We start from the raw sequence: 230,686 nt of genomic DNA on the forward strand, positions 1-230,686 counted from the left end.
TTGTATTGAAAATGGTTTCACCGCTCATGTTTTCTTCGGCATAGACCTTCCTCCAAGTTGGAATAAATTCGGCGAAGGTCTTCTTTTTTGAGCGGTTTCGGTTTTTCCCTTTGTCTTGATGCTTGCCTGTTGTTACAAGCTGACTCCATTTGTCCTCCTGAACAGCCAGCCAGGATTCTCTCTTCTTATCTGACCTTGCACTGACGACCTCTGGCGGCATCTCCACAACCATGGAACGTTTCGGGCGGGATGCTTTCGATGGGTCGCGCTCAACAAGCTTGTACCTGTTTCCGCCAAGATGTTCACTCCAAGCCATTTCAGACCACCATCCTCAAATATGCAATTACGACTCTTCGTCCTGTTCCGATCAGTTCACCGATTAACTTATCCCCATCTCTAAAAATTCGTCCATACGCAGGAAAGTTAGATCCGGGTATTGGGGATTTCACTTCTTCTTTGGTATACATTGGTTCATCACCTCCTTTAGGGAACGTATGTTCTGTTTTTAATCAAAAAAATAGACTTCTTCTAATATTAAAAATCAAGCCAATTGCATGATAAAATATCCAGGGTTCTATTTGGAATCATTATTTGTAAATCAGACATCTGAATGACAAAGTGTTCAATTTCTAAAAGTTTGAAGTTAGGGGCCAAGGGTTCTCCGCGAAGTACATTTATTCTTTTTTTTACAGATGGGAGATGGATTCCGATATGTTCAGGCAATTCTGTATTAATTAGCAATTCAGTATTTAGTATGGAAATACCAAGCGCATCATCATTAATATCTTCTGGAGTGGTTTGCTCAAATGGTTGATTTAGAGGTATGGAAGCTACCTCAATCCCCCAATCAAAAACACCATCTTTAGGTTTAACAATAAGCCATTTAGGTATTTCGGCTCCCTCGCTGTATCTGTAAATAACATTTAGTCTATACATCGAATTCCACCTTTGTCACCTGTCCTTGGATCAGTACTTCATCAATAGGGAAAACCTTTGGAGGAATGCTTTTATTTGCTGCCTGCAGGATTATATTGTCTCCCTCATAAAAGACCCTCTTCAGCGTTCCCTCTTCACCGTTTACAATGACAACCCCAATTTTCCCATGCTGACAATATCTCTGTTTTTTTACAAGAACCCGCATACCTTCGCTTATACCTTCTTCGATCATGCTATCGCCCTTGACGATCAAGAAGAAGTACTCCCCATCTGATATTGAATCTTTGGCAACTATCTCATAACCAACAACATCCTCGTGAACCAGACTGTTGTATCCTGCTCGTATCTCTCCATAAATCGGAATTTGAACCATCTCCACTTTTGTCATGTCGATATCAAATGTCTTACTTGGGTTAAGTGTGTCGGTTTCCCCACCAGTCAGATATCCGAGAGGTATTCCGAAGAAATTGGCAATTAATTGTAATGACTTAACCTGCGGATTTTCTGTTCTATTGCTGAGGATTTGAGACAGGGTGGTATAGGGAATTCCGGTATCCTTAGCCAACTTATATTTACTGATTTTATTCTCGTCCATAAGCGTCTGAATTCTTTCGGAAATAGTACTCACCACTCAAAATCCTCTCTTTACTATGTCTCTTATGAGTTATAACTCAATGAAGTTATAATATATTGATTCAGTTAGGTTTGTCAAGGAATACAGAGAAAATAGAAGGAAATAAAGGATTATATTACTCATATGAGTTATAATGAGGATTGATTATAACGTCAATGAGTTATATTATCGTTTCAGGAGGTGAGCACAATGGGGATGGAAATAGAAAATAATATGCAGCGATTAATTGATGAGCGGGGTTGGACAATCTACCGACTTGCCAAAGAAAGTGGAATTGCTGTATCTGCATTGTACAACTTAGGCAAGAAAAAGCAAGGTCCGTATGCAGAAACCCTGGTTAAATTGGCCAATGCCTTGGATGTGTCCTTGGATGAACTGGTCCGTGAAAAGGTAGGTGTGTTAGAGAATGACAACCACTGATCTCATTGAAGCAATTCGCGCCGACATCAAACAGGGATTGCGTGAGGAATTATTGGCTGAATTGCAACCCGAAATTCAGCGGCAACTGCGGTCGAACATCTTCGACTTAAAGGAAGCCGCTGAATACCTGAAAGTATCCACTCAGACAGTTCAGCGCTTAATTAAAGGTGATGGCCTTCCCTACTTCCGGCAGCGTAAGCAATTATTCTTCCGCCAGATCGCGCTGGACGGATGGATAGCCAAACAAGAACAGAAAGGAGACACCCCATGAGACAAACATGGATACTGACCCAGAATGACCCTTCGGCAGAACTGCTGAACCAATTTGAAGGTATTCTGGCTGCATTGCAAAACGGTGCCCGCCTTAACGAATCATGGCAAGAGCCGGGAAAGCTTGTAGTGGAATTGTGGGAGGGTGAGCCTGGATGATTCGCGTAACACGGAAAATTAGTGATTTAGAGCTTAAAGCCCGCATTCTGCTATACAAGCGCCTCGAACGTAGCGCTGCGGCATCCGGCCATACGCAAGTTGCCGCCTACTGCCGCCGCAAGCACAACGCCTGCAGGGAGCTGTTGACGGCCGAGTGGGACCAGCCGCTGAAACGGCTGAGGGCCGGATGATGCCGGATGAGCTGCTAGAGTACCTGGGCGAATTGTTTATCAAAGGTCGGTATCATAAGCGGTTCGGCATGACGTTCTTGCAATTTACTGAAGCTTGTACAAGCCAGGGAGCCTATTACAGGTTGTCGCGGCGGACGTTGTTCCAGCAGTGGCTGGGGCGGGAGAGGGGGTGAGACAAGCGAATGGATTTTCAAACTGAAACGGCCAAATTTTTGGCTCAAGTTACCCTCAGCGTGAAAACAGAACATGATTTGGCTGAATTGCTGGCATATTTAAGTGCTGGAATTGGTGCACTTCTCTTCATCAATCTGAAGAAAGAGGGCCACGCTGAAATGATTGATTTTATGAGTGCTGACATCAAACGTTCCGCAGCCAATGCTGCAAAAGACCCGGGTTTGCGTTTGATGCAACTGATGAAAGGAGTTGAAAGAGGCGTTGAGTAAAGTAACTGGACCTCTTGAGGTCATTGACTATTGCGCTAATCCGAAATGCCAGGCGGAAATCATGTTTGGCCAAAGAGTCTTGAAACACGGCAAAGACCTCTACTGTGGCAATAATTGTTTGTGCGAGGGTATCGGTGCTGTGGTGATCAAGGCAGAAGATTCTCCGAAACATGAAAATGACCCAACGGATTAGGGCCCGCCAGGTCATCGCTTTAAAATCACTACACTATGATGAAGTCAGTGTACCACTGACCGAGAGGAGACGCAAGATGAAAGCTACTGGAATTGTTCGCCGTATTGATGATTTAGGTCGTGTTGTGTTACCGAAAGAGCTTCGCCGTACATTAGGGATTGCTGAAGGTGATCCGCTGGAAGTGTTCGTTAGTGGAGACAGTATCATGTTGAAGAAATATAACCCAGGCTGCACCCTTTGTAGTAGTTCAGAAGAAATAGAATATCTCTCAGGCAAGCCGATTTGCCGTGCCTGCGTGACCCGCATTGTTAAGCTTCAACCCGTGGCCGCGAATGAGAATCACCTTTAAACTACTCGATTTTATCCACTGTGAAGTCTGCGGTTATCTTGTCTCTTCCCAATTCATCCGCAATTGGAACGATCGTCAAGTCTGTACTCATTGTATTACATCCCTATTATCCGAGGAGGATCACCATGCCCGTACAAATCAACATCACTGGCGATAACGCCAATCAAGCCCATCAGGAATTTATGAATCTTCATTCCCTTATGTCCGGAGGTGGTGCACCGAAAGCTCCCGAAGCTTCAACCCCTGCGCCATCCGTCCAACCTCCGCAGCCATCCGCGCAGCAGACTTATGGGCAACCGCAGCAGCAGCAGCAGCAGCAGTGGCAGGCACCACCGCAATCCGGAGTACCTGCTCAGCCTCAATACGGTCAACTACCAGCAGGCCAGCAGCCCCAACAGAGCTACGGCCAGCAAGCTGCACCTGGCGCTGTGCCAACCTCAACCCCAGCTTACACGCTGGATCAGCTCGGCGTGGCCACTCAGCCGGTTATGGATGCGGGGCACGCAGATCAACTGATTGGATGGCTTCAGCAGCACGGTGCTGCCTCCTTGACCACACTGGACCCTAAATTCTATGGCGACTTCGCTACCTTCCTGCGATCCCTGGGGGCGCGGATCTAATGGCGGGCGGTGAGATTGCACACGCGGAGCGGGCACATGCCCTGCTATCAGCCAGCGCGTCCCACCGCTGGCTGCACTGCCCGCCGAGCGCAAGGCTGGAGGAGACTCTTCCTGATACTACGAGCGAGGCCGCCAACCGTGGGACGCTGGCCCATGAGATCAGTGAGCTGAAGCTGCGGAAAGCCTTCACGGATCAAATGCCAACGCGAAAGTATAATGCAGCGCTGAAGAAGTTCAAAGCCCAAGCCTTGTACGAGCCGGTTATGGAGGAGCATACGAACGCTTACCTGGATTACGTCCAAAAGATTGTTCATTCGTTCCCTTCGCCGCCCTTTGTGGCCATTGAGCGTAAGGTGGACTACAGTGACTACGCGCCCGAAGGCTTTGGCACCAGTGACTGCATCGTTGTAGGTAGTCGGCAGCTCCACGTGATCGACTACAAGAACGGGTCCGGGGTACCCGTAGGCGCAGAGGATAATCCGCAGATGAAACTCTATGCGCTGGGTGCGCTTAAAGCCTTTTCGTTACTGTTCCCGGTTGATACTGTGCATCTGGCCATTGTGCAGCCAAAGGTGCGGGCAGAGCCGTCAGAGTGGTCCCTGTCCGCAGCGGATCTGCTGGCCTGGGGGAAGAGCATCAAGCCAATTGCCCAGCAGGCATTCAACGGCGAAGGTGCCTATCAACTGGGCGATCACTGCAAGTTTTGCCGGGCGGTGGGTCGCTGCCCTGCTCAGGTTAAGCGGGCGTTTGAAGCGGGAGAATCCCTGCCTGTGAAGCCGCCTCCGCTATCCACTTGGGCCGAATTTGCAGAAGCGTTACGCCGCGTGGAGCCTGTGGTGGCTTGGTTCACAGGGGCGAAGAAGCTGGCTCTGTCTGAAGTGCTGAAAGGCACAGAGCTTCCCGGCTGGAAAGCCGTGGAGGGTAGAGGTAGCCGAGATTATGCCGACTTGGATAAGGCCTTTGCCCATTTGAGAGAAAAAGGTATCGAAGAAGCCGTGCTGTATAAACGACAGCCTTTGACGCTGCCGCAGCTGGAAGAAGCGCTGACGAAGGCGGTTTACAAGGAACTGCTGGAGGATGCAGGACATGTTAGCAAGAAGCCAGGAGCGCCAACACTGGCTCCAGAAGACGATAAGCGCCCAGCATACAATGGCCAAGTTAAACCGGAGGATGTATTCAGTACACCGCCGGAGCAATCATAAACCCAATTCACAGGAGGTCACACAACCATGAATCAAGTCGATACTACTGCAGTAACCACAGGACAGGTCAGACTGAGCTTTGTTCACCTATTCCAGCCTCACGCTAATCAGCCGGGACAGGAGCCGAAATACAGCACTACTATTCTGATTCCGAAATCAGATTATGCGACGATGCAGCGGATCAATGCCGCCATTGAGGCTGCCATTCAAAAAGGTGTTGCCGCAACTTGGGGTGGTGCCCGTCCACCACAGCCAAAAACGCCGATTCATGACGGGGACGGGGCGCGTCCGAATGGCGATCCCTTTGGTCCAGAGTGCAAAGGTCATTGGGTGCTTACGGCCAGCAGCAAACAGCAGCAGGCCGTAGTGGACGCGAACCTGAATCCTATCTTGAATCAGACTGAGATTTATTCCGGCGTGTATGCCCGCGTGAATATCAACTTTTTCCCGTATGCGAATAGCGGTAATCGCGGTGTTGGTGCGGGCCTCGGTCCAGTGCAAAAGCTGGCTGACGGTGAACCGTTGGGTGGCCGGATCAGCGCAGAGCAGGCGTTTGGTGGGAATGGCGGCGGCGTAGGTTTTGCACCGGCTCCAGCACCGCAGGGCTTTGATCAAATCCCGCCGCAGCAATATGGCCAGCAACCGCCTGCGCAACAGGGATACGGGCAGGCCGCGCAGCAGCCGCAGTATGGGCAACAGCCTCCAGCGCAACCGGGCTATGGTCAAGCACCACAACAGGGATACGGGCAAGCACCTCAAGCACCACAGGCTCCTCAGCAGGGTTATGGCCAGGCTCCACAAGCGCCACAATATGGGCAGCAACCCGCGCAGCCTGGATATGGCCAGCAGCCACCTGCGCAACAGATTGACCCCATTACGGGCAGACCTCTGCCAGGTGGCGGCGTATGGGGGATCTAATCTGGAACCTCAGTATCGACATTGAAACCTACAGCGACATAGACATCAAGAAAGCGGGATTGTACAGATATGTACAGTCCCCTGCTTTTCAAATTCTCCTTTTTGCTTACTCCTTCAATGGAGACCCCGCCGTTCAGATTGTGGACATGGCGCAAGGCGAGAAGATTCCACAGCATATCATCGACGCCTTAAGAGATCCGAACGTCATCAAACACGCATATAACGCAGCTTTTGAGTGGTACTGCCTCAATAAATTCTGGTCTTCTCCCGTCGAGCAGTGGCGCTGTACGCAGATCCACGGTCTATACTGCGGATACCCTGCAGGGCTGGGTAAGGTTGGTGAGGCTCTCGGCCTGCCACAAGATAAGCGAAAGATGGGCGTAGGAGGATCGTTGATCCGAACGTTCTGTGTGCCTGTGAAAAAGCCAGCGAAGGCAAATGGTTACCGTGCCCGGACACTTCCGCACCATGAGCCTGAGAAGTGGCAGCTATTTAAAGAGTATTGTGTCGGTGACGTTGTAGCGGAGATGGAGATTTTGCGAAGGCTATCGGTGTTCCCGGTTCCTGATGCAGAATGGCAGCTATGGCAAATGGATCAGCGGATCAACGTTCGCGGCATTGCTTGTGATCTTCACCTGGTCGAGGGCGCCTTGGCGGTGGATGAACAGATTACGGCGGAGCTCATGAAGGAAGCCGTACACCTTAGCGGCCTTGCTAATCCGAAATCAGTCCAGCAACTCAAGAAATGGCTGACTGAGGAAATTGGCGAAGAGGTGGAGGATCTAAAGAAGGATACCGTATCCGGATTGATTGAATCAGTGGAGGAGGGCAAGGCCAAGCGCGTGCTGGAGATCCGCCGGGAGCTGTCCAAGACCAGTACCAAGAAGTACGTGGCCATGAAGACGGTCGCCTGTGAGGATGGCCGTGTACGCGGACTGCTTCAGTTTTATGGAGCGAATCGCACCGGACGCTGGGCAGGCCGGCTGGTACAGGTTCACAATCTACCAAAAAATAAGATGGGCTTGGAGCTTCTGTCGTTCGCTCGGCAGCTTGTCCGGGATCGCAGAGTGGACATGTTGAAGTTTGTTTTTGGAAATGTACCTGATACGCTCTCGCAACTCATTCGGACGGCGTTCATAGCTACAAGCGGCAAGAAGCTGCAGGTGGCGGATTTTAGCGCTATTGAGGCCCGGGTGTTGGCGTGGTTGGCTGGAGAGCAGTGGCGGCTGGATGTATTTGCAGGGCACGGCAAGATATACGAGGCTTCGGCTGCGCAGATGTTTGGTGTTCCACTTGATGAAATCAGCAAGGACTTACGACAAAAAGGTAAGGTATCTGAGTTGGCGCTAGGCTACCAGGGTGCTTCAGGTGCGCTGATTCAAATGGGCGCATTGGATATGGGGCTTTCAGAGGAGGAACTTCCGGAGATTGTGACCCGCTGGCGAAACGCGAATCGGCGTATCTGTGATCTATGGTATGCCTTTGAACGGGCAGCTGTTCAGGTCATGGAAACCGGAATGCCTGTTGGTATTCGGGGGATCGTCTTCGCTCGTGAGAGTCATCACGGCAATGGGCTGGACTTCTTCACTGTGCAGCTGCCAAGTGGCCGTAAGCTTTATTATGTAGCGCCGCGCCTGGCACAAAATGACTTCGGCAAGCAGGCGCTTCACTATATGGGGCCGGATCAGAAGACGGGCAAGTGGACGCTGATATCCACATATGGGGGCAAGCTTGTGGAAAACATCGTGCAGGCCATCGCCCGGGACTGTTTGGCTGTCACTCTTATCAGAGCGGAGCAGGCAGGATACAACACTGTGCTGCATGTTCATGATGAGCTTGGTATCGAATCGGACCGACCGGAGGATCTGGATAAGGTTTTAGCGCTGATGAGTGATTCGATAGATTGGGCTCCAGGTCTTCCGCTCAAGGGAGCCGGGTTCGTAACTGAATTCTATATGAAGGATTGATCATAGTGGATTATACGATAAATCAGAAAGCAAAAGACGCTCTGAACCGCCTTGCGGCTATGCCCGGCATGTCTGCGGTCAAAGATCAGGTGGATCAAATGGTTCAGCTCAAAAGAGTATCTGACCTGCGCAAGCAAAATCGGCTAAAGACGGAGCCACAAACCAACCACATGATCTTTACAGGTAATCCGGGAACGGGCAAAACGACAGCGGCCCGCCTGATCGGGGAGGCATTTGCTGAAATTGGATTGCTGAAGCGTTCAGGCAACGAGGTACCGTTTGTGGAGGTAAGTAATTCAGACATTGCTCGTCCCCATGTCGGAGAATCAGAAAAAATGATCGTGACTAAGTTTAAGCAGGCAAAAGGCGGGATTTTGTTCATAGATGAAGCCTATTCGCTGATGGGTAAGGGCGACCACGCTACAGATATGAAGGTTATATCTGCGATTGTTCAATTGACAGAAAATATGCGTGATGAAGTCGTAGTTATCGCCGCCGGTTACCAGAAGGACATGGCCAAGTTTATGGCTTTTAATAGTGGCTTGGCTTCTCGGTTCCCGACTACCATCCATTTCCCGGATTATGCTGTGCCGGAGCTGGTGCTGATCGCCCAGAAGATGCTCCTGGAGCAGGAGTACCAAGCGGCGCCAGATTATCTGGACGCCCTGGCCAGCGTGATGTGGATCGAGCGGAGTCGTCCAAACTTCGGCAATGCCCGCACAGTGCGCAACCATGTCGAGCGCTCAATCCGGCAGCAGGCGGTTCGGGTTTCACAGATGACCCGGCCATCGCGTAAAGATTTAGCGCTGATCACGGCGGCAGACTTAGTTCACTCCGTTCAGGATGTGAAAAATTCAGAAAAGGAATTACTTCAAGAAACGATTAAGGCGGCCCAGACTCGGCTGTTTGAGCTGGACATGCAAAGTATCCTAAAGCGAAGCCCACAAGAGAGGGTGTGATCCTTATGAAAACGCCGCAGCAGGTGGCGGCCGAACTGGTGGGCCGCCTTAAGCGGGAAGGCTTTATTGTTCAGCGCTATGACAGCATGACCACCACCAGCATTTATCTGAAGCTGGACTATGGCGTGGCTAACAGCATCCGGATCGGGGACCACAAGGGCAAGAAACAATACAAGTACCGGTATAACGTAGACATCGGCCGGAAGCAGATAAACCGTCACAGCACGGGCGAGGGGTGGCCCCGCTGGTATTACCCGGAGACAGAGCTGGAGGCGCTGGTGCGAGATGTGCTGAAAGAGCGCTCCCGGATTAAAGCGAAGCATGGTCCAGATTCCTATTGGGCCCTGATGGCAGCCAAACAGTTCGAGAATCACGGCAGTAAGGGCTTCTGGAGCAGTGCGAGATTAGTGTAAGGAGGTAAGGGCTATGATCATTCCCTACAGGATGAATTTGGGATCAGACGAGGGCGACGCGGAAATTGAAGATTCGGAGCTGATAGGCCTCACAGAAGAAGAGATTAAGGAAAGAATTTACCAGGCGATTTGGGAAGATGCGAAACAATACTTGGACGCGTGGCCAGTCAAAGAAGCTGATTCCGATGAGACCTGACCCCTTCTTCCAAGATGTTCCCTGGGACATTATTACGAATGAGAGCGGCGAGGTGCTGGGAGAAGTTTTTATTCTTCTGCCGGTACGGCCGCCAAGGAGGCGACAATGCAAATGGGGTACGACTTCTACATTACGCCCGAAGAATATGCCCGCGCCGCAGCCAATGGAATAAAGGCCAATACCTTAGAGGTGCGTGTACGCTGTCTGGGCTGGGACAAAGAGCGGGCCATGACTACGCCGCCGCGTCGGGTATCCGATCATTCTGCCTGGCACGCACTGGCTGAAAGTAATGGTATTTCAAAACATCTGTTCCGTGTACGAGTCAATCGGAACGGATGGAGCCCAGAGCGCGCGGCCACGGAGCCGCTTACTACTAAAGACCGACGGCGTGAGCTTGTCCTGCAGGCAAAAAGCTATCAATTAAAATACCCGCCGGAGGTTTTGGCCCGTGCTGCAGCTAATGGGGTACGGCCGGACACTTTTTATGCGCGGATTCATCGGGGCTGGGACGTAGATCGGGCAGCGGATACCCCGCTAATCTCTCCGGAGCAAAAGGGGCGGAATCGGGTTCAATGGCTGCGGGAACGTGGACTTGATCCAAGTGCCTCAGTATTTCAGAAGCGATGAGCCATTGACGCAAACTATGAAGGAGTGGTTTTTATGAATAACGATATAGATCCTTGGGAAATGGATTCTTTATGGCTAATGATGGAGTATAAGCGATTAGTAATACTTGAATCCAATGGAGAAACAAATGCAGATGCTCCTTATGATGCTGATCAGTTGGAGGAAGTAATCAGTCATCGCCTCAGAGAATATGCCATAGACCGCTAATACACAGTACGAGAATTTAACCTATTAGATGATTAATGACTAAAGGCGGTATGCCCTGTGAATTATAACCGATCAATAACCATATCAGCGGCCGGCAGCCGCCGCGCGACACACTGGCCCGCTCAGACTCTGATGTGGTCTGAGCTGGTCGAGCGGCTGCGGGTGGCCACACGCGGCACGGAGACACTGACGCAGTATCTGGCGCTTCCAAAGAGCCAGCAAGATGATCTGAAGGATGTCGGGGGCTTCGTTGCCGGTACTCTGGACGGTGGACGGCGTAAGGCCAATGCGGTGATCAGCCGTGATGTGCTGACGCTCGACCTGGACAGTATTCCTGCCGGTGGAACAGCGGACGTCATGCGCCGACTGGACGCCCTGGGCTGTGCCTATGCGGTGTACAGCACCCGGAAGCATGAGGAGTCAAGGCCGCGGCTTCGGGCCTTAGTGCCAACAGATCGGACCGTATCTGCAGATGAGTATGAGCCGATGGCCCGGAAGCTCGGGCAGATCCTGGGCATTGAGCTGTGTGACCCGACCACTTTCGAGGCTTCACGGCTCATGTACTGGCCGAGCTGCAGCGCAGACAGTCAGTATGTATTTAACTTTGGGGATAAGCCGTTTGTATCTGCAGATGGCCTGCTCAGCATGTACAGCAATTGGCGCAGCATCCAGGAGTGGCCACAGGTGCCTGGAGCCAGTGAGGCCCATGTCCGCCTGGCCGCGAAGCAAGGGGACCCTTCCAGTAAATCAGGCGTCGTCGGTGCGTTCTGCCGGACGTATGACATTCATCAAGCCATAGCTGCGTTTCTCCCTGGGGCTTACTTGGAGACCGATGACGGTACCGGACGTTTGACCTTTGCCGGAGGCTCTACCGTGGGCGGGGCGGTAGTGTATGACGATGGCCAGTTTCTATACTCCCATCATGCTACGGACCCGACCAGCGGCCGCCTGGTCAACAGTTTTGACCTGGTGCGGCTGCACCGGTTCGGAGCAGCGGACGATGAGGCCAAGGCGGGTACACCCACGAATAAGCTTCCATCCTATTCGGCTATGACGGCGTTCGCCTTGGAGCTGGAGCCTGTAGCCGGGCTGCTGAAGCAGGAGAGGTATGAGAAAGCCGTGACCGAGTTCAACGGAGCCGGTCCGGCATTCCCTGTTCCTCCCGAGGATCTGAACTGGATGCAGAAGCTGGAGATCAATAGTAACGGCATGTATCTGAAGACCGTGGATAATGTGCTGATTGTATTGGAGTATGACCCGGCCCTGCGGGATAAAATCGCTTTTGATGAATTTGCCAATCGAGGGCTGGTGCTTGGCTCACTACCATGGGATAGCCGTACCGAGCGGCGGCCATGGGCCTCATCTGACGATGCGGGAATTTACCATTACACCGAAAAAGTATACGGCATTGCTGTAGAAGCGAAGATCAACCATGCGTTGACGATTATTACCCACAAGCGCCGATTCAACGATGTGCAGCGCTATCTGGAAGGGCTGAAGTGGGACGGTGTGCCCCGGCTGGATACCCTGCTGCGAGATTACCTGGGCGCGGAGGACAATGTGTATACTCGGGCCGTGTCCCGTAAGTCCTTGACGGCGGCTGTGGCCAGAGCCATGGTCCCAGGTGTCAAATACGATTATATGCCGATCTTAGCCGGTCCGCAGGGCTTAGGTAAAAGCACTTTCTTGCGGCTGCTGGGCAAGCACTGGTATTCCGACAGCTTAACCACCTTCGAGGGGAAAGAAGCCTGCGAGATGATCCAAGGCATCTGGATCAATGAGGTGGGCGAGCTGACGGGGATGAGCAAGGCGGAGACGAACAGCGTCAAGCAGTTCCTGAGCCGGACAGAGGATATCTACCGGGAGGCTTACGGCAAACGTACAATGCCGTATCCCCGGCGCTGCGTGTTCTTCGGAACCACCAATGACAGCGAGTTTCTGCGGGACCGGACCGGTAACCGGCGCTTCTGGCCCGTGGACGTTGGGCAGCTTCCTTCTATTAAGAGTGTGTTCCGGGACCTGGAGCCGGAAGTGGATCAGATTTATGCAGAAGCCTTTGTGCGCTGGCAGCTGGGGGAACCTTTGTATTTATCTGGAGAGGCTGAGGACTTGTCCAAGCAGCAGCAGGAGGCCCACAGGGAGAGCAATGCCAAAGAGGGGATCATTAAGGCGTTTGTGGAACGTCCGGTACCGGAGGACTGGCAGAAGCGGGATGTGGCCACACGGCTAATGTACTGGGGCGGCGAATTTGGTAGACCCCATGAAGGGCAGGCGGGGCCCCGGGACCGGGTATGCGCCGCAGAGGTGTGGTGCGAGTGCTTCAAGTCGGACATTAAGTTTATGAAGCAGACGGACGCCCGGGAGATCAATGGGATACTGGGGTCAATGCCTGGTTGGGAAGACTACCGAGGGCGCTTCGGACCATACGAAACGCAGCGCGGTTATCGGCGGAAAGGCAGCATACCATGTTGACACTTAATTGTTGACAGTCCCGAAAGTGTCAACAAAAGCGGTGTTGACAGATTTATAAGTGTCAACGTGATTGTCAACATAAGTGTCAACCGCTAAAACCCTTATAAACTCTATACTTATTATACTTTGTTGACACTGTTGACACTTAAAACTATATAAATAAGAAATTAAAGAATTATAGATATTAGGCGCGTACGTATAACGCTTAATACGCCTAATTACTAGAAAGTTACGCACGCATGAGGCGCACACGCGTAACACAGCATGAGGAGGTTTGTCAAGTGAGAGAGCGCGACATAGAGACTTATCTCCGGAAGCGGGTCAAGGCTTCTGGTGGCATCGCCTATAAATGGACTAGCCCAGGGAATGCGGGTGTGCCTGACCGGATTGTCATTCTGCCGTTTAACCGGGTGCACTTTGTGGAACTTAAAGCACCTGGCCTGAAGCCGACGCCGTTGCAGCTGGCGCAGCACCGGGAATTAGCAGCCCGAGGCTGCAGTGTCTGGGTGATCGACAGTAAAGAGGGCGTTGATGCTTTCCTGCAGGAGGCGCGAACATGACGGCGCTGGTGGAGAAGCCCCGGCAGCAGTTCAAACCGTGGGATTATCAGCGGTACTGCATTAACCGGCTATTGACCGATGATGCACTTGGATTGTTCTTGGGCTTAGGGCTTGGGAAGACGGTCATCACGCTTACCGCCATCAATGACCTGAAATATAACCGGTTCTTGATCCGGCGCACGCTTGTCATTGCGCCGAAGAAGGTTGCGGAACTGACTTGGACCACAGAGGCGGCCAAGTGGGAACACCTGAAGCATTTGCGAATCATTCCGGTACTGGGAAGCCAGCAGAAGCGGATTAAGGCCCTGAATACACCCGGCGATGTGTGGGTGATTAACCGGGATAACGTCAAGTGGCTGGCGGAGTATTACCGGAATGCCTGGCCGTTTGATATGGTGGTACTGGATGAGTTGTCCAGCTTTAAAAACCATCAGGCCCAGCGCTTCAAGGCCCTAACCTGGATACGGCCACACATTAAGCGGATTGTGGGCTTAACCGGTACACCTGCACCGAACGGGCTTTTGGACTTGTGGGCCCAGATGTTCCTGCTGGATCAGGGGGAGCGACTGGAGAAGCGGGTCACACACTACCGCGAGAAATACTTCCAGCACAACTATAACGGATTCGGGTATACGGCCAAGCCGGGAGCGGATGAGGTGATTCACCGGCAGATCGCTGGTCTTTGCATCAGCATGAAGGCAGAGGATTATCTGGAGCTGCCTGATTGTATTACGAACATTATCCCGGTGGCCTTGGATGACAAGGCGGCGGCCCAATATAAGCGAATGGAGCGGGACCTGCTGCTGGCGATAGAGGACACTGAGATTAGCGTAACCAGTGCAGCGGCGCTGACTGGCAAGCTGCTGCAGCTTTGTAACGGGGCTCTATATGACGATGAGCGCGGCGTGCATGAACTTCACAGCTGCAAGATCGAGGCGTTCATGGAATTGGTGGAGCAGCTTAACGGTGCCCGTGCCCTGGTGTTCTATAACTTCCAGCACGATCTGGCCCGCTTGCACAGCGCCCTGAAGGGTTCCGGCTTACGGATCAGAGAGCTGAAGACGCCGCAGGATCAACTGGATTGGAATGCCGGGCAGGTTGATATTCTGCTTGCCCATCCGGCCAGCGCTGCCTATGGTCTCAACCTGCAGGACGGCGGGAACCATGTCGTATGGTTCGGGTTGAACTGGAGCTTGGAACTGTACCAGCAGGCCAACGGGCGTCTGCATCGGCAGGGTCAGAAGCAGAAGGTCATTCTGCACCACCTGGTTGTCCAGGGCGGCGTGGATGAGGATGTCATGGCAGCGCTGGAGGCTAAGGCGACCACACAGGACAGGCTGCTGACAGCGCTTAAGGCGAGAGTGGAGAGGGTGAAATAGATGGGTAAAGATCGTTCGCGTACATCCATACCTAGCCGGGATATTGAGTACAAGTCCTACGGTTCCGGAACTGTGCGGGAATACAAGTTATCACCGGAGCAGCTGGAAGAGGTCCGGCAGAAGTATCCGGCTACGAAGCAGGATAAGCAATTTGTGAAACCAATTGTGCAGAATACACCAGTCAAGGGGGAGAAGCGGATGGGTAAATTTATGATGACAGAAGCGGAATTTAAGGCGGCCCGGGCAGACGGCAAGACAATCGCGCAGATTGCGCAGGAGCAAGATGTGGCCGAAGCTACTATCTACAAGCATATGAGTAAATGGGCAGAGACGCCCAAGGAAACCCAATTGCTTCGTGAAAAGGAGGCGCTGCCGCCGCAAGTGCCGGTGGGTTTACCGGAAATGTACAAGAGGGCGCAGCAGGAGATCGAGGAGCTGAAAGCGGCGTTGTCCGTCACTCAGCCGATATCCCATGACATGATTAAGAGTTATAAGGCTGAAGCTGAACACTGGAAAGCCCAGGCTACGGAGGCGGTGGCGCTTGCCGGTAAGGCTGCCGAGGAGTCGGCGGCAAAAATTGAACGGATGAAGGCGAATCTGCGAGCAGGGACAGACGCCCGTAATGCTGCTGAGGATGAACTTGTTAAAGTGACTGATGAGTGTAACAGTCTCCGAGACCGGTTAGAACAATCGGGATGGTACAGGGAAGCGGCTGAGCGGGATATTGAGCGGCTAACCTCAGAGAATGGCCAGCTTCAGGAGGAACTGAACCGGATGATTACGGAGCGGGATGATCTGATGGCTGAGAATGATCGCTTGAGTGACTTACTTCGGACTGCGAACCGGACAGTTCCAGAACCAGCCAGCGAAGTACATCTGCTGGACCGCAGCATCGCAGATCTGACACGGGCACGTTGGATTCTGGACCGTTTATCCGCTTCAGGTGAATAACTTAACAGGGGGTCACAGCATGAAAGCAACTTGGATCGAAACCCTGATCGGGCAGTATGCTGCAGAGACGCATGTGCTGGAACGGTACCGGGATACCCTGGACCTCTCCCTGCCTGCGGCAGCAGAGGAGGCCGAGACGGTCTCTGGGATGCTGGCAGACATGCGATACGCCTTAACCTGGATGCGGCGCGGCAGACGGCCAGGGAGCCGCAGAGGAGCTGAGCGGACGGACGTTTACCGACAGCGTGAGATATACATCAAGCTTTCCGCCAGGGAGATCACGGAGCTAGAGCGGCTCCGGCTGGTCGATGCGTTGCTGGCGCTGAGTGATCGGGAACGCACTTGCTTCCTGCTACACATGGCGCAGGGCTTGACGCTTCAGGAGATTTCGGATAAGCTGAGATTGTCTAAAAACACTGTGCGCGATTACGTTGATAGGGCAAAAAAGAAGATTTCTTCGGACTTTTTATGATTCTTGCCGCACGTATTGCCGCACACTGAGCCGCACAACCTACAGTACTATAAGTCTGTCTATCACGAGTCCTCCAATGCGGAGGGCTCTTTTTTGCGTTTTTGAAGTAGATTTCAATCCACGTACCGATAATATAAACAATAATACATTTATTATTACTTGTGTAAGTACTTGTGTAATTACTTGCATAAAAAGGCCGTCGGATGCGACGATTCGTCGCGCGATGTGAGGGATTTCAATCCACGCACATCTCCGTCGAGAAGCGCTGTTAGCACTTCTCTTCGATCCGAGGGCCGATAGATTATTTAATTTTCGGCCCGGATGATGATAATGGCAATTCGCCAACGCCAAAATCTAAACCACATCCGGCATTCCTCCTCTCAGAAGGATACCATTAATTGTATAACAAACATTACCAATTGTCACGGGAGGATAAACGGAAAAAGCCCGGCATCACTCACCGGGCTTGTCTGTTTTAGGTTTACGGTTGTATATGCTGGCCGCTTCCTTCCGCTCCAGGACATCGGACCGGAGGAATAGGCGTTCGCGGCCGGTGTCCTTGATCGGCACAAGCTTCCCGCTCTGAACAAACTTGTGCAGGTTCTGCCGGCTGCAGTCCATGATCTCCATCGCTTCCGATGTGCCGACTACTTCCCGGGCGATCCATTCGGCCAGTTCTTCCTTGCTGGAAAAGTTGTACATTACCACTTCACCACCAAAATAATCAGGTTAATGATGCTTATGGCCAGCGTAGCATAGGTTACCATGTTTGTAGCCTTTTGAGTCATATTTCATCGCTCCCGTCATTATGATATACTGGAAGAAAGACAGCCCTTGTTATTCATCCCCTACCGCCTGGCCCCTTGCGGGGCCGAGGTTTCGGGTTTCACTACTTGAGCAGTAGCTTGATGAGGGTGAGGATTTGGACAATCAAGCCGATGATTGCAGTCACCGATTTGATTTTGTTGTCCTTATCCTCTTTCTGTCTTTCTTTCCTTGTCTTCAATATCATCACCTCCTCTATATCTTTATTATAACATATTAGTTTACCATCGTCAACATATATATGATTAGAGTCCGGTCATTTGATCGGGCTTTTTTCTACGCCAAAAGAAAGCAGGTGGGTGAAATGCCATGAAATTAACGGAGAAACAAAAACGCTTTGCTGATTACTTTATCGAGACTGGGAATGCCACGGAATCGGCGCGCCTTGCCGGGTACAGCCGTAAGACAGCGCCAGATATTGGCCACGAAAACCTGCAGAAGCCCCATATCCGAGAATACATCGAAGTGCGGGTCGCGGAGAAGGATGCCAAGCGGATCGCCAAGCAGGATGAGGTGCTGGAGTTCCTGACGCATGTGCTACGAGGTCAGGAACAGGAGCAGTTCCCGCTTGGCCTTGGCATGGGGGAGCAGAAGCTGGTTAAGAAGGATCTGAACGGGGCGGACCGGATCAAGGCGGCGGAGCTGCTGGGCAAGCGGTACGGTATGTGGGTGGACCGGCAGCAGATTGACGGTACCTTGGGCGTACAGATCATTGATGATATAGGTGGTGATCCGGATGGAGCAGACGACACAGCAGATTAAGCTGTCCGAGATCGTCACGCCACAATTCAAATCCTTCTGGCGGGCTTCAAACAGCCACCGCTATCTGCGACATGTCCTAAAGGGCGGGCGCGGGTCAGCCAAGTCAACGCATATCGGGATTAAGGTCATCAAAGATGTGATGAAGTACCCAGTAACAGCGCTGGTTATTCGGAAGGTCGCCCGTACGCTGGAAGAATCCGTATTTGAGCAGCTCAAGGAGGCCATTGAGATCCTGGGCGTGTCGGCCTATTGGCGCGTACTTAAATCCCCGCTCCAGCTGATTTATCTGCCCCGTGGGAATCGGATTATTTTCCGAGGGGCTGACGACCCGCTGAAGCTCAAGTCTATTAAGGTCAGCAAGTTCCCGATTGCGATTATGTGGATCGAGGAGCTGGCCGAGTTTAAAACGGAAGAAGAGGTTACGACCATCGAAAACTCTGTGCTTCGTGCAGAGCTGCCCGATGGTCTTTTTTACGCCTTTTACTATAGCTACAACCCGCCGAAGCGTAAACAAAACTGGACCAACAAGAAATATGAGTCCCAGTTTAAACAGGCGAATACCTACGTGCATCACTCCACATACCTGGATAACCCACATTTGTCCAAGGCATTCCTGGAGGAAGCCGAAGAGGCCAAGACCAAGGGGAAGATCGACAAAGACGGCCTGTCCCTTCGTTACAAGTGGGAATACCTTGGCGAGGCCATCGGCAGTGGAGTTGTGCCGTTCGATAATCTCAGCTTCCGTACCATCACGGACGAGGAAATCAAGAGCTTCGACAACATCCGGCAGGGCATTGACTGGGGCTATGGCGTAGACCCGGTATCCTTTGGCCGCTGGCACTATGATAAGACGCGCCGCCGCTTGTACGCTCTGGATGAGCGGTACGGGGTGAAGATCAGCAACCGGGAGCTGGCCGAGTGGATCAACACGCGGAAGTATCACGATGTGATGACGACAGCAGACAGCGCTGAGCCGAAATCCATTGATGAGATGAAGTCCCACGGCATCCGGATTCGCGGAGCCAAGAAGGGTCCTGGTAGCGTGGAGTATGGCGAGAAGTGGCTGGATGATCTGGAAGAGATCGTGATTGATCCGAAGCGGACGCCCCACACGGCCAAAGAGTTCGAGGATATTGATTACCAAGTGGACGCGGACGGCAATCCACGCGCCAAGCTGGAGGATAAGGACAATCACAGTATTGACCAATGCCGCTACGCCTTAGAAGGCGATATGGACCGTTCCGGCGTGTCGTTCAAGAAATAACAGGAAGGGAGGGGGACCGATGGAGACCCTACAGGAGATACTGGAGAACTTGAATGCCAATGCACCGATGACGTTGGAGGAGATCATTCAGGCAGAAGTCAGCGACTGGGAACGGTCTGAGGAACGCAAGTGGATGCTGACCGGCAAACGCTATTATCGGCTTAAAAATGACATTCTTGATCAGCGCCGGAAGACGATTGATGCTGAGGGGCGGCTGGTCGCTGCGGACAACCTGGCGGATAACCGAATTCCTCATGGATTCGTCCGCAAGCTGGTGGACCAGAAGGCCGGCTATCTGCTTTCCAAGCCGCTCCTGCCAAAGACAGAGCTGCCGTCTTATCAGGATGAGCTGGAATTGTTCTTCGATGATGACTTTAAGCGCTTATTCAAGAATGTGGGCAAGGATGCCGTCAACTGCGGTAAAGCCTGGCTGCATCCGTATTACACCGAATCCGGCGAGCTGGCGTTTATGCGGCTGAATCCCGAGGAGTGCCTACCGATCTGGAAGGACGCTGCGCATACGGAGCTGGCCGCTTTTGTCCGGGCCTATGCGATTGAGGGCTATGTGGCCAAGAAAAAGCAGACCGTCAAGCGTGTGGAGTGGTGGGATCTGGACGGCGTGCGTATCTACGAGGAAGAGGCTGGTAAGCTGCGGCTGCTAGAACAGCGGAATCACCTTGCTGTGATTGAGGGCACCGGCGAAAAAGCGCTCAATTGGGAGCGGGTGCCGTTTGTCTGCTTCAAATACAACAGCGAGGAACAGCCGCTCATTGAACTGATCAAAAAGCAGGTCGATGACTACGACAAGCAGAAATCGGCCAACAGCAACAACCTGGAGGACCTGCCGAACAGCATATATGTGGTCAAGAACTACAGTGGCCAGGGCGGCGGCGAGTTCAGGGAGAACATTTCCCGCTTCCGGGTGGCATTTGTGGATGGTGACGGGGGCGTGGATACCATCAGCCTGGATCTGGATACGGAAGCTTACCGCAATCACATGGACATGACCCGCAAGGATATATTCGAGTTTGGACGCGGGGTCGATACCCAGTCCGACAAGTTTGCCAGCGCTCCCTCCGGCGTGGCCCTCCGTTCCTTGTATCAGGATTTGGATCTGGATTGCAACGACATGGAGAGTGAATTACAGGCGGGGCTGAAGCAGCTGCTCTGGTTCATCGACACGCACCTGGCAGCAGCAACGGGCAAAGATTATTCCGAAGAGCCGGTAACCTTCATTTTCAATCGGGATGTACTCATCAATGAGTCTGAGGCCATCACGGATGCCAGTAACAGCACCGGGGTGATCTCCAGAGAGACGATTGTGGCCAACCATCCGTGGGTCACCGACACCAAGGAGGAACTGGCACGAATCGAGGCCGAAGAGCAAGTAGCTCGGGACAAGATGGAGGATTACGGACTGCCTCCGGCTCCAGGAGGTGACGGCAATGCTAAGCCTGCAGACCCGGAACAAGGTTGACGCGCTTATCGCCGCTTTGACGGAACGACTGATTCCTGGAGTTCAGGGGGCCGGGGAGCTACCGCTGGCCGCCATTGACTCCTTGGCCGGACTGATTGCATCATCTTCAGGGGAGGTTCCAGATTCGCCGTCCCCTATTTGTGGATTCATTGCTCCCGCTCCCCCGGAAGAGGATGAAGAATGAAGACGGCGGCGTACTGGTCTGGCCGCATGGAGCAGCTCAATGAATCCCTGCTGAACAAGGGTGTCCCTTTTACGAAGGCAATGCAGAAGGAATACCGGAAGGCTCAAATAGCCATTCAGACGGACGTCAATAATTTTTACCAACGCTTCGCGGATAATAATGGCCTGGTCAGCCTGGCCGAAGCGAAGCGGGTCCTTCGTGCCGGCGAGCTGAAGGAATTCAAGTGGACTGTTGAGGATTACATCGCCCGCGGCAAAGAGAACGCCATTGATCAGAGATGGATGCGGGAGTTGGAGAATGCCAGTATCCGAGTGCGTGTGACCCGGCTGGAGTCGATCCAACTACAGATGAGGCAGCACATTGAGGAAATGTCAGCGAAGCGCCTGGCTGGCACCACGGGTCTGCTGGGCAATGTCTACAAGGATGGGTATTACCGCAGTATATTCGAGTTGCAGAAAGGGGCAGGCATCGGTGCTTCCTTCGCCAAGATTGACAAGCGGCAGCTCGAAGCCATCCTCTCTGCACCCTGGGCACCGGACGGCAGCAACTTCAGCAGTAGGATCTGGGCGGACCGGGTCCGGCTCAATGGAGAGCTGCGCAATCTGTTTACTCAAGGCTTAATCAGCGGAAAAACCTCCAAGCAGATGATTCAGCAGCTGCAGGATCGGCTGGGCGTATCATACCGTGCAGCAGAGCGGCTGATCCTCACCGAGTCCGCTTACTTTGCGGGGCAATCCCGTCTGGCCGGATATAAGGAGCTGGGCGTGGAGCAGTTCCGTTACATGGCTACCTTGGATAAGCGCACCTCACCGACCTGCCGAGATCTGGATGGTGAAGTGTTCGAGGTGACCGATGCTCAGCCGGGCGTCAATTATCCGCCCATGCACGTGTATTGCCGATCCACGACAATCCCGCATTATGACGACAACATCAAGGAGCGGGTCGCCCGAGACGATGACGGCAAGACGTACAAGGTGCCGGAGGATATTGATTATCCGGAATGGGAGAAGAAGTACGCTCCAGAAGCGGCTCAACCGGCAGAGGTGGAGACTCCACCTAAGAAAGGGCCAGAAACGCCACTGCCGACGATTGAGATCCCAGGACAGCCGGATAAAGGTTTGCCGATACCGGGTGGGCCTACATCGTCAGTCATTCCACGAGAAGACACCAATCCTGCACCGCGCCCCTTTAAACCAGCCGAATCCCTTCAAGCGGCTGAAGAGGTGGCACGGAAAGATTATGGATTTGATGATGTGGACTATACCGGTATGGACTTGGAAAGCGCAAATGATCTGAATAAGGCGATTGATGGTGCGTTGCAGGAGCTCCCCGGGATCAAGGGATTTGTGAAGACGCTCAAAGCAGTGGACACTGATGAATATGTCGCGCAAGTGTCTATGGGACTGCGCGAAGCTCCAGACATACTACATGCCGAATTGCGGATTTCGACGCATTATTATAACTCGACCGGAATTGATGATATAATCAAGGCGTCTACGGAGGCAAAGTTTTGGCCTGTCGGTGCCAACCGGCAATCCATCTTCATTCACGAATTTGGGCATGTGGCTGAATATGCACATGCGCTTAAGATTATGGGTGGGTGGACCGGCGTATCCATGACAGCCGATGAACTGCAGATTGCATCTATGCGGATTGCACGCGGCACCTTATCTAAGGAGATCGTAGGCGAGGCGCTTGCTGTCTTAGGCATCCAGAATGTACCTGGAAATATTATGGACGAGTTGAGCCAGTATGCGACAACGAACACGAAGGAGACACTGGCCGAGGCGATTGGAGAAGCTGTTGGTATTGAGAATCCGCGTAGGCTGTCCGTGAAAATCAAGGAGATTCTGAAACGCAAGATGAAGGAGGTTGGGCTGTAGTGCAACTATATGTTCCCCCAAAGCTGCTGCCTTGGGTTACCTTCGGTAATGATACAGTCCATCTGAAGGAGAACGCACCAGAGGAAGTAAGGCCGCTTTATGAGAAACTAAAGGCGGATATGAAAAAGTCATATGATACGACTGTTCCGAAGGATGGGACATTCCCGAAACTCTAAGCACTCTCCAAACCACGGAGGTGCTTTTTTCATGCCGTCTTTTTGGTATTGCAGACGTTAAAGAACAAGACATCACCGGACGCGACCGGGTAAAAAGCGAAGATGAAACGGAGGAATCCTAAATGAATAAAGAGCAGTTTATTGCCATCGGATTGACAGAGGATCAGGCGACAAAGGCAGCGGCCGCTTCAGCGGATGAGTTAAAGGGCTTTGTGCCCAAGGCCCGATTCGACGAGGTGAACGAGGCGAAGAAGCAGGCCGAACAAGACCGTGACAAGGCATCGGGTCAGCTTGAAGAGGTAAAGAAGTCTGCCGGTGATAACCAGGCGCTGAAGGATCAGATCACGAAGCTGCAGGACGAAAATAAGACGGTTAAGACGGACTATGAAGCCAAGGTGAAGGACCTACAGTTGACCACGGCGCTCAAGCTGGCGCTGGCCGGTGAAGCACATGATCCAGATATCGTTGCTGGACTCCTGGATAAGACCAAGATTGAACTGGACGACAGCGGCGCTGTGAAAGGCGGGCTGGATGATCAGGTGAAGGCCCTGCGTGAGAGCAAGGGCTTTTTGTTTGCTGAAAAACAGGAGGCCAAAGGGCCGACCTTCAAGGGTTTCAAATCGCCGGATAGCAAGGACCAATCTAAAGGTGAGGGCGGGGCCAGTGTCGCCGCAGACTTTGCCAAGGCGGCCAATGAGTCCGGGAAAGCGCCGGCTGCTGCCAATAACCCATGGGGTTAAATCAGAGAGGAGATTAACAAATGCCATATGTAAAAGGTAAAACAACGATCAGTGAGATTAATTTTTTGGCCAGCTCCCATGTCATCGCTCACACCTATCAAATCAGCGATGTGGGTGTAACGGCTAATGCACAAGGACGTAAGCTTGTTCCTGCGGGTACCGTGTATCCGGCTAACGATAATACGGCGATCGGTATTACTTATACCGATACCGATGTCACAGAAGGACCGCAACCCGGTTCTGTTATTATCGAAGCTTGGATTCTGGAGGAGCGCATGCCGGTAGCTCCGACAGCCGCGGCTAAAACAGCGCTGACAGCCAATTCAAAAATCAAATTTAAGCAATCCGTAGGAGGTTAAGACAATGCCAAGCGTATTTGAACTTTTTACACAGCCGGAAATTCTGAATTATCTGGAGAATCGTCAATATCCTGCGCTTCTTGGCGAGAACCTGTTTCCAGAGGTTAAGCGCGAATCTCTCGAATTCGACATGATCAAGGGCGGAAGTCGTCTCCCAGTCGCCGCCAGTGTACACGCCTTTGATACGGAAGCCGAAATCGGCAGCCGTGAAGGTAGCAAGGAAGCTCTGGAGCTGGCGCTCATTAAGCGCAAGCTCCAGATGAAAGAAAAGGATATTATTGCTCTGGAGAATCCCCGGACGCCCCAGGAGCAGCAATATCTTATGAGCCGGGTCTACAACGATATTGACGTACTGGTCAATGGTGTACGGGCAGAGGTTGAACGTTTCCGCATGTCTGCTCTGGCCAATGGTACGATTCCTATCAATGAAAATGGGTTGAGCCTGGTTATCGACTATCACGTTCCTGCTGAACATAAGGAAGTCCTGTCGGGAACCTCTCTATGGACTGATCCGAGTAGCGATCCGATCGGTGATTTAGAACGGTGGGTAGATGCACTTGACGAGAAACCAGCTCGCGCACTGACCTCTTCATCACTGCTCAGTGCCCTGCTTCGGCATCCGAACATCATCGGTGCCCTGTACGGGAATAACTCGCTGCGTGTTCCAACACGGGCGGATCTGAATGCCTTCCTTACGCAGCATGAGCTGCCGACTGTAGCGGTGAATGATAACAAATACCGTAGACAAAATGCCGACGGTACCTATACCACACATCGCTACTTCCCGCAGAATAAGATTGTGCTGTTCGGGGCTGATACACTGGGCGAAACGATTTACGGACCGACCGCTGAGGAAATTCGCTTGGCGCGTGACCCACAGATTGACATCAAGAAAGTGGGGCAGGTTCTGGCTATGGTTTATGAGGAAGGCAAGGACCCGGTTGCTACATGGACGAAGGCGGTCGCTACAGCCCTGCCAAGCTTCCCGGAAGCCGATAATGTTTTCCAGGCGACAGTATTGTAATCACAGGGCGGTTCGCCGCCCTTAAGGAGGAATTTTCGTGAAAGTGGAAGTTAAGGGAATCCCGATCCGGCATAACGGCCAGTTGTATCAGAAGGGAGAGTCCTTCAGTGTAATGGAGAAGGAATATGCCCGTTTGGAGCAGTATGTGAAAGTTCTGGAAGAGGATGAGAGTTCAGCGCCGCTTCTTGTTGGGGAGATGGACTTGCCTGCTCTCAAGGATTATGCAAAACAGCAGAGTATTGATCTGGGCAAAGCGACCAAAAGGGAGGATGTCCTGGCCGTGATCCTGAAAGCAGGTGAAGCCGGTGGAGGAGCATCTTAAGTATCTGCCCAAGTTGAAGGTGCTGCTGGGTATCCCGATCGAGAACGTGATGAAGGATTTCCAGCTGATCTTTGTCCTGGAATCCATTGTTCAGGCGATCAAGACATTCTGTAATATCACCTCAATTCCGCGAGAGCTGGACACGGTGGTCCTGCAAATTGCCGAAGATTACTACCGGGCGAAGTATCCGACAGAGTTCGAGCAAACGGTGCCGGCCGTTACCAGCATCAAGCGCGGGGATGTCACCACAACATTCGGATCTTCCAAAGCGGTGGTAACGGTAGGCTCTGGAGCTGCCTTCGTCCGTAACTATGAGGCGCAGCTGGTCGCCTTCCGCAGGATGAGGTGGTAAGTATGTCATTTGGCAATGTACTGGCGGAGCGGGCGGCTATCGAGAGCACCTATGAAGGCTTGTGTTCCGTTTTCGAGATGCAGAATGTCAAAGACCCGGTAACCGGTAAAACGCGGCAGCAGCCCGTTCCTGTTCTGATTGATGAGCCGTGCGCTCTGTCACAGTCCTCTTTGCCCGCAGCCACTCAGACGGTGACGGCAGATCAGATCAATTATGACGCCAAGCTGTTCATTTCCCCGGATGTGATTATCAAGCCCGGCAGCCGGATCACGGTGTTGCAGAACGAAATGGTATTCCAGGGAGAGCAAGCCGGACAACCATTCCGATACGCAACCCATCAGGAGATCAAGCTGCGGGAAGTGAAGAACGCATGAGTGGGCTGGGAAGCTTTGACTTCAGCGATGTGAAGAAGCTGCAGAAGAACCTTCAGCGGATGCAGAAGGAATTCCCGGCTTTCATGGAAGACTGTACACGGGAGCTGGCCGGACGACTGCTGGCGAAGACGATAGCCCGGACGCCTGTGCTGACTGGAGACCTGCGGCGAGGCTGGCAGATTGGCCAGGTGGTCCGGCTTCCTGGCGGCGGAGTACATGTCGAGATCACGAATAATGTGGAGTATGCGTTATACGTTGAATTTGGTCATGTCACGCGGCTGAGAACAGGCTGGGTTAACGGAAAGTTCATGCTGACACTGTCCGAGCAAGAGCTGGAACGGGAGTTGCCGGGCATCATGGATCGAAAACTTAAAAAATATATGGATAAGCACATGGGGCGGTGAGTATGCAAGACGTTAAGAACGCGCTCATAAAGAGGCTATCGTTATTTACTCCGGAGTATCCCGTATACGACGAAGCCGTGGAGCAGGGTATGGAGCAGCCGTGCTTTTTTGTGCTGTTGTTGGAGTCCAGCCAGGCCCGCGAGATTGACCGGCGGTATAAGCGGTTCCACCCCTTTGATGTTCATTACTTCCCGGACCCGGACGCGCCAGCGTTGCGGGAAGCCTGCGAACAGATGGCAGAGCGGCTTTATTCAGAGATTGAGTATATCAGAGGCGCCGAGGGTGGCTACCGGGGAACAGGTATGCGACATGAAATTGTGGACGGGGTGCTGCATTTCTTCGTTCAATACAACTTCCATATCCTCCGAGAACGGGAACCGGAAATTAAAATGCAGACAATGACCGAAAGGAGCTGGATTAAGTGAAAGAAATTGTTAAGTCAATGAAATCACCTGCAGAGGAACAGGCCACCAGCGTACAGAGCGCACCAGAGGTAGAATCCACTGCGGGCCTGTTTGCAAAGGAACAGTTCCTGGCTTCGGCTAAGTACTCTTATCAAGATAAAGATGTGCTAGCGGCACTGCTGGAGGATAACCAGCTGTATTCAGCAACCGAGGCCCAGCAAGTGATTGAGGATTTTAAGAACAAGGAGGCGGAGTAAATGGCTGGAGGTACTTGGACACTGCAAAACAAAGTTAGACCAGGTGTGTATGTCAACGTCGAATCTTCGGGTGGGACGTTGGGAGCTGCGGGTAGCCGGGGCGTGACGGCACTTGCGCTGTCCCTGCCGTGGGGCGCGGCTAAGGTGATTACACCGATTGTGGCCGGCGAGGATACGCTGACCCGGTTGGGCTATGATCTGACCGCACCGGAGTTGCTGCTGGTACGCGAGGCTCTCAAGCGGGCACGGACCGTCCTGCTGTACAAGCTTAACGAGGGCACCAAGGCAACGGCAGCAGCTGGCGCACTGACGGCCACGGCGAAGCATGGCGGCCTGCGCGGGAATGCGTTGACCGTGGTGGTGCAGACCAACCTGGATGACACGACTAAGTTTGATGTCAAGACGCTGCTGGACGGTGCTGTGGTGGATACGCAAGTGGTGGCCAACATTGCCGGACTGGTCGCTAATGATTGGGTGGTGTGGAGCGGAACCGGAGCGTTGACAGCTTCAGCCGGTGCGCCGCTGGTCGGCGGGGCCAATGGCACGGTAACCAATGCGGACCATACGGCATTCTTGGCTGCACTGGAGCTGTTCGACTTCCAGACCGTGGCGCTTCCGGCTACGGACAACGCACTCAAGGCCGTATATGCTGCCTTCATTCGCCGTCTGCGGGAAGCAGAGGGTAAGAAGGTTCAGGCGGTTCTAGAAAACTATCCTACCGCAGACAGCGAAGGTGTGATCAGCGTCCGTAACGGCGTAGTCCTGTCAAACGGCACGGTCTTGACGGCGGTGCAAGCTACGGCCTGGGTGGCGGGAGCAACCGCTGGTGCTGAGATGAATGAGTCACTGACCTATGCGGCCTATGATGATGCGGTGGATGTGGCACCGCGCTTCACAAATAGCCAGATCGAGGCGGCGTTGAATGCGGGAGAGTTTATTTTTACACCATCTGGTAACCGCGCGGTTGTAGAACAGGATATTAATACCTTCCTGAGCTATTCGCCCACAAAGAATAAGTCGTTCCACAAAAACCGGGTAATTCGCGTGCTGGATGGCATCTCCAACGATATGAAGCGGATCTTCGAGGCTTCGTATATCGGCAAGGTATCCAACAACACCGACGGCCGGGCGCTATTTCGGAAAGAGATTGTCGTCTATCTGACTGCGCTGCAGGAGATTGATGCGATTCAGAATTTTGATTCTCAGGCGGATATTACCGTTCTGCCGGGGATTGATTCGGACGCCATCTATGTCGAAGTGAATATCCAGCCAGTGGATTCGGTGGAAAAAGTCTATATGAAAGTGCAGGTGAGATAAAATGGCATTTTTGAAAGCCAGTGATACAATCTCCGGTCAGGAAGGCCGGGCCTACGCCACAATCAACGGACAAGTAGAGGAAATGTTCTACATCAAGACGCTGGAGGCTTCCGTGGAAAAGGAAAAGGCTGATGTGAAGACTCTCGGCCGCCGGGGTACCCAACATAAAGCTATCGGCTGGAACGGTACCGGCAGCATGACGATTTATTACGTGACCAGCCGCTTCCGCCAGTTGATGCTGGATTACATGAGTTCCGGGAAAGATACGGACTTCGATGTGACCATTACGAATGAGGACCCCAACTCTACGATCGGTCTTCAGACGATCACGTTGCTGGGCGTCAACTTAGACAGTGTGGTTATGGTCTCGTTGGATACAGAGTCGGATGCGCTGGAAGAGGATATTGACTTTACCTTCGAGGGCGTAGATATGGGACAAGCATTTGACGCACCAACATCAAGTCAAAACTAAAAAAAAGAAAATACAGGAGGAATGTAGACTATGAGTGAGTTTTCAGCATTTTTTGCACAAGCAGCAGCCATCGAGGCCACAGAGGAATTTATTGTGTCCAAGCGCTTCAAGGACAAGGAGGGCAAGCCGCTCCCATGGAAGCTCCGCAGCATCACCGAGGATGAGAACCAGGAGCTGCGGAAAGCTGCTATGAAGAAGGTAAAGGGCCGCAATGGTGCGTATACCCCTGAATTCGATTCCAATGAATATCTTGCTAAGATGGTAGGCGCTTCAGTGGTCTACCCAAACTTGAAGGATGCGGAGCTGCAGAAGTCCTACAGTGTTCGGGGAGCCGAGGCCCTGCTGCGCAAGATGCTGCTGCCTGGTGAGTTTACGGCCCTGATGGAACATGTCAATGCGCTGAATGGGTATGACCAAGACCTGAACGAACTGGTGGATGACGTAAAAAACTAATCAACGAGGGCGATGGTGAGGCGAATTTTGCCTACTACGCCCTCCATGAACTGCACATACTGCCGCATGAGCTGATGGCCCTGAGCCTTCGTGAGCGTGCAGCAATTTATGGCATGATCTCCGTCCGGATCGACAAGGAGAAGAAAGATCAGCCGAAAGTTCGCAAAAAATGATAGACCCTTCCTTCCCTTATTTGGTATATTGTTTGTAAATATTACCTATGGGGGTTGACATGAAAAAGTTTTGGAGTGGTTTATTAATCGTTTGTCTGCTGCTGGTTTTCTCGGGATGTTCGTCTTCTAATGAGGCTGATGATCTGACCATGGATAAGTTTATCGAAGCTTTCAATAATTCAGGGGAAGAAATTAGCAGTACAGTTCCTTTAGAAGAGAATAAAGGAATTGATAAGAATAAAAAGCCTAAGTATGAAATGATACAAGCAAATGATGGTCTTATATTCTATCTGGGAAAAAACCCGGTTAAAATTTATGAATATGAAACAGTAGAAAAACTGAAAAAAGCTAAAGAAAAATATTCTTCTATAATGGAAGACTGGTCGATTAATGGCAGGTTTGTTTTGGAGACAAAAAATGAAAGAGCCAAAGAAATATTCAACAGTGTAGAGTAAGCGCATTGAGCATCCCACACCGGGGTGCTTTTTTCATGCCGAGAAAGGAGGGAAGCCATGGCTTCAATCGAAGCGAGTATTAAGCTGTATGAGGACTTCACCCAGCGTTTGGCCACCATGAACAGCGCAATGAATGCAACCATTGCCATAATGGAGCGGCTCCGTGCTCAAATGCAGATGGCGATAGGGTTGCAAATTAATGTCGGCAATGCCGTCGCGGAGCTTCAGCGAATTAAGGAATTGCTGACAGCATTGGGGCCGGGCAACGCCATTCAACTATCTGTTAATTCGGAGCAGGTCTTGCAGCAGCTCCGCACGGTCCGGCAGCAGATCGGTTCTGAATTTGGTTCTACGGTGCTGGAGGTTAGGCTGGCCACTTCGGACTTCGCGGGGCAATTGGCGACCATCCAGTCTTCTTTGCCTGCGGTGCAACTATCTGTGTCGCTCGATACGGCCGGAGCTGTCAGTTCTGCAACCGCAGCCAGTGAGCAAATCAAGCATGCAATTGGAACGATTACAGCCGCGCTGAAAATCGAAGTACCCGATATGTCGGCGCAGCTGGCAGCACTTCGGGCAGCGGTTCCGCCAATCTCAATTCATGCAACCTTGGATGCTGCTGCTGCTCTGTCTGCTGCCTCTCTGCTGGGGGCGCAGTTGCGGACCCGAATTGGCACAGTATCTGTAGATGTGAAAGTGGAGTTGCCAGAGGCAGCGGCTGTAAGGTCACAGCTTCAATCTCTAATCCATAGTATGGGTAGCCACACGACAGCGATTCGGATTAGCGTAAACTTGGACACCGCTCACGCGCTGCACCAGGCGTCACTACTGCGGGCACAGCTTGAGGCAAGGATTGGCACCATTACAGCGACACTCAATTTGACGTTACCGGCTACCCTTGACACGTTGCTTCATTCCTTGATCCGGACCGTAGACAAATTACGGATACTGGTCAATCGGCTACTGGGGAGTGGTGGTGGACCTGGCGGCGGAGGTGGTGGTGGATCTGGAGGCCGTGGCGGCGGAGGAGGAGGTGGTCTCGGGTTAGGCAATATACTTGCAGGGGTTGGCGGTGTCATGGGGGCCAAAGCTCTCGGCACGGCGATGCTTGGCGGGGCAATGGAGCAGCAGAAGATGGTGGACATGTTTGTTGCCCGGACCGGAGATGCTGAAATCGGCACGGCGATGTTTGAAAAATTCAAGGCCGATGCTCTGAAGACGGGGCAGGATGTCAATAAGTCGCTGCAAAGCACGCTGTCGTTCTTTTCCACGACTCAAAACACGGATCATCTCGAAAAGCTGAACAACTTTGCTCAACGGATGAATGCGTTTGACAGTGCGGGGAACGGCATAGAAGGCGCCGCCTTTGCGCTAAAAGAGGCGATGAGCGGGGATATTGTCTCTCTGGCTGAACGGTTCAATATGTCAAAATCAGATATTAAAGGACTCAATATTGACAAGCTTGGGAAAGCCGGGGATATGGACGGCTTTATTAAGGCCTTCGACAAACTGCTCGAAAAGCAGAAAATGGGTCAAGCAGCCTTTGACCAGATGATGGCCAGCCCAGCTAAACAGGTTGAAACTCTCGGTAACAATGTTCGCTCCATGTTCGCAGATGCAGGCGGAGATGCAATGAAATCATTGACCCCGCTGATCACTCGGTTGAATGCTGCTTTCCAAGCTGGTAAATTCCAGCCTTTCTTCGATGCGCTTAGTACTGGACTGGATTTTGTCGTACAAGGCGTTATGAAGTTGATCGACTGGATCACTGCGGTCTACACCTATTTTTCGGAGAACTGGTCATGGATTGAGCCGATTATCTCCGGTGTAGGGGCGACGGTGCTATCCTTAGTTGCAGCGCTAAAACTGGTGTCTATTGCCCAAGCAGCAGTGAACGCCGTCATGAAGGCTAATCCATATGTTCTTATTGCGACATTGATTATTGGCCTTATCGTCTATTTCTACAGGTTGTGGAAAACTAACGATGAATTTGCGGCCGCAATGATGCGGGCCTGGAACGTGATCCTTGGCTTCTTCGATAAGGTTCCGCTATTTTTTATGCGGATAGGGTATGGAATCGCGGATGCGTTCAGTTATGCAAAGATCGCTTCGCTTCAGATATTGGAAGATTTAGCAAACGGAGCTGTTGATAAAGTCAATAGTTTGATTGATACACTAAGCAGTATTCCAGGAGTGTTCATAGACCCGGTAGATCATGTTACATTCGCCGCCAGCGAAGCTGCCAAGGAAGAAGCTGCCCGCCAATCTAGAGATGCGGCACTAGCAGCAAAAGAGGCAGCTATTGATGATAAGGCAGCCGCCCGTGAAGAGAAAGTGCAGAAATTCCTCAAAGACCGCGAGGATAAACGTGCTGCCGCTGAGAAAAAAACCAAGGAAGAAGAAGAGAAGAACAAAGCTGGCAAGCCCTACGACTTCACCGACTGGAACAAACGTGCCGATGCGGCCCGGTCACCTGTAGGCGGAGATGATAAGAAAGATAAACTAAAGAAGGTTGATAAGGTTGGCAAGGTTGAAAAGCCGATCGACATTTCCAAGGAGGATCTGAAAATCATGAGGGACGTCGCGGAGATGAAAAACATCCAGAACTTTGTCACGCTGACCCCAACGGTGCAGGTGAAGACCGGCCCGGTGACTAATCAGACCAATCTGGATTCCATCGTCAAGAAGATCGGAAGAGCTCTTACTGAGGAGATTGCTTCGACGGCGAAGGGGGTGTATTCCTAAATGGCTAAAGTGCCTATGCCTAGAGGATCTAGAGTGCCAGTGCCTAAAGTGCCTAAAGTGGCTGAAGGCTATAGCATTGAGCTGAGCTTTAATAACCGGGCCATATGGTTCGAGCTTCCCGTGCTGCCGGAAGAAATTGAGATCAGTGGCGAAGGGGACGGGGAGACATACACCATCACAGATCTGGGGCAGATCAATGTGATCAAGGCCCCAGTACTTAAAACGATTCAGTTCGAGAGTTTCTTCCCAGCCATCCCCCCAGGCAGCACCTTACCCAGCTATGTCTCCTCCGCCAATTGGGGGCAGCCTGCGGACTACATTATGCTGATTGAAGACTGGATGAACAAGAGGAAGCCTATTCGGTTCATTTTCACCAGTCTGGGCTTGAAGATTAATCTGGCGATGAGTATCGAAATCTTTAACTACAAGGAAGTGGCTGGCAGGCCTGGCGACTTTGAGTATGAGCTGGAGCTGAAGGAATACGTCTTCTATGCGGCCAAGAAGGTGACGCTGAAGACGACACCAACAGCCAGCGGCACTAAGACCACGGCGAAGAAGGAACCGGCCAAGCGGGCAGATGAGCGGGCCAAGCCGAAGACGGTCACCGTGAAGTCTGGTGATACCTTGATGAAGATTGCCAAGCGCGAGCTGGGGGATGGTGGCCGGTGGAAAGAGATCCAAAAACTGAACGGCCTCACGGACGCGCAGCTGAAGACACTCAAAGTCGGCAGCGTCCTGAAGCTCCCGGGGTGATGACATGGAACTGCTGATAGATAATAAGGACGGCAAGGTGTGGGACGCCTCGGGCATTGTGTCGGAAATCACCTGGAACACCTACCGGATCGGCAAGCCGGCTTCCTTGGAATTTACGATCATCGACCGGGGGATCTACCAGGACAAGGGCTTTAAGATCAATAATGGCGATGTGGTCCGTTACACAGATGAAGGGCAAAAGGTCTTTTACGGTTACATTTTCAAAATAGATGATGGCCGTGAAGAGGAGATCGAGATCCTGGCCTATGACCAAATCCGGTACCTGATGAACAGCGGCACCTATGTTTTTACGAAGCTGACAGCCACGAAGATCATCCAGAAGATTGCTGCGGATATGCAGTTAAAAACAGGGGTGCTGGAGGACAGTGCTTATGTGATCCCTTCGCAGATCGGAGACGGCAAACCGTTTATTGACATGATCTGCATGGCGATGGATCAGACGCTCATCAATTACGGCACCAATTTCGTATTCTTCGACGACTTCGGCAGCTTGAGCCTCCGAAATATATCCGGGATGCGGTTCCCTTTGGTTATCGGAGATGATTCACTCATGACTGACTATTCCTATTCTCGGAGCATCGACGATGAGACCTATAACCAGATTGTCCTGTATCGGGATAATAAGGAGACCGGTAAGCGCGAGACTTACGTCACAAAGGACAGCAACTCTATTAAGAAGTGGGGGCTACTGCAGCTTTATGAGTCAGTAGATGAGAAGCTGAACCCGGCACAGATTACAGAGCAGCTGAACCAATTGCTATTTTTAAGGAATCGGGAGTCCCGTTCTCTCTCGGTGGAAGCTCTGGGAGACTACCGGCTCCGGGCCGGGTGCTATGTTAATCTCTATATCAAAAAAATGAGTATCAATAAATTTTTCCTGGTCGAGACCTGTACCCACAAGAAGTCGGACGGGGTACATACGATGGACCTGGAGCTGAGGCTGGTGTAACTATGCTGGAAGCTATTAAGCAAGCCGCTTTAGGCGCGATGGATGCGGCGGGGCCGGTCATTGTGCAATTAGGATCTGTAACACAAATTAATCCTCTCAAGGTGATGGTCGATCAACGACTGGAGCTGACAGAGGATTTTTTCGTTATTCCTGAGTCCCTGACCAAGCTGGAACTGGACCTGAAGCACACTCATTCTATTACTGGATCAGGATTAACCCAAGAGGCATTGAAAGACAAAATAATCATTCGTAAAGGGCTGGAGGCTGGCGACAAGCTGGTGCTGCTCCGTATGCAGGGCGGCCAGCGTTACGTCATCCTGGATCGGGTGGTGTCGCCATGATCCCACAATCCGATGAAATTGTTCTGAATGAAGATATGGAGGAAACGCCTGAACCCAGTCTGACCTATAAGCTGGACCTGGTGAACGGACGGATCGGCGCGGTAGCGGTGGACGGGTTGGAGGCAGTGAAGCAGGCTGTCTTCAAGATTCTGGCCACCGCTCGGTTTGAGCATCTGATTTACAGCCCTGATTACGGCAACGAGGCGGATGTGGGCGGAGTACGTGGGCGGGCTGTCTTCGAGACGGAGATCGAGCGCTGGGTGAAGGAGGCGCTGCTGCAGGATGACCGAATCGTATCAGTGACGCAATTCCGTTTTTCCTATGATGGGGACACGGCACTGGTGCAGTTTGAGGTGGAGAGCGACTACGGCAATTATACGGATAGACTGGAGGTGTAGCAGAGGTGTATGAGAATCAGTCATTTGAAATCATCCTGGAACGGATGCTGGAGCGCGTACCGGACAGCCTGGACAAGCGGGAGGGCAGTATTATTTATGACGCGTTGGCTCCGGCTGCCATCGAGCTGGCACAGCTGTATATGGAGCTGGACATTAATATTAATCTTATCTTTGCGGATACCTCCTCCGGGGATTATCTGGATCTGGCCATTGCCTGGTCCGGTGTCGTCCGCAAGCCTGCGACCCAGGCTCAGCTCCGGGGGTTATTTTACAATGCGTCCGATGCCCTGATGGATATTCCTGTTAATAGCCGGTTCGCCATTGATACGATTACGTACAAGGCGGCAGAGCGGTTGTCGCTTGGCGAGTACCGGATGGTGGCGGAGATCCCGGGCGCGGCAGCTAATGGGGTTTTTGGCACACTCATGCCCATTGATTATATCAATAATCTGGCACGGGCAGAGCTGACGGAGTTGCTGGTACCGGGAACAGGCTTGGAGACAGATGAGGCGCTACGGCAACGCTATCGGGATGCTGTACGGCGGCCGGCTACCAGCGGCAACAAGTACCATTATATTGAGTGGGCTTTGCAGATTCCCGGCGTGGGCGGTGTCCGGGTCTTCCCTCTTTGGGACGGACCGAAGACCGTAAAAGTGGTGATTGTGGACGCTGAAAAGCTGCCTGCCTCTGCTGTCCTGGTGCAGCAGGTTCAGGACTTTATTGACCCGGTACCGGGGCGCGGTGAGGGACAGGCGCCCATCGGGGCCGTGGTGACGGTGGCTTCGGCGGTTGGCAGCGTCTTGAATATTGATGCCACCGTCACTCTGGCCGCAGGATATACGCTTCAAGGTGTGACAAACGCTTTGAAGGAGCGGCTGGAGGCGTGGAGAAAGAACGCAGCGTTTGAATCGACCTATGTCAGCCAGGCCATTATCGGCGCGCTACTGCTCGGGACCGATGGGGTGCTGGATTACTCCGAGCTGCTGCTTAACGGGGATAGCGGGAATATCGCACTAGGTGATGAGGAAGTGCCAGTCATCGGGACAGTGGAATTGGAGGTGTAGTGAATGGCCTATCCGGAATCGGTAGATCAATTTGCCGATAAGCTAAACAAGAGTCCGACCGACAAACCGTATGTCGTGGAGGAGCGTATTCCCTTGCCGACCGGCAGTTACGATGGGGATCTGCAACATGACAACATCAATAATCAGACGATCCGGGTATATACCGGGTCACGGTATACCGGCGAGGAGGTGACCAACTGGACACTCTCCATTCCAGGGATTGCCCCGTGGCGCCGGTCAATCAAGATTTATTCCAGCGCCCCCGAGGTTTTTGTCACTTATGAGACGCCGGGAGATACCGTCGAAGCGGACGACATCAATGCCGTGCAGCACGCGATTACGGCCACGCAGGTTGAAGTGAACCGGTATAAGGGTGTGAACGACGCGCTGACTGGAAACATACGGGAACGGCTGACCACGGTCGAGAGCAAGAAGGCGGACAAGACCCAGGTGGATACGCAGCTGCTGGCCAAGGCGGACAAGGCAACCACCTATTCCAAAACGGAGACGGACAGCCGCATACAGGCCGTTGTCGCGGCAGCTCCGGCAGCGCTGGATACGCTCAAAGAGATTGCCGACGCGCTGGACAATGATCCGGACTTTGCCGGGACGATGACCACGCAACTGGCTGGAAAAGTGGACAAGGTATCCGGCAAGGGGTTATCCGCGAATGATTACACAGCTGCTGATAAGTCCAAACTGACCGGCATAGAGGCGGGGGCCAATAAATACACGCATCCCGCCAATCATCCGCCGTCGATCATTACCCAGGACACCGGCAACCGGTTCGTTACAGATGCTGAAAAGGCAGCCTGGACAGCCAAGGAGACACCGGCAGGTGCGCAGGCCAAAGCGGACGCAGCCGCTGCAGTTGTGGCGAATGAGTTGACCGAGCATGTGGCAGACGGGACCCGGCATATTACGGAAGCCGAGCGCAGCGTCTGGAATGCCAAAGCGCCGACTACTGTGGTGACGCAGTCCGCTGCGGGTCTGATGGCTGCAGCAGATAAGTCCAAGCTGGACGGGATCGCGGCGGGAGCGAACAACTACACCCACCCGGGCACGCACCCACCTTCGATTATCACTCAGGACGCTTCAAACCGGTTTGTAAGTGATGGAGAAAAGGCAACCTGGAATGCCAAGGCTTCCACAGCAGCAGCCACAACCAGCGCTGCCGGTCTGATGCTCGCCGCTGATAAGGCGAAGCTGGACGGTATTGCTGCCGGTGCCCAGGTCAATGCAGTGACCAGTGTCGCGGGCCGCACCGGGGCGGTGACGGTGATTAAAGCAGATGTCGGGTTGGGGAGTGTAGAGAACCTGGGGCTGGCTACCCAGGCTGAGGCCGAAGCTGGAACCAGCGCGGCCAAGTACATGACTCCACAACGGACCATGCAGGCGATAGCTTCCCGTCTCGCCAATGTGGGCGGCGGGGATATGCTGAAAAGTGTATACGACACGAATAATGACGGCAAAGTGGATCAGGCGGCGCTGGCTGACAGCGTTCCGTGGTCTGGAGTCACGGGGAAACCCGCAGCCCTGCCTGCAGCCGGCGGTGCAGCAGACGCCATCAACATGCTGGATAATCGTACTATCGTAGAGAAGCCCAGCGATCTAATGTCCAAAAAGCTCAGTGGTTCGTTCAAGTCACTGGCCGCTGTCAGTACTCCGCCCGTGTCTGCTTCGGGAATGTATGTGTATGTGCTTAACGTCGCTGGCTGGTCTTCCAATGAAAGTTCTGGGGGCTGGCCTATTCAAATTGCTATAGGTGGAAACGGACTGGCTTTCAGGCAAGGGCTCAGCGCTGACACCTGGGGAAGCTGGACCGCGCTCAGTAACAAGGGTGCGATGACCTGGAACCAGCTCAAGGGGGTGTGACGGATGAGTTACGGGAAATACCCTTATGGAACGCTGCTCTTTGCTGCCGAGCCAGAAGATACCGAGCCGCAGCCAGAGGATGGCCTGGACCTCATGCAGTATTTGCCGGATTATTACCGGGGCGTCAAAGAAATGGAGAGCCTGCAGGATTCGCTGGGCCGGGAGATTCTTGCGCTTCGGACAGGCGCGGTCGTCGTTTTGGCTCAGGCTTATGTGGAGACGGCCACTCAGAGCCTGGGCCGCTGGGAGGCGGAGCTGGGATTGAGTACTGACCCTTCCAAGTCCGCAGAGAGCCGCCGGGAGATCATCAAGGCCAAGCGGCGCGGCGCGGGGACGACAACCCCCCAAATGATCGAACGGGTCGCTTCGGCGTTCACCGGTGGTGAGGTGGTAGTTGAAGAGGTGCCGGGAGAATACCGGTTTGTGGTCCGGTTCGTTGGGTCGTTAGGGATACCGTCGAACATGGCCGGCCTCATTCAGATTTTGGAGGAAATCAAGCCGGCGCACCTGGGCTATGAATTTATTTACACATACACCTTCTGGGACTCTCTGAAGTCCCTCACCTGGAGCGGTGCGAACGGCAAGACCTGGAACGAACTAAGAGTATATGGATAGGAGTGGGAGCAATGAAAACAACGGGTAACTTGGGGCTGAAGAAGCCTGAAGGTACAGACATTGTAGATATCAATGATCTGAATGGTAACATGGATATTTTGGATACAGCGGTGAATACCATTGCGCAGGGTTTAAACAAAGTGTCCAGCTTCGGGACTACGGCAGGCACGGGCACGGCGTATACATTGGGGCTGACTCCTGCTCTTGCAGCTTTAACAGCAGGTACGCGAATTAGCTTCAAGGCGCACGTTGCTAGTGGCGCTAATCCCACACTTAACCCCAATGGCTTAGGAGCCAAACCTTTAAAGAAACCAAACGGTAACGCCGCCGTCCTTGCTCTGAACGGAGTCTACACAGTTGTGTATGATGGCACAAATTTTACGTTACAGGGTGAAGGGGGTGAATACGGGAACGCAACGGCGGCAGATGTTCGCGCAGGGAAAAATATTGGTACCGATAATGGACTGGTGCAGGGCACGGCCACGTTGGTGCTAACACCGGGCACAGGTCCATATATACACGCTTCGGGTGGAAGTTATTCCAGCAATTCTTTAACTGGAAAAATAGTCTTTGTAGAGCCATTTCGGGATTTGATTCATCAGCGTATTGGGCTTCGAGGTACCCTTAAAGGCCAGGGCGGCCCGACGAACACGGGAGTAGAAATGATGGTTGCTAACCGGTATCTAAACGCCATTAATAGTCCTGCTGGGGAGAATGACTTTGATATAGAGGTGGAGGTGCCAACCGGTGGCCTTGTGATAACGTTGAAAACGGCCAATTCAAGTACTTATGCTATTCTTGATAACTTTCAGATCGTATCCAATATCCCTTCGGTGGTTCCTTCAATGGTTTCGTTAGATGAGGGGCCAGCGACGGCAGATGACGTCCTTGAAGGTAAAACAGCATATGTAAACGGCAATAAGCTTGAAGGCAGACTTTGGAATGCAAGAAATCAGCTAGTGGGCAATATGCGCGTTCAAAGTGTTTTACCCGGACAATTGGTTGTATTCCCCACCGTTGGAGGCACTGCCGCGATTGATAACCAAAGCACATTTAACATATGGGATGATAATTTCATTGCCGCCAATATTAAATCTGGTGTCGAAATGCTTGGTTTGAAAGGGGAATATACAGGCTATCAACTCGAAAAGTTTTCGGAGAATTTTACTCAGTTTGAAGAATCTACTGATTCAACTTTATCATTTTCCGTTACAGTCATGACTTCAAAAAGTTATATCGGTCACCTTCAATCAATAGCACTTACATCTGTTCCCGATCTGATGAATTGGGTTACTGGTGACGCATTTCCGATGAAATTCGGGGGCAGTTGTCACGTCCTTGATATAGTACCGGATATCGCGGATAGAGGTCGCCGCTATATTAATCTTGACACTCTTGGTCCGGTCTGTACGATAGGTATTATTGATAATGGAGACACAGTGGCCTTACAGATTAAAAGGGTATATATGGAACCGACTTATGTTATGATTTTTTTCTCGTATATCTTCAACACACAGGCGAATTTCCAGTATTACGGTTATCCTAAATTTGATGTTGAATTAGGAGGGACGTTTTAATCAGATAAATATCGACATAATATTTCAATCTATGACGCCCTTCACAGGCGTTTTTATTTTGCCCTCGGATCCCCGAGGGCTATTTGATTTTAGGGAGAGGGGAGCGGGGGGAATGGATAGCAATAACGTCAATAATCTTGAAAAACTGCTGCCGCTCGCAGACAAATACGGCCTTGCTTATATTGTGTCGCTGGTACTGGTCTTTATAGTCTTCGGCTTCATCCGGGACATCCGGCGTGGAAGGTGGGTGCCCCGTGAATTATTGGATAAAGCAGAAGAAGACCGGGACCGGCTGCAGGGTATCTTGGACAAAGAGCGTTCTGATTTTATGGCGCCTACGCTTGAAGTATTACAGCGATTGAAAATAGATCATGCCGCAAGTAACAATGCTGGCAGTGATGAGGACAGGAGTGGATAAACGTGTTGAGTAGACTATTCAAACGATTATCCCAGCATAAAGAGAGAGAGAACGAGCTGGCGCGGGCATCCCGCAGGGTATCATTTTCGATTTCCCGATACAAGAATGTATCCAAAGAAATACAGCAGGAAATCGAGAACAATGGTTTCGCAGAATTTTTAATTTATGATCGGGGTGTTAATAATGGGGGGCACTGATATCTTGCTGTTAATTGCATATGGTATTTCATTCATTTGTGCGCTGCTGCTGATAGCCGCGCTTTTTTTGTACTTCCGCAAGAGGTTCCGGGCGCGGGTGGTCAGTTTATTCATGCTGGCTGCCTTCTTCTTCCTGGGGGCTTACACAGTCAAGATGGCCGTGGCGTTCTGGATTCGCTTCACTTCGGCTTCTGGCGGCGCGGCGGTCTATGCGACACTTAAATCCAATGCCTGGGCCGTGGCGCAGGTCGGGACCACCGTAGGGCTGCTGGTGCTTACAGTGCTGATGTATACCAAAGGGCAAGACATCTTTGTGTCACTGCCTAAAAGGGGGAAAAGAAGCCATGAAAATAGCCATTGATGCAGGACACGGCCCGCAGACGCCGGGCAAACGCTGCCCAGATGATAGCATGAGGGAATTTGCTTTTAATAGCGTGGTGGCCCGGTACGTCCGGGCGGGCCTGCTGGAGTATGACGGGGTACAAACGATGTATACCCATGCTGATAACGGCAGCCGGGATGTGCCGCTGAAGGAGCGCACCAACGCCGCCAACGAGTGGGGAGCTGATCTGTTTGTATCCATCCATGCAAATGCCATGGGGTCCGGCTGGAGCAGCGCGCGGGGTATCGAGACTTTCACCTATGTAACCCGCCCGGCGTCTGCTGTGGCGCTGGCAACGGCCGTGCAACGGCAGCTTGTCAAGGCAACCGGCCTTTATGATCGGGGAGTCAAGGCCGAAAACTTCCACGTTCTTCGGGAGTCCAGGGCCATATCCATCCTGATAGAGTGCGGGTTTATGTCCAATCATGAGGAAGCAGCACTGCTCAAATCGGACGGCTACCGGCGGAAGTGTGCGGCGGCCATTGTGGCCGGGGTTGTGGAAGCGGTGGGATTGAAAAAGAAGAAGGAGGAATCAAACGATATGCGAGTAGATAAGGCGGGAACGGTAGTCAATGGTAACCGGCTAGGGGAAGATAGCGTACTGATCGAGGGTCGGGTATATGTGCCACTGGCTGCTATTGGTAAGGCTATCGGTGCGGCTGTGAACTGGAACAACGTCACGAAGACGGTGACCATTACAACCAAGGGGGCTAAATAATCATGAACAGCAAATGGCGAAACTATGGTATGTGGGTATCCTTGACAGCAGCCGTGCTGCTGGGCGTTCAGGCGGTTGGGGCGATCTTTGGGGTGCAGTTGGCCCCAGAGAAATACGATGAGGTTACAGCGGCCGTCAATGCGGTTCTGGGCGTGTTGGTGGTCCTGGGAATTGTAAGTAATCCAGCAGCGGGTAAGGGCTACACAGATAAGGAATAGAATTATCTGCCCACTGGCTTCAGCTAGTGGGCTTATTGCATTTTTCATATATTTTCAATTAATTTTTAAATATAGCTATTTTATCTCAATAAATGATATTATTCGTTATATACTAACATTTTATGAGATAAATTGAGGTGGCGGCTTTATGTTAATAAATAAGTTTATAAAAGCGCATCGGTTTACTGAGCATCCATTTTCCAAGGTGGCTGCTGAAAAAGAAGATCTTCTTGATATGTATTTTGTTGAACCTCGTTATTTTTCCGAGGCCCTTGGCGACGCTAATCATCCCAAATCATATGTGGTCTTTGGGCCGCGTGGAGGTGGGAAGAGTGCAGTTCGCTCAATGATAGAAAGATATTGCGATTCAGAATCAGAGGTTCAAGATATCGGAGGGCGGGTTCTCTCTATAACTTACGATGACTTTACTGCGCTACGATTAGGACAAATCAATACTATTACACTGTCAGATCATATAAATGAAATTCTAAAGCGCGGTGTTTCTAAATTGGCGGTATGCCTTGTTGAACGAGGGATAATCGGTGAACATATGCCTCTAGAGAGCAGAGGATTACTTCGGTGGTACATTGACGAGTATATGAGTGACTTATCCAGAATTGAGCTTGATAGTATCATAAAATCGTTAGAGTCCAGAAATGATAAAATGAAAGCCCTCCTTTCAAACGCTATGGAGATGTATAATGTTCTTATTAGTGTACTTAAACTTGAACGTGTTGAGCCTAAAACACCTACGGATACCCCGAGGCAAAAACGAGATGCAATTAGTTCTATACATATAATGGAGACATTTACGAAATTGGCTAGTACTTTTGAATATGAGGCGGTTTATGTCTTAGTAGATAAGGTAGACGAAACGGATTCTACAGGTGGGAATAGTTACAAAGCGGCTAGACTCGTAAGTCCTATGTTAACCAACATACGATTGTTAGAAATTGATCGTGGAGCATTTAAGTTTTTTCTATGGGAGAATGTTAAATCTCACTTTGGAGAAGAATTAAGAACTGATCGTATCACAATGAAGCCAACCGAGTGGTCAGATGCGGATCTTCAAAGAATGTTTTTACGACGAATTGCTGCTTACAGTCTTAAAAAAGCTAGTGTCGAATCCCTTTTCGAAGCGAGTATCCAAAACAAAATCATTAAATTACTCGTTAGTCTTTCCTTTAAATCTCCGCGAGACCTTAACCGGATCATGGAATCTATTTTTGCAGAAGCTGCAGTTGACGCGACCCCAGACGATTTGAAGATAAACTGGTCTTCCATTAAGCAAGGGATTAATCGTTTCAGTACTGATCGAGTCTATGATTTATATACTCAAGAGGTAGTAAATAGAATACTGAGACTCGAAAAAGAAATTTTTACGATTTCAGATGTAGCGGCTACTTTTAAAGTGACTGGCGGGAAAGATCTAGGAGAAGATATCCCTGATAAAACGGCTACAAATAAAGCTAGAAATATTGTGGAGAAATGGAAAGGTAAAGGCTTAATTTCTCAAGTTGAATCAGGATTTCAAATTGATAAGACAGGTCGCCGTAGACCTGTAAATCAGTATGGAATTCTAGATCCAAGAGTTATTTATCTAATAGATCCTGTAAAGTATTTAGAGAGCATCGAATAAAATCTATATGATGTCTTACAAAATACTAACTAGCGATAAGGATTTCTTTGTAGCCGCCTTGGCTCAATCCACAGTGTCAGTGTGGTACCGGGAAGAACCGGACCCGATTGGTCACATAATGGATTACGGTGGCATCGTAGAAGGCTATACCCCAGAATCAATTAAGATAGCCGGTACCCGGTTCATCCGGGAGCGATTTGAATTTCGGGCTAAAGTTTCAAAGTAAATCAGCCTCTGCCAATGCAGGGGCTTTTTTCTTGTGGATAAAAGAACATACGTTCGCGTATACTGTGTGTATGGAGGCGATAACATGAGCGTGAATAGTGGTAGTAAAATGGTTACACCTGAAGAGAGAGAAATGGTCCGAGATCTGATCCTGTTGCCTTACATTGACACCATGATCAGCAGGAGCCTGAAGGAGATCGAGCTGTCGGGAAATGTACTCAGAAGGGCGTACGTAACGGCTGGCCGCTATATCCAGAAGCGTATCATTCAAGATGTGTACCAGCTGCGGCAGGAACTGAAGCAGCGGAATATAAAAGTGGTCGAAGAGAGTCAGGATGATTTTGTAATTTACAACACAATCTTTTGCCGGGGATACCAGGAGCGTTTCGGGCTGACCCGCGATGTGGTGCGTACCGAGATCAGCTTGCGGCTCACCAGGTACACCGCCGATCTGGCAGAATCGTTGCGAGAACAATTAAAGCCCCGGTGAAAAGTCCCGGGGCTTTAATGCTATTCCTCAAATAATTCGTCCATCAAATTTTGTATTTCATTCTTTCTCTTCCTGGTATCGGTCTTATCAATCGTTACACCATCGCCTTCAAAAATCAGGGTGTCTCCTGCTTTAGCTTCTGCAGGGACTTCTGATTTTAAAATATCTTCAGTGGTACCATCAAATTCAACAACGGCATATTCTCCTTCAAACCGATCTATAATGCCCTTCCGCATTTACTTGGCCCCCTTGGTTGACATAAAGGTGATTTTGGTACCGTCACTTATTGCGGTAATTGTACCCTTTTGGTCGGTTCTCAGTACTGTGGCATTAGCAGTTTTCAATCTGGCCAATATGCCGGAATCCGGATGGCCATAATTATTTTTACCCGTGCTTATTATTGCATAGGTAGGTTTGACAGCATCCAGGAATGCTTTGCTGGTCGAGCTGCTGGAGCCATGATGCCCGACCTTTAACACATCGGCCTTCAGGCTCATTCGATCCGCAAGCATATCATTTTCAGACTTAAGTTCAGCATCACCGGTAAATAAAAACGACTTACTCTTATAAGAGACCTTCAGTACAGCACTCCAATTATTTAAATCGTCTCCGTAGGAGTTGACGGGGGCGAGGAATGAAGCATCTACGCCCTGGAGCGGGATTTTAACCCCTTTGCTGACTGCCTTGATCGTCCGCCCTTCATTTTTGACAGCGGTCAGGAAATCCTTATATGTCTGGGTTGTATGCGAGACCTTTGGAGCATATACGGATTTTACCTCCAACGCCTTAAGCACATCATCCAAGCCACCGATATGATCCGCATCAGGATGAGTGGCAACCATGGCATCGAGCGTCTTAACTCCTAAAGCATTCAAATACTGAACAACCTTTGTTCCTTGATTATTGTTTCCCCCGTCAATCAGGATGTACTGATTAGAGGGCGTACGGATCAGAGTGGAGTCGCCTTGCCCAACGTCAAAATAGTATACCTGCAGGGTGCCGGCCGCTTGTTTCTTTGGTAATAGCAGCGCTGCTGGAGCCGGTGTGGCCGCCGGTTTACTTGTGGGCTTGGTGGTTGCCTTTACAGCGGGTTTTTTAGTAGCTGCCGGCGCCGGCTTTGATCCTCCACCATTGTGATAATGGTACTCCCCATTTTCAAGCCCCCATTTAGCACAATTGGTGCGGCAATAATGCCCGCCGTTTGCGTCTGTTCTTCCTGGATGTGCTTCAGCGATCACAGGCAGTAAAATTAAAACCAACGAAATGAATACCGACATAAAGAGTCTTTTTTTCACTTGAATCCCCCTGATATAATGTTAATTTACAAAATAAGTCTATCAGATGGAGGTAAATTTTACTATATGATTATAGAAAATACCCCGCTAGCCATACTGACCAGCAGGGGGTACGCTTATATCTCAAACTCTTCCCACCCTGGCGACAGCGGCTTCTCTGGTAATTTCTCCATCGCTCCCGGTTCCAGGATCACCAGCACCGGCTCCGCAATGTCCACCAGCGCTCCAATCTGCTTTGGGCCGCCCTCAAATGTCCCCACCGCTATGACTTTCCCGGTCTTTCCTTTATGATAGCCCGCCGTGATTTGTACAGGCAGCCCAGGCTTCAAATCTTCTAACTTCATAAGCTTAGCGCCGCCCCCGTGCCTTGATCAGTGCAACCACAGACAGCACCAGCGCCACCCCGATAACAACCCATGTGATTATGTTCAGCATGTCGATTCCTCCTTATTATTTGAACTCAACAGTAATGTAAGATAAACCCATGTCGTCAATCTTGTTGAGTAAATCATCCCGACCTTTTTCTGTGCGTACCAGCTCATATTCTTCACCGTTATCCTCTATAAGCATAGCTATCAGTTTGCTTTTGCTTCCATTTTCAAAGACATTGATTTTCATTTCTCCCTCCATTTCTCGTGTACGCCCGTCAGAAGATTATTGATTGGCAAACCAATTGCCATTTTGGTATGATTGGGTGGAGAGCAGGGGGCGCAACCCCTACTCTCCGGGAACCTATTTACGTTTGCCTCGCGGGCTGCGTTTTGTGGTTCCTTTCTTTTTGTCCTTGAGCAGCAATGTTGCTGTAATGAGTTGGATGATTGCTGTAAGGAGCGTTACCCAATCCTTCATATGCCTTGTTCGCCTCCTTTCCGGAAGTGCTAATGTTTTACTTCCTAAATATAATATACACTATACTAAACAATAAGTCAAACATAATATTTGTCTTTCTAAATATAATGTTCTATAATGTGGACAAACAGATAGAAAGGAATATGCATATGGGTTTCTCTTTTAAGCCATTATGGCGACTGCTTGTTGATAGAGACATGTCCAAAACAGAGTATCGTGAAGCCCTCGGCCTATCCTCCGCCACCTTGGCTAAGATGGGAAAAGGTGAGTACGTATCTATGGAAGTGCTGGACAAAACGTGCAAATATTTTGGAGTGCCTTTACATGATGTTGTAGAGCATATAGCAGAGCCGCCACAGGAGTGATCCCGGGCGGCTCTTTCAATGGGGCAGAAATGGGGCAAAACATTTTGAGGTATCTGTATTTATCTGATATGAATAGATGTATCCATTTGAGCAAATACCGTGTTTTCTCTCATTATGTCTGGTTCTGATTTTAACTGATGCGGCCCCGCTTCAGCCTTCCAAGCTGATAGCGTGGGTTCGATTCCCATCACCCGCTCCATATTTTAAGCCAAAACCTTTGTATATCAAGGGTTTTTTTGTTGTTTTGGAGTGGTTGGATTAGAAGGTGGATGAAGCTGATGGGTAAGGATAGGGTGCAGGGAAGAAGACGTAGTGGCTGGGCGTGAAGGAGAATACATACTTAACATAGTAACAGAACGTAAGTGAGTGCATAGTAGCAGTACATAGTGAGTACATAGTGATAGAACAGTGCATAGGGACAGAACATATACATGAGAGTGCATAGGGAGAGAACAGTGCATAGGGAGAGAACAAAAAGAATGGAAAGTAGGAGAGTACGTTATGGATTCATGCACGTACTCAGACATGGCATCTGCCCAAGAAACTCAACCGTAGCTTATCGAAATATAGGAGTCTCACTAGCCCACGAAAGTAGGGTGCAGCTTCATTCAAAGGGAAAAGTCTCTCTGATTCGGCCTGAATTGGGCGATAGTTGGAAATCAGAGGGATAAATCCCACTGATACAGCCGAAAGTCGGCTATTCGGAAAAATCAAAGGGATAAATCCCACTGATGCAACTGAAAATCAGCTATACGGGAAAATCAAAGGGATAAATCCCACTGATACAGCCGAAAGTCGGCTATTCGGAAAAATCAGAGGGATAAATCCCTCTGATGCAGCTGAAAGTCGGCTACACGGGAAAATCAAAGGGATAAATCCCACTGATTCAGTTGAAAGTCAGCTAAACGGGGAAATGAAAGGGATAAATCCTACTGATTCCGCCAGCTGTTGGAGATACGGAAATTAGGTGGGCTGGATTGGAAAGGTGAGGAGTAGCTCAAAGGCTGTATAAGCTCCAGCATATCCAACTCAGCCGAAAGTCGGCGGCAAGAGGAAATGAGGAGCAGAAGTGCACCTGAATCGGCTGAAAGTCGGGGGCAAGCGGAAATGAGGAGCACAAGTGCACCTGAATCGGCTGAAAGTCGGGGGCAAGCAGAACTGAGGAGCATTAGTGCACCTGAATCGGCTGAAAGTCAGCGGTAAGCGGAAATGAGGAGCACAAGTGCACCTGAATCGGCTGCAGTCGGCGGTAAGCAGAAATGAGGAGCATTAGTGCACCTAAATTGGCCAAAAGTCGGCGGCAAGCAGAATTGAGGAGCATTAGTGCACCTGAATTAGCCGGACGGAATTTTAGAGTTAAAAAAGGCAGGCCCCCGATTCTCCGGGGGCCTGCCTTTGCTGATAAATGTGTCCTGATAACAGGTAAAGCCTGCCCTGGACGTTAAACGGTCTTCAGGAACTCGACCAGGGTCAGCAGGCCTTTGTCGAAGTTCTCGAGATTGAAATGCTCGTCCGGAGCGTGGAGGTTCTCGTCATCGAGTCCGAAGCCCATCAGGACCACCGGAGCCTTAAGGATGCGGGAGAAGCTCTCCATGATCGGGATGGAGCCGCCGTCTTTGGTGAAGAGGGCACGGGTGCCGTATACCTTGCCGTAAGCATCGGCAGCGGTCTGCAGGATCGGGTGCGAAGGATCAATATTGAAGGCGCGTGCTTTCTCCATCTGCTTCACCTGAACCTTGGCGCCCTTTTGGATATTGGCCGTCAGATGGGCTTCAACGGCATCGAGAATATGCTGCGGGTCCTGGTCGCCGACCAGGCGGCAGGTGATTTTGGCATGGGCTTCCTTAGGGATAACCGTCTTGCTGCCTTCACCCTGGAATCCTCCGTATACGCCGTTCAACTCCAGCGTCGGACGCGCGCCGACACGTTCCACGAAGGTGTAGCCTTCCTCGCCGTATAATTGCTCCAGGCCAAGCGCTGTCCGGATCTTATCCTCATCCACGCCCTGCTTGGCGAACTCTTCGCGCAGCAGCGGGGATAGGGCAGGTACGCCTTCGTAGAAGCCATCTACCGACACGCGGCCTTTGTCATCGTGAAGGGTGCTGAGCAGCGAGACCAAGGCATGCAGCGCATTGGGAACACCGCCGCCGTACGAGCCGGAGTGCAGATCGGTCAAGGCGGTGCTTACAGTGACCTCCAGTGAACATAATCCGCGAAGTCCGGTGCAGATGGCTGGACGTCCGCGTTCCAGCAGGGAGGTATCCGAGACGAGGACGGCATCTGCTGCAAGCTTGTCCTGATTGGCTTCCAGGAATGGCGGCAGGTTGACGCTGCCGATCTCTTCTTCGCCTTCGATGCAGAGCTTAATGTTCACAGGCAGCGTACCTTCCTGCTTCAGAATAGCCTCGATAGCCTTGATATGCATAAACACCTGGCCTTTGTCATCCGTAGCTCCACGCGCATACAGCTTACCGTCGCGGATCTCAGGTTCAAATGGAGGGGTGGTCCACAGGTTCAGCGGGTCAACCGGCTGTACATCATAATGTCCGTATACCAGAATGGTCGGCTTGCCGGGTGCGTGAAGGTAATCTGCATAGACCACCGGGTGTCCGGCTGTAGGGTGCAGCTCGATGTTCTCAAGGCCAGCACGCTTCAGGGTCTCTACCAGCCAGCCGGCAGCGGTGTTGATATCCTCCTTATGGATGGAGAGGGCTGAAATGCTGGGAATAGCCAGCCATTGCTTGAGTTCGTTCAACTGGGCTTCGCGCTCAGCCTGAAAATAAGTTTCGTAAGACATAGTAGTTATGTACCTCCTTGGAATTCGCTGCTTAATGCCGCAGGTACCCGTATGATGCGAAGCATAACGGCAGGCCTCTGCGGCTCAGGTTCGGCAGTGTAATGCATCCATTATACTGGAGATAGTCCTATGGATCAAAAAGGAGTGTTCAAACCGCTGGCCGGCAGGATGGCGGATGGTATTTTCACGGATAACCAGTTCCGTTCAGGTCGTTGATTACTAACAGTAACCATGATAGACTTAGTTAGCTTAAGCGGCAAAAAGGCACAATTAACTGCTTGGGTTACATGGAGGTAACTGCCTTGAACAATCAAGTGAATGAACGGCAAGAGCGGCAGCAGGAGCTTACGGTGCTTGAAAATAGTACAGTTACCCGGCAGATCCTGGACCGTGTTGGCGATAAATGGAGTATGCTGATTATTGTGAACCTTGGTGTGCAGCCTTTGCGGTTCAAGGAACTGCAGCGCCGTTCCAGCGGCATCTCGCAGCGGATGCTTACCCAGACGCTCCGCCATTTGGAACGGGATGGTCTGGTGTGGCGCAAAGCTACGCCCACTGTTCCGTTAACGGTGGAATACGGGCTTACGGAGCTGGGTGAATCTTTGCTTGCCCCGCTGACGTCACTGGTAGAATGGGTGAACGGCAACCGTGGTGAAATTGTCCGGTCCAGAACCGGCTACGACAAAAGTCATGGGGATACAGATACAGATACAGAAATAGAATCAGAATCAGCATCGCCTCAAACGGCGGGAGCGATAGGAGCGGAATAACAGTGTCAGCGAATGTACCGGCAAGTGTTCAAGAGCAAGCAGAAGCAACTATACAGAAGAACGGGAACCCGTCTTACATATATACCTATGCCCATTCACCGGACGAGACTTCCCTATGCGGCATGGAGCTGCGCTGCCTGTTCGGCCGCGAGATTCCTGTGGCGATATTCGCCAGCGGGATTCAGGTGGATGTCAGCCGCAGCCCTTTTATTAAAGAGCGGATTGATGTCATGTACGAAGGGGATACCCTTCCGGAGATTTACAAGCAGACCGAGCAGGTGGAGGTGGGAGAGCGGACCTTCAAGGTTATTTTTGTGAAGACGAATGATTTGACGCCTGAGAATAAGATTGAATATGATGAGCGTAGAGCGATTGAGCGGGAAATAGGGATGCGCATCGAGGGAGAAGCGGATGTGAATCAGCCGGAGCTGGTGTACGGGATTGTAACGCTGGGCGGACGCTGGTACTTCGGCGCTTATCACAAGAACAAGGCAACCTGGTTCCGGCAGATGAAAAAACCCCGCAGCTACTCTATAGCGCTCAGCACACGTGTGGCCCGGGCGGCGGTGAATATGGCGGTTCCCCGCATAACCGGAGTGAAGATGATAGATCCTTGCTGCGGAATTGGCACGGTTATGGTGGAGGCGCTGTCGATGGGGATCAATATTGTCGGCCGTGATATCAACCCGCTTATTGCTGCCGGTGCCCGGACGAATATCGCCCATTTCGGCTTCGAGAGTGAAGTGACGCTCGGGGATATCGCAGACATTGAGGAGCATTATGATGTGGCTATCGTGGATATGCCGTATAACCTGTATTCCCGGATTACCCCCGAAGAGCAATTTGCGATTCTGACGCATACACGCCGGATAGCAGACAGGGTGGTCATTGTGGCGATTGAGGCCGTAGACGAGATGATTGCCGCTGCCGGATTTACAATTATAGACCGCTGTGTGGCGCGAAAAGGCGCGTTCTCCCGTCATTTGATGCTGTGTGAGTAGAGTGAGTGGAATGAATGATACTGCGGAGGTTGCCGCAGTACTCCAATCTCCATATATCTGAGTAAAGGCGGTGGGCTTGTGGAACAGAAATGGTTATCCTGGGCCAAAGAAATTCAAGGAATTGCCCAGACGGGACTGACCTATGCCAAGGATGTATACGATATCGAGCGTTATCAGGCTTTGCGGGAGCTGAGTGTAGATATTTTGGCGAATTATACTTATGAGAGTAAGGAACGCATCCGGCTCTCCTTCGCTGGAGAGGGCGGATACAGCACGCCTAAGGTGGATATTCGAGGAGTGATTTTCCAGGATCATAAAATTCTGCTCGTACGCGAGAAGCTCGACGGAAAATGGGCGCTGCCCGGAGGGTGGGCGGACATCGGCCTGTCTCCGAGCGAAGTGGCTGTTAAGGAGATTGCCGAGGAATCCGGTTACCAGGCCGAAGCCGTCCGTCTGCTCGCAGTACTAGATAAGAAATTCCATCAGCATCCGCCGGAGCCTTACCATGTCTATAAAATGTTCATACTCTGCAGAGTTACTGGCGGTGTAGCGGCAGGCGGGGTGGAGACAAGCGCTGCGGGATTTTTTGCCGAAGAGGAGTTGCCTGAATTGTCTGAAGAACGCAATACGGCCGAACAGCTGCACACCTTATTCCAATATTTACATGATCCCGAAAAGGCAGTAATATTGGACTAAAGCACTGCATATGATAAATGACCAAGGGTGTATATAAGTTTAAAGGATACATTTTTTGGTTAATATTATTTATGTAAGCCTTTCCAATTATATTCCGCTGAGCCTTTATATCTAAAAAATTCTCGGAAACCTATCTTTTTGGGTCAAGCGGTCTACATTTTTTCCTCTGCTTTGACGATAGATATTTGTAGGAGGGGATCGCATGGAACAAGAAGAGTTAAGACTTCCGCTTACGCAGGAGGGTATAACAAGACCTGCAGAAGGCAATATCGCCACCGGCCTGGTATGGGGTGTCCTGATTAGTATTCCCTTATGGATCTCGGTGATTGGCTGGGTTATGGGCATCTGGAAATTCTAAGACCTGTTCGCAGCAGTAGCTATATACCTATACTAACTTGCAAATATACAATGAAGGCTGCCTCTTCCAAGTGAAGAAGCAGCCTTTTTATACATATAAGGAGTTACAGGTTGTGGTTGGTATGCACCAGCCGGAAGGTCTCGCAGATGACCCGCATATTAGGGTCAAAGGACTTACCTTCGCGCTGGAGTTCCCGGGTGAAGAACACCTCATGCTCGTGGCGCCAGGATTCGAGGCTGCGGTCATCCTCGCCTTCGGAATAAGCAAATTCCGCTGTGACCTCAGCGAACGGGACAATCTCAACCTTCGTAGTCTCGATGATCCCGCGCGGCTGTCCTGTGCTGTCCAGCAAGATGGACAATCCGCCTGCAAAGGGCAGGGGGAGTCCTTGCGCTTCCAGCAGATCATAATTCTGCGCCGTTCCGGTCTTGATTCCTCTCAGGACCAGATCAAGCAATTCATCCGCCAGCCGGGGGTTGTCGCCAAATGCCCAGGCGCTGTCGAATTTGTCGGCCGCCTCTGGATGTTGAACAAGATAAGTCTCCCAGTATTTCGCAATTTCCGGGGTTAGTGTCATTACGGTCACCTCTGTCTTCGGATTTATATAAGACGCACTTAAGATTTGAACTTGAAGCTTCGTCGTCACTGCGGTGAACATTTGGACTTCCGGCCGCTGTTGTCCCCAGATTTCTTCATATATCCCGCTCCTAGCGGTAGAAATCCGGTGACAAAGGCGGTCGCTACCGCTCCTACAGTTCCAAATTTCCCCTCCGCTTCTTTTGCTTTTTGTTAATTTCTATAGTGCGTCTTATATAGTTGCTTTTTGTATAAATATTACTCTGTCGCTTCGTTTAACCAGCTGTTGTACAAGTCATCCAGCTCTTGTTGGACGGCATCGCGTGTGCCTTGCAGCTCGGCCAGTCTCTGCGCATCGCTGGCCAGCTCCGGGTCCAGCATCTCGGCATCGATCCGGGCGAGGCGGGACTCCGCAGCGGCGATGTCCTGCTCCCAGGAAGCCGCCGGACGCGGCTTGCGGTTCGGGGCGGCAGATGCAGCTTCGCCGGAGGGCTGCCCGCCGTTGTTCCGGCGGCGTGAAGCAGCGTCCGTACCTGCTGAGGCAGAGGCAGATTGTGCTGCCGTCCCGGCTGCAGCGGGGGACTTGATGCTGCCAGCAGCAGAAGGTTCAGACGCTACGGCTTTCCGCTGGGCAGCGGCGGCTTGCTCGGCCTGCTTCTCCTTGTAATACTCATAATTCCCGGAGAAGGAGGAGAACTGTCCGCTATGAATACTCCAGAGCTTGCCGAAGCAGCGGTTGATGAAATAACGGTCATGCGATACAGCCAGCACGGTACCGGGGAACTCCTCCAGCGCTTCTTCTAGGGCTTCGCGGGAGTCAATGTCCAGATGGTTGGTCGGCTCATCGAGAATAAGCAGATTCGGCCTGCGGTGCATCAGTACCGCGAAGCGCAGCCGGGTCCATTCACCGCCCGAGAGATTGGTGATGTTCTTGAAGACATCGCTGCCGTAGAACAGGAAGCGGGCTAGCTGCCCGCGGGCTTCTCCTTCTTCCAGGCCTGCTTCCTCGCGGAAATACCGCAGCACGGACTGCCCGTTCTCCTCCGGTACGGCTTCCTGGGCGAGGTAACCGACAACGGCTCTGGAAGCAAGTGTACAGCTGCCGCTGTCCGGTTCCTCCTGGCCGAGAATCATCCGCAGCAGGGTGCTTTTGCCAGCGCCGTTGCCGCCGATCAGTGCCGTGGTCTCTCCGTATCTCAGGATATCGCTGGCAGCCGAGAAGAGCTTACGCTCTCCGAAGGCCTTGCTAATTTGGTCAAGGATTACAACCTGATTGCCGGTCCGGTCGTCCTGCTGGAGCTGCAGATCCATGGATTTGCGCTCCAGAACCGGACGTTTGACTCTGACCATCCGGTCCAGTGCCTTCTGCATGGAAGCTGCCCGGCGGGGGAACGAAACGTTCTGCGGATTCAGCTTCCCCCATTCAATCAGCCGCTTGATGCTCTCCTGCATCTGCTTGATCTTCTTCTGCTGCTCCTGATAATCGGCGAACTGCTGCAGGAGTCTGGCTTCCTTCTCGACCTGATAGCCGCTGTAATTCGTATGGAAGGTGAAGGCTTCCCCGTCTTCGATCTCAATGACCTTCTTCACGACGGCATCGAGGAAATAACGGTCATGGGAAATGGCCAGTACGGTGCCGTCATAGCTCTGGAGGAATTGCTCCAGCCATTCGATAGCATCCATATCGAGGTGGTTGGTCGGCTCATCCAGCAGCAGAATATCGGGACGGCGCAGCAGCAGCTCGGCGAGGCCAACCTTGGTCTTCTCCCCGCCGGAGAGAGAGGAGAAGCGGCGCTCATACTGGCCGGTTCCAATACCTAGCCCGGAGGCAACGCGCTGGATGGAGGATTCAATTTCATATCCGCCAGCGGCTTCGAATTTGTCCTGCAGGTTGCCGTATTCCTTAAGCAGACGGTTCCAGGCCTGTTCATCGTCACTCGCACCGGAAACGGACATTGTCTGCTCCAGCTCCCGCAGGCGGCGCTGCCACTGAAGAGGCTCAGCGAAGCTGCGCTGAAGGACGGCATAGACGGTTTCATTGTCACCCACCTCCTGAATCTGGGCGAGCAGGCCAATGACACTGCCCCGGCGAACCGAGATCTGCCCTTGATCCGGGCGTTCTTCGCCGCTCAGCAGGTGGAAGAGGGTGGTTTTGCCGCAGCCGTTGCGGCCAATCAGACCGATTTTTTCGCCTTGGCGGATATCGAAGGTGACATCGCTCAGGACGAGCTGGGCACCGTGGTATTTTTGGACATTTTGACATGAGATGATCATCATTATTCTCCTTTATAGGAATGCCCTGACTACTACAAAACAACATAAAAAGGCCGCAGGGAAATTTCCCTGCGGCCTAAAAATTCTTCGGGTTAAACGATCCGTTGAAGTGTAGGCGAGAAAGGCATTTCACAATGTTGTAGTGTTATTAAGTTCTTATAAATGGACAGACTTCTCCCGTTGTCCGGATTTACATGAACGATGCCCGCCATAATATTAATCAGCCGGCTGCTAACACTGTTGGTCCGATTGTGATCCATTCTCCTACACCTCCTTTTTGTAAATTTAGAATTAGTGTAACCAAAATGACGTGAATAAGCAAGGGGGAATTATGCCCGCCCAGGTATAAATGCATAGATCCACAAGTAGTATGGAGTGTGGCGGAGAGGGTTGCCCTCAGATAAGCTGCGGGAAAAGAGGAGAAATATGGCGATTTTTAACGGATTACTAGGCAATGCGTCCCAGGTTGAGCTAGGTGCAGTACAGCGGGAATATGCGCAGATTCTGGCTCCGCAGGAGAAGATTGAACGTGCTTATAAGCTGATCCGGGATATGTTTATTTTTACGGACAAACGGCTGATCCTTGTAGACAAGCAGGGCATGACCGGCAAGAAAACAGAATATCATTCGGTTCCTTACAAAAGCATCAGCCATTACTCCGTGGAGACCGCCGGGCATTTCGATCTGGATGCGGAGCTGTGCCTGTATATCTCAGGAGCGGCGCTGCCGCTGAAGAAAACCTTCAACAAATCCGTCAATATCTATGAGGTCCAGGCTGTACTGTCACAATATATCCTGAAGTAGCGGGGAGCGGACAGCCGGTCGTATATGAAAGGGAGGTCGTCGCAACTCTATAACAGATGGATTGAATGGTTTCCAGACCTGGAACTGCTTCCATCCTGAAATTTGTGCATAGCTCACAAAAAAAACGGCGGCAAATTTACAGTCCCGCGGAAGTGATTGACAGGGGTTTCGGGCGTGCTGTTAAATGACACTAACTTGAACGGCAGGGAGAGGGAAAGGCGGTGGCGGCATGACGAGAGGACCTGTGATCGGAACGGCAACCATGGTGGTCAGCCCGCACTATCTGGCATCGGCAGCGGGGGCGCGGATCTTGGAGAAAGGCGGCAACGCCTATGATGCGGCCGTTGCAGTCAGCGCTACGCTGGCTGTGGTCTACCCGCATATGACCGGGCTCGGCGGCGACGCCTTCTGGCTGACCTACAGCGCTGGTGAAGGGCGCGTGCGGGCCTATAATGGCAGCGGACGCTCGGGCTACGCCGTCCGCCGGGACTGCTATGCCGGGGAGGGGGCCATCCCGCGCCGGGGGGTACGCAGCGCCATTACGGTACCCGGAATGGCGGATAGCTGGGAGGCCGTCCAGCGGGAGTATGGACGGCTGACGCTCGCGGAGGTGCTGGAGCCGGCTATCGGCTACAGCGCCGGGGGATTCCCGCTGTCGCCCGACCAGCACGGGGGCAGCCTGCTGGCCGGAGCCGCGCTGACTCCCGAAGCGGCGGCGGTCTATCTTCCCGGCGGCCGGATTCCGGCGGCAGGCGCAAGGTTCGTGCAGCGGCAGCTGGCCGGGACGCTGCGGACTTTGGCGGCGGGAGGCCGGGATGCTTTTTATAAAGGGAGCATTGCTGAAGAGATAAGTGAATATATGCTGGCTTCCGGCGGCTATCTGACCCGGGACGATTTCGCTGATCACCACGGGAGCTGGGTAGAGCCGCTCAGCACGGATTACCATGGATATACGGTCTATCAGGTTCCGCCCAACTCGCAGGGATTCACGGCGCTTATGGCGCTTAACATATTGGAGCATTATGACTTCGCAGACATCGCGCATGGGTCGTATGAATATTATCATCTGCTTGTGGAGGCGCTGAAGCTGAGCTTCCGCGACCGGGACCGGGTGCTTACAGACCCGGACTTCAGCAGCATTCCGCTGGAACACTTGCTGGGCAAGCCCTATGCGGCTGAGCTGGCAGCAATGATCTCCCCCCGGCAGGCGTCTGTAATAAACAGTGAACCGGTCGGCCGGGATACGGCTTATGCTGCTGTGGTGGATGGGGAGGGCAATGCGGTTTCGTTTATTCAGAGTCTGTATTTTGAGTTCGGGTCAGGCGTGGTAGCCGGGGATACGGGCATTCTGCTGCAGAACAGAGGGTCCTTCTTCTCGCTTGATCCGGCCCACATCAATCGGCTGGAGCCGCATAAGCGCACATTCCATACGCTGATGCCGGCGATGGCCTGCCGGGAGGGCAAGCCTGCCTACCTCTATGGCACACAGGGCGGTGAAGGGCAGCCGCAGACCCAGACCCTGCTGCTCACGCGGATGCTTCACTACGGCATGGACCCGCAGACTGCGGTGAATGAACCCCGCTTCGTCTGGGGCAGAACCTGGGGAGATCCGACCCAGGAGCTGAGAGTCGAGAACCGGGTGGAGGCCACAGTGCGGGCGGAACTGGCGGAAGCAGGGCATCTTGTCCGCGAGGCAGGGAGCTATGACGGTATAGTGGGTCATGCCCACGCCATCTCGGTGGATGACAACGGCTACCGCAGCGGAGGCACGGACCCGCGTTGTGACGGAGCGGCCATCGGGTGGTAGGCGGCTGGATTCGCTCGCAGCGAAGCGGGAGAGACTGAATAACCCGGCCCGGCCGGGAGGAAAGGCAGGGAGCAGCATGGCTCTTCATAATCTGCACGGCGCATTCCGGGTACCGGAGCTTGAGGTTCCCGGCAGCGGACACGGGGTTTTGCAAGGTCTAACCTTCACGGTAAAAGATGTCTTCGCAGTAGCCGGGCACCGTTCTTCCGCCGGCAATCCAGACTGGCTGCGCAGCCATGAACCGGCGGCGGCACATGCAGCCGCTGTCCGCAAGCTGCTGGAAGCGGGAGCTACGCTGCGGGGGGCTGCCCACACCGATGAACTGATGTACAGCCTCGGCGGTGAGAATTATCATTACGGCACACCGGTGAATCCGCGCGGGGAGAACCGGATTCCCGGCGGTTCATCCAGCGGGTCTGCGGTGGCGGTGGCCTGCGGAAGTGTGGATTTCGCCCTTGGTACGGATACCGGAGGATCGGTGCGTGTTCCTTCGGCTTATTGCGGCGTCTTCGGCTTTCGGCCAACACACGGCGCGGTGTCACTGGAGGGAGTGATTCCGCTGGCACCGGGTTTTGACACGGTGGGCTGGATCGCGGGAAGTACGGAGCTGCTGCTGAAGGCAGGCCGCGTTCTGCTCGGGCCTGTGGACAGCGGCGGAGCCGGGGCTGCCTGTAGCGGGGATAACAGCATGGAGCAGAGCGGGGGAAGGATGGACAAGTCTGCTGGTGAGTACATGGATGTGAATGGAAGTGAGTGCGCCGGCAATCGTACGAATGCGAATGGAAGTGAGTGCGCTAGTAATCGTACGAATGCGAATGGAAGTGAGTGCGCTAGTAATCGTACGAATGTGAATGGAAGTGAGTGTGCTAGTAATCGTACGAATGCGAATGGAAACGGGTATGCCGGTGACCATACGAATGCGAATGGAAGTGAGTGCGCCGGTAATCGTACGAATGTGAATGGGAGCAACCCCGCGGGTAACCGCAGGCCCGCCCGTCTGTTCATCCCGCCGGAAGCATGGGCATTAGCTGAGCCGGACAGCGCGGCCTTCCTGAAGTCGGGCCTGGATAAGCTTCAGTCAGGGGCTTCCTTGCAGGCTGCTGAAGCAGTGATTGCCCCCGAAGGCTTGAAGACCTGGATGGATGTCTTCCGGGAACTGCAGGGTGCCGAGATCTGGGTAACCCATGGCGAGTGGATCGGACGGGAGCAGCCGGTCTTCGGGCCGGATATTGCCGCCCGGTTCGCTTGGGCGGCGGGGCTGGCCGGGGCGGATCACAGCCCCGCCCTTGCCCTGCGCAGCCAGATTGCTCAGCGGCTGCGGGCGTTGCTCGGGAATGACGGCTGTCTCGTCATTCCGACTGTGCCGGGGCCGGCTCCGCTGCGCGGGGCTGCGCCGGAGCAGCTGGAGCGCAACCGCAGCGGAGCCATGATGCTTAGCTGCATGGCCGGACTGGCCGGGCTGCCGCAGGTTACGCTGCCGGTGGCGGGACCCGGCGGATTGCCGCTGGGACTCTCGGTCATCGGCGGGCCTGGACAAGATCTTGAACTCCTGTCGTGGATACAGGAGATATGGCTGTAGCTGCTATGCAGGCAGCTCAAGGATCAGCGGGGCCTGAGCCAGGCGCTGCAAGTATTGTTGTTACAAGTGGATAACTTGTAAGGAATAATCATCTAAGCTCTAGTTCTCTGTACGCAGAGAATTAGGGCTTTTTATTGAAATATAAGAATTTATAGGTTGCACACGATGGTGAAGCCGTTTCTACTTGCACAGCACTCTTATTGTGGATGAGAATTGGAAATCCAAAGGATAAATGCTCAGAGCTGCCTAAAGTCGGCTACACCTAGTGGGAACAAAGGACTAATCCTTCTGTTTCTGCCGAGTGTGGTTGAAGGAGAGTAATGAAGAGTAGTAGTGCACCTGAATTCAGCGGACGCGGGCTAAATGAGCCAATAAGGAGCATTAATGCACCTGAATTCACCGGACGCGGGCCAGATGAGCCAATGAAGAGCATTAATGCACTTAAATTTACCGGACGGGGGCTAAATGAGCAAATGAAGAGCATTAGTGCACCTTGTTACGGCGAAGACCACCAGAAGTCGGCGAATGGAGAATGGTTAGGAAACGGCACCGTCCTTTAAGAGGACGGCGAAGCCGTTTCTGCTTGTGTGGGAATTATAATATCCGTCTGTTGTGGATAAGAGGGGCATAGCGTGGGCCGGATGTATTCGAAAACAAACATGTCTTTCAAGGCACAACTCCAGCATGAAAATGAGCAGCGCGCCTAAAACAGAACGTCGTCTGTTCATCTATTTAAACAAACTTTAACGAAAAACCGAACACAATTAGACTGGACGCGCCGCGTAAGCCGAATGTAATCGAAAAACCGAACACAATTGGACTGGGAGCGCCGCGTAGGCCGTGCGTTTATCACAGGTTGTGCCAAATGTATGCGGAAAACCGAACACAATGTGCGGGTGCGAGTACGAGGCGTAGACGGTCTGCCCTGGAAAGGGGCAGACGGTAGGGGGAGGTAGCCATACGAAAATGGTCGGGACCGCAGAGGTTCTTACATTATCTATCCGCAGGGTGATCGGGTTCCTTAGCATTCATTCGTAATTGGTTATCCGATAACAGCCCATAAGCCGATAAATCCACCGTTAACGTAATATTATCTAACACAAACGAATAATAATCTAACATTAATCTTCCCAATAGGGTTCATTTTATCTATAATGTTACATAAAGTAACATTATAGACCGTAAGCAACATTATGAAACCACAAAAGGAGGGGTGGCCTATGCATCTTACCGTGGAAGAAGCGTTGTCCATTTATCCTTTATCCGAAGCCAAGCTTATCGCAGGGTCCAGGGGGAAACACCGGATTGTGAAGTCGATCAATGTGATGGATGCACCGGATATCTCCGACTGGATCAAAGAAGGGGAAATGCTGCTGACCACAGCCTATCTGATCAAGGATAGCCCGGGGGATGCTTCGGCACTGCTGCAGACGCTGAACCGCCGCGGCTCGGCGGGGCTGGGGATTAAGCTGGGCCGGTTCTGGGATGCTGTGCCGCAGTCGCTGATTGCCGAAGCGGAGCAGCTGAATTTCCCGCTCATCGAGCTTCCGTTCCAGTTCACGTTCTCCGATCAGATGAATGGCCTGTTCCGTGCGGAACTCTCACGCAGCGTAGGTGTCCTCCAGAGCATGATGGAGAAGCAGCGGCTGCTGATGCGCCTCGCTTTGCGTTCCGGACGCAGCCGTCCGCTGCCGGACTCCGTCTCCGAGGTGATCGGTTATCCGCTGGCAGTTATCAGCGCCCGGGGGACGGTGGTCTTCAACAATTCGGGATACTCCGAGAGCGAGCTGCTGGAGGGCTGGCCCTGGCAGCCCCGCAACCAGCGCTTCCGGCTCGGCGGGGGCACGGGCTTCCGGATTCCTCTGCTCCAGGCAGGGAAATGCCAGGGGTATCTTCACTATTGTGATATTGATCCCTTGCTGCTGCCTGTGGAGGAGAGTCTGTTCGTCCAGGGAGCGGAGCTAATCTCTTATCACATTCATGCCGGGCTGGAGGATTATTTCGAGCATGCCGGACACCGTGAATTCAGCGGGCTGCTGCGGCGTTACCTGAAGGACGGACTGAAATCTGCAGAGCTGTCGCAGGCAGCGCTCAAGCTCGATATTACGCTGCTTCAGTCCCCGTTTCAGCTTGTGCTTACCGAGGTGACCGCTGCGGGAGAGGCCCGGCAGGGAGAGCTGCTGCGTCTGAAGGAGGAGTATTCGGAGCATCCGGCGCTGCAAGGGCAGGGGGCGATTCACTGGATGATGGAAGAAGGGCTGCTCTCGCTGTATCCGGCCGGACCTTATCAGCCGGAGCGGTTCCGGGAGCTGATTCGTGAATGCTTCGGCAGCCTGAAGTCCGATCAGGGGGAGGGCCCGCGGTCCGCTGTCAGCAGCGTGAAGGTGAGGCCGGAAGAGTTGAAGGAAGCTTTTGCCGAGATTACAGAATGTATAGGAATGTCCCGGCAGTGGGGGGCGCATGGAAATGTGGTGCATTACCGCCAACTGGAGCTTGATTTGCTGCTCAGCAAGATTCCGGCAGCGACCATGGAGCGTTATTACAGCGGCAGCCTGCGCGGATTGCTTAGCCGGGAGCCGGAATACGTCAAGGAGATGCTCCATACACTGGAGGTTTATCTGGAGAATGACGGCCATGTGAATGAAACGGCTAAGAAGCTGTTTATTCACCGCAATACGGCGACTTACCGGATGGAGAAGCTTAGCGAGCTGCTGGATGTGGATTTCAAAAAAATCAATGATCTTATGAAGCTAAAGCTGGTATTCCTGTTCCGCAGCATGCTGGAGCGTGAATAACGGGCCATCCGTAGAAGAATGCCATGAAAAAGGAGTGGAGAACAATGAAGGTGGCCGGAATCTATCTGGCGGCAAGCCGGAGCATAGGTGCAAACGTCTCTGCAGGTTCTCTGAACCGGACGGGGGACAGTTCCCCCGGTGCAGCAATGCTCCGTGAGCTGGAGAACTGCGGGCTGGAGCCGCTGGTGGTGGTCGTCCGGGCCAATGATCCATTAAGCTGGCTGCCGCCCGCCGAGAACCTGGAGAACACCCGGCGCATTGAGACTTGTCTGACGGCACACCTGGGCTTGTCGTTCTCGCTTCGCTGCGGTCTGAATGCTGTCTCTCCGTTTCAGCCGGATGCGGTAGTCATTGCGGATGCAGACCAGCCGCTAATCGAAGCGTCCTATGTCCGCCGGTTAATCCATACCTTTGAGCAGGAGCAGGGGCTTGATTATGTCGCAGGTACCCGTGAAGGGCTTCAGATGGCGCCTGTTCTGTTCGCCAGATCGTTGTTTGGCGGACTTCAGGAGCTGGACGACGGGGACGGCATAGCGGCCATTATACGATCTCCGGAATACAAGGGCATAACATTACAGGAGGAGGCTGACCGGATGTTCACAGAGGCGGAGCTGCCGGGAAGCTTCGGGAAGCTGCGGTGGAAATAGGGTGCGCGTTGGGACGGCAATGGACAGTGAATTCTTTATTTTCCGAAAATGTTGTTAGATAACCTCACTCATATTACAGATAATTTGAAGTAACTTCGTGCATCAAGCACAAAACCAGCCGCGGTTCTTATCACGCAATACAAAGCTATGTTATATAAATTTACGTAACTGCTGCGCCTCAGTATAGTAGAGATACATTAATGGCCACAGCCATTAGGAGAGATCTTCTGGAGGAGGAGTATTATGAAAAAAAGGGGTCAGGCAGCAGTCACATTCAGCTTGATAACCATGTTCCTGCTGGCGGTGATCTTAAGCGGGTGCGGCACGAACAATACAGCATCGAATACGAATGCAGCGGCAACGGAGGCGCCTGCGGCAAGTACAGCACCGGCAGACAGCGGGGCAGCAGCAACAGAGCCGACAGCAGAGAAGCCGACGGTTGCTTTTGTCTATATCGGGCCTCCGGGTGACGGCGGATATACGTATCAGCATGATCAGGGCCGCCTGTATATGGAGAAGGAGCTGGGGATCAAAGCGGATTTCGTGGAGAATGTACCGGAAAGCGCCGACGCCGAGCGGATCATCACGGAACTCGCACAAAACCATGATATTGTGTTCACCACAAGCTTCGGCTATATGGACTTCACCTTGAACGTAGCCGGCAAATTCCCCAATGTGAAGTTCCTTCATGCCTCCGGTTACAAGACAGCCGAGAACATGGGGACATACTTCGGCAAAAACTATCAGGCCAGTTATCTGTCCGGGATTGCAGCAGGCAAAATGACGAAGAAAAATCATCTGGGTTACGTAGGAGCCTTCCCGATCAGCGAAGTGATCTATAATCTGAACGCCTTCACCCTGGGGGCGCAAAGTGTAAACCCTGATATCAAGGTGGATGTGGTATGGACCAACACCTGGTATGATCCGGCGACTGAACGTCAGGCGGCTATCAGCTTGCTTGACAAAGGCGCAGATGTCCTGCTGGCCTACCAGGATTCACCGGCTACGCTTCAGGCGGCGGCGGAACGGGGCGCTTTTGCCGGAGGAAATGACTCGGATATGGGAAAATATGCACCGGATAACTATCTGACCAACCCTGTATGGAACTGGGGCCCTTATTACGTCAAAGCCGTTCAGTCCGTCATGGACGGAACCTGGAAGAGCGAGCGGTACTCCGGCGATATGGCGGACGGTATGGTTGAGCTTGCACCGTTTGGCAACAAGGTTCCGGAGGATGTGAAGCAGCTGGTGGAAGACGCCAAGACCAGAATCATCAGCGGTGAGCTGGAGGTATTCACCGGCCCGATCTCGGACAACAAAGGCAAGGTCGTGGTTCAGGAGGGGCAGAAGCTGACGCTTGAAGAAGTGCTTGCCATGAACTGGCTGGTCCAGGGTGTGGAGGGCTCGATCCCGCAATAACCGCAGCTTCAGCTTTATATATTCATACAGCACAGCCTTACGGGTGGGGCGGGGTCCGCGGTTCGGAGCCTTCCCCACCCGTACTATAACTATCAGGAGAGGAGCGTCCCGCCATGCAGGACCCTTCGGTTGAAATGCGCGGAATCGTGAAGAAGTTCGGTGCTGTAACGGCCAGCGATCAAGTTGATTTTTCGGCAAATGCGGGTGAGATTCATGCGCTGCTTGGGGAGAACGGAGCAGGGAAAAGCACAGTCATGAGCATGCTGTCAGGGGTGTACAGGGCGGACGCCGGAGAGATTCTTATTCACGGCCAGCCGGCCAGAATCCGCTCTCCGAAGGATGCGGCACTTCTTGGGATAGGCATGGTCTTTCAGAACTTCAGACTGGTGCAAAGCCTCACGGCAGCGGAGAATATCGTGCTTGGCGAAAAGTCGTCTTTCTGGCGTGGCAGCAAGTGGATGAGGAACAAGCGTGAAGAGATTGAGGCGCTCGGTGAACGGTTTGGATTGAAATTCCCTGTAGACCGTCCGATCTGGCAGTTGTCCGTCGGTGAGCAGCAGCGGGTTGAGATTGTCAAAACGCTGTACCGCGGCGCAGACATCATTATTCTGGATGAACCCACCTCGGTGCTGACGCCGGGAGAAGCGGAGCAGCTGTTCGCGACCCTCCGGGTTATGAAGCAGGCGGGGAAGACAGTCATCATGACCACGCATAAGATGAAGGAAGTCATGGCGTCCTCGGACCGTATCTCCGTCATGCGGAAGGGAAAAATGATTGCTGCGCTGAAGACGCACGAGACGGATGAGCTGGAATTAGCCCGGCTTATGGTAGGGCGGGAGATTGCCATCAGCCGTCAGGAACGGGAGGCCACGGAAGGGGCGCCTCTGCTGGTTGTCCGGAATCTGGAGGTCGCTGCGGATCATGGACGCAACGCGCTGGACGCTCTGTCGCTTACCGTGCATGAAGGGGAGATTGTCGGTGTGGCCGGAGTAGCGGGCAACGGGCAGAAGGAGCTGGCAGAAGTGTTGACTGGACTTCGGACATGGAGGACAGGCGAGATTATATTTGACGGCAGCCCTGTAAAAACAGCCTCGGTCCGGGCGGCCATTGATTCAGGCATTTCGCATGTGCCGGAGAACCGGATGAAGAGCGGTCTGGCCGGACGGCTGGGTTCTGTTGATAACCTGCTGTTCAAGTCCTACCGCAGTGAGGAGCATTCCAGATTTGGCTTCCTGAAGGCGGCGAGGAACCGCTCCTGGTCGCAGGAGCTGGTCCGCCGCTTCAATGTGAAGACGCCGGAGCTGGATACTCCCGTACAGCAGCTGTCCGGCGGGAATCAGCAGAAGCTGCTGTTTGCCCGCGAGGTCAGCCATCAGCCGAAGCTGATGGTGGCCGTCCATCCGACCCAGGGGCTGGATGTCGGCGCAGCGGCCGGGGTCCATGAGCTGCTGATGGAGCTGCGCGGCTCCGGCAGCGGTGTGCTGCTGATCTCTGAGGATCTGGATGAGCTGCTGCAATTATCCGACCGTATTCTGGTGATGTACAGCGGTTCAATTATAGGGGAGAGTGATCATGAGCATGCGGACCGGGAAGTAATCGGCCTGATGATGGCTGGTATCCGAAGCGTGGAGGGGAGCGCCGTATGAGTCCGAAGCCTGGAAGTGATTCTGTAGTACTGAAGCCCTTGCCGATGCGCAGCGGGCGGTGGTATTCCCTCAGGCTGGAATACGATTCAAGCCGTACCCGCTCCCCCTGGTGGACACCGGTTCTGTCTGTTATTCTGGCACTTCTGCTCTGTGCAGGCTTCATTGCGGCGAATGGCATGAGTCCGCTGGTTGTGTATGAGAAAATGCTCCGCGGGGCGTTCGGAACCTCCTACGGCTTCACCGAAACAATGGTCAAAGCCATTCCGCTGCTGCTGTGCGGACTTGGCATCGCGGTGGCTTACCGGATCTCTGTCTGGAATATCGGGGCGGAAGGCCAGCTTACAGTAGGCGCTATGGCGGCTACTGCGGTAACGATCTATTTCCCTGATCTGCCCTCCTTCTGGTCCATTGTGCTGATGCTGGTCTTCGGCACAGCGGCCGGGGCGCTGTGGGGTCTCATGACCGCCGTTCCGCGAACCCATTTCGGAGTCAATGAGCTGATCACCTCGCTGATGCTGAACTATGTAGCTCTGCTGGCGCTGGATTATGTAGTGTTCGGTCCCTGGAAAGACCCGAAGGGCTTCAACTTCCCGGGTTCACCGGTGTTCACGGCGGCCCAGTCTCTGCCGGTGCTTGGCAGTACCCGGCTGCATATCGGGCTGGTGTTCGGTCTCGTGGCTGTCCTTCTCTATTATCTGATGATCCGCTTCACCCGCTGGGGGTATGAGCTGCGCCTGATCGGGGCCAATCCTACAGCGGCCCGTTATGCGGGGATTCATCTCAAAAAGCATATTATCATCGTCATGCTGATCAGCGGCGGCCTTGCCGGGATCGCCGGGATGGCTGAGGTCTCCGGGGTTACCCATAAGCTGATGCAGGGAATCTCCCCGGGCTATGGCTATACGGCGATCATCGTCGCTTGGCTCGCCAAGCTGAACCCGCTGGGCCTCATTGTGACCTCGATTCTGTTCGGCGGCCTGATTGTCGGCGGATACAGTGTTCAGACGATCGGACTGCCTTCGTCGATCTCGGAAATGCTGCAGGGCGCGATCCTGTTCTTCCTGATTGCCGGCGACATGATTCACCGTTTCCGCATCCGCCGGAGCGCATAACAGCATTCTGGTGCAGTTCGTACAGAAGGGGGTTCATTCATGGATTTCACAACGCAGTTACTCATTGCTGCCATCTCCGCCGGAACGCCGCTTCTGCTGGCCACCTTGGGAGGCATTTTGACTGAACGGGCCGGAATTATCCAGCTCGGTGCCGAAGGGCTGATGCTGATGGGGGCAGTGACGACTTGTATCGTCTACATCCGCAGCGGAAATCTGCTGCTTGCCCTGCTCTCGGCTGTGGCTATTACCGCCCTTCTGGGCGTAGTCCATTCGTTCTTATGTGTCACGCTCCGGGCGAATCAGACGATGTCGGGCCTGGCGATGACTTTATTCGGCAGCGGGCTTAGCGCCTATATCGGCAAGCCCATCAGCGGAATTCCGCTTCCCGGCACATCGCCCAAGCTGGATCTGGGCGTGGTGAAGCAGGTGCCGGTGATCGGAGAGATTGTTGGACGGCTGGATGTTCTGACCTGGTTCAGTCTGCTGCTTGTGCTTGTGCTGCATCTGCTGATTCACCATACCTCATGGGGCCTGCATCTGCGGGCAGTCGGCGACAATCCGGCTACGGCGGACGTCATGGGTATCCGGGTGCAGCTGATCCGCTACAGCTATGTTACTGCCGGGGCTGCGCTGATTGGCCTGGCCGGTGCGGACATGGTGCTGGCCTATGCGCCGACCTGGAATGAAGGCCTTACCGCCGGGCGGGGCTGGATTGCTGTCGGTCTGGTTATTTTTGCCAGATGGAACCCGCTCCGCGCCCTCTTCTGCGCTTACTTTTTCGGAGCCCTTGACTCCATCGGCTTCCGTATTCAGCTCCTTGGGAGTGCGGTGCCGCCTTATTTTCTCAAAATGATCCCTTATGTCGTAACCATTCTTGTATTGATGTATCTGGGTTACCGCAACCGCAACAAGCCTTCCGGTACACCGGAATCGCTGGGAACGCCTTATATACGGGAACAGCGGTTCTAAGGACGGAGGGCGAGGGCGGTATGATGCAAATTAGACGGATGGAGGCGGGTCTATGAATACACCGGTGCACAGATTAACACTGCAACAGATTAACGCTATGGAAAAGCTGGAATTCGTAGAGAGTCTCGGCGGCATCTTCGAGCATTCTCCCTGGGTGGCGGAAGGTGTGTATGGGAGGCGGCCGTTCGAACACTTGCAGCATCTGCATACTGAGATGATGGATATAGCACAGAATGCGGAGCCGGACCGGCAGCTGGCCCTGCTGAAGGCCCACCCTGATCTGGCTACAAGACTTGCGGTCAGTCCGCTGTCGGCGGCAGAGCAGCAGGGGGCCGGACTGGACCGGCTGACGCCGGAGGAATTCAGGCAGCTTACAGAGCTGAATGCTGCATATACGGAACGATTCCGCTTCCCGTTCATTCTGGCTGTACGGGGCAAGGATAAAGACGATATCCTGAACGCCATCCGTGAGCGGGTAGGGCGTTCCTTGGAGGAAGAGCAGGCTCAGGCGCTGCGGGAGATCGGGAAGATTACCCGCTTCCGGCTGGAGGATCTGCTGGGAACGGGGTAGCTAGAGCCTGAGAGCATGAGCGATCATCTGATTTCACCTCTGCTGCATATTCTAAATCACTCACAGGAGGGATGCGCTATGAACGGGCAACTGACTACGCATGTGCTGGATCTGTCACGGGGCATACCTGCTGCGGGCTTATCGCTTCAGCTCTGGCGGCTGGGGGACGGGGAGCCAGAGCTGAAGCGTCAGGCGGTCACGAATGCGGACGGCAGGCTGGATGCCCCGCTGCTGGCCGGTGATGAACTGGAGGCCGGATGTTATGAGCTGCTGTTCATGGCCGGTGATTATTTCCGGGGCGCTGAGGCTGGGGCAGGAGCGGGTTCCGGTGCCGGTGCCGGTGCCGGTGTCGGTGTTGGTGTTGGTGTTGGTGCCAGTGCCAGTGCTAGTGCAAGTGCCGGAGAACGGGGTGCTGAGGCCGTGAGCCTGTTCCTGGAGCATATCCCGATCCGCTTCAACATTCTGGACCCGGCAGCGCATTATCATGTACCGCTGCTGGTTGCGCCAGGAGGATACAGCACTTACCGCGGCAGTTAAGCTGCTGCCTATATCCCTGGACCGGAGGTGATCTATTCATGAAGGAAGAAGTCTATGAGCTTATCATCAGGAACGGGGAGGTGGTGCTTCCCGGAGAGGTCCGCAGGCTGGATATCGGAGTGAAGGACGGCAGGATCGCTGCTCTGGGCGAAGCGCTTCAGGCTTCACCAGACACCAGAATCATCAATGCCGAGGGACAATATGTGTTGCCCGGCATGATTGATATGCATGTTCACTTCAATGAACCAGCGCTTGGACACTGGGAAGGCTTCCGCAGCGGATCGGCAGCCCTTGCGGCCGGCGGCTGTACCTGTTATGCCGATATGCCGCTGAACGGGAATCCGCCGACTGTGAATCTGGAGGCGTTACGGCTGAAGGCGGAAGCCGCAGCAGGGAACTCGGCGGTGGATTATGTCCTGTGGGGCGGGCTTGTGCCCGGCAATCTGGAGGAGCTGGACGGACTTGCGGCTGCGGGCGTTACGGGGTTCAAGGCTTTTATCTCGAACCCCGGAGGTGAAGGAGAGGGGCGGTTCCGTGAGGTGGACGATGGTACGCTGTACCAGGGAATGCTGCGGATTGCCGCAACCGGCGGAATCCTCGCCCTGCATGCGGAGAGCGAAGCTATAACCTCGGTGCTGGGAGCGGCTGCCATCCGTGAAGGACGCCGAAGTGCGCGTGATTTCGTGGCTTCGCGTCCCCCGGAAGCGGAGCTGGAGGCTGTGGCCCGGGCGCTGTTGTACAGTGAGCGGACCGGCTGCCGGCTGCATTTCGTCCATATCAGTACAGCGGCAGCCCTGGAGCTGATTCATGACGCCAAACTGCGCGGCCTGGATGTTACCGCTGAGACCTGCCCCCATTATCTGATTCTGGATGAGGGCAGCATGGAGACGCTGGGACCGCTGGCCAAATGCGCTCCGCCCCTGCGCAGCAGCACGGAGCGGGAGCGGCTGTGGGCAGCGCTGGCTGCGGGCCGGGTGGATCTGATTGCCTCAGATCATTCCCCCTGTCCGCCGGAGCTGAAGCTGGCGCCGGGGTTGTCGTTCATGGAAGCCTGGGGCGGAATTTCCGGTGCCCAGAGCAGTTTGGAATTGATGTTCCATGAAGGTGTCCGGGTGCGCGGCCTGCCGGTCACGCAGATATCCGCGCTGCTGTCCGGGCAGCCTGCCCGGCGGTTCGGGCTGGAAGAGCGCAAGGGCTCCATTGCTCCGGGGCTGGATGCCGATCTGGTGCTGCTTGATCCTGATGCAGCGTATACGCTGCGGGCGGAGGACTTATTGTACCGGCACCCGCATAGCCCCTATGTCGGAATGACCTTATCCTGCAAGGTAACCACAACGATCTGCCGAGGCAAGGTAGTCTACACAGCCGGGGAAGGAGTTGTTCAGGGCGGCGGGGGAGAATGGCTGCGTATTACCCGCAGCCGTCCGGGTCTATGATGCGCCAGGACCCGCCTGTTCCGGCAGGAGAGATGCTGAAGCTGCTGGATGAACTGGCAGCCTTCAGTGCTCCCGGTCCCGGAGTTACCCGGCTGCTGTATACACCGGAGTGGTGTGGGGTTCAGCATTTTTTGCAGGAAAGGATGACTGGACTCGGGCTTGAAGTCAGGATGGATCAGGTGGGGAATGTCTACGGTAGACTGGCCGGATCAGAAGCAAGTGACAAGGTCATTCTTACCGGTTCTCATATCGACACGGTGGTGAACGGCGGACGGTATGACGGTGCCTATGGAATCGCTGCTGCTGTTACCGCGCTGCATTACCTGCAGGCGACCTTCGGGCAGCCGCTGCGGACGCTGGAGGTGGTGTCCTTCTGTGAGGAAGAGGGCAGCCGCTTCCCTTTGACATTCTGGGGTTCAGGCCATGTGACAGGACTGTATAGCGGGAGCGAAGGTCTGGATTGCGCAGATGCTGAGGGGATAACGATGGGGGCGGCAATGGCTGCCTGCGGTCTGGGCGGGATAGCAGTGTCAGGCGCTGAAGCCGCCGCAGGCCTGGAAGGAAGCTATCGCTTCAAGGATAGTCCGGTACGCAGCGATGTCGCTGCTTATGTGGAGCTGCATATCGAACAGGGCATCATTCTGGAGCGGACATCCCATCAGATTGGGGTGGTGCAGGCTATTGTCGGTCAGCGGAGATATCTGGTCAAGGTCTGCGGGACGGCGAATCATGCTGGGACAACACCCATGGGCTTAAGGCAGGATGCACTCGCGGGCAGCGCGGAGATGCTGTTGGCGCTGGAGCGGTCCGCTGTAGCGGAGGGTGATCCGCTGGTGGCGACAACCGGACGGCTCGAGGTATCTCCGGGTACGCCGAATGTGATTCCCGGGGAGGTGCAGTTCACACTGGATATCCGGCATAGCGAAGCCGGGATGCTGGAGCGCTTCTGCGCAGCTATCCTGGCGGAGTTCGCAGAGCTTAGCGGAAGACGCGGTCTGACGCTTGCGGTGCAGCAGCAGCTGGATACCACCCCTGCTCCCATGGATCAGGAGCTGTGCGAGGCGCTTGAGGAGATCTGTCTCGGGCAGGGGAAGTCGTTCCGGAGTATGGTCAGCGGAGCGGGGCATGATGCCCAGCTGTTCGCTGCGCTCTGCCCGGCGGCAATGATCTTCGTGCCGAGCCGGGGAGGCATCAGCCATTCTCCCGGGGAGTATAGCTCACCGGAGGAGCTGACTGCTGGATTGGAAGTGCTAACGGCATTATTATATAGATTAGCTTATACAGAGAACTGAAGCTTGGTAGCTCTTAAGAGGCTGGAGCTTAAGGGTGCTGAAGAGGTCGAGGCCTGAGAATTCTAAGAGATGTTACTCTCAGCAGACTGAGCTTGTTGAAAAAGGGGAGAAAGTGATGAAGCGGTACGAAGATCTGTCGCCGTCCTTGCGGTGTATTATGACTCCCGGCCCCGTGGAGGTCGATCCGCGTGTGCTGCGGGCTATGTCTTATCCGGTGCTGGGACAATTCGATCCCGAATTCACAGAGCTCATGAATGAGACGATGGAGATGCTGCGGGGGCTGTTTGCCACAAGCAATAAGTGGGCCTATCCGGTGGACGGCACCTCGCGTTCCGGGATTGAAGCGGTGATGGTCAGTCTGATTGCACCGGGAGACCGGGTGCTGATTCCGGTCTTCGGCCGTTTCGGCCACCTGCTTCATGAGATAGCAGAACGCTGCGGCGCTGAGGTGTTCACGATCGAGCAGACCTGGGGCAGCGTCTTCCCGCCGGAGGAAGTGATCGCGGCGATCCGGAGCTTCAAGCCGGATGTGGTGGCGATGGTTCACGGCGAGACTTCTACAGGCCGTGTTCAGCCGCTGGCTGAGATCGGGCGGGCCTGCCGGGAGCAGGAGGCGCTGCTGATTGTGGATGCGGTGGCGACCATCGGCGGAGTGCCTGTGGAGACAGATGCCTGGATGCTGGATGCCGTGGTCGGCGGGACGCAGAAATGCCTGTCCATCCCTTCCGGCATGGCTCCGATCACGTATAATGACCGTGCCGAAGCCAAGCTGCTGAAGCGCAAGCAGGTGGAGCGCGGGCTCCGTTCCGGCGCCGGCACTGCAAGTGAGCTGCCGGTTGTGCGCAGCAATTACTTTGACCTTGGTATGTTACAGGATTACTGGAGCCCCCGGCGGCTGAATCATCATACGGAGATGACCTCCATGCTCTATGCCTTGCGGGAAGGCCTGCGGCTGGTTCTGGAGGAGGGGCTGGAAGCCAGGCATGACCGGCACAGGTTCCACGAGCGGGCGCTGATCGCCGGTCTGACAGCTATGGGCCTGGAGTTATACGGGGATGCGGAGAGTAAGCTGACTGTAGTCACCTGTGTCCGCATTCCTGCGGGAATCGACGGAGAGTCCGTCCGTTCCATGCTGCTGGGCCGCTTCGGGATTGAGATCGCCAGCTCCTTCGGTCCGTTGCAGGGCTTAATCTGGCGCATCGGTACCATGGGCTTCAGCTGCCGGGAGAATAATGTGCTGCGTCTGCTCGGTGCATTGGAGGCTGTGCTGGTGCGCCATGGATATGCAGTCGCTGCCGGAGAGGGCGTTCAGGCGGCACTTGACGTATATGAGTCAAACGTAAGATAATCATAAAATGTGGTTACCGGCCCCGGCGGCCGGACGGAGAACCCCGGGGAATAAGTTCTGGGCAACGGCTTGCGACCCGTGAGGGGCGTCAGGGCCGTTTTTGCTAAAATGATAAAAAACTATATAGATTGAACTTGAAAATTAACCAGACAGGGAAAAGTGGCGGAGGAGAATTTTGGCACTGTAGGAGCATCAGCGACCGCCTGAAAGCTTTCCGCAGGAAAGCTAGCATCGTAAGCATCAGCAGTCACCGGATTTCCACCGCGAACAGTGGTATTAATTAAGAAATCTGGGGACGGGCAGCGGCCGGAGGGCCAAACATTCTCTGGAGTCACGGCCATCCCGGAACGTAAAACTATCAAGTACAATCTATACAATAACCGGAAGGGAGTGCACATAATGACATTTACACGACAACCATTGGCTGACTGTGTGCCAGAGCTGGTAGCAACAGCGCGGGGCGACCAGGCGGCTACACTGGTGATTACGGGCGGCAAGCTGGTCAATGTATGCTCCGGGGAGATTCTGGACGGCATGTCTGTTGCGGTGCAGGGCGGACGTATTGCCTATGTCGGCAAGGATGTCTCGCATACGATTGGTGAAAATACGAAGGTGATTGATGCGGCAGGCAAATACATTGCCCCCGGCCTGATTGACGGCCATTGCCATATCGAGAGCACCCAACTGACGGTGACTGAGTTTGCCCGTGCCGTGCTGCCGCTGGGGACGACCGGAGGTTTTTTTGATGCCCATGAGATTGCTAATGTATTCGGGCTGAAGGGAATTAAGCTGATGCTGGACGAGATGCGGGGAACGCCGTTGGCTGCCTATATGCAGGTGGCCTCCTGTGTACCTTCAGCGGGTGCCGAATTTGAAACGACCGGAGCATCCATCGGACCGGAGGAAGTAGCAGAAGCATACACCTGGGGCGAGGATGTAATCGCACTCGGCGAGGTGATGAATTTCCCGGGCGTAGTCTACGGCGATGAGAAAATGCTCGGCGAGATCCAGGCAACGCTCCGGGCGGGACGTTATGTCGATGGGCATTTCACCTGGCCGGCGAGTGACTGGAGGCTTCCGGTTTATGCGGCAGCTGGCGTGACCGGTGATCATGAGTGTGTGACAGCGGAGGATGTAATCGAACGCGTACGTCTGGGGATGTATGCCAAAATGCGCCGCGGCTCCGCCTGGCATGACGTCGCCAAAACCATCACCGCGCATACCAAGCACGGGCTGGACCCGCGCCGGATGATGCTGGTGACGGATGACCGCAGCTCCGAATCGCTGCGCGATGAAGGCCATATGGATTTTGTCGTGCGCCACGCCATCTCCCAGGGCGTGAAGCCGGTCACGGCTTTTCAGATGGCAACGATCAATACAGCTGAACGCTTCGGAGTAGCCCGTGATATCGGCTCAATTACTCCAGGCTCCTGTGCGGATATCATTCTGCTGGACGGGAATCTGGCTGATGTCCATGTCGTCCTGACGATTGCGGCTGGCGAAGTCGTGGCGGAGAACGGAAGGATGACGGCGAAGCTGAATCCGTTCACGTACCCGGATGAAGTGCTGGCCTCGGTACATCTGCCGCAGCCTCCGGTACCCGCAGACTTCGTGATTCATGCGCCGGTTGCCGACGGCGTTCTGGCTACGCGGGTCATTCAAGTCATGGAGAATCATGTGGAGACCGGGGAACAGATTATTCTGCTGCCGGTGGCCGATTCCAGGCTGGTGGTTGAAGACGGCCTGTGCAAAATCGCTGTTCTGGAGCGGCATAAGGGGACGGGGAATAAATCGGTTGGAGTGGTGCAGGGAATCGGCTTCCACGAGCCTGCGGCTATAGCGATGACTGTAGCCCATGACAGTCATAATGTGCTGGTCATCGGCAACGATGATACACTGATGGCTGAAGCGGCGGCTGCGGTGGCAGAAGCGCAGGGCGGTGTTGCCGTGATCACCGCTTCCGGGACCACGCTGTTCCCGCTGGCGATTGCCGGACTGATGTCCGCAGAGCCATTCGAGATTGCGGCCGCCCAGTCTGCTGCTATCAGCAAAGCGTTATATGATGCGGGCTGTACGCTGAATTATGCTTTCATGACCTTGTCCCTGCTGGCGCTGGCGGTCATCCCGACACTTCGGATCTCTGATAAGGGTCTGGTGCGGATCTCGCCGGAAGAGGGCATTCAACTGGTGCCGCTGTTCGTCAGCTAACTAAGCCTAATCCGGTATTCGTGCCGGGGAACGTGTGCTTATTCACGGCAATGCACAGCAATACATGGCAATGCAGCGCAATGCACAGTCATTCAGTCTTTGAGACTGGATGGCTTTTTTGTGCAAGTATAAGAATTTATATGTTTCACATGATAACTTATCCTAATATTTCTCGCTGAAACGAACACCGTCCTGATAAAAGGACGGCAAAGCCGTTTCCGTTTGACCCATGCTCCGTAACCCACTGGAGACGATTGGAACAACCTGACCGGATGCAGGATGGAATTCGGAAGCAGTTGGATTTCGTCCACTTGCTGAAGAGTAAACGGCCGCTGCAACAACAGCAGTTGTATAAATGGCACTTAAATGATCCCCTTTCACCCATAGTAGCGAAAATGAACGGCAGCAGATGCTGTTTTTCCACTTGTTCAAGCATATTCCTCGGAAAACGACGAATTAAGATACGTTTATCCACTTGCTTCCTGCGGGAGGGGGGCTCAGTGCCTCGAATCCTCGAGTCTCGTGCCTCATGCCCTCGAATCCTCGAGTCTGGTGCCTCGTGCCCACGAATCCTCGAGTCTGGTGCCTCGTGCCCTCGAATCCTCGAGTCTCGTGCCTCGTGCCCTCGAATCCTCGAGTCTCGTGCCTCCTGCCCTCGAATCCTCCTGTCCTCAGTTCCCCCTTTCCTCAAAAAAATAAATAAATTAACCGATTTCCAGCAGCCTGAAACAGAATTTTTAAAATTTTAAGTGAAAAGCATTAACAATAACTAAGAAAAAGTCGATAATACTTATAAATTAGTTAAAATTATTGTCGAATCATGAAATCACAGCATATGCAGCATATAGAGGAAAGTCCGAATATGAGGAACGGGGTGCATGAGAATGATGAGATTAGAAACACAAGACATCTTGAATATCACCAGGAAGCAAATTGCCGGTATTTTTAAAATGGAGCCGGTTGAACTGAAATTTGTCAATGATTTTCAGGGTGAGCAGTATCTTCTGACCAATGATAAGCTGCATCTCAGCAACCAGCATTATTGGGCGAAGGTAATGGATTGTGTCTTCGATAGCCATGTCAGACCTGTCCTGATGTGCGAGGTGCTCTACTTCCTGCGGAATGAGTTCCTGGAGAGCGATATCAAGCTGATGTTCTCTTATGATTTTGCAGAAGGTGCGGATGGGGCGGCGGCTGCTTCGGCAGAGATCTGCTTCAATGATTCGCCGGAGCTGCAGCCTGAGGAAATTGCTGAATTGATTGATTTTGCCCTGACTTTGCAGGATAAGCAGTGGTTCGAGGAACTGACTGCCAAATATAAACAGCTGACTGTTCGATAATCATATACCAAAAATAAACCGCCCGGTTCACAGGATCAAGATGCCTGTAGACCGGGCGGTTTTTTTATAAAAATTCGTTATCAGACCGGTTGGACAGCCGTCTTCTCAGTTACTGCGGAAGGGAGCCAGCCCCGGGCAGTGTCGCTTATCAGTCCGGCGAGGAAGCTGATCCACTCTTCCGTGTCATTCAGGCACGGGGCCACCTCCAGATTCTCTGCGGCTCCGCCGCCTGCGGCGAAGAGTTCCCGGCCTTCTACAGCCAGCTCATGCAGCGTTTCGAGGCAGTCCGTGACCAGTCCCGGCGAGAAAATCAACGGCCGCCGGATTCCGCGTCCGCTAAGCTCTTTCAGGGTATCGGCGGTAGACGGGCCTACCCAGGTCTCCGGCCCGAAGCGGGACTGGAAGGAGAGCTGCCAGCGTTCCGGGGGCCATTTCATAGCCTCTGCCAGCAAACGGGCCGTCTCCTGGCACTGCTGCGGATACGGGTCTCCGGTCTCGGCATAGCGGCGGGGAATTCCGTGGAAAGACAGAACATAGTAATCAGGCTCTTCACTCATTGCACGGATCTGCCGCAGCAATAAGGATCTCATCGCTGCGATGTAGTCGGGCGCATCATGGTAGGCTTCTACATACCGCAGCGCCGGTACGAACCGCTTGGATACCTGACCGGAACGGCTGTGCCGTCCCAGGGCGGCGAAGCTTGCAGCTTCATAGACAGAAGCAGTTGTAGTCGAGGAATACTGCGGGAATAAAGGAAGTACAATGATCCGGGTAATGCCCGCAGCTTCCAGCTTGCGGAAGGCTTCAGACATACCCGGCTCACTGTACGCAAGTCCCAGCTCCACTTGATAGCTGCTGCCCAGCAGGATCTGTAGCGCATTCTGCTGGGCTCTGGAGTGGACGAGCAGAGGGGAGCCCTCTTCCATCCAGATCTCCTGATACAGCTTCGCGGACCGGCGCGGCCGGGTGCGCAGAATAATGCCCCGCAGCAGCGGCTGCCAGAGCAGCGGAGGATAATCAATAATTCTGCGGTCGGACAGAAAGCGCTTGAGATAGGGACGGACCGCCTTGGCACTAGGGGCGTCGGGGGTTCCGATCTGAGCGAGAATAACACCTATAAGCGACTGATTCATGAGTAGCTGCAGCCCCTTTCCGTGAACATGACATCGTTTAAAAGTATCATATATAAGCAGAAACATACAATATAATATATCGCACGAATATCATATGAAGGAGTAAATGGGAGATTATGAGAGGCAGAGGAAATATATATTTTAGTATAGTGCAAAAAAGTGATGTTTCTTATAGGGTATGTGATTTTATGTACAGAGAAAAGAGTTTCAATTTTGTTACCATCAAGCCAGAAATGTTCACCAGCCGCTTGAAGTCCACTTATGTGAATTAATTCACTTCACTATGTGAATTGTTTCACCTTTTGAAAGATTGTATATATAGATGAATCTTTTCTTACACGGGATGGGCCCAGCAGGAATGGCAAAGGGGGAATGTACTTGTCAGGAGGAGTCGGCTACTCTTCATAATGAGCAGGAATTGAACGAAAGCGAACGGGTTGAAAAATGCTACATATTACTGGGGATATAAAGGAGAATACGCATTTGAAAAAATTAATTTCTTTGACTGTAAGCGCAGCCTTGCTGCTCGCTCCACTAGCCTACACGATTAACGCACCGGCTTTGAACCTGAAGGTGGATGCGGTTTCAGCAGCCTCGGAAGAAGCTCCGGCAGCGACTGCGAAGCCCGCTCCGAAACCGGCAGCCACTCCGAAGGCAACAGCCAAACCGGCTCCTACTCCGAAGGCAACAGCCAAACCGGTACACACTCCGAAGGCAACAGCCAAACCGGTACACACTCCGAAGGCAACAGCTAAACCGGCGGCTACTCCGAAAGCGACAGCCAAACCGGCAGCTACCCCGAAGGCAACAGCTAAGCCTGTAGCAACCACCGCCCCGGCGGCATCCCCCAAGGCAACAGCCAAACCGGCCGCAACAGCTAAGCCTGTAGCAACGGCAGCACCGGTAACTGTGCACGAAGCCGTATATCAGGACGGAGTATATGTAGCCTATGGAGATGCGTACTCCAAAGGTACAGAAGGTGCCAAAGTTACCATCAAAGACGGCAAGATCGCCGACATCGAGCTGCTGAGAACCAGTCCCAAAATCATCGACCGCAATGCCCGCGAGAATTACAGCGGAGTCTGGACGGCCTATGGCCTGATGAAAGACAGACTCGTAGGCAAAACCAGAGACGGCGCTGCTGCTGTTGACGCTGTATCCGGCGCCACCCGCACCAGCAACGGCTGGAAATTGTCGGTGGACAGAGCGTTCGCAAGATCGCTGCAGGATAAGCCGGCTGATGCCGCTTACTTCTCCGGTGTCCACATGGGTGTAGATCCTGAAGCCAAATATGCCGTATTTGCCACTTATGAGGCCAATAAGCTTACGGATGTTAAGCTGTACCCGCTGAGTGCAAACGGTGATTTCGTGGATGAGAAGACTTATACTGCTGAACAGACAGCAGCGATTGCAGCTATCACACCTGCACTGCTGGCCAAAGGTTCTGCTGCACAGCCGGTAGCCGGTTTCGAGGCCGAATCCACAGCCGCAGTTAATGCTTTCTGGGATGCAGAGCAGAATGCGAGCGTTCATAACACGGCTGCTTACATCGACGGATTCTACTCTTCCTACGGAACGGCAAGAAGTGTAGGCGTGGAAAGAGCGGATGTTGTAATCCGCAACGGCAAGCTGGTGGATGTGAATCTGTTCAGACTTGGCAACAACCTGATAGACAGAGGCGCAACCGCTTATGCGGAGGTTGTGAAGGCGAATGCTCCGATGACAGCCAAGCTGCTGGCTAACGGCTCTTATTTTGCCAAATATGACGAGAAGGTAGACGGAATCTCCGGTGCGACCGAGAGCAGCCACGGCTGGAACCAGGCGGTAGAGCGTGCTTTTGAGAAAGCCTTGAAGGTTCCGGGTGAAGGTCAGTACTTCGACGGCAAATTTGCCGGTGTAGATAATCAGTCGAAGGTTATGGTGCTGGTTGATATTGAGGCCGACCAAGTAACGGGAATCAAGCTGAGCCTGTTCGGTACAGACGGCAAGCTGATTGCTGACGACAAGCGTACCGAAGCACAGAAATCCCTTGTAGACCAGCTGACTGCCGGTTTGCTTGCAAAAGGCGTAGACACTGCTGATATTGCCGGTCAAGAAGCGGTATCTGCCGCAGCAAAAGCAGCTCTGACTGATGCTTTGACCAATGCGTCCAAATTACAAGGCACTTATAAAGACGGTACCTTCACCGCTTACGGTAATGCTTATGATAAAGGCACCAACAAAGCTGATGTTACGCTGCGTAACGGCAAGATCGTAAACGTTGCTCTTTCCCGTGTGGGCATGAACATGGCCGATCTGGGCAAAGCCGCTTATGCTGAAGTCCAAAAGGCTATTCCGGTACTGACCGCCAGCTTCCTTGCCGAAGGTACAAGAGAAGGTGCGCAGGGGGTTGATGCAGTATCGGGCGCTACCAGCAGCAGTGATGCACTGAAAGCTGCCGTTGACAGAGCTTATGGTAAAGCGGAAATTACAGAAACGGATAAAGCGGCTTACTTCGATGGCATTTTCATCGGTGCAAGTGCTGACAAGACTGTAAATGTTATGGTTACGACTGAATACAATGTGCCGGTAACTATGGCTGTGTACTACCTTGATGATAAAGGCAAAGTAAGATACGGCCTGAACGATGATGAGCTGCTCGTGAAATACGAGATCGAGAACACCTCGAATGGCAAAGGATTGCATAAGTACGGATACCGTGCAGCAGCCTTCGGAGCGAATGATGCCCAGAAAGCCATCTCCGCCAAAGTCATCGAAGCGATTAAGGCAGCGCTTGAAGCCGCAGGCAAATAATTAAATCCATTCACCAGGGGTTGTCCTTGACCATGCAAATGGCGGGGACGCCCTTTTTTCTGTTGTTAGAGGAATTATAGAGACTTGGCAGCCGGAGCGGGACATAAATTGGATTGGTGATTGCATAGTAATTTAAAGGGATTTGGGAAGTGAATGTCTAAACCTTAATATACACACTAATATACACAGCAGGCCGAGACCTGTAAGTAATAGGAGGCTTCACAATGACATTAATCAAACAGCTATCCCCGCAGGATGAATTCACCGGCTTCTATCTGCTCAGAGAGCTGGGGCTGAAGCAGACCAACGGTACTCCTTCCAAGGATTATTTCGATATTGTACTCGGTGATTCCAGCGGTCAGATTTCGGCTAAATATTGGGACGTCAGTGTGACGGATAAGGAGACTTTTTTCCCGATGGCACTGGTGAAGGTCCGCGGTATTGCTCATACCTACCGGGAGAAGCTCCAGGTCAAGGTCACCAAGATTAGACTGGTGGATGAATCCGACGGCGTGTCGCTTACGGAATTCATCCGCTCGGCTCCTGTGCGTCCTGTAGACCTGGTCCATACGATCAAAAACGCGATGGCAAGCATAACCGACCCGGACATTGCGGCGGTTGTTAACTTCTGTGTCGGTAAGGTAGAGGAGAAGCTGATGCATTATCCGGCGGCCAAAACCCATCATCATGCTTATTTTGCCGGACTGGCTTATCATATGGTCAGAATGCTGGAGATTGGAGATTTCCTGTGCAAGCAGCGTCCGTTCCTGAATCCTGATCTGATGAGAGCGGGCATCATTCTTCATGATATCGCCAAGCCGGAAGAAATGATCTCCCAATACGGCATTGTGTCGGATTACAGTGTGCAGGGCAAGCTGATCGGGCATATCTCCATGGCTTCGAGCTGGATTACGGAAGCGGCCATCCGGACCGGGATTGATCTGAATTCGGAGAAAATCCTGGCGCTTCAGCATCTCGTATTGTCCCATCACAATCTGGGAGAGTGGGGAAGTCCGGTTCAGCCCCAGACGGCTGAGGCGGTGGCCCTGCATCATATTGATGCCATGGATGCCAAGCTGCAGATGGTGGAGGATGCCCTCGACACCACTCCGGAGACGGAGGAATGGACGCCATTCATTAGAGGACTGGAGAATAAGGCCGTGTACCGGCTGAAGATATAGGATACTCTGTATTGCTGAAAAGCAGATAATTGCAACTCTCTCAAAAGCTTCAAACGCTAAAAAGGCAGCGGCTCCCGTTATGGGGGAATCGCTGCTTTTTTGTTGTTGCTCCATTGCTGCTTGCTTCAATAGTTCCGATCACTCAGCGCGTCCACCCAAATGCTTAAGCTGATCCTGCTCAAAAACAAAGAGCTGCCGCCAGGGGCGTATTTGGCGCTATGAGTGGTAAGAGGCCGGAGGGAGCTTGTCCGCAAGTCTCCTATGATCCGTAGTTTCCGCCGAGGCTGCCGATTCAGCCGCAGGCTGATCTGCAGGACCCTCAGCTTCCACCTCAAGACCGTAGTGGCTGCATAGGGCACGGAGTCCGCCCGGGAATTCCTCACCAACTGCTACGAATCTCCATTTGCCCTTATAGCGGTAGAACTCACCAATGACGATGGCGGTCTCAAGACGGAAGTCCTGATCCAAGGAGAAGCGGGCAAGCCTCGCTCCCGATTGGGCATTCATCAGGGAAACGGAAGCGTTCTGAATCTGCTCTGCTCGCTGTCCTGCACTCTGGCTGGATATGTCCCCACCCAGCGTACAGGTCAATACGATCCGCGTCGTGGATGCCGACAGCTCCGATAGCTGAAGCTGCAGGATTCCCGTGTGCGGAGCAGGTTGGGTGTAGGAGACCGATCCGCTCGGGTCTTCCCTGTTCCCGTAGAAGACAAAGTCCTGGTCCTGTTCGCAGTGCCCTGTCTCCCGGAGCAGACAGGCAGAGATCTCCGGTTCCAGCAAGGGAGCGGGAGAATCCCACTCCACAGCGACCAGAAGCCGGGAGGCGCTGAGCTTATCGCCGATCTCCACGCGCTGGCTGCGTACCAGCTCAGGAATAGGTGGTGAGGCAGGCGCAGGCGGAACAGCAATCGGAGGAGTGACGGAAGCCGTGACATCCTGAACCCTATCTGCAGACGGCGTTTTCATGCCCGGTATACCGGATACTGCGGGCTTCGGCGTCTTCATAGCAGTTTTGGCAGAAGCCTTGGGAGCAGACGGTTTCTTCGCGGGCTTCTTGGGCGCTGCCTTGAAGGGCGTATATCCGCCTGCAAACAGCGTCCCGGCCTTGTAGCCCTGGTTGTCCGCTAACAGCAGGGGATCGAACTGCTGCCACTGCTCCATTAATTTCAATAGAATGAGTGCCGACGCTCTGGCGTCATCCAGCGCATCGTGGTGCTTCAGCCGGATGCCGAAATGCGCTGAGACTACATTCAGCCTATGGGAGGGCAGCTCCTGGAGCATTTTTTTGCCGAGCAGATAGGTACATAAATATTGGAAATCCGGATAGCCAAGAGACGAGTCATCCAGGCAATACCGCAGTACACTCATATCGAAGGCAGCATTATGCGCAATCACAATTTCGCCTTGCAGCAGCGGCTTAAGGGTGGGCCACAGCTCAGCGAAGGTAGGCTCGCCCTTAACCATGGAGGGTGTAATGCCGTGAATGGCGATATTCATCCCGTCGAACCGCTGCCGCGGGTCAATCAGCCAGTCATATTCCGCTGTCACCACACCTGCCCGAACCTGAACAAGCCCGAGTGAGCAGGCGCTGGTGCGGCTGGAATTGGCTGTCTCAAAGTCTATTGCTGTGAAATCCATCTGGGTTAGCCCCTTATCTATTATCTCTACTAAACTTCATATTAAAGGAGCAAACGGAGAAATACAAACGATGCAGGTTGAACAAAGAGTGCTGATATGGTATTCCTTATCTATGACTTCCGGATTCACTTCTATGAAGAGGAGATGAGAGATTTGCAGTTGTTAAAAGGGCAGAAAGTGGATATCACCAAGGGAACAGGCGTTCAAGATATAACCGTCCGGCTCTGCTGGGACACGAAGTATGGCGGAATTGGTGTCGATGCGGCGGCTTTTCTGTTGTCGGGTCAGAACCGGTGTGAACGGGATGAGGATTTCATTTTCTATGGGAATCCAGTATCAAGGGATGGGGCTGTAGCTCATGCTGCGGAGGGGGAGAACGGGGAGAGTCTCACCATCTGCTTATCCAGAATTCCAGAGTCCTATGCCCGGATTGCGTTGACCTTGACGATCTACGAGGGCGAGCAGCGCAATCAGGGGATGAAAGATCTGTCCGGCTTGCAGCTGCGGCTAATGAACCGCAAGAACGGGGAAGAAATATACCGTTTCGATTACGGAGCAGATCTGTCAGAGGAGACAGCAGTCGTAGCCGGGGAGCTGTACCGCCATCAGGGGGAATGGAAGTTCAGCGCGATCGGCAGCGGTTATAACGGAGGACTGGCTGCACTCTGCAAGAGCTATGGGCTTGAGGTTGAGGAAGAGACCGGGAATGAGGTGGCAGCAACGGCAGAAGTGGCAGAGAGGGTGGAACGGGTAGAGGTGGCAGCAGCGGCAGAAGTGGCAGAGAGGGAGGAACGGGTAGAGCCTGCCCGGCCGCAGGCGGAAGACAGCGCACCGGTTAATGTGCTGTCTTCTATCGACTTACGCAAAAAAATAGTAGAGCTTACCCTCATCAAAAAACAGTTAACGGATGTAACGGCCAGAGTGGGGATCGTGCTGGACATTACCGGCTCCATGAGAAGCCTGTATGCCAGAGGGGTTGTCCAGGAAGTGGTGGAACGTATTCTCGCAGTTGCCAGCAAGTTCGATGACAACGGCTCATTGGATGTGTGGGTCTATGATACGGAATTCAGCAGACTGCCGCCGGTTACGGAACAGGAGCTGGGCAGCTATGTTGTCACTCATATCATGAATAACGATTCGATCCATAAGTTCGGCCGCAATAACGAACCGCCGGTCATGGAGGATGTGATCCAGAAATACACCCGGGAGGAGAAGGATTCAACCCCGGTATTCATTATATTTATTAACGACGGAGGTGTAGTTAAGCCTACCAAAAAAGTAATTATGGCCTCCTCCGCCCTGCCGGTCTTCTGGCAGTTCGTTGGGATCGGCGACTCCGACTTCGAGGTGCTGAAGCAGCTTGATACGATGAGCGGCAGACTGGTGGATAACGCAAGCTTCATCCATCTGGACCGTATCGAGGAAGTATCCGATGAGGAGCTGTATGATCAGCTGTTGAATGAATTCCCGCAGTGGCTGAAGGCGGCGAAGGCGAAGCGGATTCTGTAGCTTTGCGTTGTGTGTTCACGTTCAACCCTATCTACTGTGCTTACGTTCGCAGTATATAGGCATATCCGCAGTACAGACATATTCGCAGTATATAGACATGAATGTTGCACTATTTGCAGCTTGGATTCCTAGTTACCCGGGTGTAGGGAGGAATGTTGCAGGAAATGCAGGAATTGTGCTGCTAAGCCGTCCGTAGGGGGAAGATATCCTGCCTTTTATGCAACAATGTTGGATTCTGGCTGGGAGGTTGAGGGGAATGTTGTATTTTGGGCAGGATTTTGCAAAAGCTCGCGGCTGAAGCGGGGCTTTAGGGCGGCTCGCCGGAAGGTTCTCAAATTTCTCAAAAGCTTCAAATGTTAAAAAAGCAGTGGTTCTCCCGTTAATTGGAGAATCATTGCTTTTTGTATCCCGCTCAAACAGCGGAGAGGACGGAACGAATGTGGAAAAGCGAATGCGTTCGCCTTGGTCTCCGGATTTTCACCGCTAAGGGGAATAAAAAAAATCTGGAGACCACAGCGATTGGAACATCGGTCCGTTCGCGCAGCGTCCATCCAAGTGTTTACGTTGATCCTACTCAGAAACTAAGGGCTGCGGAGGTTCATTTCGTCTGAAGACTAGCGGAGACCGGCAGCGCCAGGCAGTAGCCCTTGACCAGAGTATCCCCGTTCTTCAGATCTGTCTCATAAGCCCGCTTGAAGCCTAAGCCTTCATACAGCCTGACCGCAGACGCCATCATATCTGAAGTGTGAAGGTTTAAGCTGGCTGCCCCGAGGGCAACGGCTCTTCCTGCCGCTTCATGGATCAGAAGCCTGGCCACCCCGCGTCCCCGGACAGCCGGAGAGACAGCGAGCAGACGGATGATCGGCGTATGGATTCCCAGCTCGGGCCTGCCGTAAGCGGCCTCGGAAGAGGTGAACAGCAGCACGCTCCCTACGATTTGTCCATCCAGTTCGGCTACAATCCGGGAGACCGGTGCATCGCCGTGGACGGAATCAAGGATGGAGTCGCGGTAATCCGCCCACGAAGGCGCGGGCAGCACGGCTGAATATTCGCTGTAGGCTTCGAGTAATACTCCGGCAATGGCTTCACGGTCTGCGTCTGCGGCTTCACGGATTACAATCTCTGCGGAAATGTTCATCTGGCGCCTCCTGTTCGGAAATGGGGTATGCCGCTCATTATAATCTATAAATCCGATGAGTATAAGAGGAATTTAACAATTTCGATTAACAGATAGAAAAGTTCTATCTGCAATTGTGATCCATGTAATGGTATTGGCTGTATATTAGAGGATAAGTCTGTTGACAAAAAAAGGGCCGGTGACTAAGATAAAAACAAATTCTATAGAGAAGTGCGGCTCTAATTCATTGTTAGTCGATTGGAATAGTAAATTATAAACTGTGGAGGGGGACTACGCTTGAACATCGAGAACATTGAGGCCTTTGTCTACATCAACCACTACGGCAGCTTCAACAAAGCGGCAGATGTACTCTACATCTCGCAGCCGACAGTAACGGCCCGTATCCAGTCGCTTGAACGGGAGCTGGACTGCAAGGTATTCGACCGGCTGGGCAAACAGATTAACCTGACGGATAAAGGCCGTCAGTTCCTCCCCTACGCGCAGCAGATTCTGCAGGTCTATCAGAACGGCAAACATCAGCTGCAATCCAAAGGTCAAATCCCGGGGGAACTGAGAATCGGCAGTACGGTCTCGGTCTCCAATTATCTGATGCCGCATCTCCTGCTGCATTTGAAGCAGCGGTATCCCCACATCCGCATCAAGCTGACCACGGCTTCCACCGAACTATTGATTGAGAAGCTGAAGGCGAAGGAGATTGATCTCGCTTTTATCCGCAAGGTGGTTAATCCGGCCATCCAGTCGTTTCCCTTCTGTGAAGATCCCATCTCGCTGTATGTCTACGCCGGTCATCCGCTGGCCCGCAAGGGCCATGCTTCCATCGAGGAGATCTCTGACGAGACACTGGTATTCTTCGAATGCGGCTCGCTGGACTGGATGCGCCTGCACCGTGTATTTGAGAGCATGGAGCAGCCGCCGGGCATTGTGTATCAGGTGGATAATCTGGAGACTGCCAAGAAGCTGGTGCTGAAGCAAGCGGGGATCTGTTTCCTTCCAGCGCTGAGTGTGCAGGAGGAGGTGGAGGCAGGAACACTGATCCGGGTAGATATCGCTGAGACGGAAGGGATCTCCCTGCGAACCAGCCTGATCTCCCTGAACGGAGAGAATGCGGAATTCATTGAAGCCCTGCTGGAGCTGGGAACCCCGGGCAAGCTGAATCGACTTCTTGTATAACTGTATTAAAAAACTCTATTAGCGCATGGCAACATGCAGTGATAAAGTTAACTGCATATAATCACCACTAAACATATAGGGATTATCTAAATTGAAAGGGGACAGAGAGATGAAAAAGACCATTTCATTCGCATCAGCACTGGCATTAACATTGGTGATTGCCGGATGCGGCAACAATAACGGCGCGAACAGCGGCAATGGCGGAAAAGTAGCTGAAGCAGCACCGCAGAGCAGTGCGGAGACAACAACTGCAGCCGCAGAACCGGCTGAGGTGACCAAGATTGTGGTCGGCACGGGCACCGCTTTTCCAAACGTCTGCTTCATTGATGAGAACGGCAAGCTGACCGGGTTCGACGTAGAGCTGCTGAAGGAAATTGACCAGCGTCTGCCGGAATATGAATTTGAATTCCAGACGATGGATTTCAGCAATCTGCTGCTGAGTCTGGAGACGAAGAAGATTGACTTAGTGGCCCATGTCATGGAGAAGAACCCGGAGCGGGAGCAGAAGTATTCTTTTAACAAAGAAGCTTATGCCCACTGGAGAAACCGCATTATTGTGGCCAAGGGTAATGATTCGATCCAGACGCTGGATGATCTGAAAGGCAAGAAGGTGCTGACGGGCGCAACCAGCGCACAAGCGCAAATCCTCGAGAATTACAACAAGGAGCATGGCGCGGATTCGATCAAAATTGTCTATCAGAACGGTGCGGCCAACGATACGGTGAGCCAGGTTGACTCGGGCCGTGTGGATGCCACGCTGGCTGCGGATTTCGTACTGCCGATTATTGATCCGCAGAGCAAGCTGCAGGCAGTCGGTCCAGAGCTGTCCTCCGCTGACATTCTGTATGTGTTCCGCAAGGATGATGCCCCGTCGCAGAAGCTGTCGGATGCCATTGACGGAGTAGTTACGGAGCTGAAGGCAGACGGCACATTGGGCAAAATAAGCTCGCAGTGGCTCGGAGCGGACGTCACCACATCCACGGTTCAATGATAAACATGTTGTACAGCGGAGAGGAGGAGCAGAATGGGTGCACCGTTTGATCTTGGATTTATCTTCTCGTTCCTGCCCAAGCTGCTGACTACGCTGAGCACTACGCTGCTGATCGTAGCCTGTTCGCTGCTGGCAGGGATGGTGGTTGGATTTATCATTGCCCTTCCCCGCCTGTATAAGGTGCCGGTCCTGAAGACCTGCGCGGAGGTGTACATTTCTTTTTTTCGGGGGACGCCGATACTCATCCAATTATTCCTGTTCTATTACGGTCTGCCTGAGGTGCTGAAGCTGGTCAATCTCGATATGACGCGGACGCCGGTGCTGGTCTTCGTGATTCTGACCTACGGTCTGCATACCGGGGCCTTCATGTCGGAGATGATCCGCGCAGCGGTAACGGCAGTCGATAAAGGACAGGTGGAAGCAGCGTACGCCACGGGAATGACCTCTTATCAGGCTTTTACCCGGATCGTATTGCCGCAGGCGCTGGGAATTGCGATTCCCGTATTTTCGAACCTGGTCATCGCGCTGCTGAAGGATACCTCGCTGGCGTTCACGCTGGGAGTAATGGAGATGACGGGCAAGGCACAGACTTTGGGCAGCGCGACTCAGCATTTTATCGAAACCTATATTGCCCTTGCACTTATCTATCTCGTAATCAGCTTGTGCGTGGAGAAGCTGCTGCTGGTGGCGGAACGGCGGTTACTGCGGCATGAAGACCAGGGCAGTCCGGTGAAGAAGAGGTTCACTCTGCATAAAAAATCGTCCTTCCGCACTATCGTCGCAGATCTAGGATCAGGCAAAGGAGGCGGCGCGTAATGAAGCTGGACCCATCATTTATCTGGACGGCGTTCGTGCAAATTCTGAGTGCTATCCCTACGACGCTGTATATCACGGTAGTCTCGGTATTGGCAGGATTCGTAATAGGCATTGTGGTAGCGCTGATCCGCATATATAGAACACCCGGGCTGTATCCGCTGGCGGTGGGATATGTCACCTTCATCCGCGGCACCCCGATGCTGACCCATCTGTTGCTGATCTATTTCGGGCTGCCAATGATCATCGACGGGCTTGCCGTACAGTTCGGCTGGAGCTTCCGCTCGGTATCCATTCCGATGATCGGCTTCGCCTATATCGCCTTCTCGATTACGGCTGGGGCGTATATGTCCGAGGTGGTCCGTTCCGGCCTGCTGGCGGTGGACCGCGGTCAGATTGAAGCTGCGCATTCCATAGGGATGAGTACGCCCCAGGCGCTCCGGCGGATTGTGTTCCCCCAGGCGCTGGCGGCGAGCCTGCCCAACCTGTCGAATTCGGTGATTGGGATGCTGCACGGGTCTACGCTGGCTTTTACCGTGTCGGTCGTGGATATCAATGCCCAGGCGCAGATTGTAGCTTCAACGAACTGGAAATTCTTCGAGGCGTACTTAGCGGCGGCGCTGATCTTCTGGGGGTTGACCTTCCTCATTGAACGGGCCACTGCCTTAATCGAGAAACGGATAAATCTGTATAACCGGGGGGGAGTCGCATGATTAAGCTGGAGCATATATCGAAGTCCTTCGGGCGCCATCAGGTGCTGAACAATATTGATCTCAAGGTATCCAAAGGGGAAGTGGTCGTCATTCTCGGCCCCAGCGGTTCCGGCAAAACCACTCTGCTGCGCTGCGTAAATTATCTGGAGAAGCCCAGCGGCGGCGAAATCTCGATCGGTGAGTTCAAGCTGGACTGCCGCCATGCCCGCAAGAAGGATATTCACCAGCTGCGGCAAAAGACGGCTATGGTCTTCCAGCAGTACAATCTGTTCCGGCACAAAACAGCGCTCGAAAACGTGATGGAGGGTCTGCTGATCGTCAAGAAGCTCCCGAAGGAAGCGGCCAGGGAGAAGAGTATTGCCCTGCTGGAAAAGGTCGGACTCGGCGCCAAGCTGGATGCCTATCCGAGCCAGCTCTCCGGCGGCCAGCAGCAGCGGGTCGGTATTGCCCGAGCGCTCGCCCTGGAGCCGGAGGTCATTCTCTTCGATGAGCCTACCTCGGCACTGGACCCGGAGCTGGTGGGCGAAGTGCTTGAGGTGATCCGCAAAATCGCCAAGGAAGGGATCACGATGATTGTGGTGACGCATGAGATGGGCTTCGCCCGCGATGTGGCGAACCATGTGGTATTCATGGACGGCGGGGTGATTGTCGAGGAAGGGACACCAAGCGAGGTATTCAACCATCCACGCGAAGAACGCACGAAGCAGTTCCTGAAGCGGATCACGCCGGAGCTGAACTATTCCATCTAGGAGGCATATCTATGGCAATTACAATCAGCGTATTGGACCAAAGCCCGATCTATCCCGGGGAGACGCCGGAAGAGGCTTTTCAGCATACGATCGAGCTGGCGCAGCTATCTGAGCGGCTGGGCTTCCGCCGGTTCTGGGTATCCGAGCATCATGATTCCGAGCAGGTGGCGGGTTCTTCGCCCGAGGTGCTGATCTCGCATCTGCTCGCCAGGACGGAGCACATCCGCATCGGTTCCGGGGGGATTATGCTTCAGCACTATAGTCCTTACAAGGTGGCGGAGAACTTCAACGTGCTGGCTTCGCTGGCACCGGGACGGGTGGACCTTGGCGTCGGCCGCGCTCCCGGCGGATTGCCGCGCAGCACACAGGCCTTGCAGCAGGGAGGCGGCGAAGCTGCTTCGCTGACGGACAAAATTGTGGAGCTGGACCAATATGTCCATAACCGGCTGGAGGCGGATCATCCGCTTACCGGGCTGAAGGCAGGCCCGCTGCCGGGAACGCCGCCGCAGCTGTATGTGCTAGGCGCCAGTGTCGCCAGCGCCGGGATTGCGGCAGAACTGGGACTGCCGTATGTATTCTCTTTGTTCATCGGCGGCGATCAGGCCGTGGCCCTGGACGCGGTGCGGACGTACCGCAGCGCCTTCGATACCAGTAGCGGGAAGGAGCCGCAGGTCATTATCGCGCTGGCTGTTATCGTGGCGGATACGGAGGAGGAGGCCGGGGAGCTTGCGGGAGCGCAGAAGCTGATCCGTATCCGCTTCGCCAGCGGCAAGACGCTGACGCTGGCCAGCCGGGAACAGGCGGAGGAGTTCACCCGCCAGAGTGAAGAATCCTATACGCTGGAGGAGCGGGAGCCTGAGATTACCAAGGGAACGAAGGAGAGCGTCCGTGAGCAGCTGCTGGCATTAGCCGAAGCCTCCGGGGTGGAGGAGTTCATCGTCACGACGAATGTGCAGCCCTTCGGCAAGCGGCAGCGTTCCTTCGAGCTGCTCAGCGAGGCACTGGCTGAAGTGCCGGCGGAGGCATCCCGCTAATGACAAATTCAGCCACGGAAGCTGCGGCACAGGAAGTACAGGCGTTATCGTTCAAGGAGCGGCTGGCCCAGATCCGCCGTCATCTGCACCGGCATCCTGAACTCTCTAATGAAGAAGTTGAAACTACAAGATATATCACCTCACTGCTCAAGCAGGCAGAGGTGAAGATTGTGGATTACGGGCTGAAGACCGGAGTGATTGCCGAGATCGGCGGCTTGCAGGACGGTCCGGTGATTGCCCTGCGGGCGGATATTGATGCTCTGCCGATTCAGGAAGAGACCGGACTGCCTTATGCTTCGCAGGCTCCCGGCAGAAGCCATGCCTGCGGGCATGACTTCCATACGGCGGCGCTGCTTGGGGCGGTCTATCAGTTGAAGGAGCAGGAAGACAATCTCAAGGGAACGGTCCGCTTCTTGTTCCAGCCTGCCGAGGAGAAGGCGCAAGGCGCGCAGCAGATCATCGCTGCCGGAGGGCTGGAGAAGGTCCGCGCTGTCATCGGGATGCACAATAAGCCCGATCTGCCGGTAGGGACCATCGGCATTAAGGAAGGCCCGCTGATGGCAGCCGCTGACGGATTCAGAGTGGAGATCCGCGGCTTCGGAACCCATGCAGCGGTGCCGGAAGCCGGGATAGATCCTATCGTGGCAGCCTCGCATATCGTAACGGCGCTGCAATCCATCGTCAGCCGCAATGTGAGCAGCCTAAGCAGTGCTGTCATCAGTGTTACGCAGATTCACAGCGGGAACTCGTGGAACATCATCCCGGAGACGGCGGTGCTGGAAGGGACGATCCGTTCCTTCGATGAAGCGGTGCGCGCCAGGGTGCTGGGACGGTTCGAAGAAGTGGTATTGGGTGTTGCAGCCGCCTTGGGGGCTGAGGCCAGCGTGCGCTGGATTGGCGGACCTCCGCCGGTCATCAATGATCCGCTGCTGGTCCGGCTGGGAGAAGAAACGGCTGCGAATCTGGGTTATACCTCCGTGAAGCCGGTGCCCTCACCGGCCGGGGAGGATTTCGCCTTCTATCAGCAGGAGATTCCCGGTTTGTTTGTCTTCACCGGCACAGCGGGGAGACAGGAATGGCATCACCCGGCGTTCGATCTGGACGAAGCGGCGCTGCCTGTAGGCGCCGGGTTCTTCAGCGGTCTGGCGGTACGTGTACTTGAGCATCTCTCGGCTGAAGGGGGTACAGATCATCGCTGACACTCCCATATATGATGTGATTATTGTCGGCGCAGGCTCAATGGGGATGAGCACGGGCTATCATCTGGCCCGGCGCGGTGTGAAGACGCTGCTGATTGATGCTTTTGATCCGCCGCATACCGAAGGAAGCCATCACGGGGATACCCGGCTGATCCGGCATGCCTACAGCGGCGACCCGGCCTATATTGACCTGGCACTCCGTGCCCAGGTGCTGTGGGAAGAGGCCGAAGCGGAGAGTGGCCTGGAGCTGCTTGTCCCTTCGGGCGTGCTCAATCTGGCGGACAGCGGCGTGTATTCCTTCTCCGGCCGCCTGGCGGAAGCACACAAGCGGAAGGTCCGGGCCGAGCAATTGGATGCGGAGGAGATCCGCCGCCGCTGGCCGGCCCTGAACCTTCCGGAATCCTTCGAAGCGATGTATGAGCCGGACGCCGGTTATCTCTACAGTGAGCGCTGCATTACCGCCTACCGGCAGCTTGCGCTGGCTCACGGTGCGGAGCTGCTGACGAATACCCCCGTGCAGCATGTGACCGCCCGCGAAGGGAGTGTCACCGTTCACACGAAGCACGGCGATTATCACGGAGCGGCTGCTGTTCTCAGCGCCGGTGCCTGGTTCCATTCATTGTCACCCTTCATCAGCCTGCCGATTAAGACGGTCCGCAAGGTAGTGGGCTGGTTTGGGAGTACGCCGGACTTCGATGCCGGGAGGTTCCCCGGCTTCACGCTCGGTTCAGAGGAAGGCGGGTTCTACGGCTTCCCAGGTATGGGCGGAGCAGGGCTGAAGATCGGCCGCCATGATACAGGCGAAGAGTGGAAGCCCGGTGAACCACTGGCACAGTTCGGCAGTCTGGAGAGCGACGAAGGCGACCTTCGCCGCGTGCTGGAAGCCTATATGCCCGGAGCAGCCGGGCGGCTGCTGAAGGGCTCCGTCTGCAAATATGAACATACGCCGGATGAAGATTTCATTATTGACCGCCACCCGGATTACCGCCACGTGCTGCTGGCCGGAGGCTTCTCGGGACATGGCTTCAAATTCTCCAGTGTGGTCGGAGAGATTCTTGCGGATCTGGCTGTGCAGGGACATACCAGGCAGAATATAGCTCCGTTTGCATTGTCACGCTTCAAATGCAGCGCATCCGATTTGAGATAGTAGTGTAACACACCTCAATTCAGGGATAGTTGTAAAATGTATACTTAAAAACAGCAAAAAGACGTACGTGCAACGTATAAGTGTAGCCTGTACAACTATATTTGCCCGAATGGTTGAAAATCAGAAGCAAAAAACTTTTAATTGTACGAACTACAATTAAACAGATAATGGGTTGTAAATCAGACGTTTTAGATGTACAAAGTGCAATTAAACATAGTGACCTGAACAACGGTAATCAAAACCTATACTGGGGGAATAGCAATGAGCAGCGTGGAGCTAACGGAGTACTTGAATACGCACGGGCAATTAGTGCAGGCGCTGGAAGGCTTATCCGATGAGCTGCTGAAGTGGAAGGCGGAGCCGTCAAGCTGGAGCGTAACCGAGGTGCTGGCGCACCTGGCTGATCACAGTATCGTGGTATCCTTCCGCATCCGTGACATTCTGGCAGATACGAAGGTACAGCTCCCGGCGTTCCAGCAGGATGCCTGGGTCAGCGGACAGCACAGTAATCAGGGCCGGGCGGCTGACAGCCTGGAGCTGTTCCGCAGCCTGCTGCATTACAACAGTCTCCTGCTGGGAAGGTTGAGCGATGCAGAATGGGAGAAAAGCGGGATTAACCCTAAGGGAGAGAGTGTGCGGATTGCCGATATCGTCCGCAGCTTCACCGCTCATGTCCAGAACCATCTGGCCCAGATCGAACGGATCAAGCGCGGAGCGGAGGCGGGTGTATCTACGCAGCAAGCAGCACTATGAACTTACAGTAAACCTGCAGTAAACCTGCAGTAAACCTGCTATAAGGCTGCTCTGAACAGCTGCAAGTGAACGGTAATACACCATCTTGAGGAGGAATGATCATGACTACACCGAGACAATTGAAGCTGGGAGCACTGCTGCACGGCGTGGGGGGAAGCACCTCCATGTGGCGTCATCCCGATGCGAAGCCTGATGCCAGTGTGAATTTTGAGTTATACAAGGAATGGGTACGCAAGGCGGAGGAAGGTAAGCTGGATCTGATCTTCATTGCAGATGGTCTGTTTATTAATGAGAAATCCATTCCTCATTTCCTGAACCGCTTCGAGCCGCTGACGATTCTTAGTGCGCTGGCAGCAGTCAGCAGCCGGATCGGTCTGGTCGGCACCTTGTCCACTTCCTACAGTGAGCCGTTCACAGTGGCCCGGCAATTCGGCTCGCTGGATGTCATCAGCGGCGGACGGGCCGGCTGGAATGTGGTAACCTCACCGCTCGAAGGCTCTGCGCTCAATTACAGCAAGCAGGAGCATCCGGACCATGGCAAGCGTTACCGCATCGCCGCCGAATATCTGGAGGTGGCACGCGGGCTGTGGGATTCCTGGGAGGACGATGCTTTTGTCCGCAATAAGGAGACGGGCGTCTTCTTCGATCCGCAGAAAATGCACACGCTGGATCACCAGGGAGAATTCTTCTCGGTGAAGGGCCCGCTGAATATCGCCCGCTCGAAGCAGGGGCAGCCGGTTATTTTCCAGGCAGGCTCCTCCGAGGTCGGCAAAGATTATGCTTCAAGCGTGGCGGACGCCATCTTCACGGGTCATGACTCGCTGGAGTCTGCCCAGGCGTTCTATAAGGATGTGAAGACCCGGGTAGCTTCATTCGGGCGCAATCCCGAAGAAGTGCTGATCTTTCCGGGCATCGCACCGATACTGGGGGCTACCCCGGAGGAGGCAGAACGCAAATACCAGGAGGTTGCCGGTCTGGTGACGATAGAGAATGCGCTGAACTACCTGGGCCGGTTCTTCGAGCATCATGACTTCTCCCAGTATCCGCTGGATGAGCCTTTCCCGGATGTGGGTGACCTGGGCCGGAACAGCTTCCAGAGCGGCACGGACAAAATCAAAAAGGATGCCAAAGAGCAGGGCCTGACCCTGCGGCAGGTTGCCCTGCAATCGGCAACGCCGCGCAGCAGCTTCATCGGGACGCCGGAGCAGGTGGCCGATCAGCTTCAGGCCTGGTTCGAGGGCGGAGCTGCCGACGGCTTCATGCTGGCCGCCGCCGTACCGGATGGCCTGGAGGAATTCGTGGATCAGGTCGTTCCGATTCTCCAGGAGCGCGGGCTGTTCCGCACCGAATACGAAAGTGATACCCTGCGGGGGAACCTTGGGCTGCCGGTACCGGAGAACCGTTATTCCAAGGCTTCTGAACCGGCCGGGCAAGTGTGACACAAGCACAGGCACAGTACGCTATCTGTTGAGCAGCACACAAACAAGGATGCCAACCCTGATGAAAGGGGAGGCATCCTTATTGTGATTGCTGGCTTCACACCGCCTAGCTTATTTGCGGTTGCGGAGGCGTTCAAGCTCAGCCTCAACTGCGCTATTCAGCGGAGCGTCAGGTGCGGCTGCGGCCGCCAGCCCGGATTGCTCGGCCAGTGCTTCCTGCATGGCGATCTTGTCTTCCATCCGTTCGAAGCCGCGGGCTGCGGAACCGGCGTTCAGCACGTGGCCGCCGTATCCTGCCGGGAAGCTTGAAGCGCTGGCTTGGGCAGCCTGCTTGATCTCAGCAGCTTTGCGGGCACGTTCAGCCAGCTCGGCTCTTTTGGCTTTGAGGCGCGTATGCTCTTCCTTAACACCGGCAAGCTGTACCTCCAGCGAGGCAAGTGCTGCCTGCGTCTCTTGAAGTCCGGCGGTGCATTCCTGTCCGCTCTCCGTGTAGCGGAGCTTAGCCATTACCGCCAGGCGGGCAGCAGGTTCATTGCCCTCGCTCATGAACTGGACTGCTTCCGCTTCACTGCGCTCTGCGAGCACCTTGTATTCGTAGATCCGGCGCTCCAGCACACTGGCTGCTGCCTTGAGTTCACGCTGTTTGCCTTCGGCGCCTGCGATTTTATCATCCAGATCCCGCAGGTATTGGCCGGTCAGCAGGATCGGATCTTCCAGCTTGTTCAGTCCTTCGTGAATAGCAGCCTTCGTTAACGTGGTGATTCTTTGGAATATACTCATTATAATAATCTCCTTTAATGTTGGTTTAGTTGGTTTGGTTATTGTGGCAAGTAATTAGTAGTTGAAGCTGTCATCGAATCCGCCGTAGGATTCCTGAGGGACAAGGAGACTGCCGATGATATAGAGAAAAACAACAGTACCGAAGCTGAAAAACGTAGCGGCAACAACAAGCAATCTTACAAGGGTCGTATCAACGCCCAAATAGCGTGCCAGTCCTCCGCATAAACCTGTGAGCTTCTTGTCTTGTACGGAGCGGGTTAATTTTTTTGTCATAGTGATATCTTCCTCTCTTATATGGTGATCGCCGGTTCGCGGCGTGTTCACTGCGTTGTCTATGTATGTATTGTACGAATATTTCCGGCTTGGCAAAACGGCCTGCAGACTGTTCTTTGTTCCCGACCTTAGTCGGGGATGCTGTCCGCAATAGGGCGGGGAGAGGCTGGGAAATAACGTTAGATGCGCGCAGCCGTGCGGATTTTACACAATGGTGTGCTGCGGTTCATCCGGGGATAACACTGGAGGATTACACTCTAATCTAGAGCATATCCAAACATACGGGAGGACAAGGCCTCATGGGAATTCACAAGTATTTTCGCTCGCTGAATGAACTGGAACGTATTATCCGTTGTCCGGGCAAATTCAAATTCGAGGAGCATAGCGTAGCGGCCCATTCCTGGAAGGTCGTACAGTATGCCAAAACGCTGGCGGACATTGAAGAGAAGCACGGCGCGGTGATCGACTGGAAGAAGCTGTACGAGATTACGAGCAGCCATGATTATGGAGAGATATTTATCGGGGATATCAAAACGCCAGTGAAGCACTCCTCGCTCCAGCTAAGGTCGCTCATTCAGCAGGTGGAGGAGGGCATGATCGACAACTTCATCAAGGAGCATATTCCGGACGAGTTCAAAAGCATCTTCTACCATCAACTGCGCGAAGGCAAGGACGAGTCGATCGAAGGCTTGATTCTGGAGGTTGCCGATAAGATGGATCAGGTGTACGAAGCTTTTGCCGAGCTGCAAAGGGGGAATACAGAGAAGGAATTTGTGGTGATGTACCGCAATGCCCTGATCAAGATCAAGAATATTGACCTGAACTGTGTGGATTATTTCCTGGCAGAGATTCTGCCGGATATGGTGAATGAGGAGACGCTGTCTCCAATTGATATCAGACAGATTACGGAAGAGGCGCTGGCTCTGTAGATGAGCTGTGGCTCTTTTTTTGATACATATATAGTTATACGTCAGGCCTGTAGGTGCTTCCTTGCGGAGGCGGCCCGGGCATACAGCACGGCTGATCCGTTAAAAGCGATATGGAGCGGAATCGTCAGCAGGATGGAACCGGTAACCTGTGCGATCAGCCCAAAGAATATTCCTCCGCTAAAAGCAAACAGCATAAACCTGACGCTCTCGCGGTTCAGCCTGTAATACTGCAAATGGGACACCGCAAACAGCAGTGAGGTAAGGAGGACCGCCCCGCTGATATCAATGACAGAAGTGGAATGCAGCTGGCCGAGTAATGGATGGCTCGCAAGTATCGGCAGGACAAGTCCCCGGAAGGCGATCTCCTCAAAGACAGGGAAGGCAAACACGAAGTTGATCGTATTATAGGCTCCCGCAGGAGAATACCCTGAGGATCTGGAGATGATCAGGTTCACAAGCAGAATAATAAGGAACAGCGGGAGCACTCTCATTACATCTTGTGGAGCGTTGAAGGTGTAACTGTTGCTCCAGAGAAGACTCCCACCAATCATGGCGGCTCCCCAATAATAAATCGTATTCCGTTCTTGCGGTTTAGAGATAACCCTGAGTATCCTCTCGAATATTCTGTATGAAAAAGACAGCAGTACAGCAATAACGCATAATTTCAGCAACAGCATGAGTGAATAGCCTCCATATATAGATGATGTGTGTGAAAATGAAGGAGATGAATGTTACGGCGGGCAGGTCGGCGGAAATGCTACAATAAAAGGAAAAATAAGGATGGTGTATCACTTTTGCAGTATTTCACTCTTATCCCGTTCTCCACTACGCTGGTCTGGTTCAGCGTTCTGCTCCTGATCGTCTGGACCGTCGACTTCCTCCAGGGAGGGGCTTCGGCTCAGCTTCCGGCGTACAACCTTAGAGAACGAACCAAATTCATCATGGCGGATATTCTGATCTTTGCCGGGATTAACGGCTTGCTATTGTATGTACTTCATCCGCTCAGCAGTCCGCTGTGGATCTCGCTGGCTGCTGCGGGACTGCTTGTGACTTATTTTCTGGCTTGCGGTACACGGCGGCAGCACTTGTCCTACCATCCTTGGATTTTGCTGATCCATGTGCTGCTGGGCATAAGCTTCTACCTGCTGTTTGGTATGCTGCTGATGAGCAGGCTGATTGTCACCTATAACCTTAACATGACAGATCAATTCGATATACTCTTTTATGTCAATGGACAGGACCGTGGGGTGGTGTACGCAATGCTGCTGATTATGCTTGTCCTCTACTTCGTGATCGGCAAGCTGCTGATGCGGCCGCTGTATAGCTGGTATAGAGCGCATGTGTATCAGGCCTCCAGGATGAATATCAAGCTGGTTGGGGGAGAGCTTCTGAGCGGAGTATATATTCTGCGGGACACGGATAGAGGATTCCTGTCCGCAAGCGACAGCCTGAATCCGGGGCCGGATGCCAGGCTCTACAGAATCAGCCGGGAGAAGATAGAGTATATGGAGAGAACCGGCAGTGCAAGCTAATCTGAATAGGTGATGCGAAGATAGCCCCCAGGCCGTATGGACGGTCCGGGGGCTATTTGCTGTGATTGTATTTGCTTGTAGCTAATGACGGCTGCTTGGTGCAGGCTTAACACTTAACGTAGGAAGCGTATAAGTATATAATACTAGAAATACAAAACCAGGTAATTACGGCAGGAGGAGCAGGATGGAACAGGGGATTCATAAATTTAGCTGGTTAGGCAGTGATGAGATGTATTTGGATCATCCAACTACATATGCGCATAAAAGTATGGTAATCGGCCGTTACGGCGGCAACACTGCGGACGGTGCCGACAAAAATGAAGACGGCGTCTACGTATTAAGCGAGCCGGGCGGCGGTTGGGAGTGGGTAATGCTTCTGGATGCGCATCATACGGCAGAAAGCGCGGAGCTGCTGATCCGCACAATCGACAATGAAGCTGATGAGATCATCAGGCTGCTGGCGCTGCCGGTTCAGCAGGCGTTCCGGGCGCTGGAGGAATTCCTGTTGTCTATTTTCACATCTGAGGCGTTCATCAGCGAGTGCAAGCAGGTAACAGGGGAGACCGCATGTCTGATCTGTGTTCGGATGGAGAATTATCTCTGGTGGTTCTCGGTAGGGGATAACTCGCTCTATGTACTCCATCCTGAGCTGGCTGCCCGCGGGCAATATCTGCTGAATCAGCGCAATTACTACGAATGGATCGGCTTCGTGAACACCTTCGCCCAGCCCGTCGCCTGTTACTCCTCGGGCATCCGTGAGCTGCGGCAGGGCCGTAACGTGATTGTGTTAACGACGGACGGTCTTTTGGAGGTTGGAGCAAGGGTAATGGAGGACCCGCGCAGGCTTTATCTTGCTTTTACAGGGGAAGAGGATCTGGAGAAATGTGTGGACAAGGTATTAGCGGGTGTACATGAGCAGCTCGGCCGGGACAGCGCTACGGTTGTTGCCTGGAGCTATGATAATAGTAGAGAAGCGGCGATGCCGAGTGATTAAATAAGACGCACTGAAGAAATAAACAAAAAGCAAAAGAAGCGGAGGGGAAATTTGGAACTGTAGGAGCGGTAGCGACCGCCTTTGTCACCGGATTTCACCCGCGAACAGCGGTTTAAATCAAGAAATCTGGTGACAACAGCGGCCGGAAGTCCAAATGTTCACCGCAGTGACGATGAAGCTTTAAGTTCAATACTTAAGTGCGTCTTATATAGCTATAAATAATGAAGATGGATTTTATATTGAGAAGGTGATTATTATGAAGATTACTATGAGAACAATTAGAGACTTCTGCGGAACTGACTTTTATAACCGGGGGAAGTCTTATTATGAACAGGGGTGTGTCCGCAGCCTTACCTTCTATCCGGATGATAGCAGCTATGGTGCACAGGTGAAGGGAAGGAAAGTATATGAGGTAAATATTGATATTTATGACCGTACCGATACCTTCAAAGCAGACTGTTCTTGTCCTGCCTTTGAGAACTATAGTAACTGTAAACATGTGGCGGCAACACTTATTGCTATACACATGCGGCAGATTAAGGAGCCTACCGATGCACAAGCTGCTCCATCCAGACGCGTAAATAAGTCTAAATACAACCAGATGGAGCAGCTTATTTCTTCTTTTCAGAAATCAGTTCTTACCAGAGAGAGTGAGCCTGTGCTATTCGGTCATGCAGATTCGCTGCAGTTTGAGTTCACGCTTAACGTTCATGGTGGTTACAATAGCAGTCCGCACTTCTCCGTTGAAATGCGTGTGGGAATCAAACGTCTGTATGTAGTGTCCAAAATAAACGAGTTTCTGGAGCATTTCGAGCAGCGTAAGCCGCTATACTTTAAGAGTATATTTACCTTCGATTCTGAAAACCAGCATATTAATCCTACGGATATGAAATTCCTTGAACTGCTGCTTCTAATGAAAAACACTGAGAAAATTTATAGAAATGATCTCCCCAGCTATCATAATAGCTCCTTAAAGGACGGGAAAACAATTGTCGTCACCCCGCTGGCCTGGGACAAGCTTAAACTGCTTTTTCCAGAGGTGAATGTCATTATGGGGCGATCGGGGAACCCGGGAATTCGGGCTGAGCTTGCAGGAGAGGCACCTCCGCTTGAATTTACGATTGGACCAGGGCAGAAGAAGGACTACGTTCTGTCAGCTTCAGCACTGGATAAGCTGATGTTGTTTCCAGACTACTCCACTATGATCATGAACGGGAAGATATATTCAATAAACAGCGATGTTATAAGCATGATTTCACTATTAAGGCAGCAGTTTGCGGCATCGCAGAACATTGAGATTGCTCCCGCACAAATCGAATCGGTCGTACAGCAGGTGCTGCCAGCCTTAAGAAAGCTAGGGAAAGTAAGTGTGGAACAGGCAGTAAGCGAGCGAATTGTGGAGCCTGAACTGCAGGCTAAGCTGTATCTGGATTATGTGGATGGCACCTTAACGTTCCGGCTGGAATTTCATTATGAGGAGATTGTGATTCATCCGCTGGAAGAGAATGGCGTGGATGCAGCGCGCAAGCAGAAGATCCTGATCCGGAATGTGCAGCAGGAGAACAAGATCATTGCTGTTCTGGACCATTCTTCACTCAGGCGGGAACAGCAGCACTGGGCTTCAGTAAGTGAGCCGGTCATCTACGAGGCGTTATATGAGCTTGTGCCGGTTATGGAAGAGGTTGCCGAGCTGTTTGTCACCCCTGCTGTTCAGAGACTTGTACAAGAGCGTAAAGTATTTCCCAAAGTGAAAGCGGAGCTGAGCGAAGGTCTGGATTGGCTGGATATCTCTTTTGAGCTGGAAGGCTTGAATGAGGAGGAGACCGTTCGGGTCATGCAGGCGATTGTGGAGAAAAGGAAGTATGTCCGCCTGCGCAGCGGGGCTTTTCTGCCTATTGCCGTGGACAGCTTCAGCGAATTCGGTACCGTTGCCGAACGGCTGAATCTCAGGCAAAGGGATCTTAAACACTCGGTAATCCGCCTGCCCTCCGTACAAGCTCTTCAGCTTCCAGAGCGGGGGCATGGCTTCAAGCATACGAAGTGGGGCAAGTCCTTACGGGAATTCCTGGACCAGCTGCGGGAGCCGGACAGTCTGGAATTCGAGCTGCCCGCTGAGCTGAGGCTGGTTCTCCGGGATTATCAGGCCCGAGGCTTCCAGTGGATGAAGACGTTGTCGAAGTTCAGGTTCGGCGGAATTCTGGCGGATGACATGGGGCTGGGTAAAACCATCCAGAGTATTGCTTATATCTGCTCCGAGCTGGCTGAGATGCCGTCCGAGGTACAGGGGAGAGCTCCGGTGCTGATTCTGTGTCCGGCATCCTTAACCTATAACTGGAGCCATGAGTTCGCCCGGTTTGCACCAGCAGTTAACGTACTGGTGGCGGCAGGGCAGAAGGAGGAGCGCAGTGGTCTGCTGGAGAGTAAGGCCGTGGAAGAAGCGGATGTGATCATTACCTCGTACCCTCTTCTCCGCAGGGATATTGATCTGTATTCCGGCATAACCTTTCATGCGCTAATTCTGGATGAAGCCCAGGCGATCAAAAACTCGGCCTCCCAAACCGCCCAAGCGGTTAAATCGCTTAAGGCTGCAAGGAAGTTTGCGTTGACGGGCACACCGATTGAGAATTCGGTGGATGAGCTGGAAGCTATTTTCAGCACCGTCTTCCCGGCGCTGTTCACCGGACGATTGACCTTCAAGGAGCTGCCTGCCGGACGTATCGCCAGCATCGTGTCTCCCTTTATAATGCGGCGGCTCAAAAAAGAGGTTCTGGAGGAGCTGCCAGACCGCATTGATACCGAACAGCGCACGGAGCTGCTGGACGAGCAGAAACAGGTGTATCTCGCTTACTTAGCGAGGCTCCGTGAAGATACCGAACAGGATTTGCTTACGGACGGATTCCATAAGAGCCGGATGAAGATTCTGGCGGGAATTACCCGGCTGCGGCAAATCTGCTGCCATCCTTCATTGTTCATCGAGAATTATACGGGCGGCTCCGGCAAGCTCGCGCAATTGCTCGAGACCGTGCAGGAATGCCGCGATTCAGGCCGGAGAATGCTGGTGTTCTCGCAATTCTCCAGTATGTTGGCGTTGATCCGGCAAAGCTTAGACGATGCGGGGGTCCAGCCCTTTTATCTGGATGGCTCGACTCCGGCCAGGGAGCGGGTGGAGTTGTGCAGGCGTTTCAATGAAGGCGAAGGAGAAGTGTTCCTGATCTCGCTCAAAGCAGGCGGAACGGGCCTTAATCTGACCGGCGCGGACACGGTTATTTTATATGACCTGTGGTGGAATCCGGCAGTAGAAGAGCAAGCCATCGGAAGAGCGCACCGGATGGGGCAGCGGAATGTGGTGCAGGTGATCCGGCTGATCACAGAAGGCTCTATCGAGGAGAAGATTCTGGAGCTCCAGCAGCGCAAAAAAGATCTCATCGAAGAGGTCATCGAAGCTGGCGAGAACAAGACCACCAGGCTGTCGGAAGAGGATATCCGCGAGCTGCTCCGGGTGTAGGAAGCCCGTACCTATTTTCCCCGTACATGCACTTCTAGGCACCTACCCACATACAATAAAAGGACCATGAACCCGTTGTTCTCATTGCTGATCGGTTTCATTGTACATGTGCGGGAGGTGTCGCCAAGTTGCCTGGAATCATAAGCACGATTGCACTGCTGATCAAAGAACTGACGCTGCTGGTATCTTACGTAAGGAACAACGCTTTTCCCCAACCTCTATCGGAGCAGGATGAGAGCAAATACTTAGGGATGATGGCCGAAGGAGATGCCAAAGCGCGAAACCTGCTGATTGAGCATAACCTGAGGCTGGTTGCCCATATAGTGAAGAAATTCGACAACACCGGCGAAGATATGGAGGACCTGATCTCCATCGGCACGATTGGGCTGATCAAGGCCATCGAGAGCTACCGCCCGAACAAGGGCACGAAGCTGGCTACTTTTGCGGCTAGATGTATAGAAAACGAAATATTGATGCATCTCCGTTCGCTGAAAAAGACCCGGAAAGACGTGTCCCTGCACGATCCGATCGGGACCGATAAGGAAGGGAATGAGATCACGCTGATTGATATCCTCGGCTCGGAAGCGGATGATGTGATCAAGGAAGTGGATCTGAAGATTGAGAAGAGCAAAATCTATCGTAATCTTGATATATTGGATGAACGGGAAAAGGAAGTCGTCGTCGGGCGCTTCGGCCTGGATACCGGCGGAGAAGAGCGGACGCAGCGGGAGATTGCGAAGGACTTAGGGATCTCGCGGAGTTATGTGTCGCGGATTGAGAAGAGGGCGCTGATGAAGCTGTATCATGAGTTTTATAAGGTGAAGCGTTAGAATACAACAGAGCAGCTTGTCTACGGGCAGGCTGTTTTTTTGTGCGTATAAATGCGTTTCAATCAAGGGAATATATTAGCAAAACACATCTATTGTTTTTAAACGTATATTTATCGAAAGAACATAGTTCTACAAAAAAAGGTTATGGGTTATCTATTTGTCTACTATTTAGTTGTTATGAATATGTTTACTGAAAAAAGGGTGCTAATGACGGGTTCAGTAGTTAGCCAAGGAGGAAAATCAAGATCAAGAGCAAACCAGGACAAAATGTAGGGACACCGATGTACTACGCCTTTGTATGTCGAAATTATGAATGAAGAGGATGATATGAGTGTGATTGGTTTTGTTGTGAAAAAAGAAGATAAAACGCGATATGGTTTAATACGATAGAATACATTTCAGTTGTGAATACCATGGGGCGCCTTTTTCATCTGACGTTATTTCTTCCAACTGGCTTCGTTAACCACACCTGAAGTCTAAATTAAGCCCCGCCCCAGGCCTAAATTAAGCCACGCCGCAAGTATAATTACAACCCGCCCCAAGTCTGAATACAACTTCTCTAGTCCAAGTTATGATTCTTGTTGATACAGCAAGTTCAAATTATATGAAAGCTAGGAGAGGATTTTATTGGACAAGAAACGAAACCACCGCACGATCGGCATCCTGACCGCTCTGCTGACGCTCAGTCTTGTTGCAGAAACAAGCGCGCACGCGCAACAGCAGACTGAATCCAATCCGTCTGTCGCCGTCAAACAACTTGCCTCACTCGGCAGCACCGTACTTCCGTTATCTGAGGTAGCCGCCGCATCGGAAAATTTTACGAGCGGACCTCGTGAAGCCGAGGAAGTAGAGGCGTTCCTAGATGCTTTTTTTGCCAAGGATGCCATCAAACAAAAGGCCGGGTCCATTACGGTTTCCGTTGTTCAAGACGGGAAAGTACTCGCATCCAAAGGCTACGGTGCAACCGACCAAACGTCGAAGTCGCCGGTAGACGCAAGAAAGACCACCTACAGGATTGGATCCGTTTCAAAAGTATTCACGGCAACCGCCATCATGCAACTTATAGATCAAGGGAAAATTTCACTTCAGGACAACATTGAAAAGTATCTGAACCGTTACAAAGTAACCAATCCCTTCGGTACACCGGTCACGATAGGGAATCTGTTAACACATACGACCGGTTTTGAAGTGCGCGAAATTACAGATGCCAACTTCCTGGTCGATGATTCCCAGAAGCCGATCTCGCTGAAAGAAAACATCTTCAATCAGTTCCCGCCAGTCGTTCGAAAGCCCGGAACGTCATACATGTACGATAATTTCGCATCGGAGCTTCAAGGATACATCGTCCAGCAGGTAAGCGGAGAGCCCTTCGGGAGCTATATTCAAAAGCATTTATTCCAACCGCTCGGCATGACCTCCAGTAGCTTTAGCCTGACTAAGGATTTGGTTGGACGGCTTGCAACTTCTTACGATGTGGCGGGTAATGTCATTCCGTTGTACTCTTTTTCACCAAGTGAGTGGCCAGAGGGCAGCATGATTTCGACCGCTTCCGATATGGCGCTGTTTATGAAAACTTTGCTGAATGATGGTCGGACAGCTAACGGCACCGTTATCCTGTCGCCCGAATCGGTGAAAGCGATGTCGACCTACCACATGGCCATTCATCCAGATTGGCCGGACACGACATACGGCTTTGAAGCGCCTGTTGTTCCGTCCAAAACGAACGGGGAACACGTAATCTCCAAAGGTGGCGATCTTCTAGGTTTCAGTTCGTTGATGTGGCTGCTGCCAGACCGCAAAACGGGTGTCTTCGTTTCATACAGTATGAATGAGGAGCTGCGCGCTGACCTGTTTACCGCATTTATGGATCATTATTATGCTGGTGGCAAAACTACGTTCGGATCGAAGGACTTCAAGCCGCAGTCCGAAGACGATCTTGCTAAATTCGAAGGTCTGTATTCCGATTTGCGGTACAAATTTCTTGCCAAAGTCGAAGCCGCAGGTAAAGGTGTACTAATCGTGAGTAACTTAAATGGCCGCCACGTGCTAAAGCAGGTGAACGATCTATTGTTCTTGGATGAAGAGGGTAAGCCACTCGCATTCAAGACGGATGCCGACGGCCGCATCATCTACCTGAAATACACTAATTACGTCACCTATGCAGCCAAAATGTCAGAGGATTCGGCCGGATTTCCAGACATATCGGCCAATCATCCGTATGCCAGTTACATACTCGGTCTGCAGTCGTTCGGTTACTTGACAGATGATCCGTCAAAGCCGTTTCAACCTCTACAAGCCGTTACACGGGGAGCATTTATCCATGCGGTTACCGCATTATTAAGCATTCAGGGATCAGTCAACCCGTCTTCGTTCTTAGACATTGAAGATTCTCCGTACCGAAAAGATATTCAAGTGGCTGCGGAGATCGGCCTACTGAATGGAACCGGGGGCGGCCTGTTCGAACCGGATCGTCCGATCCGCCGTGAAGAGGCAGCCGTCATCCTCATCCGACTTGTTGCGGGATTAGGACTTAAGGTGCCAGATCCCACGGTTGCGCTCGCGCCCGGCACGTCAAAGTGGGCCGTCGATTCCGTCAAATCTGTTATGGACTTGAAGCTTCATGGTCCGGAGGTGACCGAATCGAACGGTTCCTTCGATTTCGACTCGCAACGGGAGTTAAACAAACAAGAGTTGGCGGCTCTGTTGTTCACGATGTTGCTTGCGGATAATTTAAAGTATTAGAAGTAAATGGTATATTAGTCTGCGAAGCAGAGAAGAGAAAGCTAGGATTACAGCCTTGCGATATCAAGATTATGGCTGCCATCGCTCTGCTCGAGAGATTTTTGAGCGAGCAGCAAACCGGTGAAGGAAAAACGTTCTCTGCTGTTAGGCCTGCTTATCTAAATGCGCTGACCGACGAAGGCGTTCATGTACTGGCAGGTGCTACAAATTCCGCCGAACCAGTCAAACATACGGATCGACCATCCGCACCGGATTTGTATCCATAAAGAAGCCATAAGAGTAACTGGAGAACATATCTAGATAAATGGGATTTTATGGTAAAAAATATTCTATCTGGTGAGGTTCGACTTAATTTTGAACGTGTTGCTACGCGAACGAGATCACGCTGATCGACATTCTCGGTTCGGAAGCGGACGATGTAATTAAAGAAGTTGACCTTAAAATCGAGAAAAGCAAAATCTATCGTAACCTCGATATTTTGGATGAACGGGAGAAAGAAGTCGTGGTTGGACGGTTTGGGCTCGATACAGGCGGGGAAGAGCGGACGCAGCGGGAGATTGCGAAGGATCTGGGGATCTCGCGGAGTTATGTGTCGCGGATTGAGAAGAGGGCGCTGATGAAGCTGTATCATGAGTTTTATAAGGTGAAGCGGTGAGGTAGGAAATTGCCTGTAGGAATGAGATGTTAGATGTCTCGATCCTGCAGGTTATTTATGCGTTTATGCATAGAGCTTAGGGTGATATAAATTACACTGTACTGTGATATACTCGAACTATAAGTGAAAAATGAGGTGTTTGTGTAATGATGAATCTTACGAAGGACCTTGCTAAATTGATCCGGTTAACGGGTGACCGTGCGAGATTGGATGCCAAAGCATATGGGACATATATAGTCTATAAGACAGCTGAAGGACAAATCGTAAAAGAATATACCACAGGAAAGATTGAAAAATTGAATGAACAGGATTTCACTTATGAATGAAACTGTTGCAACGATGTTTGTGTTTGCAGGAATCTGTTAACAATAGCGCATTTATAAAGCAACTTGTCTGCGGATGAGTTGCTTTTTGTTGTTCAAACTTAATTTTGAACAGGTTTTGTTTTACGGATATATCGTCCTGGAGATACCCCTTCTGACTTCGTAAATTGTTTGGTGAATGAATATATATCCCCGTAACCCAGACTAACGGCTACGTGTTTGATGGGAAGTCCGGAGAGCAGCATCATTTTGGCCTGTCTCATTAAATGCTCAGTGTGATATCGCTTAGGGGAAATCCCGGTAGTCTCTTTGAAAAATTTTCGAAAGTTCTCGTAGCCCATATTCACGGCAGATGCCACTTCCTGAATATCAAAGTGAATATCATTGGAGACACTAATCAGCTCACAGGCTTTTGTTATTTTACTATCATTTTCATTGCTATGAGCATTATGAATGCTACTGTGTAATCGGATAATCAAATCCTGAGACTTCATTAGCAGGGAGGGAAGACTTTCATCTGTTGCACTTTTCAAGGCTTTCAGTAAGGAAACAAAATCAAAGAAAAAATCATTTGTATGTTGTGTCGATTGGACTTCCTTGTCGGAATTAATAATTCCAAGTGTCTTTAAATATGAATAGACAGGATACCCGACACTGATATAAAATTCGATCCAATTCCCATCTGGTTCAATTGCAGTAGTGTGCAAACGTTCTGGTAAACGTTGAACCAGATCACCTGCTTGCATAGGAGTAACGGTACCGTCCGTCGAAATAAACGTTCCACTGCCTTGCAATACTACAAAACAGCTGTAATAACCTATCTTAAAATCATATTGAGAACGCTCTGCTGATCTTTTCCGCATAAAGCCGCAAGATACAATACCCTGATTAAAATCTTTACCGATACAGCGGTAGATTACATCATTTTCATTAATGTCTGCAAAATTCATGTATTCACACTCCTACCAAAATGGATAAATGAAATACCATACTCAACATTTAATACAAGGGATTTTCCTTATATTATAGGGGCATCTACATTGAAAGATCAACCAATTAGAACAATGGATGGGAGTGTTATTTAAGCCAATGAAGCTAAGCAGAGATTGGGAGAATCAATATGTTACTCAAAAAAACCGTTATCCCATGCATGAGCCCTACGGAGTATACGAAACCGTTGAACAGGCTTTAAGCGGAGACCGGAGAAAGTCTAAATACGTAAAAAGCCTGAATGGAATGTGGAAGTTTAAAATGTTCGGATCTCCCGATGAAGTAACGGATGAATTCTATAGTCCTGAACATGATGTTTCCCATTGGGATAATATTCCGGTTCCTTCCAATTGGGAGCTTTCGGGGTATGGAAAACCTGTATACACCAATATGTTGTATCCCTTTGTTCAAAAAGGGGAGGGTTCAAGTCACGAAATTCAACTCAGGAATAATGAATACATTTTGAATCCGCCTCATGTGCCAGAGAATAACCTTACCGGTTGCTATGTCCTTACGTTTGAAGTTGACGAACATTTTAACGAAAGGGATATATTTATCGACTTTGGAGGTGTAGAATCGTGTTTTTATCTTTGGTTAAACGGCAAAATGGTTGGCTATTCTCAGGACAGTAAGCTTAACGCTTCTTTTGATATCACGGATTACATTCAAAAGGGACAAAACCGTATAGCGGTTCAGGTGATGCGGTTTGGAGCCGGTACTTATCTGGAGGATCAGGATTACTGGCATCTCTCGGGGATCTACCGGGATGTTCTCATTTATGCAAAACCACGTGTGCGCATTCATGATTATAAGATCGAAACCCTCTTTTCAGGGAATTACAACAATGCCGAATTAAAAGTGACGGTTGCACCTAATAATCAAGTGAATGGTTATGGTGAGGCCCATGTGCGGTTGTCCCTGTATGATAGCGAACAGAAATTGGTTACTGAGTTTGAAACGCCAAAATTTGCGGATTGTGATTTCTACCTGCGGGAAAAATATGTAGCAAAGGTTACGAAAACCATTTCAAATCCTCAATTGTGGAGCGACGAGAGCCCTTATCTCTATAAATTGGTATTAGAAATGATTGATTTGTCTGGAAATGTAGTTGATATTGAGAGCGCGAATGTCGGCTTCCGTGAAGTGAATATCGATCGAAAAGGGATCCTGAGAATTAACGGGAAGCGTCTCATTATACGGGGAACCAATCTTCACGCCTTTTGTCCTGAAACAGGACGAGCCGTAACAACAGAATATATGCGCGAGCAGATCAAGGTCATGAAATCGCTGAATATCAATGCGGTAAGAACAAGTCACTATCCGCACGCAATCGAATGGTATGACCTGTGTGATGAACTGGGCATTTACCTGGTGGATGAAGCCAATATTGAAACACACGGTCTTGGCGGCCAGTTAAGCGCATCCCCCGAATGGACAAATGCGTATATGGAACGGGCTACACGGATGGTTCTGAGAGATAAGAATCATCCATCCATTATTCTCTGGTCTCTGGGTAATGAATCCGGTTATGGAGCGAATCATGCTGCGATGTACGGCTGGATTAAGGAGTATGACAAAACAAGGTACGTTCAGTATGAGTCTCTGAATCCTCCGGCAAACATCTCCGATATTATGGCGCCTATGTATCCTCAGAAAGATTGGATCCTGGATGTCATGGCTGAAAGCGAAGATTTGCGTCCTTTTATTATGTGTGAATATGCGTACGCGAAAAGTAACAGTAACGGAAACTTTAAGGAATTTTGGGATCTCATTCATAAATTCCCGCGGTTTCAAGGAGGATTTATTTGGGATTTTCAGGATAAAGCGCTGGTTAAGCAGGATAAAGACGGAAATAAAAAGTATGTCTATGGCGGGGCATTTCAGGAAGAGGTTACTGATCCTGCACCTGATATGTGCCTGAATGGTATTGTTTTCCCTGATCTCACGCTCAAGCCGGCTGCGAATGAAATCAAAAATGTACAATCTCCTATCCAAATGGATTACATGCCTGGGAATGATGGCTATCGAATTTATAATCATTACACGCATCGGGATTTAAGCCATTTGAATATGGCTTGGGAGCTGGTTTGCGATGGCAATGTGATGGAAAGCGGTAGTTTGCCTAAATATCACACAGCACCCGGAACCGTTGATAAGCTTCAAGCGCCATACGATTCGTCTAAAGTCTCCGGGGAAGCTTTTCTTAATTTCTATGCTTATTTGGACGAGGACACCTTTTATTCTAAGAAGGGAACCTGTATTTATGCCTGCCAGATAGAGATTAAGGATTCTGTTAATAAAGTGCATACCGGAGATATTGAAAAGGATAGCTTGAAGTATGATGAAACGACAAATGAAATTCGTATATATAATGAAAATACAACAGTTCTTTTCTCGAAAGAAACGGCAGAGTTCATCTCTGTAAAATACAATCACAAGAATTATTTCACGGGAGGAACCAATAACTTCTATCGCCCGCCAACAGGAATTGATGGAGGTATTCATCTTGAATCGTCCAATTATGCAGATGAATGGCAAGCTCTCGGGCTCCATTCCAATGAGAAAGAAATCAAGAATATTCGGGTATTTGCAGCACCCGCTGCTGTTATCATTCAAGTTCATGGTATCTATCATGGATGTATTGAAACCAAAACCAATTATACCGTCGGCGGCAAAGGGATAGAAATCACAAATACCGTTGTGAACAATGCCAAGGTCGACACTCTCCCAAGAATTGGACTAAGCTTTAAGTTCTCCGATGTCTGGAAGAATATGAAATGGTATGGCCGCGGGCCATGGGAAAACTACGCGGATCGTAAATCTGCTGCATTTGTTGGAGTCTATGAGAGCACTGTAGAACAGCAGCACGTTCCCTATATCTTACCGGTAGAATGCGGTGGTAAGGAGGATGTCCGGTATTTATATTTGTCATCCGAAGAACAAGCAGTAAAAGTATCGGCAGCGGGACATTTCCATTTCGATATTCATGGGCACAGTATTGAGCAATATGACAACGCCGCCTATGAAGACGAGCTGGGACATTCAGATGCTGTTTATCTTAATATTGATTACAAACATGCAGGTCTTGGCGGAGATACCGGCTGGACCAAAAATATTCACGATCCCTATAAAATTAAGAAAGGTGTCTATGTTTACACGGTAACTATAGAAATCATTTCTTAAGAAGGATAATAGCCTGTAGACTTACAATAGAGCATTTTAAAAGCAACTTTCCAACAGGGAGGTTGCTTTTTTTGTTAGGTCAAGGTGCTGGATTAATTCCAGAAAAATATTTTAAAAATAAAGTTTTCACTGTTGTGGAGTGTTATTATGACATACAAAGAAATATATGATCTTTAGTAGGGGAAAAGAAAGGAGGTCATCGCGTTAGTGAAAGGGTTCTCGATGTATATAGGCGGGATTTCCATCAAAAACAAAATCTTCATCTCGAATATCTTAATCATTGTCGTATTTATTTCCACTCAGTCGTACTTTGCCAATACGATCTCACAGAAGGCCATTATTGAGAAAGAGATCAATAATTCATCGCGGGAGCTTGTGCTGATCCAGAACAACCTTCAAACCTTGGTATCAACCATTGAAGATTATTCAAAAATTCTGGCCAGCGACTATCGGTTGCAGAACGAGCTGTATAACGATTTGTTATTAAATACTAAGCACGAGGACAGCAAGCCGGTTGGGGGGTTAAATAATCTTTCGATGAAAAAAACACTTTCAGAGACGATCAGCAATATTGTGGAGCCTAACACAAAAATCAAAGCGGTAAGCATCCTCACCTCGAATCATCATTGGGTGGACGTCGGGTTCGCTGATAACGCCTATGCTTCACGCATATTTGGTGACGGTTATGGACCGGAGGATCGTTACTATTTACCCGTCTGGACAAGTTTAATTAAATTCGGATTTTTGTATGAGGGTGAAGACAGCGTATTTGCGGTGTCCAAGACGGTTATTCACAAGGATACCGGTAAAATGATAGGCAGAATTTTTTTGTACGTGAAAGAAACGACGATTGCCTCGATTTACGAGGAAGGGGAAAATAAGGGCGGGGATTTTTATATCGTTGATTCCGCCGGCCGGATTATTTCCTCACAGAATAAAGCCAAGTTATACCGGGATTTCAAGGAAGCCGTCTCCATAAGTCTTCCCGAGACGGGGAAAGACACAACGTTTACCCAGGGCAGCGGAAGTGAAGAAATGCTGATATTCACCCATCGCTTCGAACCGTTGAAATGGACAATTGTAAGCGCTATCCCTATGAAGAATATTTCTTCAGGCCGGAAAGAAATCAATCAATTGATTCTCGGGGTCGGTGCAGCATGTTTGTTACTGGCATTAATTGTGTCCTTCCTGCTGTCCCGATCGATCACACGGCACATCTTCCAGCTTGCCAAGACCATGAGGCAGATCCGGTCTGGACAGATGCAAGTCAGGAGCCCCTACCAATCCAAAGACGAGATCGGATATTTAAGCGAGGGCTTCAATAACTTAATGGATCGTATGGAGGCGCTGATGGCCGAAAACGTTGAGAAACAAAGGACAAAGGCTGAGATCGAATTTAAATTGCTGCAATCGCAAGTGAAGCCTCATTTTTTGTACAACACGGTGGAAACGATTATTTCGCTCATTAAGCTAGGCTTAGGGAAGCAAGCCATACAGGCAGCCCAATACATGGCGAATTTCTATAAGATCTCGTTAAGCAAAGGTGATGATATCATCCCGATAGGTGAAGAGATGCGTTTAACAGAAAGCTATTTGGAAATTCAACAGCTGCGTTATGTGGAATATATGGAGTATACGATGGAAATTGACCATGACATTATGTCCTATTCGATACCGAAGCTGACCTTGCAGCCCATCGTCGAGAATGCGATCTATCACGGATTGAAGCTTAAAAAGGAAAAAGGAATCATACGCATTTCAGGAAGGCGAAACGGAAACCAGCTGGAAATTGAAATTTATGATAACGGCGCCGGTATGCACAAGAATCAAATCAAGGCAATTATGGACGGGACCAGCGTTCCTGATGAAATTAACGGATTTGGGATCAGAAGCGTATCCAATCGGATCCGAATGCTGTACGGGGAAAGATACGGTCTGCAGGTTGAAAGCGAATACGGCGTTTATACGAAAATTATAGTCGTGCTGCCTCTGCGTTATCATTAATCCGCAATCCAAGGAGTGAACAGAATAGGAGATATGACCATGTACAAAGTGCTTATCGTCGATGATGAATATTACTTCAGGCAAGCCTTGAAGATATCGCTGCCATGGAGTGAGCTGGGTTTTCAAATTGCAGGGGAAGCCAAAAACGGGGCGGAAGCACTGGAGCAGATGACCGAGTTAGAGCCAGATGTTGTATTGGTCGATATGAATATGCCGATTATGGATGGGTTGGAGTTCATACACAAAGCCAAGGAGCGCGACCAGACCACTAAATTTCTGGTATTGTCAGGTCACAGCGAATTCGGGTATGCCAGACAGGCCGTGCGGTTAGGCGTTGTTAATTACGTGCTGAAACCCATCAACGAAGAAGAACTACAAAGCTCCTTATTAGATATAAAGGAACTTATACGAACGGAGCGTCTGGGGAAGCTTGAATTGGACGATTTAAGAAAGCAGGCGAGCGAAGGCTTGTCTGCCATGAAGGAGCGAGTGCTGCACAGTTGGCTGCAGGGCACTGGTAGCTCTAGAGCACATTCCGAACAGGACCGGTTCAATGATTTGGGAATAGAGCTGGAAGGGCTGCATTATCGGGCGGTTGTTGCCGACCTGGATTCAAGCGATGAGAGGAATCTTGAGGAGGGGATGCGGATTCGCAGAGCCAGGCTACAAGACATCGCCCAAAATGAGATGCAAGGTGCCTTTCAGTGTGCCGGCTGTCACGATCATGATGCTCGTCTGGTTCTAATCATAGGCTCATCTGACGGCTCCTTCAACAGGCTGGAAACGATTTGCGAACGTATTCGATTATACGTGCAGGACAATCTGGACTGTACGGTAACGATCGGCTTAGGGAATAGTTACGACAAGTTTGAGTCGGTTTCCGTTTCGTACAAGGAAGCGTTAATCGCCTTGAAGCATCGGTTTGTCAGGGGTGGGAATAAGGTGTTTGCACATTCCTTGATCGCGGAACCCGGGATTAAGGCTGGGTTGTTCTCGGTGGAGAAAAGAAGCGGCTTGCTGATGCACATGCGAAGCGGACAGCCGTCCGAGACGGCAGAATGGCTCGCGGTTTTTTTTCATGATACTCGCGTTAAACATGCAACGATGGAAATGCTGCTGCTCGCCGGAATCGAAATCGTCTCCACCTGCCTGGAATTTTTGTCCGAAGCCTCGCAAACCTTTGAAGATGTCTTCCTAAATACGACACAACCCGATATGATCCAACACGTTCAGCGGATGAAAACCTTCAACGAGCTGGAGGACTGGATACGTGTTTTAATTCTAAAGGCCATGGACCATGTGCATAGCCGCAAACCCAATAGAGCCTTCAAAGTCATAGAGGAGGTCAAAACGTATATTTCGAGGCACTATGGCAATGAAGAATTACGAATTGAAGATATCGCTAAAAGCGTTCATATGAATTATAATCATCTTTGCTTCGTGTTCAAAAAAGAAACGACCTTCACGATCAATGACTACCTGACCGAAATACGGATTACGAAAGCAAAAGAGCTTTTTGATCAGGGAGAGAAGGTTATCCAAAACGTAGCGAACCGGGTGGGGTATGCGGACGCCAATTATTTCAGTAAATGCTTCAAAAAATATATGGGAATCACGCCCAGCAAATATGTGAATCAAAGCCGGTAGCCTATGCAGACGTTAGAGGGAAAGTGAAAACTTTGCCTTTAGCGTCTATTTTTTTGCCGTTAATTTTACTGCTGGCCCGAGAATAATCTCTGTACTAAGTGTAGGAAGATTCGTAAAATGATCACAAGATTGATAACGCTTTCAATATCAATCCGATATCCGCTTCGATAAATAGGGGAGGTAAACAATGAAAACGAGGTCGAAGGTATCAGCTATGTTCCTTATGGCGAGTGTTTTACTGGTTACATCGGCATGCAGCAGTGGGAAAGAAACAAGTTCCAGCCAGTCAACCGACAATCCGTCGCCCTCGGCAGTGAGCACGGAGGAGACCAAAGATACAACGAAGACGGACGGCAAAAAAATCAAAATGAGAGTCATAACGCTTACGACGGACGAGAACCGCAACAACATTATGGAAAAATTCATCAAACCAAATATTGCTGCAGCGCTTCCTAATCTTGAAATCGAGTTTGAGCCCGGCGGCGGCGGTGAAGAAATGGCCAACAAATTGAAGACATTGAATGCTTCTGGAGATATGCCGGACGTATTCTGGAATGATGCCGGTTTCTTTACGCCATTGAAAAGCACAGGTAGCATTCTGGATTTGACATCTTATATTTCCAAAGACGGTTTCTTGGATAAATACTCGGTGCCTGACGCGTTAAAGCATGTCGATAACGGGATCTACAGCTTGTCTTCCGGAGCGGACACTTATTTTAGCCCTGTTATCTTCTATCACAAAGATATGTTCGAGAAAGCAGGGGTTAAAGTGCCTACTACGTTCGATGAGCTGATTCAAATCTCGAAGACGCTCAAGAGCAAGGGCATGGTACCGGCTGTGACTCCGGGCAAGGACGGGTGGGGACCGAAGCTCTTTATGCTGCAGCAAATGATTCAAATCGGTGATCCGCAGGCGATGGCGGACCTTGTCAGCAACAAAACGGACTTCAACAATCCATCCGTCAAGGAAGGAGCGGCCCGCATCGAAACGCTGGTCAAGGAAGGCGTGTTCCCGGACGGTATCTCCAATTTGGATTACGGCCCGGCGATGGAAATGTTCACATCCAAAAAGGCGGCTATGCTATGGATGTTTACCTGGGAGCTGCCAAATCTCGCAAAAGACGAAACGGTTGACTTCTTCCCGTTTCCGAGCGCCAGCGAGAAGTATAGCCCGACAGAGACCGTACAGTTCTGGGGCTCTCCGCTTAACGGTTATGCGGTCAACGGCAAAACGGAGCACCCTGAAGAGGCTGTCAAGCTTGCCGAATTCCTGGCCATGGCGGATGCGTTATACTTTGAATCTCTCGGTGCTCCGATATCTTTGCAGACAGGAAACCAGGCCATGGACCGGAGCCCGCTGATGCAGAAGTTCGTTGACTGGTACAGTCCGATTCCTAATAAAATCGCGTCAATGGCGCTGAATTCGCTAGATTCGCGGACGTCTGCCGAAATGTCTACGCAAGGAGCAAATTTATTAACGGGCGAGTACGCAGCCGAAGATTTTAATGTGGAGATGAACAAGATCTGGAGTGAGAATACGTGGTTTGACAAATAAAAGGCGCAATAACTGCTAAATCCCCTTCGGATAGATCCAAGGGGGTTTAGACACAAATTAAATGGTGGAGAGAGCGATGAACAAGTACTTTAGCACCAAATTATCCATATTCGTGTTTGCTTTCCCTGCATTGCTGCTGTTTACCTTATTCTGCGTATACCCTTTGCTGCCGGAGATTTGGGTGAGCCTGCATAAGCATGACGGGTTTAGAAATTTGGGTTTTGTGGGTTTGGATAATTACAAAGATGTGATGGCTAACTCATCCTTTTGGACCGCTCATAAGAATACGTATCTCATTGTAGCCATCTCATTATTGCTGGGACTCCCCTTGTCCATGATGCTTGCGTTTTTTATGGATGCTCAGACACCGAGGTTTCGTAGGTTCTTCAAGACGGTGGCGATGTTTCCAGCTATCTTGTCGGTCACGGTTGTTGCCCAGATTTGGGTGGCGTTCTACGAACCGAATTGGGGTTTGCTTAACAAGATTCTCGATTCGTTAGGGCTACATTCTTGGACGCATTCGTGGTTAACGGAAAAGAAAACGGTAATGCCCAGCATTGGAGTGACATTCCTGTGGCAATATATTGGACTGAACGCGCTGCTGTTCTATACAGGAATCAAGACCATCCCCAAGAGTTACTATGAAGCGGCATTAATCGACGGTGCTAATTATTTTCAAGTTTGCTTAAGAATTACGATCCCCTTGCTGCAGAATGTAATCAAATACGTACTTATTCTGTCTACATTAGGCTCAATGGCATTTTATTCGCATGTACGGGTCATGACGGCAGGAGGCCCGGGAGACTTATCCAGAACGGTCATCTACCAGATGTATTATACGGCTTTTGATACTTCCGAATTTGGCAAAGGTAATGCGATCGCCGTTATTTTTATCCTGGAATGCCTTTTGATCTCCTTTGTCATTCAACGGTTCGTGGCCAGAGAAAAACTGGAGTTTTAAGCTGGGGGGGAGCTTTCTGAAATTATTAAGCAGAGTGTTTTGGGTAGCTGCGGGATGCACGTTTCTGTTTCCCTTGTACTGGATGGTAACAATGTCCTTGAAGTCCAAAAGCGAAGCTTACGACAATCCGTTTGGATTACCGTCTTCCTTGGACTGGCTGAACTTCAGCGAAGCACTGTCCAAATATCATTTTTATACGTATTTAGAGAACAGCGTGATTTATACTACAGGCACAATTGTTATTACGTTGACAACGGGGAGTATGCTTGCTTATTGTCTCAGCCGTATGCAATGGAGATTCAATTCGGTAATGTTGTTTTATGTATCTATGGGTTTAATTGTCCCGATCGAAGTAGTCGTTATTCCTTTATTCCAGCTCGTTAAATGGATGCATATCAAAAATAGTTATTTGGGTCTTATCCTGCCGTATTCCGGCTTCGCCATTGCTTCCTGCGTACTGATGCTGTATGCGTTTTTCCGTTCTTTGCCTAAGGAGCTGGAAGAAGCGTCATGCATAGATGGAGCGAATGTCTATCAAACGTATATCAAAATCATATTTCCAATCGTAATGCCGGCGCTCGTGACGCAATGCGTTCTGATATTCATCCGAATCTGGAATGAATTTCCGCTTGCTTTCATTATTGCTTCCAAGGATCAATTCCGGCCGCTTACAGTCGGGTTGCTTGGCTTCTTCATCAATGTAGGAGTTACGGATTGGGGGCCGATCGGCGCGAGTATGCTGCTGTCCAGCCTGCCTATGATCATCGTGTATCTAATAGGCAACGAAAAGATTGAAAACGCATTGACTGCAGGTGCAATTCTGAAGTGATCATGTAAAGTGGGAGAAGGGGGTTTTATGAAAATGCGAAGAAGAGCATTAATATGGATTCTGACTTTGATCATGGTATTTCCCATGCTGCAATTCTCAGCCCCGGTAGTCTCGGCTGACGGTGCGCCAAGTGTAACGATCTATGTTGCTACAAATGGCAATGATAACACAGGGGATGGAACACCAGCGAAGCCGTATAAAACGCTTGCCAAGGCAAAGGCAGCAGTCAGGACTCTGCCTAAGACCGGCGGTGATATCGTCGTTCAAATTGCGGATGGATACTATTCGCTTGAGGAAACCCTGGTTTTCAACAAGGATGATTCCGGAAGTGCAAGCAGCACGATTCGCTATGAGGCGGCGCCGGGTGCGAAGCCGGTAATTAGCGCCGGTGAAATGCTGAAAAAAGGCGTATGGACCGAAGCGGTTGGCCTTACCCAGACTGGCGGCTTAAAGGCGTATAAAACGACCCTTAACCGGAGCGATAAGCTGCGGACGATCTATGTAAACGATAAAGGGGCCAATATGACGCTGAGCCCGCAAATCGTTGCGGCCAATAGAACCGTCACCGGCACGCCTACGGCTAGCTTTACCGCTGCCAATAATCCTTGGGCGTGGCAGAATGGCAGCAATATTCGGGCGGCTATCGTATTCGATGCCAGCGTAGGCCTGACAACGGCAACGAAAAACCCCCAAAACATCGAAGCCGAAAGTATCGGCGGTTCTACCGCCAGATGGGCGAGGCCTTTTGTCACCTTCGCCTCAATCGAACAGGCTCCGGCAGAGAGCAACAAGCCCGGCGGTGTTATGCTCCGGTTCCAGATGCCATATGGTGCGATTTCACAGTCTTTGAGCAATAACACGCAATACAATCCAGGTAACAATCAAGTCATCCGCAACGCTTTCGAGTTCTTCAACAAACGCGGAGATTTCTATTTCGACCAGGCGGAAAGCACGCTGTATTACATCCCGCTTGCAGGCCAGGACATCAATAGCGCCGACGTGGTCATCCCGAGGCTTGAGACGGTTCTCGACATCAAAGGGGACCCTGTTGGAGATCGGTTAAGCCCTGTCCAGGGCTCGGATCAGGGACGTGTCAAAAATATAACCTTCAACGGGCTGAAGTTTGCCCATACCGACTACAAATTGTATGAACTGACGGGCACCTATACACTTAGCGACGGAACCGGTCCGGTAACGACCCGTTCCCGCGGTTATGCGTCTGTTCAGGGCTCTATCGTGAACACCGTTTACTTCCCCGGCAGCATAAACTGGCATGAGACATTCTACCGGGGGTATGACATACCGCCGGCAGCGGTAATGATCAACGCGGCGAGGAATATCAAGGTGCTGAACGGTGAGATCGGACTTACCGGATTCAATGGTATCCATGTGGAGAACGATGTCAAGGATATCGAAGTCACGGGTAACTATATCGTAGATACGCTCGCTTCCGGCGTTGTAATCGGACATCCACAACATATCTATGAGAACGATGAGCCGATTAAGCATGAGTCCAGTGTTTCGGTCTCTGGCACGCCCATAAGGAACTGGGCCGGTGTTAATAAGGAAAAATTCAAGGCAGGTACTGAAGCCGTGCCGGAAAATATTTATATAACAAATAACTTTTTGTACAGAAACTGCTACGGATTCCCGGGTGCTAATTCCCTAACCTCGTTCTACACTACGAACATGCAGGTACTGCACAACTTCCTGTACGATTCTACTTACGGCGCCATGAGCATTGGCTGGGGCTGGGACGAATACGATGGCTTCGGCTTTACCGCCCAAGGTACCAACAAGACCGGCGGCCCTTATCAGGGTACGCATGAAACGAGCATCGCAAGGTCTCCGGTAATCTCTACAACCTCCAGGAATAACAAAATAAACTATAACCGGGTAGAGGAAATTTGTACGGTAGTTAACGACTCCGGAGCGATTTACTCCTTGGGACGACAGGGTGATCCGGGTAACTTGCCGGGCGGAGGGACATGGGACACCATCAACAATCTGACCAATAACCCTGTCACCGACAAGAATAGTAACTGGCATTCTGACAACTGGACGAATTTCACCGAGATGAACTACAACTTCCTTAACCCGAACCCAACGGACAAACCCACGACCTCTAACAACTGGACTAACGGGTTTCATCCCGACGAAGGCAGCACGTTCATCAAGATGATAGGCAATGTCGTGCAGTCAAAGCTCTCACATGCCGCCGGACAGAGCCGTCTTTTCGAGTTCAACAACTGGAAGCGTAAAAGCGACATGATTGCGGTAGATGGTTACGTGGACGGAAATAACAACCAGAATGGCGCCCCGAGGACTACTTACGACAATTACAAAAGCGAAGCCCGCATTTGGCCCGTTGAAGGCAACGAAATCGTATTGAATTCGGGTCTTACCAACGAATACACGCCTATGATCCCAAGAAGCCTCATTGCTGATACCGAGTTTGAACTGGCTTCCAACGTCATCATGGGTGCAAGCGGTGAAAAGCTGAGCCGCAGGGGTCTGCTCAAAGCGGAAGACACCGTTTGGCTCGCACCTGCGATCACAACGGTCTTTAAAGAAGGCGCTACTATGACAAAAGCTGCCGGCAATGAAAAAACAATCAACACTCCAACTGCCGCAGGACAATACAAACTATTTATAGTATATGGAGACGGGAGAGAAACAGCCACTTCCAAGTACACGGTATACGTTGATGCGAGTAAGCCGGCAACCAATGTGGTGGATGGGAAAAGCTACGAAGTTTCAGCAGTGCGGCCTCTGAAACTAGCCTTGAGTGATGAATACACCTTCACGCTTAACGGCAAGCCCGTGGCGGATGGTTACGAGATCCGTACCGAAGGAAGCTGGACCTTGGTAGGCAGCACTTCGAAGCCTGAAATAACCTTAAACTTCACGACCACAGTATCGGTGGCCAATAAGTTGCTCCCGGCTGATGTGTCCGTAGCCCCAGGCGGAACCGTCAGATTTGCCTACGATTTGGATGACGCAGCCCAAAAGATATGGATTTCTTCGTCGAGCGGCGGACATTTTGATGGAGGCGACGATGAAACCGTAGCCTCCGGCGACGCGCTCGGAATGACCGCGCCCATGTTGCCCGGTCCGTACATTATTTTTGTACTGGCGAAAGATGGCGAAGTACTAAGTCAGTCGCACGCTCGTGTTGTGGTGAGAGATGTAACGCCAGCTGATATTCCTAGAAATGGTCTTGATTTATGGCTCAAGGGCGATGAGGGCGTGGAAATGGATAGCAGCGGCAACGTGACCGGGTGGACTAATATGGGGAACATCCCGGCGAAGCTTGTCCCGGCAAACGTCCCCGGAAGCGGCGGCGATAATCTTGGAACACCTGACGGGAATCCCAAGCTAAAGAAAGATGTATACGACTATGTAGAATTCGCCGCGGATTCCAAGCCGTTAAAAGCTGCGGGCTTCAAAGACTATAACGGCAGTACACAGATGACAATATACACGCTGGTTAGACCTACGACAATAGCCAATAACTCCAGTGACCAAAATGGTCTTGTCTATTTCGGATTGAACGAGGCTTACCAAACATGGGCCGCCAACGACGGTTGGAGCGGTATTAGTCTCGGTGTAGGAACAAACAGGGTTAACGTCCGCTTTGGTAATGCGGATGGCGGCGTATCGGGCGGCGGGCAACAATTTACAACAACAGCCACTGACGATCTGGTCAGCGTCCGGGCGCAGCTGAACGGAACCAAAAGAGAAGTTTATGTTAATAACAACGTCATCGGCACCCCCGGAACCAACGCTAAGGCTCTTATGGGGAACCGGTCGGATCTGAGCGTAGGTTACACGATGGCAGCTGCAACCCCCCACCGTTTCATGGGCAGAGTCTTGCAGATTCTCATCTACGACAGGGTGCTGACCGCTGACGAAATTACGAGAGTAGAAACTTATTTTAACGAGGTCAAAGCCGGTCGCGGCGGGTCCGCGAATCCCGTGGTTCCCAAGGTCGACATAACCTTGCTGACCGCCTTGATTGAGGCCGCGAGTAACAAGGAAAGTACGATGCACACAAGCGATTCATGGAACGCTTTTGCAGGCGCATTAAGTGAGGCCAAAGCTGCTGCCGCCAATGAGGAGATCTCGCAGACAGCAGCGGATCATTCCTATTATGCGCTGCGTAACGCAATCAAAGCGCTTCAACTGTTAACTGGCGGAGTTGCGACTGCTGTATACGGTACGCCTGCTCTCGGCGGCTCCGAGCTCGACCCGCTCTGGAATACGACCGTCACGCTGCCGATCCTGAAGCATCTGACAATGGTGAACGGTCCGGCGGACGGTTCCGCTAAAGTACTATGGGACGATTCTAACCTGTATGTTCTGGTGCGTGTAAAAGACCCCGTGCTGAACAGCAGCAGCAGCGACGCGCATGAGAAGGATTCGGTCGAGATCTTTGTAGATGAGACCAACAGTAAACAAACCTCATACGGCACAGGCATGGGACAATACCGCACTAACTATCTTAATGAGAAAAGCTTTAATCCAGGCAGTGTCAGTGCAGGTTATGAGTCTTTTGCCAAAGTCGTGGATGGCGGTTATTACATTGAAACTAAGATTCCCTTTAAAGCTGGCGCTCCTGCGGCTGATCATGTCATTGGATTTGATGTGCAGATCAATGATGCCAAAGCAACTGGTGGCCGTCAGGACATTATCATGTGGCATGATGTGTCCGGACAGTCCTATAATAACGGTTCACTATGGGGTGAGGTTAGACTTGTGAACGGGATGAGCGGTCAAGAAGGCGCGTTGCTGACTGGACCGGGAACCGTTGAAGGCGGCAGCAACTTTGATGTTGTATTCAGCTTGACACATGCTGGAACAGATGCCAAAGCACTAGATATTACGATTAATTATGATGCGGATAAGCTGGAATTCATATCAATGGAATCGCTCCAGCAGGATTTCAAACTAGTTGGTGAAGTGAATGAACCTGGCAAGCTTAGAACCATCGCCACTACTATTGGCAATACGGATATGACGAAGGGATTGATTAAGCTTAAGTTCAAAGCGGTTGCAGCGGATCATTCGCAGAGCGCTTCCATTCGCGTCACTCAGCTAACGGTTGCTGATGGCGCAGGCCAAGAGTCAGATTGGGCTGGTGCAACTCACACAGTGCAAATTAATAAGATGGATAAGTCGGGCTTACTGCTTCTGATTGCGGAAGCACAAAGCACGCATGATGCAGCAACTGAAGGCGTATCTCCCGGCCAGTATCCATTAGGCTCAAAAGCAACTCTACAGGCAGCTATTAATTCCGCTCAAGGGGTGGCTTCGGCTCAAGGAGTAAGCCAGGCTGAAATTGAAGAGGCGACATTGAAGCTGCACGCAGCTCTGCAAAGCTTCAAGGGTTCAATGATTAAATCAATCGAAGGAGATTACAATAACGACAGCAGAGTAAGTGTTGGTGACCTTGCAATTATCGCATCCGCTTACGGCAAAAATAATCAAGATTCCAATTGGAATGAGTACAGAAGGTTGGATTTGAATGGCGACGGTATGATTGACATCGTGGATATCTCCATTCTGGCTCGCAAAATTCTGAAATAATTACGTGTGGAAATAAGGGGATATCGAAAGGATGGGAATTCGCTTGAAATATCGAGTAGGAATGATGCTTCTAGCTGCTTGGTTCACACTTTCCCTGCTGCCGGTGTATGCAATGGCCAAGGATGCCTCCTTTAGCTTATCAGTCTCCAATTATACGCCCATTAAGGGGAATCAAGTTGTGGTGACGGTGACGGGAGCGGATCTTGCCGATGTATATGGCTTCGAGATCAATTTGAAGTACGATACCAATCTTCTATTATACAAAAAAAGTGAAAGCTTGCTGCAAGGGTTCTCCGTCCCGCTTGCTCCTGAAGATGGCCTTGTCGTGTTCGCGCATACGAAGGTTGGCAAGGTCGCGGGCCTATCGGGAAAAGGTGAGCTCGCAGCAATTACGTTTGAAGTCATTGGAAAGAAAACGGGACAGCCGACAGTAGAATTAACACGTGTGAAGCTGGTAAAAAGCGATCTTACGGATACTGTTGTCAAGCCGGGAACGAAAGCAGACATCACGGTGCAAGCAGCGGGGAATTCCGTAACATTCAAGGATATTGCTAATCATTGGGCCAAAGAAGGGATAGAACGCGCTGTCAGTATGGGGTTCGTAAACGGTTTCGGGGATGGAACCTTCCGTCCTGATGTGAAGATTACACGCGCGGAGTTCGTTGTAATGACCGCGAGGGCGTTTGATTTCGAAGCGAAAGGCGGTATGCCGCTAAATTTCAGTGATGTAGATAAAATCCCGGTTTGGGCAAAGGATTATATCGCGGAAGCGGAGCAGACGGGTCTGATTAAAGGCTACGCGGACGGTAGCTTCCGTCCGGATCAATGGATTAGCAGATCCGAAATGGCTGTCCTGATCATGAGGCTATACAGCGGCGAGCTTAATTCGAACGAAACGGTCTCATTTGCCGATAAGCAGCAGATTAAGCCATGGGCGCTTCCGTCCGTCGCTGCCGCGGCAGATTTGGGAATAATTAAGGGCAAGAATGGTAATCGTTTCGCTCCTGCTGATCCTGCTACCCGGGCTGAAGCGGCGATTATGCTGCTTCGTCTGATGGATGCAGAACAGTGATACCTGATATCCCGTAAAAAAGTTTCAACCAACAATCGGAGGCATGTTTTCATAAATGTGCCTCCTTTTGTTGTGTGGACGGGAAAAGAAAGTCGTGGTTGGCCGCCTTAAACGGTAGGGCTCAATGCCCTTTGATACTCACTCATTAAATTGTCGATAATCTGCTGGACGGACAGAATCTCTGTAATCTCATGGACTCTGGACCCGGCAAAAACCAAGCCGTTCTTAACATCCCCTCTAAGGGAAGTGAGCAGGGACTCCATTGTACAGAAGCGATGTGAACACACCTTTAGACAATCATAGCATTTGGCTATCTTTAATCTGGCATCATTACTGATCCGGTCCGTAAAGTCATTGCGAATCGCTCTTCCTTCCAGACCCACAGTAGATTTGATCAGGACCGTATCTCCTTGCTGAGCATCTACATACTTTTGCTTGAAGGCCAAGGGAGCATCACACTCATGGCTTGCTACAAAACGGGTGCCCATTTGAACACCGGAAGCGCCCATCCGAAGGGCTTTTGCGATATCATCCCCTGTCAGAATTCCACCTGCAGCAATAACCGGAATCGAAACGGCCTCTAAGACTTCAGGAAGGATATCGAACATAGGTCTGTCTGTACCTAAATGTCCCCCGGCCTCGAACCCTTCCACGACAATTGCGGAGGCACCAAGTTTTTGGGAGATTCGGGCTAATTTGGCGGATGAAACAATAGTTACGACCGGAGTACCATATTCTCTGCCCCATGCATAAATATCTCTAGAAATTCCGGCTCCGGAAATTATAAAGTCAACCTTTTCTTCTAAAGCAACCTTCATTTTCTCGGCAAAATCCTTCACTGCGAAGAGTACATTCACACCGACATAGCCAATTCCATTAGAGAGTTCTCTTGTTTTGCGAATATGTATTCTCAGCTCTTCTGCAGTGATTCCTGTACCAGAGATGGTGCCGATCCCGCCTGCATTGGCTACAGCAGCGGCTAGTCCGCTTAAGGATATGCCTACACCCATTCCACCTTGAATAACAGGAACTCTCGATGTAATCTGTCCGAATTGGATTGTTGGAAGTTTCAATTACACACCTCTTTCGCAAGTTATTGACATATCGTAACACAGTTAAGTCTTTCCCGGATGTGACTGTAAACATGCTCAAACTATGTTAAATATCATGTCTTTCAACTTGTGATACAATATTTGAAATGGAATTTTTGCTTATTATTATGACATTCAAAGGAGATTTATAATGAAACGCTTTCGCTGGAGCATTGCTGTTTATTTCGCGCTGTTCGTGTTTGTCTTATTCGCATTATTCAACGACTATTCACCCATCCTGATCGTAGGAGGGGCTGTGGTGGCGGTTCTCCTTGTTTTTATAGCCCAATTCTATTATCCTGCTGTTTTGGAGAAGCGGGTGGACCGCGTGGAGTCTTTTTTACTCAGCCAGAAAAACAATCCTGCCCTGTATATTCAGTATGTTCTTGCGAATAGACTTGACGATGAAGCAAGAACGGTTATGGAGAAGCTAATGAGCAAACATAAGCAGGTGGCGGTACAGGCAACATTCAAGGCGGCTTACGGACTGTACCGCAAAGACATGGCTGCTGTTCGGGAAGCCGTTCCGCATATCCGCCATGCTGATTACCGGACATACTATGAAACGGTTCTGCTGTTGGAGGAAGGGGAGAGTGCTCAGGCGCGGGAACATCTTGAGTCAATTAAGAAGCAATGGATGAGATCAGCGCTGCTCGCAGAAATTGAACTCAAAGCAGGTAACAGTAAAACTGCTATCCATCATGCGAGGGAGGCAGTAAGCGCTTCGAGAGGCGTCCAACGTTATGTGTTACATAAGGAATACGAAAGAACGTTACCGCAAGCGGTTAAAGCTGTATCATGAGTTTTACAAAGTAAAAAGCGGGAATCCTCCTCATTCAAGGATGATACCCGCTTCTGTTAGTTAGAAGGCCAGTCTCACTGTCCCAAACAAAGCCGGATCAGATCATCGACATGGGCGGTAGCCAGACATTCTACGGTGTCGGCGGCTCCGTAATAGATTTTGACTTCGCCATCGTCCTCCAGGATCATGCCGCCGGGGAAGATGACATTATTGCGGAAGCCTCCGTCTATTTCGTAGGGTGCTTCAGGTGCAAGCAGCGGCGATGCACTCATCCCGAGAATCTTCTTCGGATTGTCCAGGTCAAGCAGCATAATACCTGCGGTATACCGCTTCTTCCAGGACGGCTCCCAGCCGTGCTTCCCTCTGGCGGAGTCGATATCCACCGCATGGAAGGTGGTGAGCCAGCCCTTATCCGTCTTCACTGGCGGCGCTGCCGGACCGATCTTGTCATTGGCGAACGGTACCTGCTCCACCGCCAGCAGCAGATCCGAACGTCCCCAATAGATCAGATCCGGCGACTCCGAGATCCAGGTGTCGAACCGGTCCTTGCCTCCGCGGCTGTATACGGTGAACGGCCGTTCCAGCCGCACATAGTTGCCGTTGATCTTCTCTGGGAACAGTACCATATTCCGCAGGTCCGGCGTAGACAAGCTCAATATTTCAAAGGATTCGAAGTCATCCGTGACTGCGACCCCTCCCCGGATACCATGCCGTGTATCTACAGCGAAGCACATGTAGCAGCGTCCGTCAATCACCGTCAGACGCGGATCGTAAGCGCGTACAACCTCTTCGTCATGCAGCTTGAATACCGGCTTGGGCCCTGCCGTCCAGTGAATTCCGTCTTCACTGAAGGCGATACCCAGATCCGTTGTATTAGTCGGTTCAAGGGTCTGCTTGTCGAGTGAGCCATAGTCATTGCGGAATACCATCACATACCGGCCGCCGAACTTAACCACTCCTGCATTGAACACAAGTGCGGTGGGATAAGGGACCCGGGCCGCATCCAGCACAGGATTGGCCGGGTGACGGCGGATGAGCGGGCTGGATGTCAAAGCTCCTATGACAGCTGTATTTGCATGATTCATCGTTTGAATATCCTCCTTGTGAGTACGAACTGTGATTTAGACAATGCTTCCATAGGGTGCGAACGGATAGTCGATCGTAATACGCCCGGCCTGGCAATCACCAACACCGCTGTACAGATCAGCCTTGCCGTCCCCCCGCATCACGATCCCCGAAGAAAAGACGCAGTCCGTCAAATATGGGAACTTGGCGGGCCCCGGCGGGTAGCAGGAACGGCTTCCAATCAGATGCAGGTGATGGGATTCCCTGGTGATGGGATCGAAGATAAAGGCCATATTCAAATATACCTTTAGAAGCTTGCCATCCTCATCCTTATCCTGATAACAAATATGGCCGATAATTCCGATCTTGCCGCTATCCAGCAGATAAGCCTGATTAACGCCTCCCCATTCGCCTGCACCAAAAATACCATGAATGTAAGGCGCATTCTCAATGACGTCTGCAGTCAAATCCTCCAGGTTGTCAATAACGGTGAAGCCTATCATGGATTCGCTGCCGTATTGGCCCTTCATCTCGCTGCCCCGCGGGCGTGAGAAGACGCCAATCCTGCCGTCTGCCAGAGCAACAAGGCGGATATCTTTCATTTTGTTAGGACCGGTAGTGAAGTAGTACAAATCGTGGAGGTCAGTCCCCCGGTAAAAATATCCAAAAAACGTGCTGTATTTGCCGCTTTGATATTGCACATGCGTTCCGCCCAGGACAAGCTCATCACCGATTTCACTGATAAACGGGTCCTCCAGCGTATAGATCATACTATTATCTACCACGGTCCACTCATCCTGACCGGTCTCCTCGAAGAGGCGGACCCAGGAGCGGGCCCATTCTTCGCGGCGTTCTACCCGGCCGAACAAGTAACGTTTGCCATCCCGTTCAAAAGGAATCGAAATATTATAGACATCAAACCCTTCCACGTTTTTAAATGATAAGGTTGCGCTTTCATAAATGGTTTTTGACGCTTCAAATTCTATTTTTTGCTTATGCAGGCTCAACATTTCCGCACTCCTTTATTGTATCAGCTCTTTTTATTGAAGAGAAGATTGATATTCCTGAAACTGTTTTTGGTATTCCGCAACTACCTTGTCCAGGCCCGCTTTCTTCATTTTGTCCAGTGCTTCAGTGAAGGCTTGGTCGTAGTCCAGAACCCCCATATAGATTGGAGTGATGCTGGCTGAAGCTTCCGAGAGAATATTAGTATATTCCGTTCTCACATTCGTTGGATCAAAAATAAAGTTGGCTGCAATACTATTAACCGCTTTGGGATTTGGCTCAAATAAGACTTTGTTATTGTCAGGTATACTATTCTCCAGGTCAAAGCGCATAAAGTTCACATTCCCGTTTTGCGAATCGGAGCCCCTGTATCTCGGATTGTTATTGTTATTCGGATCTTTGATCGGCTTTAGGCCCTTTTCGCCATCTTTGGTGTAGTGTTCACCCTCTATGCCATATTGAACCAGATCATAATTGTCCTGACTGGCCAGCATCCAATCCATGAATTTCACGGCTGCCTCCGGATGTTTGCTGTTCGCCGGTACGGCATTTCCGTTCTTGAAGGAGAGTGGACGCAGATATTCTTTCTCCGGGTTAAACCATACCACTCCGATATCGTCTACTGTAGCTTTTGGATTGTATTTCTGGAGCCCGTTCAAGCTTCCGCCCGTTCCCAGGCGTACGAACCACTCCCCGCTGTCGAGCTGAGCATCTACCTGCTCCTGCTTCATGACTAGGATATCAGGATTCGTAATTTCTTTGGTGTACAGCTCGCGCATGAAAGCAGCATCCTTCTTGAATTCTTCTGTCTCAATCCAGGATTTGACCTCACCGTTCTGATTAACATAAAAGAACTTATCTTTAACGGTGAACGGGAAGCTGTCATAACTCCGGTGTAAGATGGAGGTATGCAGGGATATCGGGTCAAAATCGGCCCGGGTGCCGAGATAAGGCTTGTTTTTGCCCTTCCAGTTCTTCATCACAATCTCCCAGGCGCTAATCAATTCAGCCGGAGTTGCCGGCTCTTTCAGATTGTTCTCGCGGAGAATGTCGCGGCGGATATTGAATTGCCCCTCGCTCGCCATTTCAACCCAGTAGGAGGGGACGATATAATATTTCCCGCCAATGGTTGCGCCGCTAAAGATATCCTCCGGGATATGCTTTTTCAGGTTTGCTCCATATTTTTCAATTTCCTCTGAGATATCTGCCAGCGCCCCCCGGGTATAGTAGTTGGAGAACGGAGTGCGGTCCTGCATGACATGGAAGAGATCGAACTCTTCGCCCGTGGACAGCATCAGGTTCAGCTTCTGGTCCCATGCATCCCAGGGGATGAAGATTTTCTCCACTTCAACGCCGACACCATCTGCAGCCAGCTTCTCATTGACTTTTTCATACACCTTTTGGTAGTCTTTGGGCTCGGTGCCGGGAACCACGTATTTGATCCGGACGATATTGTCCGACTTCGGGGATGAAGCGTTATTTTCCCCGTTTGCGGCAGGGCTGTCGGAAGCCTTGCCGCACCCGATCAATGTAGAAAGGGCAAGCACCACAGCACATAGAATGGCGTAATGTTTTTTCATGAATAATATAGACCTCCTCTATTTATGCCTATTTATGTTAACCCCTTAGGGATGACATCAGCCTTTAACTGAACCTATAACCAGCCCTTTCACGAAGTACTTTTGCAGATACGGATAGAGGAGGACGATCGGCCCGATCGTCACGATGGCTGTCGCCATCTTGACCGACTCCGAAGGAAGCGTAACGTCGCTTGTTCCGGCCAGCATAGCCATATCGTTCAGCATACTGATCTCCGATTGCATCTGCAGCAGCATGAATTGCAGCGGATACAAATCTTTGGTGTCAATTAGCATGATCGCATTCCACCAGTTATTCCAGTAATCCAGTCCATAGAAGAGGGCAATGGTCGCGAGTACCGGCTTACATAACGGAAGGTAAATCTTAAAAGCAATCACAATATCACTCGCTCCGTCTATGGTAGCTGATTCCCGCAGCGAGTCGGGAATTCCGTTCATGAAATTGCGTACCAGGAAGAGGTTGAACGGGCTGAACAGGAGCGACGGAATAATCAGAGCCAAGATATTATTGGTTAATCCGAGTGACCGGTTCATCAGATACCAGGGCACAATCCCGGCTGTGAAAATCATGGTGATAAAGAAGTAAAGAGCCAGCAGATTGCGGTTCTTCACATTTTTGTTCGCTAATGTATAGCCTGCCATAGAAGTAATCAGAATAGCCAGCGTGGTACCGACGACCGTGACAAAGATAGAAATTCCGTAGCTCTGAATGACTTGGGAGCCGCCCGTGAAGATCAGCTTATAGGCATATAGAGAGAATTTCTCCGGAAAGAGGCTGTAGCCGTTCTTAAGAATAGCATCCTCATCCGTGATAGAGATCATCAGCACGAGTAGCATCGGAAGCAGGCAAAGCGCCGAATACACCGCAGTCAGCGTGTACATGACCGTCTTGCTGATTGACATTTTTTTCATAGTTACTCCTCCGGATTTAGTATAATGCGCCATCTTTGAAGAACCTGCGGGTAATGGCATTTGTCCCAAAGACAAGGATGAATCCGATGACCGACTGGAAAAGTCCAACAGCCATGGCTTCGGAGGGGTCGCCAATCTGACGCAAGGACCGGAATACATACGTATCAATGATATCCGTGGTCGAATACAGGGTGCCGTTGTCACCGATGAGCGCATAGATCATTCCGAAATCGCCGTACATAATTTTGCCGACCGAGAGCATCGTCAGGATAATAACCGTGGGCATCATTAGCGGAAGCGTAATCCGGAAGCACATCTGCAGGCGGTTAGCCCCGTCAATCTCGGCTGCTTCATACAACGTCTCGTCGATACCGGTAATGGTCGCCAAGTAGATAATGGCACTCATTCCGGCCCCCTTCCACACATGCATGACCGTAAGAATCGCCGGCCAAGACTGCGCCTCGGTATACCAGTTCACGGAGGACATGCCGAGCTGGTTCAGCGTTTTGTTCACAATCCCCATATCCATCGAGAAGAGCGCATACAGCACATAGCTAATGACAATCCATGAGATGAAATTCGGGAATAACATCAGGGATTGACTGATCTTAACAAACAGCTTCTTGCGCAGCTCGTTTAGAACCAGTGAAATAGCCAGCGCCATCAGCGTACCGAAAATAATAAAGAGTAAATTGAGGTAAATGGTGTTGAAGGTGACCGTAAGCGCTTTGTTGGACCGGAAGAAGAACTCGAAGTTCTTGAATCCCACCCATTCGCTATGGAAGATTCCCTTGGTATAATTGAAACGCTGGAAAGCAATGACCATATAAGGATACGTCATATAGCCGAAAATAAAAGTGTAGGCCATTGCCGGCAAAACCAACAAATAGGATGTACCATTCCTGCGGATGTCAGAAAGTATGCTGAGTCTTGGACGCCGTTTTTTTGTCAATTTCCTGTTCCCCCCATTTGTTATAAATGACGATTGCCTTGATTCCAGATTAGCCATACCCTCCCGAAGAGTCTATTTCAAAACCTGGAAAACGCTTTCAAATTCAAACACAAGGCTTTCAAAAAAACGGAATGACTTTCATTTTGGCCTGATTCAGTACCTTTTCGGCCCAAAATGTACTATAGTTTAGAAATGATAACGAGCAGTGTTGGGAGGAATTCAACATGCGGACAACCATCAACCGGCTTGTTCGATACAAGGCATTTCAAAAGCTCACCATCTCATATTTCCTTCTCGTTCTTCTGACCGTAAGCCTGCTATCCGGTGTACTCTTCTCACTATTCTCCAGAAGTGCTATTAAGGAGATCGAACGTAATTCCCGGGCGATGTTATCCCAGATCACCTACGCCTCCGATGTAGTCTATAATCAGGTCGTTACTATAGGAAATACACTGCTGATTCAACCGGAAATCCTGTCCTTTCTCAATGAGAAGGTGGAGGACAAGGTCAGCAATTATCATATTTTTCAGCAGATCGAACAAATTACAAATGTGAACCCATATATACACAGTATCGGGATACACCGGCCTTCTACAGGCACGACAGTTGATACAGCCGGCCTTCCGTTCGACGCTTCGCTTACCACCCTCAGCGCGAAGCAGTATATGGAGTTCCATCCGCGCAGTCTGAAGGTTCCGGGCCGCAACAACGGGAAGTCATTACAGTTCCTGACCTTCTTGCTGTACCCGAATTTCTCACCCCGGACCACAGGCAATCCGCTGATCTATATCAATGTGGAGGAGCAGTCCATTCTGACGACCATCCGCAAGATCAGCAGTGCGGACGCCGCTAATAATGTTTTTGTAATCAATAATGAAGGTAAAGTGCTGTCTCATACCGATTCCAACCTGTTTCTGGAGGATTTATCCGAAGAGGAGTATGTGCGGAAGATATTAATCGAGAACCATGAGGAGAGCAGCTTCACCACAACGATTTCAGACCAAAGGAATCTGGTCACTTATGTGAAGTCAGAGGAACTGGACTGGTATTTTGTAAGCGTTTCACCGTATTCCGAGCTCATCTCGAACATCGACCAGCTCCGGGGGATTACGCTGCTGGTTACAGCCGGAATTGTACTTGCAGGTCTGTTGCTCTCTGTCCTGTTGACCTCCAACATGAATAGACCCTTATCGGCGCTGCTCGAAAAAGTCATGCCTAACCCGGCCCATCCGGCCTCCGGGTTGGCACCTATTGATGAATACAAGCTGATGACCGAGGTGTTCCATTCCTATCATGAACGTGAGAAGTCGATGCAGTTTGTAATTAACCACTCCTCCCGGACCGTCCGTGAGCATTACCTGCATGCCTTGCTGCGTGGTCATTCCCTGGAACACTATGTTTCGAGCGAAATTCTTAAGGATATCGGCGAGGAGGTGGCGGGGCCGTACTTTGGCGTGCTGGTGTTCAGAATCAATGAGCTTGAACCACTAGGGGAGAGGATGGAGGGGAAACAGCAGTCTTTGCTGCGCTTCGCACTCGGGAATATCGCCAAAGAGATGCTGGAGCCGATCGGCCCATGTGATGTGCTCATTATGGGAGGAAGTGAAGCCGTTGCCATCCTTCAATACAAGAACAATCAGCTCCCGGAGGAGCTGTGGCCTGCCTTGCGTAATATTCAAAGCTTCCTGAACCGCTACTTCAAGGTGACGGTATCTATAGGGATAGGAGATATATCCTGTGGAAAGGGGAATATTCCGTCCTCGTACACTTCTGCACAGCAGTATGTGAAATACCGGCTCATCTATGGGAAGGAAGCGATTCTGGATGCTATAGCGACACGCCATCATGTGTTGACGGCCCTCAGTTACCCCAGCGCCTACGAGAAGAAGCTGATTGATGCTGTGCAGGACGGCAAGCCGGAAGCAATGGTTAGTGCCATCGAAGAATTTATAGATAAAATATCTGGCGGTTCCGTTCATCAGGTCATCACCTTTAGCACTCAACTCATGTTGTCTTTGCTTAAACATTTTGACTATTTACAGCATGTGCCGGATTCTAATTTCAATGATTACCTGCAAGCGGTAACCGATATTGAACGGGCTGAAGATCTGACGGAGATCCGTAACCTGTTCAACCGCTATTGCAGTACCATCTGCACATTAATTGAAGACAAGAATCACTGGCTGAATGCTCAAAAGCATAATATCCTTATCGAAAAAGCACAGAATTACATTCATGAGCATTATGCCGAGCCTAACATCTCCCTCGATCTGGTGTCGAGCATCGCCGGACTGTCGCCCAGCTATCTGGGGAAACTGTTCAAAGGAGCGACCCGGCAATCCTTCAGTGAATACTTGAACAACACCCGGCTGGAAAGAGCAAAGGAACTGCTTGCTTCTACCTCGGAGACTGCGGCCAGGATCAGTGAAGCGGTAGGGATATACAACATTACTTACTTCTCCACCTTGTTCAAGAAAAAGTACGGGCTGACCCCTTCGGCGTTCCGCGAACAGGAGGCGATGAAGAGCACTGTGAGTGATGAGGAGTGAGATGAAAAGTGATAAAAAAACACCTGCTCTTCAGCAGATGTTTCTTCATACGATTTAAGATCCGGTCCGTTTACGGCTGCTCCGCATATCTCCACCAGGCAAAGGTTCCGGCTATTCCGACTATCCCTGTATACGCAAGTATCAATATACTGCTGAGCTGTAAGGAACCGGTGCTTTGAAATACCGACGGGATGGTCCAAGGGAAATAGGGTGCAAATCCAAAGGAGGCGAGCACATTGGACAGAATGACGATGATCAGGATGAGTCCCAGGGGTGCCAGGTAGCCCTTAGTCACATTGGCCAAAAGAATGGTTGGTGCGGTCACCAAAATGTACATTAGCGAGGTGATCAGGAACTTAAAGAACAAGCCCGAAATGAAGGAAGCGGACCCGCCTTGGACGCCCATGATTGCCCCTACGGCAAAACCTACGGCAAACATATAGACGGAAAGCAACAGGCACCATGCTAAAATGACAAGGAATTTGGACAATACAATTTTCGCTCTGGACACGGGCTTTGCCAGTAAATCCTTGATGGTTCTATCCGCAAACTCCCGTCCGAATACCCATGCCGCAACAAAGGTATATCCGATAAGCCCCAGCGGGGCAAGTGTATCCAGCAATCCGGTTAAATACTGCTCCCAGCTGACAGCGCCGGCGTCACTGGATAATACATTTCCGACGCCCATCATGATGGGCCCGAAGCCTAAGACAAGAAACATGATCCAGAACACATTGGAGCGGATAATCTTGCGAATCTCACAATGTAACACAGATAGAATATTCATTATTTAATCCCCCTGGTCATCCCAATGGTGCGGAGAAAATATCCTTCCAAATCCTCCGTAACCACCCGGAGCGATGTTGGCGGCTGATTGCGTTGTACGAGCAGTTCAGCCAGCCGTTCAGGATGATCTGCCGCGTGCTCGTTGGTTAGTTTGATATAGCCGTCCGGGGTATCCTCAAAGGTATAGCCATGCTCTTCCAGCACCTTCTTTAAGGCAGGTTTGTTCAGTCCGTTCACCACCAGGTTTTTCTGTAAGGACTGCTCCAGCTTATCCATTGCGACTTCTTGCACCAGCCGGCCGCCGTGAATAATTCCTATGCGTGTCGACACCTTCGAGAGCTCCTCTAACAGATGGCTGGATATAAAAACAGTTACGCCGAAATTGGTTGCCAGATTATATAACATATTCCGTATCTCCGCTACGCCTGCGGGATCAAGACCGTTGATCGGCTCGTCCAGGATTAGAATTTCCGGATTGTGAATCATCGCTTTGGCAAGTCCCAGGCGCTGCTTGTTACCGAGTGAGAGATGTTTTGCTTTTTTCTTTTGATGCGGCTCAAGTCCCAGCTTATAGATCACCTGATGTACGGCATCCTTGTCAGCCAACCCTTGCATACGCCGTGCGATGTCAAGATTCTCAGTTACCGTGAGATCTGGATAAAAAGTAGCTTCCTCCAAATATCCGACCTTGCTCCATAATGTAGAGTTTCCGGCATCGACCTTTTCACCTAACATATAGAGCTTGCCGGAGGTTGGCTTCAGCATCGCCAGGAGCATCTTGATCGTCGTTGTCTTCCCGGCGCCATTCAGTCCCAGGAATCCAAAAATCTCACCGCGGCTCACCTCCAGCGAAAGATTGTTTAATATGGTATAGTCGCCAAACTTTTTGTGCACACCGTCAATCTGTATAGCGGGCGTGCTGCTTTTTTTTCTCTCTGATAAAATTCGCATAGCTGTTAACTCCTCCTATGACAATCCCTAATATATACAAGTCATTTTCACATTCGAAGATGAAGCTCCGGTAAAAGAAAAATAAAGGTTTATAAAGAGAATATAAAAAACTATAAACTGCTAAAAAAACAAACAGGCTGTTGCCTGGGTGTCACACCCGGCAGCAGCCTGTAATCTTTGGTTGTTGAAGAAGAAGTACATAGATACAATCAGTGAAGTGAAGCCAGGGGGAGGCTGAATCGTATCCCCAAACCGCCATATTCGGAAGGGAAGGCCATAATCTCTCCCCCGTGATGCTCAATAATAGATTTACAGCTTGCCAGGCCCAGCCCAAGGCCGCCCTTTTGGATTTGCCGCGATTTATCCACCGTGAAGAATTTAAGGAACAGAGAAGAGAGATCCTTATCCGGCACGCCAATTCCGTTGTCCTCGATTTGGAAATAGGCATGATGCTCCCTCAGGTATCCGGTCATATACACGTTCAGCTTATTCTTCCCCCCATATCTTACAGCATTGCTGAAGAGGTTGCCGAACACCCGGCGGATCATCGGTTCATTGACCCTTAGCCATATACTGTCCGTGAATGAATGGCGGCAGGTCAGTTCGTTGTCAAGTCCAGCCAGCTCAACCTCATATTCAAAAGCAATGTCTTCAAATAACTCTGTTGCCCTTACAGGCCCGGCTACCATGGATTCCAGCTCCAGTTTTTGTTTGGTGAAGCTGGAGAGATCATTGATGAGCTCAACCATATAGGCGGACTTCTTTTGAATCAGTTCATAATATTCCTGCTTTTCAGTGTCGGGTAAGTCCCCATGTGTAGCCAGCAGTTCGGTGAAGCCGTTAATAGAGGTAAGGGGTGTCTTCAAATCGTGGGCGATGGCTGCAATCATATCGGTTTGTTCTCTGTGGGCGAGCTGCAGCTTATGCTCCATCTTATTGAAGTGCTTGTACAGCTCTCCGATCTCGTCATTACTCCTCGAAGCCAGCGGAGGCAGGGGATGGACCACATTGACTTCCTCCAGCCGGGTATTCAGAAGCCGGATGGGCTTCTCTATGCTTCTATAAATATAGATGATCAGAATGAGAAATATACAACCCGCGATGGCAAAGATGGGCAGCAGCAAGGCTATATATCGGGAGTCCAGTAATGTAGTGCGTATAGGGGAATATACTGCGAAGACAAACTTCAAGTACAGTCCAATGGAAAACATAAGAATGAGAAGCATCAGCAGGAATAAGAGGGGAAGTTTTATTTTCAGTTTCATCCTATTGCTCTCTTTCCGTATATTTATAGCCTATACCCCAAATGGTTTTAATGAAGTTATGTTCAGGACCCAGCTTCTTGCGGATATTCTTAATATGGACCGTTACGGTATTGATCTCTCCGTACTCGTCCCCCCAGACCTTCTCATAGATCTGCTCACGGCTGAGTACCTGATTGGGATGACGCATAAGGATAGACAGAATTTGAAATTCTTTCGCGGATAAGTCGAGCTTCCGGGTATGCAGGAAGGCTTCAAACGTTTTATCATTCAAAATAAGCGGAGCATCCGCCTTTTCTTTACCGGGGCTAAGCTCATCCCACTCTTTATGCAGCCTGTCCACTTTCCGGAAATGGGCCTTGATCCTGGAGGCAAGCTCCTGAATACTGAACGGTTTGGTCATGTAATCGTCAGCTCCTATTTCGAGACCGACGATTTTATCAATATCCTGATCACGCGCACTTAAAAAAAGGATGGGAACATTATAGGAAGTCCGGATATTCCGGCAGACATCAAGCCCATTCATATCAGGCATCACTATATCCAGAACGATGAAATCAATGTGATTATCATTCACTACAGATAAGGCTTCTTCTCCGGAACTGGCTGTGATGACTTCAAATTGCTCGTACCTTAAGCTTTTGGTGATGAGTTTTACGATTTCTTGATCATCGTCTACCACTAATATCGTTTTTGACATTTTGCACCTCCCAACCTCATCATACCGCAACCCTGACGTTCAACGCCAGATACGCTCAGAGCAAGCTTGCCCGGATGTCTTGAAAACAGGAGAAAGACCATCCTTTTCGGGATGGCCTTGTCTTTTATGGATTGAACCTCTTAATTCGCAGTCTCCAGTAATCTGGAAACCACTGTTGCAAACTCTGCTCTGGTAATATCTTTTGCAGGCTTAAAGGTACTATCTTCGTATCCGGTAATAATTTTATTGGATGCGAGTGCATCAATGGAATTATAATACCAGGCCTCTTTTTTAACATCTTTGAAGGATGTGCTTCCTGTACCTGTAAGCTTAAAGGCTCTAGTGATCAGTGTTGCTAATTCACTGCGGCTAATCTTCGCATTTGGACGGAAGGTGCCGTCGCTATATCCGTTCATCAGCCCTGCACCGGCAGCTGCGCCGATATACTTATTGGCCCAATGCGCCCCGGATACATCTGTGAAGTTGCTTGCTTGTCCATCAAGTCCCATGTAAGTGGTAATGACCTTAACGGCTTCGGCACGGGTCAAGCCTGTACTTGGACGGAAGGTTCCATCGGAATAACCCGTTAGTAACCCCTTGGCAATAAGCACATCAATGCTTGCTTTGGCCCAATGATTAAGGGTATCTGGGAAACTGACAATCTCCGGCTTAGGTGTTGGTGTTGCGGTTGCTGCTGGTGCTGGTGTTGCTGTAGGAGCCGGTGTTGGTGTAGGCGTTGCTGTTGCCGGGGGAGTTACGGAACCTCCACCAGGACTTGGATTGCTTGGTCCATTATCTACCGGATCAGGATTAGCAGGGTTAGAGACATATTGAAGGGCTGGAGCGAAGGCTGTAAGCAGTCTGGCCTTACTTTGCTGCTCAAGCGCATAGCCCATACCTAGAACTTTGGCATCGTCCCACGCTCTGCCCACAAGCTGCATAGAGATCGAATATCCGCTGTCGTTCGTTCCTACAGGAACTACTACCGTAGGGAGACCGACCGTAGACGTTAATACGCCCGTGTTGCGGTCAGAGCTTAATTGAGAGGCGGAGGCGTCATTGTTATATACGTCACTGATGAAACCCGCATATACCAGGGCATCCACGCCATTCTCGTCCATCCAGCCTTTAATCACTTGCTTATAGTCCGTTCTATATTTGATGTAATCTTGTACCGCCTGTTCAGTCATCCGCTCAGGCTTGGTATATCCTCTCTGATTATAGATAAGCACCTTATCCGAAGCCAGTACACTTGCCCCATCCGGGTAAGGGAAGTCCTTATGAAGCTCAATATAGCGCGCCCAGCCTTCAGTAGATCCATTAATGCCTGCAGGGCGGGCAGGACCTGACGGTACTGCCGACATTTCAACCATGGTTGCGCCTGCTGCTTGAAGCTCGGAGAACTTGTTCATGACGGCTTGTCCCGTATCATCATCAGCATAACCGGAGATAAAGGATGCAGGAATGTATCCGATTTTCTTTCCTTTCAATGCGTTAGTGTCCAGAGCGGCCTTCCAGTCCACTGGACGCTTATGATCTGCATCGGCAGTCACGGTGAAAATATCCTGTGGATCGGTACCCGTTGTAGCGTTCAGCATGATGGCCAGGTCCGTTACTGTTTTGGCAATGGGACCTGCATAATCCTGTCCCCACGTGAGCGGCAGTACGCCTGTAGTGCTGGCCATGCCGTCTGTACCACGGAAGCTTTTTAAGCTGGCGCCTGTCGTAGGTGCATAGAGGGAGACCCCTGTTTGCGATCCCATAGCTGCGGCTGCGAAATCAGCTGCAACCGATACGGCCGAGCCGCCGCTGGAGCCAAAAGAGGTTTTGGAGGGATAGAGTGCATTCCAGGTCTGCTGCCAGCCGCTCTCACTAAAGCTTCCGCTGTTAGCGAACTCCGAAGTGTTTACTTTACCAATAATGACAGCTCCGGCTTCCCGCAGCTTATTCACCTGGAAGGCATCCGAATCCGGCTGCCAGCCTTCAAGCGCTTTACTGCCGCCTGTAGTAGGCATATCTTTGGTATCATAGATATCCTTTATCGCAATTGGAATACCGAGCAGATCACCTGTTGCACCTTGGGCACGGGCATTGTCAGCAGCTCTTGCCTGATTGAGCGCAGTTTGAGAGACATGCAGGAAGGCATGGAATCCCAATTGGCCTTCATCGTATACCTTGATTCGATCTAGATAGGCTTGAGTAATTTGTACCGAGGTAGCTTTACCGCTAATCATGTCCTGCTGCATGTCTGCAATGGACTTATTCGTAACATCATAAGGGGAGGAGGTTACGAATGATTTGGCTGCAGGAGCCTCAGGAATAACCAGGGTATCTCCAGTATCAAGTCCTTCGAGAGCAGATATATCCCAGTTACTAATGGAACGGATCTGGGCGTTGGTTAAGCCGGTTACATCCAGCTGGCTATTCAGTCCATTTAGCACAGTCACCAGCTTCTTCAGCCCATCTTCACCGGCCTCACCAACTTGTACATAATGCACCAGGGATTTGGACTGACCCGGCTCCATATGTAATGTATTAATGAACCCGTAGAAATTCGCCTCATTTCCGGACTTGGCTAAAGGGGTGGTGAATGGATTCTGCTGCTGGTTACCCAGAGCGGTTAATCCATTATTAAATGGATGCGGAGATCCGACTGCAACGCCTAGCGGCTTATTGTTTCTGGCACTGCTGTCGACAACAATCCATGAGTCATCTGTTGTCACCTCAAGATCATCGGAGTAGGTTGCCTTAACTACGGAAGCATTCGCCCCGGTACCATAGCCTAGAGAGCCGCCGAAGGATACATCAACCTTGACAGCTACATCATTCTTATTCGTAAAAGTATCAAAGAATCTCGTTCGATTATTAATAGTATCCACATAGACATCACGGGTAACTGTTACATTGCCCAGATTTACAGATTGAGCCGAGGTAAACTTATTAACGCCATCGTATTTCAGGTTAAACCCGCGCATCATTTGACCATTCATCAGTGAAGCGGAAGGTGAGGACACCTTCACGAAGATATTACCGAAGCCTTGTACTTGTGTAGTGCCAATTGTACGTAAACTTCCCGTATCTAAACTGGGCGCAAAAACATCGTGAATCTCCCATACTGTACCGCTTGCTGAAGTTACCCGGGTTAGAGCATCAGCAGTTTGGAACGGAATGACTCCCGACGCAAGCACAGATAACGCAATGGAAGTGGCCATAACCTGCTTTTTAGTTTTACGCAGACGTTTGAACTTATTCATAACGGCAATCTCCTTTTCCTATATGTATATTTTTTAATATGTTAGGAAATATAACACCGTTAATATATTCAGTCAATAAATATTAATAATTTAATATATTTATGCGGTTTTGATAGAGATTAAATACTATATTTATTAAAAAATGTAATTTTAATGTAGATTAATAGAGGTGTTAAATAACATGATGCGTTATGTATTGCTCGTATTGAGCGATTTTGTTGCATGGGCCCATTTCGCCTATTAAACTATACTTTAAGAAGAGGACCAAGTTTCTTGGTCCTCTTCTTAAAGCTGGAGCTAATTTTGGCGGTATCAAATATCAAGATCCTGCTCACATGTTATACGATAATAAGTAAATTCTATTCTTATCAAGATTCATCATTCCAATCATTACATTGTCGAAGCTGGAGTTAAATACATCAGTCCCTGAAATTGAAGCGTTGGTTTGGTTATTTCTTATCACAAAGTATCCTTTGTCAGCATTGAGTGGTATTAGTTTAGAAGTTGTCTCATCTGTTATCGCCCTGATCTTTTTGAAGAATGAAGCCGCAAAATCTGAAGGAAGCGGGAGTTCGGACCAATGATTCTCGCGGCCCTTTTCCGCTATTATTTTCATACTCTCAGAATCGACTTGATAGATATACACCCGATACCCATCTCCCATTGCCCCATATGATTTCTTACTCAATATAATTTCGCTTTTTTTGGGCAGTTGTATTCCGAACTTATCGTTAAAAAATTCTATTTCTTTACTACTATCAAAATAACCTTTATACAACACTGCTAATAAGATTATTAAAATAACGAATCCACCAATAATTACTCTTGTGTTTTTCATCAAATCATATCCTCTATTTTTAATAGTGAGAGCACAATTTGTAAATATATGGGTATAATTAAAATTAACACTATTTAAGAATGACTAGAAATTCATTACTACAAGAAAGGGGACAATAACTCCCTTTGATTGAGTAAGCCACATTGTATTTACGGCAGTTCCGGCTATACCTTGATAATCAGCGTTAACGGCATAATCATATCTATCTGTAATACTAACGGTTCCGTTATTCCATTTGTAATTATAATTATGAATAGCATAATATAAATCATTATCTTTAGTACTAGAACCTTTTGAAAAGGCTCCACTACCAGATCCGGTGGATTGAGTAGTTCTAAGTCTTGCTAATTCGGCAGTTCCATTTGCCTGACTTTTATAGTATGGAGTGTATGAGCCACCATTTGAAGATTGTTTGGCATAAGTTAGTAACTCAGAAGCCAATTCTGTCACGAATGCCATATAGAAAGGGGGAAAAGGGATGAATAACAGGAAACGTAAAAATAAACCAAGCCGACGCGTGACCGGTCGGCATTGGTTTATTTGATTTCGGCGCGGTAATGTTTGGGGGAGGAGCCCTTCACCTTCTTGAACATTTTGGAGAACAGCAGGGGATCGTTGTAGCCTACGGACCTGGAGATGTCAGCAATAGACAGCCCGGTGTTCCCCATCATTTCACATGCCTTATTAATTCTATGGCGGATTAGATACTCCTGAATGCTGAGATGCATGCTCTGCTTGAACAACGAGCACAAATAGCTGCGGTTGAGTCCGATAAACCGGGCGATATCCTCAACGGTGAACTTATACGGATAATTCATTTCAATGAAATTCGTTACCTTCTCGACATAAATCTCTGTTCTTGATTCCGTATATTCATACTCTGGGGAAGTCACCGGACTGGATTCAATCAGAAGAGACAGCAATAAATACAGCAGGCCTGTCAGCTTGGTTTCCCGGGCTTTACCTAATCCACCGGATTCAATCATCATCTGTAAGTACTGTTCAATCCTATTGTCCTGGTCATAGCAGAAGATAGGGGAGCTCTTCGATATACCTGCTTGCTTGAGAAGCGTCTCCGCAGAGGTCCCTTCAAACCCGAACCAACAATAAGACCAGGGGTTCGCGGTTCCGGCCTGATAGTATGTGATTATATCCGGACATATCAAAAAGCCTTGTCCTCTCCGCAGCTCATAACGGGTACCGTCAACCTCAAAGAACCCTTCCCCATCCACAACATAGTGGAGTAAATAGTGGCTCCTTACCGCCGGCCCGAAGAAGTGACCCGGCAGGCATTCCTCATTGCCAAACTGATTAAGATGTAATCCTATATGCTGCTTACTGCGGGGCAAATATTCAATCACAGCAAAACTCCTTTGAAATTAATTTCAAGCATTATAACATATTTAGTGATCATCATGCTATGTACTAAATGTGTATAGATAGTATATCCTTTTAGGAACAAACATCATTAGGTCAAGAATTAACCAAGTATTACACCATGAATAAATAGGGTGTGCTTATCGGAAGAGGGGAGTCAGGTCATGGGCATCATCGTTCAGGAACAAGCAGGGCTGTTTCATCTGCAGTCATCGGGTATGAGTTATATCATTCAAATGATAGACGGGTACCCGGTACATATCTATTGGGGAAGCAAACTGAATCACCGGGAGCCAATGTCCGATATGCTTATCCATACCCCGGATACCGCCGGATTAGACCGCTTACCGCAAGAATACCCGCAATACGGAAGCGGAGACTTCCGCAATCCGGCGTATCAGGTTGAGCTTGTAGATGGAACACGGATTACTGAGCTGACATACACGGGTTACCGGGTGACTAAGGGTAAGCCGTCTCTGGCCGGTCTTCCGGCCGTATATACCGAGGATGAGGCGGAGGCGGACACGCTGGAGCTGGAATTAACCGATGCGTATTCGAGTCTGAAGGTAACATTGTGCTACAGTATCTTCGCAGACCGGAACGTGATCGTCCGCTCGGCCCATTTCAGCAATGCAGGCGGACAGGAGTTACGGCTTCGCCGCGCCTTGAGTGCAAGCATCGACTTTGCTGGCGGACGGGATTTAGAGATGATGTATCTTTCCGGCGCCTGGGCCAGGGAGGGGAATATTACCCGTACACCGCTTCATCAAGGAGAGACCCGGATTGACAGTAAAAGAGGCATGAGCAGCCATCAGTTTAATCCTTTTGCCGCTTTGGTCACTCCCGAGACGACGGAAGCTCAAGGTGAAGCTTTCGGGTTCAGTCTTGTATATAGCGGCGGCTTTGAGGCGGATGCCGAAGTAGATTCCTTTGGCTCTGTCCGGTTCAGCATTGGCATCAATGCCTTTGATTTCGCATGGCTGCTTAGTCCCGGTGAGAGCTTTCAGACACCGGAAACGGTCATGGTCTATTCCGGACAAGGACTGGGAGAGATGTCGCGGACGTATCATCGTCTGTATCGCACCCGGCTGTGCCGGGGAAGGCACCGGGATGAGGAGCGCCCTGTTCTGGTCAATAACTGGGAAGCCACCTATTTTGACTTTAACGCAGACAAGCTGGTATCCATAGCGGAAGAAGGGGCGAAGCTGGGGATCGAGCTGTTTGTGCTGGATGACGGCTGGTTTGGTAAACGGGATTCAGACAATTCCTCATTGGGTGACTGGTACGAGGATCGCCGGAAGCTTCCCGGCGGACTGGCCGATGTTGCGGAACGTATTAACGGGCTGGGGCTGAAGTTCGGGCTCTGGGTTGAACCGGAGATGATCTCTCCGGACAGCGAGCTGTACCGCAGGCATCCGGACTGGTGCCTTCATGTCCCGGGACGCAGACGCAGCGAAGCCAGATGGCAGCTGGTTCTGGATTATACCCGCCAGGAGGTGCGCGATTATATTTTCGACTCGCTTTCTGCTATATTTTCCGCTGTTCCTGTTTCTTATGTGAAGTGGGACATGAACCGGTGCCTGACAGAGATCGGTTCTGCCGAATTGCCGCCGGAACGGCAAGCAGAGACCGCCCACCGCTATGTGCTTGGTTTGTATGAGCTGTTAGAACGTATTACACAGGCGTTTCCGGATATTCTTTTCGAGAGCTGCTCCAGCGGAGGAGGCCGCTTCGATCCGGGTATGCTCTACTACATGCCGCAAACCTGGACCAGTGACAATACGGACGCGGCGGAGCGGCTGAAGATTCAATTCGGCACCAGCCTGGTGTATCCCGTAAGCGCAATCGGGGCTCATGTATCGGCCGTGCCGAACCATCAGGTTGGAAGAATAACTCCGCTTGATTTTAGAGGCAATGTTGCTATGTCCGGAAATTTCGGATACGAGTTGGATTTGACGAAATTCACTGACGAAGACAAGGAAACGGTCCGGCGCCAGATCGTTACCTACAAAGAAATTCGCGGCTTGGTCCAAAAAGGGGATTTATACCGGCTAAAAAGTCCTTTTGAAGGCAATCAGTCAGCCTGGATGTTTGTATCCGGGAACAAGAAGGAAGCCTTGGTCTACTATTTTCAAGTGACAGCGGTGCCGAACGCACCCCGGAGTTATCTGCAGCTCGCCGGTCTTGAACCCGAATTCGGCTATGAAGTCCTGCCGGAGTGCAGCGGGTCTAGGTCTATTTATGGGGGAGATAGACTGATGAAGCTGGGACTGCCCCTGTCCTATCAACAGAAGGACTATGAGAGCGGCTGGTTCAGAGTCCGGGCTACAGATACGCCGAGAGAATGACTGCAATGCATTCATCATAATTTCGAATAATGACTGCCCCTTTCCTATGAGAAGGGGGCATTTTGCGTGAAGCGGCCTATACGGTACGGGAGGATGAGCGATGTTTTTGTTCCGCATGATGAACGATATGAAAATGAAAAAGAAATTGGCCCTTACCTTTATCTCTGCTGCCGTTCTTCCACTGGTGTTATCCGGTCTGTTCTTAACCGGGAAGCTTCGGGAGATTGTTATCAAAGATGCCTTAACCCAAATTTCAAACAACGTGGAGCGTGTTCAAAAACGGACGGAGGAGCTGCTTAAGGTGCCGCTGGATATTTCTTACCGGCTGACGGTTGATAACAGGATGAAAAGAGTAGCCACCCAACAGTACGAGGATTACGCCGATGTTATTCAAGCCTACCGGGAGTATACAGATATCCGGGATTACATTCAGCTGTACAAAGAGATATCCGGCATACGTGTGTACGTTGTGAATCCGGGGGCGCTCAATAACTGGGAGTTCATTCAACCGGATGAGAGAATCATGGCAAAAACCTGGTACAAGGAGGCCATAGAACAAAAAGGGCTTGCCGGCTGGAATCTGATCAAAGATGAACAAAGCGGATCAGAGCAGCTCAGCCTGATCCGTTCGTTCTCGGCGGATTCGCTTGGACGTAAGGGCGTTCTGGCTATTAACATAGATCAGCGGCAATTAAGCTCTATTCTCGATCAGGAATCCTTCACCACAATGATTGTGGATAACAAAAACCGGATTGTCGGCTCCAATGAGGCCGGTTATTGGGGGAGGGAATTATCTGAAATGGATGGAGACCAACAGATTCTATCCGGGCAAGAGGGAAGTTACGATACGGTAATCAACGGCAGAGACTCTAAAGTAGTTGTCGCGAGCCTGGAACCCGAGAACAGCTGGAACGGGCTGCGCATTATTTCGATTTTTACTTATTCAGACATGATGAGGGATGCCAACCGGGTCATTCGGCTTGGGGCCATTGTAATAACCGCCAGCCTGATTTTTGCAGCGGTGCTTATCTATGCTTTTGCATCGCTGCTGTCCGGGAGGCTGCTTCGTTTAAGCAAGCATATGACAAGGGTAGGGTCCGGTTCCTGGGAAGCTTACCTCCATATTGACGGCAAAGATGAAGTGGGATTACTGTCCCGGCAGTTTAATTCGCTTATTAGAAGCGTGCATGAACTGGTTCAAGAAGTTCAGGATACGAATAATCAAAAAATTCTGGTAGAGCAGAGACAGAATGAGATGCGATTCAAGATGCTGGCGAGTCAGATCAATCCGCACTTTCTGTTCAATTCGTTGGAGTCGATCCGCATGGAAGCCCATATACGCAAGCAGGATGATATCGCGGAAGCGGTATGGCTTCTGAGTACGCTTCTGCGCAGCAGCCTGGAGGCCGGTAACGGGAGTATTCCTCTGTGCAAGGAGCTTGAGCGTGTGCGCTGTTATCTTGATATGCAAAAGTTCCGGTATGAAGACCGCTTGGAATACCGCCTGGTGTCTGATCCTGATCTGGATACCATGCCGGTCCCTCCGTTGATTATCCAACCGCTGGTGGAGAACTCAATCATCCATGGTCTGGATAACCGCGAAGAGGGAGTAACGGTTTGGGTTGAAATAAGCAGGGTGCCGAAGGGTGCCTCAGTTAAAGTGAGTGACAATGGAGCAGGCATCACGCCGGAACGGCTCGCGGGTATCCGGGCGGAGCTTGCTGAATCCATACATGAGCAGGAGAGCGAGCGGATCGGTATTCGAAACGTGAACGACCGGCTTGTGCTGCTGTACGGGGGAACGAGCGCCCTGAACATTGAGAGCACGCCGGGACAAGGCACTGTCATTACATTTTATATTCCTGGAGGTGTACCTGTTGATTAAGGTCGTTATCGTGGACGATGAGCCCAAACTCAGGCAAGGACTGCAGACGCTAATTCCATGGGGAAGCCTGGGTTATACCGTTGTGGCTGCCGCAGGCAATGGCAGAGAAGCCTTAAAGATCATTGAGGAGGAAGCTCCGGAAGTCGTTGTAGCAGATATCCGGATGCCCGTTATGGATGGCTTGCAGCTCATTGAGCAGGTAAGAGCGGCTGGTCATAACACGCAATTTATTATTTTGAGCGGATATGCGGATTTTGAGTATGCCAAGCAAGCGATCCGTTACGGTGTGGCCGGATACCTGCTTAAACCGGTGAATATCGGTGAAATGTCAGCTACTTTACAGCTTGTGAGGGAACGGATTGAAGAGGAAGAACGTAAGCGGACAAGCCCTCAGACAGAGACGCTGGACCGGGACTTATACCTGCATCGTCTGCTGGTCCCTCAGGAGAAGCCGGGAGAATCGATAAGGCTTGGTGCCGGCATAGGACAACCTGATTGGTTATGGAGCGGCAGCTACGAAGTCGTGGTAATTGTTCCGCGTGTTCCGGAAGCGGAACTGCCGGATGCGCTCAACCGGCTGGCGGCCGGGCTGAAGGCAATGGCAGAGGAGCGGGACCTGGGGGCTGTAACCATCATATCCCCCTATGTGGTGCTTCTGCTCAACGCGCCGCTGCGCGGATCGCAGCGGCGTGATAACCTGTACGGCGAGATCCGGAATATTGCCGCCGGAATCCGGTTTATTGCGGCAACCGGGGGGGCTGTTACCGAAGCCGGACTTATTTGCAATTCATATTCGAAAGCCAGAGAAGCGGCGAAGCTGTCTTTTTTCAGTGATAGAGATCGTCTGCTGGAGCCGGATTATCCTCCTGTCTGCCCGCCGGTACCTGCCGGTTTGACAGAAGACAACAATGAAGAGTATATGAGGGATTTAATCCTCCGCCTGTATTACTGCCTGGATGTAGGGAATAAGGCGATGGTAGCGCAGCTGCTGAATGAGGCGGCAGCGATGTATTGCGGGCAGCGGCAAGATGAGAATCACGTTAAACAAGCCTTCTTTTTTCTTTGCAATGGAATCATTCATAAGCTTGCCGCCGCCTCCCGTTTAGAAGGGAAAGAGACGGAGAAGGTCTCGCATTTCTTGAACGGAATCTATCAGCATGACCGGTTACAGCAGCTAATAGAGGATATCCGCCGCTTTCTTCTGGATTTTGTGGAAGAATCTGATACACAGGGCAAAGAGCATGAATTCAAGCGGATGATCGACTTTATTCATAAGCATTATGCGGAAGACTTGAAATTATCAACATTGGCCGGGCTGCTGAACTATAGTACCCCTTATTTGGGTCAGTTGTTCAGAATGAAGACCGGAGAGTATTTTAACACCTACCTGGACAAGGTCCGTATCCAGAGAGCCAAGGAACTGCTGGCCCAAGGAATGAAAGTGTATGAAGTGGCAGAGCAGGTGGGTTACACGAGCGTAAATTACTTTTTCAGCAAATTTAAAAAGTATGAAGGCCGGTCGCCGTCGGATTATAAGAATCCATAATTTCTAGATGATTTTTCCCGAAATCATTGGTATAGGAAGCCCCTCTTCTCTAATTTATGATAGTTATGGAGAGAGGGGAGGAAGTATGAAAACGATAACGTTGAATACGGAAAACGTATACACAAAAAGAAAAAAGAGCGTTTGGAGGGAGTTAGGAAATCAGAAGTATCTTTACTACATGTCAGTACCCTTTGTACTTTGGGTGTTTGTCTTCCAGTACTTGCCTTTGTGGGGCTGGACGATGGCCTTCCAGAAATATAGACCCGGAGTGAGTTTTTTTGAACAAAAGTGGGTGGGCTTTGATCACTTTCATACCTTGTTCAAGGATGACCATTTCTATCAGGTGCTGCGCAACACGCTGGCTATGAGCTTTATGGGGCTGATTGCCGGTTTTATCGTGCCGGTCGTTTTTGCACTGCTCCTCAATGAGGTTCGTGTTCAGGCAATGAAGAGGTTCGTCCAGACCGTGTCCTATCTTCCGCATTTTGTCTCCTGGGTAGTTGCTGCAGGGATCGTTACCAAAATGCTATCCACGGACGGCGGAATTGTAAACGATATCCTTCTCGGCCTGAACCTTATTGATCAACCGATTCAGTTTATGGCACAGGGGAACTTATTCTGGGGAATCGTGACCGGTTCAGATATATGGAAGGAAACAGGGTGGAACGCCATTATATACCTTGCCGCCATTTCCGGGATTGGCCCGGAATTATACGAAGCGGCCAGGGTGGACGGAGCGAGCCGTCTGCGGCAAATGTGGCATATTACGCTGCCTGGCATCCGGCCGACCATCATCGTTCTTTTAATTATGTCGATTGGCCATTTACTGGGTACAGGGTTTGAGAAGCAATTTCTGCTGGGGAATCACCTGGTCATTGATTACTCTGAAGTGCTGGATTTGTATGCGCTTAATTATGGTTTGGCTATGGGCAGATACTCCTTCGGAACGGCAATCAACATTTTCAACTCGGTGATCAGCCTGCTTCTATTGTTTGCTGCCAATGGTATATTCAAGCGGTTTACTAACGAAAGCATCATGTAGATAGAGAGAGAGAGGAGGGGTTCCACATCAACCACCGTTCGAAATCAACACAGGACCGGATACTGGCATTCGTAGTTTATCTGTCCATGATTGTGGTAACCGTATTGACGATATATCCGTTCTTGAACGTACTGGCGATTTCGCTTAACAATTCAGTAGATACCGTCCGGGGCGGGATTACCATCTGGCCGCGGGAGTTCACGCTGGATAACTATAGCCTGATTTTCACTTATGGAAGCTTAATAACCGGATTTAAAATATCGGTACTGCGGACGCTTATCGGTACTATAGCAGGTCTGATCAGCGGTTCAATGCTTGCTTACACTCTTGCTCGCAGTGACTTTCAGGCGAGGAGATTTATATCCATCTTTCTGGCGGTTACCATGTACATCTCCGGCGGTCTGATTCCGGGATTCATATTGATGAGAGATTTGAACCTGATCGGTACCTTTGCGGTGTACATTCTGCCGGGACTTGTAAGCGCCTTTAATGTCTTCGTGATCCGCTCCTTCATTGATGGACTGCCGTATGCGCTGCAGGAGTCAGCGAAGCTGGACGGAGCCAACGACTTTACGATTTACTGGCGTGTAATACTGCCGCTGTGTAAGCCGGCCTTAGCTACCGTAGCCCTTTTCCTCGCGGTAGGACAATGGAACTCCTGGTTCGATACGTATCTGTTCAACGGGTCAGACGAAGCTTTGACCACGCTGCAGTATGAGTTAATGAAAATTCTGCAAAGCACAACGACAAGTGCAACGAATTCCCAGGACGCGGCGAATATGGCTGAGCGAATGTCACAAATCTCACCGGAATCGGTCAAAATGGCAATCACGATTGTCGTCACTGTGCCTATTCTTATCGTCTATCCCTTCCTGCAAAAGTATTTTGTCAAAGGCATGACGCTTGGAGCTGTTAAGAGTTAGACCGTTCTTGTTCAAATAGCATTTATCCATTATCTAGGGGGTTAGCTTCATGAAGCCAGATAAAAAAGGAATGATACTGTCTTCCGTGCTTGCACTGACTTTAGCGACCACGCTTGCCGGTTGCGGAGGGAATAACGGCTCCAGTGCCGGAGAGGACAGTAACAAGGAAGGTGCTTCCGGTTCGGATGTAAAGCCGGTCACGCTCTCCTATTTCTCCGAGGACAGCAGTACCAATTGGAATAACATGCAGGATGAAGTAGGTAAGGTGATTGCCGAAAAAACCGGTGTGACCCTGGATGCCGAGTTTGCAGTGGGTGATCCGGTTCAAAAGATGTCACTGATTGCGGCCACAGGCAATTATCCTGATTTGATCGCCGCAAAGGCGGATGTCGGCAAGCTTGTTGACGCCGGAGCGGTACTCGATTTAACGGAATTGATCGACAAGCATGCCCCTAATATCAAAAAAATGCTCGGTGATAAGCTTGTCCGGACCAAGTACAGCTTGGATGACCAGGCTATCTATGCGATTCCAACCTGGTCCTCCGTAGATGAGAGAAAGTTTAAAGCCGACGGAGGCTTTGAGCTGCAGCACCGTGTTGTCAAAGAAGCCGGTTATCCGGAAATACGCACAGTAAAGGATTTTGAAAAGGTCATCCAGGAGTATATCACCAAGCATCCGAAGGACGAAAACGGAAATAAAAATATCGGTCTTTCCCTGAACGGAGACGACTGGCATATGTACCAAGTCACCAATTCGGGATTTCAGACGACCGGAGGGCCGGATGACGGGGAATATTTCATTGATCAGGAAACCCATCAGGCAACATATCATTTCCGCCGTCCGGAAGAAAAAGAGTATTTCCGCTGGCTGAATCACATGAACGATATCGGTCTGCTTGATCCGGAGAGCTTCGTGCAGAAGACGGACCAGTTCAAGGCGAAGGTCGCCTCCGGCCGGGTTCTGGGTCTGGCTGATCCGGAATGGGATTATGGAGATGCCCAGAATGCGCTAAAGGCTGCCGGAAAATTGGATCAGACCTACGGGCATTATCCGGTCACGATGAGTGAGAAATACAAGGACACCAGCTTCTGGCCGGCCGGCTTTGACGGAGGTTATGGTATTTCAATCTCAAGCAAATGCAAGGACCCGGTGCGTGCGATTCAGTTCCTCGATTACCTTGCCTCGGAAGAAGGGCAAATCCTGAACAACTGGGGAATAGAAGGGAAACATTACAGTGTTGAAAATGGTAAACGGAAGGTTATTCCGGCTGTACAGGAACGCATGGATAAGGACAACGCAGCCTTCCAAAAAGAATCCGGTGTCGGGCTCTACTGGAATCTGATGGTCCATTACGGAGACGGTATTAAAGATTCAACCGGAAATTACTTTACCCGCAGTTATCCGGAGCAGCTGACCGCAAGTTACAGTGCACCGGAGAAGGAAACGCTGAAAGCATACGGCGCCGAACATTGGAAGGATCTTTTCCCGTCAGAAGATGAATTTAAGCCCAGAGCTTATGGTGCGGCTTACACGATGTCACTCGCCAGCGACGATCCTGCTGTGATCCTGGGAGCCAAGATGAAGGACATCACCTGGAAGAGAATCCCTGAAGCCATTATGTCCAAGCCGGGAGAGTTCGATCGAATCTGGGATGCCTATATGGCAGATCTGGATAAGGCCGGAGTGAAGGAAATGGAAGAAGCGTATACCCTGCATATTCAGAACCGCATCAAGCTGTGGTCCACTAAGTAAAATTGTTGATCAAGCGGGCTTGTTTCCAGCATGACAGGAGGGGAACGAGCCCGCTGTTCTATAGAGAGAAGCTCATTAGACACAAACGAGTGAGAGAGCACAATATTAATGTAAGCGGTTAATAATGTGGAAAAACCGTGCTGCAATTTAATTTGCCGGGAGGAAAGCTGATGCGGTTATACATCAAAAGAAAGCTAGTAGGCTCGCTGTGTTTAATGATCCTTTTTACTTTACTGACCAACCTGGGTGAGGGTGATTCAAAGGCTGCTGCCTTCACGAATAATGAGCAGCCGAGCGTCATCCAAGCCACTTATGCGGATGCAGTGTTGAACGGTTATGGCATCGAGAAACGCGGTCCCGTCTATGAGGATCATGACCAGCTCTACGACGGTGACGGCTATATTTCCTTCTTTTTCGCGGAAAATGCTTCTTCACCGGAAGAGGCCGGTAATGCAACCTTTAAGGTGAATGCTCCAGAGGCCGGATTATATAAGCTAAGCATAGGCTACTATATCCCCGAAGGCTACGGCGGAAAAGCAACCGGGATACAGGTTAACGGGACTGGTGCTGGAGAACTTATGCTGGATGCGCCTGCGGCAGGCACCGTCCGGGCCGAGAAAATGGTCAGCAAAGTACTGCTTAACGCTGGAGAAAATACAATTAAGATTACCCGGGGCTGGGGCTATTACGGGATCGAGTTCATCCTGCTTGAACCGGCCAATGCCCAGGCGGCTGGAAACCTGCTTGAGGCAGAGGAAGGTATGATGAGCGGCAGCGTCTCGATAGGGGCTGACGGGTCCGGATATTCGGGAGACGGATACGCCGCCTTTCAGCAATCCGGATCACTGACCCTGAATTATAAAGCTCCTGCTGCCGGAATGTTCGATATTCTCATAAGGTATAGCTCGCCAAATGGCGAGAAGAAGACCAGTATCGTGTTGAACGGGAACACCACTGAAATTACTCTGCCGGAGACGGCCGGTTATAAGGAGATTCCTGCCGGAAAAGCATGGCTCAAGGAAGGCGATAACGTCATTGAATTCCTGGCTAACTGGGGTTGGTACAATATCGACTACGTTAAGCTGACGGCTGCGGCTGCGCCGGAGCGGCCCGTTGTGTCAACAACCCTGATTAATCCGGATGCAAGTCCCGAAGCCCGGTCGTTAATGAACTTTCTGGATCGCCAGTATGGCCGGAAATTGATTTCGGGTCAGCAAACGCTGGAGGATGCTGAGTGGATCTTCCGGCAAACCGGGAAATATCCGGCGATACTCGCCACCGATGTAATGGACTACTCCCCCTCGCGTGTCGAGAAGGGGGCTACTTCAACCGAAATTGAGAAAATCATCGCTTGGCACAAGCGCGGCGGAATTATATCGCTGTGCTGGCACTGGAACGCGCCCAAGGGAATTGGCGGGGAAGAGCCAGGTCATGAATGGTATAAAGGATTCTATACGGACTATACGACCTTTGATGTAGAGTATGCGCTCAACCATCCGGATTCCGAGGATTATCAGTTGCTTCTCCGTGATATGGATGCCATTGCGTTCCAGCTGAAACGGCTGCAGGATGCAGGAGTACCGGTGTTGTGGCGGCCGCTTCATGAGGCGGAGGGCGGCTGGTTCTGGTGGGGGGCCAAGGGGCCGGAACCGGCAAAACAGCTATGGAGACTGATGTATGACCGGCTGACTAACCATCACCATCTGAATAACCTCATTTGGGTGTGGAACTCCGAGAAGCCGGAGTGGTATCCGGGAGATGATATCGTGGACATTGCCAGTATTGATATATATAACCCGGCAGGGGACTACAATCCCAGCATCGCAAAGTACGAAAGTCTGGTTTCACTGGTGAACGGCAGAAAGGTCATCGGACTGGCAGAAAACGGGCCGATCCCTGATCCGGAAATGCTGCAGGCTTATAGTGCACACTGGAGCTTCTTCACTACCTGGACCGGCAGCTTTATTAAGGATGGAATTACAAATTCACCGGAGCATTTGAAAAAGGTGTATGAGCACGACAATGTGGTCACCCTTGACGAGCTTCCGCCTGATCTGTATTCCTCACAAAAACACGAGCCGGAGAAGGAAGAGCTCCCGGACTGGAAAGCGATAAATCATTCAGGAAGCACCGTGGATAAGGGGAAGGCGGACCCTTCCAAAACGCAGGTTATCCAGGTCGACGGGGCAGCGCTGATTGCCTCACTTAGACAACAGATGAACAAGCCTGCAGAGTCGCAGCTCTTCGTGATTCAGGCAGATAAAAGTGAGGCGGCAGAGTTCAGGTTCCCGGCATCGGCACTCGTACAAGCAGCCGCCATCACGCCGGATGCGGCAATCCTGATCGAGTGGGACACGGCTTCCTACCGTTTCCCGGTTGCCCTGATCAATGCCGCTGAGGCTGCAGAACATCTGGGAGCCCAGACTGCTGATGTGCAGATCTCGCTTCAGATGAGGAAGCTGGGCAGCAGGCAAGCCGAAGAGATCAGTATGCGGGCTAAGGATAAGGGAGTCCGGTTGGACTCTGAGATGTTTGAATTGAAAGTCCTTGCGTATGCTGGAGAACAATCATTCGAGCTTAATCATTTCGGCAGCCGGTATATATCCCATACGTTCACAATTCCCCAATCTGCCGGGAACGGGTTAACAGCAGTAGGGATTGATCCCGCCACAGGAGAGCTGTCCTTTGTGCCCGCTGTAACCCAGTCAGCGAATGGCGCCACGGTTATAACAATTAAACGTAACGGCGGCGGTATTTATACGACAGGCCAACCGGACCGGATGTTTGACGATCTCCGTGGTCACTGGGCCAAGGAGGATATCGAATTCATGGCGAACAAGCTGCTTGTCCATGGGATGGACGCCCATCACTTTGCTCCCGACCAGTATATGACACGGGCTGAGTTTATTATGTTAATGGCAAGAGCTCTGGGTCTCCAGGCTTCCGGGGCAACCGCTCCATTCTCCGATGTTCCGTTAGGCAAGTGGTATACCGGGGCGATTGCCGGTGCTCATGAGGCAGGGCTGATTACCGGTTATCCGGACGGTACCTTCCGGCCGGATGCTTGGATTACACGCCAGCAAATGACGGATCTGATTGACCGCGCTGCGGCAGTTGCAGGGCATACCATGGAACCCGCACAGGCTGCCCCTGGCTTAACCCCTGATCAGCTTGCGGTCCAAGACCGGGTAGACCGTGCGCAGGCGGTTGTCATGATAAAGCGTCTGCTGATGGACTTAAACTTGATTAATCCTTAATTAATCGGGATTGAATACAATAATGAATGGAGTCTGGACAATGAATGATAGGATTCATGCAGCACCTTGCAATCCAAATGCAACTCAGGAAGTAAAAAACGTATTGCGCTATTTAAGCGAACTATCCGGCAAGGGGATTATTACGGGACAGCATACTCAGACTACCGTACAGAAAGAGCTGAGGTATATTGAAGAGGTAACCGGAAAACTGCCGGCTCTCTGCGGATTTGAATTGCTTGCATACTCCCCTAATATTAACTATGAGGATGCCAGCGAAGATTGCCTGATTGAGGTAGAGGAAAATAAAAATACGCTGGCTCAGGCCTGGGACTGGGTTTTGAATAAACATGGACTTCTTACCTTTACCTGGCACTGGTTCTCACCCTTCGGCAGCCGGGATAAAGGATTCTACACCGAACACACCACATTTGACGCCTCCCGGGCAGTGACTGAAGGAACAGAAGAACATACAATGCTAGTGGCTGATATGGATCATATGGCGGAATTGTTAAAGCCGTTCTGTGAGCAACAGATCCCCATTTTATGGCGCCCTTTTCATGAATCAGAGGGAGAATGGTTCTGGTGGGGCGCCAAAGGCCCCAAAGTTGCCCTACAGTTGTATCGTATGATGTATGAGCGGTATACAAATCATCATGGCTTGAACAACCTGATATGGGTGTGGAATTCACCGCTGCCCGAAGGGTATGTAGGCGACGATGTCTGTGATATTATCTCGCTGGATACCTATCCGCCCAAGCACACTCACACCGACTTGGCGGACGAGTATCATCGGCTGGTACAGATTACACCGGCGAACAAACTTACCGCGCTTGGAGAGATTGGTGTTCTCCCGAGCATCCCCCGCCTGTCAGAGACGCATATCCCGTGGGTGTGGTATATGACCTGGTCGGGCGACTTCGGCTCTACCGAAGAATGGACGACTAAGGAGGAGCTTCGGCGTGCTTATGAGCATCCCTTCTCGGTTACGTTAGACACGCTGCCGCGGCTGTATTGAAGAAAGTTGATGTGAATGAAGGACGCGAAGTTGGCTACTTTTGAGGTCCGTTGAATAAATTACCTAAAATAACCAATTTGAATCGGAAACGATCGTAATTGGTTATTTTTTTGACATCATATTGTGTCCACAACCCTCATGAAGTTCTATCGTGAATTCTATAAAGCTAAGTGGTGAGGGCATACATAAATTAGGAGGTAGAACCGATAAATTGTTAGAAGGATTTGAGAAGGAATAAGAGGAGTAACTCATGGTCATTAGTCTGATTTTTGTTATTTGCAGCGCCGCTTGGGGGGCTGGGATATGGTATTTAATAATCAGGATATTATTATCTCAACTTTCGCAGCCTGAAATCGGCAAGTACGCCTTGATGTAATTGGGCAGAGCGGCGATCCAGTGCTGGAGTTGACTTTTAATCATAGCGGATAGCTTTTTGCCGACTTGATTGGCGATCTCGTTCATCAATTCCACCAGTTGTTGTAAAGCTACTGCCCAATCCAAGGTACCCACTTCATCGCAAAGCAAATAAAACAGTCCACCGAGCGTCCGTTGATCGGTACTTTGCCGATGCTGCCAAGCCAGCAGTATATAACGAGAAAAGACAATGGTGGTATGGCTAATGAGCAGATCGTACGAACGACCTTGGAACTCTTTTTGCAGGCGTAGCAAGGATTTAGTGCATTTAAAAAAGACTTCGATGTCCCAGCGTAAAGCGTAGATTTGAATGATTTCCGGTGCCGTCAGTGTGAGATCCGTCGATAGAATCGCGAGCCACTCGTTTTTCTTGGAGCGATGGCGAACAAAGACCACGACGACCGGAATACCAGGAACCAGTTCCGTATGAATCTGACGCAAAATATTCCGCTGCTTCCCTTGCACTTGTGTAGCGGATCGGTAAAGACCTTTGAGATCGACCGGCTTGCCATGAACGAGATATCGCTTGTTGTCGTTTTTCACCATGCCAATGACATGAAGACCTCGTTCCACCACTCGCCCGATTAAGGGCGCATGAGTGAACCAGCTGTCCATGAGTACGTAAGTCGCAGAAACACCCGAGGCGATGGCCCGATCCAGCAGTTCAGAAACCAGATGTGGGGCCGAAAGAAGAGCTTCTTTTCGGCGTTTGTACCCAGAGGATCGCTTATCGATTTCCGGATGAATACCGGTCAGTAAGGCGAAGTCCAAAGGGAGAAACGTATGGCCGTCCGACCAGCCTAAAGTCAGCATACGAAATCCCTTATAATAAGCACCGGTGGCGTGATCCTTGAACCTAGCCAGAAGTTCTACGGCTTTGCTGCGATTTCGTTCAAACATGGAATCGTCGACGATGAACACGGAAGTTCGCGTGACGGAGGTCAAGGTTTCGACTCGCTGAACGGTGTCGCTGCTGAGTGAAGTCAAGAAACGCCGCCAAGCAAATTGGCTGTGATTCAGAAACCGGTAGACGGCATCTTTGCCAGGAACGCTTCGCCTTTGGAACTTTCGAGCAGACGAAACCAGTTCTTCTGATGAAAAAGCAAGACAAAAACGAGCATAAAGAGATGGGAACAGGTATAACCAAACGTCTTTTTGAATCCTGCTTTTCTCAAGTGCTTCAAGACACCGAGTTCCTGAAAAGCAGGTCTCATTTCAGGTGGGAGTTGATCTAGGGACGACTTTTGTTTTATCATGGAAGGGACACCTCTTCTGTGGTTTAGTGGATCTCGACAATCTCACTTTACCAAATGAAGCGGTGTTTTTCTATGTTGGCAAGATCGTTACTTAAACCAGCTTCACCTTAACACCGGCTTGGGGTCAACTCAATTTTGACTCTGCGAAAGTTGAGTTAATTATTAAACGTTGTCACGTTTTTTCTTTGCTATTAGTTATATATATTAGTAAGGGAAAGGAGGAGAGGGTTATCATTGATAATGAAATAGAGGACATTCTTAAAGGAGATTATAGTGCTTTTGATTCTATTGTTAAGAAGTATCAAAATAAAATTTTTAAGTATTGTTTTTTCTTATTAAGTAATGAACAAGAAGCAGAAGATGCCACCCAAGAGACCTTTATAAAAGCCTTTTTTCAAATCCATTCTTATCGTTATAATAAATCTTTTATAGGATGGTTATACATGATTGCTTTAAATCATTGTCGAACGTTATTGAAAAGGAGAAGCAAATGGAGAGATGGAATGCTTAAATTAACTAGGTGGTCTGAGGAGTTTGAACCTAGTGCAGAAGATGCATATCTATCTCATAATAGTTGTTTACTGGCGGAATATAAAATACTATCCGAGACAGAGAAGTCAATACTGATTCTGCATACTGTTGAAAATTATACTTTTGTTGAAATTTCAAATATCCTAGAAATTCGTACACCAACTGTTCGCAAAAAATTTGAACGGATAAAAATTAAGTTAATAGAAAAAAATGAAGATAAAAAAGACCGGAGGTATTTAAATGAACAAAAAATCGAAATTTGAAGATTTAACAGTAAAGTTAAATGCGGTTTATGAAGTTGATATTTCAGAAAAAGTAATGACTAAAATTGAAGAAATTAGAGTGAGGGGCAATATAAAAAGAAAACAAAATCCGCGGTCAATATTATTATTGTCATCAATTATAGTTTTACTAGTTAGTATTTCGGCCGGAGCAACCTATGCCTTTTCAAATAAATGGAATGGGATTACGATATCTTTAATAGAACAAAATAATGAGTATAGTAATCAAATGAATTCAATGGATAGAATGAGTCAGTGGTTAGAGAATCCTAAAAATATTGAGAAGGAATATAATCTAGTGGTTGATAAGGAGGCTCTAGGTTTTGAGTTTGTAACAAATAAAAAAACAAACATTTCTTTGATTAATCGTGTTGCAGGTCATATAAACCTGAATATTTCTGAGAGTGAAGAAAAAGGAGATATAAAGTTTACACCAGCGATTGTCGATTTTTACAATCATCAACAGCAATGGGTAATGGTAATTCAGAGTAACAATTCAGATGCAACTAAGGCAGTTCGTGGTGAGTCAGAGTTATCAAATGAATTTGTAGGTAATTGGAGAGAAATCAAAAAAACGGATAATATTTTAGCTTTGTATTCTGAAGATGATAACGAGAAAAATATTAATTTGAGCATTATGAATTCCGATAAAACTGTTACTGATATTCAAATAATCGGAAATATCAATAAAGAAGAAATGATTGAATTTATGGAGGGATATCTAGCTGAAGTGAATTGAGAATAAAAGAAATTTAGAATGGTTTAATGAATTGCAAGCTTTATGAAGCAATATATTTAAATAAACAAATTAACTCCTCCCATATTCAAAAGAGACACTCTTCTCATTCTCTGAGATGAGTGTCTCTTTTGGTGGCATGAAAGATCTAATCTTGATATTCCTGGAAAAGTAAATTTTTTTTAAGCAGTTGATAGGCAATATTTCCAGTACGGCTCTGAGAGACTCATTTTAAGCTTAATAGTAAAACTTCTTTTGATTTACCTGAGTAAACTGTTAGGACTATCCTATTGCGAGTTCCCTTTCGATTTCCTCTAGTAAAATTTGTACGCCTGCAAAATCCTGAATTGGACGCTTATTAAGTATAGTGCCATCACCGGATATTATATAACAGAATGGAAAAGTTCTTGTTTGAAATTTCTCCATTTGGTCCATTTCAATATGATGAATAGGGATATCAAGATGATAGAGTTGTTTTTTCTCCATCATCTTTTCATAAGGACCAACCATTACGAGTCCAATTTGATAAAGTGCATTTTCTTCACGAATCAATTTTATGTTCTGGTACAGTGTTTCACAACTTTCACAACCGTGAATACTAAATAACAAGATAGTACTTTTGTAATTACTTTGTATGATATGCAGTAGGCCATCAGAAATTGTAATAAGAACTTTATATGGAAATAAAGTACCTATATCCAAAGTTGAAGATTCAGAAAGTGATAATGTGTTTTCCCTAAAACTGAAATTATCTGCCAGAATTTCGTTCTTCATTTCCTCTATCATAATTTGTATGTTTGAAGAATCTTGGATTGGACGTTTATTTAGTATAATACCTTCTCCAGAGAGGATATAACAAAATGGAAATGTTCTAGTTCCGAATTTTTCCATTTGGTGCATTTCAATATGATGAATAGGAACAACAAGTTGATAGTAATGTTGTTTCTCCATCATTTTCTCATAAGGACCAACCATAATGAGTCCAATCTGATAGTCAACATAGGAATCGATAATCGAATTAATATTCTGATAAAGTATTTCACAGCTCTCACAACCATGAACACTAATGAATAAGATTGTACCTTTAAAATCACTTTGTTTGATGTGTAAGAGATTACCGCCAATTGTGACAAGAGATTTCTCGGGAAATATGGACCCAATATCCATATTAAAATTCTCGGAATTTGAGACTTCATATTTTTCAATAGGTTGTGCAGCTTGAATACTTGAGGGTATTTCTTGAATTGAGCTTTTTTTAATTATTTTTATTAACAAATAAACTATAACAATATTCAAGGTCCATTGAAAAAAAATTGATAATTGAATTAAAAACATTACATAACAGCTCCTTTAAATAAATTTTTATAATTCTAGTGAGATTTTTGGCTTTATAAATAAGAAACACTTGCTAAAACTGCTTTATCACATTTACAATGATTTTTTAAAAAATTTAATAGTAAGACGCATTTCAAACCACTCTTCAATCAATGAGGCTTTACCTCAAACAACCCCAATTCATCATGAAGTTATCATTACTATGCTACGCTTTTATCTCCGTTTTCTTTGGGTGTATATCCGTTTAGTCGTGCTTAACTAAATGAGTTGTCTAAAATTCCCCAGGTAAAAATATTTCACCTATCCTCTAAAACGCAGTCACTTGCTTTATGATTACTTCTGTTTTGGACCAACGCATATCTAACCCTAGAGAGCGAATGTATTTCCTTTCAACACTTTAACCATACGTGTTTTTCTCCAAGTTGAGTCCTACAGCTAACCTCACAAATAAATAGCTGTTGAAAATATCACGAAAGTCTAAAATATATAAATTTATAAAAAAACAAAAAAATAGTGATAAACAATCTACAAAAATTGTTATTTATAGTAGACCCCGTAAAAAATAGGAGGAAAAAATAATGGAAGTTAGCCCTCAGGCACTAAGTAAAAAGACTTGTACTTATTACTCAAATTGTACAACTGATTCTACAGATTCTAACTACAAATATTGTGATTACAGACAATACACTTGTTGTGGATGTTCCAGTCCTATAGATGGAGGGACATTGTTGACTTCGGGTTATAGTAGGTTTCCTAGAGGGATAGCTGATATTAGTTGCTATACTGGTACTTGTTAGTAAAATAATCTAAATCTAAATTCAGATACGGGGTCAAAGACTCAAGGAGAATATAAATTATTCTCCTTGACTTTACTATTCTATAAGTTGGTGATTTTTATATCAGAAAAAAAAACTGTTTTAATAATAAAGATGTTTACTAAATATATGATTTTTTTTTGGAAAGATATTAAAAGAGAACTGTTTTTTTTAATAGTTGTAAGGTTACTTAACTCAATTTCACCGGTTATTCAGTTGATTATCACCAAAAATTTAATAGATTCATTAAGTATATATTTTCAAACTGGAGGTAAAGAAAGATTACATGAAAGCTTTTTATATCTATTTATTCAATCTTCAATTTTGATTTCTAATAATTTAATTTCTATGTTTGAGAGAATAAATAACTCAAAGATGCAGATAAAAATAAATTACAACGTAGAAGAAAAAATAATAAAAAAATCATCGAATATTCCATTATATAACTACGATAGGGGGAATTTCTATGATCAATTATTAAGAGCCTCATCTGGTCAAAGCCAGCGGGTTGTTGAAATATTAAACGGTCCAATGCTATTCGTACAATATTTAATTACTCTTATGACTTTAGTTGGAATACTTCTGAAATTTCATTATTTCACTTTGATAACATGCCTAATCCTTTCAATTCCTCCATTAATGCTTAATTTATATCTTAGTAAGGCCCGTTACAAATTAGTTAAAGAACTTACACCATTATCAAGAAAAGTTAATTATTTATTAAATATATTAAAAAGCAAAGAATATGCTAAAGAAATTAGAATTTTTCAATTACAAGATTATTTTATTGAACGATGGAGAAAGAATTTTCAAATTTCATCTAAAATTCAGTTAACTTTTGATTACAAAAGTAGCTTAACTCAAAACTTATTGAATTGTATATGTGTAGTTGTTATTGCGTTGAATTTAGCTTTATTTGTATTTATTGGTCCTGAGCAAAAATTAAGTATAGGAGAGTATTTAACAATTTCTCAAGCATTTATAACTGTCCAAGGAATTTTATTATCTATTGCGTTATCCATATCGGGATCATATGAAAACTTTATTCAATTAAGCGATTTAATAGAATTTTTAGAAATTCCAGAAGATAAGGATACTAATGAAGAATCTGTCGACACTATCCCAATTGTTAGAAAGTTAAGCGTTAATAATTTAAGTTATTCTTATGAAGGAAATAGTCAATTCACATTAAAAAATATTTCGTTCTGTTTAGAGCGTGGGCAGAGAGTAGCTATTGTTGGGAAGAATGGTGCTGGGAAAAGTACACTCGTTAAATGTCTGCTTGGCCTCTACAAAAATTATAGTGGTACCATTTTATATGGAGCGACAGATTTGAAAACTATATCCCAAAAAGCTTTACATAAACATGTTAGCGCAATTTTTCAAGATTTTTCGAAATATAACTTTTCTATAATTGAAAATATTGCTGTTGGAGAAATTTCGAAAATTGAAGATTTGCAACAAATAAAAAGTGCAGCAAAAAAGAGCGGAGCTTCTGACTTTATTGAAAAGTTACCTATGGGTTATAGCACCGGTTTAGGCAGTATGTTTGATAAAGGGGTGGAGTTGTCAGGAGGACAGTGGCAAAAAGTAGCTTTAAGTAGGGCTTATTTTAGTGAAGCAGAGATCATTGTTTTAGATGAACCAGCAGCTTCATTAGATCCTTATGCTGAAGCTGATCTCTATCAGAATTTCTCTGACCTGTCTGAAGACAGAATTACGATTATGATTTCTCATAGATTAAATAGCTGTGTTAATGCAGATGTAATACTTGTTATGGATAATGGCATGATAATTGAGCAAGGTTCTCACGATGAACTTATTAGATTAAAAGGTATATATACGGAAATGTATAGTTTACAATCAAAGAATTTTAATTGATTTTTTGTAGGGGGAAATTTATGAATACAGAAAATGAATTAGCATTCAAGGAGCATCTTTTGTATAAAAATTATAAGAATCACCAAGGTGTTTCAATGAATTTACATGAAACTAAAGGTGGAAAAGTACTGTTCTTTCTCTCTGTTTTCTGCATTCGATGCTTAGAGCTTATACCAGAAATAATTAAAATGAGTGATGATGTTCCGAACACTACTATTTTTATTTTTTCTAATGGTACAGAGAAAGATCACCAGGAAATGGAGTCGATTTTCCCTTTAGGAGTTAACATTATCGGTCTTAACGATGAGGAGATGGAAGAGGAGTACTCCGTTTCATTGCATCCCTACTATTTTTTAGTAGATAAAAACAATATTGTTTATAGCAAAGGAAATATAAAATCTATTGATCATATAAAAGAACGTATAAATATCGAAAGATAAAACTACTTATTTATGTGGTTAACTAAAATTGAAATGAGGAATATTTGATGAAGAGACTTTATTTGGATTATTGTGCGTCGACTCCTTTGCATCCACTGGTCCTCAAAAAGTTGATTGAAAGTTCTCAATATATATACGCAAATCCATCCTCTGTACACCAAATGGGTTATGAAGCCAGTTGTTTAATTGAGGAATCGCGAAAAGTTATCTCTGAATTATTAAATGTGAAGTCATCAGAGGTCGTATTTACATCTGGCGCAACGGAGAGTAATAATATGGCTATTATAGGTTTAATAAGGAAAATAAAAGAAAAAAGCAAGGTTACACCACATATTATTATCTCTCAAATCGAGCACCCTTCAGTATATAACTGTTGTAAAGCATTAGAGAAAGATGGAGTAGAGGTTACCTATGTATCTGTAGATAAGAATGGCCTAGTAAATGTATCTGAGATTGAGGATTCTATAAGAGAGAATACTGTACTTGTTAGTATTATGCATGTAAATAATGAAACAGGATCGATACAACCGATAGACGAGATAGGTGAATTAATACAAAGTAAAGAAAATATATGCTTTCATGTGGATGGGGTCCAAGGCTTTGGAAAGGTGCCACTTGAATTAGATAACATTGATCTTTTTACGATATCTGGACATAAAATAGGTGGACCGAAAGGTATTGGGATTTTGGTTATAAAAGAAAACATTGAAATTTCACCCATAATATTTGGGGGGAGTCAAGAGAATAGTATTAGACCGGGTACAACAAATTTACCAGGAGTGGTAAGTATAACGGAGGCTATAAAAATAGCTTTATTAGATTTTAACAAAAGATTTAATTATTTGGTCGAGTTGTATACTTACATATCTTCTCAAATAAAAAAAAAGAAAGAATTTACTATTAATAGTCCGAAGTTATCCTTATCTTCACCGCATATATTAAATCTTTCCTATCATCAGGAGGGCATAACTTCTGCACAACTAATTAATCTTTTTGCAAAGAGAGGAGTTATTTTATCCTCTCAGTCTGCATGCTCTTCAAAATCAAGTAAACTAAGCCGAGTACTAATGGCAATGTCGCACAATGAAGTTATCTCTTCCAGTAGTATTAGAATAAGTTTACATGAAACAATGACTTTTTCAGATGCCGACTATCTTCTTCAATCAATAGAAGAAGTACTTGAACAGATAAAACAAAAGAAAAGATTTGCAATAAATATTTAAAACATTTAAACAGTCCGAAATCACTAATATGATTTCGGACTGTTTAAATGCGAGTTATAAGAACAAAATATTAACTGTTAATTGTTACAGTGTATTTTTAAAACTAACGCATTCAAATAAATTAAGATTGGAGTTAATAATAGTGATTAAAAATAATACAGGATATTTTATGATACTGTGTTCAAAAAGGATATATTTAGTTGATGAGTCAGTTCAAAAAGAAATATATTTAAGTTTTTACAAACTAACTTATAATACTGTTAAAAAGTACATAGGGAATGTTCACACAATTGAAGATATTATACATGATATATTTATTCAAATAATAGTGACTCCTCCAAAATATTTAAATGAAAGCCAGGTAATTAGTTGGATACTTACTGTAACAAGAAACTATACATTTAATTTTTTACGAAAACAAAATAAAGAAAATGAAAAAGTTCAACCAATAGAAGAAGAATGCAAACTTAGAGCGAAAAGTTGCGATTATGAAGATTTTGAATTAGCCGATGTAATAAAAAAATGTTTGGGGCAGTTAAATCCCCAATGTGAAAAAGTAATGATTTTAAGAGCTTTTTATGAATTATCTTATAAGGAGATAGCGACGCTACTTAATTTGACTGAAGGATCAGTTCGTCAGAGTATATATAGATCAAGAGCTTTATTAAAAAAGTTTTATTTGGAATTTATAGAATGATGATTTATTAATTATTGAATAACTTAAAAGGTTTTTATGGAATTATTAAAATCATTTTGAATTGTAATTCAGTATGTCAATGTAAGTTATTGTTATCATTTAAATGAGATTTCTTAAGCAACTGCTCTCCAAGTTCTTTGATTTTTAGTAAGGAAAATTGCAGAGGAACAGAGCCGAGGTACGTCTTATTAATTTCTATTTCAGCTAATCGCTTAAAAGAGGCATCTAGTTCTTTTTGAAGCGTTGTTTTCATAATTGGGTTACTTTGTTTAATTTTGAATTCATAAAAAACTTTCATATTTTTGTTATCGCTCTCTTCTAAAATAACTCTTTTGCTAGGTAAGCCAATATTGAATGGAGTTTTGCTTAAAGATTCAAAGAAAAAACTACTATTAATGAATTCAATGAAGTCCAATGATTCTTCGATTTTTTTTGAATTTACACCAATTGAAATGATTTGTGGTAAGCCAAAAAAAGAGCTGTCTGCAGATATTACCTTATTATTTGGGATTCCAATCACATCCCAATCTAAATCTTTCTTGGAGTATTTCTTTTTAAGTACATTAGCCAAAGAACTGTCAGATACCATCATTGCTATTTTACCGGATAGAAAATCTTGGTTATTCCTATCTAACTCTAGTGAATTAGAATGAAGAGATTTAAGTAAAATTCTGAAAATATTCAACCATTGTTCACTGTTTATTAACACTTTCTTTTTGTCAAAGTCTATTAATTGTAATCCGTGGCCTTCACCAATATATGTTGCAGTTTCTATAATACGATCTTGACCTATTGCATTAAATGATATACCTAACTCATTGTTTAAATTGAATTCTTCAGCAATGGAAAAAATTTTTTCCCAAGTAATATTATCCTCAGGGAAGGGGATATTATTTTTTAAAAATATTTTTTTATTATAATAGATTGCTTTACTAAAAAAAGAATTGGCAGTACCAAACTGTTTTCCATTACTTAAAGATTTAATATAATTATTAACGACGGGAATAGTTCCATTTATCAAATTCTTATCTATACCATCATCTAATTGATACAAAAAATTCTTATTTGAATAAAATTGATATTGTTCTGGGGTCAAAAAAATTAAATCTGGCTGTTCCTGTTTTAAAAGTTGAGTCAGTTCATTACTAGCGTATTTACTTGAAGACGGATTTATCAATATTGATAAATTGATATTTGGGTGCTCCCGCTCAAATTCGTCCTCGAAAGTTTTATAGAGGATGGATTCGTTCCCTAACAATACTTTAATAGTCATTATCGTTTGCTTTACATAGTTACCGCTATTAGAACAGCCAGTCATTAAGGTCAATAATATTAAAAACTTCAGGTATACTATAATGCGTGTTTTTAATGTTTTCATTAATATCATTCCTTTCGAAAGCAGTTTGCTTGCTCGCTATAATTATAATCATTGGTGTTTGACGATAAGGATTTCTATATGTTTTATAACTAATTAAAACCATGAAACGTGACAGGAAGAATTTATATTACGAAGGAAAATGTTAAATAGTTCAGTCATATCGTGAATGGAATTAAAATAAATAGTTAGAACTTTTCTTTGAGGGAGGGACAAACAAAGGTTATTCAATTTCTAAATAATTATCATTTTCCAGAATTTAATTTCAAGATAATAATTTATAGCCTTGAATTTCGCGAAACCATAGCTGCATGGGAGGGCTGAGATTATCTCTAGAAGAAAGGAAGGATATCTTGGCTGAAATAGTGGAGAAAATGCACACCGCCCTTAACCATAATAATCTTCCGAATTCAGCGTGTATTTGAGAAATACAAATTCTAAATCGCCCGCTGCGCATAGAGACTTATTAAGACTGTCCTTCAATGGTCAGTAGAAGATAATAGTAGCTTTTGCGTCTACGTTATAATAGTTGACACGTATGGCTTTTTCTAAGGTGCATTTACAGTTTTCATGATTGAGGCCAATCTAGAATAAGACTAGAAGAGGGAAGGCGGGGGAAAATGAGTAGGAACTTGATTTTTTTGAAACTGGGTTCCCAAATCGTTTTAGTTCAATTTTTGTTTGGAATTTGACTCTGCCCACAAAAAATCGAAATGTTTAAAAAAAGATTTTGCTGCCTTCAACCTGATAGCGCGTGCGGTAATGAAAATTCAATCTTAATTTCCATTCAGAGAAGCAGAAGATTCTGCTTCTCTTTTTAATGCACTCATACGCCAAATATCCTGTAACATATATAAAATTTTAATCAAAACGATAAAAAAGTTTGATATATTTACATTTATTAGGATAAAAGGGTATGATGCACATGTATTTATTTTACTTTTTATAGAAAATTATATGAGATTATTCCTTTGGAGGTGAGAGATTTGATCTACGATAATGTGCTGCAATTGATTGGGAACACACCGATTGTTAAATTGAATTATCTTCCACAGCCGCTGGGGGCGCAGGTATTCATTAAGCTGGAGGGACTTAATCCCGGAGGCAGCATGAAGGACCGCACGGCGCTGTACATTATCAGCCAAGCGGAGGAAGCGGGTCTGCTGCAACCCGGCGGCACGATTGTTGAATCTTCCTCCGGGAATCTGGCGATCGGGCTTGCGCTTGTGGCCCGGCAAAAAGGGTACAAGCTGATTTGTGTAGTCGATCCCAAAATAAGCCCGGTCAATCTCAGCATTATCCAGGCTTATGGCGCAGAGACCGTGATGGTGGAGCAGGCTGACGAGTACGGAAACTTTCTTAGAGCGCGCATAGACAAGGTGCAAGCTCTCGTCCAGCAGCTCGGGGCATTCTGGCCGAATCAGTATAATAATCCCAGCAATCCGGAAGCGCACATCCAAACCACCTCACGGGAGATCTATGAAGCCTTCGGCAAGGAGCTTCACTGGGCGGTGATTCCCGCAGGGACCTGTGGCTTAATCACCGGTTGCAGCTTGGGGCTGAAGGAGCATATTCCGCAGATCAAAATAATGGCTGTGGATGCAGTCGGCTCCGTTACCTTTGGAATGCCGCCGGGTGTCCGGTATCAGATCGGCATTGGTTCAGCCATTGTACCGGGCAATATGCGGAGACATTTGTACGATGAGGTTACCCATGTGTCGGATGCGGAGGCCTTCGCTACTACCCGCAGACTGGTGAAGGAGGAAGGGCTGCTGGTTGGAGGTTCTGCAGGTGCGGCGGTGTTCGCTGCGCTTAAGCTTGCAGAGCGCCTGCCCGCTACTGAGAAAGTGCTGGCGATTCTGCCTGACCGGGGAGACCGCTATTACAATACTATTTTCTCGGATGAATGGCTGGAGAAGAACGCGATTGAACTGGATAAACACACTGTCAAAATTTGAGCCGGGGGTGGACCCAATTTCTGTTTCGTTACGCCGCAATGTCGTTGACCGTGCAGTAAGACAGGCCCGACAGCAGCTTACCAGGCTTGCTTCATTACCGCCTTCAGAGGAGATCAGACTTCCCTATGTCACGCATCACGGAAAATATATTCTCGGGGATAAGTGGTCGTCCGGATTTTTTATCGGCTTGCTCTACCGGCTCTACCAGCTGACCGGCGATCCAATCTATCTGGAGGAGGCGGACCACTGGATCGGCCTGATCGAACCCTACAAGAATCAAGGCGATTATCAGGATATTGGATTTCTGTTCTATTATTCTTATGCGCTGGGGTATGAGCTGACCGGTAAGGAAGCCTATAAGGCCACCGCGCTTGAAGCTGCCGATCATCTCTTTGATTCTCAGCTTCCGGGGGGGTATCTGGAGTGTAATTGGCTGCCTGAAGGGAAGCATTATGCCGGCATTGACAGTATGATGAATATCCGTTTGTGGTTATGGGCCAGCCGGGTAACCGGTGAGACACGCTACCATACCGCTGCCATGGAATCCGCACGTATTACCAGTGAAGCGATGATGAGGGAAGACGGCTTTACTTATGAATACATGCGAATGAACCCTTTTACGGGAGCTGCAGAGCAGCCCTATAACAAGAATGCAAGATTCGGCACCGAATCGGTCTGGGCCAGAGGTCATACATGGGCATTGTATGGGGCTGTACAGCTATATGTCCTGAACCGTGAAGAGGAGTGGAGACACAAGGTCCAGCAGCTCTCCGCCTTCTACTTATCCCATGTCTGCACAGATGGTGTTCCGGCATGGGATCTGATGTTGTCCGGCGAAGATACAGCCTTGAAGGATGCTTCGGCCGCTGCCATTACCTGCTCTGCATTTTTTCAATTCGCCGCAGCCTTAAGCGATCACGATCCCTTGCGCCAGCCCTTCCTGCAACACGCAGAGCGAATACTGGATACTTTGACTTCTGCGGAATATGCTCCTTCGGGTCCTGACCACGAGGGAGTGCTGGTGCACGCCAGTTCACCCCTGCATATCGTTCAAACCGCAGGAGAATCCCAGATCTGGGGCGATTATTTTCTTCTGGAGGCTCTATATTACGCATTGGAGGTCGGTTCTTAGTGAATGTCAGTGTCGGATCAATAGAATCTAGCGATATTAAAATCGTTATCGAAGAAGGGCATCCTGCGATTCAATTCATCAATATGGTGCCGGAGCTCCCGGACCAGCAGGTCTATGATTATGTCGTCCCTCTATTGGAGCAATATGGACTAGCGGGCAGGTCCCCTCAGATCTGGTTCAATGGAGCCAATGAGTGGGTGGTCCGCAGCCGCTGCGAAGCATTGGCCTACTCTCTGAATCCTGTGAATCAGCGGGAAGGGGTAACGGGATGAGTCTAGCTGCCGAACAACTCGTCTATTTCTATGTTCCGGGATACAAACCGAATTACATAGAGTACGCCATGACCTTCTATCCTATGAATATTATTCTCTGCCTGGAAGACGGCACGCCGGAAGACAAGAAGCTGGAAGCAAGATACGTGGTCAAGAATGCGCTTCAGGAGTTCACGGACTCGGAGCATACTCTCATTGTCCGCATTAACAGTGTTCATACCCCGCACTGGGAGCAGGATCTGGAGGAGGTTGTGCCGCAGCGCCCTGACCGCATCCGCTTGCCAATGGTCAAGACAGCGGATGATCTGCGTCAGATTGAACGCAAGGTGCAGGAGATGTTGCGGGACCTGGGTCTGGACTATACTCCCAGCTATGAAGTCATGATCGAATGCTGTGAGGCTATTGCCAATATCGGCGACATTCACCAGGCCAGCGACCATATTTATGCCTTTACCTTTGGAGGAACAGATTATTTCAATGACTGTGTAGCTAAGGGGTTGTTGGACCCGGCCCGGGAGGTGCTTAGCGCCAAGCAGAAGCTGGGAGCTTACTGCCGGAGTATGGAGCTGCAGTGTTTTGACACGACTTATATGGCCTTCCGTGATCTGGAGGGGTTCCGCGAGGATTGTCTGCTGTCCAGGGAATATGGCTTCACCGGACGTTCAGTCATCCATCCTGACCAGGTTGCCGTTGTCCAAGAGATTTACGGAACTTCATTAGCGTAGGAGGCTATTATGTTCACAACATACCGATTAGAATTGCCTGATCCTGTGACCCTTAATAAGCTGCAGATTCCTGTCTTCACCCACATGTTCCTTCAGCAGGTATCCGCCCATAAAGTCCAGGTCGATCCGATCCAGGGCAAGCGTATCAGCATCACTTATTTGTCCGCCTATCCCAGGGAGCAAATCGAACAGGAAGTAGATGCATTCCTGGAACGCTTCACCCGCAAGCCTAATGAGCATCCCGCAGCTTCCGAAGAAGCCCGGGAGCATACGCTGGATGTAGTTGAACTGCATGAGCCGCCTCTGGAGCATCTGTGTTCCTGCTGCAAACCCAGCAATCTGCTGAATATCTCGGATGATCTGGTGGAACAGGGCTGGCTGACTTTGCTGAAGAATCAGGAGCTGGCCTATCATCGTCCGATCATCCGCCTGCTGGAGTATTTTGACCAGAGTTATGTTGATTATGTCGGCCGGAAGATTGGGGACTGCCAGGAACGGCAGTATTCGGTCTTGTTACCTACTGCGTTCGCCGAGAAAATGAACTACTTTCACAGCGCGCCGATGCATTTGCTGCTGGCCACCCATTTAAGCCACGATCAGGAGAAAATGCTCTCCTTCGCAGAGGATGTATCGAGGAGTAACGGCAGGCTGCCCGAGGATTGCGGTCAGTATCTGGAGGCTCCTCCTTATGTCCTGCAATCCGCGCCGTGCTACAAGGTCTATCTGGAAATGGAGGATCGTGTCCTTGAGGACAACACCGCTTTTGTGCTCAAAGGCCAGTCCTTCCGCAATGAGGGCAAACGCGTCTACTTGCTGGAACGGTTATTGAATTTCACGATGCGGGAATTTGTATTTCTGGGGACTCCCGACTATGTAACCCGGATGCGTGATTTAACCTTGCAGTGGACCATGGAATGGATGGAGACGGTCGGGCTGAAGGGGGAGTGCGCTCTAGCCAATGATCCGTTCTTCCTCCCGGCTAAGGTCAAACAGAATTTCAAAGTTCCCAAGCATGTGAAATACGAGGTTCGTGCGGATATTCCGTATAAAAACGACACGATTTCTATTGCTTCCTATGATACGCATGGCGATTTTTTTGCGAAAACCTTTAACTTTAGACTGAGGGACAATACGGAAACGTGGTCGGGCTGCATCGGGCTTGGACTGGAGCGGGTAGTCTGGAGCTTCCTCCAGCAGTATGGCCTGGATCATGACAACTGGCCTGAAGCGATCCCGGAGAGCGCACAATGACAGCTTCGCAACAGGATACATCCTATTCGCTTGCTGAGGCGATGACCTACAGTGTTCTGGCGGAGGCGGTGAGCTGGCCTTCTCCCGGACTGGTCTCCGCCGTCAGCACGGGTTCTCACAGGGATATGGATATCTACACTTTTCTGAGAAGCGCACTCCGCATTCAGCCGTATTACCAGGCCGCAGCCCGCTTGGGCATAGAAGAATCTGCGGACAGAACCGGCAGGGAAGATCTGTTCAGAATGCTCCAGAAGCTCGGGCGGCGTGCCGAGGCTGGCATGCTGAGGGCTACCGGGGGAGTGAATACCCATAAGGGAACGATCTTCCTGGGGCTGATTCTATGCGCGGCTGCGGGAATAACCAGCCAAGGGCCATCCGGCGGCGCAGAACCACAGGACATCTGCCGGCTGGCCGGAGGGATCGCCGGGAGCCCGCTTCGTAAGCAGCTTACGGACATCCTGAAGGAGACACAGATTACAAGTACTGGCGGACGCGCCTACAAGGAATGGCGGATCAGAGGCATTCGCGGTGAAGTGATCGACGGATTTCCTTCCATTCTCCAGCAGGGTCTGCCTTCCTTCCGTTCTGCGCTTGATCAGGGGGCGGACATGCGAACGGCGGTTATTCATTGCTTGTTCTCCCTGATGTCTGTCGTTCAGGATACAACGCTTCTGAACCGTGACTTTGACAAGGAGCGGATCAGCTATACGCAAGCGTGTGCCTTGGAGGCTCTGGACCGGGGAAGTCTGTTCACCCCTGAAGGCAGGGCCTATATCCGCAAGCTGGAGAAGGATTTCCAGCTTCGTTCCTTGTCGCCCGGGGGATCAGCCGATCTTCTGGCCATGACGGTTGCCCTGCACTTGTGGGACGAGCATCAAGGAGGGGAAGTATGTGGAGAACCACTCCGTTATGTCTGCCATTCTTCGTGACCGTGAGCGCCTCCCTGAGCTTAGAGAGGCGAGGGTTCCGGCGGCAGGCTCGCTGATTCAGATCATGATGAATATTCCCGGACCGTGCAAGAGGCTGGATTGCACCTATGAATTGTTCGAGCTCTGTATCGGGGCTATGCAGAAAGCGCTGGCTTCATCAGCTTGTGAGATGCTGTCCGTGGAGCGGATCGACTTAAATGTTGGTCCGGTCGCCTATATGCAGGTGTCCTGGGAGGCTACAGCGTTGAAGCGGTTCTGTTTGTTATTCGAACAGGGACATCCGCTGAGCGCCTATTGGGATATTGATATTTACAGTCCCTCGGGAAGAGCAGTGAGCAGGAGGGAGATCGGGGCCCCGCCGCGCCCCTGTTATCTGTGCAGCCAATCTGCCAAAGTGTGCGGATCACAGCGGCGCCATTCGCCGGAGGAATTAATAGGCCGCATGACCGCTGATCTGACAGCCTACAGACAGGCGCAGATGGGTCTGCCGATTACAAGGAAGGCAGGGTTATGAAGCTGTTCCACAGGTTAAAGGTGCCCCGGCCGATATTTTCCATCTGTCTGAATACGCTGATTACCCACCTTGGCTTCTACGCCATGACGGCTGTACTGACGGTCTATCTGTCTCAGGTCAAAGGGCTGCCTCTTTCGGTGACCGCCCTCGTTACGATGATCTTCACGGTCTCCTACCGCAGTGCAAGGTTTCTCACTGGCCCGCTGCTGGACAACCTGGACCCGTTCAAATGTATGCTGTTTGGCTGTTATTTAACCGGAATCTCCATTGCCTTGGTAGACTTCTGGGATTCGCCGGTATGGATTACGGTACAGCTTATTATTGCGGGTGTCGGGTACTCGGTAAGGGGATTATCCTCGAAGGCGGCTGTCTCGCTTGTCGGGAGCAAGGATGGCAATTCTCTGTTTTATTTTTCCAATTCCAATATGTATCTGAATGGGGCAGCCATTGCCGGGCCTGTAATCGGCACCTTTCTATTAACAGGTCCCATGAAGAGCTACACGTTAACGTTTGTTGGCGGGTTCTATGTTCTGGGAGCCATCCTGTTGAACCTGGTTCCGCCCGGATGTGATCTGCTTGACCGGGAACGGAAGCCGGTAAGCTTCTGGAAGGGCTACCGGGCGGTTCTGCTGGATGCAGGCTTCCGTAAAGTGCTGCTGTTCAACACCATCGGCTGTTTTTTCTTCACCCAATTATTTAATTCATTCCCTTATTTAATCGGCACCCATCTGAACGCACCGGAGAAGCTGGGAAGTCTTCTGATGTTGAACGGAATCCTTGTAGTCCTGCTGCAGATTCCTGTCGGGCGGTGGATGAATACCGTTTTATCTGGTCCACGGGAGAGATACCGGCTGATGCTGGCTTTTCTGCTATTCGGGCTATCGTTCACAATCAATGGAGTAGTGGGTTCTATGGGGGGCTACTATGTATTTGTCGCTTTATTCACCCTTGCCGAAATGTTATTCATCCCTACCATAGATGCGTTTGTGTCTACCGCTGCCCGCCCGGATCTGCGCATCACATATTTCAGTGTCATTGGATTGTCAACGGCGCTTGGAGAAGGCATCGGAGTGTATACCGGGCTGCAGCTCATTCAGATGTGGAGTCTGTACGGAATATTGTCTTACTTCTGGTTGTCGTTGGCACTCCTGTCCGGGCTCTCTTTAATCCTGTACGTAATGTTAAACCGGTCACCTGTTCATCACAAGGAGGAAGGGAAACTATGGCGATATTAATTCTGAATCAGAGGAGGCGGGCATTTGCTCCTTATCTGACATGGCTGGAAGACCTTGAAGAAGAGGTATACCTGTATACCTCGGCAGCATATGGTGAGACCACTGAGCCTTATGCCATAATGCAGGTGTTCAACCATTGGACGACGAACGACCGGGTGGAGATTGAGGCGTTGAAGCTGTACGAGGAGCATCCCTACCGCCTAATCATTGCCCTTGACGAGAGCGACCTGATTCGTACGGCCCGTCTGCGCGAACGGCTGAGCTTACCCGGACAACGGCTGGAGAGTGCTATGGCGTACAGGGATAAAGCATGGATGAAAAGTCTGGCAAGCCAGTATGTGTTATGTCCGGCATTCCGCAGGCTGGATTCGCCGCTTCACTTGTACGATTTCGTACAGGAGCATGGATTGCCGGTTGTGGTCAAACCAGTGGACGGTATGGGCTCAATGAATACGGACATTATACGGACCCCGGAGCAATTGAACGAGGTGTGGGAACGCGGGCTTGGCGCCGGACTTATGGTTGAAGCCTACATTGAGGGTGAGATGTATGAAATCGACGGACTTATGATGGGGCAGGAGATCCGGTTTGCTTCTGCGGGGAGATACTCTTGCCAACCGGTTGAGATCCTCGGGAAGGAATGTTTTGTTGAGCTGCTAAGCCCCGCCGACCCGATCTTTCAACGGCTGGTCCAGGAAGTCCAACAAGTCATCGAAGCCTTGCCTTCACCGGGGATATCCACCTTTCATTGTGAGTTGTTCCATACCCGGGAGGATGAACTGGTGTTGTGTGAAATCGCCAGCCGCACCGCAGGCGGACGGATCAGCGAATCCGTCAGTGCCATGTACGGTGTTAATCTGAACCGGGAGTGGGTTCGGGCGCAGTGCGGTTTGCCGCTGACCCTGCCGACATCAAGTCCGCCACGGGTAGCGGGAGTATATCTAATGCCCAAACGTCCGGGGACGGTGAAGAAACTCCCAGAGGCACTGCCGTTCGATTGGGTGACAGAATATGTTCCCCGCGTCAAGACAGGGGAGGTATTAGACGCTGCCCATTCCAGTGTGGATGCAGTGATGACCGTAATCATCGTCGGTGGGGATTCGGTGTCCCTGCAAGCCAGGCTGTCACAGCTCCTGCAGTATCTGGAGAGAGAAGTACAAATTCTGCCTGCACTGAAGGAGGTTGCATGGAGTGAAGCATCTGTTATTGGTAGAAAGTAATGAATCGATCACGGGAATCCAGGCTTGCCAAGAGCTGGGGTATACCGTTACTTTGATTACCCAGGATATCCAGCATTATCTGAAGGGCCAGCCGCTGGCGTCTCATCCGCTTCATAGGGTGGATTACATCCATGAAGTGGACACCTTCAATGAAGAGGCTGTGGTTGATTTTGTCAAAGAGTACCACAAAGTACATCCGTTAACGGGAGTCATGTCTTTTGCAGAATTCTATGTGGTTCAGGCAACGGCTGCTGCTCATGCTATTGGTGTACCGACCATGCATCCGCTGGCCGCCAAGAATGCCCGGAATAAATATAAATCCAGAGAACTATGCATTCAGAACGGTGTTCCGGTTCCGGTCTCATTGTTGGCAGGCAGCGTTGAGGAAGCTTGTCAGCATGCACAGGCAATGGGCTATCCCTGCATCATTAAACCCTGTGACGGGGCCATGAGCATCGGTGTGGTATTGGTTAACAATGAGAGAGAACTGCGGCAGGCGTACGACAGTTACGTGAACAACAGGAATTATGGGCGGAATCTCTATGGAAGTGCCGATGTGCTCATTGAGGAGTTCGCAGCAGGGCCATTAGTTAGTGTGGAGATGGTCACTTATCAAGGGAAGGATGTTCTGATCGGGATTACGGACCGCCGTCTGGTCGGGTTTCCTTATTTTGTGGAGACAGGGGCGAGCTTCCCGGTTCAATTGAGCAATGAGACGGAGATTGTTGAGGCCGTGAGTCAAGGATTACGTGCGCTTGGGGTTGATTTTGGCCCGACCCATACGGAGGTGGCTCTTACCCCTGAAGGTCCCAAGATCATTGAATTCAATCCCCGGATGGTCGGAGGTCCTGTTCCGGAGATGATTAAATATGCAACCGGCATCCATCTGCCCGTTGAAGTGCTTCGTATGCATATGGGGGAAGAGCCGAATCTGACGGCAACGGTCTCCCGCGGAGCTGCTTCCCGGGAATTCTGTTCGCCCGTGGACGGGACGTTACTGGAAGTTACCGGGCTTAAGGCATTAGAGGGGCGGCCGGATATCCTGAAGTCGCATTTCATTGCTGCCGGGCGCGAGGTATCCTATCCACGGTCTAATTTTGACTGGATTGGCAGAGTTACCGTTGGAGGGGACGATGCAGCGCAGGCTGAGCAGAAATGCAGTGAAATCCAGAATGGGATTGGTCTGCACATTGTAGCCAGACCTTTAAGCTGAGGAGGCTAACGATGTTATACTTAAATACTGCAAATTTACAGAGCATACAGCTGCCCTGGAGCAGAAGTGTCGAGATGATACGGAGAACGGTTCAAGTGATGGCCGCCCATGAATTCTCCCAACCCATTAAGCCGTATTTACTGTTCGATAAAGATCCAAGCAGCCGTATTATTGCGATGCCGGCCTACGTTGGCGGCGATATCGCTATGGCAGGCATCAAGTGGATTGCCAGCTTTCCGGGGAACCATGCCAGGCAGATCCCCCGGGCCCACTCGGTGACTATACTGAATGACTCCGATAACGGGAAGCCGCTGGCCGTCATCAACAGTCCGCTGATCTCCGGGATTCGTACGGCATCGGTCAGCGGGCTGATGATCCGGGAATATGAGAAGGTGCGTCCTTTTGCGGATAAAATAGTTGCCGGTATAACCGGATTCGGTCCCATCGGTCAACTGCATCTGTCTATGCTGACTCAGCTTCTCGGGGAGCGGCTGGGGGAGATTCGGATCTTTGATCCGTATCCGGGTGCTATGGATCATATCCCGGAAGAGATTGGGACAAGGGTGAGGCCTGTGGATTCATGGGAGGAAGCCTACGAAGGGGCAGATCTGTTCATCACCTGTACAATTTCCAGCTCCGGTTATATTGACCGCAAGCCCAAAGCACAGAGTCTGCTGCTGAACGTGTCTCTGCGCGATTTCACCCCGGCTATTCTGAACTATACCTCTGCAATTGTTGTGGATGATTGGGATGAAGTGTGCCGTGCGAATACGGATATTGAACATATGCATAATCAAAGAGGGCTGCGGAAGGAAGACACGACCTCCATAGTCGAGGTGGTCTGCGGCAACGCGCTGGCGAAATTCCCGAAGGAGGAAGCAATCCTGTTCAATCCGATGGGCATGGCTGCCTTTGATATTGCCATCGGCGCCCTTTATTATCAGGAGGCGCTGAATCGCGGGTGTGGTAAGGAGTTAGAGGAGTAGGGGGCAAAATCAGCATATAAAATAGCCGGGCCGGATAAGAGATACTCTTGTCCGGCCCGGCTGTGCACTGCCTCGCCACAAGGCTACGGATTCTTGCGGTTCGTCTTCTCTTCCGGATCTGGTGCAAGGCCGGGAGCCGATACCTCCGGGTCATTCCCCAGCACGGCGCCTACGATCTCATCCAGCTTGTCTGTTTCCGATTGACCGTCTGCCGGACTGGATTCGCCCTCCGGGATCGGGTGGACACCTGCGGTGCGTCCGTCAAGCGGAGCTTTTTTATCATCCTTCATCTGTCAGTCTCCCTTCTAAGTGCAGGTTCTGTCTTAGGATGTGTCTACGATAACCGTTCTATGTAACGATAACCGCTGTGGAGGCTGATGAACCATACGGCTGGTTAGGATTGGTGGACCACTTCCATACTCTTTTCCAGGGCAGTCTTATAATAGTGGCATTTATGGTCTATGACTTCCATCGTTTTTCTTAATTCCTCCATCTGCGCTTCTACAGAAGCCTTCCGCTCCAGGAACATGTCGTATCGGCGCTGCAGGGTGGAATCTCCTTCGGAGCACCATTCAATGAAATGCTTAATCTCTTTGATGGGCATCCCGGAGGCCTTCAGACATTCAATGATCCGCAGGGCCTCCATATCGGAGGTCTTGAATACGCGTTTGCCGCTGGGAGTTCTCTCTATAGAAGGGAGCAGGCCCTCTTTGTCATAATAACGCAGGGTATGCGGGGTCATGTTGAAATGCGCTGCCGCTTCGCTTATGGAATAGGTCTTCATCATCGTTCTCCTGTCCTGGATATTTCGGGCTTGACTTAGAGTTAACTTTAAGGAATATCATAGGCTTTGTAAAGCTTAAGGAATGATGTCTACTATTCTATTGAAAAGAGGTCTCACTATGATACAAGTTAATGCACACGCTGCATTCAGCCAGGAAGGCCCGTTCAAGCTGACTACGATCGAACGCCGGGAGCTGCTGCCGCAGGATGTTCTGATCGAGATTAAATACGCCGGTATTTGCCATTCCGATATTCATACCGTCCGCGGGGAGTGGGGACCGGTGAAATATCCGCTGGTTCCGGGGCATGAGATTGCAGGTATTGTCAGCCAGATCGGTTCTGGAGTGACGAAATATGCTGTGGGCGACCGTGTCGGGGTAGGCTGTATGGTCGATTCCTGCGGCGAGTGCAGCAGCTGCCGGCAAGGCGAGGAGCAATATTGCCTGGAGGGGAACACAGGAACCTATGGAGCGACTGACCGCCACGGGCACTATACACAAGGCGGATATTCCACACATATCGTTGTCACTGAAGACTTCGTGGTGCGGATTCCCGACAGCCTTCCGCTTGACGCTGCTGCACCGCTGTTGTGTGCCGGAATCACTACTTACTCACCACTGCGCCACTGGGGAGCTGCTCCCGGCAAAAAGGTAGCTGTAGTGGGTCTCGGCGGGCTGGGGCATATGGCAGTAAAAATTGCTCATGCCATGGGGGCTGAGGTTACGGTGTTATCCCAATCCCTGAAGAAGAAGGAAGACGGCCTGCAATTGGGCGCAGATCATTATTATGCCACCGCTGATCCGGAGACATTCAAGCAGCTGGCCGGTTCCTTCGACCTGATCATTAATACGGTCAGTGCGCAGGTGAATATCAATGCTTTCCTGTCACTCCTGGCGCTGGACGGGACGTTGGTGAATGTCGGTGCACCTGCTGATCCTTTGGCTGTTAATGCCTTCTCGCTGATCGGACACCGCCGTTCCTTTGCCGGTTCGATGATCGGGGGAATCCGCGAGACACAGGAGATGCTTGATTTCTGCGCTGAACATCAGATTGCTTCCGAGATCGAAGTGATTTCGGCTGACCAGATTGACGAAGCCTGGGAGCGTGTGCTGGCCTCGGATGTGCGTTACCGGTTTGTGATTGATATCAGCACGATGGGGAAGGCATAAGTATTTAGAGGAGCAAGATTCTTAATCTATATTGTTTGAAAAACAGCCTGCGGGAATGGAACTACTCCATTCCCGCAGGCTGTTGGTATTTCTGCCTAGCTTCTCCTACGAGAAGCTATATAATCGTACCCCGTGCGGAGGCACGGTGGTCTGCAACACGCCGCCGGTAAGCTCGGCGGATGTCTGGCTCCACAGCTCCGTACCTGCGGCCACGCCGCCGAGACTGATCTCTTCGAGGCTCAGGTCAACCGGCAGCGGACTGTTGCTGGTGTTGAAGACGGCGGCATACCGTGTGCCATCGTCATGAGCAGCCGTCCAGACGATAAGCTCATCCCGGCACAGGGCTTCTCTGGCGCCGTGGCTCTCGCGCTGCATACGCAGCACCTCTCTGTTGGTGAGCAGCGACAGGGTCCAGTCGTCATTGTCCCGCAGCTCGCCGCCGAAGATCAGCGGCGAACGGAAGATGCTCCAGAGCGACATCATCGTCAGCTGCTCGTCCCGGGTGAACCGGGTCCAGCGGTCATCCCCGCCGCCGTCAACGGAGCGGACGCCGATGTGGCCGAGCGGCAGCATGTCACAATCCGGCCAGGAGCCGGCCTGCGGGACGCCCTGCCAGCTGCGGCAGCGGCTGAACATGTCCAGCAGCAGCTCCCAGCGGTCCCAGAAATCATCCGTTATGCGCCACATGTTAGCATGTTCGATGAAATGTTGTGCATATTCTACCGGAGCTGGGCCGGGCGAGAGGCTTAGCACCATTGGACGGCCGCAGTTCTCGATCGCCTGGGAGATCAGGGCAATCTCCGGCTGATGGGTATCGTATAGTCTGGAAGCGGCGATGTCATCCACCTTGACCAGATCGACGCCCCACTGCGCGTACAGTTCAAAGAGTGAATTATAGTACTCCTGCGCCCCCTCCTTGGAAGCATCGACTCCGTACATATCTGTATTCCACGGACAAATGGAGTTCGTGTGCGCAATCTCCCGGGCGGTTGCGCTTGTGCCCAGAACTGGAGTGGCAGCGTGAGCTGCCTGGCGCGGGATTCCGCGCATAATATGAATACCGAACTTCAGTCCCAGGCTGTGGACATAGTCAGCCAGCGGCTTGAAGCCCTGCCCGCCCGCTGTCGAAGGGAAGCGGTTCTCGGCAGGCATCAGCCGGGAGTATTCATCCATGATTAGAGGGACGAAGGGGCGGTACAGAGAGGACACGGCACCAGGCTCATACCACTGGATGTCAACGGTGATATAGCTCCAGCCGAAGTCTTTGAGATGCTCGGCCATGTATTCCGCATTGCCGCAGATTTCGGCTTCCGTTACGGCCGCGCCGTAGCAGTCCCAGCTATTCCAGCCCAGCGGCGGTGTAGGTGCAGCCAGCTTATGATTCATTGTAATTCTCCTTTACAGATGATGATTGCTCTTGTCTTGTTCATCATAATCAAGGAGAATCCTGATATCTATAGTAATCTTACAAGCGGAATAGCACTATATTGCGCTTAGTCGAAAAAGAGTCGGCGGTAAGTTAGGCTCTCATCTCCGCTGCGGAAATCGCCGGGCGTCAGTCCGGTCAGGCTGCGGAACGCCTTAATGAAGTAACTTCCGCTGGAGTAGCCGATCTGTGCAGCGATGGCTTCGATGCTTAAGCCTGTCCCCCGGAGCAGCTCCATAGCCTTCTCTGTCCGCACCCGGGTCAGATAAGCGCCAGGCGTCAGTCCCGTGCTGGCCGAGAAGCGCCGGATCAGATGATATTTGGATAGAGAGACATGCTCCGATAACTGGTCGATGCTGATCATCTGTGAGTAATGCTGCTCGATGAATTCGGCGGCGCGCCTGATATTCTCTGACCAGTTGTCACGGTCCCGCAGGGTAGCTGCCTGTATTCGGGTCAATTCGGTCATGAATTGATAGACACTGGACGAGGCGATTAGCGGATCGGAGATTCTTCCTGCTCCGGCATCCGCCACAATCATCCGCGCCAGCCGGACGGGTGCACAGTCTGCGGGCAACCGGGGCACTTCGCCCGCTTCACGCAGGAACTTACGCCAATGGGGCAGAATCAGGGCAGGGCGGAACAACAGGAACAGGAACTCCCAGGGCTGCGCCGCATCCGCCGGGTAGTAATAGCGGTGGGAGCCGGGAATTTCCGCCAGTATAGCCTGTCCGGCCGTGACCCGGTAAGTTCGGTTCTCCGACTCGAACACGCCTTCGCCGGAGAGGGTGTACTGGAACAGCAGGAGCGGGCCGTCATTGCGCTCCAGGCCGTCCCAGCGGTAAGCGGGATCGGAGATGGAATCATAACCGGCCGCAAATAACACGCACAGCTGCAGCTCCTTATCTTCGGCAAAACGAAACCCGTAGGTGCCTCTGGGAATGTCCATGAATGTCCTCCTTCTATAGAAGAAGCACAGAAGAAATGAACGGAAGGCTTTAAGTTCAAATGTTATGTGCCGTTTCTGCTTGTCAGCAAGTATTTTAACACATAACACTTATATCTTTGTTTACGACTTGTTATTTTGTCGCCATGAGGTTTGTCCGAGCAGATCCCGCATCGTGGACATGAATTCGTCTTCCGATGATGACCATCTCAGCCTGGCCATCTCTTCCGCAGCCGCACCCGCAGGGTAACGCAGCCGGTCGGTCCCGTCACAAGCGGCTTTGTATACCAGAGCAGCCACCTGTTCTTCCTCTGCATCTTCAAAAGGATAGTGGTTGATCATCGAATCCATCATTTGATCGAAATAGGACTTGTACTCTATAGGAATGGGCGTGTTCAGGCCTGCTGTGCGGCTCGATGTGAAGTTTGTGTTCCGCATAGCTCCCGGCTCAACAAGCTTAATCCGGATATTTTGCGATTCAAGTTCGTAAGCAAGGGATTCCGAGAGTCCTTCGATTGTATGTTTCGTTGCGGTATAAATGGAAAGCAGCGGGGAGGCTGCATACCCCACGGACGAACAGACATTTACAATGCTTCCGCCACCTTGCTTGCGCAGATAGGGCGTAATCGCTTGAATCACATTCATAACGCCAAAAACATTGGTCTCAAATAGCTCACGGATGAGCTCCATGGGCGTGGCTTCAAAAATAGAAAGAGTAGTGATTCCGGCATTGTTCACAACAGCGTCTATCTGGCCAAATCTGGAGATCCCTGCCGAAATCGCCGCCTCGATGCTCGCCGGACTGGTCACATCAAGTGCCGTGACCAGGAATTGGTCAGGATGCCCTTCTGCAATACGGCCGTCCGGTTTACGCATCGTCGCGATAACATTCCATCCCTCGTCTGCGAACTTTTGGGCTGAAATATAACCTAGACCTGTTGAACACCCTGTAATTAGCACGGTTTTTGCCATTGCAATCTCTCCTTTGGAAGTACAGCTTAGGATAAGTTAAATCTGCGTATGTCTAACATTAATCCTACATGGTTATAGTCTCTCTAAGTCAAACTTACCTAAGATGTCCTTATGAATGCAGGGCTTCTAATTGAAAAATCCCCTACCAAAATGTAAAATTGGTTAGAGTAACTCTAATCAACTGGTGGTGAAGGGATGACTTATACAGTTAAGGAAGTCTCGGGGAAAATGGGCATCACTCCGTATACGCTGCGGTTTTACGAGAAAGAGGGTGTCATCGCTCCGGTTGAACGAAATAAGAACGGCGAGCGGATGTACACGGACTCCGATATGGATATGATCGGGACGGTTCAGGCGCTTCGTTCCACCGGTCTGTCTTTGGGGGAAATTAAACAATACGTGGAGCTGTATCATGCCGGGGACAGTAAGCTGCAGGAAAGGAAAAGTCTGCTGGCCCGCCAGAAAAGCAAGGTCGAAGATCAGATCGTTCTCTTAATGAAAACCCTGGAAAAAATCAACTACAAGATGGCATTAATTGATGCCCAGGATCATAGATTCGACAAGCTGCCGTAAAGTACTTGGGTGCGGCACCCCAAAATGAGAAATAAGAGAAGGAAGGTATTGGAATGTCTCAGATGCAGGTGTACCAACCAACGGAGAATCATGTCAAAATCATCGGGCGGACCCACTGGGTTAAGGATGTACTGTGGCTGGCTCTTTCGGGCGGAGGGGTGGAATTCTCACTGCGGGGCAGAACAGCCCGGGTAACCTTGCAGGGGGATGATGTGGCCTTAACCGGCAATAACCTGGCCCGGATCGGCATCAGTGTGAACGGCATGCGGGTGATTGATGATCAGGTGGACCAGCCGCTCAAAACCTATACGATATTTGAAAGCGATACAGACCAGGCGGTCACTGTAAGAATCACGAAGCTGTCAGAGGCGGCAATGTCAACGGTGGGCATCCGGGAGATTGCGGTGGAGTCTGCGGAGGGGATCAGGCCAACGCCGCGCCAATTACATACGATTGAATTCATCGGCGATTCCATTACCTGCGGCTATGGGGTGGATGATGAAGAGGCGCTGCATTCTTTTTCTACGGCTACAGAAGATGTGACGAAGGCCTATGCGTACCTGACCGCCGAACAACTTGAAGCGGATTATAGCATGGTGTGTTACAGCGGATACGGCATTATTACCGGCTATACGGAGAATGATCAGAAGCTGACCACGCATCTTCTTCCGGATTACTATGAGAAGGTGGGCAAGTCTGAAGGGAAGTTCGGCAACAGCCTGTTGCCCCAGGAGGTACCTTGGGAGTTCAGCAGATTCACGCCGGAGCTGATTGTCCTTAATCTGGGGACGAACGATGACTCCTACACCAAGGACGATACCGCCAAGCAGGCGGATTATGCAGCGAACTATACACAGTTTCTCGAAAAAGTAAGAAGCCATAATCCCGGTTCTACCATTCTATGTACACTGGGGATCATGGGAGACAGGCTGTATCCTCATCTGGAGCAGGCGGTGGACCGCTATTCCCGGGAAACCGGCGACAGCAGGATCTCAGCTATGAAGTTCGAGGTCCAGCTTGAGGAGGATGGCTATGCCGTCGATTTTCACCCTTCCCAGTTGACTCACCGCAAGGCTGCGGACAGACTGACGGCGGAGATCCGGAAGCTGATGAAGTGGTGATCCGGGCAGATTGAGGCTGGCCCCCCGCCTAGCGCCTTCAGCACTCCAACAGGCCGTGCCGGGCCCGCGTCACCGATGTATCCCCTTCTCACGCACAAACTTCTCCAGCACCTTGAACTCCTCTGTAACCTTGGTGAAGGGCAGCGCCGCAAGCACCTGCTCCCGGTAAGGGTTGCGGGCTCCGGCGGACAGGCGGGAATCGAGGATGCTGAGTACACCAAGGTCCGTCTCACTGCGGATCAGGCGTCCGGTGCCCTGTCTTAAGCGGAGCAGCATGTCCGGCACGAATACCTCCATCAGCGGATTCTTGGCCTGCGCGGCTTTATATTCATAGACAGGGTCGGCGGGAACCGGGAACGGCAGCCGAAAGACAATCAAATGCGACAAATCCGCACCCTCAATGTTCACACCCTCCCAGAATACGCCGGTACTCAGCAGCACACCCTTGCTGCTCCGGAACTCAGCGATCACCCCGTCCTGGGACGAGCCTTCCCGCTGCATATGCAGCGCCCAGCGCAGCTTCTCCGCACTTAGCTTCTGATGAATGTACTTCATATCCTCTTTGGCCGAAAAAAGTACCAGTGCCCGCCCGTCCGTTACATTGCACAGCCTCAGCAGCTCCTTATAGGCCGCTTCCAGGTAAGCTTCCCGGTTGTTGTGGTTATACTGAGGAACGTCCTTGGCGATATACATCATAGTGTGGTTGTCATAGTCGAACGGTGAAGCCTGGCGCTCCATGTATTCTCCCCTGTAGCCCAGCGACCGGGTCAGATAAGCGTATTGCTCCTCCGGTGTATCGCCGGACTGGCTGAGGGTTGCGGACGTTAGAATGACCGGTGTCTTACCGTTGAACAGGCTGTATTTCAGGAACTGGCTAATCCCTTTGGGACAGATGCTGACCGTGGCTTCCCCGCGCGGATGGCCGGCCCAGAGCAGATAGTTGTCCTCCGTCCCGGCAAGCACCTGGAAGAGGTCAATCATTCCGTTCATGGCCTCGAAGGTATTGTCGATCTCCCGCTCGCGCCGGGAAGCCAGGACCGAGAGACTGAGGCGGAACTCCTGCAATACCTGCACTCCCCGCCCTAGCGGGACGCCCGTGATCTCCGATATTTTAATCCGGTCATTGTCCTGTTTGGCGGTGTGCAGCAGGTCTGCTTCAATTTGTCTGAACAGATCCTTGACACAGCCTTTGACAAATTTGAAGGACTTCATCAGACTGTGATCTGCCGATTGCTTGAAAAGAAGCTGCATAGCGTCCTCCAGCACCCGGCACATTCCCCGGTAGGTGAATTCAAGCGTCTGGGCATCCCGGACCTTGGCTTCCAGATTATGCGCTTCATCTATAATGATCAGCGCAGGCCGTTCTGCGATCAGGCCCCTGGTCCCTTCCTTTTTCTTGATCAGGTCACGGATCAGCAGGTCCTGGTTCACGATGATCACATCCATCTCGCCCGGACCGGCGTTGATTTTGGCCCTCATCTCGTAGAAGGCGCAGGTGTTCTTGTAGTGGCAATGCTCGAACTTGCAATCGTTCACACACACGTTAGACCACAATACGTCACTGACTCCGCCCTTCAGATCTGCCCGCTCGTCAATTTCAGCATCCATAATACGCTCTGCCAGCGCCGCGAGGGGGGAGCCTGGCTCTCCGGGCTGAAGCAGCTCCGCAGCCCGGTACCGGCAGGCATATTGCCCCATGCCCTTGCCGACTACAGAGCGGACCATCGAGAAGCCGAGCCGGCTGCCGATGAACCGCAGATCCTTATGGATCTGTTCGGAGAGCTGGATGGAGGAGGTGGCAATAATGACCGGCTGCCGGGAGAGCTGGTTAATGAGCAGGCCGGGAATCAGGTAGGCGAAGGATTTGCCGATGCCGACGCCGGCTTCAATCATTGCATTTCGCCCATGGACATAAGCGTCAGCGATATCCAGCGACATATCCTGCTGGCCTAAGCGCTCGGTAAGGCCGAGTCTCTGGAACCGGTCATACATCCGGAAGATAGCATTGACCAGAGCGGGTTCGGCATCTTTTACCGGCTCCCGCTTCTGTAATTTGTAGAGATCATTTAACCAGCTCATGCCGACCGCCCCTTTTCCTAATCAATGATATCCTGCATGTATTTCGGGTAGAGGTTGTTATTATCTTAGATGGCGGGCGAACAGTCAAGGGCCGGAGCTTCATTCGACCACGCAAGTCCGCCTATAATATAATGAAAGTGATCCGGAAGGGAGAGAGATTATGAGTGAACGTCTGCCCTGTCAGACCCCCGGCTGCACGGGAAGCATTCTTCCGGCAACGGCGCAGAGAACAGGCGGTATCTGTATGCCCTGCCAGCAGCGGAAGCTTGCGGAGCAGAGACAGGCTTATATTGAGCAGAACCGGAAAGAGATCAATAGATATGCAGGTGTGGAAGACCGGGTTGAAATTCTGACAATCATGCACAGCCCGCAGAAGCCTGACCCGCTTATCCGGGAAGTGCCCTACCCCCAAACAGAGCAGGAGCTGTATCATGAGCTGACCGTGGAAGAACGGGAGCGAATGGAGAGCTACGCGGTTCAATTATTGGAAGAAGAGGAGGTTGACCAGGCGGAGACGATTCTGTTGTCCCTTGTCTGTTACACAGATACACGGCTCGGCCCGGGCCTCGAAAGCTTCCTGCGCACAGGGAATTATTATCCGGCGATCCTCTACAAGGATGCGGACGCGGTGATCCGGGACCGGCTCATCGCTCAGGTGGAGACTGATCCGGGGAACCGGAATCACCTGCTGCTGGCACTGGCCTGGATTGGTGATGAAGAAGTGGTCAGGCTGTTTGCGCAATGGCGGCAGTCCCCGCCGGCGTGGGCGTCAGCGTTATATATAGCTCCCGAGATGTATGCCCGTGAAGCAGGCTGGGAGCTTGATGCCGGAGGCGGCAAGAGACTGCTTATACACCCGGAGTGTTATCCATTCAAAGTATATAAGGAAGAAATTGCGGAAGCTCCCCGCACTCCTGCGGCGGTGACAGCGCTCCAGACAGGGGCGGCGTCCTGTCCGTGGTGCGGAGGCGGATTGACCGTCTTATTCGATTACGATTTGCAGCATCCTTTGCTTCAATTCATGAAGCTGCCCGGCAAGCGTCTAAGGATTGCCGCCTGTATGCACTGCAATTGCTACGGCACCGTGTTCATGAACGTTGATCTGGAAGGAGGTTATGCATGGAGCGATTATAATGTGGTTCCTGAATATCTGCCTGACAATAACGGAGGGCCAGCGTCTCCCGCATGGCATGTGATGCAATTATCGGAACAGCCTGTAGGCACTTATGAAAGTGCGCATTGGACACTTGAGGCGCTGGCATCGCAGATCGGGGGACATCCGGCCTGGATTCAGGATGCGGATTATCCCGCATGTCCCTGCTGCTCGCAGACGATGACCTTCACCGCACAGATGGATATGGAGCAGGCGGAAGACAGCGAGGGAATCTATTATGCTTTTCTATGCAGCGATTGCCTGATTACAGCAGTGAATTACCAGCAGACCTGACGGGGTTTCGGGATTTGAATTTTTGGGTATATAAGCTATATTTTCGAAATATAAACGTAAGCACGCCACAGGTTGGAAAGTGAGGGTCCTCATGGATTATCCAATCAACATCCTGCTCGTAGACGATCATCCCGAGAACCTGCTTGCCATTGAGGCCGTTCTCAGCGGAGAGCCTTACCGGTTATTTCGGGCCTATTCCGGGATTGAGGCTTTGCGCTGTTTGCTGGAAGAGGAATTTGCGGTCATTGTAATGGATGTGCAAATGCCGGGAATGGACGGGCTGGAGACAGCCCGCCTCATCCGCACGCGGGAGAAGAACAATTTCGTGCCGATTATTTTCATGACCGCTAACAGCACTACCATGGAGGATATCTTCGCTGGCTATTCCGTCGGCGCTATGGATTATATGACGAAGCCCATCGTCCCGCAGCTGTTCAAATCCAAGATTGAGGGTTACGTCAGTATGTATGAAGCCAACAAAACGCTGCTGCTCCAGAGCGAAATGCTGAAGATGCAGGCGAGGCAGATGGAGAGAACCAATCAGGAGCTAAGGGAAGCGAAGGAAACAGCGGAGGTGGCCTCCCGGGTGAAATCGGAATTCCTGGCCATGATGAGCCACGAGATCCGGACTCCGCTGAACGGGATTATCGGGATGTCTGATCTGCTGCTCGCCTCGGATCTGCCGGAGGAATACGCTGAAATGGCAGGGATTATCCATACAAGCAGCAATGCCCTTCTATCGGTGATCAACCCCATTCTGGATTATTCCAAGCTTGAATCCGGCAAGCTGGTGGTGGAGGAGGCGCCGTTCTCGCTTCAAGACTGCCTGAGTGAGACGATTGCCCTGTTCACTGCCAAGACCCGTGAGCGGAAGCTTGATATGGTGGTGATGATTGACCCCGCCGTGCCGCCCTATCTGTCGGGAGATGTGAACCGCCTCCGCCAGGTGCTGAATAATCTGGTAGGCAACGCAGTGAAATTCACCCATGCAGGCAGTGTATACATAATGGTTAACAAGCTGGGGGAAGACGCGGATAAGCTTACGCTTGAATTTACCATCAAGGATACAGGAATCGGAATTCCCCGGGACAAAATAAACGAGCTGTTTCAGCCCTTCTCCCAGCTCGATGCGTCTACTACACGCAGGTTCGGAGGCACGGGGCTTGGTCTATCCATCAGCAAATCCCTGGTTGAGCTGATGGGCGGAATGATCCGGGCAGAGCCGTCCGATGAACCGGGGGCTACCTTTGTGTTCACCATCGTTGTCCATGAGCATCATGGCGAGCTGCCGGAGGAGTACGAGCCGGTGCCGGGGGCTGTGGTCTATCCGAAGACAAGCCCTGCGGGTGCGCCGGTACATGTGCTGGTTGCGGAAGAGGATCAGGTATGCCGGAAGCTGCTGCAGCGAATGCTCGGAACGCTGGGGTTCTCCGCCGACTTGGCCGAGAATAGTACGGAGATACTGGCTGCGCTGGAGCATAGGCCTTATCCACTGCTGTTCCTTGATCTGCGGACCCCTGGCCGGGAAGGCTGGAAGGCGGTTCAGGCCATGAAGTCGCAGTCCATAGATGAGCCTCCTGTCATTATTGGGATGACGGGCGACTTTTCCAGGGAATTCATGCAGCAGTGTATATTGTCGGGAGTGGATGATTTCATCGCCAGACCGGTGAGGCTGGATGTTATACAACAGGTCATGCAAAAATATGTGCTGGATAAGGGGCAGGGTTGATACTATGAGCGATGACAACCAAATCAATGAGATACACGGCGATGTAATAGACACCGGCGAGCTGCTGAGCGCCTTGATGGCGATGAAGAAGGGCAATTTCTCCCACAGAATGCCTTATGACCGGACGGGAATCGCCGGGAAGGTAGCGGATACGTTCAATGAGATCATGGATATTCAGGAGAGCCTGGTGCATGAGGTTCAGGCTGTGGCCCGGGTAGTCGGCAAGGAGGGGAATCTGTCCAGAAGGTTCGCGCAGAAGAATCTGGGCGGGTCCTGGGAGACGGTCACCGATTCCTTGAACGGTCTGGTGATTGACCTGATTCAGCCGACCAGCGAGATGGTCCGGGTGATTAACGCCGTAGCCAAAGGCGACCTGTCCCAGAAGGTGGAGCTGGAGATCGAAGGACGGCCGCTCACCGGTGAGTTCCAGAGAACGGCAAGCAACATTAATATGATGGTCAACCAGCTCAGCACCTTCGCCTCCGAGGTGACCCGCGTGGCGCGTGAGGTCGGAACAGAAGGCATCCTGGGCGGTCAGGCCGATGTTAAAGGGGTCTCCGGCACCTGGAAGGATCTGACCGACAGCGTGAATTATATGGCGACGAACCTGACGGATCAGGTGCGCAATATCGCGGCGGTAACCACCGCCGTTGCCAACGGGGATCTGTCGAAGCAGATTACGGTGAATGCGCGGGGCGAAATTCTGGAGCTGAAGAATACGATCAACACGATGGTGGATCAGCTCTCTATGTTCTCTTCCGAGGTAACCCGGGTGGCCCGTGAGGTGGGGACAGAGGGTAAGCTTGGCGGACAGGCCGATGTGAAGGATGTCTCCGGGACCTGGCGGGATTTGACCGAAAGCGTCAACTATATGGCGTCCAATCTGACGAACCAGGTGCGTAACATCGCGGTGGTGACCACTGCGGTGGCGAACGGCGATCTGTCGAAGAAGATTACTGCCGATGTCCAGGGCGAAATTCTGGAGCTGAAGAATACGATCAATACGATGGTGGATCAATTATCGACGTTTGCTTCCGAGGTGACCCGGATGGCCCGCGAGGTGGGAACGGAAGGGATACTTGGCGGACAGGCCGATGTCAAAGGCGTGTCCGGCACCTGGCGGGATTTGACCGAAAGTGTAAATTACATGGCGTCTAACTTAACCAACCAGGTGCGTAATATTGCGGAGGTAACCACTGCGGTGGCCAAGGGCGACTTGTCGAAGACGATCACCGTCGATGCGAAGGGCGAGATTCTGGAGCTCAAAAGCACGATTAACATCATGGTGGACCAGCTCAGCAACTTCGCCTCCGAGGTGACGCGGGTGGCGCGCGAGGTATCTACTGAAGGTATTCTCGGCGGTCAGGCGGATGTGAAGGGAGTCTCCGGCACCTGGAAGGATCTTACTGACAGCGTTAACTTCATGGCGGGCACGCTGACGGATCAGGTGCGTAATATCGCCGAAGTGACGACAGCCGTCGCCAAAGGCGACCTGTCCAAGCAGATTACGGTGAATGCGACCGGCGAGATCCTGGAGCTGAAGAACACCATTAACACCATGGTGGAGCAGCTGTCGATCTTCGCCTCCGAGGTCACGCGGGTGGCGCGTGAGGTGGGCACCGAGGGGATGCTGGGCGGACAGGCCCAGGTGAAGGGCGTGGCCGGGACCTGGCGGGACTTGACCGAGAGCGTCAACTATATGGCGTCCAATCTGACCAATCAGGTGCGCAATATTGCGGTGGTAACGACAGCGGTGGCGAACGGCGATCTGTCCAAGAAGATCACTGCGGATGTGCAGGGCGAAATCCTGGAGCTGAAGAATACGATCAATACGATGGTGGACCAGCTCTCCATGTTCTCCTCCGAGGTTACGCGTGTGGCGCGCGAGGTAGGGACGGACGGCAAGCTCGGCGGACAGGCGCAGGTGAAGGGGGTCGGCGGCACCTGGAGGGATCTGACCGAAGGCGTAAATAACATGGCTCGGAATCTGACGGACCAGGTGCGTAATATTGCCGATGTAACCACAGCGGTAGCCAAGGGAGATTTGTCCAAGAAGATTACGGTAGATGTCAAAGGCGAGATTCTGGAGCTGAAGAACACGATTAACACGATGGTGGACCAGCTCTCGATCTTCGCCTCGGAGGTGACGCGTGTAGCGCGTGAAGTGGGCACGGACGGCAAGCTGGGCGCACAAGCCGAAGTGAAGGATGTCTCCGGTACATGGAAAGACTTGACCGACACGGTGAACTACATGGCGAGTAATCTGACGATCCAGATGCGCAACATTGCCGGTGTCACCACGGCGGTAGCGAACGGGGACCTGTCCAAGAAGATTACGGTAGACGTCAAGGGCGAATTGCTTGAGCTGAAGAACACGATCAACACGATGGTGGATCAGCTGAATTCGTTCGCCTCCGAGGTGACGCGTGTGGCGCGTGAGGTCGGTACAGACGGCAAGCTGGGCGGACAGGCCCAGGTGCGCGGTGTCGGGGGGATCTGGAAGGATCTGACCGACAACGTTAATATTATGGCGACCAATCTGACCGATCAGGTCCGCGGAATCGCCAAGGTCGTAACGGCAGTGGCGAACGGTAACCTGAAGCAGAAGCTGACGGTGGAAGCCAAGGGCGAAATTGCCGAGCTGACGGATACGATCAATAACATGATCGAGACCCTGGCGACCTTCGCCGACCAGGTTACCACCGTGGCCCGCGAGGTAGGTGCCGAAGGGAAGCTAGGCGGACAGGCCAGTGTGCCGGGGGCGGCAGGGACCTGGCGTGATCTCACGGACAACGTTAACTACATGGCGAGTACGCTGACCACGCAGGTGCGCGCCATCACCAACGTTGCCACCGCAGTGACGAACGGCGATCTGTCACGGGCCATCGACGTATCCGCCTCAGGAGAAGTGGCGACACTCAAAGACAATATCAACGAAATGATCCGCAATCTGAAGGAGACGACCCGGATCAATACCGAGCAGGACTGGCTTAAGACCAATCTGGCCAAGTTCTCGCGGATGCTGCAGGGGCAGAGGGACCTGTATGCGGTCAGCCGTATGATCCTGTCCGAGCTGGCGCCGCTTGTGTCGATGCAGCATGGCGTCTTCTATATCAATGAACCCTCCGGCGGGGAAGCGGTCCTGAAGCTGTTCGCCAGCTATGCATATCAGAACCGCAAGCATCTGGCGAATGAATTCCGCGCGGGCCAGGGGCTGGTCGGCCAGTGCCTGATTGAGAAGCAGCGGATTCTACTGACCAACGTACCGGGTGACTATGTGATGATCTCCTCGGCACTGGGGGAAGCCACGCCGCTGAATATCATTTTGCTGCCGATTATCTTTGAGGATCAGGTGCTGGCGATTCTGGAGCTGGCCACCTTCCGTCCATACAGCGATATCGACATCGCGTTCCTGGATCAGCTTACAGAATCCATCGGCAGTGTGATTAACACAATGCAGGCGAACCAGCGGACGGAGGAGCTGCTGATTCAGTCCCAGTCGCTTACCGAGGAGCTCCAGAAGCAGCAGATGGAGCTGCGGAGCACGAATGACGAGCTTGAGGATAAGGCGAAGCTGCTCGTCCTCCAGAAGGCGGAAGTGGAGAGCAAGAACCACGAGGTAGAGGTTGCCAAGCGTTACCTGGAGGAGAAGGCAGAGCAGCTTGCCCTGACCTCCAAATATAAATCTGAATTCCTGGCCAACATGTCCCATGAGCTGCGGACCCCGCTGAATTCCCTGCTGCTCCTGGCAGAACAGCTGGCCGAGAACCCGGATGAGAATCTGCACGAGCTTCAGGTGAAGTTCGCCAAGACGATTCAGGATTCGGGACTGGAATTGCTGCACCTGATCAATGATATCCTGGATCTGTCCAAAATCGAATCCGGCACGATCACGCCGGACTTCAGTGAGGTCTCTCTGGCAGAGCTGACAGGCGGACTGGACCGCACCTTCCGCCATATGGTGGATGCCAAGAAGCTCGACTACCGGATCACCGTTGATCCCGGCGTGCCGGGCAGTATCGCAACAGACTCCAAGCGGCTGCAGCAAATACTGAAGAACCTGCTCTCGAACGCCTTCAAGTTCACGGAGCAGGGGCAGATTATGCTTCAGATCCGCAAGGCAGAGGATGGCTGGCACCCGGACAATGAGTCGCTGAAGCGGGCCAGAACGGTGATCTGCTTCTCCGTAAGCGATACCGGGATCGGCATTCCGCAGGAGAAGCAGCAGATTATCTTCGAAGCCTTCCAGCAGGCGGACGGCAGCACGAACCGGGAATACGGCGGAACGGGCCTGGGGCTTGCCATCTCCCGCGAGATTGCCGAGATGCTGGGCGGAGAGATTACCCTGTACAGCGAAGTGGGCAAAGGGAGCGTATTTAATCTGTACCTGCCAACGGAAGCGGAATTCACAGAGCCGGTGCTCCCGCAGGCTCATGTTCCCGAGGTCATTGACATTACTCCGGCCAAACGCCGCAGCAGCCTAGCGAAGCCGGCAGAGGAATCCTTCGTTGACGACCGCGAGGATATCAAGCCGGGAGACCGTGTGTTCCTGATCGTTGAGGATGACCAGAAGTTCAATGAGATCATTCTCGGGATGCTCCATAAAAAGGGGATCAAGGCGGTCATCGCCACCAGCGGGTGGGATGTGATGGAGCTTGTTCATCAGTATCAGCCGGCGGCGATTACGCTGGATCTGCATCTTGGCGGGGACACTGACGGCTGGCTGGTGCTGCAGCAGCTGAAGAATGATATCCATGTGAGGCATATCCCGGTTTGTGTGATGACTGTGGATGAGGACGAGGTGCTGCTGCTGCAAAAGGGAGCTTACGATTACTTCCGCAAGCCGGTGACCAACGAGGAGCTGGAGAATGCGCTCGACCGTCTGAACCGGTTCGCAGATAATACCACTGCGAAGCTGCTGGTGGCGGTCCGCGATGAAGAAGAGCGTAAGCATATAGCCGGGCTGCTGGACAACCCGGATATCCAGCTCACGGTAGTCGATACAGGGCGCAAAGCCTTGAATCAGCTGGGCAGCAAGGAGTTCGGCGGTGTGGTTGTGGACAGCGGCCTGACGGATATGAATCTGATCCGGTTCATCCGGGAGCTGTACAAGAATGCCCGGAACAAAAGGATTCCCGTCCTGGTGCATATGAGCCGGAAGCTGACGCCGGAAGAAGAGACCGAGTGGGATGAGCTGGTGAAGATGGCGGTGCTCAAAGAGGTGAAGTCGGATATCCAGCTGATTGATGAGACAACGCTCGCCCTGCACCGCAAGGCAGAGAATCTGCCGCCTCTCTCCAGAGACAAGCTGCTTAAGCTGCATCAGTCGGATGAGATGATTGAATATAAAAAGGTGCTTGTAGTAGATGATGATATCCGCAACATCTTCGCACTCACCTCCATTCTGGAGCGTCATCAGATGAAGGTCATACCTGCGGAGAACGGCCAGGATGCCATCACCCTGCTGGAGCAGACACCGGATATCGAGATTGTCCTGATGGACATCATGATGCCGGGAATGGACGGCTACGAGACAACCCGCGAGATTCGGCAGAAGCCGGAGTTCCAGGACCTCCCCATTCTTGCGCTTACCGCCAAAGCAATGAAGGGAGACCGGGAGCTATGCCTGGAAGCAGGCTGCTCGGATTATATTACCAAGCCGGTCAACAGCGGCCAGTTGTTATCCATGATGCGTACCTGGCTGGACCGCTAGAGCCATAAGCGGCAACGGCTGCGCCGACCTTTTTTAAGGGCGGCATTCATTTCAGCGGGAAATAAAAACAGGAGCTGCCTCAAGCCGTTAGCGCGGTTGGGGTGAGGCTCCTGTTTTTTTTTTTTTCGAATATAAGGAAGTCTATGTCCTACAGGTCTGTAACGGGTTCAAGCCGCCTGCAGGAGGATCTTGCGATAAAAAGCGTATCGACTTTGATCTTCGTGCTGACCACGGGCGGTACGCCCAGGGAGGATGTGAACAGGTCTACTGCCCATGCGGCCATCCGTTCTTTCTCCACATGAACCGTCGTCAGCTCCGGGGTCACAATCAGCGATTCATTGATATTATCGAAGCCGATAACCGATACATCCTCCGGGATGGAGAAGCCCAGTTCGCCCAGTGCCTTGATGGTGCTGATGGCGATATAGTCGCATTCACAGAAGAAGGCGGTAGGAAAAGGCTGGCCGCTGTCCTTCAGGTGCTGGAGCTTGTCCCGCAGGGGTCCCTGGGAGGAGAACAGGGTAGGGGGCACCGCCAGGAGGCTGCTCCGGGGAATCTCCACCTGAGCCTCTGCCATGGCCGCCATGAATCCCCGTTGCCGCTCCTCAAAGTTATGGATACGTTCCTCGGAAGCGATATAGCCGATTCTCCGGTGTCCATGCCCGGTCAGATAGGTACCCGCCTGATAGGCGCCCATATAATTATTGATCTCTACAAAATGGACAGGGAGTGCATCGAAGCAAGTATCCAAAACGATCAAGCCGGGCAGCTTATCCGCAATATCGGCTATTCTGGAGGACTCCAGGCTGGTGCCGAGAAGAATAACACCGCTGGTCGGTTCCTCCATAATGGTGCGGATTCCCTGCTCATAGTGCTTCTCTTCAATCGCGGAGAACATCAGACGGTATCCACCCATGCGGCAGCGTTCTTCAATATGGTGAATCAGCTCGCGGAAGAAGGGCTGCTGATAATATTCCTCATGGACCAGTCCGGCATTGGTGAATACCAGGAAGCGCAGGGTTGTGGCGTTCGCCTCAGCGGCTGCTGTTTTGCCTTTGCCTTTGCTGTGGCCTGTATATCCTGATTCCCTGGCCAGGCGCAGGATTCGCTCGCGTGTCTCCTGCCCTACCCCCGGCTTCCCGTTCAGGGCAAGAGAAACTGCGCCTTTGGAGACCCCGGCCAAGCGGGCAAGCTCCTCCATATTCAATGCATATTCCTCCATTCACAGTATCTTAAGTATGTTTAGTGTAAGGGAAGAGATTAGTTTTAGCAATGAAGCAAGGGGGAATGGAATTTGTTTAGTTATGTTTAGTTGGAGGGTGACCAGTAGACCCTGAATACCGTTTGATAAATAAGACTATTGACGATATTTCAGGCGTATTGTAGGATGGAAATATATAAACGGCATGATTATCGTCGGTTTTTGTTTAGTTAATGTTTAGTTGGATATAGAAGGGAGCAGGTAATATGGCTAATCAGGAGGAAGCAAGGCAGGCTGCTGGATTCCAGGGGAGCGTCGCTGTTTCAGTTACGGACAGGGCTGTCCGATGGGGCGTATGTGAAATTGTACTGCACGGGGGACCCGCCGGGGGCAATCCCTTTACAGAGGTAGCCCTGCAAGCGGAGTTTACGCTGGAGGAACGCTCCATTCTGGCGCTGGGCTTCTATGATGGTGAAGGCGTGTACCGCATCCGGTTCATGCCGGACCGTGAAGGCAGGTGGACCTTCCGGACCAGCAGCAATGAACCTGCTCTCCATGGGATCGAAGGGGATTTTGAATGTACGGCTGCTGGCGGCAATCATGGTCCGGTCCGGGTCAGGAATACCTTTCATTTTGCCTATGAGGACGGGACGGCCTATCTTCCTATTGGCACTACTTGCTACGCCTGGACCCACCAGGGCGATGAGCTGGAGGAGCAGACGCTGGCGACTTTGAAAGCGTCTTCTTTTAACAAAATAAGAATGTGTGTATTTCCGAAATCCTACTCGTATAACACTAATGAACCGGTCTATTATCCGTATGAGGGTTCGCTTGAGAAGGGCTGGGATTACAGCCGGTTCAATCCGGCGTTCTTCAGGCATCTGGAGGAGCGGATTGCGGACCTGGGGGAGCTTGGCATCGAAGCTGACCTGATTCTGTTCCATCCGTACGACCGCTGGGGGTTCGCAGATATGGGCAAGGAGGCGGATGACCGCTATCTCCGTTACATTGTGGCCAGACTCTCGGCTTACCGCCATATCTGGTGGTCCCTTGCCAATGAATATGATTTCATGAGAACCAAAACACTTGCGGACTGGGAGCGGTTCGCCCACATTGTTACCTCGTATGATCCTTACGGACATCTGATTTCTAACCATAATGGTCTTGCGTTCTATGACTTCAACCAGCCATGGGTTACGCATTGCAGTATTCAGCGTGTGGATGCCTACAAGACCTCCGAGAATACGGACGAATGGAGACAACGCTGGAACAAGCCGGTTGTGATCGACGAATGTGCCTATGAGGGCAATGTGGAACATGGCTGGGGGAATATTACCGGGGAAGAAATGGTCCGCCGCTTCTGGGAAGGAGCGGTACGCGGAGGGTATGTCGGGCATGGCGAAACCTATCTGCACCCGGAGGACAAGATCTGGTGGGCCAAGGGCGGCCAGCTCTACGGAACCAGCCCTGAGCGTATTGCTTTTCTGCGCTGCGTATTGGAAGAAGGACCCGCCGGGGGACTGAACCCGTTGCCTTCGGAATGGGATCTGCCCAGAGCCGGGATTGAAGACGAATATTATCTGTACTACTTCGGATTTAACCGGCCGTCGTTCCGTCAGTTCACAATGAACCCGGATGTCCGCTATAAGGTGGAGCTGCTGGATACCTGGAATATGACGGTGGAACGGCTTGCGGGCAGCTATCAGGGGACCTTCCGGATCGACCTGCCCGGGCGGACCTACATGGCGGTGAGAATGACGCGCTTGCCCGGGGACAAGGACTTGGAGGATGAATAAGATGTGGAAGATTGGTGTAGTGGGTGCGGGGTATTGGTCCGATAAGCATTTGCAGGCCTGGCGGCGTATCCCCGGGGTTCAGATTCAAGGTCTGTGCGATCCCGATAAAAGCAGGCTGTACAGCAAGGCAGAGGCCTATGATATTCCCGAAGATAAGCTGTATGGGACGCTGGAGGAGATGCTGGCTGCTGCTGATATCGACGTAGTAGATATTATTACTCCGCCGGATACCCATCCCGAACTAGTCGGCAGAGCCGCCCGGGCAGGCAAACACATCATGTGCCAGAAGCCGTTCGCCCATTCCATGGAGGAAGCGCGGGAGATGGTCGAAGCTGCCAAGGCTGCGGAGGTCCGGCTGATGGTCACGGAGAACTGGCGCTGGCTGCAGCCGATGCAGGCGATTAAGGAACTGCTGAATAGCGGAGCAGCGGGACTGCTCCACACGATCCGCTACATTCATACAGACTACTATTCTCCCCGGTTTGCACCGGAGAATGAGCTCCCGCAGCCATTCTTCCGGGAGATGCCGAGGCTGCTGTTCTACGAGATGGGCGTTCACTGGCACGATACCTGGCGGTTCCTGTTCGGGGACCCCAAGCGGATATATGCGGAGACCCGGCGGGTCAGCCCTTATATTACCGGCGAGGATGCGGGGCTGATTACGCTTGGATACGAGGACTATATGGGCTTCATGGATATGAGCTGGGCGACCCGGCAGAATCTGCCGGGCCTGCTTACGATGCCGGTGCTGCCCGAGCATAAAGAACAGCTGATCATCGAAGGAGATCAGGCAACACTGAAGCTGTACAGCAGCGGCACCCTCAGCCTGATTGATAACAGCGGGATGGAGACGATAGTTACGGAGAACAACGGTCTTGATTTTGAAGAGAGCCATTTCCGTCTGCAGTCTCATTTCATTCATTGTCTGAACACCGGAGAGGAATTTCAGACGAGCGGAGAAGACAACCTGAAGACGCTGGAGCTTGTATTCGGAACCTACAGGAGTGCGGAGGAGCATGAGGTTATTCATTTTGGGCAGCGCTGACGCGGTGACCTCTTCCTTGCCAAGACCGAAGGGCCTACCGGCTGGGGGAATTGGAGTGGTACCGAGTCCCGAAAGTATAAGTATAGTAACGCAATTGTATACAACAGCGGATTAAAAACCAAGTATTCTGCGTGGTGACGACTAAATAGTAAAGTTAGGTTGTCTTAGGGTCAGCGGAGTAGAAGGGAATAGAAAGTAGGGAGGAAGAAACGCAGGAAGTAGAGTAGGAGGTAGTGTGGGAAGTAGAGGTAGAGGTAGAGTAGGAAGTGGAGTAGGCGGTAGAGCGGAAAGAAACGCAGCGAAAAGTCGGCTCGAAATAAACACACCTTATCTGTGCCCCAAGCCATTCCGCCCAGGCGGAGCGGATTGGGGTTGATTGTGTTAAGAAGTTGGGCAGTTATGATATTCGTCAGCGAGGGGAGGGAGCCCAGAGGGATAAATCCCACTGAATCCGCCGGAAATGGGCGGAGTGGGCGAATCAAAGGGATAAATCCCACTGAATCCGCCGAAAGTGGGCGGAGTGGGGAAACCAAAGGGATAAATCCCTTTGAATCCGCCGGAAGTGGGCGGAGCGGGCAAACCAAAGGGATAAATCCCTCTGAATCCGCCAAATGTGGGCGGAGTAGGGAAACCAAAGGGATAAATCCTTTTGAATCCGCCAAATGTGGGCGGAGTGGGCAAATCAAAGGGATAAATCCCTCTGAATCCGCCAAATGTAGGCGGAGCGGGGAACCCAAAGGGTAAGGAGGAAATGAAGAGCAAAAGTGCACTTGAACTTCTCAAATACGGCCCCAAGGAGGGAATGAGGAGCAGAAGTGCACTTGAATTTCTCAAACGCGGCCCAATGGAGGAAATGAGGAGCAGAAGTGCACTTGAATTTCTCAAATGCGACTCAAAGGTGGAAATGGGGAGCACAAAAAAATAGTTAAAGAGCGGAACATTAAGCTAATTGCCTCATGTACCGCTCTTATTTCGTTTTACTCGCTTTCGCGGACTTTCTCATATTCTACCTCAATCAGCTTGAAGAAGTCAGACGGCTTGATGTTAAGACCTTTACAGAGATCGAAAATCTTGGAGACGGAAGGCTCGTTTCTGCCGACCTCAATCATGGAGATATAGGAGCGGTCAACGTTGCATTCATGGGCTAGATCTTCTTGACTCATACCTTGTTTGATGCGTATTGCTTTAAGGGTTTTACCGATAATTGGCTTAATGATATTGGCTGGATCATTCAAGGGAGATAACCCCTTTTTGGCGTGATCATTTGAAGCAAGGCTGACAACGCACTGGAGAACACAGAGTCCCGGCGGTGGACAAACCCTACCTGCAACTCCCGGTAATCTTCAGGAAGGCCGTGGGAAGCGATTAGTCCGGCCTCTTCGGCTTTGGCAATCGACGATTGTGGCAGCATAGATACGCCGAGCCCCGCCGATACCCCGTTTATAATCATTTCTAAGGTTCCAAATTCCATAATCTGATAGGAGGGGATTCCACTTTCGTCAAGGAAGCGCTCAGCTTTTGCCCGGTGCGTACATCCGACGTCGAAGAACAACATGGGCTTCGTGAGCAATTCGCGCATGTCGCTTAGACCCGGTTCCGAGATAAGCACCAACTCCTCTTCAAAAGCTGTAACAGATTCTATATCGGGCTGGTCAATGGGTCCGTAGACGAAGGCTCCATCTAATTTGTAATCGAGCACCTTCTGTAAGAGACCATGTGTCTCACCCGTTATTAGCGATAGATTAACTTCGGGATACCGGGAGTGGTACGCGGTTATAAGAGGGGTCAGGTGAATGACCGCTGTCGTCTCGATTGAGCCTATCCGTAAGGGTCCGGCAGGGTGCTCCGAGTATTGCGTGGATTTCACAGCCTCGTCCATCAGAGTTAGGATCTGATCTGCATATTCCAGTAAATTCTCACCTGCCGGCGTTAAGATCATCCCCCGATTGGTCCGGCGGAAAAGGGGTATCCTCAACTGAGCCTCAAGGAACTGAATCCGGTTCGTCACATTGGACTGGACATAGTTCAAGACTTGCGCGGCCTTCGTTATGCTGCCTTCACGGGCGACGGCTTGAAATATTCTCAAATCTCCGCTTTCCATTTCGATGTCACCTTCTTGGTATGATGAATTGTGATAGTCACTTTCAGTTTTGATCATTTTACCGGATTCCTTCCACTAAGTACAATTGAGTATAGATTCATTAATAACGGCTTAAGGGAGGATCAGAATGAAAGCAGTTGTACATGTTGGATATGGCGGCCTGGAGGGCTTGAGATACGAAGATATGGCGGACAAACAGCCGGGGGCCGGTGAAGTAAAAGTAAAATTAAAGGCTGCAGGGCTGAACCACAGGGACTTGTTCATCATGGCAGACCGGACAGAACTGGATGTCCCTCTAATTGTCGGTTCTGATGGTGCAGGCAGGATTGAAGCGGTAGGTGAAGGTGTAGCCAATCATACGGTAGGTGATGAAGTGATTATTAATCCGTGTATTGGATGGGAGTCAGCCGATAATGTCCCGGATGTCCCAGCGATTGTGGGCGGTCCTTCGGATGGCACCTTTGCGGAAGCTATTATCATTCCATCGCAAAATGCTGTCCGTAAGCCAGCTTACTTGTCATGGGCAGAAGCGGGTGTGCTGCCTTTGTCTGCTTTGACGGCTTATCGGGCTCTGTTCACGAGAGGCCGCTTACAGCAAGGTGAGCATGTTCTGATCCCTGGCATTGGCGGCGGTGTGGCAACGTATGCCATGATGATGGCTGTAGCAGCTGGTGCGCGTGTCAGTGTTACTTCACGTAGTGAAATCAAAAGACAAGCTGCCCTCAACCATGGGGCTGACCACGCATTCGACAGTCATAGCGATTGGACAAAAAGTATGAACGGAGCCGCCGTGGATCTCATCCTCGACAGCATCGGACCGGCAACGTTCCCGCACTACTTTGAGGTTATAAAACCGGGTGGCCGGATTGTCACCTTCGGAGCCAGCTCGGGAGATCAGATGGAGTTCCCGATGAGATCCGTATTTTTTCCTCAGATCAGTATCATTGGCAGCTCAATGGGCAGTAGTGAGGAGTTCGCTGATATGCTTCAATTTATGGAGCGTCACGCACTGCATCCTATCATTGACCGGGTATATCCGTTACAAGACGCGGTACAGGCATTTCACCGTATGCAGCAGGGGGAGCAATTCGGGAATATTGGAATAACAATGGATTGAGTCCGGAAAAATCGAACGGAATATTCTCTATTTCGCAATTGCTCACATATGGTTGACAACAAGTACAAAGGGACAGGCGGATGCCTGTCCCTTCTTAAGCGATTAATCGAAATGTAGGGCGGCCCTCACTCAGCCTCCACCCCTCAGCCCGTTGGCAGAGCGACCCAATGGCCCGGCGAGACCTCGACCAGACTGGACTGGTCAAGATTGTATTTGTCACCGCCGCCGCTGTGTTCTTCCAGCAGGACACGCTTTTTGGCCGCTTCGATCTTCGGGTCGGGTACGGGGATAGCGGCCAGGAGCGATTTCGTATAATCATGCTGCGGATTGGTGTACAGCTCTTCGCTCTCGGCCAGCTCGACAATCCGGCCATTGTACATCACGGCAACCCGGTCGCTGATATGCTTGACCATGGATAAGTCATGGGCAATGAACAGGTACGTCAGGCCAAGGCGCTGCTGCAGATCCTCCAGCAGCTTGACGACCTGGGCCTGAATGGACATATCCAGTGCAGACAGCGGTTCATCGCAGACAATGAACTTCGGCTCAACGGCCAGGGCACGGGCGATGCCGATCCGCTGCCGCTGGCCGCCGGAGAATTCATGCGGGTAGCGGATCGCGAATGCCGGGTCCAGCCCGACCAGGTCCAGGAGCTCCTCCACCCGTCTCTTCCGCTCGTTCTTGCTGCCGGCGAGCTGATGCACATCCAGGGCTTCGCCGATGATATCCATCACCTTGAAGCGCGGATTCAGGGAAGCGTACGGGTCCTGGAAGATCATCTGCATATGGCGCCGCATGGTCTTCATCTCCTGGGCGTTCAGCCGGTTCACTGCCATACCGTGGAACAGCACATCGCCGCCTGTCGGCTCGTGCAGGCGGAGAATAGAACGTCCGGTCGTAGACTTCCCGCTGCCGGATTCACCGACCATGCCGAGCGTCTCCCCTTCACGGATATGGAAGCTGATATCATTCACTGCACGCAGCACCCGGCCTTTGCCCAGGTTGAAATGCTGCTTCAGCGATCTGACCTCCAGCAGCGGCCGCTTGCCTTCACCCTGTATAATCAGGCCGGGCGGCTTCGGCTTCTTCTTCTCGTCCAGCCGGGGCAACGCATTCAGCAGCCGCTGCGTATAAGGATGCTGCGGGCGGGCGAAGATGTCCGCGGTGGTGCCGGTCTCTACGATCTCCCCGTCCTTCATCACCGCCACGCGGTCACACATCCCCGCAACGACCCCCAGATCATGGGTGATCAGAATGATGGAGGTGCCCAGGCGCTGCTGCATATGCTTCATCAGATTGAGGATTTGGGCCTGAATGGTCACATCAAGCGCCGTAGTCGGCTCGTCTGCAATGAGCAGTGCCGGCTGGCAGACCAGAGCGATGGCGATCATGACCCGCTGCCGCATCCCGCCTGAGAATTCATGCGGGTATTGCTGGTAGCGTGCTTCGCTGTCGCGGATGCCGACCTGCTTCAGCATCTCCAGCGCCTCCTGCTTCGCAGCCTTGCGGGACAGCTTGCGGTGCTTGATCAGGCTCTCGCTGATCTGTTCCCCGATGCGGATCGTCGGGTTCAGCGAGCTCATAGGGTCCTGGAAGATCATTCCGATCTCCCTTCCGCGGATATTCTCCATCTGCTTCTCCGATTTCGCTGCGAGATTATCTCCGAGGAAGAAGATCTCTCCGTCCTTATGAAGTGCGGGCGGGGAAGGCAATAGTCTCATGATGGAACGGGCGGTGACGCTTTTGCCGCTGCCCGATTCCCCGACAATTCCCAGCGTTTCCCCTTTATGTACTTCAAAGCTTACGCCGCGGACGGCGGCGCGCTCCTCATCATGGCTCTGGAAAGAGATGTGCAGATTATTTACTGTCAAAATCGGTTCCATAGTTACACCTGCCAATTTTCCTGAAATTTTAGATAACATAGCTTGACTTTAGACCACTCTATTAATAAAATATACCTTATCTATCGGAATAGTACAAATTCAAAAATGAAAAATGAAAGATTGAGGAGGACAGGTACTATGGAGGCGGCAAAAAGTGGAGGCATACCTGTCGCAGAGGTCATAGGTGATGCTTACGGCAAACTGCTGCAGAACGCCTCATACCGTTATTTCGCCCTGGTGCTCGGCGCACCTGTTAATCTGTTCACGCTGCTTGTTCACCGTACCCGCACAGCCGGGGATATCCATACCTCCGTCCTGCGGGAGACACGGGAGGAGCTGCTGGCTTCGGGGCTTCAGAAGGAGCTGCAGGCGGACTTCACCGACCAATTGCAGAGCAAGGCCAGATTCTTCGGGCAGCAGCTGACTGACACTGAGCTTGAGGCAGAAGCGCAGAAGCTGACAGCAGAACGGTTTGAGCATATGGCTGCGCAGCGGGCGGAGCGCAGGCTGCAGGAGCAGGGACTTACCAGATCAACGTTTATCAGTACCTTTCGGTCACTGCTGCAGCATCCGTTATTTTTACCGTTATCATTCATTCCGGGCCTGCCGCTATATCTGTTAATTTGGCTCTATAGCAGCCCGTATCTCAAATACATATTTGAAAGATTAGTAATGACGGTATTCGTTATTTTCGGCGTGGCAGTGCTTGTCTTCACCATATTGTATATCTCGCCGTTCGATCCCGCAGTCAATATTCTCGGCCAGACAGCCACCGATGCGCAGATCATCGAATTCAACAGGGTATACGGGCTGGATCAGTCTTATCTGGTGCAGCTATGGGATAATATCAAAGGAATTGCGATGTTCGACCTCGGCAAATCGTTTGCGGGGAATGAAGAGATTGTCTCGGCCATCGGACGCAAATTCCCGGTTACGCTGGAGCTGACGCTGTTCTCCCTGCTGATGGCTGTGGGGATTGCCATTCCCATCGGCATTATCTCGGCCGCGAAGCCCAATTCCTGGTTCGATTATACCTTCATGCTGATTGCGCTGATCGGCTTGTCGATCCCGAGCTTCTGGCAGGGGCTGGTCTTCATCCTTGGCTTCTCCATTAAGCTGCAGTGGCTTCCGGCAACGTTCAATCCGGGGAACTGGCTGACCTTCATTATGCCGGTGGTGGTCCTGGGAACAGGCCTGACGGCAGCGATTGCCCGGATGACCCGGGCGTCCACGCTTGAGGTCATTCACGAAGATTATATTATCACAGCAACCGCCAAAGGGCTAAGCAAACGTAAGGTGCTGCTGAAGCACGCTGTACGCAATGCGCTCATCCCGATTGTGACCGTGATCGGCCTTCAATTCGGAGCCATGCTGGGCGGGGCTGCCGTTACAGAAAAGGTATTCAACATCAGCGGGCTGGGCAGCTACATCGTAGATAAGCAGTTCATTCCCGACATTCCGGCCATTATGGGCGGGGTGGTCTATACGGCAATCACCATTTCCTTGATCAATGCCATTATTGATATTCTATATGCTTTTGTGGACCCGCGTATCCGGTCCAAGATGAAACAATACTGATAGCAGGTGACATTCATGGTTAACACTAACGCTGACAGGCGCGCAGCACAGCTTAGACTCACAACCTCCCAGGATTACCGGCAGGCAGGCTTCGCCTGGGTTGGATCGCTGATCATAACTCTGGTCCTGCTGCTTGGCAGTTATGACTGGGAGAGAGAAGCGTTCAAGCCTTATATAGGGATTGCCTGCCTGATCTATGGGATCTTTACCCTAATCCAGGTGCTGGTAACCCTGCTGATTCGCCGGGACCTTATCCTTAAGGGAGACATCCGCGCCAGGACCCGCGCTCTGGGTTATATTCAGCTCCTCAGCCTGGTGACTGCCAATGTATTCCTGGTAACAGCAGCGCTTCAGTTGATCCAGAAGCGTAAGTCACCGGAGTACACCCTGGCCGTGTACACCCTGCTGACACAGATAGCCGTGATTGGCATCTCGGCCTTGAACCTCTACAAGCCTTATGTAGCGGACACCTTCCTCACAGGAATGTTTGTCCTGCTGGCGGTAGCCGTATTCCATCTGCTCGTGGTTGTGCTTACGGCCAGATTCGTAAGCCGCCGCCAGATCTCCCGGAAGCTGGTCTGGATCGCTTATCCGCTGCTCCTCACCTCGCTGACCGGTAATTTGTTCGCGCTGGCCCTGGGCATCATTCTGCTGGTCCGAATCCGCAACCGGGACAATCCGGCAGTAGCCGGGTGGGAGGATGTGCTGGAGCGGATGACCCGGAACACGACGGCGATGCTGGGTCTGCTGTTCATTGCCTTTCTGTTCTCCGTCTCCGTCTGCAGCTATGTTACCTTTGATTACGGAATGGCGGTAGACAACAACTATTCACTGATTCTGCAGCCGCCGTCATTAGCGTATCCGCTGGGCACGGATAATTTCGGACGCTGCCTGTTTACACGGATTATTTTCGGGGCGCGCATTTCCCTGATTGTCGGGGTCATGTCTACGGTTCTCCCGCTTCTATTAGGAGGAACGCTGGGAGCGATATCCGGCTACTATGGACGTTATACCGACAACATCATTATGCGTGCGCTGGATGTGCTGTATGCCATTCCCGGCATCCTGCTGGCGATTGCGATTATTGCCGCCTTCGGTGCCAATACAGTCAACCTGATTCTGGCGTTAAGCGTCGGGGCGATCCCGACCTACGCCCGGACCATGCGGGCCAATGTGCTGCAGGTCTCCACTTATGAATATGTGGATGCGGCGCGGGCCTTCGGCTCAAGCAACAGGTCGATTATTTTCAAGCATATTGTTCCGAATTCGCTGGCGCCCATGATCGTCAAGGCAACACTGACCATCGGCGGTGCGGTAATATCCACCAGCAGCCTCAGCTTTCTGGGTCTGGGCATCGAACCCCATATCCCGGAATGGGGCAATATTCTCAAGCTGGGCAGTACGTATCTGGAGACGAACTCGTATCTGGCGATTTTCCCGGGACTGGCGATTATTGCCCTGGTGCTGTCGTTCAACTTCTTCGGCGACGGGCTGCGCGATGCGCTTGATCCCAAAATGGATTAAACGGGAAATTTGGAAAATTCGTCTGAAGCTGACGTTTTTCATAGAGAAATTAGATATACCACCTGGGAGGGAACTGTAATGAAAACAAAATTCACACTGGCTCTGCTGCTGACTCTGGTACTGATCCTTAGCGGCTGCTCTGTAGCAACCAAATCGGATAGCACCGGCAATAAGGCTGAACCATCTTCTTCTGAAGCTCCGGCAACTGCGCCTGCGGGCGAGGGGACACCGGTTAATATTGAAGTGCTTGGCATGAGCAGCAATGAATCTGACCTGAACATTGTCAGAGATCAGCTGACCAAGAACGGATTCAACGTGAAGCTGAATATTCAGCCCGATTATGCCAGCTTCAAGGCCCAGGAGGATGCAGGCAACTTCGATGTGTCGCTCTCCGGCTGGACTACCGTTACAGGGAATCCCGATTATGCAGTGAGATCGCTGTTCACCACCGGCGGGGACTACAGCATTCAGTCCGATGCCGAGCTGGATACGCTGATTAACAAAGCAGCCGCGCAGACGCCGGAAGAATATGTGCAGACATACAAGGATTTCGAGCAGCGTCTGGTGTTCGATGAAGCCCGTATCGCTCCGCTGTATATCTCCCTCAAAAGCCAGGCCGTCAACAAAGAGGTACTGAAGGCCGATTCTGTGAGACTGTCCAAATCCCGCGCCCTGGCCTGGGAGGATATAGACTTCATTGATACTGCCAAACGTGCGACCACTCCGCTGATTCTGTCCCAGGCGTTATCCAACCTGACTTCCCTGGACCCGATCAAAGGAAATGACGGTTCGATCAATCAGCTGAATACGAATATGTATGTGCGCCTGGTCAATCTGACGGATGATGATAAAATCACTTCCGACGCTTCACTGTCCCGCAACTATAGTATTGCAGACGGCAATCAGGACTATTATTTCATCCTGCGCGACGACATCAACTTCGCCAAGATCGAGAATAAAAAAGCGGTGGATACCGGGGAACGTGTAGGCGGCGACGATGTCGTGTTCTCCCTGGACCGTGCCAAGAATAAGGATTCCGTGCCGGATCACCGTACCTACAGTCTGCATGAGCATATCAACAAGGTTGAGGTGTTCACTGACCTGAACGCACTCGGCTCCATTAAGCAGGCAGGCGGTAAGGGGACGGTCAAGGAAGCGCTGGAGCAGGGGCTTGAAGCGCCAATCTCCGAACTCGTGAGCGACAAGAAGCAGGCCAACAACAAGCAGGGCAAATATCAGGTGGTCAAGCTGACGACGACCGAGCCTTTTCCGCAGGTGCTGAATTATCTGGCGCATCAATCAGCCGGTATTGTGTCCAAGAAGCAGGTTGAGAGCATCAACACCTATGATGTAGCTACCTTCGATGTCAACAAGGATATCCCTTATGGTGACCAGAATACCGTTACAGAAGGCGACAAGTACGACAACAAGCTATATACCAGCGGTCCTTACATTCTGTCTTACAAGAATGACTACGAAGGAGTCTTCCTGAAGAACCCGGTTTATCAAAAAGGAACAGACAACGAAGCGCTGATCAATCAGGTCAATGTACGCTTTATTGCCGACGCAGACAGCACCTTGTCCGCTCTGCGCAGCGGTGAAATTTATGTATACTACGGTGTGCCGGAGACCAAATATGATGTGGTGGAAGGGGACAGCAAGCTGCAGCTGAAGAGCATTCCGAGCAACGCGATGAGCTACCTGCTGTTCAACACCAAGAACCGCGATGTAGCAAACAGCACAGATCTCCGCAAGGCTGTACTCTACTCCATCAATCAGGATGAGATTCTTGCCTTCTATAAGGGTAAAAAGATCAAAGCCGTCTCCACGGTCAGCCCGCTGATCGACACCGGAAATGAACTGAAGGCCGATCCGGCCAAGGTAAAAGAATTCCTGGCCGCTTATCAGGCCGCCAAGTAATAGAGCTGAAGCTGCCTGGCTGAGGCTCAAGCCAATTCATATCCAGAGAGGGCTGTCCCCAAAGTCATGATATGGCTGATGGGGACAGCCCTTTTTTTGTTGAGCGTGCCCGTTAGAATTTGCTGTACCGCCTAATGGGCAAGCCGGTTGCTATAGAACGGAAATAGTTGGTTTAGTTGGATTTCCTACACTTACTGATGAGCGAATAGGAGCTGCTGGGTCAGTAGTTGGAAAAACAGCACTTAGCTAACTCCAGTTCACCTAAAGTAGCGAAAACCATCAATAGCAGATGCTGTTTTTCCACTTGCTTACCCACAATCCGCCGAAATCAACAAATTAGGATACCTTTTTCCACTTGCTTGTTGTAGGGAGCGGAGACGAATTAGCTGATTCTCTTGTTTTGTCGTAAACTAGACGGATAGAGTAACAATTGAACAGAGCTGCGGGGTGAGTAGAAATGGAGAAGCTGCTGGAGCAGATCACAGGTGAACTGCTGGACAAGGTAATCGTAGAAAGTGTTGATCCGCAGGAGCCGGTGCAGGTCCGCAGCGTACCCAAGCCCTGGAGGCTTCTCGGGACCGGGAATTATGCCGCTGTCTTTTATCATCCGGGGGCTGCGGAGTATGCGGTGAAGGTCTATGCTCCGGGCAGGCCGGGCCTTGAGGAAGAAGCTGAGGTGTACCGCCGTCTCGGCCCCCATCCTGCATTCTCTGAATGCTATTATACCGGACCGGGCTTCCTGGTCTTGAAGCGGCTGAACGGGGTAACCTTCTACGATTCTATGAAACAGGGAATTCTGATCACGGAACAGGCGATAGAGGATATTGACAAGGCCCTTCAGTATGCCAGAGCACAGGGGCTTCATCCGCATGATGTCCATGCCAAGAATGTAATGCTTCAAGACGGCCGCGGCCTGATTGTGGACGTATCCGATTTCCTGAAGCAAGAGGATTGCAGCATGTGGGAGGATTACAAGAAGGCGTATTACCAGTTGTACCGGCCGGTGGCCTCCCGCTGGATGTTTCCGGTTCCCCGGCTGGTCCTGGAGACGGTCCGCAGGGGTTACCGGCTATGGCGGCGGCGGAAGCAGTGGCGCAACTGGTTAACGCATTTGAAAAAGTAGCTTTTACTGCACCCGAAGCTATTATAACTGATTGAGCTTGCTTTCAGGCTCTTCACCATTGTCTACACGTTTTATGTTATTAATGAAGAAATCATATCTTTTTTTATGGAATTTACGGCCATCCGGCATTCCTGCGGTATGAGGAGTAAGGATCACATTACCCAGATTCCGGAGCTCACTGTCCATAGGAAGCGGTTCTGATTCATACACATCCAGGCATGCGCCTGAAATCTCCCCGTTTTTCAAGGCATCCATCAAGTCTCTTTCATGGACAATCCCGCCGCGGGCTGTATTGATGAACAGACTGGTATTCTTCATTTTCTGGAATGCCTCTTTGTTGATCAGCTGTTTGGTTTGCGGAGTCAAAGGTACATGTACACTGACGATGTCCGATGAGCTTAGAAGAGTATCTAAATCTGTCATGTTCACCAAACCGTCAGACTGAGGAACGGCATGTCTCGCATAAGCCAGCACATTCATATCAAAAGCCCTGCAAAACGCAGCTACTTTTTTGCCGATAGCACCCAGACCGATAATTCCAATCGTTTTGCCTTGTAATTCACTCCCTGTATAGTCCAGTTGATGTTCATCCCGCTTGTTTTTCATGAAGCTATCAAGAAACGGTATGTTTTTATAATAAGACAAGATCAGTGCCATTACGTGTTCGGCCACTGCCTGTGCATTCACTCCGGCAGCATTGGCCACCCAGATCCCGAGCTGTGTACAGGCAGGGATATCTACATTATCAAATCCAGCACCCGTCTGAACCAATTTTAACTCTTGGGCGTTAGCCAGCAGGCTGTGATCCACTTTAATATGTTCAGGGATGAGCACCTGGCAATCTTTAATATGATGCAGCATTTCTTCCTCGGGCGGGACAACCACAACGTTCCAGTCTTGCGGGAAATACCTTACAATATTTGATTGTGCAGACTCATTAAAATAGCCAACGATCAGAATCTTCATTACTTAACCACCTTTCTTAGCCCATGGAGGATCGGAATTAGTATTAATGATAATTTTAAACCTACAGGTTAATGTTGTAAAATCAAATACCGATACCATCTGCGATGGAGAAGGAATATACGGGGCTGGGCGTAGGCAGATCATAGGCTCCATGGTATATTGAGTGCATTTAGTGGTTGTCAGGAGGGATACTGAATGTTGAAGCATTCCGGCCGCAAGGCCGCCGAAGCCCCATATGCTATAGGTCTGAAGCGGATATATGAGCCTGCGGCGCCAGAGGACGGGTACCGGATACTGGTGGACAGGCTATGGGCGCGCGGAATTACGAAACAGCAGGCTGCGATAGACGAGTGGATGAAGGAGATTGCTCCAAGCCCGGAGCTGCGCCGGTGGTTCGGCCACCTGCCGGAGCGGTTCGCGGTATTCAAGGACCGTTATACAGTGGAGCTGGAGGAGAATCCTGAATGTGTAAGACTTGCTGAGTCTATCCGGGAGCGGGCAGTTAAGCAGCAGGTTACGCTGGTCTATGCCGCGAAGGACCCTATCCATAACCATGCGAATGTACTTTATGAATGACTGATCTCCCGTTAAAAAGCACACGGGCCGCCTCCGAATCGTTAAGAATTCGGCAGGCGGCCCGTGTGTTTTTATTAAATCGGTTCTACGCGTTGCTTAGCTGAAGGGCGGGTCCGAAGAACTCGTAATGAATCTGCTCTTCCTTCATCCCGAGCGCCCGCAGTTCTCCGATCATCGCTTCCATGAAAGGAACAGGGCCGCATACGTAAGCATCTCCGGTAACATCTACATAGCTCTTCAGGATTTCGCCAGTGATGACGCCATCCGGGCCGCCGGAGTAGAAGGTTCTGGTCTGTACATTGCTCATGGCCGCAGCGTGTTTCTCAATATCCTTAACGAAAGCGGCGAGCGCTTCATTCCTTGCAGAATGCAGGAATACGGTCTTGCGGTCCGGTGTTACAGCTGCAACGGTCTCGAACATGCTCATCATGGGGGTAATACCTACGCCGCCGGAGATGAAGGCTACAGGTGTGGTTGCGGCCGTATCCAGCAGGAACTCACCGGCCGGTGCGCTTACCTCAACAGTATCTCCTTCATTCACCTGGTTATGGAGATAGACGGAAACCACACCATTCGGATCATTCGTCTCTTCACGCTTCACGGAAATACGGAATTCATCTGCCCGGGGAGCCTGCGACAGGCTGTATTGGCGGATCATGGTGTATTGCTCTCCGGGAATCAGCACACGGATCGAGATGTACTGGCCCGGCTTGTAATCCGGTACCCCTAAGCCGTCCGCCGGCTTCAGGTAGAACGAGGTGATACTGCCGCTCTCCTGAACCTTACGCACAACGGTAAAAGGCTTGAAGAAGTTCCAGCCATTGTCCTGTTCGCGCGCTTCCTTGTACATGCTGTCTTCGACGCCGATGAACGCATCGGCTATGACGCCATAAGCCGCTTCCCAGGCACTGAGGATCTCATCCGTAGCTGCGTCGCCCAGCACTTCCTTGATGGCTTTCAGCAGGAATTCCCCGACAATCGGGTAATGCTCCGGCTTGATGCCGAGACTGACATGCTTGTGCGCGATCTGGACTACCGCCGGAAGGATGTTCTCCAGGTTGTCTATATGGACTGCTGCGGCGTAGACCGCATTGGCCAGTGCTGCCTGCTGGCGGCCTTGCGCCTGGTTGGCGTGGTTGAACACATTCAGCAGTTCCGGGTGGGCTTCGAACAGATTCCGGTAGAACACCGTTGTAATCGTAGTGCCGTGTTCCGCCAGGACTGGCGCTGTGGATTTGACAATGTCACGAGTGTGTTGTGATAAAATATCAATCATCCCCTCTCCATATATTACAAAATTAATATATACGCTTTTTAAGATAAAAGATATATTTAAAATACCACTTTAACAAAATGGACAAATAATATGATATCCTCTGTAAAAAATATCACTTACTTGAGGCGAAACACGCTATCTTCTTCTTCGCTTGTTGGCTATACGTGCACAAGCCGGGATGTTAGATGGCGTGGTATAGTTGGATGGAGGGTATGGTTGGTTCCGTAGTTTCGACGGGAGGGCATAACAGGTGGATTTTCTCCACTTGCTGATCTCTGGAAGAGTCCTGGCTGGCCAGCAGATGGATAAACAGCACTTAATTATTCACGATTCATCCAAAGTGGCCCAATCGGCGTTATATAGATGCTGTTTTTTCACTTGCTTTCGTATAATCGGCAGAAATCGAGAAATTAAACTACCTTTTTCCACTTGCTTGTTTTGTTGCTGGGGGACTTGCTCAACTTCCTTCTAGATTGGACGCTGTTTCTGTCCGTATGACATCGACTTGATGGAAGCCGCTGTTCGCGGCAGAAATCCGTTGACAGCATTGCATTTGTAAACAGAATGGAGAGAAGAGAATGAGGCTGACGTTATATACCGACTACTCCTTGCGCATCCTCATGTATCTCGGAGCGAAGCAGCGGGAAGAGCTGACTACTATACAGGATATCTCCAGTGCTTATGGCATCTCCAAGAATCATCTGATGAAGGTGTCGCATGAGCTCGGCAAGGCGGGTTATATTGAAACGGTCAGAGGGCGCGGGGGAGGGATCAGGCTGGCGCTTGCGCCGGAGACGATCAATATCGGGGAGGTCGTGCGCCGGATGGAGGATGATTTCTATCTCGTCGAATGCTTCCAGCCTGCAGGCGGCAGTTGTCCGATCTCCCCGGTATGCAGACTCAAAGGCGTGCTGAGCAAAGCCCTGAACGCCTATCTGCAGGTACTGGGCGAGTATACGCTTGAGGATCTGTTAATGAATAGAGATGATCTGCGTGCCATTCTGCAGGAGAGCAGCAGCCATGCTACTCCCCGAACAGAAGACGTTCCTCATCCCGGCTATGAATCGCATTCACTACCAGCAGCGCGTGGAATTGGTGAAGCACCGCAGGAGTAAGCCCTTCTTCCGCCAGCATGGCTTTGACATCCTGTACGATGATCCGCAATAGCTCATGATCCCGCTTCAGCCGGATAACGGGTGCCTCCAGGTCCGGATTCTTCGCAATCATCTCCTGATAAAAGCCGTCTTCTTCCGCATCGGCATGGCTGAGAATCCGCGTCTCCCAGTACTCAATCAGGTGGTCCGCCGCCTGGCGGGCCACTTCGGCTTCCTTCATCTCCAGCAGTTCTTCCACTTCTTCTGTCTTGGCTACAGCACCGGAGAGCCCGCCCTGATGTATGGCATGATGGGCGTGCAGCTGGCGCAGTGAGGGTCCTGACATCCTTATTCATCCTCCCATGTATTGCACCTATAAGATTTCATATGTTCCACAGTATAACACATAGGGCTGCAGTGGAATTCCCGCTAAGAGCTTCCCCCGGGGATAAAGAGGGAACTCCCTAATGGGGACCCCTGCCCGGCAGGTACCATGCAGAATCACAGCTTTTCTCCTCAGCGGGAAAGGCTTGTTTGCTGTGGGCTGAGATCGAGGGAATTCCCGAGGTTCAATAGGTGTTTCCCTAATGGGAAGCGCGGCCGGGTAGATCCATAATGAGATTAATTGAATAGATTCGCGGAAAAGGAGTGTTCTGGATACATGAAGAAGAAATTCGGCCTTAACTTTTTTAAGCCGGTGGAGAGCTATTCCGGGAACTGGTCCATACTTGAAGAGAAAAATAGAGATTGGGAGAACATGTACCGCCAGCGCTGGTCTCACGATAAAGTAGTACGCACCACCCATGGGGTCAACTGTACAGGCTCCTGCAGCTGGAAGGTGTTCGTGAAGAACGGAATCATTACCTGGGAGAACCAGCAGATCGACTATCCGTCCTGCGGACCGGACATGCCGGAGTTTGAACCGCGCGGCTGTCCCCGCGGAGCCACCTTCTCCTGGTACGAATATAGTCCGCTGCGCGTGAAGTACCCTTATATCCGGGGGAAGCTGTGGCGGCTGTGGCAGACGGCGCTCCAGGAGCATGACAATTATGTCGATGCCTGGGCCAGTATTGTGGAAGATCCCGGGAAGGCCAGCCTGTATAAGAAGGCGCGCGGCAAAGGCGGTCATGTCCGGGTAGCCTGGGACGACGCATTGCGGCTGATCGCGGCACAGCTGATCTATACGATCCGTAAGTACGGTCCCGACCGTATCGCCGGGTTCACCCCGATTCCGGCCATGTCGATGGTCAGCTACGCTTCAGGTGCGCGGTTCATCTCGCTCCTGGGCGGTCAAATGCTGAGCTTCTATGACTGGTATGCCGATCTTCCTCCGGCTTCGCCGCAGATTTGGGGCGAGCAGACGGATGTCCCGGAATCCTCGGACTGGTACAACGCCGGTTACCTGATGATGTGGGGCTCGAACGTACCGCTTACCCGGACGCCGGATGCCCACTTCATGACCGAAGTGCGTTATAAAGGAACCAAGGTCGTGTCGGTAGCCCCGGATCTCGCCGAGAACGTCAAATTTGCCGACAATTGGCTGGCACCAAATCCCGGTTCGGACGCAGCGCTTGCCCAGGCCATGACGCATGTCATCCTGCAGGAATTCTACCAGGAACGCCAGGAGCCGATGTTCCTGAATTATGCGAAGCAGTATACCGACATGCCGTTCCTGATTCTGCTTGATCCCCATGAGGATCACCTGAAGGGCGGACGGTTCCTGCGGGCGAGCGATCTTGGAGATGCCTCCCCGCATTCAGACTGGAAGCCGGTCATCTTCGATGAGGCTACAGGTGAGATGATGGTTCCGAACGGTACGATGGGGCAGCGCTGGGAAGAGGGCAAGAAGTGGAACCTGATTCTGGAGCGGGAGGACGGCAGCAGGGTCGAGCCGGCCCTGACCATGGAAGGCCATGGGGAAGAATGGACGGAAATCGTGTTCCCGTATTTCGACAATGCCGGTAACGGCACGTTCAGCCGGATCATTCCGGCCCGGAAGATGAAGCTTGCGGACGGTACAGAACGTTATGTAGCCACCGTATACGATTTGATGATGAGCCAATACGGCATTAAGCGCAGAGACAGTCTGCTGAACGCCAAGGGGTATGAGGATGAACTGTCCCATTACACTCCAGCCTGGCAAGAGAAGATTACCACCGTGAAGGCAAGTGTTGTCGTTCAGATTGCCCGTGAGTTTGCCCAGAACTCCATTGAGACGGGCGGGCGCTCCATGATTATCATGGGTGCAGGCATCAACCACTGGTTCAACAGTGATACCATCTACCGCTCCATCCTGAATCTGGTCGTACTGACCGCCTCCCAGGGCGTGAACGGCGGCGGCTGGGCCCATTATGTCGGCCAGGAGAAATGCCGTCCGATTGAGGGCTGGTCAACCGTTGCGTTTGCCAAGGACTGGCAGGGGCCGTCGCGGCAGCAGAACGCAACCTCGTTCTTTTACTTTGCCACAGAGCAGTGGCGTTATGAGGAGAGCGGTACCGATTCACTGAAATCGCCGACAGGCGGGGATGTAGCTTACCAGCATCCGGCGGATTACAACGTTCTGGCTGCGCGTCTTGGCTGGCTGCCTTCCTTCCCGCAATTTAACAAGAACAGCCTGCTGTTCGCCGAGGAAGCTGCGCAGCAGGGCAAGAAGACGAACAGTGAGATTATCAGCCACACCGTGGAAGAGATCACCTCGCGGAAGACACGTTTTGCTGTGGAAGATCCCGGCGCACCGGAGAACTTCCCCCGTTCCCTGTTCATCTGGCGCTCGAACCTGATCTCAAGCTCTGCCAAAGGCCAGGAATACTTCATGAAGCATTTGCTCGGAGCCTCGGACGGTCTGCTGGCGGAGCCGAATGAAGAGCAGAAGCCGGAGGAGATTGTCTGGCGCGGGGATGTGGAAGGCAAGCTGGATCTGATGGTGGCCCTGGATTTCCGGATGACGACTACGCCGCTGTATGCAGATATTGTCCTGCCTGCTGCAACCTGGTATGAGAAAACAGATCTGTCGTCCACCGACATGCATCCGTTCGTCCATCCGTTCAATCCGGCCGTGAATCCGCTCTGGGAATCCCGTTCCGACTGGGATATCTACCGCCAATTATCAGAGGTATTCTCCGAGATGGCGAAGTCGCAGCTCCCTGGCGTCTATAAAGATGTGGTGATGTCTCCGCTGGGCCATGACTCCATCAGTGAAATTTCACAGCCGATGGGTCTGGTCAAGGATTGGACCAAGGGCGAAGTGCCGGCCATTCCGGGTAAAACTATGCCGAACTTCACCATTGTGGAGCGGGATTACACCCAGATTCATGACAAATACACTTCGCTAGGACCGAATCTGGCAACCGGTAAGGCCGGCGCGCACGGCATCAGCTTCTCTGTCGCTGAGGAATATGAGGAGCTTAAGAAGATCAGCGGCGTGCATTACGATGAAACCATCAAAAACGGACTGCCGAAGCTGCAAACCGCCCGTCAGGCTGCGGATACCATTCTTCATCTGTCTTCAGCCACCAACGGCCGCGTCTCCCAGAAGGCCTATGCTGCGGCAGAACAGGATTCAGGTGTAGAGCTCCGCGACATCTCGGCAGACCGGGCCGCCGAGAAAATTACGTTCCAGAGTATCACCGCCCAGCCGCGCGAAGTGATTCCGACACCGGTATTCAGCGGCTCGAACAAGCAAGGGCGGCGTTATTCACCGTTCACTACGAATATCGAACGTCTCGTTCCGTTCCGCACCCTGACGGGAAGACAGCATTTCTACATTGACCATGAGATCTTCCAGCAGTTCGGCGAAGCACTGCCGGTCTATAAGCCGACATTGCCTCCGATGGTCTTCGGGCCGCGCGACAAGGAAGTGAAGGGCGGGATGGATGCGCTGGTCCTGAGATATCTGACACCACACGGGAAATGGAATATCCATTCAACCTATCAGGACAACCAGCACATGCTGACATTGTTCCGCGGCGGTCCGACGGTGTGGATCAATAATGAGGATGCAGCAGCCCATGACATTGCGGACAACGACTGGCTTGAAGTCTATAACCGTAACGGTGTCGTCACGGCACGAGCGGTTGTCAGTCACCGGATGCCCAGAGGCACCATGTTCATGTATCACGCCCAGGATAAGCATATTCAGGTGCCGGGCTCCGAGATTACGGATACGCGCGGCGGAAGCCACAATGCGCCAACCCGGATTCATCTGAAGCCAACCCAGATGGTCGGCGGATATGCCCAGCTCAGCTACGGCTTCAACTACTACGGTCCGATCGGCAACCAGCGTGATGTCTACGTAGCCGTCCGCAAAATGAAGGAGGTCAACTGGCTTGAAAATTAAAGCGCAAGTGGCAATGGTAATGAATCTGGATAAATGCATCGGCTGCCACACCTGCAGCGTGACCTGCAAGACGACCTGGACGAACCGCAAGGGTGCGGAATATATGTGGTTCAACAATGTGGAGACGAAGCCGGGCATCGGTTATCCGAAGCGCTGGGAAGACCAGGAGCTGTACAAGGGGGGCTGGCAGCTGCGCAAGGGCAAGCTGGAGCTGAAATCCGGCAATAAGCTGTCCAAGATCGCGCTTGGCAAGATTTTCTACAACCCCGACATGCCGGAAATGAAGGATTATTATGAGCCGTGGACGTACAACTACGAGCATCTGACGAATGCAGGGGAGCAGAAGCATTCCCCGGTAGCACGGGCCCACTCTGCTGTAACGGGCGAGAAGATGGACCTGGAATGGGGACCGAACTGGGAGGATGATCTGGCAGGCGCACATGTTACCGGGCCGCTTGACCCGAACATTCAGAAGATCGAGGAAGAGATCAAGTTCAACTTCGAGAAATCCTTCATGATCTATTTGCCCCGTCTGTGCGAACATTGTCTGAACCCGAGCTGCGTGGCGTCCTGTCCTTCAGGCGCGATGTACAAACGGGATGAGGACGGCATTGTCCTCGTGGACCAGGAGGCCTGCCGCGGCTGGAGATATTGTATGACAGGCTGTCCGTATAAGAAGGTGTACTTCAACTGGCAGACGAACAAAGCGGAGAAATGCACGTTCTGCTTCCCTCGTGTGGAGGCAGGTCTGCCAACGGTATGCTCCGAGACCTGCACCGGCCGTATCCGTTATCTCGGGGTGCTGCTGTATGATGCCGACAAGGTGCTTGAGGCGGCGTCCACCCCGGACGAGAAGGATCTGTATAAGGCACAATGTGATTTGTTCCTGAATCCGCATGATCCGGAGATTATGGCTCAGGCCAGAAAAGACGGCATCTCCGAGGACTGGCTGGAGGCTGCCCAGAACTCGCCGGTCTACAAGCTGGCGATTGAGCACAAGCTGGCCTTCCCGCTTCACCCGGAATACCGGACCCTGCCGATGGTATGGTACGTCCCGCCGCTTAGCCCGATCATGAATTACTTTGAAGGCAAGGATTCGCTGAAGAATCCCGATATGATCTTCCCGGCGATCGAAGAGATGCGTACGCCTATCCAGTACCTGGCGAACATGCTGACAGCCGGCGATACGGAGACTGTGAAGGAAGCTCTGCAGCGGATGGCGATGATGCGCTCCTATATGCGCGCCCAGTCCACCGGCCAGGAGTTCGATCTCAGCCGTCTTGACCGGGTCGGTATGACCGCACAGCAGACGGAGGAAATGTACCGGCTGCTCGCAATCGCCAAGTACGAAGACCGTTTCGTTATCCCGACCTCCCATAAGGAGCAGCACATGAACCCTTACCGTGCCCAAGGCTCAGCCGGTTACGGCAACGGGATGGGCGATATGGGCTCCGGCTCCGGCTGTGACGGCTGCGGACCGGCCAGCCCTTCCGGTGATGCCATGAAGACGGGCAAGGAGATGTATGAAGAGAATTTCTACGGGGGGATCTGGCGTGATTGATCTGATCAAACTGCATCATTATAAGCAATCCTTCGGTTATTTCGCCCTGCAGCTCATGTACCCGGAGAAGCTGGATTTCCATCCGGCTCTGCTGGAAGAGGCGTTTGACCCCCATCACCCGGGCTATGCCCATGTGCAGACCTATTGGCAGCAGATGCAGAGCTTCAGCCTGGAAGAGATTCAGGAGAATTATGCAGCTACCTTTGATTTCCAGAAGGACTGTGCGCTCTATATGACCTATTTCAAATTTGAGGAGGCCAAGGAACGCGGGCAAATGCTCGCCAAGCTGAAGCTTCTGTATGAAATGTTCGGCCTAATCATGCCGGAGAGTGAGCTGCCTGATTATTTGCCGCTGATGTGCGAATTTCTATATGCCGCGGAGTGGCTGGATATCCCAGGCGCGCCGGAGAACTTCCGGATGCTGATTGCGGTGCTGGAGGATGGCACGTATCATCTGCTCACGGCGCTGGAGCGTAATGAAAGTCCTTATTATCACCTGGTTAGAGGTTTGCGTAATACCTTCAAAGCTTGTGCGGAACAGGAGGCCCTGAGTCAATGAATATGGCGGGTCAGTTTTTATGGGTTATTTTCCCTTATATGTGTATGGTGGTGTTTGTCGGCGGTCATATTGCCCGCTACCGGAAGGATCAGTTCAACTGGACGGCCAAATCCAGTGAATTCATTGAGAAAAAACAGCTGAAATTCGGCAGCATTCTGTTCCATCTCGGCATCATGCCGGTCATTCTCGGCCACATCGGCGGGCTAGCCGTTCCAAAATCCTGGCTGGAGGCCGTAGGCGTAAGTGATCATCTGTACCACATTGGCGCAGTATACATCGGAGGAATCTTCGGTGCGGCTACCCTGCTCGGGATGCTGATTCTGACCTCACGGCGCTTCACACTGAAGAATGTCCGCCGGCTCAGCAGCGCCTCCGATCTGATTGTCAACTCGCTGCTCCTGTTCATTGTATTCATGGGGATGTACTCCACTATTGTCACGAATGTGGTACAGCCGGAGTTCGATTACCGGGATACGATATCTGTGTGGTTCCGCGGCTTGTTCCTGTTCCGGCCGGACCCGTCGCTGATGAGCGGAGTGCCCTTCTCCTTCAAGCTTCACATCCTGTCAGGGTTCGCAATCTTTGCCTTCTGGCCGTTCACCCGGCTGGTCCATGTCTGGAGCGTTCCGTTGAATTATGTAGGCAGAAGTTATATCCTATACAGAAGAAATAAATCAAATTAACGGAAGAGAGCAGCGTGGACTTCTTTCCCTGTTCTATCCGAGGAGAGAAAGCGATGATGAATCAGGTGGATTACCAAAACAAGCTTGACCAGATCCGCATAGCCCTGGGGTATGACTTCATGTCGCTGGCGTTCGCCGAACCGGCGGAATATGACTATGTGATCCGGTGGAAATACGCCTCAGGCAATATCAGTGACCGTTACAAACGGATTGTGCTGCAGTCCGGCAGAGGGATTGCAGGAATCGTATTCAAGACCGGTAAGCCGTTCTTGATTCCGTCTGTGAAGCTCGTAGTGAAGGCCGATACCTTATTCAATTATCCCATCACCAAGATAGAGAATCTGAACAGCATCGGGGCTGTGCCGATGTGGAATGATGCCCGTGTGGCAGGCGTGCTTCTGGGCGGCTTCAGGGGTGAACAGCAGGTAACCGCTGAAATGCTTAGAGACCTGGAAGCGGTAGCGCGGAGGGGGATTGGAGACTTGAACGGGAAGGAATTGTTGCTCAGTTGATGATATCCGGAACGGATTTGCGTAGCACGCTCATGACGAAGCTGTTCGAGAACAGCTCGGAAGCGATGTTCTTTTTTGACCGGGAAGGGAAAGCCTTGGCCATGAATCCGGCTGCCGAAGCCATCGTCGACAAGGATGTTCTGAAGCAGCTGTATCAGGGGAATCCTGAAGCACTCTGCGGAACCTGCCGGGGATATACCAGTGAGACGGAGCTGCGTACCTGCCTGAATTGTTATTTTCATACACCGGACTTGGAGGAGTTCACCTCGTATCAAGTCTATCTGGAGACTAGGGACAAGGGGGTTGTCCCTTATGCGGCAACCTTCCACACTATAGATGAAGAGAACGGGATCAGAATCTTCATGCTCAGGGATCTGACGAGGCAGTTCAAGACGCAGGAGAAGTTCTACCAGAACAAGATGATGAAGCATATTATTGAGGCCCAGGAGAATGAACGCAAGCGGATCTCCCGTGAACTGCATGATAGCGTTGCGCAAGAGCTGATGAGTGCTGTGATTGATCTGCGTGTGCTGAAATATATGACAGCCGACGACGGGCTGCTGAAGAAGATGAAGCAAACCGAAGTGTCCATGACCCGGCTGCTGAATGATATCCGCAACCTCTCGGTAGAGCTTAGACCGGCTGCCTTGGATGACTTCGGGCTGGAGGCGGCCTTCCGCTCCCACTTCAAGCGGGTGGAACAAACCTACGGCCTGCTGATTGAATATGAATCCCGGCTCTCGGAGAAGCGGTATGGGAGCGAAATCGAGACGGTCATGTACCGGGTATGCCAGGAGGCTGTGCTGAACGCCCTGAAGTATGCCCAGGTGGACAGCGTCAGGGTCTCGCTTACTGAGACCGGCGGCATCCTGCTGCTGCGGGTTGAGGATGAGGGCATCGGCTTCCATCCGGGAGACGAGCCTGCGGGAACCGGCCTTGGCCTGTTCGGGATGCAGGAACGGGCAGAGCTGGTGGGCGGCACCTTCAGTGTGGATTCACAGCTGGGCAAGGGGACCCGAATTGTTTTGCAGGTGCCGGTAGGAATGGCCCAAGGAAAGGAATGAGCTTCTGATGAAGATCGTCATTGCAGACGACCATGCAATTGTTCGCAGCGGATTCTCCATGATTCTCAATTTCCAGGATGACATTGAAGTGATCGGAGCGGCGGCTGACGGCAGGGAAGCTTATACCATGGTAGCCAAGTTCCGGCCGGACATTCTGATCATGGATTTAAGTATGCCTCCGGGAGAAAGCGGGCTGACCGCGACCGGCAAGATCAAAGAGGATTATCCCGATACCAAAATTCTGATTCTCACGATGCATGACGATGATGAATATCTTTTCCATGTCCTGAAGAACGGGGCCTCCGGTTATGTGCTCAAGAGTGCGCCGGACGAGGAGCTGCTGCTGGCCATCCGGACTATCTATGAAGGCGGCACTTATATTCATCCCAAGATGGCTACGTCGCTGGTCCGCGAGTTCATTAAGCAGGAGAAGACCGCCGGGACCGAGGACCTGTTCGAGCTGTTGTCCAAGCGGGAGCTGGAGATTCTGCCGCTCATTGCCAAGGGATACGGGAATAAGGAGATCGCCGAGAAGCTCTTCATTTCCGTGAAGACCGTGGAAGCCCACAAAGCCAAAATTATGGAGAAGTTAAACCTTAAAAGCCGGCCGGAGCTGGTCGAATATGCTTTGAGGAAAAAAATGCTGGATTTCTGACCGGCAACGGGAGGGGTTAGCTGTATGCCGGAACATACAGGCCTCAGGTTTACGCTGCCCGCGATGCGTATCCTTGAGAATGAACACCGCTATTTATCTTTTCTGATGGAGGAATGGCATGAGCTCGTGCTGTGGTATGAGCAGGAGCCGCTCGCTCTGGAAGAGGCCCGGACCCGGCTCCATAAGCTGCGGCAGGCGATCCTGGAGTTCGTGGAGCCGCTGAAGAAGCATACCGGGAAGGAAGAAACGCATTTCTTCCCGCTGCTGGGTAATTATATCGGCTTTGAGCAAGGACCGCTGGCCGGCATCCAGGAGGAGCACCGCGAAATTGACGGATATATCGGGCATTTCCTGCATCACTCCGAGGGGGATATAGACCAGATGACGCTTGAGGCGATCCGTTCAGCCGTTCAGGATGCGGGGGAGGCCTTTGAGGTGCTGACGGTGCATTTTGTCAAAGAAGAGACGGTGATCTTTCCGATGGGCGAGACCCAGTTGAGCGCGAAGGATAAGGAACGTTTAAATAAACAGTTAAATACGCTGATTACGTGACAAAAAACAGGCCGCTCCAATTCCATTGGGCGGCTTTTTGATACTTTTGATAATAGGAGAATTTATACTTTTTCAACAGGAGGTTCGGTCAGTGCTTCCCCATCTGTGATTTCAACCTTAAGATTTGTTGTTCTGTGAGACCTGAAGCTTTAAGAATAACTGAGGTTTCTACTCCAAGCGCAAGAAGTTCAAGTACTATGGCTTCTGCCTTTTTTTGTTCACCCTTAGCAATTCCCTCCGCAATTCCTTCAGCAATTCCTTCCGCACGTCCTTCCGCACGTCCTTCCGCTTTAGCACCGTTCATCCGTGAAGCCTCGTCACGCAAATACTTCATCCGGGCATCATACTCCATACGTGTAGCGGCATCCTGGCTCAGAAATTCAAGTGTATCCATTGCTTTTTTTAACATGGGTTCATTCATGGTCAGCACCTCCCAGTTTGGTTGTTCAACACCCTTCAGGAATAATAACCAGTTGATTAAACCGCTTGTTAACGGTATTACCTGCTCCTCGAGCTTTGTTAATTCCATCACATGAATCTCTAGATCATTGTTAAGCGGAATCCCGGTATGATCTTCCCGAAGGCGAAAGACATTATGATGGCGGTCATTCGGTAGGCAGGAGTAGTTCAATATATTAATCGTAACACACTTTTTCAATTGGCTGTAATCGTCGCCCTTTTGAATTTGGTGATAGTACATCTCACTCCAGTAAAAAAGTGTCCGCTTCTCCATATTGTAAGGATTGAACAATTGCATTTCGATGTTGATCCGCTTGCCCTCTGCCGTTTTCGCCTTGATGTCCAGTATGGACTGCTTTTCAGCCGGAGCATCTTTATCTGTATAAGGATTCATTAATATGATCTCAGTCAACGGTGGTTCACCGGACTCCATAAAAGTACTGTTAAGAAAGGCTAAAAGCACATCTTTGTTGTTTTCACTGCCGAATATTTTCTTGAAGATAAAGTCGTTCCTTGCATCGAGCAATTCCACTATTATCACTCCAATCTAATAGGCTTATTATATCATGGCAGAATTACGCGTTGTAGACAAAATCAGCCTTTTTGTATACACACACATAATGCTATTCTGTCCCTAAAACTCTGTAATGCATACAGTCAATTAGGTGGCGTTATTTTTTCAGGGTTTACCCTGTC

At 50.9% G+C, this 230,686-nt stretch carries 204 protein-coding genes and 4 pseudogenes (1 of these 208 only partly in view); 158 read left to right on the forward strand and 50 right to left on the reverse strand.

What is annotated here, in order from left to right; all coding sequences use genetic code 11:
• From HQN87_RS08170 to HQN87_RS32960, 3 genes are all read right to left on the reverse strand, one after another.
• Nucleotides 1–316, reverse strand: partial view of a tyrosine-type recombinase/integrase gene (locus tag HQN87_RS08170; protein WP_173130486.1) — the 5' end (the start) only. It extends 911 nt beyond the left edge of the window; only the first 316 of its 1,227 coding nucleotides appear in the window; the start codon lies at nt 314–316; its stop codon lies off the left edge, out of view.
• A gap of 218 nt (nt 317–534) precedes the next feature.
• Nucleotides 535–936, reverse strand: coding sequence for a hypothetical protein (locus HQN87_RS08175; protein ID WP_173130489.1), 402 nt, complete (start codon nt 934–936; stop codon nt 535–537).
• Nucleotides 929–1,567, reverse strand: coding sequence for a helix-turn-helix domain-containing protein (locus HQN87_RS32960; RefSeq protein ID WP_367272674.1), 639 nt, complete (start codon nt 1,565–1,567; stop codon nt 929–931). The genes HQN87_RS08175 and HQN87_RS32960 overlap by 8 nt, the downstream gene beginning before the upstream one ends.
• Before the next feature lie 192 nt (nt 1,568–1,759).
• Here HQN87_RS32960 and HQN87_RS08185 point away from each other — a divergent pair, with 192 nt between their 5' ends.
• From HQN87_RS08185 to HQN87_RS08285, 21 genes are all read left to right on the forward strand, one after another.
• The gene (locus HQN87_RS08185; RefSeq protein ID WP_173130495.1) at nt 1,760–1,990 is read left to right on the forward strand and encodes a helix-turn-helix domain-containing protein; all 231 of its coding nucleotides are present in this window, start codon (nt 1,760–1,762) and stop codon (nt 1,988–1,990) included.
• Nucleotides 1,977–2,261: a helix-turn-helix domain-containing protein gene (locus HQN87_RS08190; protein WP_173130498.1), complete on the forward strand. Its 285-nt coding sequence runs from the start codon at nt 1,977–1,979 to the stop codon at nt 2,259–2,261. The genes HQN87_RS08185 and HQN87_RS08190 overlap by 14 nt, the downstream gene beginning before the upstream one ends.
• Nucleotides 2,258–2,419, forward strand: coding sequence for a hypothetical protein (locus HQN87_RS08195; protein ID WP_173130502.1), 162 nt, complete (start codon nt 2,258–2,260; stop codon nt 2,417–2,419). Before HQN87_RS08190 ends, HQN87_RS08195 begins: the two co-directional genes overlap by 4 nt.
• A gap of 154 nt (nt 2,420–2,573) precedes the next feature.
• Nucleotides 2,574–2,783, forward strand: a complete 210-nt coding sequence (locus tag HQN87_RS08200; protein ID WP_173130505.1) for a hypothetical protein — start codon at nt 2,574–2,576, stop codon at nt 2,781–2,783.
• A 9-nt stretch (nt 2,784–2,792) separates the two neighbouring features.
• Complete coding sequence (locus tag HQN87_RS08205; RefSeq protein ID WP_173130508.1) at nt 2,793–3,053, forward strand: hypothetical protein; 261 nt, start codon at nt 2,793–2,795, stop codon at nt 3,051–3,053.
• The gene (locus HQN87_RS08210; protein ID WP_173130510.1) at nt 3,046–3,246 is read left to right on the forward strand and encodes a hypothetical protein; all 201 of its coding nucleotides are present in this window, start codon (nt 3,046–3,048) and stop codon (nt 3,244–3,246) included. The genes HQN87_RS08205 and HQN87_RS08210 overlap by 8 nt, the downstream gene beginning before the upstream one ends.
• 76 nt (nt 3,247–3,322) lie before the next feature.
• Nucleotides 3,323–3,595: an AbrB/MazE/SpoVT family DNA-binding domain-containing protein gene (locus tag HQN87_RS08215; protein ID WP_173130513.1), complete on the forward strand. Its 273-nt coding sequence runs from the start codon at nt 3,323–3,325 to the stop codon at nt 3,593–3,595.
• A gap of 125 nt (nt 3,596–3,720) precedes the next feature.
• The gene (locus tag HQN87_RS08220; protein WP_173130515.1) at nt 3,721–4,215 is read left to right on the forward strand and encodes a hypothetical protein; all 495 of its coding nucleotides are present in this window, start codon (nt 3,721–3,723) and stop codon (nt 4,213–4,215) included.
• Nucleotides 4,215–5,417, forward strand: a complete 1,203-nt coding sequence (locus HQN87_RS08225) for a DUF2800 domain-containing protein (protein ID WP_173130517.1) — start codon at nt 4,215–4,217, stop codon at nt 5,415–5,417. Before HQN87_RS08220 ends, HQN87_RS08225 begins: the two co-directional genes overlap by 1 nt.
• A gap of 27 nt (nt 5,418–5,444) precedes the next feature.
• Nucleotides 5,445–6,335: a DUF2815 family protein gene (locus HQN87_RS08230; RefSeq protein ID WP_173130519.1), complete on the forward strand. Its 891-nt coding sequence runs from the start codon at nt 5,445–5,447 to the stop codon at nt 6,333–6,335.
• A complete protein-coding gene (locus HQN87_RS08235; protein WP_216857202.1) occupies nt 6,323–8,302 on the forward strand; it encodes a DNA polymerase in 1,980 nt (659 codons plus the stop codon). The genes HQN87_RS08230 and HQN87_RS08235 overlap by 13 nt, the downstream gene beginning before the upstream one ends.
• Nucleotides 8,303–8,307: 5 nt before the next feature.
• On the forward strand, nt 8,308–9,261 hold the full coding sequence (locus tag HQN87_RS08240; protein ID WP_173130521.1) for an AAA family ATPase: 954 nt from the start codon (nt 8,308–8,310) through the stop codon (nt 9,259–9,261).
• Between the two features lie 5 nt (nt 9,262–9,266).
• On the forward strand, nt 9,267–9,674 hold the full coding sequence (locus HQN87_RS08245; protein ID WP_173130523.1) for a hypothetical protein: 408 nt from the start codon (nt 9,267–9,269) through the stop codon (nt 9,672–9,674).
• Between the two features lie 13 nt (nt 9,675–9,687).
• Complete coding sequence (locus HQN87_RS08250; protein ID WP_173130525.1) at nt 9,688–9,870, forward strand: hypothetical protein; 183 nt, start codon at nt 9,688–9,690, stop codon at nt 9,868–9,870.
• Nucleotides 9,871–9,975: 105 nt separating this feature from the next.
• On the forward strand, nt 9,976–10,497 hold the full coding sequence (locus HQN87_RS08255) for a hypothetical protein (RefSeq protein ID WP_173130527.1): 522 nt from the start codon (nt 9,976–9,978) through the stop codon (nt 10,495–10,497).
• Between the two features lie 33 nt (nt 10,498–10,530).
• Nucleotides 10,531–10,704: a hypothetical protein gene (locus HQN87_RS08260; RefSeq protein ID WP_173130529.1), complete on the forward strand. Its 174-nt coding sequence runs from the start codon at nt 10,531–10,533 to the stop codon at nt 10,702–10,704.
• Nucleotides 10,705–10,761: 57 nt separating this feature from the next.
• Entirely contained in the window at nt 10,762–13,176 is a 2,415-nt protein-coding gene (locus tag HQN87_RS32965) for a virulence-associated E family protein (RefSeq protein ID WP_173130533.1), read from the forward strand.
• Between the two features lie 281 nt (nt 13,177–13,457).
• Complete coding sequence (locus tag HQN87_RS08270; RefSeq protein ID WP_173130536.1) at nt 13,458–13,736, forward strand: PDDEXK family nuclease; 279 nt, start codon at nt 13,458–13,460, stop codon at nt 13,734–13,736.
• Nucleotides 13,733–15,115 carry a DEAD/DEAH box helicase gene (locus HQN87_RS08275; RefSeq protein ID WP_173130539.1) on the forward strand — a complete coding sequence of 461 codons (1,383 nt, stop codon included), beginning with the start codon at nt 13,733–13,735 and terminating at the stop codon, nt 15,113–15,115. Before HQN87_RS08270 ends, HQN87_RS08275 begins: the two co-directional genes overlap by 4 nt.
• Complete coding sequence (locus tag HQN87_RS08280; RefSeq protein ID WP_173130542.1) at nt 15,116–16,066, forward strand: hypothetical protein; 951 nt, start codon at nt 15,116–15,118, stop codon at nt 16,064–16,066. It abuts the gene before it with no gap.
• Nucleotides 16,067–16,085: 19 nt separating this feature from the next.
• A complete protein-coding gene (locus tag HQN87_RS08285; RefSeq protein ID WP_173130545.1) occupies nt 16,086–16,538 on the forward strand; it encodes a sigma-70 family RNA polymerase sigma factor in 453 nt (150 codons plus the stop codon).
• Between the two features lie 453 nt (nt 16,539–16,991).
• Here the strand turns inward: HQN87_RS08285 and HQN87_RS08290 are convergent, their stop codons facing one another.
• Nucleotides 16,992–17,240 (reverse strand): helix-turn-helix domain-containing protein, encoded by a 249-nt coding sequence (locus HQN87_RS08290; RefSeq protein WP_173130548.1) that lies wholly within the window; start codon nt 17,238–17,240, stop codon nt 16,992–16,994.
• A 432-nt stretch (nt 17,241–17,672) separates the two neighbouring features.
• On the opposite strand from HQN87_RS08290, the gene HQN87_RS08295 reads away from it, so the two are divergent.
• The 33 genes from HQN87_RS08295 (at nt 17,673) to HQN87_RS08460 (ending at nt 44,837) form a co-directional block, all read left to right on the forward strand.
• Nucleotides 17,673–18,125 carry a terminase small subunit gene (locus HQN87_RS08295; protein ID WP_173130551.1) on the forward strand — a complete coding sequence of 151 codons (453 nt, stop codon included), beginning with the start codon at nt 17,673–17,675 and terminating at the stop codon, nt 18,123–18,125.
• The gene (locus tag HQN87_RS08300) at nt 18,100–19,389 is read left to right on the forward strand and encodes a PBSX family phage terminase large subunit (RefSeq protein ID WP_173130554.1); all 1,290 of its coding nucleotides are present in this window, start codon (nt 18,100–18,102) and stop codon (nt 19,387–19,389) included. The genes HQN87_RS08295 and HQN87_RS08300 overlap by 26 nt, the downstream gene beginning before the upstream one ends.
• A gap of 19 nt (nt 19,390–19,408) precedes the next feature.
• Complete coding sequence (locus tag HQN87_RS08305) at nt 19,409–20,866, forward strand: phage portal protein (protein ID WP_173130557.1); 1,458 nt, start codon at nt 19,409–19,411, stop codon at nt 20,864–20,866.
• On the forward strand, nt 20,835–21,050 hold the full coding sequence (locus HQN87_RS08310; protein ID WP_173130560.1) for a hypothetical protein: 216 nt from the start codon (nt 20,835–20,837) through the stop codon (nt 21,048–21,050). The genes HQN87_RS08305 and HQN87_RS08310 overlap by 32 nt, the downstream gene beginning before the upstream one ends.
• Nucleotides 21,047–22,933: a minor capsid protein gene (locus HQN87_RS08315; protein WP_173130563.1), complete on the forward strand. Its 1,887-nt coding sequence runs from the start codon at nt 21,047–21,049 to the stop codon at nt 22,931–22,933. Before HQN87_RS08310 ends, HQN87_RS08315 begins: the two co-directional genes overlap by 4 nt.
• 298 nt (nt 22,934–23,231) lie before the next feature.
• Nucleotides 23,232–23,849 (forward strand): phage scaffolding protein, encoded by a 618-nt coding sequence (locus tag HQN87_RS08320; protein WP_173130566.1) that lies wholly within the window; start codon nt 23,232–23,234, stop codon nt 23,847–23,849.
• A gap of 20 nt (nt 23,850–23,869) precedes the next feature.
• Nucleotides 23,870–24,208 carry a hypothetical protein gene (locus HQN87_RS08325; protein ID WP_173130569.1) on the forward strand — a complete coding sequence of 113 codons (339 nt, stop codon included), beginning with the start codon at nt 23,870–23,872 and terminating at the stop codon, nt 24,206–24,208.
• A gap of 4 nt (nt 24,209–24,212) precedes the next feature.
• Complete coding sequence (locus tag HQN87_RS08330; RefSeq protein ID WP_173130572.1) at nt 24,213–25,232, forward strand: major capsid protein; 1,020 nt, start codon at nt 24,213–24,215, stop codon at nt 25,230–25,232.
• A gap of 37 nt (nt 25,233–25,269) precedes the next feature.
• Nucleotides 25,270–25,554 (forward strand): DUF7210 family protein, encoded by a 285-nt coding sequence (locus tag HQN87_RS08335; protein WP_173130574.1) that lies wholly within the window; start codon nt 25,270–25,272, stop codon nt 25,552–25,554.
• Complete coding sequence (locus tag HQN87_RS08340) at nt 25,529–25,906, forward strand: head-tail connector protein (RefSeq protein ID WP_173130577.1); 378 nt, start codon at nt 25,529–25,531, stop codon at nt 25,904–25,906. Before HQN87_RS08335 ends, HQN87_RS08340 begins: the two co-directional genes overlap by 26 nt.
• A gap of 2 nt (nt 25,907–25,908) precedes the next feature.
• On the forward strand, nt 25,909–26,280 hold the full coding sequence (locus HQN87_RS08345; protein WP_173130580.1) for a hypothetical protein: 372 nt from the start codon (nt 25,909–25,911) through the stop codon (nt 26,278–26,280).
• Nucleotides 26,277–26,684, forward strand: a complete 408-nt coding sequence (locus HQN87_RS08350) for an HK97 gp10 family phage protein (protein WP_173130584.1) — start codon at nt 26,277–26,279, stop codon at nt 26,682–26,684. Before HQN87_RS08345 ends, HQN87_RS08350 begins: the two co-directional genes overlap by 4 nt.
• A gap of 2 nt (nt 26,685–26,686) precedes the next feature.
• Complete coding sequence (locus tag HQN87_RS08355; protein ID WP_173130587.1) at nt 26,687–27,109, forward strand: phage tail terminator family protein; 423 nt, start codon at nt 26,687–26,689, stop codon at nt 27,107–27,109.
• Nucleotides 27,106–27,345 (forward strand): hypothetical protein, encoded by a 240-nt coding sequence (locus HQN87_RS08360; protein WP_173130590.1) that lies wholly within the window; start codon nt 27,106–27,108, stop codon nt 27,343–27,345. The genes HQN87_RS08355 and HQN87_RS08360 overlap by 4 nt, the downstream gene beginning before the upstream one ends.
• The gene (locus HQN87_RS08365; protein WP_173130594.1) at nt 27,346–28,662 is read left to right on the forward strand and encodes a phage tail sheath family protein; all 1,317 of its coding nucleotides are present in this window, start codon (nt 27,346–27,348) and stop codon (nt 28,660–28,662) included. It begins immediately after the preceding gene.
• Between the two features lies 1 nt (nt 28,663).
• Nucleotides 28,664–29,134: a phage tail tube protein gene (locus HQN87_RS08370; RefSeq protein ID WP_173130597.1), complete on the forward strand. Its 471-nt coding sequence runs from the start codon at nt 28,664–28,666 to the stop codon at nt 29,132–29,134.
• A 30-nt stretch (nt 29,135–29,164) separates the two neighbouring features.
• Nucleotides 29,165–29,587, forward strand: a complete 423-nt coding sequence (locus HQN87_RS08375; protein ID WP_173130600.1) for a phage tail assembly chaperone — start codon at nt 29,165–29,167, stop codon at nt 29,585–29,587.
• Nucleotides 29,588–29,819: 232 nt separating this feature from the next.
• Nucleotides 29,820–30,215, forward strand: a complete 396-nt coding sequence (locus HQN87_RS08380) for a hypothetical protein (RefSeq protein WP_173130603.1) — start codon at nt 29,820–29,822, stop codon at nt 30,213–30,215.
• Between the two features lie 57 nt (nt 30,216–30,272).
• On the forward strand, nt 30,273–32,957 hold the full coding sequence (locus HQN87_RS08385; protein ID WP_173130606.1) for a phage tail tape measure protein: 2,685 nt from the start codon (nt 30,273–30,275) through the stop codon (nt 32,955–32,957).
• Nucleotides 32,958–32,990: 33 nt separating this feature from the next.
• Entirely contained in the window at nt 32,991–33,710 is a 720-nt protein-coding gene (locus tag HQN87_RS08390) for a LysM peptidoglycan-binding domain-containing protein (RefSeq protein ID WP_367272675.1), read from the forward strand.
• 4 nt (nt 33,711–33,714) lie between these two features.
• A complete protein-coding gene (locus HQN87_RS08395) occupies nt 33,715–34,680 on the forward strand; it encodes an XkdQ/YqbQ family protein (protein WP_173130609.1) in 966 nt (321 codons plus the stop codon).
• Nucleotides 34,681–34,682: 2 nt separating this feature from the next.
• Complete coding sequence (locus tag HQN87_RS08400; RefSeq protein WP_173130612.1) at nt 34,683–35,021, forward strand: DUF2577 domain-containing protein; 339 nt, start codon at nt 34,683–34,685, stop codon at nt 35,019–35,021.
• Entirely contained in the window at nt 35,018–35,419 is a 402-nt protein-coding gene (locus HQN87_RS08405) for a DUF2634 domain-containing protein (RefSeq protein WP_173130616.1), read from the forward strand. The genes HQN87_RS08400 and HQN87_RS08405 overlap by 4 nt, the downstream gene beginning before the upstream one ends.
• 5 nt (nt 35,420–35,424) lie before the next feature.
• A complete protein-coding gene (locus HQN87_RS08410) occupies nt 35,425–36,483 on the forward strand; it encodes a baseplate J/gp47 family protein (protein WP_173130619.1) in 1,059 nt (352 codons plus the stop codon).
• Between the two features lie 3 nt (nt 36,484–36,486).
• The gene (locus tag HQN87_RS32045; RefSeq protein ID WP_216857204.1) at nt 36,487–38,358 is read left to right on the forward strand and encodes a DUF4795 domain-containing protein; all 1,872 of its coding nucleotides are present in this window, start codon (nt 36,487–36,489) and stop codon (nt 38,356–38,358) included.
• A gap of 3 nt (nt 38,359–38,361) precedes the next feature.
• Nucleotides 38,362–38,973, forward strand: a complete 612-nt coding sequence (locus HQN87_RS08425; RefSeq protein WP_173130622.1) for a putative phage tail protein — start codon at nt 38,362–38,364, stop codon at nt 38,971–38,973.
• Nucleotides 38,974–38,984: 11 nt separating this feature from the next.
• Nucleotides 38,985–40,550, forward strand: a complete 1,566-nt coding sequence (locus tag HQN87_RS08430; RefSeq protein ID WP_173130252.1) for a hypothetical protein — start codon at nt 38,985–38,987, stop codon at nt 40,548–40,550.
• Nucleotides 40,551–40,662: 112 nt separating this feature from the next.
• On the forward strand, nt 40,663–40,968 hold the full coding sequence (locus tag HQN87_RS08435) for a hypothetical protein (protein WP_173130625.1): 306 nt from the start codon (nt 40,663–40,665) through the stop codon (nt 40,966–40,968).
• 201 nt (nt 40,969–41,169) lie between these two features.
• Nucleotides 41,170–41,526: a hypothetical protein gene (locus tag HQN87_RS08440; protein ID WP_173130628.1), complete on the forward strand. Its 357-nt coding sequence runs from the start codon at nt 41,170–41,172 to the stop codon at nt 41,524–41,526.
• Nucleotides 41,510–42,265, forward strand: coding sequence for an N-acetylmuramoyl-L-alanine amidase family protein (locus HQN87_RS08445; RefSeq protein WP_173130631.1), 756 nt, complete (start codon nt 41,510–41,512; stop codon nt 42,263–42,265). Before HQN87_RS08440 ends, HQN87_RS08445 begins: the two co-directional genes overlap by 17 nt.
• A 2-nt stretch (nt 42,266–42,267) precedes the next feature.
• Nucleotides 42,268–42,483 carry a phage holin gene (locus HQN87_RS08450; RefSeq protein WP_216857205.1) on the forward strand — a complete coding sequence of 72 codons (216 nt, stop codon included), beginning with the start codon at nt 42,268–42,270 and terminating at the stop codon, nt 42,481–42,483.
• Between the two features lie 148 nt (nt 42,484–42,631).
• The gene (locus HQN87_RS08455; RefSeq protein ID WP_173130634.1) at nt 42,632–44,122 is read left to right on the forward strand and encodes an anti-phage protein; all 1,491 of its coding nucleotides are present in this window, start codon (nt 42,632–42,634) and stop codon (nt 44,120–44,122) included.
• A 310-nt stretch (nt 44,123–44,432) separates the two neighbouring features.
• Nucleotides 44,433–44,837 carry a YhjD family protein gene (locus tag HQN87_RS08460; protein ID WP_173130638.1) on the forward strand — a complete coding sequence of 135 codons (405 nt, stop codon included), beginning with the start codon at nt 44,433–44,435 and terminating at the stop codon, nt 44,835–44,837.
• Nucleotides 44,838–44,857: 20 nt separating this feature from the next.
• On the opposite strand, the gene HQN87_RS08465 is transcribed toward HQN87_RS08460, so the two are convergent.
• The 4 genes from HQN87_RS08465 to HQN87_RS08480 all read right to left on the reverse strand — a co-directional run bounded on the left by HQN87_RS08465 (nt 44,858) and on the right by HQN87_RS08480 (nt 46,750).
• A complete protein-coding gene (locus tag HQN87_RS08465; protein ID WP_173130641.1) occupies nt 44,858–45,073 on the reverse strand; it encodes a DUF3006 domain-containing protein in 216 nt (71 codons plus the stop codon).
• Nucleotides 45,074–46,114: an MBL fold metallo-hydrolase gene (locus tag HQN87_RS08470; protein WP_173131382.1), complete on the reverse strand. Its 1,041-nt coding sequence runs from the start codon at nt 46,112–46,114 to the stop codon at nt 45,074–45,076.
• Between the two features lie 134 nt (nt 46,115–46,248).
• Nucleotides 46,249–46,476 carry a KOW domain-containing RNA-binding protein gene (locus HQN87_RS08475; protein WP_173130645.1) on the reverse strand — a complete coding sequence of 76 codons (228 nt, stop codon included), beginning with the start codon at nt 46,474–46,476 and terminating at the stop codon, nt 46,249–46,251.
• Between the two features lie 106 nt (nt 46,477–46,582).
• A complete protein-coding gene (locus HQN87_RS08480; RefSeq protein WP_173130648.1) occupies nt 46,583–46,750 on the reverse strand; it encodes a hypothetical protein in 168 nt (55 codons plus the stop codon).
• A 380-nt stretch (nt 46,751–47,130) separates the two neighbouring features.
• Here HQN87_RS08480 and HQN87_RS08485 point away from each other — a divergent pair, with 380 nt between their 5' ends.
• On the forward strand, nt 47,131–47,346 hold the full coding sequence (locus HQN87_RS08485) for a helix-turn-helix domain-containing protein (protein WP_173131385.1): 216 nt from the start codon (nt 47,131–47,133) through the stop codon (nt 47,344–47,346).
• Between the two features lie 1,441 nt (nt 47,347–48,787).
• Here HQN87_RS08485 and HQN87_RS08490 read toward each other — a convergent pair.
• Nucleotides 48,788–50,143 carry a dipeptidase gene (locus tag HQN87_RS08490; protein ID WP_173130651.1) on the reverse strand — a complete coding sequence of 452 codons (1,356 nt, stop codon included), beginning with the start codon at nt 50,141–50,143 and terminating at the stop codon, nt 48,788–48,790.
• A gap of 302 nt (nt 50,144–50,445) precedes the next feature.
• Between HQN87_RS08490 and HQN87_RS08495 the strand changes: the two genes are divergently transcribed.
• From HQN87_RS08495 to HQN87_RS08510, 4 genes are all read left to right on the forward strand, one after another.
• Nucleotides 50,446–50,913, forward strand: coding sequence for a winged helix-turn-helix transcriptional regulator (locus HQN87_RS08495; protein WP_216857206.1), 468 nt, complete (start codon nt 50,446–50,448; stop codon nt 50,911–50,913).
• A gap of 50 nt (nt 50,914–50,963) precedes the next feature.
• Nucleotides 50,964–51,914 carry a TRM11 family SAM-dependent methyltransferase gene (locus HQN87_RS08500; RefSeq protein ID WP_367272684.1) on the forward strand — a complete coding sequence of 317 codons (951 nt, stop codon included), beginning with the start codon at nt 50,964–50,966 and terminating at the stop codon, nt 51,912–51,914.
• Nucleotides 51,915–51,992: 78 nt separating this feature from the next.
• Nucleotides 51,993–52,610: an NUDIX hydrolase gene (locus HQN87_RS08505; RefSeq protein ID WP_173130657.1), complete on the forward strand. Its 618-nt coding sequence runs from the start codon at nt 51,993–51,995 to the stop codon at nt 52,608–52,610.
• Nucleotides 52,611–52,812: 202 nt separating this feature from the next.
• The gene (locus tag HQN87_RS08510; RefSeq protein ID WP_173130660.1) at nt 52,813–52,968 is read left to right on the forward strand and encodes a hypothetical protein; all 156 of its coding nucleotides are present in this window, start codon (nt 52,813–52,815) and stop codon (nt 52,966–52,968) included.
• Between the two features lie 103 nt (nt 52,969–53,071).
• Here the strand turns inward: HQN87_RS08510 and HQN87_RS08515 are convergent, their stop codons facing one another.
• The gene (locus HQN87_RS08515; protein WP_254075412.1) at nt 53,072–53,626 is read right to left on the reverse strand and encodes an ASCH domain-containing protein; all 555 of its coding nucleotides are present in this window, start codon (nt 53,624–53,626) and stop codon (nt 53,072–53,074) included.
• A 176-nt stretch (nt 53,627–53,802) separates the two neighbouring features.
• Nucleotides 53,803–55,818, reverse strand: coding sequence for a ribosomal protection-like ABC-F family protein (abc-f, locus tag HQN87_RS08520; protein WP_173130663.1), 2,016 nt, complete (start codon nt 55,816–55,818; stop codon nt 53,803–53,805).
• Between the two features lie 426 nt (nt 55,819–56,244).
• Here abc-f and HQN87_RS08525 point away from each other — a divergent pair, with 426 nt between their 5' ends.
• From HQN87_RS08525 to HQN87_RS08605, 16 genes and pseudogenes are all read left to right on the forward strand, one after another.
• Complete coding sequence (locus HQN87_RS08525) at nt 56,245–56,622, forward strand: PH domain-containing protein (RefSeq protein ID WP_173130666.1); 378 nt, start codon at nt 56,245–56,247, stop codon at nt 56,620–56,622.
• Between the two features lie 229 nt (nt 56,623–56,851).
• The gene (gene ggt, locus HQN87_RS08530; RefSeq protein ID WP_173130669.1) at nt 56,852–58,429 is read left to right on the forward strand and encodes a gamma-glutamyltransferase; all 1,578 of its coding nucleotides are present in this window, start codon (nt 56,852–56,854) and stop codon (nt 58,427–58,429) included.
• A gap of 76 nt (nt 58,430–58,505) precedes the next feature.
• Nucleotides 58,506–59,090: pseudogene (locus HQN87_RS33200) on the forward strand (amidase family protein); the annotation flags it as partial.
• A 1,238-nt stretch (nt 59,091–60,328) separates the two neighbouring features.
• Nucleotides 60,329–60,568 (forward strand): hypothetical protein, encoded by a 240-nt coding sequence (locus HQN87_RS08545; protein WP_173130672.1) that lies wholly within the window; start codon nt 60,329–60,331, stop codon nt 60,566–60,568.
• Between the two features lie 660 nt (nt 60,569–61,228).
• Nucleotides 61,229–62,803, forward strand: a complete 1,575-nt coding sequence (locus HQN87_RS08550) for a PucR family transcriptional regulator (protein ID WP_173130675.1) — start codon at nt 61,229–61,231, stop codon at nt 62,801–62,803.
• A gap of 23 nt (nt 62,804–62,826) precedes the next feature.
• Nucleotides 62,827–63,450, forward strand: a complete 624-nt coding sequence (locus HQN87_RS08555; protein WP_216857207.1) for an NTP transferase domain-containing protein — start codon at nt 62,827–62,829, stop codon at nt 63,448–63,450.
• Nucleotides 63,451–63,693: 243 nt separating this feature from the next.
• Nucleotides 63,694–64,869: a BMP family ABC transporter substrate-binding protein gene (locus HQN87_RS08560; protein WP_173130681.1), complete on the forward strand. Its 1,176-nt coding sequence runs from the start codon at nt 63,694–63,696 to the stop codon at nt 64,867–64,869.
• 113 nt (nt 64,870–64,982) lie between these two features.
• Entirely contained in the window at nt 64,983–66,515 is a 1,533-nt protein-coding gene (locus HQN87_RS08565; RefSeq protein WP_173130684.1) for an ABC transporter ATP-binding protein, read from the forward strand.
• A 44-nt stretch (nt 66,516–66,559) separates the two neighbouring features.
• Complete coding sequence (locus HQN87_RS08570; RefSeq protein ID WP_246553670.1) at nt 66,560–67,627, forward strand: ABC transporter permease; 1,068 nt, start codon at nt 66,560–66,562, stop codon at nt 67,625–67,627.
• Nucleotides 67,628–67,666: 39 nt separating this feature from the next.
• Nucleotides 67,667–68,596 carry an ABC transporter permease gene (locus HQN87_RS08575; protein WP_173130690.1) on the forward strand — a complete coding sequence of 310 codons (930 nt, stop codon included), beginning with the start codon at nt 67,667–67,669 and terminating at the stop codon, nt 68,594–68,596.
• Between the two features lie 52 nt (nt 68,597–68,648).
• A complete protein-coding gene (uraD, locus tag HQN87_RS08580; protein WP_173130693.1) occupies nt 68,649–69,167 on the forward strand; it encodes a 2-oxo-4-hydroxy-4-carboxy-5-ureidoimidazoline decarboxylase in 519 nt (172 codons plus the stop codon).
• A 78-nt stretch (nt 69,168–69,245) separates the two neighbouring features.
• Nucleotides 69,246–69,704, forward strand: coding sequence for a hydroxyisourate hydrolase (locus tag HQN87_RS08585; RefSeq protein ID WP_173130697.1), 459 nt, complete (start codon nt 69,246–69,248; stop codon nt 69,702–69,704).
• Between the two features lie 38 nt (nt 69,705–69,742).
• On the forward strand, nt 69,743–71,140 hold the full coding sequence (allB, locus tag HQN87_RS08590) for an allantoinase AllB (RefSeq protein WP_173130700.1): 1,398 nt from the start codon (nt 69,743–69,745) through the stop codon (nt 71,138–71,140).
• Entirely contained in the window at nt 71,104–72,432 is a 1,329-nt protein-coding gene (locus tag HQN87_RS08595; RefSeq protein WP_254075413.1) for a Zn-dependent hydrolase, read from the forward strand. The genes allB and HQN87_RS08595 overlap by 37 nt, the downstream gene beginning before the upstream one ends.
• Nucleotides 72,433–72,547: 115 nt before the next feature.
• Nucleotides 72,548–73,780 (forward strand): pyridoxal-phosphate-dependent aminotransferase family protein, encoded by a 1,233-nt coding sequence (locus HQN87_RS08600; protein ID WP_173130703.1) that lies wholly within the window; start codon nt 72,548–72,550, stop codon nt 73,778–73,780.
• A 399-nt stretch (nt 73,781–74,179) separates the two neighbouring features.
• Entirely contained in the window at nt 74,180–75,988 is a 1,809-nt protein-coding gene (locus tag HQN87_RS08605) for an adenine deaminase (RefSeq protein WP_173130706.1), read from the forward strand.
• A gap of 162 nt (nt 75,989–76,150) precedes the next feature.
• Here the strand turns inward: HQN87_RS08605 and HQN87_RS08610 are convergent, their stop codons facing one another.
• Nucleotides 76,151–76,420 (reverse strand): hypothetical protein, encoded by a 270-nt coding sequence (locus tag HQN87_RS08610; protein ID WP_173130710.1) that lies wholly within the window; start codon nt 76,418–76,420, stop codon nt 76,151–76,153.
• Between the two features lie 452 nt (nt 76,421–76,872).
• Here HQN87_RS08610 and HQN87_RS08615 point away from each other — a divergent pair, with 452 nt between their 5' ends.
• On the forward strand, nt 76,873–77,328 hold the full coding sequence (locus HQN87_RS08615; protein ID WP_173130714.1) for an IDEAL domain-containing protein: 456 nt from the start codon (nt 76,873–76,875) through the stop codon (nt 77,326–77,328).
• An 80-nt stretch (nt 77,329–77,408) separates the two neighbouring features.
• On the opposite strand, the gene hemH is transcribed toward HQN87_RS08615, so the two are convergent.
• Nucleotides 77,409–78,461 (reverse strand): ferrochelatase, encoded by a 1,053-nt coding sequence (hemH, locus tag HQN87_RS08620; protein ID WP_173130717.1) that lies wholly within the window; start codon nt 78,459–78,461, stop codon nt 77,409–77,411.
• Between the two features lie 483 nt (nt 78,462–78,944).
• Here hemH and HQN87_RS08625 point away from each other — a divergent pair, with 483 nt between their 5' ends.
• On the forward strand, nt 78,945–81,254 hold the full coding sequence (locus HQN87_RS08625) for an FMN-binding protein (protein ID WP_173130721.1): 2,310 nt from the start codon (nt 78,945–78,947) through the stop codon (nt 81,252–81,254).
• Between the two features lie 224 nt (nt 81,255–81,478).
• Nucleotides 81,479–82,435 (forward strand): 3'-5' exoribonuclease YhaM family protein, encoded by a 957-nt coding sequence (locus tag HQN87_RS08630; protein ID WP_173130723.1) that lies wholly within the window; start codon nt 81,479–81,481, stop codon nt 82,433–82,435.
• A gap of 216 nt (nt 82,436–82,651) precedes the next feature.
• Here HQN87_RS08630 and HQN87_RS08635 read toward each other — a convergent pair whose 3' ends face one another.
• The gene (locus HQN87_RS08635) at nt 82,652–84,073 is read right to left on the reverse strand and encodes a TerD family protein (protein ID WP_173130726.1); all 1,422 of its coding nucleotides are present in this window, start codon (nt 84,071–84,073) and stop codon (nt 82,652–82,654) included.
• 144 nt (nt 84,074–84,217) lie between these two features.
• Between HQN87_RS08635 and HQN87_RS32285 the strand changes: the two are divergent.
• Both HQN87_RS32285 and HQN87_RS32290 read left to right on the forward strand, forming a co-directional pair.
• Nucleotides 84,218–84,691 (forward strand): annotated as a pseudogene (locus HQN87_RS32285) (TerD family protein); the annotation flags it as partial.
• A gap of 225 nt (nt 84,692–84,916) precedes the next feature.
• Nucleotides 84,917–85,582 carry a vWA domain-containing protein gene (locus tag HQN87_RS32290; RefSeq protein ID WP_246553672.1) on the forward strand — a complete coding sequence of 222 codons (666 nt, stop codon included), beginning with the start codon at nt 84,917–84,919 and terminating at the stop codon, nt 85,580–85,582.
• A gap of 598 nt (nt 85,583–86,180) precedes the next feature.
• On the opposite strand, the gene HQN87_RS08645 is transcribed toward HQN87_RS32290, so the two are convergent.
• Entirely contained in the window at nt 86,181–86,720 is a 540-nt protein-coding gene (locus HQN87_RS08645) for a GNAT family N-acetyltransferase (protein WP_173130729.1), read from the reverse strand.
• 276 nt (nt 86,721–86,996) lie between these two features.
• Between HQN87_RS08645 and HQN87_RS08650 the strand changes: the two genes are divergently transcribed.
• From HQN87_RS08650 to HQN87_RS08695, 10 genes are all read left to right on the forward strand, one after another.
• Nucleotides 86,997–87,890 (forward strand): LysR family transcriptional regulator, encoded by an 894-nt coding sequence (locus HQN87_RS08650; protein ID WP_173130731.1) that lies wholly within the window; start codon nt 86,997–86,999, stop codon nt 87,888–87,890.
• Between the two features lie 109 nt (nt 87,891–87,999).
• Nucleotides 88,000–88,881 carry a transporter substrate-binding domain-containing protein gene (locus HQN87_RS08655; protein ID WP_173130733.1) on the forward strand — a complete coding sequence of 294 codons (882 nt, stop codon included), beginning with the start codon at nt 88,000–88,002 and terminating at the stop codon, nt 88,879–88,881.
• Nucleotides 88,882–88,914: 33 nt separating this feature from the next.
• On the forward strand, nt 88,915–89,697 hold the full coding sequence (locus HQN87_RS08660; RefSeq protein ID WP_173130735.1) for an amino acid ABC transporter permease: 783 nt from the start codon (nt 88,915–88,917) through the stop codon (nt 89,695–89,697).
• Nucleotides 89,697–90,407 carry an amino acid ABC transporter permease gene (locus tag HQN87_RS08665; RefSeq protein ID WP_173130737.1) on the forward strand — a complete coding sequence of 237 codons (711 nt, stop codon included), beginning with the start codon at nt 89,697–89,699 and terminating at the stop codon, nt 90,405–90,407. Before HQN87_RS08660 ends, HQN87_RS08665 begins: the two co-directional genes overlap by 1 nt.
• Nucleotides 90,404–91,156 carry an amino acid ABC transporter ATP-binding protein gene (locus tag HQN87_RS08670; RefSeq protein ID WP_173130739.1) on the forward strand — a complete coding sequence of 251 codons (753 nt, stop codon included), beginning with the start codon at nt 90,404–90,406 and terminating at the stop codon, nt 91,154–91,156. The genes HQN87_RS08665 and HQN87_RS08670 overlap by 4 nt, the downstream gene beginning before the upstream one ends.
• An 11-nt stretch (nt 91,157–91,167) precedes the next feature.
• A complete protein-coding gene (locus HQN87_RS08675; RefSeq protein WP_173130741.1) occupies nt 91,168–92,190 on the forward strand; it encodes an LLM class flavin-dependent oxidoreductase in 1,023 nt (340 codons plus the stop codon).
• Nucleotides 92,190–93,389, forward strand: a complete 1,200-nt coding sequence (locus tag HQN87_RS08680) for an amidohydrolase (RefSeq protein ID WP_173130743.1) — start codon at nt 92,190–92,192, stop codon at nt 93,387–93,389. The genes HQN87_RS08675 and HQN87_RS08680 overlap by 1 nt, the downstream gene beginning before the upstream one ends.
• Nucleotides 93,355–94,536 carry an N-methyl-L-tryptophan oxidase gene (solA, locus tag HQN87_RS08685; RefSeq protein WP_367272686.1) on the forward strand — a complete coding sequence of 394 codons (1,182 nt, stop codon included), beginning with the start codon at nt 93,355–93,357 and terminating at the stop codon, nt 94,534–94,536. The genes HQN87_RS08680 and solA overlap by 35 nt, the downstream gene beginning before the upstream one ends.
• Before the next feature lie 261 nt (nt 94,537–94,797).
• On the forward strand, nt 94,798–95,289 hold the full coding sequence (locus HQN87_RS08690; RefSeq protein WP_173130745.1) for a DinB family protein: 492 nt from the start codon (nt 94,798–94,800) through the stop codon (nt 95,287–95,289).
• Between the two features lie 101 nt (nt 95,290–95,390).
• Nucleotides 95,391–96,728, forward strand: coding sequence for an LLM class flavin-dependent oxidoreductase (locus HQN87_RS08695; protein WP_173130748.1), 1,338 nt, complete (start codon nt 95,391–95,393; stop codon nt 96,726–96,728).
• 111 nt (nt 96,729–96,839) lie between these two features.
• Here the strand turns inward: HQN87_RS08695 and HQN87_RS08700 are convergent, their stop codons facing one another.
• Both HQN87_RS08700 and HQN87_RS08705 read right to left on the reverse strand, forming a co-directional pair.
• A complete protein-coding gene (locus tag HQN87_RS08700) occupies nt 96,840–97,508 on the reverse strand; it encodes a PspA/IM30 family protein (protein WP_173130751.1) in 669 nt (222 codons plus the stop codon).
• Nucleotides 97,509–97,562: 54 nt separating this feature from the next.
• Nucleotides 97,563–97,781 (reverse strand): PspC domain-containing protein, encoded by a 219-nt coding sequence (locus tag HQN87_RS08705; RefSeq protein WP_173130754.1) that lies wholly within the window; start codon nt 97,779–97,781, stop codon nt 97,563–97,565.
• 299 nt (nt 97,782–98,080) lie between these two features.
• Here HQN87_RS08705 and HQN87_RS08710 point away from each other — a divergent pair, with 299 nt between their 5' ends.
• Nucleotides 98,081–98,710 carry a YfbR-like 5'-deoxynucleotidase gene (locus HQN87_RS08710; protein ID WP_173130758.1) on the forward strand — a complete coding sequence of 210 codons (630 nt, stop codon included), beginning with the start codon at nt 98,081–98,083 and terminating at the stop codon, nt 98,708–98,710.
• A gap of 41 nt (nt 98,711–98,751) precedes the next feature.
• Here the strand turns inward: HQN87_RS08710 and HQN87_RS08715 are convergent, their stop codons facing one another.
• Nucleotides 98,752–99,387, reverse strand: a complete 636-nt coding sequence (locus tag HQN87_RS08715) for a CPBP family intramembrane glutamic endopeptidase (RefSeq protein WP_173130761.1) — start codon at nt 99,385–99,387, stop codon at nt 98,752–98,754.
• A 117-nt stretch (nt 99,388–99,504) separates the two neighbouring features.
• On the opposite strand from HQN87_RS08715, the gene HQN87_RS08720 reads away from it, so the two are divergent.
• From HQN87_RS08720 to HQN87_RS08755, 8 genes and pseudogenes are all read left to right on the forward strand, one after another.
• Complete coding sequence (locus HQN87_RS08720) at nt 99,505–100,242, forward strand: hypothetical protein (protein WP_173130764.1); 738 nt, start codon at nt 99,505–99,507, stop codon at nt 100,240–100,242.
• Nucleotides 100,243–100,426: 184 nt separating this feature from the next.
• Nucleotides 100,427–101,236, forward strand: coding sequence for a PP2C family serine/threonine-protein phosphatase (locus HQN87_RS08725; RefSeq protein WP_173130767.1), 810 nt, complete (start codon nt 100,427–100,429; stop codon nt 101,234–101,236).
• A gap of 268 nt (nt 101,237–101,504) precedes the next feature.
• The gene (locus HQN87_RS08730) at nt 101,505–104,741 is read left to right on the forward strand and encodes a DEAD/DEAH box helicase (protein WP_173130771.1); all 3,237 of its coding nucleotides are present in this window, start codon (nt 101,505–101,507) and stop codon (nt 104,739–104,741) included.
• A 128-nt stretch (nt 104,742–104,869) separates the two neighbouring features.
• Complete coding sequence (gene sigK / locus HQN87_RS08735) at nt 104,870–105,571, forward strand: RNA polymerase sporulation sigma factor SigK (protein WP_173130774.1); 702 nt, start codon at nt 104,870–104,872, stop codon at nt 105,569–105,571.
• Between the two features lie 627 nt (nt 105,572–106,198).
• Nucleotides 106,199–108,313 (forward strand): serine hydrolase domain-containing protein, encoded by a 2,115-nt coding sequence (locus HQN87_RS08740; protein ID WP_173130777.1) that lies wholly within the window; start codon nt 106,199–106,201, stop codon nt 108,311–108,313.
• A 14-nt stretch (nt 108,314–108,327) separates the two neighbouring features.
• A pseudogene (locus tag HQN87_RS32295) lies at nt 108,328–108,507 on the forward strand (hypothetical protein); the annotation flags it as partial.
• Nucleotides 108,508–108,686: 179 nt separating this feature from the next.
• Nucleotides 108,687–108,968 (forward strand): annotated as a pseudogene (locus HQN87_RS08750) (sigma-70 family RNA polymerase sigma factor); the annotation flags it as partial.
• Between the two features lie 146 nt (nt 108,969–109,114).
• Complete coding sequence (locus HQN87_RS08755; protein ID WP_173130254.1) at nt 109,115–109,294, forward strand: hypothetical protein; 180 nt, start codon at nt 109,115–109,117, stop codon at nt 109,292–109,294.
• A gap of 98 nt (nt 109,295–109,392) precedes the next feature.
• Here HQN87_RS08755 and HQN87_RS08760 read toward each other — a convergent pair whose 3' ends face one another.
• Nucleotides 109,393–110,241: a helix-turn-helix domain-containing protein gene (locus HQN87_RS08760; protein WP_173130780.1), complete on the reverse strand. Its 849-nt coding sequence runs from the start codon at nt 110,239–110,241 to the stop codon at nt 109,393–109,395.
• Nucleotides 110,242–110,380: 139 nt separating this feature from the next.
• Here HQN87_RS08760 and HQN87_RS08765 point away from each other — a divergent pair, with 139 nt between their 5' ends.
• The 8 genes from HQN87_RS08765 (at nt 110,381) to HQN87_RS08800 (ending at nt 127,121) form a co-directional block, all read left to right on the forward strand.
• On the forward strand, nt 110,381–113,464 hold the full coding sequence (locus HQN87_RS08765; RefSeq protein ID WP_173130784.1) for a glycoside hydrolase family 2 TIM barrel-domain containing protein: 3,084 nt from the start codon (nt 110,381–110,383) through the stop codon (nt 113,462–113,464).
• A gap of 207 nt (nt 113,465–113,671) precedes the next feature.
• Entirely contained in the window at nt 113,672–115,468 is a 1,797-nt protein-coding gene (locus HQN87_RS08770) for a sensor histidine kinase (RefSeq protein WP_173130787.1), read from the forward strand.
• A gap of 39 nt (nt 115,469–115,507) precedes the next feature.
• On the forward strand, nt 115,508–117,115 hold the full coding sequence (locus tag HQN87_RS08775) for a response regulator (RefSeq protein WP_173130790.1): 1,608 nt from the start codon (nt 115,508–115,510) through the stop codon (nt 117,113–117,115).
• 187 nt (nt 117,116–117,302) lie between these two features.
• Nucleotides 117,303–118,670, forward strand: a complete 1,368-nt coding sequence (locus tag HQN87_RS08780; protein WP_173130793.1) for an ABC transporter substrate-binding protein — start codon at nt 117,303–117,305, stop codon at nt 118,668–118,670.
• Nucleotides 118,671–118,746: 76 nt separating this feature from the next.
• Nucleotides 118,747–119,631, forward strand: a complete 885-nt coding sequence (locus HQN87_RS08785; RefSeq protein ID WP_173130796.1) for a carbohydrate ABC transporter permease — start codon at nt 118,747–118,749, stop codon at nt 119,629–119,631.
• An 82-nt stretch (nt 119,632–119,713) separates the two neighbouring features.
• Complete coding sequence (locus HQN87_RS08790; protein WP_216857208.1) at nt 119,714–120,460, forward strand: carbohydrate ABC transporter permease; 747 nt, start codon at nt 119,714–119,716, stop codon at nt 120,458–120,460.
• Nucleotides 120,461–120,532: 72 nt separating this feature from the next.
• Nucleotides 120,533–126,049 (forward strand): sugar-binding protein, encoded by a 5,517-nt coding sequence (locus tag HQN87_RS08795; RefSeq protein ID WP_254075415.1) that lies wholly within the window; start codon nt 120,533–120,535, stop codon nt 126,047–126,049.
• Nucleotides 126,050–126,110: 61 nt separating this feature from the next.
• Nucleotides 126,111–127,121: an S-layer homology domain-containing protein gene (locus HQN87_RS08800; RefSeq protein WP_254075416.1), complete on the forward strand. Its 1,011-nt coding sequence runs from the start codon at nt 126,111–126,113 to the stop codon at nt 127,119–127,121.
• A 107-nt stretch (nt 127,122–127,228) separates the two neighbouring features.
• Here HQN87_RS08800 and HQN87_RS08805 read toward each other — a convergent pair whose 3' ends face one another.
• Nucleotides 127,229–128,194, reverse strand: a complete 966-nt coding sequence (locus tag HQN87_RS08805) for an NAD(P)H-dependent flavin oxidoreductase (protein ID WP_254075417.1) — start codon at nt 128,192–128,194, stop codon at nt 127,229–127,231.
• 169 nt (nt 128,195–128,363) lie between these two features.
• Between HQN87_RS08805 and HQN87_RS08810 the strand changes: the two genes are divergently transcribed.
• Nucleotides 128,364–129,014 (forward strand): hypothetical protein, encoded by a 651-nt coding sequence (locus tag HQN87_RS08810; RefSeq protein WP_173130806.1) that lies wholly within the window; start codon nt 128,364–128,366, stop codon nt 129,012–129,014.
• A 74-nt stretch (nt 129,015–129,088) separates the two neighbouring features.
• Here the strand turns inward: HQN87_RS08810 and HQN87_RS08815 are convergent, their stop codons facing one another.
• Genes HQN87_RS08815 through HQN87_RS08835 form a run of 5 tightly spaced genes read right to left on the reverse strand, consistent with a single transcriptional unit; the run spans nt 129,089 to nt 134,435 of the window.
• Nucleotides 129,089–130,099, reverse strand: a complete 1,011-nt coding sequence (locus HQN87_RS08815; protein ID WP_173130809.1) for a glycoside hydrolase family 130 protein — start codon at nt 130,097–130,099, stop codon at nt 129,089–129,091.
• A 36-nt stretch (nt 130,100–130,135) separates the two neighbouring features.
• The gene (locus tag HQN87_RS08820; protein ID WP_254075418.1) at nt 130,136–131,089 is read right to left on the reverse strand and encodes a DUF1861 family protein; all 954 of its coding nucleotides are present in this window, start codon (nt 131,087–131,089) and stop codon (nt 130,136–130,138) included.
• 30 nt (nt 131,090–131,119) lie between these two features.
• The gene (locus tag HQN87_RS08825; RefSeq protein ID WP_173130813.1) at nt 131,120–132,664 is read right to left on the reverse strand and encodes an extracellular solute-binding protein; all 1,545 of its coding nucleotides are present in this window, start codon (nt 132,662–132,664) and stop codon (nt 131,120–131,122) included.
• A 57-nt stretch (nt 132,665–132,721) separates the two neighbouring features.
• Nucleotides 132,722–133,594, reverse strand: a complete 873-nt coding sequence (locus HQN87_RS08830) for a carbohydrate ABC transporter permease (RefSeq protein ID WP_173130816.1) — start codon at nt 133,592–133,594, stop codon at nt 132,722–132,724.
• A gap of 16 nt (nt 133,595–133,610) precedes the next feature.
• On the reverse strand, nt 133,611–134,435 hold the full coding sequence (locus HQN87_RS08835; RefSeq protein WP_254075419.1) for an ABC transporter permease: 825 nt from the start codon (nt 134,433–134,435) through the stop codon (nt 133,611–133,613).
• A gap of 335 nt (nt 134,436–134,770) precedes the next feature.
• On the opposite strand from HQN87_RS08835, the gene HQN87_RS08840 reads away from it, so the two are divergent.
• A complete protein-coding gene (locus tag HQN87_RS08840) occupies nt 134,771–137,095 on the forward strand; it encodes a helix-turn-helix domain-containing protein (protein ID WP_173130822.1) in 2,325 nt (774 codons plus the stop codon).
• A 70-nt stretch (nt 137,096–137,165) separates the two neighbouring features.
• Here HQN87_RS08840 and HQN87_RS08845 read toward each other — a convergent pair whose 3' ends face one another.
• From HQN87_RS08845 to HQN87_RS08880, 8 genes are all read right to left on the reverse strand, one after another.
• Entirely contained in the window at nt 137,166–137,882 is a 717-nt protein-coding gene (locus HQN87_RS08845; protein ID WP_173130825.1) for a DUF2705 family protein, read from the reverse strand.
• On the reverse strand, nt 137,882–138,832 hold the full coding sequence (locus HQN87_RS08850) for an ABC transporter ATP-binding protein (protein ID WP_173130828.1): 951 nt from the start codon (nt 138,830–138,832) through the stop codon (nt 137,882–137,884). Before HQN87_RS08850 ends, HQN87_RS08845 begins: the two co-directional genes overlap by 1 nt.
• Nucleotides 138,833–139,041: 209 nt before the next feature.
• Nucleotides 139,042–140,097, reverse strand: a complete 1,056-nt coding sequence (locus HQN87_RS08855) for a HAMP domain-containing sensor histidine kinase (RefSeq protein ID WP_173130831.1) — start codon at nt 140,095–140,097, stop codon at nt 139,042–139,044.
• A 1-nt stretch (nt 140,098) separates the two neighbouring features.
• Complete coding sequence (locus HQN87_RS08860) at nt 140,099–140,794, reverse strand: response regulator transcription factor (protein WP_173130834.1); 696 nt, start codon at nt 140,792–140,794, stop codon at nt 140,099–140,101.
• Nucleotides 140,795–140,934: 140 nt separating this feature from the next.
• Nucleotides 140,935–144,048, reverse strand: coding sequence for an amidase family protein (locus HQN87_RS08865; RefSeq protein ID WP_254075421.1), 3,114 nt, complete (start codon nt 144,046–144,048; stop codon nt 140,935–140,937).
• Between the two features lie 331 nt (nt 144,049–144,379).
• Nucleotides 144,380–144,886: a hypothetical protein gene (locus HQN87_RS08870; protein ID WP_173130837.1), complete on the reverse strand. Its 507-nt coding sequence runs from the start codon at nt 144,884–144,886 to the stop codon at nt 144,380–144,382.
• Between the two features lie 84 nt (nt 144,887–144,970).
• The gene (locus HQN87_RS08875; protein ID WP_173130840.1) at nt 144,971–145,336 is read right to left on the reverse strand and encodes a hypothetical protein; all 366 of its coding nucleotides are present in this window, start codon (nt 145,334–145,336) and stop codon (nt 144,971–144,973) included.
• 86 nt (nt 145,337–145,422) lie between these two features.
• A complete protein-coding gene (locus tag HQN87_RS08880; protein ID WP_173130843.1) occupies nt 145,423–146,247 on the reverse strand; it encodes an AraC family transcriptional regulator in 825 nt (274 codons plus the stop codon).
• Nucleotides 146,248–146,427: 180 nt separating this feature from the next.
• Between HQN87_RS08880 and HQN87_RS08885 the strand changes: the two genes are divergently transcribed.
• The 8 genes from HQN87_RS08885 (at nt 146,428) to HQN87_RS08920 (ending at nt 160,032) form a co-directional block, all read left to right on the forward strand.
• Complete coding sequence (locus tag HQN87_RS08885) at nt 146,428–148,611, forward strand: alpha-galactosidase (RefSeq protein ID WP_173130846.1); 2,184 nt, start codon at nt 146,428–146,430, stop codon at nt 148,609–148,611.
• Nucleotides 148,612–148,711: 100 nt separating this feature from the next.
• The gene (locus HQN87_RS08890) at nt 148,712–150,496 is read left to right on the forward strand and encodes a sensor histidine kinase (protein ID WP_173130848.1); all 1,785 of its coding nucleotides are present in this window, start codon (nt 148,712–148,714) and stop codon (nt 150,494–150,496) included.
• Entirely contained in the window at nt 150,480–152,042 is a 1,563-nt protein-coding gene (locus tag HQN87_RS08895; RefSeq protein WP_367272678.1) for a response regulator, read from the forward strand. The genes HQN87_RS08890 and HQN87_RS08895 overlap by 17 nt, the downstream gene beginning before the upstream one ends.
• Nucleotides 152,043–152,127: 85 nt before the next feature.
• Nucleotides 152,128–153,084: an ABC transporter permease gene (locus HQN87_RS08900; protein ID WP_173131409.1), complete on the forward strand. Its 957-nt coding sequence runs from the start codon at nt 152,128–152,130 to the stop codon at nt 153,082–153,084.
• A gap of 86 nt (nt 153,085–153,170) precedes the next feature.
• A complete protein-coding gene (locus HQN87_RS08905; protein WP_246553360.1) occupies nt 153,171–154,007 on the forward strand; it encodes a carbohydrate ABC transporter permease in 837 nt (278 codons plus the stop codon).
• Between the two features lie 49 nt (nt 154,008–154,056).
• Nucleotides 154,057–155,760 (forward strand): ABC transporter substrate-binding protein, encoded by a 1,704-nt coding sequence (locus HQN87_RS08910; protein WP_173130855.1) that lies wholly within the window; start codon nt 154,057–154,059, stop codon nt 155,758–155,760.
• A gap of 215 nt (nt 155,761–155,975) precedes the next feature.
• Nucleotides 155,976–159,017, forward strand: a complete 3,042-nt coding sequence (locus tag HQN87_RS08915; protein ID WP_173130858.1) for a glycosyl hydrolase — start codon at nt 155,976–155,978, stop codon at nt 159,015–159,017.
• A gap of 40 nt (nt 159,018–159,057) precedes the next feature.
• Entirely contained in the window at nt 159,058–160,032 is a 975-nt protein-coding gene (locus HQN87_RS08920) for a glycosyl hydrolase (RefSeq protein WP_173130861.1), read from the forward strand.
• Nucleotides 160,033–160,365: 333 nt separating this feature from the next.
• Here HQN87_RS08920 and HQN87_RS08925 read toward each other — a convergent pair whose 3' ends face one another.
• Entirely contained in the window at nt 160,366–161,607 is a 1,242-nt protein-coding gene (locus tag HQN87_RS08925; RefSeq protein ID WP_436836462.1) for an IS4 family transposase, read from the reverse strand.
• Between the two features lie 280 nt (nt 161,608–161,887).
• On the opposite strand from HQN87_RS08925, the gene HQN87_RS08930 reads away from it, so the two are divergent.
• Together HQN87_RS08930 and HQN87_RS08935 are read left to right on the forward strand one after the other, a co-directional pair.
• Nucleotides 161,888–162,496 (forward strand): RNA polymerase sigma factor, encoded by a 609-nt coding sequence (locus HQN87_RS08930; protein ID WP_173130864.1) that lies wholly within the window; start codon nt 161,888–161,890, stop codon nt 162,494–162,496.
• Nucleotides 162,474–163,253, forward strand: a complete 780-nt coding sequence (locus HQN87_RS08935) for a hypothetical protein (RefSeq protein ID WP_173130867.1) — start codon at nt 162,474–162,476, stop codon at nt 163,251–163,253. The genes HQN87_RS08930 and HQN87_RS08935 overlap by 23 nt, the downstream gene beginning before the upstream one ends.
• Before the next feature lie 279 nt (nt 163,254–163,532).
• On the opposite strand, the gene HQN87_RS08940 is transcribed toward HQN87_RS08935, so the two are convergent.
• Nucleotides 163,533–164,585, reverse strand: a complete 1,053-nt coding sequence (locus HQN87_RS08940) for a hypothetical protein (RefSeq protein ID WP_173130870.1) — start codon at nt 164,583–164,585, stop codon at nt 163,533–163,535.
• A gap of 929 nt (nt 164,586–165,514) precedes the next feature.
• Between HQN87_RS08940 and HQN87_RS08945 the strand changes: the two genes are divergently transcribed.
• The 4 genes from HQN87_RS08945 to HQN87_RS08960 all read left to right on the forward strand — a co-directional run bounded on the left by HQN87_RS08945 (nt 165,515) and on the right by HQN87_RS08960 (nt 169,641).
• A complete protein-coding gene (locus HQN87_RS08945; protein ID WP_173130873.1) occupies nt 165,515–167,281 on the forward strand; it encodes an ABC transporter ATP-binding protein in 1,767 nt (588 codons plus the stop codon).
• Between the two features lie 20 nt (nt 167,282–167,301).
• Complete coding sequence (locus tag HQN87_RS08950; RefSeq protein ID WP_173130876.1) at nt 167,302–167,721, forward strand: thioredoxin domain-containing protein; 420 nt, start codon at nt 167,302–167,304, stop codon at nt 167,719–167,721.
• Nucleotides 167,722–167,768: 47 nt separating this feature from the next.
• Nucleotides 167,769–168,944, forward strand: a complete 1,176-nt coding sequence (locus HQN87_RS08955; RefSeq protein ID WP_173130879.1) for a cysteine desulfurase family protein — start codon at nt 167,769–167,771, stop codon at nt 168,942–168,944.
• A gap of 142 nt (nt 168,945–169,086) precedes the next feature.
• Nucleotides 169,087–169,641 (forward strand): RNA polymerase sigma factor, encoded by a 555-nt coding sequence (locus tag HQN87_RS08960; protein WP_173130882.1) that lies wholly within the window; start codon nt 169,087–169,089, stop codon nt 169,639–169,641.
• Nucleotides 169,642–169,717: 76 nt separating this feature from the next.
• Here HQN87_RS08960 and HQN87_RS08965 read toward each other — a convergent pair whose 3' ends face one another.
• A complete protein-coding gene (locus HQN87_RS08965; protein WP_173130884.1) occupies nt 169,718–171,019 on the reverse strand; it encodes an ABC transporter substrate-binding protein in 1,302 nt (433 codons plus the stop codon).
• 983 nt (nt 171,020–172,002) lie between these two features.
• On the opposite strand from HQN87_RS08965, the gene sbnA reads away from it, so the two are divergent.
• The 11 genes from sbnA to HQN87_RS09020 are packed head-to-tail and all read left to right on the forward strand — an operon-like array spanning nt 172,003 to nt 182,451.
• Nucleotides 172,003–172,974 (forward strand): 2,3-diaminopropionate biosynthesis protein SbnA, encoded by a 972-nt coding sequence (gene sbnA, locus HQN87_RS08970; protein ID WP_173130886.1) that lies wholly within the window; start codon nt 172,003–172,005, stop codon nt 172,972–172,974.
• Between the two features lie 7 nt (nt 172,975–172,981).
• Nucleotides 172,982–174,106, forward strand: coding sequence for a glycoside hydrolase family 88 protein (locus HQN87_RS08975; protein ID WP_173130889.1), 1,125 nt, complete (start codon nt 172,982–172,984; stop codon nt 174,104–174,106).
• On the forward strand, nt 174,106–174,378 hold the full coding sequence (locus HQN87_RS08980; protein WP_173130892.1) for a hypothetical protein: 273 nt from the start codon (nt 174,106–174,108) through the stop codon (nt 174,376–174,378). Before HQN87_RS08975 ends, HQN87_RS08980 begins: the two co-directional genes overlap by 1 nt.
• Nucleotides 174,375–175,103 carry an HpcH/HpaI aldolase/citrate lyase family protein gene (locus HQN87_RS08985; protein ID WP_173130895.1) on the forward strand — a complete coding sequence of 243 codons (729 nt, stop codon included), beginning with the start codon at nt 174,375–174,377 and terminating at the stop codon, nt 175,101–175,103. The genes HQN87_RS08980 and HQN87_RS08985 overlap by 4 nt, the downstream gene beginning before the upstream one ends.
• A 9-nt stretch (nt 175,104–175,112) precedes the next feature.
• On the forward strand, nt 175,113–176,354 hold the full coding sequence (locus HQN87_RS08990; protein WP_173130898.1) for a hypothetical protein: 1,242 nt from the start codon (nt 175,113–175,115) through the stop codon (nt 176,352–176,354).
• The gene (locus tag HQN87_RS08995; RefSeq protein ID WP_173130901.1) at nt 176,351–177,283 is read left to right on the forward strand and encodes a triphosphoribosyl-dephospho-CoA synthase; all 933 of its coding nucleotides are present in this window, start codon (nt 176,351–176,353) and stop codon (nt 177,281–177,283) included. Before HQN87_RS08990 ends, HQN87_RS08995 begins: the two co-directional genes overlap by 4 nt.
• The gene (gene citX, locus HQN87_RS09000) at nt 177,246–177,797 is read left to right on the forward strand and encodes a citrate lyase holo-[acyl-carrier protein] synthase (protein WP_173130904.1); all 552 of its coding nucleotides are present in this window, start codon (nt 177,246–177,248) and stop codon (nt 177,795–177,797) included. The genes HQN87_RS08995 and citX overlap by 38 nt, the downstream gene beginning before the upstream one ends.
• On the forward strand, nt 177,794–179,032 hold the full coding sequence (locus HQN87_RS09005) for an MFS transporter (RefSeq protein WP_173130907.1): 1,239 nt from the start codon (nt 177,794–177,796) through the stop codon (nt 179,030–179,032). The genes citX and HQN87_RS09005 overlap by 4 nt, the downstream gene beginning before the upstream one ends.
• On the forward strand, nt 179,020–180,252 hold the full coding sequence (locus HQN87_RS09010) for an ATP-grasp domain-containing protein (protein ID WP_173130910.1): 1,233 nt from the start codon (nt 179,020–179,022) through the stop codon (nt 180,250–180,252). The genes HQN87_RS09005 and HQN87_RS09010 overlap by 13 nt, the downstream gene beginning before the upstream one ends.
• Nucleotides 180,224–181,465, forward strand: coding sequence for an ATP-grasp domain-containing protein (locus HQN87_RS09015; protein WP_173130913.1), 1,242 nt, complete (start codon nt 180,224–180,226; stop codon nt 181,463–181,465). The genes HQN87_RS09010 and HQN87_RS09015 overlap by 29 nt, the downstream gene beginning before the upstream one ends.
• Before the next feature lie 11 nt (nt 181,466–181,476).
• Nucleotides 181,477–182,451, forward strand: a complete 975-nt coding sequence (locus HQN87_RS09020; RefSeq protein ID WP_173130915.1) for a 2,3-diaminopropionate biosynthesis protein SbnB — start codon at nt 181,477–181,479, stop codon at nt 182,449–182,451.
• Nucleotides 182,452–182,534: 83 nt separating this feature from the next.
• Here the strand turns inward: HQN87_RS09020 and HQN87_RS09025 are convergent, their stop codons facing one another.
• Together HQN87_RS09025 and HQN87_RS09030 are read right to left on the reverse strand one after the other, a co-directional pair.
• Entirely contained in the window at nt 182,535–182,741 is a 207-nt protein-coding gene (locus tag HQN87_RS09025) for a hypothetical protein (RefSeq protein ID WP_173130918.1), read from the reverse strand.
• Between the two features lie 104 nt (nt 182,742–182,845).
• A complete protein-coding gene (locus HQN87_RS09030; protein ID WP_173130921.1) occupies nt 182,846–183,235 on the reverse strand; it encodes a MerR family transcriptional regulator in 390 nt (129 codons plus the stop codon).
• A gap of 118 nt (nt 183,236–183,353) precedes the next feature.
• Between HQN87_RS09030 and HQN87_RS09035 the strand changes: the two genes are divergently transcribed.
• Nucleotides 183,354–184,403 carry an NAD(P)-dependent alcohol dehydrogenase gene (locus tag HQN87_RS09035; RefSeq protein ID WP_173130924.1) on the forward strand — a complete coding sequence of 350 codons (1,050 nt, stop codon included), beginning with the start codon at nt 183,354–183,356 and terminating at the stop codon, nt 184,401–184,403.
• Nucleotides 184,404–184,508: 105 nt separating this feature from the next.
• On the opposite strand, the gene HQN87_RS09040 is transcribed toward HQN87_RS09035, so the two are convergent.
• From HQN87_RS09040 to HQN87_RS09050, 3 genes are all read right to left on the reverse strand, one after another.
• On the reverse strand, nt 184,509–185,789 hold the full coding sequence (locus HQN87_RS09040) for a glycoside hydrolase family 27 protein (protein ID WP_173130927.1): 1,281 nt from the start codon (nt 185,787–185,789) through the stop codon (nt 184,509–184,511).
• A 107-nt stretch (nt 185,790–185,896) separates the two neighbouring features.
• On the reverse strand, nt 185,897–186,778 hold the full coding sequence (locus tag HQN87_RS09045) for a helix-turn-helix domain-containing protein (protein ID WP_173130930.1): 882 nt from the start codon (nt 186,776–186,778) through the stop codon (nt 185,897–185,899).
• A gap of 120 nt (nt 186,779–186,898) precedes the next feature.
• Nucleotides 186,899–187,747 carry an SDR family oxidoreductase gene (locus HQN87_RS09050; protein ID WP_173130933.1) on the reverse strand — a complete coding sequence of 283 codons (849 nt, stop codon included), beginning with the start codon at nt 187,745–187,747 and terminating at the stop codon, nt 186,899–186,901.
• Nucleotides 187,748–187,942: 195 nt separating this feature from the next.
• Here HQN87_RS09050 and HQN87_RS09055 point away from each other — a divergent pair, with 195 nt between their 5' ends.
• Entirely contained in the window at nt 187,943–188,320 is a 378-nt protein-coding gene (locus HQN87_RS09055) for a MerR family transcriptional regulator (protein WP_173130936.1), read from the forward strand.
• Nucleotides 188,321–188,382: 62 nt separating this feature from the next.
• The gene (locus tag HQN87_RS09060; protein WP_173131414.1) at nt 188,383–189,441 is read left to right on the forward strand and encodes an SGNH/GDSL hydrolase family protein; all 1,059 of its coding nucleotides are present in this window, start codon (nt 188,383–188,385) and stop codon (nt 189,439–189,441) included.
• Nucleotides 189,442–189,510: 69 nt separating this feature from the next.
• On the opposite strand, the gene HQN87_RS09065 is transcribed toward HQN87_RS09060, so the two are convergent.
• Nucleotides 189,511–191,520 carry an ATP-dependent DNA helicase gene (locus HQN87_RS09065; RefSeq protein ID WP_173130939.1) on the reverse strand — a complete coding sequence of 670 codons (2,010 nt, stop codon included), beginning with the start codon at nt 191,518–191,520 and terminating at the stop codon, nt 189,511–189,513.
• A gap of 160 nt (nt 191,521–191,680) precedes the next feature.
• Between HQN87_RS09065 and HQN87_RS09070 the strand changes: the two genes are divergently transcribed.
• The 3 genes from HQN87_RS09070 (at nt 191,681) to HQN87_RS09080 (ending at nt 200,409) form a co-directional block, all read left to right on the forward strand.
• Complete coding sequence (locus tag HQN87_RS09070) at nt 191,681–192,967, forward strand: DUF1963 domain-containing protein (RefSeq protein ID WP_173130942.1); 1,287 nt, start codon at nt 191,681–191,683, stop codon at nt 192,965–192,967.
• A gap of 91 nt (nt 192,968–193,058) precedes the next feature.
• Entirely contained in the window at nt 193,059–194,696 is a 1,638-nt protein-coding gene (locus tag HQN87_RS09075) for a response regulator (protein WP_173130945.1), read from the forward strand.
• Between the two features lie 4 nt (nt 194,697–194,700).
• Nucleotides 194,701–200,409: a HAMP domain-containing protein gene (locus HQN87_RS09080; RefSeq protein ID WP_173130948.1), complete on the forward strand. Its 5,709-nt coding sequence runs from the start codon at nt 194,701–194,703 to the stop codon at nt 200,407–200,409.
• Between the two features lie 148 nt (nt 200,410–200,557).
• Here the strand turns inward: HQN87_RS09080 and HQN87_RS09085 are convergent, their stop codons facing one another.
• Nucleotides 200,558–201,616 (reverse strand): LacI family DNA-binding transcriptional regulator, encoded by a 1,059-nt coding sequence (locus HQN87_RS09085; protein WP_173130951.1) that lies wholly within the window; start codon nt 201,614–201,616, stop codon nt 200,558–200,560.
• Between the two features lie 260 nt (nt 201,617–201,876).
• Between HQN87_RS09085 and HQN87_RS09090 the strand changes: the two genes are divergently transcribed.
• The 3 genes from HQN87_RS09090 (at nt 201,877) to HQN87_RS09100 (ending at nt 205,376) form a co-directional block, all read left to right on the forward strand.
• On the forward strand, nt 201,877–203,406 hold the full coding sequence (locus HQN87_RS09090) for a DUF5605 domain-containing protein (protein WP_173130954.1): 1,530 nt from the start codon (nt 201,877–201,879) through the stop codon (nt 203,404–203,406).
• Nucleotides 203,399–204,451: a Gfo/Idh/MocA family protein gene (locus HQN87_RS09095; RefSeq protein WP_254075424.1), complete on the forward strand. Its 1,053-nt coding sequence runs from the start codon at nt 203,399–203,401 to the stop codon at nt 204,449–204,451. The genes HQN87_RS09090 and HQN87_RS09095 overlap by 8 nt, the downstream gene beginning before the upstream one ends.
• A 751-nt stretch (nt 204,452–205,202) precedes the next feature.
• Nucleotides 205,203–205,376, forward strand: a complete 174-nt coding sequence (locus HQN87_RS09100; protein ID WP_173130957.1) for a hypothetical protein — start codon at nt 205,203–205,205, stop codon at nt 205,374–205,376.
• Between the two features lie 52 nt (nt 205,377–205,428).
• On the opposite strand, the gene HQN87_RS09105 is transcribed toward HQN87_RS09100, so the two are convergent.
• Both HQN87_RS09105 and HQN87_RS09110 read right to left on the reverse strand, forming a co-directional pair.
• Nucleotides 205,429–205,686 (reverse strand): helix-turn-helix domain-containing protein, encoded by a 258-nt coding sequence (locus tag HQN87_RS09105; RefSeq protein ID WP_301953165.1) that lies wholly within the window; start codon nt 205,684–205,686, stop codon nt 205,429–205,431.
• The gene (locus HQN87_RS09110; RefSeq protein WP_173130964.1) at nt 205,683–206,552 is read right to left on the reverse strand and encodes a LysR family transcriptional regulator; all 870 of its coding nucleotides are present in this window, start codon (nt 206,550–206,552) and stop codon (nt 205,683–205,685) included. The genes HQN87_RS09105 and HQN87_RS09110 overlap by 4 nt, the downstream gene beginning before the upstream one ends.
• A gap of 127 nt (nt 206,553–206,679) precedes the next feature.
• Between HQN87_RS09110 and HQN87_RS09115 the strand changes: the two genes are divergently transcribed.
• A complete protein-coding gene (locus HQN87_RS09115) occupies nt 206,680–207,669 on the forward strand; it encodes a zinc-binding dehydrogenase (protein ID WP_173130968.1) in 990 nt (329 codons plus the stop codon).
• Between the two features lie 143 nt (nt 207,670–207,812).
• Here the strand turns inward: HQN87_RS09115 and HQN87_RS09120 are convergent, their stop codons facing one another.
• Complete coding sequence (locus HQN87_RS09120; RefSeq protein WP_173130971.1) at nt 207,813–209,552, reverse strand: ABC transporter ATP-binding protein; 1,740 nt, start codon at nt 209,550–209,552, stop codon at nt 207,813–207,815.
• A gap of 138 nt (nt 209,553–209,690) precedes the next feature.
• Here HQN87_RS09120 and HQN87_RS09125 point away from each other — a divergent pair, with 138 nt between their 5' ends.
• From HQN87_RS09125 to HQN87_RS09140, 4 genes are all read left to right on the forward strand, one after another.
• Nucleotides 209,691–211,130 (forward strand): ABC transporter permease, encoded by a 1,440-nt coding sequence (locus HQN87_RS09125; RefSeq protein ID WP_173130974.1) that lies wholly within the window; start codon nt 209,691–209,693, stop codon nt 211,128–211,130.
• Nucleotides 211,131–211,145: 15 nt separating this feature from the next.
• Complete coding sequence (locus HQN87_RS09130) at nt 211,146–212,654, forward strand: ABC transporter permease (protein ID WP_173130977.1); 1,509 nt, start codon at nt 211,146–211,148, stop codon at nt 212,652–212,654.
• 78 nt (nt 212,655–212,732) lie between these two features.
• Nucleotides 212,733–214,574, forward strand: a complete 1,842-nt coding sequence (locus HQN87_RS09135) for an ABC transporter substrate-binding protein (RefSeq protein WP_173130980.1) — start codon at nt 212,733–212,735, stop codon at nt 214,572–214,574.
• Between the two features lie 457 nt (nt 214,575–215,031).
• Nucleotides 215,032–215,697 (forward strand): serine/threonine protein kinase, encoded by a 666-nt coding sequence (locus HQN87_RS09140; protein WP_173130983.1) that lies wholly within the window; start codon nt 215,032–215,034, stop codon nt 215,695–215,697.
• A gap of 21 nt (nt 215,698–215,718) precedes the next feature.
• Here HQN87_RS09140 and HQN87_RS09145 read toward each other — a convergent pair whose 3' ends face one another.
• Nucleotides 215,719–216,663: an NAD(P)-dependent oxidoreductase gene (locus HQN87_RS09145; protein WP_173130986.1), complete on the reverse strand. Its 945-nt coding sequence runs from the start codon at nt 216,661–216,663 to the stop codon at nt 215,719–215,721.
• A 195-nt stretch (nt 216,664–216,858) separates the two neighbouring features.
• Between HQN87_RS09145 and HQN87_RS09150 the strand changes: the two genes are divergently transcribed.
• Nucleotides 216,859–217,239 (forward strand): DUF488 domain-containing protein, encoded by a 381-nt coding sequence (locus tag HQN87_RS09150; protein ID WP_173130989.1) that lies wholly within the window; start codon nt 216,859–216,861, stop codon nt 217,237–217,239.
• Nucleotides 217,240–217,324: 85 nt separating this feature from the next.
• Here HQN87_RS09150 and hmpA read toward each other — a convergent pair whose 3' ends face one another.
• Nucleotides 217,325–218,506 carry an NO-inducible flavohemoprotein gene (gene hmpA / locus HQN87_RS09155; RefSeq protein ID WP_173131420.1) on the reverse strand — a complete coding sequence of 394 codons (1,182 nt, stop codon included), beginning with the start codon at nt 218,504–218,506 and terminating at the stop codon, nt 217,325–217,327.
• Nucleotides 218,507–219,093: 587 nt separating this feature from the next.
• On the opposite strand from hmpA, the gene HQN87_RS09160 reads away from it, so the two are divergent.
• Nucleotides 219,094–219,630, forward strand: a complete 537-nt coding sequence (locus HQN87_RS09160) for an RrF2 family transcriptional regulator (protein ID WP_173130992.1) — start codon at nt 219,094–219,096, stop codon at nt 219,628–219,630.
• Here the strand turns inward: HQN87_RS09160 and HQN87_RS09165 are convergent.
• Nucleotides 219,539–219,955, reverse strand: a complete 417-nt coding sequence (locus HQN87_RS09165) for a hemerythrin domain-containing protein (protein WP_173130995.1) — start codon at nt 219,953–219,955, stop codon at nt 219,539–219,541. The two genes, HQN87_RS09160 and HQN87_RS09165, sit on opposite strands and share 92 nt — an antisense overlap.
• A 315-nt stretch (nt 219,956–220,270) precedes the next feature.
• On the opposite strand from HQN87_RS09165, the gene HQN87_RS09170 reads away from it, so the two are divergent.
• From HQN87_RS09170 to HQN87_RS09205, 8 genes are read left to right on the forward strand one after another with little or no spacing between them, the layout of a single operon-like run.
• Nucleotides 220,271–223,945 carry a nitrate reductase subunit alpha gene (locus tag HQN87_RS09170; protein WP_173130998.1) on the forward strand — a complete coding sequence of 1,225 codons (3,675 nt, stop codon included), beginning with the start codon at nt 220,271–220,273 and terminating at the stop codon, nt 223,943–223,945.
• On the forward strand, nt 223,935–225,506 hold the full coding sequence (narH, locus tag HQN87_RS09175) for a nitrate reductase subunit beta (protein ID WP_173131001.1): 1,572 nt from the start codon (nt 223,935–223,937) through the stop codon (nt 225,504–225,506). Before HQN87_RS09170 ends, narH begins: the two co-directional genes overlap by 11 nt.
• Nucleotides 225,499–226,065, forward strand: coding sequence for a nitrate reductase molybdenum cofactor assembly chaperone (narJ, locus tag HQN87_RS09180; protein WP_173131004.1), 567 nt, complete (start codon nt 225,499–225,501; stop codon nt 226,063–226,065). The genes narH and narJ overlap by 8 nt, the downstream gene beginning before the upstream one ends.
• Complete coding sequence (gene narI, locus HQN87_RS09185; RefSeq protein WP_173131007.1) at nt 226,062–226,748, forward strand: respiratory nitrate reductase subunit gamma; 687 nt, start codon at nt 226,062–226,064, stop codon at nt 226,746–226,748. The genes narJ and narI overlap by 4 nt, the downstream gene beginning before the upstream one ends.
• A 53-nt stretch (nt 226,749–226,801) precedes the next feature.
• Nucleotides 226,802–227,260: a GAF domain-containing protein gene (locus tag HQN87_RS09190; protein ID WP_173131010.1), complete on the forward strand. Its 459-nt coding sequence runs from the start codon at nt 226,802–226,804 to the stop codon at nt 227,258–227,260.
• Entirely contained in the window at nt 227,260–228,324 is a 1,065-nt protein-coding gene (locus HQN87_RS09195) for a sensor histidine kinase (protein WP_254075438.1), read from the forward strand. Before HQN87_RS09190 ends, HQN87_RS09195 begins: the two co-directional genes overlap by 1 nt.
• Nucleotides 228,325–228,331: 7 nt before the next feature.
• The gene (locus tag HQN87_RS09200) at nt 228,332–228,979 is read left to right on the forward strand and encodes a response regulator transcription factor (RefSeq protein ID WP_173131013.1); all 648 of its coding nucleotides are present in this window, start codon (nt 228,332–228,334) and stop codon (nt 228,977–228,979) included.
• Between the two features lie 24 nt (nt 228,980–229,003).
• Nucleotides 229,004–229,531: a hemerythrin domain-containing protein gene (locus HQN87_RS09205; RefSeq protein ID WP_173131016.1), complete on the forward strand. Its 528-nt coding sequence runs from the start codon at nt 229,004–229,006 to the stop codon at nt 229,529–229,531.
• An 88-nt stretch (nt 229,532–229,619) separates the two neighbouring features.
• Here the strand turns inward: HQN87_RS09205 and HQN87_RS09210 are convergent, their stop codons facing one another.
• Entirely contained in the window at nt 229,620–230,525 is a 906-nt protein-coding gene (locus HQN87_RS09210) for an Rpn family recombination-promoting nuclease/putative transposase (protein WP_173131425.1), read from the reverse strand.
• Between the last annotated feature and the right edge of the window lie 161 nt (nt 230,526–230,686).

The organism is Paenibacillus tritici, from assembly GCF_013204885.1.
GTDB classification, from domain to species: domain Bacteria; phylum Bacillota; class Bacilli; order Paenibacillales; family Paenibacillaceae; genus Paenibacillus_AQ; species Paenibacillus_AQ tritici.

Bases quoted from the DNA above. Each gene is read 5' to 3' on its own strand.
- HQN87_RS08175 (WP_173130489.1), bottom strand. From the start codon at position 936: ATGTATAGACTAAATGTTATTTACAGATACAGCGAGGGAGCCGAAATA.
- HQN87_RS08185 (WP_173130495.1), top strand. From the start codon at position 1,760: ATGGGGATGGAAATAGAAAATAATATGCAGCGATTAATTGATGAGCGG.
- HQN87_RS08190 (WP_173130498.1), top strand. From the start codon at position 1,977: ATGACAACCACTGATCTCATTGAAGCAATTCGCGCCGACATCAAACAG.
- HQN87_RS08195 (WP_173130502.1), top strand. From the start codon at position 2,258: ATGAGACAAACATGGATACTGACCCAGAATGACCCTTCGGCAGAACTG.
- HQN87_RS08205 (WP_173130508.1), top strand. From the start codon at position 2,793: ATGGATTTTCAAACTGAAACGGCCAAATTTTTGGCTCAAGTTACCCTC.
- HQN87_RS08215 (WP_173130513.1), top strand. From the start codon at position 3,323: ATGAAAGCTACTGGAATTGTTCGCCGTATTGATGATTTAGGTCGTGTT.
- HQN87_RS08220 (WP_173130515.1), top strand. From the start codon at position 3,721: ATGCCCGTACAAATCAACATCACTGGCGATAACGCCAATCAAGCCCAT.
- HQN87_RS08225 (WP_173130517.1), top strand. From the start codon at position 4,215: ATGGCGGGCGGTGAGATTGCACACGCGGAGCGGGCACATGCCCTGCTA.
- HQN87_RS08230 (WP_173130519.1), top strand. From the start codon at position 5,445: ATGAATCAAGTCGATACTACTGCAGTAACCACAGGACAGGTCAGACTG.
- HQN87_RS08235 (WP_216857202.1), top strand. From the start codon at position 6,323: ATGGGGGATCTAATCTGGAACCTCAGTATCGACATTGAAACCTACAGC.
- HQN87_RS08245 (WP_173130523.1), top strand. From the start codon at position 9,267: ATGAAAACGCCGCAGCAGGTGGCGGCCGAACTGGTGGGCCGCCTTAAG.
- HQN87_RS08250 (WP_173130525.1), top strand. From the start codon at position 9,688: ATGATCATTCCCTACAGGATGAATTTGGGATCAGACGAGGGCGACGCG.
- HQN87_RS08255 (WP_173130527.1), top strand. From the start codon at position 9,976: ATGCAAATGGGGTACGACTTCTACATTACGCCCGAAGAATATGCCCGC.
- HQN87_RS08260 (WP_173130529.1), top strand. From the start codon at position 10,531: ATGAATAACGATATAGATCCTTGGGAAATGGATTCTTTATGGCTAATG.
- HQN87_RS08275 (WP_173130539.1), top strand. From the start codon at position 13,733: ATGACGGCGCTGGTGGAGAAGCCCCGGCAGCAGTTCAAACCGTGGGAT.
- HQN87_RS08280 (WP_173130542.1), top strand. From the start codon at position 15,116: ATGGGTAAAGATCGTTCGCGTACATCCATACCTAGCCGGGATATTGAG.
- HQN87_RS08285 (WP_173130545.1), top strand. From the start codon at position 16,086: ATGAAAGCAACTTGGATCGAAACCCTGATCGGGCAGTATGCTGCAGAG.
- HQN87_RS08290 (WP_173130548.1), bottom strand. From the start codon at position 17,240: ATGTACAACTTTTCCAGCAAGGAAGAACTGGCCGAATGGATCGCCCGG.
- HQN87_RS08295 (WP_173130551.1), top strand. From the start codon at position 17,673: ATGAAATTAACGGAGAAACAAAAACGCTTTGCTGATTACTTTATCGAG.
- HQN87_RS08300 (WP_173130554.1), top strand. From the start codon at position 18,100: ATGGAGCAGACGACACAGCAGATTAAGCTGTCCGAGATCGTCACGCCA.
- HQN87_RS08305 (WP_173130557.1), top strand. From the start codon at position 19,409: ATGGAGACCCTACAGGAGATACTGGAGAACTTGAATGCCAATGCACCG.
- HQN87_RS08310 (WP_173130560.1), top strand. From the start codon at position 20,835: ATGCTAAGCCTGCAGACCCGGAACAAGGTTGACGCGCTTATCGCCGCT.
- HQN87_RS08315 (WP_173130563.1), top strand. From the start codon at position 21,047: ATGAAGACGGCGGCGTACTGGTCTGGCCGCATGGAGCAGCTCAATGAA.
- HQN87_RS08320 (WP_173130566.1), top strand. From the start codon at position 23,232: ATGAATAAAGAGCAGTTTATTGCCATCGGATTGACAGAGGATCAGGCG.
- HQN87_RS08325 (WP_173130569.1), top strand. From the start codon at position 23,870: ATGCCATATGTAAAAGGTAAAACAACGATCAGTGAGATTAATTTTTTG.
- HQN87_RS08330 (WP_173130572.1), top strand. From the start codon at position 24,213: ATGCCAAGCGTATTTGAACTTTTTACACAGCCGGAAATTCTGAATTAT.
- HQN87_RS08345 (WP_173130580.1), top strand. From the start codon at position 25,909: ATGTCATTTGGCAATGTACTGGCGGAGCGGGCGGCTATCGAGAGCACC.
- HQN87_RS08350 (WP_173130584.1), top strand. From the start codon at position 26,277: ATGAGTGGGCTGGGAAGCTTTGACTTCAGCGATGTGAAGAAGCTGCAG.
- HQN87_RS08355 (WP_173130587.1), top strand. From the start codon at position 26,687: ATGCAAGACGTTAAGAACGCGCTCATAAAGAGGCTATCGTTATTTACT.
- HQN87_RS08365 (WP_173130594.1), top strand. From the start codon at position 27,346: ATGGCTGGAGGTACTTGGACACTGCAAAACAAAGTTAGACCAGGTGTG.
- HQN87_RS08370 (WP_173130597.1), top strand. From the start codon at position 28,664: ATGGCATTTTTGAAAGCCAGTGATACAATCTCCGGTCAGGAAGGCCGG.
- HQN87_RS08375 (WP_173130600.1), top strand. From the start codon at position 29,165: ATGAGTGAGTTTTCAGCATTTTTTGCACAAGCAGCAGCCATCGAGGCC.
- HQN87_RS08380 (WP_173130603.1), top strand. From the start codon at position 29,820: ATGAAAAAGTTTTGGAGTGGTTTATTAATCGTTTGTCTGCTGCTGGTT.
- HQN87_RS08385 (WP_173130606.1), top strand. From the start codon at position 30,273: ATGGCTTCAATCGAAGCGAGTATTAAGCTGTATGAGGACTTCACCCAG.
- HQN87_RS08395 (WP_173130609.1), top strand. From the start codon at position 33,715: ATGGAACTGCTGATAGATAATAAGGACGGCAAGGTGTGGGACGCCTCG.
- HQN87_RS08400 (WP_173130612.1), top strand. From the start codon at position 34,683: ATGCTGGAAGCTATTAAGCAAGCCGCTTTAGGCGCGATGGATGCGGCG.
- HQN87_RS08405 (WP_173130616.1), top strand. From the start codon at position 35,018: ATGATCCCACAATCCGATGAAATTGTTCTGAATGAAGATATGGAGGAA.
- HQN87_RS32045 (WP_216857204.1), top strand. From the start codon at position 36,487: ATGGCCTATCCGGAATCGGTAGATCAATTTGCCGATAAGCTAAACAAG.
- HQN87_RS08425 (WP_173130622.1), top strand. From the start codon at position 38,362: ATGAGTTACGGGAAATACCCTTATGGAACGCTGCTCTTTGCTGCCGAG.
- HQN87_RS08430 (WP_173130252.1), top strand. From the start codon at position 38,985: ATGAAAACAACGGGTAACTTGGGGCTGAAGAAGCCTGAAGGTACAGAC.
- HQN87_RS08435 (WP_173130625.1), top strand. From the start codon at position 40,663: ATGGATAGCAATAACGTCAATAATCTTGAAAAACTGCTGCCGCTCGCA.
- HQN87_RS08445 (WP_173130631.1), top strand. From the start codon at position 41,510: ATGAAAATAGCCATTGATGCAGGACACGGCCCGCAGACGCCGGGCAAA.
- HQN87_RS08450 (WP_216857205.1), top strand. From the start codon at position 42,268: ATGAACAGCAAATGGCGAAACTATGGTATGTGGGTATCCTTGACAGCA.
- HQN87_RS08455 (WP_173130634.1), top strand. From the start codon at position 42,632: ATGTTAATAAATAAGTTTATAAAAGCGCATCGGTTTACTGAGCATCCA.
- HQN87_RS08460 (WP_173130638.1), top strand. From the start codon at position 44,433: ATGAGCGTGAATAGTGGTAGTAAAATGGTTACACCTGAAGAGAGAGAA.
- HQN87_RS08465 (WP_173130641.1), bottom strand. From the start codon at position 45,073: ATGCGGAAGGGCATTATAGATCGGTTTGAAGGAGAATATGCCGTTGTT.
- HQN87_RS08470 (WP_173131382.1), bottom strand. From the start codon at position 46,114: ATGTCGGTATTCATTTCGTTGGTTTTAATTTTACTGCCTGTGATCGCT.
- HQN87_RS08475 (WP_173130645.1), bottom strand. From the start codon at position 46,476: ATGAAGTTAGAAGATTTGAAGCCTGGGCTGCCTGTACAAATCACGGCG.
- HQN87_RS08480 (WP_173130648.1), bottom strand. From the start codon at position 46,750: ATGAAAATCAATGTCTTTGAAAATGGAAGCAAAAGCAAACTGATAGCT.
- HQN87_RS08485 (WP_173131385.1), top strand. From the start codon at position 47,131: ATGGGTTTCTCTTTTAAGCCATTATGGCGACTGCTTGTTGATAGAGAC.
- HQN87_RS08490 (WP_173130651.1), bottom strand. From the start codon at position 50,143: ATGTCTTACGAAACTTATTTTCAGGCTGAGCGCGAAGCCCAGTTGAAC.
- HQN87_RS08510 (WP_173130660.1), top strand. From the start codon at position 52,813: ATGGAACAAGAAGAGTTAAGACTTCCGCTTACGCAGGAGGGTATAACA.
- HQN87_RS08515 (WP_254075412.1), bottom strand. From the start codon at position 53,626: ATGTTCACCGCAGTGACGACGAAGCTTCAAGTTCAAATCTTAAGTGCG.
- abc-f (WP_173130663.1), bottom strand. From the start codon at position 55,818: ATGATCATCTCATGTCAAAATGTCCAAAAATACCACGGTGCCCAGCTC.
- HQN87_RS08525 (WP_173130666.1), top strand. From the start codon at position 56,245: ATGGCGATTTTTAACGGATTACTAGGCAATGCGTCCCAGGTTGAGCTA.
- ggt (WP_173130669.1), top strand. From the start codon at position 56,852: ATGACGAGAGGACCTGTGATCGGAACGGCAACCATGGTGGTCAGCCCG.
- HQN87_RS08545 (WP_173130672.1), top strand. From the start codon at position 60,329: ATGAAGAGTAGTAGTGCACCTGAATTCAGCGGACGCGGGCTAAATGAG.
- HQN87_RS08550 (WP_173130675.1), top strand. From the start codon at position 61,229: ATGCATCTTACCGTGGAAGAAGCGTTGTCCATTTATCCTTTATCCGAA.
- HQN87_RS08555 (WP_216857207.1), top strand. From the start codon at position 62,827: ATGAAAAAGGAGTGGAGAACAATGAAGGTGGCCGGAATCTATCTGGCG.
- HQN87_RS08560 (WP_173130681.1), top strand. From the start codon at position 63,694: ATGAAAAAAAGGGGTCAGGCAGCAGTCACATTCAGCTTGATAACCATG.
- HQN87_RS08565 (WP_173130684.1), top strand. From the start codon at position 64,983: ATGCAGGACCCTTCGGTTGAAATGCGCGGAATCGTGAAGAAGTTCGGT.
- HQN87_RS08570 (WP_246553670.1), top strand. From the start codon at position 66,560: ATGCGCAGCGGGCGGTGGTATTCCCTCAGGCTGGAATACGATTCAAGC.
- HQN87_RS08575 (WP_173130690.1), top strand. From the start codon at position 67,667: ATGGATTTCACAACGCAGTTACTCATTGCTGCCATCTCCGCCGGAACG.
- uraD (WP_173130693.1), top strand. From the start codon at position 68,649: ATGAATACACCGGTGCACAGATTAACACTGCAACAGATTAACGCTATG.
- HQN87_RS08585 (WP_173130697.1), top strand. From the start codon at position 69,246: ATGAACGGGCAACTGACTACGCATGTGCTGGATCTGTCACGGGGCATA.
- allB (WP_173130700.1), top strand. From the start codon at position 69,743: ATGAAGGAAGAAGTCTATGAGCTTATCATCAGGAACGGGGAGGTGGTG.
- HQN87_RS08595 (WP_254075413.1), top strand. From the start codon at position 71,104: ATGGCTGCGTATTACCCGCAGCCGTCCGGGTCTATGATGCGCCAGGAC.
- HQN87_RS08600 (WP_173130703.1), top strand. From the start codon at position 72,548: ATGAAGCGGTACGAAGATCTGTCGCCGTCCTTGCGGTGTATTATGACT.
- HQN87_RS08605 (WP_173130706.1), top strand. From the start codon at position 74,180: ATGACATTTACACGACAACCATTGGCTGACTGTGTGCCAGAGCTGGTA.
- HQN87_RS08615 (WP_173130714.1), top strand. From the start codon at position 76,873: ATGATGAGATTAGAAACACAAGACATCTTGAATATCACCAGGAAGCAA.
- hemH (WP_173130717.1), bottom strand. From the start codon at position 78,461: ATGAATCAGTCGCTTATAGGTGTTATTCTCGCTCAGATCGGAACCCCC.
- HQN87_RS08630 (WP_173130723.1), top strand. From the start codon at position 81,479: ATGACATTAATCAAACAGCTATCCCCGCAGGATGAATTCACCGGCTTC.
- HQN87_RS08635 (WP_173130726.1), bottom strand. From the start codon at position 84,073: ATGGATTTCACAGCAATAGACTTTGAGACAGCCAATTCCAGCCGCACC.
- HQN87_RS08645 (WP_173130729.1), bottom strand. From the start codon at position 86,720: ATGAACATTTCCGCAGAGATTGTAATCCGTGAAGCCGCAGACGCAGAC.
- HQN87_RS08655 (WP_173130733.1), top strand. From the start codon at position 88,000: ATGAAAAAGACCATTTCATTCGCATCAGCACTGGCATTAACATTGGTG.
- HQN87_RS08660 (WP_173130735.1), top strand. From the start codon at position 88,915: ATGGGTGCACCGTTTGATCTTGGATTTATCTTCTCGTTCCTGCCCAAG.
- HQN87_RS08665 (WP_173130737.1), top strand. From the start codon at position 89,697: ATGAAGCTGGACCCATCATTTATCTGGACGGCGTTCGTGCAAATTCTG.
- HQN87_RS08670 (WP_173130739.1), top strand. From the start codon at position 90,404: ATGATTAAGCTGGAGCATATATCGAAGTCCTTCGGGCGCCATCAGGTG.
- HQN87_RS08675 (WP_173130741.1), top strand. From the start codon at position 91,168: ATGGCAATTACAATCAGCGTATTGGACCAAAGCCCGATCTATCCCGGG.
- HQN87_RS08680 (WP_173130743.1), top strand. From the start codon at position 92,190: ATGACAAATTCAGCCACGGAAGCTGCGGCACAGGAAGTACAGGCGTTA.
- HQN87_RS08690 (WP_173130745.1), top strand. From the start codon at position 94,798: ATGAGCAGCGTGGAGCTAACGGAGTACTTGAATACGCACGGGCAATTA.
- HQN87_RS08695 (WP_173130748.1), top strand. From the start codon at position 95,391: ATGACTACACCGAGACAATTGAAGCTGGGAGCACTGCTGCACGGCGTG.
- HQN87_RS08700 (WP_173130751.1), bottom strand. From the start codon at position 97,508: ATGAGTATATTCCAAAGAATCACCACGTTAACGAAGGCTGCTATTCAC.
- HQN87_RS08705 (WP_173130754.1), bottom strand. From the start codon at position 97,781: ATGACAAAAAAATTAACCCGCTCCGTACAAGACAAGAAGCTCACAGGT.
- HQN87_RS08710 (WP_173130758.1), top strand. From the start codon at position 98,081: ATGGGAATTCACAAGTATTTTCGCTCGCTGAATGAACTGGAACGTATT.
- HQN87_RS08715 (WP_173130761.1), bottom strand. From the start codon at position 99,387: ATGCTGTTGCTGAAATTATGCGTTATTGCTGTACTGCTGTCTTTTTCA.
- HQN87_RS08725 (WP_173130767.1), top strand. From the start codon at position 100,427: ATGGAACAGGGGATTCATAAATTTAGCTGGTTAGGCAGTGATGAGATG.
- HQN87_RS08730 (WP_173130771.1), top strand. From the start codon at position 101,505: ATGAGAACAATTAGAGACTTCTGCGGAACTGACTTTTATAACCGGGGG.
- HQN87_RS08755 (WP_173130254.1), top strand. From the start codon at position 109,115: ATGATGAATCTTACGAAGGACCTTGCTAAATTGATCCGGTTAACGGGT.
- HQN87_RS08760 (WP_173130780.1), bottom strand. From the start codon at position 110,241: ATGAATTTTGCAGACATTAATGAAAATGATGTAATCTACCGCTGTATC.
- HQN87_RS08765 (WP_173130784.1), top strand. From the start codon at position 110,381: ATGAAGCTAAGCAGAGATTGGGAGAATCAATATGTTACTCAAAAAAAC.
- HQN87_RS08775 (WP_173130790.1), top strand. From the start codon at position 115,508: ATGTACAAAGTGCTTATCGTCGATGATGAATATTACTTCAGGCAAGCC.
- HQN87_RS08780 (WP_173130793.1), top strand. From the start codon at position 117,303: ATGAAAACGAGGTCGAAGGTATCAGCTATGTTCCTTATGGCGAGTGTT.
- HQN87_RS08785 (WP_173130796.1), top strand. From the start codon at position 118,747: ATGAACAAGTACTTTAGCACCAAATTATCCATATTCGTGTTTGCTTTC.
- HQN87_RS08790 (WP_216857208.1), top strand. From the start codon at position 119,714: ATGGTAACAATGTCCTTGAAGTCCAAAAGCGAAGCTTACGACAATCCG.
- HQN87_RS08795 (WP_254075415.1), top strand. From the start codon at position 120,533: ATGGTATTTCCCATGCTGCAATTCTCAGCCCCGGTAGTCTCGGCTGAC.
- HQN87_RS08800 (WP_254075416.1), top strand. From the start codon at position 126,111: ATGATGCTTCTAGCTGCTTGGTTCACACTTTCCCTGCTGCCGGTGTAT.
- HQN87_RS08810 (WP_173130806.1), top strand. From the start codon at position 128,364: ATGAAACGCTTTCGCTGGAGCATTGCTGTTTATTTCGCGCTGTTCGTG.
- HQN87_RS08815 (WP_173130809.1), bottom strand. From the start codon at position 130,099: ATGAATCATGCAAATACAGCTGTCATAGGAGCTTTGACATCCAGCCCG.
- HQN87_RS08820 (WP_254075418.1), bottom strand. From the start codon at position 131,089: ATGTTGAGCCTGCATAAGCAAAAAATAGAATTTGAAGCGTCAAAAACC.
- HQN87_RS08825 (WP_173130813.1), bottom strand. From the start codon at position 132,664: ATGAAAAAACATTACGCCATTCTATGTGCTGTGGTGCTTGCCCTTTCT.
- HQN87_RS08830 (WP_173130816.1), bottom strand. From the start codon at position 133,594: ATGAAAAAAATGTCAATCAGCAAGACGGTCATGTACACGCTGACTGCG.
- HQN87_RS08835 (WP_254075419.1), bottom strand. From the start codon at position 134,435: ATGACGTATCCTTATATGGTCATTGCTTTCCAGCGTTTCAATTATACC.
- HQN87_RS08840 (WP_173130822.1), top strand. From the start codon at position 134,771: ATGCGGACAACCATCAACCGGCTTGTTCGATACAAGGCATTTCAAAAG.
- HQN87_RS08845 (WP_173130825.1), bottom strand. From the start codon at position 137,882: ATGAATATTCTATCTGTGTTACATTGTGAGATTCGCAAGATTATCCGC.
- HQN87_RS08850 (WP_173130828.1), bottom strand. From the start codon at position 138,832: ATGCGAATTTTATCAGAGAGAAAAAAAAGCAGCACGCCCGCTATACAG.
- HQN87_RS08855 (WP_173130831.1), bottom strand. From the start codon at position 140,097: ATGAAACTGAAAATAAAACTTCCCCTCTTATTCCTGCTGATGCTTCTC.
- HQN87_RS08860 (WP_173130834.1), bottom strand. From the start codon at position 140,794: ATGTCAAAAACGATATTAGTGGTAGACGATGATCAAGAAATCGTAAAA.
- HQN87_RS08865 (WP_254075421.1), bottom strand. From the start codon at position 144,048: ATGAATAAGTTCAAACGTCTGCGTAAAACTAAAAAGCAGGTTATGGCC.
- HQN87_RS08870 (WP_173130837.1), bottom strand. From the start codon at position 144,886: ATGAAAAACACAAGAGTAATTATTGGTGGATTCGTTATTTTAATAATC.
- HQN87_RS08885 (WP_173130846.1), top strand. From the start codon at position 146,428: ATGGGCATCATCGTTCAGGAACAAGCAGGGCTGTTTCATCTGCAGTCA.
- HQN87_RS08890 (WP_173130848.1), top strand. From the start codon at position 148,712: ATGTTTTTGTTCCGCATGATGAACGATATGAAAATGAAAAAGAAATTG.
- HQN87_RS08900 (WP_173131409.1), top strand. From the start codon at position 152,128: ATGAAAACGATAACGTTGAATACGGAAAACGTATACACAAAAAGAAAA.
- HQN87_RS08905 (WP_246553360.1), top strand. From the start codon at position 153,171: ATGATTGTGGTAACCGTATTGACGATATATCCGTTCTTGAACGTACTG.
- HQN87_RS08910 (WP_173130855.1), top strand. From the start codon at position 154,057: ATGAAGCCAGATAAAAAAGGAATGATACTGTCTTCCGTGCTTGCACTG.
- HQN87_RS08915 (WP_173130858.1), top strand. From the start codon at position 155,976: ATGATCCTTTTTACTTTACTGACCAACCTGGGTGAGGGTGATTCAAAG.
- HQN87_RS08920 (WP_173130861.1), top strand. From the start codon at position 159,058: ATGAATGATAGGATTCATGCAGCACCTTGCAATCCAAATGCAACTCAG.
- HQN87_RS08935 (WP_173130867.1), top strand. From the start codon at position 162,474: ATGAACAAAAAATCGAAATTTGAAGATTTAACAGTAAAGTTAAATGCG.
- HQN87_RS08940 (WP_173130870.1), bottom strand. From the start codon at position 164,585: ATGTTTTTAATTCAATTATCAATTTTTTTTCAATGGACCTTGAATATT.
- HQN87_RS08945 (WP_173130873.1), top strand. From the start codon at position 165,515: ATGTTTACTAAATATATGATTTTTTTTTGGAAAGATATTAAAAGAGAA.
- HQN87_RS08950 (WP_173130876.1), top strand. From the start codon at position 167,302: ATGAATACAGAAAATGAATTAGCATTCAAGGAGCATCTTTTGTATAAA.
- HQN87_RS08955 (WP_173130879.1), top strand. From the start codon at position 167,769: ATGAAGAGACTTTATTTGGATTATTGTGCGTCGACTCCTTTGCATCCA.
- HQN87_RS08965 (WP_173130884.1), bottom strand. From the start codon at position 171,019: ATGAAAACATTAAAAACACGCATTATAGTATACCTGAAGTTTTTAATA.
- HQN87_RS08985 (WP_173130895.1), top strand. From the start codon at position 174,375: ATGAGTCTAGCTGCCGAACAACTCGTCTATTTCTATGTTCCGGGATAC.
- HQN87_RS08990 (WP_173130898.1), top strand. From the start codon at position 175,113: ATGTTCACAACATACCGATTAGAATTGCCTGATCCTGTGACCCTTAAT.
- HQN87_RS08995 (WP_173130901.1), top strand. From the start codon at position 176,351: ATGACAGCTTCGCAACAGGATACATCCTATTCGCTTGCTGAGGCGATG.
- HQN87_RS09005 (WP_173130907.1), top strand. From the start codon at position 177,794: ATGAAGCTGTTCCACAGGTTAAAGGTGCCCCGGCCGATATTTTCCATC.
- HQN87_RS09010 (WP_173130910.1), top strand. From the start codon at position 179,020: ATGGCGATATTAATTCTGAATCAGAGGAGGCGGGCATTTGCTCCTTAT.
- HQN87_RS09020 (WP_173130915.1), top strand. From the start codon at position 181,477: ATGTTATACTTAAATACTGCAAATTTACAGAGCATACAGCTGCCCTGG.
- HQN87_RS09025 (WP_173130918.1), bottom strand. From the start codon at position 182,741: ATGAAGGATGATAAAAAAGCTCCGCTTGACGGACGCACCGCAGGTGTC.
- HQN87_RS09030 (WP_173130921.1), bottom strand. From the start codon at position 183,235: ATGAAGACCTATTCCATAAGCGAAGCGGCAGCGCATTTCAACATGACC.
- HQN87_RS09035 (WP_173130924.1), top strand. From the start codon at position 183,354: ATGATACAAGTTAATGCACACGCTGCATTCAGCCAGGAAGGCCCGTTC.
- HQN87_RS09040 (WP_173130927.1), bottom strand. From the start codon at position 185,789: ATGAATCATAAGCTGGCTGCACCTACACCGCCGCTGGGCTGGAATAGC.
- HQN87_RS09045 (WP_173130930.1), bottom strand. From the start codon at position 186,778: ATGGACATTCCCAGAGGCACCTACGGGTTTCGTTTTGCCGAAGATAAG.
- HQN87_RS09050 (WP_173130933.1), bottom strand. From the start codon at position 187,747: ATGGCAAAAACCGTGCTAATTACAGGGTGTTCAACAGGTCTAGGTTAT.
- HQN87_RS09055 (WP_173130936.1), top strand. From the start codon at position 187,943: ATGACTTATACAGTTAAGGAAGTCTCGGGGAAAATGGGCATCACTCCG.
- HQN87_RS09060 (WP_173131414.1), top strand. From the start codon at position 188,383: ATGCAGGTGTACCAACCAACGGAGAATCATGTCAAAATCATCGGGCGG.
- HQN87_RS09065 (WP_173130939.1), bottom strand. From the start codon at position 191,520: ATGAGCTGGTTAAATGATCTCTACAAATTACAGAAGCGGGAGCCGGTA.
- HQN87_RS09070 (WP_173130942.1), top strand. From the start codon at position 191,681: ATGAGTGAACGTCTGCCCTGTCAGACCCCCGGCTGCACGGGAAGCATT.
- HQN87_RS09075 (WP_173130945.1), top strand. From the start codon at position 193,059: ATGGATTATCCAATCAACATCCTGCTCGTAGACGATCATCCCGAGAAC.
- HQN87_RS09080 (WP_173130948.1), top strand. From the start codon at position 194,701: ATGAGCGATGACAACCAAATCAATGAGATACACGGCGATGTAATAGAC.
- HQN87_RS09090 (WP_173130954.1), top strand. From the start codon at position 201,877: ATGGCTAATCAGGAGGAAGCAAGGCAGGCTGCTGGATTCCAGGGGAGC.
- HQN87_RS09095 (WP_254075424.1), top strand. From the start codon at position 203,399: ATGAATAAGATGTGGAAGATTGGTGTAGTGGGTGCGGGGTATTGGTCC.
- HQN87_RS09100 (WP_173130957.1), top strand. From the start codon at position 205,203: ATGAAGAGCAAAAGTGCACTTGAACTTCTCAAATACGGCCCCAAGGAG.
- HQN87_RS09110 (WP_173130964.1), bottom strand. From the start codon at position 206,552: ATGGAAAGCGGAGATTTGAGAATATTTCAAGCCGTCGCCCGTGAAGGC.
- HQN87_RS09115 (WP_173130968.1), top strand. From the start codon at position 206,680: ATGAAAGCAGTTGTACATGTTGGATATGGCGGCCTGGAGGGCTTGAGA.
- HQN87_RS09120 (WP_173130971.1), bottom strand. From the start codon at position 209,552: ATGGAACCGATTTTGACAGTAAATAATCTGCACATCTCTTTCCAGAGC.
- HQN87_RS09125 (WP_173130974.1), top strand. From the start codon at position 209,691: ATGGAGGCGGCAAAAAGTGGAGGCATACCTGTCGCAGAGGTCATAGGT.
- HQN87_RS09130 (WP_173130977.1), top strand. From the start codon at position 211,146: ATGGTTAACACTAACGCTGACAGGCGCGCAGCACAGCTTAGACTCACA.
- HQN87_RS09135 (WP_173130980.1), top strand. From the start codon at position 212,733: ATGAAAACAAAATTCACACTGGCTCTGCTGCTGACTCTGGTACTGATC.
- HQN87_RS09140 (WP_173130983.1), top strand. From the start codon at position 215,032: ATGGAGAAGCTGCTGGAGCAGATCACAGGTGAACTGCTGGACAAGGTA.
- HQN87_RS09145 (WP_173130986.1), bottom strand. From the start codon at position 216,663: ATGAAGATTCTGATCGTTGGCTATTTTAATGAGTCTGCACAATCAAAT.
- HQN87_RS09150 (WP_173130989.1), top strand. From the start codon at position 216,859: ATGTTGAAGCATTCCGGCCGCAAGGCCGCCGAAGCCCCATATGCTATA.
- HQN87_RS09160 (WP_173130992.1), top strand. From the start codon at position 219,094: ATGAGGCTGACGTTATATACCGACTACTCCTTGCGCATCCTCATGTAT.
- HQN87_RS09165 (WP_173130995.1), bottom strand. From the start codon at position 219,955: ATGTCAGGACCCTCACTGCGCCAGCTGCACGCCCATCATGCCATACAT.
- HQN87_RS09170 (WP_173130998.1), top strand. From the start codon at position 220,271: ATGAAGAAGAAATTCGGCCTTAACTTTTTTAAGCCGGTGGAGAGCTAT.
- narI (WP_173131007.1), top strand. From the start codon at position 226,062: ATGAATATGGCGGGTCAGTTTTTATGGGTTATTTTCCCTTATATGTGT.
- HQN87_RS09190 (WP_173131010.1), top strand. From the start codon at position 226,802: ATGATGAATCAGGTGGATTACCAAAACAAGCTTGACCAGATCCGCATA.
- HQN87_RS09195 (WP_254075438.1), top strand. From the start codon at position 227,260: ATGATATCCGGAACGGATTTGCGTAGCACGCTCATGACGAAGCTGTTC.
- HQN87_RS09200 (WP_173131013.1), top strand. From the start codon at position 228,332: ATGAAGATCGTCATTGCAGACGACCATGCAATTGTTCGCAGCGGATTC.
- HQN87_RS09205 (WP_173131016.1), top strand. From the start codon at position 229,004: ATGCCGGAACATACAGGCCTCAGGTTTACGCTGCCCGCGATGCGTATC.